At 63.4% G+C, this 227,988-nt stretch carries 194 protein-coding genes and 3 pseudogenes (2 of these 197 cut by a window edge); 102 read left to right on the forward strand and 95 right to left on the reverse strand.

The features are described from left to right. Nucleotides 1-683, forward strand: partial view of a DUF6882 domain-containing protein gene (locus tag HS961_RS04385; RefSeq protein WP_182326555.1) — the 3' portion only. It extends 301 nt beyond the left edge of the window; only the last 683 of its 984 coding nucleotides appear in the window; its start codon lies beyond the left edge, outside the window; the stop codon is at nt 681-683. Here HS961_RS04385 and HS961_RS04390 read toward each other — a convergent pair whose 3' ends face one another. From HS961_RS04390 to HS961_RS04405, 4 genes are all read right to left on the reverse strand, one after another. Further along, complete coding sequence (locus HS961_RS04390; protein WP_182326556.1) at nt 684-1,100, reverse strand: carboxypeptidase regulatory-like domain-containing protein; 417 nt, start codon at nt 1,098-1,100, stop codon at nt 684-686. It lies immediately after the preceding gene. Nucleotides 1,101-1,210: 110 nt separating this feature from the next. Beyond that, nucleotides 1,211-2,716 carry an FAD-linked oxidase C-terminal domain-containing protein gene (locus tag HS961_RS04395; RefSeq protein WP_182326557.1) on the reverse strand — a complete coding sequence of 502 codons (1,506 nt, stop codon included), beginning with the start codon at nt 2,714-2,716 and terminating at the stop codon, nt 1,211-1,213. 76 nt (nt 2,717-2,792) lie between these two features. After that, nucleotides 2,793-3,638, reverse strand: coding sequence for a formyltetrahydrofolate deformylase (gene purU / locus HS961_RS04400; RefSeq protein ID WP_182326558.1), 846 nt, complete (start codon nt 3,636-3,638; stop codon nt 2,793-2,795). A gap of 270 nt (nt 3,639-3,908) precedes the next feature. Further along, on the reverse strand, nt 3,909-4,106 hold the full coding sequence (locus HS961_RS04405; protein WP_182326559.1) for a hypothetical protein: 198 nt from the start codon (nt 4,104-4,106) through the stop codon (nt 3,909-3,911). A gap of 194 nt (nt 4,107-4,300) precedes the next feature. On the opposite strand from HS961_RS04405, the gene HS961_RS04410 reads away from it, so the two are divergent. Then, entirely contained in the window at nt 4,301-6,769 is a 2,469-nt protein-coding gene (locus HS961_RS04410; RefSeq protein ID WP_182326560.1) for an adenosylcobalamin-dependent ribonucleoside-diphosphate reductase, read from the forward strand. 104 nt (nt 6,770-6,873) lie between these two features. On the opposite strand, the gene HS961_RS04415 is transcribed toward HS961_RS04410, so the two are convergent. The 5 genes from HS961_RS04415 to HS961_RS04435 form a co-directional block, all read right to left on the reverse strand. After that, complete coding sequence (locus tag HS961_RS04415) at nt 6,874-7,260, reverse strand: carboxymuconolactone decarboxylase family protein (RefSeq protein ID WP_182326561.1); 387 nt, start codon at nt 7,258-7,260, stop codon at nt 6,874-6,876. Continuing rightward, entirely contained in the window at nt 7,253-7,669 is a 417-nt protein-coding gene (locus HS961_RS04420; RefSeq protein ID WP_182326562.1) for a MerR family transcriptional regulator, read from the reverse strand. Before HS961_RS04420 ends, HS961_RS04415 begins: the two co-directional genes overlap by 8 nt. 127 nt (nt 7,670-7,796) lie before the next feature. Further along, entirely contained in the window at nt 7,797-8,102 is a 306-nt protein-coding gene (locus HS961_RS04425) for a DUF3567 domain-containing protein (protein WP_182326563.1), read from the reverse strand. Nucleotides 8,103-8,300: 198 nt separating this feature from the next. Next, nucleotides 8,301-9,566: a DUF3108 domain-containing protein gene (locus tag HS961_RS04430; RefSeq protein WP_182326564.1), complete on the reverse strand. Its 1,266-nt coding sequence runs from the start codon at nt 9,564-9,566 to the stop codon at nt 8,301-8,303. A gap of 48 nt (nt 9,567-9,614) precedes the next feature. Continuing rightward, nucleotides 9,615-10,427 (reverse strand): IclR family transcriptional regulator, encoded by an 813-nt coding sequence (locus tag HS961_RS04435; protein WP_182326565.1) that lies wholly within the window; start codon nt 10,425-10,427, stop codon nt 9,615-9,617. Between the two features lie 159 nt (nt 10,428-10,586). Here HS961_RS04435 and HS961_RS04440 point away from each other — a divergent pair, with 159 nt between their 5' ends. Next, the gene (locus HS961_RS04440; protein ID WP_182326566.1) at nt 10,587-11,636 is read left to right on the forward strand and encodes a fumarylacetoacetate hydrolase family protein; all 1,050 of its coding nucleotides are present in this window, start codon (nt 10,587-10,589) and stop codon (nt 11,634-11,636) included. 83 nt (nt 11,637-11,719) lie between these two features. Here the strand turns inward: HS961_RS04440 and HS961_RS04445 are convergent, their stop codons facing one another. Continuing rightward, nucleotides 11,720-12,166 (reverse strand): MarR family winged helix-turn-helix transcriptional regulator, encoded by a 447-nt coding sequence (locus HS961_RS04445; protein ID WP_202883140.1) that lies wholly within the window; start codon nt 12,164-12,166, stop codon nt 11,720-11,722. 179 nt (nt 12,167-12,345) lie between these two features. Here HS961_RS04445 and hmgA point away from each other — a divergent pair, with 179 nt between their 5' ends. The 4 genes from hmgA to HS961_RS04465 all read left to right on the forward strand — a co-directional run bounded on the left by hmgA (nt 12,346) and on the right by HS961_RS04465 (nt 16,994). Next, nucleotides 12,346-13,656, forward strand: a complete 1,311-nt coding sequence (hmgA, locus tag HS961_RS04450) for a homogentisate 1,2-dioxygenase (RefSeq protein WP_182326567.1) — start codon at nt 12,346-12,348, stop codon at nt 13,654-13,656. Nucleotides 13,657-13,689: 33 nt separating this feature from the next. Next, on the forward strand, nt 13,690-15,009 hold the full coding sequence (fahA, locus tag HS961_RS04455; protein WP_182326568.1) for a fumarylacetoacetase: 1,320 nt from the start codon (nt 13,690-13,692) through the stop codon (nt 15,007-15,009). A 108-nt stretch (nt 15,010-15,117) separates the two neighbouring features. Then, entirely contained in the window at nt 15,118-16,089 is a 972-nt protein-coding gene (locus HS961_RS04460) for a Bug family tripartite tricarboxylate transporter substrate binding protein (RefSeq protein WP_182326569.1), read from the forward strand. A 203-nt stretch (nt 16,090-16,292) separates the two neighbouring features. Then, nucleotides 16,293-16,994: a haloacid dehalogenase type II gene (locus tag HS961_RS04465; protein ID WP_182328120.1), complete on the forward strand. Its 702-nt coding sequence runs from the start codon at nt 16,293-16,295 to the stop codon at nt 16,992-16,994. Nucleotides 16,995-17,315: 321 nt separating this feature from the next. Here the strand turns inward: HS961_RS04465 and HS961_RS04470 are convergent, their stop codons facing one another. Then, complete coding sequence (locus tag HS961_RS04470; protein ID WP_182326570.1) at nt 17,316-18,521, reverse strand: M20 aminoacylase family protein; 1,206 nt, start codon at nt 18,519-18,521, stop codon at nt 17,316-17,318. A 263-nt stretch (nt 18,522-18,784) separates the two neighbouring features. Between HS961_RS04470 and HS961_RS04475 the strand changes: the two genes are divergently transcribed. Together HS961_RS04475 and HS961_RS04480 are read left to right on the forward strand one after the other, a co-directional pair. Beyond that, nucleotides 18,785-20,878, forward strand: a complete 2,094-nt coding sequence (locus HS961_RS04475; RefSeq protein WP_182328121.1) for a molybdopterin-containing oxidoreductase family protein — start codon at nt 18,785-18,787, stop codon at nt 20,876-20,878. Next, on the forward strand, nt 20,875-21,984 hold the full coding sequence (locus HS961_RS04480; protein ID WP_182326571.1) for a M14 family metallopeptidase: 1,110 nt from the start codon (nt 20,875-20,877) through the stop codon (nt 21,982-21,984). Before HS961_RS04475 ends, HS961_RS04480 begins: the two co-directional genes overlap by 4 nt. 3 nt (nt 21,985-21,987) lie before the next feature. Here HS961_RS04480 and HS961_RS04485 read toward each other — a convergent pair whose 3' ends face one another. Then, nucleotides 21,988-22,551: a hypothetical protein gene (locus HS961_RS04485; RefSeq protein ID WP_182326572.1), complete on the reverse strand. Its 564-nt coding sequence runs from the start codon at nt 22,549-22,551 to the stop codon at nt 21,988-21,990. Nucleotides 22,552-22,677: 126 nt separating this feature from the next. Here HS961_RS04485 and HS961_RS04490 point away from each other — a divergent pair, with 126 nt between their 5' ends. Together HS961_RS04490 and HS961_RS04495 are read left to right on the forward strand one after the other, a co-directional pair. Further along, entirely contained in the window at nt 22,678-23,943 is a 1,266-nt protein-coding gene (locus HS961_RS04490) for a class I SAM-dependent methyltransferase (RefSeq protein ID WP_182326573.1), read from the forward strand. Nucleotides 23,944-23,953: 10 nt separating this feature from the next. Continuing rightward, on the forward strand, nt 23,954-24,289 hold the full coding sequence (locus tag HS961_RS04495; RefSeq protein WP_182326574.1) for a DUF1840 domain-containing protein: 336 nt from the start codon (nt 23,954-23,956) through the stop codon (nt 24,287-24,289). 71 nt (nt 24,290-24,360) lie between these two features. Here HS961_RS04495 and HS961_RS04500 read toward each other — a convergent pair whose 3' ends face one another. From HS961_RS04500 to HS961_RS04510, 3 genes are all read right to left on the reverse strand, one after another. Beyond that, entirely contained in the window at nt 24,361-25,347 is a 987-nt protein-coding gene (locus tag HS961_RS04500; RefSeq protein WP_182326575.1) for a tripartite tricarboxylate transporter substrate-binding protein, read from the reverse strand. Between the two features lie 334 nt (nt 25,348-25,681). Further along, complete coding sequence (locus tag HS961_RS04505) at nt 25,682-26,566, reverse strand: response regulator (protein WP_182326576.1); 885 nt, start codon at nt 26,564-26,566, stop codon at nt 25,682-25,684. 2 nt (nt 26,567-26,568) lie between these two features. Then, nucleotides 26,569-29,961, reverse strand: coding sequence for an ATP-binding protein (locus HS961_RS04510; protein WP_182326577.1), 3,393 nt, complete (start codon nt 29,959-29,961; stop codon nt 26,569-26,571). Nucleotides 29,962-30,232: 271 nt separating this feature from the next. On the opposite strand from HS961_RS04510, the gene urtA reads away from it, so the two are divergent. From urtA to HS961_RS04545, 7 genes are all read left to right on the forward strand, one after another. Next, on the forward strand, nt 30,233-31,480 hold the full coding sequence (urtA, locus tag HS961_RS04515; protein WP_182326578.1) for an urea ABC transporter substrate-binding protein: 1,248 nt from the start codon (nt 30,233-30,235) through the stop codon (nt 31,478-31,480). Between the two features lie 81 nt (nt 31,481-31,561). Further along, on the forward strand, nt 31,562-32,476 hold the full coding sequence (urtB, locus tag HS961_RS04520) for an urea ABC transporter permease subunit UrtB (protein WP_182326579.1): 915 nt from the start codon (nt 31,562-31,564) through the stop codon (nt 32,474-32,476). Between the two features lie 23 nt (nt 32,477-32,499). Then, nucleotides 32,500-33,693 carry an urea ABC transporter permease subunit UrtC gene (urtC, locus tag HS961_RS04525; protein WP_182326580.1) on the forward strand — a complete coding sequence of 398 codons (1,194 nt, stop codon included), beginning with the start codon at nt 32,500-32,502 and terminating at the stop codon, nt 33,691-33,693. Between the two features lie 14 nt (nt 33,694-33,707). Then, the gene (urtD, locus tag HS961_RS04530; RefSeq protein ID WP_182326581.1) at nt 33,708-34,451 is read left to right on the forward strand and encodes an urea ABC transporter ATP-binding protein UrtD; all 744 of its coding nucleotides are present in this window, start codon (nt 33,708-33,710) and stop codon (nt 34,449-34,451) included. 10 nt (nt 34,452-34,461) lie between these two features. After that, the gene (urtE, locus tag HS961_RS04535; RefSeq protein ID WP_182326582.1) at nt 34,462-35,151 is read left to right on the forward strand and encodes an urea ABC transporter ATP-binding subunit UrtE; all 690 of its coding nucleotides are present in this window, start codon (nt 34,462-34,464) and stop codon (nt 35,149-35,151) included. Between the two features lie 80 nt (nt 35,152-35,231). Then, nucleotides 35,232-36,455 (forward strand): formamidase, encoded by a 1,224-nt coding sequence (gene fmdA, locus HS961_RS04540; RefSeq protein WP_182326583.1) that lies wholly within the window; start codon nt 35,232-35,234, stop codon nt 36,453-36,455. 62 nt (nt 36,456-36,517) lie between these two features. Next, the gene (locus HS961_RS04545; RefSeq protein ID WP_182326584.1) at nt 36,518-36,886 is read left to right on the forward strand and encodes an FmdB family zinc ribbon protein; all 369 of its coding nucleotides are present in this window, start codon (nt 36,518-36,520) and stop codon (nt 36,884-36,886) included. Nucleotides 36,887-37,094: 208 nt separating this feature from the next. Here the strand turns inward: HS961_RS04545 and HS961_RS04550 are convergent, their stop codons facing one another. From HS961_RS04550 to HS961_RS04600, 11 genes are all read right to left on the reverse strand, one after another. Next, on the reverse strand, nt 37,095-38,537 hold the full coding sequence (locus HS961_RS04550; RefSeq protein WP_182326585.1) for a choice-of-anchor D domain-containing protein: 1,443 nt from the start codon (nt 38,535-38,537) through the stop codon (nt 37,095-37,097). A gap of 1,240 nt (nt 38,538-39,777) precedes the next feature. Then, nucleotides 39,778-40,122: a hypothetical protein gene (locus HS961_RS04555; RefSeq protein ID WP_182326586.1), complete on the reverse strand. Its 345-nt coding sequence runs from the start codon at nt 40,120-40,122 to the stop codon at nt 39,778-39,780. A gap of 1,720 nt (nt 40,123-41,842) precedes the next feature. Further along, nucleotides 41,843-43,102 (reverse strand): phenylacetate--CoA ligase family protein, encoded by a 1,260-nt coding sequence (locus tag HS961_RS04560; RefSeq protein ID WP_182326587.1) that lies wholly within the window; start codon nt 43,100-43,102, stop codon nt 41,843-41,845. A gap of 107 nt (nt 43,103-43,209) precedes the next feature. Beyond that, a complete protein-coding gene (locus HS961_RS04565; RefSeq protein WP_182326588.1) occupies nt 43,210-44,049 on the reverse strand; it encodes an ABC transporter ATP-binding protein in 840 nt (279 codons plus the stop codon). A 129-nt stretch (nt 44,050-44,178) separates the two neighbouring features. After that, nucleotides 44,179-45,492: an ABC transporter substrate-binding protein gene (locus tag HS961_RS04570; RefSeq protein WP_182326589.1), complete on the reverse strand. Its 1,314-nt coding sequence runs from the start codon at nt 45,490-45,492 to the stop codon at nt 44,179-44,181. 77 nt (nt 45,493-45,569) lie between these two features. Beyond that, nucleotides 45,570-46,634, reverse strand: a complete 1,065-nt coding sequence (locus HS961_RS04575) for a branched-chain amino acid ABC transporter permease (protein ID WP_182326590.1) — start codon at nt 46,632-46,634, stop codon at nt 45,570-45,572. A gap of 15 nt (nt 46,635-46,649) precedes the next feature. Further along, nucleotides 46,650-47,579: a branched-chain amino acid ABC transporter permease gene (locus tag HS961_RS04580; RefSeq protein ID WP_182326591.1), complete on the reverse strand. Its 930-nt coding sequence runs from the start codon at nt 47,577-47,579 to the stop codon at nt 46,650-46,652. 22 nt (nt 47,580-47,601) lie between these two features. Continuing rightward, entirely contained in the window at nt 47,602-48,384 is a 783-nt protein-coding gene (locus HS961_RS04585; protein WP_182326592.1) for an ABC transporter ATP-binding protein, read from the reverse strand. Between the two features lie 25 nt (nt 48,385-48,409). Then, nucleotides 48,410-50,356, reverse strand: coding sequence for an AMP-dependent synthetase/ligase (locus HS961_RS04590; protein ID WP_182326593.1), 1,947 nt, complete (start codon nt 50,354-50,356; stop codon nt 48,410-48,412). A 379-nt stretch (nt 50,357-50,735) separates the two neighbouring features. Continuing rightward, a complete protein-coding gene (locus HS961_RS04595; protein ID WP_021028674.1) occupies nt 50,736-50,990 on the reverse strand; it encodes an acyl-CoA-binding protein in 255 nt (84 codons plus the stop codon). 87 nt (nt 50,991-51,077) lie between these two features. After that, the gene (locus HS961_RS04600) at nt 51,078-51,599 is read right to left on the reverse strand and encodes a DUF4822 domain-containing protein (RefSeq protein ID WP_182326594.1); all 522 of its coding nucleotides are present in this window, start codon (nt 51,597-51,599) and stop codon (nt 51,078-51,080) included. Between the two features lie 153 nt (nt 51,600-51,752). On the opposite strand from HS961_RS04600, the gene HS961_RS04605 reads away from it, so the two are divergent. Then, entirely contained in the window at nt 51,753-52,493 is a 741-nt protein-coding gene (locus HS961_RS04605; RefSeq protein ID WP_182326595.1) for a Crp/Fnr family transcriptional regulator, read from the forward strand. 16 nt (nt 52,494-52,509) lie between these two features. Here HS961_RS04605 and HS961_RS04610 read toward each other — a convergent pair whose 3' ends face one another. Further along, nucleotides 52,510-52,734, reverse strand: a complete 225-nt coding sequence (locus tag HS961_RS04610) for a hypothetical protein (protein WP_182326596.1) — start codon at nt 52,732-52,734, stop codon at nt 52,510-52,512. A 333-nt stretch (nt 52,735-53,067) separates the two neighbouring features. Between HS961_RS04610 and HS961_RS04615 the strand changes: the two genes are divergently transcribed. Then, nucleotides 53,068-54,738, forward strand: coding sequence for a pseudouridine synthase (locus HS961_RS04615; protein WP_238347785.1), 1,671 nt, complete (start codon nt 53,068-53,070; stop codon nt 54,736-54,738). 78 nt (nt 54,739-54,816) lie between these two features. On the opposite strand, the gene HS961_RS04620 is transcribed toward HS961_RS04615, so the two are convergent. The 8 genes from HS961_RS04620 to HS961_RS04655 form a co-directional block, all read right to left on the reverse strand. Next, nucleotides 54,817-55,275, reverse strand: a complete 459-nt coding sequence (locus HS961_RS04620) for a hypothetical protein (protein ID WP_182326597.1) — start codon at nt 55,273-55,275, stop codon at nt 54,817-54,819. 9 nt (nt 55,276-55,284) lie between these two features. Continuing rightward, the gene (locus HS961_RS04625) at nt 55,285-56,589 is read right to left on the reverse strand and encodes an amidase (protein ID WP_182326598.1); all 1,305 of its coding nucleotides are present in this window, start codon (nt 56,587-56,589) and stop codon (nt 55,285-55,287) included. Between the two features lie 76 nt (nt 56,590-56,665). Then, entirely contained in the window at nt 56,666-57,331 is a 666-nt protein-coding gene (locus HS961_RS04630) for a hypothetical protein (RefSeq protein WP_182326599.1), read from the reverse strand. Further along, a complete protein-coding gene (locus HS961_RS04635) occupies nt 57,328-58,143 on the reverse strand; it encodes a hypothetical protein (RefSeq protein WP_182326600.1) in 816 nt (271 codons plus the stop codon). Before HS961_RS04635 ends, HS961_RS04630 begins: the two co-directional genes overlap by 4 nt. Next, on the reverse strand, nt 58,140-58,631 hold the full coding sequence (locus HS961_RS04640; protein ID WP_238347786.1) for a hypothetical protein: 492 nt from the start codon (nt 58,629-58,631) through the stop codon (nt 58,140-58,142). Before HS961_RS04640 ends, HS961_RS04635 begins: the two co-directional genes overlap by 4 nt. Before the next feature lie 13 nt (nt 58,632-58,644). After that, on the reverse strand, nt 58,645-59,307 hold the full coding sequence (locus HS961_RS04645; protein WP_238347787.1) for a hypothetical protein: 663 nt from the start codon (nt 59,305-59,307) through the stop codon (nt 58,645-58,647). After that, nucleotides 59,307-59,915, reverse strand: a complete 609-nt coding sequence (locus tag HS961_RS04650) for a hypothetical protein (protein ID WP_238347788.1) — start codon at nt 59,913-59,915, stop codon at nt 59,307-59,309. The genes HS961_RS04645 and HS961_RS04650 overlap by 1 nt, the downstream gene beginning before the upstream one ends. Nucleotides 59,916-59,974: 59 nt before the next feature. Then, entirely contained in the window at nt 59,975-62,113 is a 2,139-nt protein-coding gene (locus HS961_RS04655) for a hypothetical protein (RefSeq protein WP_182326601.1), read from the reverse strand. A 410-nt stretch (nt 62,114-62,523) separates the two neighbouring features. Between HS961_RS04655 and HS961_RS04660 the strand changes: the two are divergent. Next, a pseudogene (locus HS961_RS04660) lies at nt 62,524-63,009 on the forward strand (ATP-binding protein); the annotation flags it as partial. Nucleotides 63,010-63,013: 4 nt separating this feature from the next. On the opposite strand, the pseudogene HS961_RS04665 reads toward HS961_RS04660, so the two are convergent. The 7 genes and pseudogenes from HS961_RS04665 to HS961_RS04695 all read right to left on the reverse strand — a co-directional run. Then, nucleotides 63,014-63,361 (reverse strand): annotated as a pseudogene (locus HS961_RS04665) (amidase family protein); the annotation flags it as partial. A gap of 23 nt (nt 63,362-63,384) precedes the next feature. Next, on the reverse strand, nt 63,385-64,050 hold the full coding sequence (locus HS961_RS04670) for a hypothetical protein (protein ID WP_238347789.1): 666 nt from the start codon (nt 64,048-64,050) through the stop codon (nt 63,385-63,387). After that, on the reverse strand, nt 64,047-64,862 hold the full coding sequence (locus HS961_RS04675; RefSeq protein WP_238347790.1) for a hypothetical protein: 816 nt from the start codon (nt 64,860-64,862) through the stop codon (nt 64,047-64,049). Before HS961_RS04675 ends, HS961_RS04670 begins: the two co-directional genes overlap by 4 nt. After that, on the reverse strand, nt 64,859-65,308 hold the full coding sequence (locus HS961_RS04680) for a hypothetical protein (RefSeq protein WP_238347792.1): 450 nt from the start codon (nt 65,306-65,308) through the stop codon (nt 64,859-64,861). Before HS961_RS04680 ends, HS961_RS04675 begins: the two co-directional genes overlap by 4 nt. Before the next feature lie 54 nt (nt 65,309-65,362). Beyond that, nucleotides 65,363-66,034, reverse strand: a complete 672-nt coding sequence (locus tag HS961_RS04685; protein ID WP_238347793.1) for a hypothetical protein — start codon at nt 66,032-66,034, stop codon at nt 65,363-65,365. Further along, nucleotides 66,034-66,654 (reverse strand): hypothetical protein, encoded by a 621-nt coding sequence (locus tag HS961_RS04690; protein ID WP_238347794.1) that lies wholly within the window; start codon nt 66,652-66,654, stop codon nt 66,034-66,036. Before HS961_RS04690 ends, HS961_RS04685 begins: the two co-directional genes overlap by 1 nt. Nucleotides 66,655-66,751: 97 nt before the next feature. Then, nucleotides 66,752-69,004, reverse strand: coding sequence for a hypothetical protein (locus tag HS961_RS04695; protein ID WP_182326602.1), 2,253 nt, complete (start codon nt 69,002-69,004; stop codon nt 66,752-66,754). Nucleotides 69,005-69,309: 305 nt separating this feature from the next. Between HS961_RS04695 and htpG the strand changes: the two genes are divergently transcribed. From htpG to HS961_RS04715, 4 genes are all read left to right on the forward strand, one after another. Further along, complete coding sequence (gene htpG / locus HS961_RS04700; protein ID WP_182326603.1) at nt 69,310-71,262, forward strand: molecular chaperone HtpG; 1,953 nt, start codon at nt 69,310-69,312, stop codon at nt 71,260-71,262. A 935-nt stretch (nt 71,263-72,197) separates the two neighbouring features. Continuing rightward, nucleotides 72,198-76,415 carry a DUF11 domain-containing protein gene (locus HS961_RS04705; protein ID WP_182326604.1) on the forward strand — a complete coding sequence of 1,406 codons (4,218 nt, stop codon included), beginning with the start codon at nt 72,198-72,200 and terminating at the stop codon, nt 76,413-76,415. A gap of 178 nt (nt 76,416-76,593) precedes the next feature. Beyond that, a complete protein-coding gene (xrtH, locus tag HS961_RS04710; protein ID WP_182326605.1) occupies nt 76,594-77,145 on the forward strand; it encodes an exosortase H in 552 nt (183 codons plus the stop codon). Between the two features lie 92 nt (nt 77,146-77,237). Continuing rightward, nucleotides 77,238-77,966, forward strand: a complete 729-nt coding sequence (locus HS961_RS04715) for an exosortase H-associated membrane protein (RefSeq protein ID WP_182326606.1) — start codon at nt 77,238-77,240, stop codon at nt 77,964-77,966. A 2-nt stretch (nt 77,967-77,968) separates the two neighbouring features. Here HS961_RS04715 and HS961_RS04720 read toward each other — a convergent pair whose 3' ends face one another. Both HS961_RS04720 and HS961_RS04725 read right to left on the reverse strand, forming a co-directional pair. Further along, complete coding sequence (locus tag HS961_RS04720) at nt 77,969-79,180, reverse strand: MFS transporter (protein WP_238347795.1); 1,212 nt, start codon at nt 79,178-79,180, stop codon at nt 77,969-77,971. A 2-nt stretch (nt 79,181-79,182) separates the two neighbouring features. Next, complete coding sequence (locus HS961_RS04725) at nt 79,183-79,332, reverse strand: hypothetical protein (protein WP_182326607.1); 150 nt, start codon at nt 79,330-79,332, stop codon at nt 79,183-79,185. A 60-nt stretch (nt 79,333-79,392) separates the two neighbouring features. On the opposite strand from HS961_RS04725, the gene HS961_RS04730 reads away from it, so the two are divergent. Beyond that, nucleotides 79,393-79,887, forward strand: coding sequence for a hypothetical protein (locus HS961_RS04730; protein ID WP_182328133.1), 495 nt, complete (start codon nt 79,393-79,395; stop codon nt 79,885-79,887). Nucleotides 79,888-79,902: 15 nt separating this feature from the next. Here the strand turns inward: HS961_RS04730 and HS961_RS04735 are convergent, their stop codons facing one another. The 6 genes from HS961_RS04735 to HS961_RS04760 all read right to left on the reverse strand — a co-directional run bounded on the left by HS961_RS04735 (nt 79,903) and on the right by HS961_RS04760 (nt 84,267). Further along, nucleotides 79,903-80,955, reverse strand: coding sequence for a serine/threonine protein kinase (locus tag HS961_RS04735; RefSeq protein ID WP_182326608.1), 1,053 nt, complete (start codon nt 80,953-80,955; stop codon nt 79,903-79,905). Nucleotides 80,956-81,072: 117 nt separating this feature from the next. Then, nucleotides 81,073-81,492: an organic hydroperoxide resistance protein gene (locus HS961_RS04740; protein WP_182326609.1), complete on the reverse strand. Its 420-nt coding sequence runs from the start codon at nt 81,490-81,492 to the stop codon at nt 81,073-81,075. Nucleotides 81,493-81,531: 39 nt separating this feature from the next. Then, nucleotides 81,532-82,002 carry a MarR family winged helix-turn-helix transcriptional regulator gene (locus HS961_RS04745; RefSeq protein ID WP_182326610.1) on the reverse strand — a complete coding sequence of 157 codons (471 nt, stop codon included), beginning with the start codon at nt 82,000-82,002 and terminating at the stop codon, nt 81,532-81,534. 157 nt (nt 82,003-82,159) lie between these two features. Beyond that, the gene (locus tag HS961_RS04750; RefSeq protein WP_182326611.1) at nt 82,160-82,963 is read right to left on the reverse strand and encodes an HpcH/HpaI aldolase family protein; all 804 of its coding nucleotides are present in this window, start codon (nt 82,961-82,963) and stop codon (nt 82,160-82,162) included. A 41-nt stretch (nt 82,964-83,004) separates the two neighbouring features. After that, nucleotides 83,005-83,379, reverse strand: a complete 375-nt coding sequence (locus HS961_RS04755; protein ID WP_182326612.1) for a hypothetical protein — start codon at nt 83,377-83,379, stop codon at nt 83,005-83,007. Between the two features lie 36 nt (nt 83,380-83,415). Further along, nucleotides 83,416-84,267 carry a 3-hydroxybutyryl-CoA dehydrogenase gene (locus HS961_RS04760; protein WP_182326613.1) on the reverse strand — a complete coding sequence of 284 codons (852 nt, stop codon included), beginning with the start codon at nt 84,265-84,267 and terminating at the stop codon, nt 83,416-83,418. 200 nt (nt 84,268-84,467) lie between these two features. On the opposite strand from HS961_RS04760, the gene purT reads away from it, so the two are divergent. Continuing rightward, nucleotides 84,468-85,697, forward strand: a complete 1,230-nt coding sequence (purT, locus tag HS961_RS04765) for a formate-dependent phosphoribosylglycinamide formyltransferase (RefSeq protein ID WP_182326614.1) — start codon at nt 84,468-84,470, stop codon at nt 85,695-85,697. 114 nt (nt 85,698-85,811) lie between these two features. Here purT and HS961_RS04770 read toward each other — a convergent pair whose 3' ends face one another. Next, nucleotides 85,812-87,518 (reverse strand): tannase/feruloyl esterase family alpha/beta hydrolase, encoded by a 1,707-nt coding sequence (locus tag HS961_RS04770; RefSeq protein ID WP_182326615.1) that lies wholly within the window; start codon nt 87,516-87,518, stop codon nt 85,812-85,814. A 187-nt stretch (nt 87,519-87,705) separates the two neighbouring features. Beyond that, entirely contained in the window at nt 87,706-89,190 is a 1,485-nt protein-coding gene (locus HS961_RS04775; protein WP_182326616.1) for an AMP nucleosidase, read from the reverse strand. Nucleotides 89,191-89,324: 134 nt separating this feature from the next. On the opposite strand from HS961_RS04775, the gene dbpA reads away from it, so the two are divergent. The 5 genes from dbpA (at nt 89,325) to HS961_RS04800 (ending at nt 94,108) form a co-directional block, all read left to right on the forward strand. Continuing rightward, on the forward strand, nt 89,325-90,734 hold the full coding sequence (gene dbpA / locus HS961_RS04780) for an ATP-dependent RNA helicase DbpA (RefSeq protein ID WP_182326617.1): 1,410 nt from the start codon (nt 89,325-89,327) through the stop codon (nt 90,732-90,734). 22 nt (nt 90,735-90,756) lie between these two features. Then, the gene (locus tag HS961_RS04785; protein ID WP_182326618.1) at nt 90,757-91,701 is read left to right on the forward strand and encodes a cation diffusion facilitator family transporter; all 945 of its coding nucleotides are present in this window, start codon (nt 90,757-90,759) and stop codon (nt 91,699-91,701) included. Between the two features lie 59 nt (nt 91,702-91,760). Beyond that, on the forward strand, nt 91,761-92,225 hold the full coding sequence (gene dtd / locus HS961_RS04790; protein ID WP_182326619.1) for a D-aminoacyl-tRNA deacylase: 465 nt from the start codon (nt 91,761-91,763) through the stop codon (nt 92,223-92,225). An 83-nt stretch (nt 92,226-92,308) separates the two neighbouring features. Beyond that, complete coding sequence (locus HS961_RS04795) at nt 92,309-92,890, forward strand: sugar O-acetyltransferase (RefSeq protein WP_182326620.1); 582 nt, start codon at nt 92,309-92,311, stop codon at nt 92,888-92,890. A 681-nt stretch (nt 92,891-93,571) separates the two neighbouring features. Continuing rightward, the gene (locus tag HS961_RS04800; RefSeq protein ID WP_182326621.1) at nt 93,572-94,108 is read left to right on the forward strand and encodes a hypothetical protein; all 537 of its coding nucleotides are present in this window, start codon (nt 93,572-93,574) and stop codon (nt 94,106-94,108) included. A 55-nt stretch (nt 94,109-94,163) separates the two neighbouring features. Here the strand turns inward: HS961_RS04800 and HS961_RS04805 are convergent, their stop codons facing one another. Together HS961_RS04805 and HS961_RS04810 are read right to left on the reverse strand one after the other, a co-directional pair. Beyond that, nucleotides 94,164-95,525 (reverse strand): heavy metal sensor histidine kinase, encoded by a 1,362-nt coding sequence (locus HS961_RS04805; RefSeq protein WP_182326622.1) that lies wholly within the window; start codon nt 95,523-95,525, stop codon nt 94,164-94,166. Beyond that, nucleotides 95,522-96,211, reverse strand: a complete 690-nt coding sequence (locus HS961_RS04810) for a heavy metal response regulator transcription factor (protein ID WP_166656436.1) — start codon at nt 96,209-96,211, stop codon at nt 95,522-95,524. Before HS961_RS04810 ends, HS961_RS04805 begins: the two co-directional genes overlap by 4 nt. Before the next feature lie 212 nt (nt 96,212-96,423). Between HS961_RS04810 and HS961_RS04815 the strand changes: the two genes are divergently transcribed. The 4 genes from HS961_RS04815 to HS961_RS04830 all read left to right on the forward strand — a co-directional run bounded on the left by HS961_RS04815 (nt 96,424) and on the right by HS961_RS04830 (nt 102,915). Next, entirely contained in the window at nt 96,424-97,764 is a 1,341-nt protein-coding gene (locus HS961_RS04815) for a TolC family protein (protein ID WP_182326623.1), read from the forward strand. Nucleotides 97,765-97,768: 4 nt separating this feature from the next. Beyond that, the gene (locus HS961_RS04820; protein ID WP_182326624.1) at nt 97,769-99,181 is read left to right on the forward strand and encodes an efflux RND transporter periplasmic adaptor subunit; all 1,413 of its coding nucleotides are present in this window, start codon (nt 97,769-97,771) and stop codon (nt 99,179-99,181) included. Between the two features lie 12 nt (nt 99,182-99,193). Continuing rightward, nucleotides 99,194-102,373 (forward strand): CusA/CzcA family heavy metal efflux RND transporter, encoded by a 3,180-nt coding sequence (locus tag HS961_RS04825; RefSeq protein WP_182326625.1) that lies wholly within the window; start codon nt 99,194-99,196, stop codon nt 102,371-102,373. A gap of 197 nt (nt 102,374-102,570) precedes the next feature. Then, nucleotides 102,571-102,915: a DUF4148 domain-containing protein gene (locus tag HS961_RS04830; RefSeq protein ID WP_182326626.1), complete on the forward strand. Its 345-nt coding sequence runs from the start codon at nt 102,571-102,573 to the stop codon at nt 102,913-102,915. Between the two features lie 80 nt (nt 102,916-102,995). Here HS961_RS04830 and cadR read toward each other — a convergent pair whose 3' ends face one another. Beyond that, on the reverse strand, nt 102,996-103,430 hold the full coding sequence (gene cadR, locus HS961_RS04835) for a Cd(II)/Pb(II)-responsive transcriptional regulator (RefSeq protein WP_182326627.1): 435 nt from the start codon (nt 103,428-103,430) through the stop codon (nt 102,996-102,998). Nucleotides 103,431-103,528: 98 nt separating this feature from the next. On the opposite strand from cadR, the gene HS961_RS04840 reads away from it, so the two are divergent. Further along, nucleotides 103,529-105,967 carry a heavy metal translocating P-type ATPase gene (locus tag HS961_RS04840; RefSeq protein ID WP_182326628.1) on the forward strand — a complete coding sequence of 813 codons (2,439 nt, stop codon included), beginning with the start codon at nt 103,529-103,531 and terminating at the stop codon, nt 105,965-105,967. 190 nt (nt 105,968-106,157) lie between these two features. Here the strand turns inward: HS961_RS04840 and HS961_RS04845 are convergent, their stop codons facing one another. Next, complete coding sequence (locus HS961_RS04845; protein WP_182328134.1) at nt 106,158-107,009, reverse strand: LysR family transcriptional regulator; 852 nt, start codon at nt 107,007-107,009, stop codon at nt 106,158-106,160. A 109-nt stretch (nt 107,010-107,118) separates the two neighbouring features. Here HS961_RS04845 and HS961_RS04850 point away from each other — a divergent pair, with 109 nt between their 5' ends. Next, a complete protein-coding gene (locus HS961_RS04850) occupies nt 107,119-108,126 on the forward strand; it encodes a zinc-dependent alcohol dehydrogenase family protein (protein ID WP_182326629.1) in 1,008 nt (335 codons plus the stop codon). 124 nt (nt 108,127-108,250) lie between these two features. Here the strand turns inward: HS961_RS04850 and HS961_RS04855 are convergent, their stop codons facing one another. Next, nucleotides 108,251-108,760: a DUF1993 domain-containing protein gene (locus HS961_RS04855; RefSeq protein WP_182326630.1), complete on the reverse strand. Its 510-nt coding sequence runs from the start codon at nt 108,758-108,760 to the stop codon at nt 108,251-108,253. Nucleotides 108,761-108,961: 201 nt separating this feature from the next. Next, nucleotides 108,962-110,233, reverse strand: coding sequence for a beta-ketoacyl-[acyl-carrier-protein] synthase II (locus HS961_RS04860; RefSeq protein ID WP_182326631.1), 1,272 nt, complete (start codon nt 110,231-110,233; stop codon nt 108,962-108,964). Between the two features lie 106 nt (nt 110,234-110,339). On the opposite strand from HS961_RS04860, the gene HS961_RS04865 reads away from it, so the two are divergent. Then, nucleotides 110,340-110,933 carry a TetR/AcrR family transcriptional regulator gene (locus tag HS961_RS04865; RefSeq protein ID WP_182326632.1) on the forward strand — a complete coding sequence of 198 codons (594 nt, stop codon included), beginning with the start codon at nt 110,340-110,342 and terminating at the stop codon, nt 110,931-110,933. Between the two features lie 151 nt (nt 110,934-111,084). Here HS961_RS04865 and HS961_RS04870 read toward each other — a convergent pair whose 3' ends face one another. Continuing rightward, complete coding sequence (locus tag HS961_RS04870) at nt 111,085-111,327, reverse strand: hypothetical protein (RefSeq protein ID WP_182326633.1); 243 nt, start codon at nt 111,325-111,327, stop codon at nt 111,085-111,087. Between the two features lie 149 nt (nt 111,328-111,476). On the opposite strand from HS961_RS04870, the gene HS961_RS04875 reads away from it, so the two are divergent. Then, nucleotides 111,477-112,448, forward strand: coding sequence for a LysR family transcriptional regulator (locus tag HS961_RS04875; RefSeq protein WP_182326634.1), 972 nt, complete (start codon nt 111,477-111,479; stop codon nt 112,446-112,448). A 33-nt stretch (nt 112,449-112,481) separates the two neighbouring features. Here HS961_RS04875 and HS961_RS04880 read toward each other — a convergent pair whose 3' ends face one another. Next, nucleotides 112,482-112,922: an acetyltransferase gene (locus tag HS961_RS04880; RefSeq protein ID WP_182326635.1), complete on the reverse strand. Its 441-nt coding sequence runs from the start codon at nt 112,920-112,922 to the stop codon at nt 112,482-112,484. Nucleotides 112,923-113,072: 150 nt separating this feature from the next. On the opposite strand from HS961_RS04880, the gene HS961_RS04885 reads away from it, so the two are divergent. From HS961_RS04885 to HS961_RS04895, 3 genes are all read left to right on the forward strand, one after another. Further along, a complete protein-coding gene (locus HS961_RS04885) occupies nt 113,073-114,470 on the forward strand; it encodes a PLP-dependent aminotransferase family protein (protein WP_182326636.1) in 1,398 nt (465 codons plus the stop codon). A 137-nt stretch (nt 114,471-114,607) separates the two neighbouring features. Continuing rightward, nucleotides 114,608-115,468, forward strand: a complete 861-nt coding sequence (locus tag HS961_RS04890) for a DMT family transporter (protein WP_182326637.1) — start codon at nt 114,608-114,610, stop codon at nt 115,466-115,468. A 172-nt stretch (nt 115,469-115,640) separates the two neighbouring features. Beyond that, complete coding sequence (locus HS961_RS04895; RefSeq protein WP_182326638.1) at nt 115,641-117,383, forward strand: dipeptidase; 1,743 nt, start codon at nt 115,641-115,643, stop codon at nt 117,381-117,383. 87 nt (nt 117,384-117,470) lie between these two features. Here the strand turns inward: HS961_RS04895 and HS961_RS04900 are convergent, their stop codons facing one another. The 3 genes from HS961_RS04900 to HS961_RS04910 all read right to left on the reverse strand — a co-directional run bounded on the left by HS961_RS04900 (nt 117,471) and on the right by HS961_RS04910 (nt 119,624). Continuing rightward, on the reverse strand, nt 117,471-118,109 hold the full coding sequence (locus tag HS961_RS04900; protein ID WP_182326639.1) for a 2-dehydro-3-deoxy-6-phosphogalactonate aldolase: 639 nt from the start codon (nt 118,107-118,109) through the stop codon (nt 117,471-117,473). Beyond that, nucleotides 118,106-119,104, reverse strand: coding sequence for a 2-dehydro-3-deoxygalactonokinase (locus HS961_RS04905; protein ID WP_182326640.1), 999 nt, complete (start codon nt 119,102-119,104; stop codon nt 118,106-118,108). The genes HS961_RS04900 and HS961_RS04905 overlap by 4 nt, the downstream gene beginning before the upstream one ends. Before the next feature lie 133 nt (nt 119,105-119,237). Next, nucleotides 119,238-119,624: a RidA family protein gene (locus HS961_RS04910; protein ID WP_133855106.1), complete on the reverse strand. Its 387-nt coding sequence runs from the start codon at nt 119,622-119,624 to the stop codon at nt 119,238-119,240. A gap of 131 nt (nt 119,625-119,755) precedes the next feature. Between HS961_RS04910 and HS961_RS04915 the strand changes: the two genes are divergently transcribed. The 9 genes from HS961_RS04915 to HS961_RS04955 all read left to right on the forward strand — a co-directional run bounded on the left by HS961_RS04915 (nt 119,756) and on the right by HS961_RS04955 (nt 134,022). After that, entirely contained in the window at nt 119,756-121,330 is a 1,575-nt protein-coding gene (locus tag HS961_RS04915) for an ABC transporter substrate-binding protein (protein WP_238347796.1), read from the forward strand. Between the two features lie 25 nt (nt 121,331-121,355). Next, entirely contained in the window at nt 121,356-122,306 is a 951-nt protein-coding gene (locus tag HS961_RS04920; RefSeq protein WP_182326642.1) for an ABC transporter permease, read from the forward strand. Then, on the forward strand, nt 122,303-123,199 hold the full coding sequence (locus HS961_RS04925) for an ABC transporter permease (protein ID WP_182326643.1): 897 nt from the start codon (nt 122,303-122,305) through the stop codon (nt 123,197-123,199). The genes HS961_RS04920 and HS961_RS04925 overlap by 4 nt, the downstream gene beginning before the upstream one ends. Further along, complete coding sequence (locus HS961_RS04930) at nt 123,199-124,302, forward strand: ABC transporter ATP-binding protein (RefSeq protein WP_182328135.1); 1,104 nt, start codon at nt 123,199-123,201, stop codon at nt 124,300-124,302. The genes HS961_RS04925 and HS961_RS04930 overlap by 1 nt, the downstream gene beginning before the upstream one ends. Next, nucleotides 124,299-125,321, forward strand: a complete 1,023-nt coding sequence (locus HS961_RS04935) for an ABC transporter ATP-binding protein (protein WP_182326644.1) — start codon at nt 124,299-124,301, stop codon at nt 125,319-125,321. The genes HS961_RS04930 and HS961_RS04935 overlap by 4 nt, the downstream gene beginning before the upstream one ends. An 11-nt stretch (nt 125,322-125,332) precedes the next feature. Continuing rightward, nucleotides 125,333-126,604: an amino acid deaminase gene (locus tag HS961_RS04940; protein ID WP_182326645.1), complete on the forward strand. Its 1,272-nt coding sequence runs from the start codon at nt 125,333-125,335 to the stop codon at nt 126,602-126,604. 1 nt (nt 126,605) lies between these two features. Then, nucleotides 126,606-127,568 carry a MurR/RpiR family transcriptional regulator gene (locus HS961_RS04945; RefSeq protein ID WP_182326646.1) on the forward strand — a complete coding sequence of 321 codons (963 nt, stop codon included), beginning with the start codon at nt 126,606-126,608 and terminating at the stop codon, nt 127,566-127,568. Between the two features lie 33 nt (nt 127,569-127,601). Further along, nucleotides 127,602-129,080: an N-acyl-D-amino-acid deacylase family protein gene (locus HS961_RS04950; protein WP_182326647.1), complete on the forward strand. Its 1,479-nt coding sequence runs from the start codon at nt 127,602-127,604 to the stop codon at nt 129,078-129,080. 112 nt (nt 129,081-129,192) lie between these two features. After that, entirely contained in the window at nt 129,193-134,022 is a 4,830-nt protein-coding gene (locus tag HS961_RS04955; RefSeq protein WP_182326648.1) for a DUF6531 domain-containing protein, read from the forward strand. Nucleotides 134,023-134,260: 238 nt separating this feature from the next. Here the strand turns inward: HS961_RS04955 and HS961_RS04960 are convergent, their stop codons facing one another. Further along, nucleotides 134,261-134,821 (reverse strand): dihydrofolate reductase family protein, encoded by a 561-nt coding sequence (locus HS961_RS04960; RefSeq protein WP_238347797.1) that lies wholly within the window; start codon nt 134,819-134,821, stop codon nt 134,261-134,263. Nucleotides 134,822-135,044: 223 nt separating this feature from the next. Between HS961_RS04960 and HS961_RS04965 the strand changes: the two genes are divergently transcribed. The 4 genes from HS961_RS04965 (at nt 135,045) to HS961_RS04980 (ending at nt 138,675) form a co-directional block, all read left to right on the forward strand. Further along, nucleotides 135,045-136,025, forward strand: coding sequence for a Bug family tripartite tricarboxylate transporter substrate binding protein (locus tag HS961_RS04965; RefSeq protein ID WP_182326649.1), 981 nt, complete (start codon nt 135,045-135,047; stop codon nt 136,023-136,025). A gap of 55 nt (nt 136,026-136,080) precedes the next feature. Continuing rightward, a complete protein-coding gene (locus HS961_RS04970) occupies nt 136,081-136,464 on the forward strand; it encodes a cupin domain-containing protein (RefSeq protein WP_182326650.1) in 384 nt (127 codons plus the stop codon). Between the two features lie 67 nt (nt 136,465-136,531). Beyond that, complete coding sequence (locus HS961_RS04975; protein WP_182326651.1) at nt 136,532-137,695, forward strand: acyl-CoA dehydrogenase family protein; 1,164 nt, start codon at nt 136,532-136,534, stop codon at nt 137,693-137,695. Nucleotides 137,696-137,775: 80 nt separating this feature from the next. Next, on the forward strand, nt 137,776-138,675 hold the full coding sequence (locus HS961_RS04980; protein ID WP_182326652.1) for a LysR family transcriptional regulator: 900 nt from the start codon (nt 137,776-137,778) through the stop codon (nt 138,673-138,675). 24 nt (nt 138,676-138,699) lie between these two features. Here the strand turns inward: HS961_RS04980 and HS961_RS04985 are convergent, their stop codons facing one another. From HS961_RS04985 to HS961_RS04995, 3 genes are all read right to left on the reverse strand, one after another. Then, nucleotides 138,700-139,452: a sulfite exporter TauE/SafE family protein gene (locus tag HS961_RS04985; protein ID WP_182326653.1), complete on the reverse strand. Its 753-nt coding sequence runs from the start codon at nt 139,450-139,452 to the stop codon at nt 138,700-138,702. Between the two features lie 168 nt (nt 139,453-139,620). Beyond that, on the reverse strand, nt 139,621-140,079 hold the full coding sequence (ybeY, locus tag HS961_RS04990; RefSeq protein ID WP_182326654.1) for an rRNA maturation RNase YbeY: 459 nt from the start codon (nt 140,077-140,079) through the stop codon (nt 139,621-139,623). 49 nt (nt 140,080-140,128) lie between these two features. Beyond that, complete coding sequence (locus HS961_RS04995) at nt 140,129-141,076, reverse strand: PhoH family protein (RefSeq protein WP_182326655.1); 948 nt, start codon at nt 141,074-141,076, stop codon at nt 140,129-140,131. Between the two features lie 91 nt (nt 141,077-141,167). Here HS961_RS04995 and ruvA point away from each other — a divergent pair, with 91 nt between their 5' ends. From ruvA to ruvB, 7 genes are all read left to right on the forward strand, one after another. Next, nucleotides 141,168-141,740 carry a Holliday junction branch migration protein RuvA gene (ruvA, locus tag HS961_RS05000; protein WP_182326656.1) on the forward strand — a complete coding sequence of 191 codons (573 nt, stop codon included), beginning with the start codon at nt 141,168-141,170 and terminating at the stop codon, nt 141,738-141,740. A 76-nt stretch (nt 141,741-141,816) separates the two neighbouring features. Next, entirely contained in the window at nt 141,817-143,307 is a 1,491-nt protein-coding gene (locus tag HS961_RS05005; RefSeq protein ID WP_182326657.1) for a trypsin-like peptidase domain-containing protein, read from the forward strand. Between the two features lie 374 nt (nt 143,308-143,681). After that, on the forward strand, nt 143,682-145,193 hold the full coding sequence (locus HS961_RS05010; protein ID WP_182326658.1) for a trypsin-like serine peptidase: 1,512 nt from the start codon (nt 143,682-143,684) through the stop codon (nt 145,191-145,193). 452 nt (nt 145,194-145,645) lie between these two features. Next, complete coding sequence (locus HS961_RS05015; protein ID WP_182326659.1) at nt 145,646-147,085, forward strand: trypsin-like serine peptidase; 1,440 nt, start codon at nt 145,646-145,648, stop codon at nt 147,083-147,085. 491 nt (nt 147,086-147,576) lie between these two features. After that, entirely contained in the window at nt 147,577-149,076 is a 1,500-nt protein-coding gene (locus tag HS961_RS05020) for a trypsin-like serine peptidase (protein WP_182326660.1), read from the forward strand. 321 nt (nt 149,077-149,397) lie between these two features. Beyond that, nucleotides 149,398-151,170, forward strand: a complete 1,773-nt coding sequence (locus HS961_RS05025; RefSeq protein ID WP_182326661.1) for a trypsin-like peptidase domain-containing protein — start codon at nt 149,398-149,400, stop codon at nt 151,168-151,170. Nucleotides 151,171-151,212: 42 nt separating this feature from the next. After that, nucleotides 151,213-152,286, forward strand: coding sequence for a Holliday junction branch migration DNA helicase RuvB (gene ruvB / locus HS961_RS05030; RefSeq protein ID WP_182326662.1), 1,074 nt, complete (start codon nt 151,213-151,215; stop codon nt 152,284-152,286). A gap of 128 nt (nt 152,287-152,414) precedes the next feature. On the opposite strand, the gene HS961_RS05035 is transcribed toward ruvB, so the two are convergent. The 6 genes from HS961_RS05035 to HS961_RS05060 all read right to left on the reverse strand — a co-directional run bounded on the left by HS961_RS05035 (nt 152,415) and on the right by HS961_RS05060 (nt 157,413). Further along, on the reverse strand, nt 152,415-153,371 hold the full coding sequence (locus tag HS961_RS05035; RefSeq protein WP_182326663.1) for a LysR family transcriptional regulator: 957 nt from the start codon (nt 153,369-153,371) through the stop codon (nt 152,415-152,417). Nucleotides 153,372-153,729: 358 nt separating this feature from the next. Further along, nucleotides 153,730-154,371: a histidine phosphatase family protein gene (locus tag HS961_RS05040; RefSeq protein WP_182326664.1), complete on the reverse strand. Its 642-nt coding sequence runs from the start codon at nt 154,369-154,371 to the stop codon at nt 153,730-153,732. 10 nt (nt 154,372-154,381) lie between these two features. After that, on the reverse strand, nt 154,382-155,104 hold the full coding sequence (locus tag HS961_RS05045; RefSeq protein ID WP_182326665.1) for a hypothetical protein: 723 nt from the start codon (nt 155,102-155,104) through the stop codon (nt 154,382-154,384). Between the two features lie 131 nt (nt 155,105-155,235). Continuing rightward, nucleotides 155,236-156,231, reverse strand: a complete 996-nt coding sequence (ttcA, locus tag HS961_RS05050; RefSeq protein ID WP_182326666.1) for a tRNA 2-thiocytidine(32) synthetase TtcA — start codon at nt 156,229-156,231, stop codon at nt 155,236-155,238. 4 nt (nt 156,232-156,235) lie between these two features. Continuing rightward, nucleotides 156,236-156,610, reverse strand: a complete 375-nt coding sequence (locus tag HS961_RS05055) for a dihydroneopterin aldolase (protein WP_182326667.1) — start codon at nt 156,608-156,610, stop codon at nt 156,236-156,238. Between the two features lie 26 nt (nt 156,611-156,636). Next, nucleotides 156,637-157,413 carry an SDR family oxidoreductase gene (locus HS961_RS05060; protein ID WP_182326668.1) on the reverse strand — a complete coding sequence of 259 codons (777 nt, stop codon included), beginning with the start codon at nt 157,411-157,413 and terminating at the stop codon, nt 156,637-156,639. A 33-nt stretch (nt 157,414-157,446) separates the two neighbouring features. Between HS961_RS05060 and HS961_RS05065 the strand changes: the two genes are divergently transcribed. The 13 genes from HS961_RS05065 (at nt 157,447) to HS961_RS05125 (ending at nt 172,795) form a co-directional block, all read left to right on the forward strand. Beyond that, nucleotides 157,447-158,571 (forward strand): class I SAM-dependent methyltransferase, encoded by a 1,125-nt coding sequence (locus HS961_RS05065; RefSeq protein WP_238347798.1) that lies wholly within the window; start codon nt 157,447-157,449, stop codon nt 158,569-158,571. A 316-nt stretch (nt 158,572-158,887) separates the two neighbouring features. Beyond that, complete coding sequence (locus HS961_RS05070; protein ID WP_182326670.1) at nt 158,888-159,856, forward strand: TauD/TfdA dioxygenase family protein; 969 nt, start codon at nt 158,888-158,890, stop codon at nt 159,854-159,856. A gap of 247 nt (nt 159,857-160,103) precedes the next feature. Continuing rightward, the gene (locus tag HS961_RS05075; RefSeq protein ID WP_182326671.1) at nt 160,104-161,225 is read left to right on the forward strand and encodes an ABC transporter substrate-binding protein; all 1,122 of its coding nucleotides are present in this window, start codon (nt 160,104-160,106) and stop codon (nt 161,223-161,225) included. Nucleotide 161,226: 1 nt separating this feature from the next. Beyond that, nucleotides 161,227-162,222: an ABC transporter ATP-binding protein gene (locus tag HS961_RS05080; protein ID WP_182326672.1), complete on the forward strand. Its 996-nt coding sequence runs from the start codon at nt 161,227-161,229 to the stop codon at nt 162,220-162,222. Between the two features lie 17 nt (nt 162,223-162,239). Next, nucleotides 162,240-163,142 carry an ABC transporter permease gene (locus HS961_RS05085; RefSeq protein WP_182326673.1) on the forward strand — a complete coding sequence of 301 codons (903 nt, stop codon included), beginning with the start codon at nt 162,240-162,242 and terminating at the stop codon, nt 163,140-163,142. 374 nt (nt 163,143-163,516) lie between these two features. After that, nucleotides 163,517-165,511: a BCCT family transporter gene (locus tag HS961_RS05090; RefSeq protein ID WP_182328137.1), complete on the forward strand. Its 1,995-nt coding sequence runs from the start codon at nt 163,517-163,519 to the stop codon at nt 165,509-165,511. Between the two features lie 632 nt (nt 165,512-166,143). Then, the gene (locus HS961_RS05095) at nt 166,144-167,757 is read left to right on the forward strand and encodes an amidohydrolase (protein ID WP_182326674.1); all 1,614 of its coding nucleotides are present in this window, start codon (nt 166,144-166,146) and stop codon (nt 167,755-167,757) included. A gap of 37 nt (nt 167,758-167,794) precedes the next feature. Continuing rightward, nucleotides 167,795-167,989, forward strand: a complete 195-nt coding sequence (locus HS961_RS05100; protein WP_182326675.1) for a DUF2905 family protein — start codon at nt 167,795-167,797, stop codon at nt 167,987-167,989. Between the two features lie 152 nt (nt 167,990-168,141). Beyond that, the gene (locus HS961_RS05105) at nt 168,142-169,167 is read left to right on the forward strand and encodes an ABC transporter ATP-binding protein (protein WP_182326676.1); all 1,026 of its coding nucleotides are present in this window, start codon (nt 168,142-168,144) and stop codon (nt 169,165-169,167) included. 78 nt (nt 169,168-169,245) lie between these two features. Further along, nucleotides 169,246-170,544, forward strand: a complete 1,299-nt coding sequence (locus HS961_RS05110) for an ABC transporter substrate-binding protein (protein WP_182326677.1) — start codon at nt 169,246-169,248, stop codon at nt 170,542-170,544. 84 nt (nt 170,545-170,628) lie between these two features. Beyond that, nucleotides 170,629-171,528, forward strand: a complete 900-nt coding sequence (locus tag HS961_RS05115; RefSeq protein ID WP_182326678.1) for a carbohydrate ABC transporter permease — start codon at nt 170,629-170,631, stop codon at nt 171,526-171,528. Continuing rightward, on the forward strand, nt 171,525-172,358 hold the full coding sequence (locus HS961_RS05120) for a carbohydrate ABC transporter permease (RefSeq protein ID WP_182326679.1): 834 nt from the start codon (nt 171,525-171,527) through the stop codon (nt 172,356-172,358). Before HS961_RS05115 ends, HS961_RS05120 begins: the two co-directional genes overlap by 4 nt. Before the next feature lie 38 nt (nt 172,359-172,396). Beyond that, nucleotides 172,397-172,795, forward strand: coding sequence for a VOC family protein (locus HS961_RS05125; protein WP_182326680.1), 399 nt, complete (start codon nt 172,397-172,399; stop codon nt 172,793-172,795). 43 nt (nt 172,796-172,838) lie between these two features. Here the strand turns inward: HS961_RS05125 and HS961_RS05130 are convergent, their stop codons facing one another. After that, the gene (locus HS961_RS05130) at nt 172,839-173,930 is read right to left on the reverse strand and encodes an agmatine deiminase family protein (RefSeq protein WP_182326681.1); all 1,092 of its coding nucleotides are present in this window, start codon (nt 173,928-173,930) and stop codon (nt 172,839-172,841) included. 186 nt (nt 173,931-174,116) lie between these two features. Between HS961_RS05130 and HS961_RS05135 the strand changes: the two genes are divergently transcribed. From HS961_RS05135 to HS961_RS05145, 3 genes are all read left to right on the forward strand, one after another. Continuing rightward, nucleotides 174,117-175,007, forward strand: a complete 891-nt coding sequence (locus HS961_RS05135) for a LysR family transcriptional regulator (protein WP_182326682.1) — start codon at nt 174,117-174,119, stop codon at nt 175,005-175,007. Between the two features lie 65 nt (nt 175,008-175,072). Continuing rightward, entirely contained in the window at nt 175,073-175,708 is a 636-nt protein-coding gene (locus HS961_RS05140) for a TetR/AcrR family transcriptional regulator (protein WP_182326683.1), read from the forward strand. Between the two features lie 289 nt (nt 175,709-175,997). Continuing rightward, nucleotides 175,998-176,705, forward strand: coding sequence for an SDR family oxidoreductase (locus HS961_RS05145; RefSeq protein ID WP_182326684.1), 708 nt, complete (start codon nt 175,998-176,000; stop codon nt 176,703-176,705). A 36-nt stretch (nt 176,706-176,741) separates the two neighbouring features. Here HS961_RS05145 and HS961_RS05150 read toward each other — a convergent pair. Then, nucleotides 176,742-177,267: pseudogene (locus HS961_RS05150) on the reverse strand (AAA family ATPase). A gap of 179 nt (nt 177,268-177,446) precedes the next feature. Continuing rightward, entirely contained in the window at nt 177,447-177,902 is a 456-nt protein-coding gene (locus HS961_RS05155) for a GNAT family N-acetyltransferase (RefSeq protein ID WP_238347799.1), read from the reverse strand. Between the two features lie 119 nt (nt 177,903-178,021). Here HS961_RS05155 and HS961_RS05160 point away from each other — a divergent pair, with 119 nt between their 5' ends. Further along, nucleotides 178,022-178,882 carry an endonuclease/exonuclease/phosphatase family protein gene (locus tag HS961_RS05160; RefSeq protein ID WP_182326685.1) on the forward strand — a complete coding sequence of 287 codons (861 nt, stop codon included), beginning with the start codon at nt 178,022-178,024 and terminating at the stop codon, nt 178,880-178,882. 68 nt (nt 178,883-178,950) lie between these two features. Continuing rightward, the gene (gene trxC / locus HS961_RS05165) at nt 178,951-179,388 is read left to right on the forward strand and encodes a thioredoxin TrxC (protein WP_182326686.1); all 438 of its coding nucleotides are present in this window, start codon (nt 178,951-178,953) and stop codon (nt 179,386-179,388) included. A 93-nt stretch (nt 179,389-179,481) separates the two neighbouring features. Here the strand turns inward: trxC and HS961_RS05170 are convergent, their stop codons facing one another. Further along, the gene (locus HS961_RS05170; protein WP_182326687.1) at nt 179,482-181,419 is read right to left on the reverse strand and encodes a PhoX family protein; all 1,938 of its coding nucleotides are present in this window, start codon (nt 181,417-181,419) and stop codon (nt 179,482-179,484) included. A 495-nt stretch (nt 181,420-181,914) separates the two neighbouring features. Here HS961_RS05170 and HS961_RS05175 point away from each other — a divergent pair, with 495 nt between their 5' ends. Genes HS961_RS05175 through HS961_RS05185 form a run of 3 tightly spaced genes read left to right on the forward strand, consistent with a single transcriptional unit; the run spans nt 181,915 to nt 186,789 of the window. Then, nucleotides 181,915-183,837, forward strand: coding sequence for a PrkA family serine protein kinase (locus HS961_RS05175; protein WP_182326688.1), 1,923 nt, complete (start codon nt 181,915-181,917; stop codon nt 183,835-183,837). 58 nt (nt 183,838-183,895) lie between these two features. Then, a complete protein-coding gene (locus HS961_RS05180) occupies nt 183,896-185,164 on the forward strand; it encodes a YeaH/YhbH family protein (protein WP_182326689.1) in 1,269 nt (422 codons plus the stop codon). Continuing rightward, nucleotides 185,161-186,789 (forward strand): SpoVR family protein, encoded by a 1,629-nt coding sequence (locus HS961_RS05185; protein WP_182326690.1) that lies wholly within the window; start codon nt 185,161-185,163, stop codon nt 186,787-186,789. Before HS961_RS05180 ends, HS961_RS05185 begins: the two co-directional genes overlap by 4 nt. Before the next feature lie 31 nt (nt 186,790-186,820). Here HS961_RS05185 and HS961_RS05190 read toward each other — a convergent pair whose 3' ends face one another. Both HS961_RS05190 and HS961_RS05195 read right to left on the reverse strand, forming a co-directional pair. Next, on the reverse strand, nt 186,821-188,080 hold the full coding sequence (locus HS961_RS05190) for a multifunctional CCA addition/repair protein (protein ID WP_182326691.1): 1,260 nt from the start codon (nt 188,078-188,080) through the stop codon (nt 186,821-186,823). A 9-nt stretch (nt 188,081-188,089) separates the two neighbouring features. Beyond that, nucleotides 188,090-188,956 carry a MurR/RpiR family transcriptional regulator gene (locus tag HS961_RS05195; protein ID WP_182326692.1) on the reverse strand — a complete coding sequence of 289 codons (867 nt, stop codon included), beginning with the start codon at nt 188,954-188,956 and terminating at the stop codon, nt 188,090-188,092. Between the two features lie 164 nt (nt 188,957-189,120). Here HS961_RS05195 and HS961_RS05200 point away from each other — a divergent pair, with 164 nt between their 5' ends. After that, a complete protein-coding gene (locus HS961_RS05200) occupies nt 189,121-190,008 on the forward strand; it encodes an amino acid ABC transporter substrate-binding protein (protein ID WP_412101652.1) in 888 nt (295 codons plus the stop codon). 92 nt (nt 190,009-190,100) lie between these two features. On the opposite strand, the gene HS961_RS05205 is transcribed toward HS961_RS05200, so the two are convergent. After that, nucleotides 190,101-191,078 carry a Bug family tripartite tricarboxylate transporter substrate binding protein gene (locus HS961_RS05205; RefSeq protein ID WP_182326694.1) on the reverse strand — a complete coding sequence of 326 codons (978 nt, stop codon included), beginning with the start codon at nt 191,076-191,078 and terminating at the stop codon, nt 190,101-190,103. A 19-nt stretch (nt 191,079-191,097) separates the two neighbouring features. Further along, the gene (uraD, locus tag HS961_RS05210; protein WP_182326695.1) at nt 191,098-191,643 is read right to left on the reverse strand and encodes a 2-oxo-4-hydroxy-4-carboxy-5-ureidoimidazoline decarboxylase; all 546 of its coding nucleotides are present in this window, start codon (nt 191,641-191,643) and stop codon (nt 191,098-191,100) included. Between the two features lie 102 nt (nt 191,644-191,745). Between uraD and HS961_RS05215 the strand changes: the two genes are divergently transcribed. Beyond that, nucleotides 191,746-192,684, forward strand: a complete 939-nt coding sequence (locus HS961_RS05215; RefSeq protein ID WP_182326696.1) for a LysR family transcriptional regulator — start codon at nt 191,746-191,748, stop codon at nt 192,682-192,684. Here the strand turns inward: HS961_RS05215 and HS961_RS05220 are convergent. Next, nucleotides 192,681-193,364 carry a glutathione S-transferase family protein gene (locus tag HS961_RS05220; protein ID WP_182326697.1) on the reverse strand — a complete coding sequence of 228 codons (684 nt, stop codon included), beginning with the start codon at nt 193,362-193,364 and terminating at the stop codon, nt 192,681-192,683. The two genes, HS961_RS05215 and HS961_RS05220, sit on opposite strands and share 4 nt — an antisense overlap. A gap of 77 nt (nt 193,365-193,441) precedes the next feature. Then, nucleotides 193,442-194,023 (reverse strand): 5-formyltetrahydrofolate cyclo-ligase, encoded by a 582-nt coding sequence (locus tag HS961_RS05225; protein ID WP_182326698.1) that lies wholly within the window; start codon nt 194,021-194,023, stop codon nt 193,442-193,444. A 248-nt stretch (nt 194,024-194,271) separates the two neighbouring features. On the opposite strand from HS961_RS05225, the gene HS961_RS05230 reads away from it, so the two are divergent. After that, nucleotides 194,272-196,335 carry a lytic transglycosylase domain-containing protein gene (locus HS961_RS05230; protein WP_182326699.1) on the forward strand — a complete coding sequence of 688 codons (2,064 nt, stop codon included), beginning with the start codon at nt 194,272-194,274 and terminating at the stop codon, nt 196,333-196,335. Nucleotides 196,336-196,379: 44 nt separating this feature from the next. On the opposite strand, the gene HS961_RS05235 is transcribed toward HS961_RS05230, so the two are convergent. The 4 genes from HS961_RS05235 to eat all read right to left on the reverse strand — a co-directional run bounded on the left by HS961_RS05235 (nt 196,380) and on the right by eat (nt 201,062). Next, nucleotides 196,380-197,303 (reverse strand): MBL fold metallo-hydrolase, encoded by a 924-nt coding sequence (locus HS961_RS05235; RefSeq protein WP_182326700.1) that lies wholly within the window; start codon nt 197,301-197,303, stop codon nt 196,380-196,382. Between the two features lie 79 nt (nt 197,304-197,382). Next, a complete protein-coding gene (gene eutC / locus HS961_RS05240) occupies nt 197,383-198,246 on the reverse strand; it encodes an ethanolamine ammonia-lyase subunit EutC (protein WP_182326701.1) in 864 nt (287 codons plus the stop codon). Between the two features lie 8 nt (nt 198,247-198,254). Next, nucleotides 198,255-199,646 (reverse strand): ethanolamine ammonia-lyase subunit EutB, encoded by a 1,392-nt coding sequence (locus HS961_RS05245; RefSeq protein WP_182326702.1) that lies wholly within the window; start codon nt 199,644-199,646, stop codon nt 198,255-198,257. A gap of 9 nt (nt 199,647-199,655) precedes the next feature. Then, nucleotides 199,656-201,062, reverse strand: coding sequence for an ethanolamine permease (gene eat / locus HS961_RS05250; protein WP_182326703.1), 1,407 nt, complete (start codon nt 201,060-201,062; stop codon nt 199,656-199,658). Between the two features lie 157 nt (nt 201,063-201,219). Between eat and HS961_RS05255 the strand changes: the two genes are divergently transcribed. Next, a complete protein-coding gene (locus tag HS961_RS05255) occupies nt 201,220-202,206 on the forward strand; it encodes a helix-turn-helix domain-containing protein (RefSeq protein WP_182326704.1) in 987 nt (328 codons plus the stop codon). A 17-nt stretch (nt 202,207-202,223) separates the two neighbouring features. Here the strand turns inward: HS961_RS05255 and phhA are convergent, their stop codons facing one another. The 3 genes from phhA to hppD form a co-directional block, all read right to left on the reverse strand. After that, nucleotides 202,224-203,051, reverse strand: a complete 828-nt coding sequence (gene phhA, locus HS961_RS05260; RefSeq protein ID WP_182326705.1) for a phenylalanine 4-monooxygenase — start codon at nt 203,049-203,051, stop codon at nt 202,224-202,226. Nucleotides 203,052-203,112: 61 nt separating this feature from the next. Next, the gene (locus HS961_RS05265; RefSeq protein WP_327012014.1) at nt 203,113-204,078 is read right to left on the reverse strand and encodes a tripartite tricarboxylate transporter substrate binding protein; all 966 of its coding nucleotides are present in this window, start codon (nt 204,076-204,078) and stop codon (nt 203,113-203,115) included. A gap of 90 nt (nt 204,079-204,168) precedes the next feature. Then, nucleotides 204,169-205,293 (reverse strand): 4-hydroxyphenylpyruvate dioxygenase, encoded by a 1,125-nt coding sequence (gene hppD / locus HS961_RS05270; protein ID WP_182326706.1) that lies wholly within the window; start codon nt 205,291-205,293, stop codon nt 204,169-204,171. 220 nt (nt 205,294-205,513) lie between these two features. On the opposite strand from hppD, the gene HS961_RS05275 reads away from it, so the two are divergent. The 4 genes from HS961_RS05275 to HS961_RS05290 all read left to right on the forward strand — a co-directional run bounded on the left by HS961_RS05275 (nt 205,514) and on the right by HS961_RS05290 (nt 210,283). Then, a complete protein-coding gene (locus HS961_RS05275; RefSeq protein ID WP_021028762.1) occupies nt 205,514-206,011 on the forward strand; it encodes an Lrp/AsnC family transcriptional regulator in 498 nt (165 codons plus the stop codon). Nucleotides 206,012-206,226: 215 nt separating this feature from the next. Further along, nucleotides 206,227-206,979: a GNAT family N-acetyltransferase gene (locus tag HS961_RS05280; RefSeq protein WP_182326707.1), complete on the forward strand. Its 753-nt coding sequence runs from the start codon at nt 206,227-206,229 to the stop codon at nt 206,977-206,979. A 115-nt stretch (nt 206,980-207,094) separates the two neighbouring features. Continuing rightward, a complete protein-coding gene (locus HS961_RS05285) occupies nt 207,095-207,979 on the forward strand; it encodes an HlyC/CorC family transporter (protein ID WP_182326708.1) in 885 nt (294 codons plus the stop codon). A 156-nt stretch (nt 207,980-208,135) separates the two neighbouring features. After that, entirely contained in the window at nt 208,136-210,283 is a 2,148-nt protein-coding gene (locus HS961_RS05290) for a prolyl oligopeptidase family serine peptidase (RefSeq protein ID WP_182326709.1), read from the forward strand. On the opposite strand, the gene HS961_RS05295 is transcribed toward HS961_RS05290, so the two are convergent. Together HS961_RS05295 and HS961_RS05300 are read right to left on the reverse strand one after the other, a co-directional pair. Further along, nucleotides 210,280-211,590 carry an MFS transporter gene (locus HS961_RS05295; RefSeq protein WP_182326710.1) on the reverse strand — a complete coding sequence of 437 codons (1,311 nt, stop codon included), beginning with the start codon at nt 211,588-211,590 and terminating at the stop codon, nt 210,280-210,282. The two genes, HS961_RS05290 and HS961_RS05295, sit on opposite strands and share 4 nt — an antisense overlap. Before the next feature lie 83 nt (nt 211,591-211,673). Then, nucleotides 211,674-213,770, reverse strand: coding sequence for a TonB-dependent siderophore receptor (locus tag HS961_RS05300; RefSeq protein ID WP_238347800.1), 2,097 nt, complete (start codon nt 213,768-213,770; stop codon nt 211,674-211,676). 338 nt (nt 213,771-214,108) lie between these two features. On the opposite strand from HS961_RS05300, the gene lnt reads away from it, so the two are divergent. The 7 genes from lnt (at nt 214,109) to HS961_RS05335 (ending at nt 222,227) form a co-directional block, all read left to right on the forward strand. Further along, the gene (gene lnt, locus HS961_RS05305) at nt 214,109-215,632 is read left to right on the forward strand and encodes an apolipoprotein N-acyltransferase (protein ID WP_182326711.1); all 1,524 of its coding nucleotides are present in this window, start codon (nt 214,109-214,111) and stop codon (nt 215,630-215,632) included. Between the two features lie 301 nt (nt 215,633-215,933). Further along, a complete protein-coding gene (gene fabA / locus HS961_RS05310) occupies nt 215,934-216,458 on the forward strand; it encodes a bifunctional 3-hydroxydecanoyl-ACP dehydratase/trans-2-decenoyl-ACP isomerase (RefSeq protein WP_116926625.1) in 525 nt (174 codons plus the stop codon). Then, on the forward strand, nt 216,455-217,675 hold the full coding sequence (fabB, locus tag HS961_RS05315; protein WP_182326712.1) for a beta-ketoacyl-ACP synthase I: 1,221 nt from the start codon (nt 216,455-216,457) through the stop codon (nt 217,673-217,675). The genes fabA and fabB overlap by 4 nt, the downstream gene beginning before the upstream one ends. 335 nt (nt 217,676-218,010) lie before the next feature. Further along, on the forward strand, nt 218,011-218,919 hold the full coding sequence (glyQ, locus tag HS961_RS05320) for a glycine--tRNA ligase subunit alpha (RefSeq protein ID WP_182326713.1): 909 nt from the start codon (nt 218,011-218,013) through the stop codon (nt 218,917-218,919). A gap of 20 nt (nt 218,920-218,939) precedes the next feature. Then, nucleotides 218,940-219,470 carry a metal-dependent hydrolase gene (locus tag HS961_RS05325; RefSeq protein ID WP_182326714.1) on the forward strand — a complete coding sequence of 177 codons (531 nt, stop codon included), beginning with the start codon at nt 218,940-218,942 and terminating at the stop codon, nt 219,468-219,470. Next, on the forward strand, nt 219,470-221,602 hold the full coding sequence (gene glyS, locus HS961_RS05330) for a glycine--tRNA ligase subunit beta (RefSeq protein ID WP_182326715.1): 2,133 nt from the start codon (nt 219,470-219,472) through the stop codon (nt 221,600-221,602). Before HS961_RS05325 ends, glyS begins: the two co-directional genes overlap by 1 nt. 64 nt (nt 221,603-221,666) lie before the next feature. After that, nucleotides 221,667-222,227 carry a histidinol phosphate phosphatase gene (locus HS961_RS05335; RefSeq protein ID WP_182326716.1) on the forward strand — a complete coding sequence of 187 codons (561 nt, stop codon included), beginning with the start codon at nt 221,667-221,669 and terminating at the stop codon, nt 222,225-222,227. A 71-nt stretch (nt 222,228-222,298) separates the two neighbouring features. Here the strand turns inward: HS961_RS05335 and hemE are convergent, their stop codons facing one another. Both hemE and HS961_RS05345 read right to left on the reverse strand, forming a co-directional pair. Next, a complete protein-coding gene (hemE, locus tag HS961_RS05340) occupies nt 222,299-223,414 on the reverse strand; it encodes a uroporphyrinogen decarboxylase (RefSeq protein WP_182326717.1) in 1,116 nt (371 codons plus the stop codon). Nucleotides 223,415-223,498: 84 nt separating this feature from the next. After that, complete coding sequence (locus tag HS961_RS05345; protein WP_238347801.1) at nt 223,499-224,023, reverse strand: MarR family winged helix-turn-helix transcriptional regulator; 525 nt, start codon at nt 224,021-224,023, stop codon at nt 223,499-223,501. Between the two features lie 188 nt (nt 224,024-224,211). Between HS961_RS05345 and HS961_RS05350 the strand changes: the two genes are divergently transcribed. Continuing rightward, nucleotides 224,212-225,195 (forward strand): Bug family tripartite tricarboxylate transporter substrate binding protein, encoded by a 984-nt coding sequence (locus HS961_RS05350; protein WP_182326718.1) that lies wholly within the window; start codon nt 224,212-224,214, stop codon nt 225,193-225,195. Nucleotides 225,196-225,273: 78 nt separating this feature from the next. Beyond that, entirely contained in the window at nt 225,274-226,611 is a 1,338-nt protein-coding gene (locus HS961_RS05355; protein ID WP_182326719.1) for a sulfatase, read from the forward strand. Nucleotides 226,612-226,780: 169 nt separating this feature from the next. On the opposite strand, the gene HS961_RS05360 is transcribed toward HS961_RS05355, so the two are convergent. Further along, nucleotides 226,781-227,338 (reverse strand): hypothetical protein, encoded by a 558-nt coding sequence (locus tag HS961_RS05360; protein ID WP_182326720.1) that lies wholly within the window; start codon nt 227,336-227,338, stop codon nt 226,781-226,783. A gap of 343 nt (nt 227,339-227,681) precedes the next feature. On the opposite strand from HS961_RS05360, the gene HS961_RS05365 reads away from it, so the two are divergent. Next, nucleotides 227,682-227,988, forward strand: partial view of a rhodanese-like domain-containing protein gene (locus HS961_RS05365; RefSeq protein WP_182326721.1) — the 5' portion only. Its footprint extends 167 nt past the window's final position; only the first 307 of its 474 coding nucleotides appear in the window; it begins with the start codon at nt 227,682-227,684; its stop codon lies beyond the right edge, outside the window.

A 227,988-nucleotide genomic window follows, 5' to 3' on the forward strand; every position in this document is an offset into this window, starting at 1 on the left:
CCGCCGCCATTGCCGACCCGGCCTTGCGCGAGGCGCTGTCCACCTACGCTGGCATGGCCTGGGACCGGCAACTGGATTTTGCCGACAAAGTGGGCGAACGCCCCTGGTCCGCCGATACCGCGCAGGGCTTGATTGCCTTTGGCGATGACCTGCGTTTTCGCATGCAGGTGCTGGGCTCTTACTCTTTCCAATCCGGTACCTGGCTGTGGATTTGGGCGCATACCCAGGCCGAGGTAGCGCCGGCCTTCACCGAGGTGGCACGCCAGCTGCAAGGTTTTGGCGCCGCCAAGAACCTGGCGCTGTTCACCGACCCGCGCACTGCGCTGCGCCAGGAAGACCTGCATGTGATCGGTCTGATTGCTGCTGGCGCCGACAACAGCGCAGGCTACTACCTGGGCAACTATGGCGATGGCATCTTGCTGGCGCTGATCGATCCCGACCACGGCCTGCCGACGACAGTCGCGAAGCCCGAGCGGGTGCCCACCGTCGTGTCGCAGTTGATCAGCGATTTCGAGCTGGACCACCGGGTGCTGCTGCAGCACTACCTCGCCGCCAAGGGTTTTAGCGTGCAGGAGACCGGCTCGCGCATCACCGGCCAGCATGGCGCCAACCGCATCGTTGCCGATCTGGACAGCCTGGGCCGCATCAGCGCCGTCTCCGGCAGCCTGGGCCCTGCTGCCTGATCAGAAGCGGTAGTCCAGCGTCTTCCCTGGCGTGCCTGCTGGCGCCACCTCCACGCTGTGGTCGATGGTTTTGCCGCCATCGGCGTTGGCCTTGACGGTGTAGCGGCCGGCGTCTAGCCGTACTAAGCACACAGGGCCCTGGGCTTGGAACTGCGCCACTTCCTGTCCCTTGTCATCTGCAACCACCACCTGGATCTTCGCCAGGTAATCGCCGGATTTGGTGGCAAACAGCAGCGACAGCGGGTAGTCTTTCATCGCCGCGCGCATCGCGGTGGACTCATCAATGCCAATGCCGCCGCAGACATATTGCACATCGCCTGCTTTTTGCATGGCGGGATGCTGGGCATGGGCAGCGGTGGCAGATAGCAGCGCGGCGCAGAGCAGGGCGGCACTCAGGGTAGGGAGACGGTTTTTCACAGCAGTCCTTAGCAGTCATGGATCTGCCTTGACTGTGCCTCCGCGCGGCTGGCGGCTCTGTCAGCGGAAGGCGGACATGGCGGTACGCCAGCGGCGGCTTAGACGCATTTTTAAAACCGTGGCAAATCCGGATGCGACAGCTTGCCCGCGCGCACCAGCATCTTGCCGTACTCGGCGCAGCGGTTCAGGGTCGGGATCACCTTGCCGGGGTTCAGCGAGCCCTGCGGGTCAAACGCGGCTTTCAAGGCCAGCATCTGCGCATTCTCTTCAGCCGAGAACTGCACGCACATGCTGTTGAGTTTTTCCACGCCCACGCCATGCTCGCCGGTGACGGTGCCGCCCATGGCGACGCTGGTCTCCAGAATGTCGGCGCCAAACAGCTCGCAGCGGTGCAGCTGGTCGGGATCGTTGGCATCGAAGAGGATGAGCGGGTGCAGATTGCCGTCGCCCGCATGGAAGACATTGGCGCAGCGCAGCTGGTACTTTTTCTCCATCTGCTGGATGGCGAGCAGGATATCGGCCAGGCGCTTGCGCGGAATGGTCGAGTCCATGCACATGTAGTCCGGGCTCATGCGGCCGCTCGCAGGAAAGGCGTTTTTGCGGCCGCTCCAAAAGCGCAGCCGTTCTTCTTCGTCTTGACTGATGCTGATGGCGGTGGCGCCGGCGGCGCGTAGCACCTGGCTCATATGCGCAACCTCTTCGGCCACCTCTTCGGGCGTGCCATCGCTCTCGCAGAGCAAGATGGCTTCGGCGCTCAGGTCATAGCCGGCATGCACAAAGTCCTCGACGGCAGCGGTCATCGGCTTGTCCATCATCTCCAGCCCGGCGGGGATGATGCCGGCGGCAATCACTGCCGCTACCGCATCACCTGCTTTGCGCACATCGTCAAAGCTGGCCATGATGCAGCGCGCCAGCTGGGGCTTGGGGATCAGCTTGACCGTCACCTCGGTGGCCACGGCCAGCATGCCTTCGCTGCCAATCACCGCCGCCAGCAGGTCATAGCCCGGCACATCCAGCGCCTGGCTGCCAAACTCGATGGGCTCGCCCTCAACGGTAAAGCCCTTGATCTGCAGCACGTTGTGGACGGTAAGCCCGTATTTGAGGCAGTGCACACCGCCAGAGTTTTCCGCCACATTGCCGCCAATGGTGCAGGCAATCTGGCTCGATGGATCCGGCGCGTAATAGAGGCCATAGGGCGCTGCCGCATCGCTGATCGCCAGGTTGCGCACGCCGCATTGCACCACGGCGGTGCAGGCGGCCGGGTCGATGTGCAGGATCTGGTTAAAGCGCGCCATGGACAAGGTCACGCCCAGCGCAATCGGCAGCGCGCTGCCCGACAGCCCCGTTCCCGCGCCGCGTGCCACCACCGGCACCTGCAGCGCATGGCAGGCCTGCAGCACCGCCTGCACCTGGGCATAGGTCTCCGGCAGCGCCACCACCAGCGGGCGCTGGCGGTAGGCGGTCAGGCCATCGCATTCATAGGGGGTGGTGTCCTCGTCGTGCCACAGCAGGCAGTCGTCGGGCACAACCTTGCGCAGGGCGGCCACCACTTCGCGCTGGCGTTCAGCGCGTTCGGTCGTGGCGGATGGGGACGTGGGGAGGTCAACCTGGCTCATAGCCCCCACTGTAGCAAGTTGCGGGCAGCGCGCAGGTCACCGGGGCAACCGCCGGCAGGCAGCGCCCCTGGCTGGATCAGCGGAAGATGACGGTCTTGTGGCCGTTCATCAGCACGCGGTGCTCGCTGTGCCACTTCACCGCGCGGGCCAGCACCTGGCTCTCGGTGTCCTGGCCCCGGGCGGTCAGGTCGTCCACCGTGTCGGTGTGGTAGGCGCGGGCCACGTCCTGCTCGATGATCGGGCCTTCGTCGAGGTCGGCCGTCACATAGTGGGCGGTGGCGCCAATCAGCTTCACGCCCCGGTCATGCGCCTGGTAGTAAGGCTTGGCACCCTTGAAGCTCGGCAAAAAGCTGTGGTGGATATTGATCGCACGGCCCGACAGCTTGCTGCACAGGTCGTTGGACAGCACTTGCATGTAACGCGCCAGCACCACCAGCTCAGCGCCTTCGGCCTCGATGATCTCGAACTGCTTGGCCTCGGCCTGGGCCTTGGTGGCCGCCGTCACCGGAATGTGGTGGAAGGGGATGTTGTAGCTGGCCGCCAGTTGGTAGAAGTCGCGGTGGTTGCTGACGATGGCGCGGATGTCGATCGGCAGCAGGCCTTCCTTCCAGCGGAACAGCAGGTCGTTCAGGCAGTGGCCCTGGCGGCTGACCATGATGACGGTCTTGATCTTTTCTTCGGCTGCATGCAGGCGCCAGTGCATCTCGAAAGGGAGGGCAAACGCTTCCAGGTCCTCCCGCAGCTGGGCGGCTGGCCCGGCATTGGCAAAGCGCACGCGCATAAAGAACAGGCCGGTGGCCGGATCGTTGAACTGGCCGGCTTCTTCGATATTGCTGTCATGGTCCAGCAAAAAGCCCGATACCGCGTGGACCAGCCCTCGGCGATCAGGGCACGAGAGAGTGAGGATGTAAGCATTGGTCATAAGCCTGCCATTGTCGCAGTTTGGCCAGGGATCGTCTGGAAAACCCTCGCCTGAGGGATGGACGCGGATCGGGATGAGGCGCAAGGCGTCTTTTGCAGTCAATAGCGAGCTATTGACAAGGAAGACAACGCAGCGGATCGCCCGAGTCCGCGTTCAGCCCACGGCAGGGAGTTTTGCATACGGTCCCAAGGGCTTGCCCTGTCAGGGTTTGGTTTTTTGTAGGGGTAGAAGCAGCCGCTGGTTTTGTAAATAAACGTCAGAAGTATTTATTTATTGTTTTGTGGTGCTGCCGTAGTCATCTGCAGAAAATGCCGAGAAATCAACGATTTTCTCCCCTGCTGTGCTGCAGCATCGCATGCCATCGGCTGCGAGCTTGCCGCCTGCAGAGCCGCTTTCCGTGGCGCTTGCCGGCTGTTTTTTGTCCGTAGATTGCGGCCATACAACAAGGGTGGTTTTGGTGGTTTGCAAGCCTGGCATTTGGGGTTAGATTGGGGTTTGGCTTGCAAGCTCAGCGAAGTTTGTATCAGCCTATCGATTTCACCAAAACCTGCCATGGCCTCCGCCTGCGCCTAAAGCCGCGGGTGTGCGGCGTTCGGGTGTTGTGCGCGGCTGCTTGCCGCCCGAGCCCGCCTGCGCAGGACTGATTTTTGAGGACAGACTCCATGAAACGCGACAACATCACCCCTTCTCCCGAGGCCATCAGCGGCCAGGCTCCCCAGGCCATCAGCCTGGATGTCCTCAAGGAGAAGTACTTCAAGGGTGATGAGTCGAGCATCGAGGACCTGTACAGCCGCGTCGCACGCGCGCTGGCCTCGGTAGAAAAACCCGAGCTGCAGGCCGAGTGGGAAGCCAAGTTCTACACCAACCTGCATGCCGGCGCGATTGGCGCGGGCCGCATCATGTCCGCCGCAGGCACCGACATCCAGGCCACCTTGATCAACTGCTTTGTGCAGCCGGTGGGCGACTGCATCCAGGGCTTTGACGACGAAGGCTACCCCGGCATTTACGAGGCGCTGCGCGAAGCGGCGGAGACCATGCGGCGCGGCGGTGGTGTGGGCTATGACTTCTCGCGCATCCGCCCCCGGGGAGCTGAAGTCAAAGGCACGGCCTCGATGGCCTCGGGCCCTTGCAGCTATATCAATGTGTTTGACCAGAGCTGCTCGACCGTCGAATCGGCCGGCGCCCGCCGTGGCGCGCAGATGGGCGTGCTGCGCATCGACCACCCGGATGTGATGGAGTTCATTACCGCCAAGCGCACACCGGGCCGCTGGAACAACTTCAATGTGTCCGTCGGCGTGCCCGATGCCTTTATGCAAGCCGTGGTGGACGGTGCCGATTGGCAGCTGGTACACAGCGGCAAGCCCAATGCCAAGCTGCGGGCCGAAGGTGCCGTGCAGCGGGCGGACGGCAAGTGGGTTTACAAAACGGTGCCTGCCCAGGTGATGTGGGACACGATCATGGCCTCGACCTATGATTTTGCCGAGCCGGGCATTCTCTTCCTCGACCATATCAACGACGACAACAACCTGCGCTACTGCGAGCGCATTGCCGCCACCAACCCCTGCGGCGAGCAGCCCCTGCCATCCTACGGCTGCTGCGATCTGGGCCCCATCATCCTGACCCGCTTTGTGCGCAACCCCTTTGGCTTTGGTGGGCTGCCGAGCTTTGATTTTGAGAGCTTTGAGCAAGTGGTCGCCACCCAGGTGCGTGCGCTCGACAATGTGCTGGACGCCACCTTCTGGCCGCTGGAGCAGCAGCGCGAGGAATCGGCCGCCAAGCGCCGCATCGGCGTGGGCTTTACCGGCATGGGCAATACCTTGACCATGCTGACCCTGCGCTACTCCGACCAGGAAGGCCGTGACATGGCCAAGCGCATTGCCGAGTGCATGCGCGATGCGTCCTACCGCGCCTCGGTCGGCCTGGCCAAAGAAAAGGGCGCCTTCCCCAAGTTCGATGCCAAGGGCTACCTGGACAAGGGCACCTTTGCCAGCCGCCTGCCCCAGGACATCCAGGACGACATCAAAAAACACGGCATCCGCAACAGCCACTTGCTGTCGATTGCGCCCACCGGCACCGTGTCGCTGGCCTTTGCCGACAATGCCTCGAACGGCATCGAGCCGGCTTTCTCGTGGACCTACACCCGCAACAAGCGCGAGGCCGATGGCAGCAAGAGCCAGTACCAGGTCGAAGACCACAGCTGGCGCCTGTACCGCGAGCTGGGCGGCGATGTGGAGCAGCTGCCGGCTTATTTTGTCTCGGCGCTGGAGATGTCGGCCACCGAGCATTTGGCGATGATGGAGACGGTGCAGCCCTATGTGGACACCGCCATCTCCAAGACGGTGAACATCCCCGCCGACTACCCGTATGAAGACTTCAAGAACCTGTACCTGCAGGCCTGGCGCGCCAATTTGAAGGGCTTGGCCACTTACCGCCCCAACAGCATTCTGGGTGCGGTGCTGGAGACCACGCCGGTCGCCAAGGCCGAGACCCCGGCGGCTGAGCCCGCTGCGGCGGCTGCCGCTGCGCTCGACCCGATGAAGCTGGTGATCGAGCGCCGCCCCGAGGGCGAGCTCAGCGCCGTCGCCGACAAGGTGGAGTACTGGACCCAGGAGGGCCAGCAGCGGCTCTACATCATCGTGTCCTTTTTGCCGGTGCCCAGTGCCGATGGCAAAAGCATGGTGGACCGCGCGGTGGAGTTCTTCATGCCCGTGGGCCAGAACGGCGAATCGCAGCAATGGATTACCTCCAGCATGCGCCTGCTGTCGCTGGCGGCGCGCGGTGGTTTTCTGGAGCGTGCATTGGCCGACATGCGCAAGGTTGCCTGGGACCGCGGCCCCGTGCGCCTGGGTACCTACCAGCGCGCTGACGGCACCCATGTCCCGATGTGGCATGACTCGGAAGTCTCTGCGATCGCCTATGCGGTGCAACAGATTCTGGAGCGCCGCCGCCAGCAAAACCTGCCCGGCATCAGCAGTTCAACCTTGACCCCTCCGGTGCCTGCGCCGGTGGTGAGCCAGGCCCTGCAGACCATGGCCGGCAAGAAGTGCAATGAATGCGGCGCCCATGCGGTAATCCGCAAGGATGGCTGTGAGTACTGCACCTCCTGCGGCGCCGTAGGGTCTTGCGGTTAAGCCGGCGCTGAACACCGCGCTTTTCGCCTGACAAAAACGCCCGTGTCGCAAGACCGAGCGTTGTCGTTGGTGGGCGCTGCTTTACCCGACGCAGCCTCAAGCGATCAGCGCGGTGCAGCCGCCTGCGCAAATACCTCCTTGGCCACAAACAAGCCGTTGAGTGCCGCCGGAAAGCCCGCATACACGGCCATCTGCATGATGGTTTCCACGACTTCCTCCTGACTGCAGCCCACATTCAGCGCCGCCTGGATATGCACTTTCAACTGCGGCGCGGCATGGCCCAGGGCGGTGAGGGCGGCCACGGTCGCAATCTCCCGGCTTTTCAGGTCCAGCCCGGGGCGGCTGTAGATGTCGCCAAAGGGGAATTCGATCAGGTAGTCCGCAAAGTCGGGCGCGATATTGGCCAGGCTGGCCACGACCTGTTCGCCGGCATGGCCATCAATTTCGCGCAGCTTGTCCATGCCACGTTGGTAGCGGGTGGTGTCAGTCATGGTGCAGGTCCTTGTTGGCGGTGGTGTGCGGGGCGGGGGAGGCGCTGGCTTCCAGCGCTTGGTAGTGGGCAATCTTGGCTTGCAGCGCCTGGGCGGCTTGCTGCATGGCTGCAATCTCTGCCTGCACCTCCGCCAGGTGGGTTTGCAGCATCTGGCGCCGGGCGGGCACGCTGGCATCGCCCGCGCTGCGCAGCTGGGCAAACTGGCGCATCTTCTGGATGGGCATGCGGGTGGTGCGCAGGCGGGTCAGAAAGGCAAGCCAGGCCAGATCGGCTGCGGCATAGCGGCGCTGGCCGCCGGCCGCGCGCGGCACGGCGGCAATCAGGCCGATGCGTTCGTAATAGCGCAAGGTATGGGCGCTCAGCCCCGTGCGTTGGGCTGCTTCTTCAATGCTGAGGGGTGGTTCCATGCAGCCATTGTCAAAGTTAGAGTGCACTCTAAGTCAAGCGTCACTAACGCTTTTAGGCAAAAAAAAGCTGTCTGCGCCTGGAGGGTACGCAAACAGCTGGGATGGGGGTGGGGGTGTCGTGCGGGGTTCAGTGCACGATCACCGGTTGTTGAGCCAGGCCGGTGTAGCGGTCCAGCGTGGCCTCGACTTCTTCTTCCGTCGGTGCATTGGCTTGCCAAGCCTGGATTTGGTGGTGGAACATTTCTGCCCAGGCGCCATCCAGGTACAGCTCTTTGCCGCTGCGCTTGTCCACAATCTCAAAACCCTGGCGCTGCAGGTGGCGCAGCGGTTCGGTCACGGTGGGGCTGGTGACGGAAGCACCATCCTCGGACAGGGGCAGTTCGGGCGTTAGGTGCAACACCACAAAAGAGTCCGAGTCATAAATCATTTGCATGATGTTCCTCCTTGTGAAGTGCAGGTGGTGGCAGTTTGCAGATTTGCAAGCTTGCGTCCACAGAACGGTTGTAGCAGGTTTTGATGGCATTCCTGGCAAATGCAGGCGTTTTTACGGCCAAACGTCGCAAATCAGGGACGTTGGGCAAAGGCCTTGTCGTACAAGGCGGCACGGTGCGCAGTGAAGTGCGAGCAGGGCTCAGCGACCTTCTACTTTGGCAGCCTGCAGCTGCAGGTCGGCGAAATCGCCGTTGGACTGCGACAGCCTGATGCGCACCGGCAGGTACTGCATGGCGGGCGCCAGCCAGAGGTGGGCGCTCTGGTCCTGGCCTTTGCGGGGTTGGCGGGTCAGGCGCAGGGTGGGGGTCGGGCCGGCTGGCAAATCCAGCGTTTCGGGGCCATCCACCACGAAGGTCCAGACCTCCATGCTGCGCGCGCTGGTCACATTGATGGCCACGGTGCTGCCCTCCACGTAACGCTCGGGGTTCGCAGACACCATGCTCGACAGCTGCAAAAAGATCGACAGACGGTCCTGCACGCCGGCGCTGATGGTCTGGGGCTCATCGCCATCGCTGTAGCGGATGCGGTTGCCGGCGGTATCCAGCGCGGCACTGCGCTCTTTGCGGGCCTTGTCGACAAAGCGCTCGGGCGCCAGCCCGTAGGGGGTGATCTGGCCGCTGCTGGTCTGGCTGCGGCTGCCCATCAAAAAGGCGGACACCTCCTGCTCGGCCTGGTAACGCTGGCCATCGGTCTTGAACGTCAGCTGCGCCTTGGCCGAATACTGGAAGCCCTTGGCCGAGCCTTTGGCCTGAAACTGCAGCTGCGCTGACGGCGGCAGCTTGATCGCGGGCATGGGGCCGGCATAGCCGGGGCTGCCAATGCCTATCGGGGCTGCGGGTTCGCTGGCGCTGGCTACCTCCGCCTCGGTCTTGGCCTCCGCTGCGGGCGCATGGGGGGCGGCGCTGGCGTCTTCCTGGGCTGCCATGGCATGGAGCGGTTGCAGATCGGCCGCAGAGCCGGGGATGGGCTCCGGCGTGGGCGCTGGGCTGGCTTCGCCGGATGCGAGCAGCTGGTCCAGCGCCGAGGGGGCGGCGGGTGCAGCTTCGGCCTCTACCGGGGGCGCGGCTTCTGAGGCGGCAGGTTTTTCGGCCAAACCTTCCCGGAACTTGGGGCCCACGCTCGCGCGGCTGGTCGGTGACTGCTCTGGCGGCGCTTTTTGGATCTGGGGCCGGGGGGCAATTGGGGCTGCTTGCGCCACGCTGGGCCGGGAGGCGGGAGTGGGTGCGGGCGGCACGGCTGCAGGGGGCGGGGGTGTGATCTGGCGCACCTCAAAGCGCAGTTCCTTGGGGGTGCTGCCGGTGATGCGGGCCTTTCTCAGCGCCTCCTGCATGCCGGGCCAGGCCAGCAGTAGCCCATGGGCCGCCAGCACGGCAAAGGTCAGCAAGAGAAGGGGGCGTTGGCGCATGAGAGGCTCAGTGTAGTGCCTGCTTTGCAGGCCCACAGGGCGGCTGGATTAGCGCGGCTGCGGCGGTTGGCTGCGCGGTGCCGCGCGCTGGTAACCCAGGTCTTGCGACAGCTGGGTGGCCATGGCTTGCAGCTGCTGGGCCATGGGGCCTTGGGGATCGGGGTTGAAGCTGGCCTGCGTGCCCAGGCTGGTGATGGCCAGCACCAGCTGGCCTCGCGCATCGAACACCGGCGCGCACAGCGCAAGCACGCTGGGCATGAGGGTATCGACCACGCTGGCGATGCGCTGGCTGCGCACCTGGGCAAACAGCTGGTGGGCATCGGCAGCGGTGTGGGGCAGGTCGCTGCGCGCGGCCAGGCGGGCCTGCGCCAGTTCGCGCTCCAACGCCGGGGCGGTGCGCTCGGCCGGCAGCCAGGCGCCAAAGCAGCGCCCGGTGGCCGATGACAGCAGCGGCATCACATCGCCCAGCCGCAGGTGGCCGGTGGTGCCGTGTGGCGGCTCCTCCCAGTGCACGATGGTGGCGCCATGGTTGCCCCAAACGGCCAGCGCCACCGTGTGGCCCAGCTGGTCCAGCCAGTCGGGCATGCGCTCCCGGGCCAGCCGCACCGCATCGCTGCGGCGCAGTGCCGCCAGCCCCAGCTGCAGTGCCATCGGGCCCAGGTCATAGCGCGAGGTGGCCGCATCCTGCTTGACCAGACCGCTGCGCTGGTAGCTGACCAGGTAGCGGTGGGCCTTGGCGGGCGGCATGGCCGCAGCCTGCGCCAGGTCTTTGAGCGCCAGCGGGCCGTGGGCCTCCACCAGCGCCTGCAACAGCGCAAATCCCACCTCTACTGACTGAATGCCTGCTCGATCCTTGTCCATGGCGCTAGTTTAAGGTATTCTAAATAAAGGAATGCGTTTCACTAATCGTAATTTGGCAATGCGGGGCATCGCCAACGGTACGCGGAATGGCCGTGGCAAGCGCCCATCCCGTGGGCCAATCTGGCACGATGGCGGCATGTATGACTGTGAGACACCCGTATGAAGCTAGCTAGCTATAAAGATGGATCGCGCGACGGCCAGTTGGTCGTCGTTTCGCGTGACCTGCGCACGGCCCATTACGCCTCGGGGATTGCCCACCGCCTGCAGCAGGCGCTGGATGACTGGGATTTTTACGCGCCCCAACTGCAGGATCTGTACGACGCGCTCAATGCCGACCGCGCCCGCCACAGCTTTGACTTCAACCCCGCCCAGTGCATGGCGCCCTTGCCGCGTGCCTACCAGTGGCTGAGCGGCGCGGCCTACATGAGCCATCTGGCCTTGCTGCGCCAGGTGGCAGAGGGCGACCTGCCCGCCGCGCTCAAGACCGATCCGCTGCTGCACCAGGGCGCCGGCGATGCCTTTATCGGCCCCTGCGACGACATCGTGGTCGCCAGCGAGGCCATGGGCATTGATTTCTCGGCCGAGCTGGCCGCCATCACCGGCGATGTAAAGCAGGACACCAGCCCCGAAGATGCGCTGGATGCCGTGCGCCTGCTGATGCTGGCCAACCCCGTCAGCCTGCGCCAGCTGGAAGCAGCCGAACAAGGCAAGGGCGCCGGCCTGGTGCAAAGCCGGCCGGTCACGGCCTTCAGCCCGGTGGCCATCACCCCCGATGAGCTGGGCGAGGCCTGGCGCGGCGGCAAGGTCCACCTGGCCTTGCAGACCAGCTGGAACGGCCGCAAGGTCGGCATGTGCGATGCGGGCCCGGAGATGGGTTTTCACTTTGGGCAGCTGATTGCCCATGCGGCCAAGACCCGCCACTTGCGCGCCGGCACCGTGCTGGGCAGCGGCACCGTCAGCAACCGCGGCGCAGAAAAGCATGGCCGCATGGACTGGCCCAAGGGCTATGGCTGTATTGCGGAAAAACGCAGCATGGAGGCGCTGCAAAACAGCAAGGCCAAGACCGGCTTTATGCAGTTTGGCGACACGGTGCGCATGGAGATGAAGGGCAAGGACGGCCACAGCCTGTTCGGCGCGATTGACCAGAACGTGGCACCGCTCTACCCAGTGCAGGCCGAGGCCGAGCCCGCGCAGGAGTCGGCGGCATGACCGAGCGGCTGCATGCCGCCCGCGCGCGTTGGCAGCCGCCAGCGCCGCAGCGCGCATGCAGCCAGCCGGGGCGGCGTGGGCGTTTACTCGGGCAGGCTGGTTTGGCGCGCGTGCTGCAGCAGGCGATCGAGCAGCACACTGAGCTGCTCGCGCTCGTCGATGGTCAGCGCCGAGAGGATTTCTTCGTTGCGACGGGCAATCACCACCATGACCTTGTCCCAGTATTCACAGCCCTTGGGCGTGAGGCTGAGCACCACCCCGCGGCCATCGACTTCGCTGGCCTGCTTGAGCACCAGACCTTGCTCGACCAGCGCCTGCGTGGAGCGGCTGGCCTGGGCTTTGTTCAGGTTGGCGCGCATCGCCAGGTCATTGACCGACAGGGGATGGAACGCGCCAATCGCCGCCAGGCAGCGGGCCTCGCTGATGGGAATGCCCACCTCCTCCTCGTAGACCATCTGGGTCGTGCGGTCGGTGATCTTGGCCAGCGCATGCAGGCGGTGGGTATAGGTACGGTCCAGCGGCGTGTTCAACGCGTCTCCTTGGTTTTGTATGGGTGCTGGCTGGGAAAACAGCTACCGCGACTATGTCATGGAGGCCTGCTTTGCGGAAGCGCCCAGCTCACAACCACGTCAAGTGTTTTCCCTAGTTTTGCGCCAGGTCTGCAGGGCTAGCGCGTCCACCCCCAAACAACAACTGACAGGAGACAAGCATGCGCAGTTTGAATGCCGAGCCACGGCACTATATGACAGGTTTTGCCAATGAATGGGCGACCGAGGCCGAACCGGGCGCTTTGCCGGTGGGGCGCAACTCGCCGCAGGTGGCGCCGCTGGGCCTGTATGCCGAGCAGCTGTCGGGAACGGCCTTTACCGCGCCGCGCCACAGCAACCGCCGCAGCTGGCTCTACCGCATCCGCCCCGGCGCCATGCACGAGCCCTTTGCACCGCTGGCTTTGCCGCGCTGGAAAAGCCATGTCACGGGCGGCTTTGACGAGGTGCCCACGCCCCCCAACCAGCTGCGCTGGGATCCGCTGCCGCTGCCCGATGCACCCTGCGATTTTCTGCAAGGCATCGTCAGCATGGCCGGCAATGCCGCCTGTGGCATCCACCTGTATGCCGCCAACCGCAGCATGGAAGGCCGCTACTTCTACAACGCCGATGGCGAGCTGCTGATCGTGCCCCAGCAGGGCCGGCTGCAAATTGCCACCGAGCTGGGCACCTTGGACGTGGAGCCCCAAGAGATTTGCGTGGTGCCCCGGGGTGTGCGCTTTGCCGTGACTCTGCTCGACGGCACGGCGCGCGGCTATATCTGCGAGAACTATGGCGAGCTGCTCAAGCTGCCCGACCTGGGCGTGATCGGCTCCAACGGCCTGGCCAACCCGCGTGATTTCCAGACGCCAGTGGCGGCTTATGAAGACCTGGAAGGCGACTTTGAGCTGGTGGCCAAACTGCGCGGCCATTTCTGGTCGGCGCGCGTCGGCCATTCGCCCCTCGATGTGGTCGCCTGGCATGGCAACTACGCGCCCTACAAATACGATCTGCGCCGCTTCAACGCCATTGGCTCGATCAGTTACGACCACCCCGATCCGTCGATTTTTCTGGTGCTGCAATCGCCCACCGCGCTGCCCGGCGTGGATGCGCTGGACTTTGTCATCTTCCCGCCGCGCGTGCTGGTGGCGCAGGACACCTTCCGTCCGCCCTGGTTCCACCGCAACTATGCCAGCGAGTTCATGGGCCTGATCGAAGGCGCCTACGACGCCAAGGCCGAAGGCTTTGTGCCCGGCGGCGCCTCCCTGCACAACTGCATGAGCGGCCACGGCCCCGATGCCGATACCTTCGACAAAGCCAGCAAGGCCGACACGCACAAGCCGCATTACATCGACAACACGATGGCCTTTATGTTCGAGACCCCCGCCGTGATCCAGCCCAGCGCTTACGCGCTGGAGACGGTGCAGCTCCAGCACGAGTACTACCGCTGCTGGCAAGGGCTGCAAAAGCATTTCAAGCCGCAGGACAAAGCCTGAGGCCCACAACCCCCATTTGGAGACAACACCCCCATGACCCTACTCAACGAAACCCACGACCCCGCGCTGCAAAGCTGGGTCAGCAGTGCCCAATCTGCTGGCAGCGATTTCCCGCTGCAGAACCTGCCGTTTGCCAGCTTTCGCCGCCAAGGCAGCCAAGAGGCCTGGCGCGGCGGCGTCGCCATTGGTGACCAGATTGTTGACCTGCAGGCGCTGGCCGCCAGCGGCAGCCTGAGCGGTGATGCACAGCGCGCCGCCGAAGCGGGCGCGCAGGAATCGCTCAACGCCTTGATGGCGCTGGGCCCAAAGGCCTGGAGCGCCTTGCGCCTGGCGCTGTCGCGCGGCTTGCGCGCCGGCGCTGCCGAGCAGGCGCAGTGGCAGGGCTTGCTGGTGCCGCAAGCGCAGGCTGCCTACAACCTGCCCGCACGCATTGGCGACTACACCGACTTCTACACCTCCATCCACCACGCCACCAACATCGGCAAGCAGTTCCGCCCGGACAACCCCCTGTTGCCCAACTACCAGTGGGTGCCTATTGGCTACCACGGCCGCTCGTCGAGCATCGTGGTGTCGGGCACGCCTTTCAAGCGCCCTGTAGGCCAGACCAAGGCGCCCGATGCAGCGGTGCCAACGGTCAAGGCCAGCGCGCGCATGGATATCGAGCTGGAAATGGGCATCTTCATGGGCCAGGCCAATGCGCTGGGCGAGCCGGTGAGCATGGCGCAGGCGGAGGACCATGTGTTTGGCCTCTGCCTGCTCAATGACTGGTCGGCGCGCGACATCCAGCCCTGGGAATACCAGCCGCTGGGCCCGTTCCTGTCGAAGAACTTTGCCTCGCACCTTTCCCCCTGGGTGGTGACCCTGGAGGCGCTGGCGCCGTACCGCGTGGCCTTTGCCCGCCCCGAGGGCGATCCGCAGCCGCTGCCCTATATGGACAGCGCACACAACCGCGATGCCGGCGCTTTTGACATTGCGTTGGCCGTGGACCTGCAGACCCCCCAGATGCGCGCCGCCGGCCAGCCCGCCGTGCAGATCACCCAGTCCAACTACCGCCATGCCTACTGGACCGTCGCGCAGCTCGTGGCCCACCACACGGTCAACGGCTGCAACCTGCAGCCCGGCGACCTGCTGGGCACCGGCACCTTGTCCGGCCCTAGCTTGGACCAGGCTGCCGCGCTGATCGAGCTGACCGTGGGCGGCAAGCAGCCGCTGACCTTGCCCAATGGTGAGACCCGCACCTGGCTGGAAGATGGCGACGCCGTGGTGCTGCGCGGCTGGTGCGAGCGGCCCGGCGCTGCCCGCATCGGCTTTGGCATCTGCGAAGGCCAGATGCTGCCGGCGCGCAAGCTCTAAGCGACAGCTGCCTGGCTGGGGGCAGGTGGACAATGCCATCTGGCCCCGGCGCGGCTCCCGTCGCCCCGCACCACATAGACAACAACGATTACCAACAGGAGACAACACATGCCCACACCTTTTTCCCTGCGCCAGCTGCTGGCGGCCGCCGCGCTGGCCTTGCCGGCGCTGAGCCAGGCCGCCTATCCCGATCATCCGATTGAATGGGTCGTGCCTTATGCGGCCGGCGGCGGCTCCGATGTCGTGGCCCGTGTGGTGGCCGAGCCCATGGCCAAGGCCCTGGGCCAGTCCATCATCATCCTCAACAAGCCCGGTGCGGCCACCAATATTGGCGCCGACTACGCCGCACGTGCCAAGCCCGATGGCTACACCCTGCTGACCGGCGACACCGGCACCCTGGCGGCGAATGCCTTCCTGTACCAAAAGCTCAGCTACAGCGCTGAGAAAGACTTCGCGCCCGTCGGCATGCTGGTGCGCTTTCCGCTGATCCTGGTCGTCAACCCCAAGCTGCCGATCAAGAACCTGGCCGAGTTCAGCGCCTGGGCCAAGGCCCAGCAGGGCGGAGTGAGCTATGCGACGCCCGGCGCCGGCTCGCCCCACCACCTGGCGACCGAGATTTTCAAAGAGCAGGCCAAGCTGAGCCTTGTGCATGTGCCTTACAAGGGTGCAGCGCCTGCCGTGCAGGATGTGCTGGGCGGCCAGGTGCCCTTTATGTTTGTTGATTCGGTCGCCGGTTTCCAGAACATCCAGGCGGGCAAGCTGCGCGCCATTGGCATTGCGACGCCACAGCGCTCCAAGGTGTTTCCGGATGTCCCGACTCTGGAAGAGCAAGGGATGAAGGGCTTTGAAGCCTACGCTTGGCAGGGCTTGGTCGTCCCCAAAGCGACGCCAGAGGACCGGGTTCAGCGGCTGAGCGAGCAGCTGCAAGCCACCTTGAAGGATCCAGCCGTGGTCAAACGCCTGGAAGACATGGGGCTGGAAGTGACCGCCACGAGCCGCGCCGACATGGCGAAATTCCTCGTGACAGAGCGTAATAAGCTCGGTCCTGTGATAAAAACCAACAATATTCAACTAGATTAGTTAAAAATTGTGGAATTGCGTTAAAATCGAAGCGCCAGTTGGTTAACCATTCCATGGGTAAAAAAGTTAAGTCACCAAGCGCGATGTCCTAGACATCGCGCTTTTTTTGTGCCCAGCCCGGGCGCATGACGCCTGCGCGATAGGGCAGTGGCCGCTGCTGGCACATGCTGGGGCCGTGTTTTTTCACTGTTGGAACGGACAACATGGCTGCAGCGCTCCCCCAGATCTTGGCGTTTGACGTATTTGGCACCGTGGTGGATTGGCACGGCAGCATCCTGCGCGAGATGGCAGAGCGCTATCCCCAGGTGGATGGCGACGCCTTTGCGCTCGCTTGGCGCAAGGGCTACCAACCGGCGATGGACTTGGTGCGCAGTGGGCAATTGGGCTGGACGCGCATCGATGCTTTGCATCGCCGGATCCTTGACGGCATCCTGCCGCAGTTTGGGCTGGGTGACATGTCTGAGGCTGAGCGTGCCGAGCTCAACCGGGTGTGGCACCGGCTTGCGCCTTGGTCGGATAGCGTTGCGGGGTTGGCGCGGCTCAAAAGCCGCTTTGTCATTACGCCGCTGTCGAACGGGAATATTGCCTTGCTGACCTATATGGCCAAAAACGCAGGCCTGCCTTGGGATTGTGTGCTGTCGGCCGAGGTGTTTAAGGCTTATAAGCCGGATCCTGCGGCTTACCTGGGGGTGGCAGATGTTTTTGAGGTGGGGGCTGCTTCCGTCATGCTCGTCGCTGCGCATCACAGTGATTTGGCGGCGGCTCGTCAGTGTGGGTTGCAGACGGCGTATATACAGCGGCCGCTGGAGTTTGGAGCGAACCAACCCAAAGATGTCACTCCCCAACCAGGCAATACCTACCACTGCAGCAGCATCCTCGACTTAGCCGATCAGCTGGGGTGTTGAGTTTTTGTGATTTTTTAGCGTTGGGACTGTTTACCGTGCAGAGGCGCCGATATAGGGCCTGATCCTTCGTTGCGCAGGCTTGCCGTACAGACGTACTGTCTGCGCCTGCGACGCCTCGTCTCAGACCCTATCTCGGCGTTGGGGTGGTGGGTTGGGTGCTGCGCTTGCTTCTTGGGCCCGCTCCCGCATACCGCTTGATTGGATGCTGCGCTTCTTGCTACCGCTTTTGGTTGGGCGGGCTCAGCGGTAGGTCAATTTTTCAATGCAAAAAGCGCCCGGGGTTGTCCTCGGGCGCTTTGCTTTGGTTGCTAGTCTAGCTTCTTATTTCTTCGCTTGGGCCAACCACTTGGTGGCCAGCTCTACCCAGTAGGTGGCGCCCAGGGGGATCAGGTCGTCGTTGAAGTCGTAGCTGGGGTTGTGCAAGGTGCAGGGGCCGCCGCCGTGGCCGATGGCGCGGTGGTCGCCTTCGCCGTTGGCGATGAAGCAGTAGGCGCCGGGCTTGGCTTCCAGCATGAAGGAGAAGTCTTCGGCGCCCATGGTGGGCTCTTGCGCTTTCACTTTGTCGGCGCCCAGGATGTCGACCATCACTTGGCGGGCGAACTCGGCTTCGGGGGCGCTGTTGACGGTGGCGGGGTAGTTGCGGTTGAAGTAGAAGTCGCACTGGGCGTTGTTCATCGCGCAGCAGCCTTCGGCCACCTGGCGCATGCGCGCTTCGATGAGGTCCAGCACTTCGGTGCGGAAGGTACGCACGGTGCCTTGCAGCTCTACGCGGTCGGGGATCACATTGTTGGCTTCGCCGCCGTGGATCATGGTGACGGAGATCACGCCGGTATCAAGCGGCTTCTTGTTGCGGGTGATGATGGTCTGGAAGGCGGTGACGATCTGGCAGGCGATCGGCACCGGGTCATTGCCCATGTGCGGCATCGCACCGTGGCCGCCCTTGCCGGTGATGGTGATCTTGAAGTCGTTGCTGGACGCCATCACCGGGCCAGGGCTCACGGCCATATTGCCGGCGGCCATGCCGGGCCAGTTGTGCATGCCGAACACGGCCTGCATCGGGAATTTCTCGAACAGTCCGTCCTTGATCATCTCGCGCGCGCCGCCACCGCCTTCTTCGGCGGGCTGGAAGATCAGGTAGACGGTGCCATCAAAATCGCGGAACTTGGAGAAGTGCTTGGCAGCGGCCAGCAGCATCGCAGTGTGGCCGTCATGGCCGCAGGCGTGCATCTTGCCGGCATGGCGGCTGGCATGGTCAAAGGTATTGGATTCCTGCATCGGCAGCGCATCGATATCGGCGCGCAGGCCCACGGCCAGGCCGCTGGCGCCGCCGTCCTTGCCGTGCACAATGCCGACCACGCCGGTGGTGCCCATGCCCCGGTGGATGGGGATGCCCCATTCCGTCAGCTTGTCCGCCACCAGATCGGCCGTGCGCACTTCTTCAAAGCACAGCTCCGGGTGGGCATGGATGTCTTTGCGGATCTGGGCGATGCTGGCCGCTTCGGCCACGATGGAATCAATCAGCTTCATGGAAAATCCTGTTGGCTACATGGGGTGTATCTGTCTGGCGGCGCCCGCTGGGGGCCAAGGCGTTGGCGGGCGGCATGCCAAGCCCTCTATGGTGCAGCAAAGCAGACCATGCCCAGGCTGAAATGTCTTGGGAATAACCCTTGCGAAGGCCCCCCGCGCGGGCGAACGTGCTGCACGCGACCCCAGCCCCTGCCATCTGGCGCTACCATGTGCAGCACAACTTTCCCCCTCGATTCCGCGCCCGCCTGGGCGCCGCCACCGCCATGACCACCACCGCCGCCGCCACCACCGTTTTGGGCGCCTGCCCCCATGACTGCCCCGACACCTGCTCGCTGGTCACCACGGTGGTCGATGGCGTGGCCACCAAGGTCAGCGGCAACCCGCTGCATGCGCACACCGGCGGCGTGCTCTGCGCCAAGGTCAGCAAATACACCGAGCGCAGCTACCACGAAGACCGGGTGCTGCAGCCGATGAAGCGGGTGGGGCCCAAGGGCAGCGGCCAGTTTGAGCCGGTGAGCTGGGACGAGGCGCTGGCCGATATCAGCGCGCGGCTGCACGGCATTGCGCAGGCTGATCCGCAGGCCATCCTGCCCTACAGCTATGCCGGCACCATGGGCCTGGTGCAGGGCGAGAGCATGGACCGGCGCTTTTTCCACCAGCTGGGCGCCTCCTTGCTCGACCGCACCATCTGCGCCAGCGCGGGCTCGGAGGCCTTGCTCCACACCTATGGCGGCAAGCTGGGCATGCATGTGCAGTTTTTTGCTGAGAGCCAGCTGATCCTCATCTGGGGCAGCAACAGCATTGGCAGCAACCTGCATTTCTGGCGCTATGCGATGGAGGCCAAGCGCAATGGCGCCAAGCTGGTCTGCATCGATCCGCGCAAGAGCGAGACCGCCGACAAATGCCATGAGCACCTGCAACTGCTGCCCGGCACCGATGCGGCGCTGGCGCTGGCCTTGATGCATGAGCTGATCAGCAACGACTGGCTGGACCACGACTACATCGCCCAGCACACCTTGGGCTGGGACGACCTGAAGGCCCGCGCACTGCAGTGGCCACCCGAGCGCGCCGCCCAGGTCTGCGGCATTGATGCGGAGCAGATCCGCAGCCTGGCGCGGGATTACGGCACCACCACGCCGGCCGCCATTCGCCTCAACTACGGCATGCAGCGCACGCGCGGCGGTGGCAACGCCGTGCGCGCTGTCGCCTGCCTGCCAGCGCTCACCGGCGCATGGCGCCACCGCGCAGGTGGCCTGCTGCTGTCCAGCTCTTCGTCGGCACCGGCACGCCGGGGCGCGCTGCAAATGCCGGCACTGCTGGGTGCACGCCAGCCCCGCACCGTCAACATGAGCACGATTGGCGATGCGCTGCTCAAGCCCGCCAGTGCCGAGTTTGGCCCGCAGATTGCAGCGCTCATCTGCTACAACAGCAACCCGGTGGCGGTGGCCCCCGATTCGGCCAAGGTGGTGAAAGGCTTTGCCCGCGAGGACCTGTTCACCGTGGTGCTGGAGCACTTCATGACCGACACCGCCGACTATGCCGACTATGTGCTGCCCGCCACCAGCCAGCTGGAGCACTGGGACATCCACACCAGCTACGGCCACACCGATGTGCTGCTCAACCGCCCGGCCATTGCGCCGCTGGGCCAGGCGCGCAGCAATGCGCAGATCTTCCGCGACCTGGCCGCGCAAATGGCGCGCTACGACAGCGCCTTTGCCGCGCCGCATTTTGCCGACAGCGACGAGGCCTTGTGCCGCCAGGCGGTGGACCCGACGCGCATCCCGTTTGAGCAACTATTGGACCAGGGCTTTGTCGCGCAGAACCTGCCCGAGGCACCCTTTGCCAACGGCGGCTTCGCCACGCCCTCGGGCAAGTGCGAATTCCACAGTGCAGCGCTGGAAGCCATGGGCATCAACCCCTTGCCCGACTACCTGCCCAACCATGAACTGCCCACGGCTAGCCACCCGCTGGCAATGATCTCGCCACCGGCGCGCAATTTTCTCAACTCCACCTTTGTCAATGTGCGCAAGCTGCGCAGTGCCGAGGAGCGCCCGATGCTGGAGATGCACCCCAGCGATGCGCAAAGCCGCCAGGTGGCCGACGGCGATCTGGTGCGCGTCTTCAACAGCCGGGGCGAGCATGTCTGCCATGCCAGCATCAATGGCCGCGCCCGGCCTGGCGTGGTGGTGGGGCTGGGCATCTGGTGGCGCAAGGATGGGCCCAATGGCACCAACGTCAATGAGCTGACCCACCAGCAGCTGACCGATATCGGACGTGCACCGTCCTTTTACGACTGTGCGGTGCAGGTAGAGCGCATGGCCCCCGCAGAAATCGCCAACGAAGGAATCGCCGCATGAGCGCCGTGGAACAAGCCTTTTCGCGCAGTTATGCGCAAGCCCGCCAGCAGTTCTTGGAGGCCACCGCCACCGCCGGCATGGCGCTGCAATCGCAGCCCCACCCCTTGACCGGGGTGGAGGGCGAAGCGCTGGCCATGGATGTGGCCCGGGATGGCGCGATGGATGCCGACAAGCTGCTGATCCTCAGCAGCGCCTGCCATGGCATCGAGGGCTACTGCGGCAGCGGCGTGCAGATGTATGCGCTGCGCGATGCCGAGTGGCTGGACAAGGCGCGAAGCGCCGGCGTGGCGGTGCTGTATGTGCATGCGCTCAATCCGCATGGCTTCTCCTACGGCCGGCGCGTCACCCAAGAGAATGTCGACCTGAACCGCAACTTTGTTGATTTCTCCCAGCCGCTGCCCGCCAATGCGGCCTATGACCAGCTGCACGATGTGATCATCCCCGCGCAGTGGCCGCCGGGCCCCGAGGCTGAGCAGGCGATGCAGGCCTTTATAGCGGCCAACGGCATGAAGGCCTGGCAGGCTGCTGTGGCCCAGGGCCAGTACCGCCATCCGCAAGGGGTGTTTTTTGGCGGCCAGGCCCCCACCTGGAGCAACCAGATCCTGCGCCAGGTGCTGCGCCAGCATGGCAGCCAGGCGCGCCAGATTGCCTGGATCGATGTGCACACCGGCCTGGGCCCCAATGGCTATGGCGAGCGCATCTTCACCGGCCCGCCCGGCGATGCGGCCATGCTGGCGCGGGCGCGCCGCTGGTGGGATGGCGCAGGCGCCACGCCGGTCACCTCGATCGATGACGGCAGCTCCTCATCGCCGCCGCTGAGTGGTTTGCTGTGGAACAGCGTGGCGCAGGAATGCCCGCAGGCCGCCTTTACCGGCATGGCTTTGGAATACGGCGTGCTGCCGGTGCATGCCACCCTGGATGCCCTGCGCGCCGACCACTGGCTGCACCAGCACCCCGAGGCGCCGGAAGCCCAGCAGGCCGCCATCCACCAGCAGATGCGCGAAGCGTTTTATGACGAGAGCGCAGCCTGGAAAGGGCAGATCATCAGCCAGGCGCGGCAGGCGCTGTTCCAGACCGTCGATGGGCTCGGCAGCGACGCGAGCTGATTTTTAGCGGGGCGCCACCTGCAGCGCGACCTGCTGGCAGCCCCAGTGGTGCAGGCATTCTCGCAGCAGAATCAACAAGGCTGCTTGCGCGGGCGCCAGCTGCAGGCCGCTGTGGCTGCCTCCCATCATGTGGTTGGCATAGCGGTTAAAGAGCTGCTCGATCGCGTCGCTGGTCTGCAGCGCGGCTTGCGGCTCGGGCAGCTGCGCGACCAACGCTGCCATGTCTGGTGCGCCGCACAGCAAAGCCAACTGTGGGCCCGGCGCTGGCCAGCTGCGGGTCAGCGGCATGATCTGGTCCTCCACCAACTCAATCACCTGCTCCACCTGGCCGGCACCTGCCGATGCGCGGCTCAGGTACTGTGTTGCCAATTGGCCATAGCCCAGTGGCAGATCGTGTCGAATAGGTGACGCGTTTTGCGCTGCCACACGCCAGACATGGCAGGCATCCGGGTCGGCCTGCAGCACCAGCCAGTCATGGTCTGGAAGGCGCGCTTGCAGCGCTGCCAAACCGGGCGGTAACGCGGTGGACAAGGGGGTGGAGAGGGTGGCTGGCAAGGGTGTAGGCATGGTCGGAGAGCAATGCTAAGCGCGCTTTGGAGAGGCCGCTCGATGTATCTTTTATACATATGCTGTCAGTAGGTGTGTCGGACAACAGCCATTGACGGCAGAGGCCGGAGTTACACAATAACCGCTATGAATATCCTGCAGTCCAAGCTCGAAGAAAAGCTGGCGGGTTTGCCAGTGTCCATGGCCATTGAGATGCCCCAGGGCGGATGGATCGGCCCGCCCGACCAGGCGCAACTGCGCATCCATTGCCGCAATGCGGCGGCGCTGGCCGCGCTGGCGGCCGGGGATGTTGGGGTGGTGGGTGCGGCTATTGTCGAAGGCCATGTAGAGATAGATGGCAGCATGCGCGATGTCATGGCCGCCGCCGCAGCGCTGGTGCCTTCGGATCCGGTGGCGGCGCGCTCCACCTGGTGGAGCCGCATGCTGGCGCGCTCGCGCTCGGCGGCGCTCCACACCTTGACCAAAGACTCCGAGCAGATCCAGTTCCACTACGACGTCTCGGACGCGTTCTACGGCCTGTGGCTGGACCCACGCCGTGTCTATTCCTGCGCCTACTATGCGCAGCCCGACTACAACCTGGCCCAGGCGCAAGAGGCCAAGCTCGACCTGATCTGCCGCAAGCTGCGGCTGCAGCCCGGCGAGCGTTTTCTGGATGTGGGCGCCGGCTGGGGCGGCCTGCTGCTGTGGGCGGCCGAGCACTATGGCGTGCAAGGCACGGGCATTACCTTGTCCAGAAACCAGCATGCCCATGTCAACCGTCTGATCGAAGAAAAAGGTTTGCAGGGCCGGGTGCGGATGCTGCTGAGTGACTACCGCCATCTGCAGGTGGACGAGCCCTTTGACAAGCTGGCCTCGGTCGGCATGTTCGAGCATGTGGGCCGCGCCCATATGCAGGAGTACTTCGGCACGCTCAAGCGGCTGATCAAACCCGGCGGTTTGCTGATGAACCATGGCATTACCGCTGGCGGTACCGACAACGAGCAGCTGGGCGCCGGCATGGGCGATTTCATCGAAAAATACATCTTCCCCGGTGGCGAGCTGATCCACGTGAGCGCCGTGCTCGAAGAGATGGCGCATGCCGGCTGGGAGATGGTGGACACGGACAACCTGCGCCCCCACTATGCCAAGACCTTGTGGGCCTGGTCCGATGCGCTGGAGGCGCAGCTGGACGAAGCGCTGGCCATCTTGGCGCAAAAAGGCAACCCTGCGCAGGCCGCCAAAACCTTGCGCGCCTACCGCCTCTACCTGGCCGGTTGCGCCACCGGTTTTGAGCATGGCTGGGTAGCGCTGCACCAGATGCTGGCTGTCATGCCCGATGGATCGATGACGACAGGCAGCATGCCTGGGGCACAATCACAATATCCCTTCACCCGGGACTATATGTATCGATAAGGAGAGAGCCGTGCTATTCAAATTCAAATCACAGGCGACTGCAGACATGATCATGCTGGAGCCCGACGCCCGCAAAGTGCTGCAGCTCATCGGCAAGGATGCCTCGCCCCGGGGCATCATCACCGTCGACCAGATCCCCCAGGCGATTGCCGCGCTGCAAGCGGCCGTGGCTGCCGAAGACGAGCGCGCCCAGGCCGCTAAAAACCAGGACCTGAACAAAGACCCGGAAGACGCCGATGGCCAGGATGTGAAAGCCAGTGTCGGCCTCAAGCAGCGCGCGGTGCCCTTTATCGAGATGCTGCGCCGTAGTGCGGCTGAGCAGGCCGATGTGGTCTGGGGCGGCTGATACCTCAGCGACCCGCTTATGCCAACGAAAAAAGACTGCCGAGGCAGTCTTTTTGCATGGGAGGTCTGCAATCAGTCGGCGAAGGTGCCGGCCGCCTTGATGATCGGCGTCCACTTGGCGATTTCAGCCTGCACAAAGGCCTTGTGGCCTTCGGGCGTGATGCGCTGGTCGGTGGCGACCACGGCGCTCAGGTTCTCGGACTTCTTGATGAACTCAGGGTCCTTCAAGGCCACCTTCAGCGCGTCGTTGACCTTCTTCAGGATGTCGGCTGGCGTGCCCTTGGGGGCGTACAGACCGTGCCAGATCGTCACTTCAAAGCCCTTCAGGCCTTCTTCCTGCAAGGTCGGCAGGTCCTTCAGCGATGGGGTGGTCAGGCGCTTGTTGGTGGTCACGGCATAGGCCTTGACCTTTTTGCCTTCGATCTGGCCGGTGGTGTTGGTGGTCTGGTCACACAGCACATCGACCTGGTTGCCCATCAGATCGGCAATCGCCGGTGCGGCGCCCTTGTAAGGCACGGCGGTCAGCGGGATCTTCAAGGTGCTTTGCAGCAGCAGGCCGCAAAGGTGCGAGGCGGAACCAATACCGGCATTGGCCAGGTTGACCTTGTCCTTTTCCTTGTTCAGGTAGGCGGCCAGTTCCTTGTAGTTGTTCGGTGCCAGGGTGGGCTTGCCGATCAGGGTCATCGGCACGTCGTTGATGATGCCCAGGTACTCAAAGTCCTTGGTCACATCAAAAGACAGCTTGCGGTAAAGGATGGGGGCCGTTGCCACGCCAATGTGGTTGAGCAGCAGGGTGTAGCCGTCAGCCTTGGCGCGTGCCGCCTTGGCCATGCCGATGGTGCTGCCGGCGCCGTCGGCATTGTCGATGACGACGGTCACGCCGTTCAGCGGCTTGCGCAGCGCTTCTGCCAGATCGCGTGCCACGCGGTCGGTGGGGCCACCTGCGGTGAACGGCACAACGATGGTGATGGGCTTGTTGGGGTAGGAGGCATCGGCATAGGCACCGGTGGCGGTGGCGGCCGCCAGGGCCAGGGCGCTCCATTGCATCATCTTGTTCATAACGGCTTGTCTCTTTAGAGGGGAAAAAGACTGCCATCCTAACGAGATCGGGCTGGGGTTTTTTCTAAGGTAAACCCTTGTTTTTCCTGAGTGTTTCGAGTTTTTGACAAAGCCTTCTTTGCCGAACTTAAAGCCCAATGGCTGTCCGGATCAACCACGGTTTGTGATAGCTGCTATCAATATTGATAGTTAAAATGTCGCTAACCCATGTCGAAATAGCAGGTGGCGGCGCGCCGAACGCTGCAATTATTTGCGCTGGCGCAAGCCGTTTGGCCCGCAACCGGGCTTGCCAAGCGCTGCAATAGCCGTAGCTTTGCTATGGCTTTCACGAAGCTTACGCCGGAAACGACCCGCTGGCGATGGCCGCCGCCGCCGCGCGGGTCTCCACGCCGAGCTTTTCAAACACATGTTCCAGGTGCTTGTTGACGGTGCGCGGGCTCATGCCCAGGATCTGCGCAATGTCGCGGTTGGTCTTGCCCTTGGCCAGCCAGCCCAGCACCTCCGTCTCGCGCGGGGTCAGGGCGGCGTCTTGCAGGCGCTGGCTGCTGGCGCGCAGGTTTTCGTTGGCGAGGCGCAGCACCAGCATGCGCTCACCAATGCCGACTTCGCCGACATCCTGGGCCAGCAGGCTGGCTTGGCCCAGCGCCTGCTGTGCGGCCTGGTCGCGGGCCGATTGCAGCCAGGCCGCTGCGGCAGGCTGCGCGCCGCCAAAAGCCTGCTCCAGCCACTGCACCGCCTGGGGCGAGCGCCAGGCAATGCGGCCCTGGCGGTCCAGCACCACCACGCCCATGCCGCCCACATCCACCGCCGCCTGGGCCATGCGGCCCACATGGGCGTTGTGCATATGGCGGGCCAGGCGCGCCAGCACCTCGGGCAGCTTCAGCGGTTTGACGACATAGTCCACCCCGCCGCAGGCAAAGCCCTCGACGATATGGTCGGTCTCGGACAGCCCGGTCATAAAGATCACCGGCACATGGGCCCAGGCCGGGTGCGCCTTGATCTTGCGGCACAGCGAGAAACCGCTCTCGCCGGGCATCACGCAGTCCAGCAGCACGGCATCCGGCGTGGCCATGTCCAGCCGCTCCAGCGCCTCGGCCGCATTGCGGGCCACCAGCACGGTGTAGTCCTGCTGGCTCAGCGCTTCGCAGAGAAAGCCGAGGGTCTCGATGGCATCGTCGACCACCAGGACGACGCCGGCATGGGGCGTGTGATGAGGCATGGCTAGTTGTCGGGCGAGGAGGCCGCGAGGCTTTCGAGGATGGCGGGGAAATCAAAGCGCTGCGCCGCCGCGTCCAGGGCCTGCAGCGCATGGCGTGATTCGGGGTGGCTGGCCTGCGCGGCCGCCAGCCGCTTGCGCAGGCCGGCGCCATCGCCAAAGCGCGCCAGCCGCGTCAAATCCGCATGCAGCTCGGGCGGCAGTGGCGCTGGAGCTTGCAGCTCTTGCGGGCTGGGCGGCAGTGTGGCGGGGGCCGGGGGCGCAGCCGCGTCTTCCAACCATTCCAGCTTCAGCAGCCAGGCCAGGGTGTCCATCAGCTCGGACTCCAGCACCGGCTTGCCGACAAAGGCCTGGCAGCCAGCGCGCTCCAGCTGCTCAGGCTGGTTCTCAAACAGGTCGGCCGAGACGATGACGATCGGCAGGTGCACGGCGCTGTACTGCTGGCGTACCAGCGCGGCGGTCTGCCAACCGCTCAGGTCGTCCATGCTCAAATCCAGCAGCAGCGCATCAGGGGGAGCATCGCGGATGATCTCCAGGCACTCCTGGCCGCTGGCGGCCTCCAGCACGGTAAACCCCAGCGGGATCAGCACCCCGGCCAGCAGCTGGCGGTGGATGGGCTGGTCATCGACCACCAGCAAGGTTCTGCGCGGCCCCAGGTAGCCGCCGATAAAGGGCCGCGCCTGCAGCTGCCCGGCTAGCGCGCGTGGCGGGTTGTGTACCTCGCTCAGGTACAGCCGTACCGAGAAGGTGCTGCCCTGGCCGGGTGTGCTTTGCAGCTGCAGCTCGCCGCCCATCAGCAAGGTCAGCATGCGGGTGATGGTCAGCCCCAGGCCGGTGCCGGTGCTGGCCGCGCGGCGCCCGGCGCTGCCCCGCTCAAAGGGCATAAAGATGCGCTCATGGTCCTGCGGCGCAATGCCGATGCCCGTGTCGCAAATGTCAAAGCGCACCACATCGCTGTGGCAGTTGACCTGCAGGCGGATGCTGCCGCTGTCGGTAAAGCGGATGGCATTGCCCAGCAGGTTGATCAGAATCTGCCGCAGGCGCTTGGCATCAGCCCGCACCCAGGGCGGCATGCGGCCCTGGGTCTGCAGCGTAAATGCCAGGCCCTTGGCCTCGGCCTGGGGCCGCACCATGCGGTTCACGGCCTCCAGAAACTCGGGGAACTGCAGCGGCGCCGGGTCCAGCCGCAGGCGCCCGGCCTCGATGCGCGCCAGGTCCAGCAGCTCGTCGATCAGCGAGTGCATGTGCTGGCCGCTGTGCAGCATGGTGCTGATGTGCTCGTTAGCGGGGCCGGGCAGATCACTGCGCCGCAGCAGCAGCTGGGCGTAGCCCAGGATGCTGGTGAGAGGCGTGCGCAGCTCATGGGCCATGCCGGCCACATAGCGCGACTTGGCCTGGTTGGCCGCCTCGGCATGCTCCTTGGCCGCTTGCAGCTGCGCATCGGTGCGCTGGTGGGCCTCAATTTCTTGCATCAGCATATGGGTCTGGCGCTCCGATTCCTCGCGCGCCATGCGCCGGCTGTCCTTGGCCAGCACCAGCCACCAGGCATACAGCGCGCAGAGCAGGGCCAGCAGCGAGAAGGCGCGCACAAAGGCCCAGCGCAAATCCGTCTGCCCGGGCGACAGGCTTTGCTGCATATAGACCACGAACAAGGCCAGCGCCATGGGGCTGGCCAGCAGCAGCACCGTGCCCGCATAGGAGGCCAGCCGAAAGTTGATGCTGCGCTGGATGCGCAGCGGCAGCAGGCTTTCGTAGAGGCTGCGCCACTGCACCTGCGCCCGCGCGGTGCTGGGCTTGCAGCGATCCTGGCAGCGCGAATCGAGCGAGCAGCACAGCGAGCAGATCGGCGCGCCATAGGCTGGGCAGCCGGCCATGTCGGCGCGCTCGAACTGGTTTTGGCACAGGGCACATTGCAGCTCGGGGGCGTCAAACACCTCGGGCGTGCGGGCGATGTACCAGCGCCCGCGCGTGAGCCAGGCCAGCAAGGGCGATACCAAGAGCGCAATGGCCAGCGCGATATAAGGCGCAAAGGCGCTGGCCAGCTCGCCCAGCAGGCCGCTGTAGGCAATGCCGGCAGCCACCGCGGCAATGCCCATGGCGCCCAGGCCCACGGGGTTGAGGTCGTGCAGATAAGCGCGGCGGAACTCGGTGCCCGGCGGGCTCAGCCCCAGCGGCTTGTTGATGACCAGATCCGCCACCAGCGCGCCCACCCAGGCCACCGCAATATTGCTGTAAATGCCCAGCACCTTCTCCAGCGCGCTGAACACGCCCAGGGTCATGATCAGCATCGCGATCATCACGTTGAACACCAGCCAGACCACGCGGCCCGGGTGGCTGCGGGTGATGCGTGAGAACACATTGGACCAGGCCAGCGAGCCGGCATAGGCATTGGTCACATTGATCTTGATCTGCGCCATGACCACAAAAATCAGCGTCACCCAGAGGGCGGTGCCCGGGTCCTGGAAGATCTTGCCAAAGGCCGTCAGGTAGAGGTGGGTGGGGTCGGAGGCTTCGGCCACCGTCGAGCCAAACTGCAGCGCCACATAGGCCAGGTAGGCGCCGCCCAGCATGCGGACTGCGCCCATCAGGATCCAGCCTGGCCCGCCCATCAGCACGCAAAACCACCAGCGGCCCCGGTTGGCCGCGGTCTTGCGCGGCATAAAGCGCAGGTAATCGACCTGCTCGCCGACCTGCACGATCAGCGCAAAGATCACGGTGCTGGCCGAGCCAAAGTAGAGCCAGTTGAAATCGGCGCTGCCCGAGGTGAGGCCCGACAGGCCCGGCAGCTCCTGCACAAACTGTGGCTGCTGGAAGGCCAGCCACAGGTAGGGGGCCAGCAGCATCAGCGCCCACACCGGCTGGGTCCAGGCCTGCAGCTTGGAGATAAAGGTGACGCCATACAGCACCATCGGTATCACCACCAGCGCGCACAGCACATAGCAAACCACCAGCGGCCAGCCCAGCGCCATCTGCACCGCCAGCGCCATGATGGCCGCCTCCAACGCAAAGAAGATAAAGGTGAAGGTGGCGTAGACCAGCGAGGTGATGGTCGAGCCCAGGTAGCCAAAGCCGGCGCCCCGGGTGAGCAGGTCCATGTCCAGCCCATAGCGCGCCGCATACACCGAGATGGGCCAGGCGGTCAGAAAGATCACGATGCCCATCACCGCAATCGCCCAGGCCGCGCTGCTGAAGCCATAGGCCAAGGTGATGGTCGCGCCAATCGCCTCCAGCGCCAGAAAGGACAGCCCGCCCATCGCCGTGTTCAGCAGCTGCCATTCGCTCCAGCGCCGTGCCTTCTGCGGCGTAAAGCGCAGCGCGTAGTCCTCCATGGTTTCGTCAGCCACCCAGGCGTTGTATTCGCGGCGGATCGGGAAGATCTTTTGGGAGGGCTTGTTCATCACAGGCAGCGCACAGGCGCTGTGGGCATGGGATCGGCAGACTAAGCAATATTCAGGCCACGGCAAGGCTGGAGCGGCCGGCGAGGTGCGGCTGGCGAGGTAGGGCTGCATTCGACGTGGACAGCAAAGGTGCCGGCAAGGCTATCCGGTTGTGCCTACGCAGGGGCTACGTCAAATGACGTATGGGTGATTGGGGGCGGCACTTTTAGAGTGACCAACAGGTTTCAACCCGTTATCAGTTCAGTGATCTGAACCACTTGAGGAGAAAAGCATGTCTCAGGATTTCCAACAGTCGCTCCGCCGCCGCCGTCTTTTGCAAGGCCTGGGTGCCATCAGCATGGCAGGGCTGCCTATGCTGTCGCGTGCCCAGACGCCACCCACTGCCCAGGTCAACACCACCAAGCTGGCGGTGACCGATACCGAGGTGGTAGTAGGCCAGTTGCACTCGTCGACCGGCACCATGGCGATCTCCGAGACCGGCTCCATCCAGGCCGAGCAATTGGCCATTGACCAGATCAACGCCATGGGCGGTGTGCTGGGCCGCAAGATCCGCGTGATCAAGGAAGACGGCGCCTCCGACTGGCCCACCTTTGCCGAAAAGGCCAAGAAGCTGCTGATCAGCGACCATGTGGCCACCGTGTTTGGCTGCTGGACCTCGGCATCGCGCAAGGCGGTGCTGCCGATCTTTGAGAAGGAAAACGGCCTGCTGTACTACCCCACCTTCTACGAAGGCCTGGAGCAGAGCAAGAACGTCATCTACACCGGCCAGGAAGCGACGCAGCAGATTCTGTACAGCCTCGACTGGGCCAAGAAGGAGAAGAACGCCTCCAAGGTGTTCCTGGTGGGCTCGGACTACATCTGGCCGCGCACCTCGATGAAGATTGCCCGCAAGCACATCGAGACCTTCCAGAAGGGCAAGGTCGTCGGCGAGGAGTACTACCCGCTCAGCAACACCAACTTCAACTCGCTGATCAACAAGATCAAGGTGGCCAAGCCGGATCTGATTTTTGCAGCAGTCGTGGGCGGCTCCAACGTGGCCTTCTACAAGCAGCTCAAGGCGGCGGGCATCACCGGCGACAAGCAGTTCCTGGTGACCCTGTCGGTGACCGAGGACGAAATGCTGGGCATTGGCGGCGAGAACTTTGCCGGCTTCTACTCCAGCATGAAGTACTTCCAGTCGCTGGACAACCCGAATAACAAGAAGTTTGTCGAAGCCTTCAAGGCCAAGTACGGCCCCAAGTCGGTCATCGGCGATGTGACCCAGGCCGGTTACCTGGGCCCCTGGTTGTGGAAGGCTGCGGTCGAGAAGGCTGGCAGCTTCGATGTCGCCAAGGTCACCGCCGCCTCGCCGGGCATCGAGCTGAACACCGCCCCGGAAGGCTACGTGAAGATCGACGCCAACCACCACCTCTGGAGCAAGTCGCGCATTGCGCAGGGCCTGCCGGACGGGACCTTCAAGGTGGTGTCCGAGTCGCCTGAATTGATCAAACCGGATCCGTTCCCCAAGGGTTACCAGTAAATCTGAACCTTAGGGACGGGCCAGAGGCAAACAGCCCCTGGCCCGCGTTGCCGCCGACCACCCACCCGACACGAGAGCGCCATGACCTTTTCTGAAATGATGAACATCGGGCTGATGCAGGGCTTTGCGGGCCTCAGCTTGTTTGCCGTATTGCTGCTGATGGGCCTGGGCCTGGCGATTATTTTTGGCCAGATGGGGGTCATCAACATGGCGCATGGCGAGTTCATGACCATCGGTGCCTACACCGTGTTCATGGCCTCGACCCTGGTGGAGGCCCATGCCCCGGCATGGATGCCTTACTACTTCCCCTTGTCGATTGCGGCGGCCTTTGTATTTGCGTTTGTGCTGGGCTGGTTGGCCGAATGGGCGTTGATACGCCATCTGTACAAGCGCCCGCTCGATACCTTGCTGGCCACCTGGGGCCTCAGCCTGGGGCTGCAGCAGGTGTTCCGCACGGTGATCGGCCCCAAAGAGGTGAGCCCCACCTTGCCCGAGTGGCTGATGGGCTCCTGGTCGCCCAGCGAGGGGTTGGACATTCCGATCAACGGCATGTTTGTGCTGGCGCTGGCGCTGCTGGTGACGGCCGGCGTGCTGATTGCGCTGTACCGCAGCCGCTGGGGCCTGCGGGTGCGGGCAACGGTCAGCAACCGGGTGATGGCCAATGCCATCGGCATCAACACCAAAAAGACCGACCGCCTGACCTTTGCGATTGGCTGCGGGGTGGCAGGCATTGCCGGCGCGGCCTTCACCACCATTGGCTCGACAGGGCCTACCTCCGGCTCGCTCTACATCGTGGATTCCTTCCTGGTCGTCACCTTTGGCGGCGCGGCCAGCCTGCTGGGCACCGTGGCATCGGCCTTTGGCATTGCCCAGGTGCAGTCGATCAGCGAGTTCTTCCTGAGCGGCTCGATGGCCAAGGTGCTGACCTTGTCCTTCATCGTCGTGGTCTTGATGTTCCGGCCCCAAGGCCTGTTTGCCAGCAAGGTGCGCCGCTAAAGCCGGTGGAAAGGATGACAACCATGAAAGATATGCGTGCTTGGCTGGAGCGAACCGGCCTGGGACATGTGGCACTGCTGGCCGTGGTGCTGATGGTGGTGTTCCCGCTGGCGCTGGATTCGTTCCGCCTGAACCTGGTGGGCAAGTACCTCTGCTACGCCTTTGTGGCCGTGGGCTTGGTGATGCTCTGGGGCTGGGCCGGCGTGCTGAGCCTGGGGCAGGGCGTGTTCTTTGGCCTGGGCGGTTATGCGATGGCCATGTTCCTCAAGCTCGAAGCCTCGGACAAGGCCAGCACCAGCATCCAATCAACCCCCGGCATCCCCGACTTTATGGACTGGAACCAGCTCACCGCGCTGCCACTGTGGTGGACGCCGTTTGAGTACCTGCCGTTTGCGCTGTTTGCCGTGGTGGCAGCACCTGCGCTGCTCGCCTTCATCATCGGTTTTGCGATGTTCCGCCGCCGGGTGGGCGATGTCTACTTTGCCATCATCACCCAGGCCGTGGCGCTGATTCTCACGGTGCTGATCATCGGCCAGCAGGGCTACACCGGCGGCGTCAACGGCATGACCGATCTGCGCACCCTGCTGGGCTGGGACATCCGTACCGACAGCGCCAAGTACATCCTCTACTACGTCTGCTGCGGTCTGTTGCTGCTGTCCGTCGTTGCCTGCCTCTGGATCCAGAAAAGCAAGCTCGGCACCCTGTTGCTGGCGATGCGCGACAAGGAGGACCGCGTGCGCTTCTCCGGCTACGACGTGTCGATGTTCAAGGTGTTTGTGTTCTGCCTGGCCGCTGCGATATCGGGCATTGGCGGCGCGATGTTTGCGCTGCAGGTGGGCTTTATGTCGCCCTCCATCGTCGGCATTGTTCCCTCGATCGAGATGGTGATCTTTGCTGCTGTTGGTGGCCGCATGAGCCTGGTGGGTGCCGTCTATGGCGCGCTGCTGGTCAACTTTGGCAAGACCTATTTCTCCGAGACCTTCCCGGATCTTTGGATGTTCTGCATGGCCGGCCTGTTCATCGTGGTGACCATGTTCTTCCCCAATGGCCTGGCGGGCCTGTATGCCAGCAAGGTCAAGCCCATGCTGGCGCGGCGTGCCGCCAAATCGGCCAGCACGCCAAGCCAAGGCGCTGGCCCTTCCATCACCAAGCCCGCAACCCCCAGCAGCAAAGCCCAGGAGCCGGTCGCCGGCAAGCCTGCTGCCGAAGCCGTCTGAACCAGGAGCGCGCAATGAGCAATACCGACTTTGCACTGGCTGTTGAAGGTTTGACGGTCTCCTTTGACGGCTTCAACGCCATCGAGGACCTGACCCTGTATGTGGACAAGAACGAGCTGCGCGTGATCATCGGCCCCAACGGCGCCGGCAAGACCACCTTGCTCGACCTGATCTGCGGCAAGACCAAGGCCAGCAGCGGCAGCATCAAGTTCCAGAACGAAGAGCTGACGGGCATGGACGAGTACCTGCGCGTGCGCAAGGGCATCGGCCGCAAGTTCCAGACCCCGTCAATCTACGAGAACCTGTCGGTCTTCAAGAACCTGGAGGTCTCCTACCCCGAGGGGCGCTCGGTGTTTGGCGCGCTGCGCTTTCAGTGCAGCCCGGCCGTGCAGCAGCGCGTGCAGGCGGTGGCGCAGGAGATTGGCCTGGACCATGTGTTGGAGATGGAATCGGGCCTGCTGTCGCACGGGCAAAAGCAGTGGCTGGAGATTGGCATGCTGCTGATGCAGGAGCCCGAGCTGCTGATGCTGGACGAGCCGATTGCCGGCATGAGCGCGCGCGAGCGCGAGCTGACGGCCGATCTGCTCAAGCGCATCTGCGTGGGCCGCTCGGTGATCGTGATCGAGCACGACATGGAGTTTGTGGCCCGCATTGCGCACAAGGTCACCGTCATGCACCAGGGCAAGATTCTGGCCGAAGGCTCGATGGAGGCCGTGCAGTCCGATCCCAAAGTCATCGATGTCTACCTGGGCCACTGAGGAGCCGCATATGCTGAAAGTCAACGATATCCACGTGGCCTACGGACAAAGCGAGGCGCTCCACGGCATCTCCTTCGAAGGCCGTCCCAACGAAACCCTGGCCATCATGGGCCGCAACGGCATGGGCAAGACCACCTTGTTCAAGGCGCTGATGGGCGTGCTGCCGCTCAAGAGCGGGGCGGTGCAGGTCGCCGGCCAGGATGTGTCGCGCGACGAGAGCTATCTGCGCGTGGCCAAGGGCATTGCCTATGTGCCCCAGGGCCGCATGATCTTCCCGACCCTGAGCGTCGAGGAGAACATCGAAACCGGTCTGGAAAACGCCAGCGACCGCAAGATCCCGGACGAAATCTATGCGCTGTTCCCCGTGCTCTGGGACATGCGCCGGCGCAAGGGCGGCAACCTCTCGGGCGGGCAGCAACAACAGCTGGCCATTGCCCGCGCGCTGGTCACCAACCCCAAGGTGCTGCTGCTCGACGAGCCTACCGAGGGCATCCAGCCCTCCATCATCAAGGACATCGCCAAGGCGCTCAACGAGATCCGCAAGATGCGCGAGATCACCATCGTCGTTTCCGAGCAGGTGCTGCATTTTGCGATGGATGTGGCCGACCGGCTCTTTGTCATCGAAGGCGGGCGCATCGTACACGAGACCGACCGCGCCAACACCAACGAGGCCCACATCAAGTCCTATCTGTCGGTTTAGGTCCTTGCGCGGTCGGCCGCTGGCACTGCGCTGCCGGCCCGCATTTTTCTGTTTCATTGACTGCATCACAGGAGCTGCACATGCCCGAAACCCTGATCAAGGTTGACCTGTCCCAACCGGCCCCCTCCAACGAGAAGGTGCACAACCGCTGGCACCCCGATATTCCGATGGCCTGCTGGGTGAACCCCGGCGATGACTTTGTGCTGGAGACCTACGACTGGACGGGGGGCTTTATCCAGAACAACGACAGCGCCGACGATGTGCGCGATGTGGACCTGACCACAGTGCACTACCTGTCGGGCCCGGTGGGCGTAAAAGGGGCCGAGCCGGGCGACCTGCTGGTTGTGGACCTGCTCGACATCGGCGCCAAGGACGAGAGCCAGTGGGGCTTTAACGGCTTTTTCTCGCAGAAGAACGGCGGCGGATTCTTGACGGACCACTTTCCGTCGGCACAAAAATCGATCTGGGATTTCCAGGGCATGTTCACCACCTCACGCCACATCCCCGGCGTGCGCTATGCCGGTCTGATCCATCCCGGTCTGATCGGCACCTTGCCCGATCCCAAGATGCTCGACATCTGGAACACCCGCGAGCAGGCGCTGATCGACACCAACCCGGACGGCAACCTGGCCAACCCGCCGTTTATGGCGACCGCGCACATGGGCCAGCTCAAGGGCGAGGCGCGCGACAAGGCGGCCGCCACCGGTGCCCGTACCGTGCCCCCGCGCGAGCATGGCGGCAACTGCGACATCAAGGACCTCTCGCGCGGCTCCAAGATCTTCTTCCCGGTCTATGTCGATGGCGCCGGCCTGTCGGTCGGCGATCTGCACTTCAGCCAAGGCGATGGCGAAATCACCTTCTGCGGCGCGATCGAAATGGCCGGCTGGGTGCACATGAAGGTGTCGATCATCAAGGGCGGCATGGCCAAGTACGGCATCAAGAACCCCATCTTCAAGCCCAGCCCCATCGTGCCGACCTACAACGACTATGTGATCTTTGAAGGCATCAGCGTTGACGAATCAGGCAAGCAGTACTACCTGGATGTGAACGTGGCCTACAAGCAGGCCTGCCTGAACGCCATCGAGTACCTGAAGAAGTTCGGCTACTCCGGCGCCCAGGCCTACTCCATCCTCGGCACCGCCCCGGTGCAGGGCCATATCAGCGGTGTGGTGGATGTGCCCAACGCCTGCGCCACCCTGTGGCTGCCCACGCAGATCTTTGAGTTCGACATCAACCCCAATGCCTCCGGCCCGGTCAAGTACCTGGATGGCAGCATCGACATGCCCATCTCGTACGACAAGTAAGACGCTGGCTTGCGCGGGCCGCAGCGCCGGCCCGCTTTTATCTTTTTGTGCAGGAGACTTTGATGCCCACCTATGACTACGCCTGCCAGCAATGCGGCGAGTTCGACGCGCTGCGCCGCCTGGCCGACCGCAATCTTGCCTGTGCTTGCCCGCAGTGCGGCGCCGCCGCGGAGCGCGTCATCACCCAGGCCCCGCGCCTGGCCTGCACCTCCCCCCAGCAGCGCCGCGCCGCCGAGGTCAACGAACGCGCTCGCCATGCGCCGCGCATGTCGCGTGACAACGACCCTGCTGCGGGTAGCTATGGGCGGCTGCGGCATCCGAGTGGGTGTGGGTGCTGCAGTGGGGGTGCGAAGACTGGCGCCGCTGCGGCAGCGGCGCAGCCGGCGCTGAAAAGCCAGGTGGGGAATCGGCCTTGGATGATTAGCCACTGAGGCGTGACTCCGCGACCTCCCGGCAACGGGGTGCGGCGTTTATCCCCGCTATTCGCCGCAGTTTGTGCGGCGAATAGCGCTTGCCGTCCAACGCTTGCATGCGGTCCAAGAGAAAGCCTCCCTGGCGCGTATAGACGCCAAGGAGGCTGAAAGGCTTTCAGGCGGCTCAACGAATGATGGACCCCGCGCGCTGCGGAGCCCAGGCCGTTTAGGCGGCGTCTTTTTTGTTCCTGCGGCGCAGGCCCAGCCAGGCGGCCAGGCCCAGTACGCCCAGCGAGGCTGCACCTGCGGCTCCTGCAATGGGCACGGGCACGGCGGCAGTGGGAATCACCGGTGGCGCAGTGACGCCAGCGCCTGTGACCGTGACCGATCGCGTCGTGGTCACAGGGGCGGTGAATGGGAAGGTCAGCGTGGCATTGGCCGCGCCAACCTGGGTAGGCGCGTATTGCAGCGTGACCGTGCATGCGCCCGCTGCCGGCAAGGTGGTGTTGGAGCAGGTGTCGGCTGTCAGGCTGAACTCTGCGCCCAGACTGTGGATCAGGCTGGCCACATCCAAAGGCAATGAGCCCACCCCATTGCTCAGGCTGATGGTTTGCTGCGCCGTATTGCCCACGGTGACGTTGCCAAAATCCAGAGCCGTCGGGCTGATCGCAAAATCTATTGCTGCCACCTCCAGGCGCAGGCTGGCCTGGTTGGTCACGCCGCCTGCCGTGGCGCTCAGCACAATGTCTTGCACATCTCCTGGGTTCGCATCCTGGGCGACCGTGATGTTCACCACCACGGTTTGCGACGCCAATGGGCTCAGTGCTACGGGGGAGGCCGGGCTGACAATGCTGGCGCTCCAGCCTGCTGGCAAGGTATTGAGCGCCAATTCAGCGTTGACATCACTACCGGCATTGAAGTTTTGAATGCTGAAGCTGCGTGTGATGGTTTGGCCAGGGACTACGGCGTCATTGGCCGGGGCAAAGACTTGCAAGGCGCCGGGGTCCGACCAGATTTCGGTGGCCTCAACGGCCCAGCGTGCGCCGGGTGCCAGGCTGGCTCTGTTCCATTGCAGGTAATAGCCTGCGTCTCGGTAGTTTGCATCTGCGGTACTGCTTAGTTGGCCTGCTGCAGCTTGAATGTTTCCAGTGTCAAAGAAACCTGCGAAATATGCGGAAGCGGGCGTGGCTGGGTTGGCATAAAAGCCCATATAGCCGGTTGCTGCAAACGAGTCATTGCTGATGTAGACCATGCTGTTGTTGGCGTCATACCAACTGCGCGCCGAGTCAATGCCACCGAAGTAGCTGTCACCGCCATGGAAGAAACGCAGGTCGTTAAAAGTATTGCTGCCTGTGTTCTCCAGTTCCCAGCGCTTGAGAATTTGTCTGTCGCCATTCACATAGCTGAAGATTTGCGTGAATTGCACGCCACTGCTGCCGAGGGTGGTGACGGTGGTGATTGTGTAAGGGTCTCCAGCGGTGCCGCTGCCAGTGCGCACGTTGCTCACGGGGGAGGCAGTCGGGCTCCCTTGGTAGCCGGTGGAATAGCGCTCCAGGGTATTGACACCATCCAGGAAAATCACAGAGCCCCAAGAATACTCGCTGAAATACTGCTGGGCGCGACTGCCTGCCTGGTCAAGCCACACTGCAGGAGTACCTGTATTGGTCACACAGGCCTCCAATGGGTTCGGGGCTGACGCATTAAAGCATTGTGTTTGTGCATAGCTGGCGGCACTGCCTGCTGCCAGACCGGCCAGCATCAGGGTTTGGATAAAAGATCGGGAAACAGACATGAACGGGACTTCTCCATATTAAAAAAGCAATGTGCCCGTAGCGCAGATTCGCGTTGGCGAAGTGGCGACAGGTGGGGCATCAAGGCCGTGACCTTCAAGGCCATGGGCATTTACAACAATGCGACGCCCTTTTTTAACATTCTGTTAACTGTTGATCTATCCCTAAGTTCAGGTAATTTGCAGCCTCATTCCTTCTCTTTGCGGCCATTTCAGCATTCAAAAACTACCAGTGAATCTGTGGCGCTTGTATTCGCTGGGTGTGGTTGTGTGTGGGCCCAATGGAATCTGCCCGTTTTAATAGACAGTCTTTAACTTCCTGCGCGAAGTTGTTCATAGTCAATGGCTCATCGTCATCCCGGCGTGGCGCCACCAAGTCTCTCATTCTCATTTGCCGCGGTCTCGGTATTCTTTGGCTGCTGTTGGCCGCCATACCCATGCGCAACATATTCTCTCCAACGCCCTCGTTTCAGGAATGGCGACATGGCAGCTTTTAGTGGGCCCGCTGCGAATCGGGCTCTGGCGTTCTGGCATTTTTTTTTTTGGAAAATGCGGCAAGAGCCCCGGTCACCGCATTGCACAAGGTCACTGGCTGATTAGGCCACCGGCTGAAAATCGCGAATGAGCGAACCTCTGTTTCTGGCCGTTCTTCGGTATTCAAAATCAAGTTCGCACTAGCCGCGCTAGGGACCCTCTGCAAAACTCCCTGCCGTGGTCTGAACGCGGACTCGGGCGATCCGCTGCGTTGTCTTCCTTGTCAATAGCTACGGCTATTGACTGCAAAAGACGCCTTGCGTCTCATCCCGATCCGCGTCCATCCCGCTTGGCGAGGGTTTTGCAGAGGATCCCTAGATGGTCGATTCGTCGGCCTGCCGAAGCAACAAAGAGTGACCAGCAGATTTACAACGACCCGGCCCATCCATGCGGTGATTACAAACGCTATTCACTGCAAATCTTGCGGCGAATAGCGCAGACAAAGCATCGAATACGACGAGAGGGAGTCGGCTCCCATGCGCCCAGTAAAAAACCTCCCTGGCACGGTCAAGCGCCAGGGAGGCTTTACAGCCTTGCAGCTGTCAAAGGCTGTGATGCGCCCCGCGTGCTGCGGAGCCCAGGCCGTTTAGGCCGCGTCTTTCTTGTTCCTGCGGCGCAGGCCCAGCCAGGCGGCCAGGCCCAGTATGCCTAGCGATGCCGCACCTGCGGCACCGGCAACGGGAACAGGCGTTGGCGCTGTGGGAACGACTCCACCCTGTAGCGACGTGGGAATGGTTCTGACGGTATCGCTGGTTGCGGTATCGGCCAGCGTCGCGGTGACTTCGCAAGTCCATTGCTGGTTGGCTGGCAACGGTATGGCGATGTTGACCGGTGAAGCAGGCCCTGCTGCACTCCCGCTAGCACTACCTCCAGCCGAGCCAGTGCACGTGACCTCGTACGCACTGACGGCGTAGCCGGGAGGCATGGTCATGGGGGCTTCCACCGTCACGCCTGTCGCGCTGATGGCGGTGATCTGTGCAGTGCGAGCGGAGGCGTATCCCAGACTCAGAAAAAGCGTCCCATTCTGTGGAAGGCGGGAAGGAATATCAGAGAAATTCGTACCGCCGACGGGACCTCCATTGGGGGTAAAACTCACATTCTCTACTCGGCCCGATGCGCAAGAGTCGCCGTTGTAGCCTCCCTCTGAGCCATTCACAGGTGGCGTGGTGTTGGTTGCACGGCCTTGCAAGGCGATAGTGGGCGAGCCGGCATAGGTTCCGCCATTCGCGCCCCCGCCACCATCATTGGTGGTGCTGAGGTCTATGTCTTCGCCATTGCCGGCAGACGGGGCTGGGGATTCGCATAAATCAGTAATCGCTGCTTTTTGGATTGATAGCAAAGGTATTTCCTCGTTCACGGAGATCACACCTCCAGCGCCCAGCGAGCCTCCTCCACCTCCACCCCCTCCGCCTCCGGCGCGAGCCCAGGTGACAGTGCCGTTGATATTCATAGACGAGGCACCTCCTCCCCCACCGCCGCCCCCGCCAAGGCCTCCGCCGCCACCCGTGCCACCATTGCCTGCACCGGAGCCACCTGCACCTCCCGCACTGGGCGATGCGGATGCATTAACACCTTGTGCACCGGAGGCGCCCCTCACCAAGCTCACCGCATCCCCAGGAGCAACCTGTACTAGTCCGCTGACACCGGCACCATTGCCGCCCCCGCCGCCGCCGTATGACTGAGGTGATGGGGTGGCCAAACCACCGGCGCCCCCTCCAGCGCCTGCGATCCAGAAAATAACCTCATTCATGCCACTCGGCACTTCGCAGCTGAACGATGCTGCGGAGACTGGGCCACTCACGCAATCGGCTGCCAGCGCATATGGCGCGGCGCCTGCCAGCGCAAGTGCGGTAGCGGAGCGCAGCCAGTGTTTCTGCAGCGCGTGGTTGAGGAGGGATGGAGCGAATCTAGTCGACATCTAGGCCCTTTCCGCACAGGATTTGTGCTGTAAGTAATTGATTGTCAATGTGTGATTCCGTATGGCAGTTGCTTATCAAAATCAGATGAAAATATACGATAGATATATGCTATTTATTGGGCGTAACTGCTTTTATAGGTTTTGTATAAGATTCGTTCACATTGCTGTGGTGTTGCAGCTACCAAATTAGTAGCTGATGGCGCAAGTAATGGGTAGCTGAAAATATCGTGCTTGAAATGAAAGTAGATGTATCGGTTGTTGTATGCCTGCAGCGGTGCTTTGGGTGTCATGCAGCAATAATTGCTTTGATTTCATGCGGAAAACCGTTCTGGTTTTCTAAAAGTTGCCAGCAGGGTGGCAGATATTCGCAAGCTGTTATATGTGGTATCGATTGGATGATTCGATATTTTTACGGGCGTCAGAGAGTCAACAACCCAGGTAAACAAGGGTTTTGATCAGGAGCAATCGCCAGATGGTTGATGGCGGAAAAGGCCGCCAAAGGCTGCCATGGCGCAGGGATTTGGTATCCAGCCGCTGTGTGGTAATCCGGAAGCGGGCGCACGGTGCCCTTGGTGGCAACAGCGATGCAAGGCCTTATCTGATTGGGTTCTGGGAGGCGGTGCAGCGACAAAGCCTCGATGCTTGCATGGCGCCGCGCTCAGGCAAAACGGCCACATTACCTAAGGCAATGTGGCCGTTTTTGTGCACTCAGTGTGCTTTGTCTAAACCGCGCTCAATCGTAACTCCGCGCATCCTCAATCACCTTGCCATCATTGGGCAGCTCGCCCGGGCGCAGCAGTGCGATATCGGCGCGCAGCTTGGTGATGTCGCGCACGGCGTCGGCGATCTGTTCGGCCAGGCCGGCGCCCAGCTCGGTGGTTTCCACCTGCAGGCTCATCTGGTCCTGGGCCATCGCGCCGCTGACGACCAGGCGCGCCTTTTGCACTTGGGGGAAGCGTTTGACGACTTCGGCAATCTGGCCGGGGTGCACAAACATGCCGCGCACCTTGGTGGTTTGGTCGGCGCGGCCCATCCAGCCTTTGATGCGGGTGTTGGTGCGGCCGCTGGGGCAGTGGCCGGGGAGGATGGCTGACAGGTCGCCGGTGCCAAAGCGGATCAGCGGGTAGTCGGTGTTGAGGGTGGTGACGACCAGCTCGCCGACCTCGCCTTCGGCCACTGGGTCGCCGGTGCCGGGGCGCACGATTTCGACAATCACGTTCTCGTCCAGCACCAGGCCTTCGCGGGCCTCGGTCTCATAGGCGATCAGGCCCAGGTCGGCGGTGGCATAGCACTGGTAAGCAGCCACACCCCGGGCGCTGAACCAGTCGCGCAGCGAGGGCGGGCAGGCTTCGCCGGAGACGAGGGCCTTGGTCAAGGATGCAATGCGCTGGCCCTGGGCTTCGGCCTTCTCCAGGATGATTTTCAAAAAGCTGGGCGTGCCGATGTAGCCATGCGGGTGCAGATCGGCCATGGCTTGCACCTGCTGCTCGGTCTGGCCGGTGCCAGCGGGGAAGACGGTGGCGCCTAGCGCCTGGGCGCCCGATTCCATCATGGAGCCGGCGGGCACAAAGTGGTAGCTGAAGCTGTTGTGTACCAGCTCGCCGGCGCGAAAGCCAGCCGCATAGATGGCGCGCGCCATGCGCCAGTAGTCGGGGCGTTGGCCTTCGGGTTCATAGATGGGGCCGGGGCTGGCAAACATGCGCGGCATGGCGCTGCCAAACGGCGCGGTGTTGAAGCCGCCAAAAATGGCGCGGCCCGGGTGCTGGGCGCGCTCGGACTTTTGGCGCTCCAGCAGCTCATGCTTGCGGGTGACGGGCAGTTGGGCCAGCGCGGCGCGGCTGCTGATGCTGGCGGCATCGATGCCTTGCAGGATGCTGGCAAAGGCGGGGGCGTGTTGCTGGGCGTGCCGAATCTGGGCGGGCAGGCGGGCCATCAGATCGGCTTCGCGGGCAGCTGGGGCGCGGGTCTCCAGATCGTCGTAGTGCTGGCTCATGCGGTGTCTCCGGGACGTGTGATCGGTATTTTTGGGGCGAATCTGCCGCAGACGCCGGCTTCAGGACATCGGCCGGCGCAGTAGTGGGATCGTGGAAGGGGCGGGGTTCAGGCCAGCCAGCGTTTTCTGCGCTTGTAGCTCTTGACGTCCTTGAAGCTCTTGCGCTCACCGCCGCCCATGCCCAGGTAGAACTCTTTGACGTCCTCGTTGTTGGCGAGGTCCTTGGCGGCGCCGTCCATCATGATGCGACCGCTCTCCATGATGTAGCCGTAGTCGGCGTACTTCAGCGCCATGTGGGTGTTCTGCTCGGCCAGTACGAAGGTGACCTTTTCCTTCTGGTTCAGGTCCTGCACGATGTTGAAGACTTCTTCAACGATCTGTGGCGCCAGGCCCATCGAGGGCTCATCGAGCAGCACCAGGCGCGGGTTGCTCATCAGCGCGCGGCCAATGGCGCACATCTGCTGCTCGCCGCCCGAGGTGTAGGCCGCCTGGCTGGTGCGGCGGGTTTTAAGGCGGGGGAAATAGTTGTAGACCTTGTCCAGGTTGGCGGCAATCTCGCCCTTGTTGGTGCGGGTGTAGCTGCCGGTGAGCAAGTTCTCTTCGATGGTCAGGTGGGCGAAGCAGTGCCGGCCTTCCATCACCTGCACAACGCCGCGCTTGACCAGGTCGGAAGGGGTCAGCGCCTCGATGCGCTCGCCTTCGAGCTCGATGCTGCCCTTGGTGACTTCGCCGCGCTCGCCCTTGAGCAGGTTGGAGATGGCGCGCAAGGTCGTGGTCTTGCCGGCGCCATTGCCGCCCAAAATGGCCACGATCGATTCGCGCGGCACCGACAGCGAGACGCCTTTGAGCACCAGGATCACATGGTTGTAGATCACCTCGATGCCGTTGACGACCAAAAGCGGCGCGGCTGCGGATGGGGTGGAAGCTGTTTGCGGGGAATCGGTCATGCCGTCACCTGGTCTCTCAACAAAATAGAGGGCGGGCGGCCCCGGGGGAGCGGGCGCCTTCCGCAGGGAAGGGCGTCAGGGGCCAGCCACGAGAGGCCCCGGGCCATCAGGCCCAGGGACCAGGCAGCCTTAGCTGCAGGAACGTGGCGTCACGTTCTTTTCCTTGGCGTACTTCTCGGCGTATTCCTTGACCAGCGGGTCGATCAAGGTCTTGTCCGATTGGTACCAGTCGGAGGTCACGTTGAACTTGCTGCCGTCCCAGGTGGCGATGCGGGCCCAGTCAGCGCCCAGGTGGTTCTCGCAGCTGGTCTTGAAGGGGCGGATCATCTTGCCAAAGCCCAGCTCGTTCAGGCGTTCCTGGGTCATGTTCATGTTCTCCAGGCCCCAGCGGACTTGTTCGGAGGTCATGACCTTGCCCTTGCCGTACTTCTCTTGGGCGGTGCGGATGGCTTCGACCTGCAGCATCGCGATCATCATGCCGCGCGTGTGTGCCAGTTGGCCCAGTTCCTTGACATCGGATGCGGTGCCCTGGCCTTTGTCGTACAGCGTAGCCTTCACGTCGTCATGCACTTTGTCGCGCTCGGCGGTGTTGTGGATGGTGACGGTGTTGTAGCCTTTGGCGCCGGCACCGATGTCCTTGACGTCATGGTCGGAGCCGCCCCACCAGATGGCGTACATCTTTTCGCGGGGGTAGCCGGTGGCCTGGGCTTCGCGCACGGCGGTGGGCGTCATCACGCCAGCGGACCACAGCAGCACGTAGTCAGGGCGGTTCTGGCGGATCTGCAGCCAGGTGGATTTTTGCTCCACGCCGGGCGCCGTCACGGGCAGCAGCATCAGCTCAAAGCCATCCTTGGCGGCACGCTTTTGCAGCAGCGCAATGGGTTCCTTGCCGTAGGGCGAGTCGTGGTAGACCAGCGCAATCTTCTTGCCCTTGAGGTTGCCCTTTTCCTTCTTCAGGATGTCCTGCACGATGGAATCGGCGGCGGTCCAGTAGTTGCCCAGCAAGGGGAAGTTCCACTCGAACACCTTGCCGTCAGCCGATTGCGACAGACCGTAGCCGGGGGTGATGACGGGCATCTTGTCGCCCGCGGCCTTGTCGGTCACTGCAAAGGTGATGCCGGTCGATTGGGTGTCAAAGCCCGAGGCGCCGCCGTCGCGGCCCTTGAGGCGCTCGTAGCATTCCACGCCCTTGGCGGTGTCGTAGGCGGTCTCGCACTCTTCAAACTTGATCTTCACGCCGTTGATGCCGCCCTTGGCATTGACGAGCTTGAGGTAGTCCTGCTTGCCGTCACCCCATGGGATGCCCAGCGGCGCGAACTGGCCGGTGCGGTAGACCAGCAGCGGAACGAACTGCTCCTGGGCTTGTGCGACTGGGGCAGCCATCATGGCCCCCAGACCCAGGGCTGCCGTAGCAGCGGCGATCACAGCTTTCTTGAAAGACATGGTTTTATCTCCTTAGGTTGTTGGGGCTGATGACCCCCACTTGCGAACACTCTGCGTTGCTCTCTTCGAAAAAACTCTCAATGCGGGAACGGCCACAGACGCAGCTTCTGGCGGGCCGTAGCCCAGAGCTTGGCCAATCCATGGGGTTCGACAATCAGGAAAAACACGATCAGCGCGCCAAACACCATGTGCTCCAGATAGGTAGCGGTGGCGGTCGACAGCGGCAGGCCCAGCCAGTGGGGCACCTGGGTCAGGAAAATGGGCAGCAGCACAAAGAAGGCGGCGCCAAAGATGCTGCCCACGATGGAGCCCAGACCGCCGATGATGATCATGAACAGCAGCTGGAAGGAACGGTCCAGGCTGAAGGCTGCGGGCTCCCAGGCACCTAGGTGGACAAAGCCCCAGAGCGCACCGGCAATGCCGACGATAAAGCTGCTGACCGCAAAGGCCGAGAGCTTGGCGTACATGGGGCGGATGCCGATCACGCTGGCGGCCACATCCATGTCGCGCATGGCCATCCACTCGCGGCCAATGGCGCCACGCACCAGGTTCTTGGCCATGAGGCCCAGCACGCAGAGGATGGCCAGGCAGAACAAATACTTCTGCACGGGCGTCTCAATCGCCATGCCAAACACCGACAGCTTGCCGGCGCTGACCGAACCGGACGAGGAGTAGTTGCTGACCCAGGCGGCCCGGCTGGTGAGCCAGTCCATGAAGAACTGGGCCGCCAAGGTGGCCACCGCCAGGTACAGACCGCGAATGCGCAAGCTGGGCAGGCCAAACAGCACGCCGACCAGCATGGACACGAGGCCACCACCGATCAGCGACAGGATCAGCGGCATGCCTTCAAAGCGCACATGGAAGTTGTAGGCCGCATAGGCGCCCGCTGCCATGAATGCACCGGTGCCCAGCGAGATCTGGCCGCAGTAGCCCACCAGAATGTTGAGCCCGATGGCGCCCAGCGACATGATCAGGAAGGGGATCAGCACCGCCTTGAAGGTGTAGTCGCTGAACATGAAGGGCACCAGCACAAAGGCCACCAGCAGCAGGCCGAGGATGGCCCACTTGTCCTGCAGCACCGGGAAGATCTGCTGATCGGCCGCGTAGCTGGTCTTGAACTGGCCATTTTCACGATAAAACATAGGTCAGTTCTCCAATTACACGCGGTCGATGATCTTGTCCCCGAAGAGACCTTGAGGACGGAACAGCAGGAAGCACAGCGCCAGGCCATAAGCAAACCAGGTCTCGATACCGCCGCCCACATACGGGCCCAGGTAGACCTCGGAGAGCTTCTCGCCCACGCCGATGATCAAGCCGCCGACGATAGCGCCGGGCACGGAGGTGAGGCCACCCAGGATCACGACCGGCAAGGCCTTCAGGGCGACCAGCGACAGCGAATACTGCACGCCCAGCTTGGAGCCCCAGATGATGCCGACCACCAGCGCCACGCTGCCAGCGACAGACCAGACGATGACCCAGATGCGCGAGAGCGGAATGCCGATGGACTGGGCGGCCTGGTGGTCGTCGGCCACAGCGCGAAGGGCCCGGCCGGTCTTGGTTTTTTGGAAGAACACGCTCAGCACTAGTACCAGCACGGCGGCAATACCGGCGGCATACAGGTCTTCCTGGCTGATCAGCACGCCGCCCTGGAACATGTTTTCCAGGATGAACATGGGGTCCTTGGGCATGCCCACATTGATGCTGTAGACGGCCGAGCCAAAGATCATCGGGCCCAGGCCGTCGAGGAAGTAGGCGATGCCCAGGGTGGCCATCAGCAGCGCGATGGGCTCCTGGTTGACGAGGTAGCGCAGCGCAAAGCGCTCAATCGCCCAGGCCACACCCACCATGATGACCATGGCGACGATGAGCGCCAGCACAATGCTGAGCACACCAGGCTCCATGCCCAGCCATTTCGGAATCCATTCCGAAAAGCGCGCCATGGCCAACGCGGCAAACAACACCATCGCCCCCATGGCGAAGTTGAAGACGCCCGAGGCCTTGAAGATCAGCACAAAGCCCAGCGCGATCAGCGCGTAGAGCATGCCGACCATCAGGCCACCAAACAAAGTTTCAAGAAAAAATGCCATTGCGGTCCCCTGGGGTCTGTGCTCAGTGGCCTGCGCCCAAATAGGCGCGGATCACATCTTCGTTATTGCGGACTTCTTCGGGCGTGCCGTCGCCAATCTTCTTGCCGTAATCCAGCACCACCACCCGGTCGGAGATATCCATCACCACGCCCATGTCGTGCTCGATCAGCACGATGGTGGTGCCGAACTCGTCGTTCACATCGAGGATGAAGCGGCACATGTCCTGCTTTTCCTCGACGTTCATGCCGGCCATCGGCTCGTCGAGCAGCAGCACCTTGGGCTCCATCGCCAGCGCGCGGCCCAGGTCCACCCGCTTTTGCAGGCCGTAGGGCAGCTGGCCCACAGGCGTTTTGCGGAAGGCCTGGATCTCCAGGAAATCAATGATGTGCTCGACAAACTCGCGCTGCTTGATCTCTTCGCGCTGGGCCGGGCCCAGACGCAGCGCCTGCATCAGCAGGTTGCTTTTGATCTGCAGGTTGCGGCCGGTCATGATGTTGTCGATCACGCTCATGCCCTTGAACAGCGCCAGGTTCTGGAAGGTGCGTGCCACGCCCATCTCGGCGACCTGGCGGCTGTTCATGTGCGCAAAGGTCTGGCCGCGAAAGCTGATCGCGCCTTCCGAGGGCGTGTAGACGCCGTTGATGCAGTTGAGCATGGAGCTCTTGCCGGCGCCGTTGGGGCCGATGATGGCGCGGATCTCATGCTCTTTGACGTTGAAGGAGATATCCGTCAGCGCCTTGACGCCGCCAAAGCGCAGGCTGATGTTCTTGATGTCAAGAATGACGTCACCGATTTTTTTGCTCATGGGTGGCTTTCTCTTGGCTGGGCGCTCAGGCAACCGACTTCAGCGGCGCAAAGGTCTTGCTGTCGGCGATCTTCAAGGTGGCGCTGACGCTGCCGGTGCGGCCGTCTTCAAACTTCACCTGGGTCTCGATGAACTGCTCGCTGCGGCCCGCGTAGAGCGCCTCGACCAGCACGCCGTACTTGTCGGCGATAAAGCCGCGCCGCACCTTGTTGGTACGGGTCAGCTCGCCATCGTCGGCATCCAGCTCCTTGTGCAGAATCAGGAAGCGTGTCACCTGGCTGCCGGCCAGCATCGCATCGGTGGCCAGGTCGGCGTTGACCTTCTCGACGCAGTTCTGGATCAGGGTGTAGACCTGCGGCTTTTGCGCGAGGTCGGTGTAGCCGGCATAGGGCAGGTTCTGGCGTTCGGCCCAGTTGCCCACGGCCTCGAAGTCGATGTTGATCATCACGCAGACCTTCTCGCGCCCATCACCCAGCGCCACGGCCTCCTTGATGAAGGGGAAGAACTTCAGCTTGTTCTCGACATACTTGGGTGCGAACATCGCGCCGTCGTTGCTGCCGCCCTTCAAGCGGCCCACGTCCTTCACCCGGTCGATGATTTTGAGCTGGCCGCTCTTGTCCATAAAGCCGGCATCGCTGGTGTGGTACCAGCCGTCCTCGCTCAGCACCTCGGCCGTTGCCTTGGGGTTCTTGTAGTACTCCTTCAACAGGCCCGGCGACTTCACCAGGATCTCGCCGTTGTCGGCCATCTTGATCTCGACCCCACGAATCGGGTTGCCGACGGTATCGGCAAACACCTGGTTGTCCGGCTGGATGCAGACAAACACGGCGGTCTCGGTCGAGCCGTAGAGCTGCTTCAGGTTGATGCCGATGGAGCGGAAAAAGCTGAACAGATCGGGGCCGATCGCCTCACCGGCCGTATAGGCCACGCGCACCCGGCTAAAGCCCATGTTGTTGCGCAGGGGGCCAAACACCATCAGGTCGCCGAGCTTGTAGCTGATCTTGTCCAACAGGCTCACCGGCTGGCCGTCGCGCAGCGCCGGGCCCACGCGCTTGGCCACGTTCATGAAGTGCTGGAACATCTTGCGCTTGATGAGGCCCGCGTCTTCCATGCGGATCATCACGCTGGTGAGGATGCCTTCAAACACGCGCGGCGGCGCAAAGTAATAGGTGGGGCCGACTTCCTTCAAGTCGATCTGCACGGTGGCGCTCGACTCGGGGCAGTTGACCACATAGCCGCAGGCCAGCCATTGCGAGTAGCTGAAGATGTTCTGGCCGATCCAGGCCGGTGGCAGATAGGCCAGCACTTCCTCGGCATGGCTGAGGTTTTCAAACTCGGCGCCGGCCGATGCGCTCTCCAGCAAGGAGCTATGGGTGTGCACCACGCCCTTGGGGTTGCCGGTGGTGCCGGAGGTGAAGAACATCGCCGCCACATCGCTGTTGTTGGTGGCATCCACCTGCTGCTGGAACCAGCCGGGGTTGGCCGCCACCAGGGTCTCGCCGCTGGCGATCAGGCTGTCGAGCGAGGCCAGGCCGGGCTCTTCGTAGTTGCGCAGACCCCGCGGGTCGTCGTAGTAGATATGGCTGATCTGCGGGCAGTGCTCGCGCAGCTCCAGCAGCTTGTCGACCTGCTCCTGGTCTTCGACCAGGCAAAAGCGCACCTCGGCATTGTTCAGTGGGAAGACACATTCTGCCGCCACCGCATCCTGGTACAGCGGCACAGGAATGGCGCCAATCGACTGGGCCGCCAGCATGCTGGCATAGAGGCGGGGGCGGTTGGCACCCATCAGCACCAGGTGCTCGCCGCGCGCCAGGCCCGCTTGCGACAGACCTGCGGCAATCTTGGCGACCATCACGGCCAGTTCAGACCAGCTATAGCTTTGCCAAATGCCGTATTCCTTTTCACGCAAGGCTGCCGCCTCCGGCCGTTTGGCCGCGTGCTGCAGCAATAGCTTGGGAAATGTCGTTGACATGGTTGTCTCCTATGTCGTTTTTGTAGATCACAAGTGCCATGCCTTGCGTCCTGTTGAAACCGAATGTAGATTCAGCTTTGACGTTGTTTTGTCTTTATGACGACAATCTGCGGGAAAACGTTGTAGGTACTTTCCTGCGGCTGGCGGATTTCGTCGCCATGCGGGCGATGCACAGCGTAGGCGGTGTGCCTAACCAGTCCTATCGGGGGAGATGCGCAGCTGCTGTGTCCGGGCGGCGGAGGCAGCGAAGGTGCCCGCTGCCGAATGTGCCATGCCGAGAAGGGCAGGGATTCGGGGGGGGGCGGAGGCCGCTCCGTTGGTGGGGCGACTAGAGAAGCAGGGCTGGCGAGCGCGGGCCAGCGCCTGCAGGAGCGAGTGCTTAGAGCAGCTCTTGGATCATGTCGATGTACTGCTGCTTGGCATCATCCTGCGCCATGCCCTTGCACTGGTTCCAGGCGTTCCACTTGGCCGAGGCGACAAAGTCGGTGAAGCCGGGCTTGGGTTCGTTGTTGTCGCCATGGGCGCCTTGCTTGTACAGACCGTAGAGCTTCAGCAAGGTCTGGTTGTCGGGGCGCTCGCTCATGTTCAGGGCGGCTTCCTTGGCGGCTTCAAAGGCGGTGTTCAGATCGGACATGGGGACCTCTTGGTGTGTGGTTGGCTGCGGGGTACAGGGCTGCCAGTTTAGCCTGCGATGGGGCGTTGCAGCCCGGTATGAGGTCGCTTACTTTGGGCCGATGCCCGCGCTGGGCTTGACCTGGAAGGTGCCGGTGTAGGGCGTGTGTACGACATGGATGGTCACCAGCGCCTGGCCTTCGCGCATGTCCTTGGGGACCTGGCGCGAGTAGGTGAATTCCTTGGGGTTAATCACCTCCATCTTGCGGCGCAGCTGGCTGCCGTTGTCGGACACGGTGTGCTGGTGCTGGCGGTCGCCGGTAAAGAAGAACCAGCCGGCACCGCCTTGCTGGCTGCGCGAGCGGCCGGTCGCTGGGTCAAAGTATTCGTAGCGGTTGCTGCAGGCATCCCAGAGCGAGATGCCGACGACGCCGGGGTAACGCGCCACCAGGTTGTTGCTACGGTCATCGCCTTCATAGACGGCCGTGGTGAGCCAGGTCTTTTCGGCCAGTACTTGGGCATCGGGCGATGCGCCGGTACATGCAGGGCTGGCAAGGGCATAGGCGGGAGCGAGCAGTGCAGCGGCCAAAGGCAAAGCTGCAGGGCGAAGGGAAGGGTTCAGAGGGGACATGGCAGCTTTCTAGAGCCGATGAGCGGCGAATCGGCCAGTTTAGCGGGCCGACTGTTGGGCCGATGCTACTTGCTGCGCAGGTGACAAGTGCAGGGCCAACCCTGGTAGCGCCCCTCTTTGCAGGCTGTGCCGCCTGGTGCATTCTTGGCCGCCATGAGCCCGCATGCCTCTCTCTACCACCGCCGCCGTGCCCCGCATGCTGCGGAAGTGGCCGATATTCCCTGGATCCCCGTCCTGCAACCCGCCGAGCGCGACTATGCCGTGCGCCAGCTGATGGTGACCGAGGCCGAGCCGGGCGAGTATGTATGCCGGGTCGGCAAGCCGGTGACCTACTGGTTTGGTGTGATCGAGGGTTTGCTGAAGATGAGCGCCGAAGACAGCGAGGGCCGCACCATGACCTTTGCCGGGCTGCCGCGCACTGGTTGGTTTGGCGAGGGTACGGCGCTGAAGCGCGAGATCTACCGCTACGACATCCAGGCGCTGCGCAAAAGCTCCGTCTGCGGCATTCCGGTTGATGCCTTCCACTGGCTGCTGGACCACTCACTGGGCTTTAACCGCTTTGTGATGCACCAGCTCAATGAGCGGTTGGCGCAGTTCATCAGCGCCCGCGAGATTGACCGCTTGAACCGACCCGAGGAACGGGTCGCCCGCACCCTGGCCGCCTTGTTCAACCCCGTGCTCTGTCCCGGGGTTAGCGACGTACTGCGCATCACCCAGCAGGAGCTGGCTTACTTGGTGGGCCTGTCACGCCAGCGGGTGAACGAAGCCCTGGCTGCTTTGCAGCACCAGGGCTTTATCCGTATCGAATACGGGGGGCTGCGTGTGCTGGATCTGCAGGCGCTGCGTGGGCAGGGCTGGCTGGTCAAGCCGCAGCGGGCGGATTTCGCTTTGTAGCGCTGGCCCAGCCTACTTAAGGTTTGGTGGCCGGTGCGGCTGGCGCCTCGGGTGTTATGCCGGTGGGTGGGGGGGCGGGCATCGCGCCGCCGGGGGTCGTGTTATCTGACGAAGCGCGCGGCATCGGCGCGTTAGAGGCGCCCTTGTCGCAACCGCTCAGCGCTGCAACGCCTAAGACCAGCGCAGCAGCGGGTAGCCAGCGCAGAGCAGGGTGGGCGGTGGGGTGGGTCATGGATTTCATCGTCATCTCCTCAAAATGAATAATTCCATGCTACGCCTCAATAATTGCGCTTTCTGGCCTGGATTGCAGTGTTCACATCTGTACGCATTCCGATGCATATGGCTGAAAGCCGCATGGGCTGGGGCTTGGCGGGCCGGGGCTGCTGGGCACCAATGTGGAGGATTGGGATGGGCCAGCCGGATTCGCTGCAGCGACGTAACTAAGCGCCCAAGTTGTAAGCGCTGCTGAAAAAAGCAGCAGCGCCCCGGTCGGTTGTTTGTGCACAGACTTATCCACAGCATTCATAGCCGTGCGCCCCGCTTGGAATGGCAATTCACGCGACAATAGCGGGCTATGTCAAATCCCCGCTCCCCTGCTGATTCGCCTGCCGCCGACGATGGCGAAGGCCGCAAAAAACTCTCGCTCACCCCGAAACCCGCGCCCGCACCGTTGGCGCGAGGCCGTGACGGAGGCCCTGGCGGTGACCGTCCGCGTTCAGCCGGTGGGCCGCGCCCAATGGGGCCACGTGCCGGCGGAGACAGCCGTTTCAGCGCTGAAGGCCGTGGCGGCAGCTACAGCCGTGACAGCCGGGATGGCCGAGATAGCCGCGATGGTCGCGACAGCCGGGATGACCGGGGCAGCCGTGACAGCTGGGCAGGGCGCGACAACCGCGATGGCGGCTTTGGCCGTGGCGACGCCCGCCCCGGAGGCTATGGCCAGGAGCGCCGTGATGACCGCCGCGACGCCGGACGTCCCTATGAGAATCGCCCTTATGAGGGCCGACCCAGCGGGAGCCGCCCTGACGCGGGGCGCCCCTATGCCGGGCGCGGTGACTTTGTCTCGGTAGGCCCTGGATCGCGCGACCCGCGCCAAGATGACCGCCGCCCAGCAGGCCCTCGCCAGGATGACCGCCGCAATGAGGGCCCACGGGGTTTTGGCCCACGCCAGGACGACCGCCGCAATGACGGTCCACGGGGTTTTGGCCCGCGCCAGGATGACCGCCGCAATGACGGCCCACGGGGTTTTGCTCCACGCCAGGACGACCGCCGCAATGACGGCCCGCGTCAGGGCGGCCCCCGCGAGGGCGGACCCCGCTCCTTTGGCGCCGGCCCTCGCCAGGATGGCTTCCGTGCAGAGCGTCCACGCGACGAAGCTCCGCGCCGGGATGCCCCGCGCCGCGAGATGCCATCGAATGTCTGGCGTGCCGATGCGCCCCAGCGCACGATGCAGACCGCCAAGGCCCAGGCCCAGAATGAGCAGCTGAAGGCCGAAGGCCAGGTGCGGGTCAACAAGCGCATGTCCGATCTGGGCCTGTGCTCGCGCCGCGAGGGCGATGCCTGGATCGAAAACGGCTGGGTGCTGGTCAATGGCGAAGTCGCCACGATGGGCCAGATGGTGGAGCTGACCGACAAGATCGAGATCCAGCGCGAGGCGCAGGACTTGCAGGCTCAGCAGGTGACGATCCTTATCAACAAGCCCATGGGCTATGTCAGCGGCCAGGCCGAAGACGGCCATGAGCCCGCAATGGTGCTGCTCAACCCGCCCAACCACTGGCGCGAAGACCACAGCAAGACGCGCTTCAATTTCAGCCAGCTCAAGGGTCTGGCGCCTTGCGGCCGTCTCGATATCGACTCGATCGGCCTGCTGGTGTTCACCCAGGACGGCCGTGTGGCCAAGCACCTGATTGGCGAGAACTCCGAGGTCGAGAAGGAATACCTGGTGCGCGTGACCTATGACGCGATCGACAAGGATGTGCAGCAGCACTTCCCTGAGGAAAAGCTCGCACTGCTGCGCCACGGTCTGTCGCTGGACGGCGAGGAATTGCTGCCCGCCGAGGTGGACTGGCAGAATCCCGAGCAGCTGCGTTTTGTGCTGCGCGAAGGCAAGAAGCGCCAGATCCGCCGCATGTGCGAAGCCGTAGGCCTGTTTGTGGTGGGCTTGAAGCGCATCCGCATCGGCAAGGTGGTGCTGGGCAATCTGCCAGTGGGGCAATGGCGTTACCTGGGCGAGAACGAAGAGTTTTAAGCGCTGATCCGCTGCCGCAAACCTGGGGTTTGCGGTGCCCCATCAACCCCTCTCTGGCCTGCACGGGCCTTGGAGGGGTCAATTTTTTGCGATCGGCGGTTTGTCGGGGCGGGCCGCTGCAATGCCCCGGGTGATCCGGGCATTGCGCACGGCCGCTACCGTCAGCCCCAGTTGCGCAGCCACGTCGGCATCCGATGCGGTGCCCAGCAGCATCACTTCATTGGGCAACCAGGCGTGCTGGGTGTGCTTGCCCCGGCTGCTGTCCATGGGCGCAAGGCCCAGCGCGCCGCGCTTGGCCACCACGCTGGCCTTGCTGATGCCCCAGCGGGTGGCAAGGCTGGCGTCGCTCACCTGGCCCAGTGCCGCGAGCATTTCCGGTGTCCAGTCCACATGGCCAAAGGCTGCAATGCCCAAGCTGTTGCGCTTGAGGTTCACGGTCTTGGCGCTGGTGCCCCAGCGCTCGGCCAGCACCGCGTCTTTGTCCCTGCCCAAGGCGGCCAGCATCTCGTCGGTCCATTGCAGGCTTGCGCGTCCCATGCGTTGTCCTTATGCGTTGGCGAGCGCTTGCTCGGCAGCGGCGGCCATCGCCAGCAAAGCCCGGTCCTGCATGCGCGCGCCCACCAGCATCATGCCCACCGGCATGCTGCCGGCAATGCGGGGCAGCGGCAGCGAGATGGCGGGCAGGTCGTAGAAGTTAAAGATCGAGGTATTGCGCAGAATCAGCGCATTGGCGGCGAAGAAGGCGCTGTCGTCTTCCAGCAGCGGCGCAATGCGCGGTGCGGTGGTGGCGATGGTGGGCAGCAGCAGCAGGTCCACCTCTTGCATGGCGGCATCCATCTTGGCCATCCACTGCTGGCGCTGCAGCAGCAGCTGGATGTAGTAGGGGGCGCTCAGGCTGCGGCCCTTGTCCATGCGCGACAGCACACGGGGGTCGAAAGCATCGCGTTCGTACACCAGCGCTTGCTGGTGAATGGCGGCGGCCTCGGCGGCAATCAAGGTGCCTTCGCTTTGCAATTGCGAGGGGGCCGCCATCAAGGCCTGCCAGGGCAGCTTGCGGATGGAGGCGCCTTGGGCATGCAGCAGCGCAACGGCATTGTCGGTCTGGCTCAGTACGGCCTCGCTGCAGTCGGTCCAGGGGAGGCCTTGGGGCAGGCCAATGCGCAAGCCCTGCAAGCTGCGCTGGGGCAAGGGTTGAGGGATGTCACCGGCCAGAATCGAATCGGCTGCGGCGCATTCGGCCACGGTGCGCGCCAAGGGGCCTAGCGCATCCAAGGTGTGGGACAGCGGAAAAGCGCCGTCCCGCGTGACCCGCGCCTGCGTGGGTTTGAAGCCGGTAACGCCATTGAAGGCCGCGGGGATGCGCACGGAGCCGCCCGTGTCCGAGCCAATGGCGATATCCACCAGGCCCCGGCCCACGCTGACCCCGGCGCCCGACGAGGAGCCGCCGGGGATGCGCAGCACATCGGCCGCATTGCCAGGGGTGCCAAAGTGGGGGTTGATGCCCACGCCCGAGAACGCGAACTCCGTCATATTGGTTTTGCCGACGATGACCGCGCCGGCGGCGCGCAGGCGCTGCACCACCGGCGCGTCTTGCGCGGCGGGCGCGCTGCTGCGGCGCATGGCGGCGCCGGCGGTCGTCACCTGGCCTGCTACATCGAGCAGGTCCTTGACCGAGACCAGCTTGCCATCGAGCGGGCCCAGCGACAGTCCGCGCGCCGCGCGCTGGTCTGCGGCTTGCGCCGCTTCCCGCGCGGCATCCGGGTAGAGCTGGGTGAAGATGCGCGGTGCTTCATCGCCCAGCGCGGTCAGGGTCTGCAGGCTCTGGGCAAGGCGTTCGGCGCTGGTGGGCATGGCTTAGGTATTTAAAAATCAGATGGGATGGCCATCGTAACCAATAACCAGGGGCTGCTGCGACTTGCGCAGAGCCTCAAGGCACCGCTGCGGTGAAGCTAAGCTGCCCGCTGTAGTTGCCAGCCGTGCGGCTGATGGCGCTGTTGTAGGCAAAGGTCCAGTTGGCATTGCGGATGGTGACCAGGCTGTTGACCGCTCCGGTGCCGCCGCCGCTGACATTGACGCTGGTGCCCGTGCCCGTGGCGGGAATGGTCGGTGCTGGCAGGGTCGCGTCGCTGCTGGTGACGCTGACCATATTCATTGGAATGGTGTTGCTGCCACTCGTCAGCGCCGTGGTGACCGTGGCAAACACGCTGACCTGGCCGCCATTGCTGCGCACCTCGACGGGCAGCACATTGCCGCTGGCGGCGACAGAGAAGGTGGGTGCTGCGCCATTCCAGTTGACTGCGGTGTTATTGCTGTTGACCGGCGTGGTGGGCACTGCTGGGATGGAAGGGCTCAAGGCAAAGTTGACCTGCGAGGTGGTTCCGCCCGGTGTGGGCCAGGCACCATCGCCGATGCGGAAGAACAGAAATTTGTCGATCTGGATCGCAAAGTTCAGCGCCACGGCGGGTGTGTTGCGGGGCAGGCCGCCGGTGCCCGAGCTTGCGCTGCCAGCCTGCGCGCTGGCGCCCAGGCCGGCGAGCAGCAGCGGCAGCAGCGACTGGCGCAACAGGTTCAGCGGGCGGCGCTGCTGTTTCATTGGAAATCCGCGTTCAGCTTGAAGCTGCCCTTGTCCCAGTCCAGCATGCCGCTGGCCTTGACCGGGTAGCTGGGCTGCAGCGCAGTCTGGCCATCTTCGGCCTTCGGCACCAGGGCCAGGTGCCGGGTCTGGCCGGGCATGATCGGGGTTCCCTCGACAGCCAGCATAAAGTCGCGGCCTTTGGCATCCTTGGCGTCCACCGTGCCATCCAGCCGGCCATGGGCATCGCCGCTGTTGCGCACGGTGATGGCGGGAATACGTTTGCCGGCCATCTCACGCATGCCGATCTGCTGCACTTCGAGCTTGGGTTCGGCGCCGCCCAGCATCAGATAGACGGCCACGGCAATGCGGCCGGTGACCGGCAGGCTCAGGTTGGCGCCACCCCCTTGGATGATGGTTTGTTGGGCCGGCTCCACGCCTTCAATGGCGATCATGAAGCGGCATTCACCACGCGGCGCATCGGCGGGCGGCGTGACCTGGAAGCGGAAGGCCTGCTTGGTTTGCGCTGGCACCTTGACGGTGCGGCGCTCCAGCGCCACCCAGGGGCGGCAGCTGCCGGGCAGCAGCTCATCGTGGTAGGTGATTTGACCCTCTTCGGAGTAGCTCCAGTCCAGGGTCCGTACCGACAAGGCAGTCGCTGCCGAGCCCAGGTTGTGCAGATCGATGGACTGGCCGACACGCTCACCATTTTTGGCACTTAGCTCAAAGCGCGATGGAGACACTGCCATCTCAAAAGGGGCGGCCTGGGACAGCAAGCTGACGAGGGGCAGGGCGAGGGCCAGCGCGCGTCGCGCAAAGGTAAAAATGCTCATGGCAGGGTCTCGATTTCAAAATAGGATTCAAAGCGCAGGTTGCCGCCTTGTCCGATCTGCAATTCGCGGCGGTCAATGCGCAGCTGCAGGTCAAAGCTCTCGGTGATCCAGGGGGCGCGCACCACGCCGGTCCAGACCAGAACCCGGTCACCGGGGCGGCCCATACCAGGCTGGAACTGGCCGCTGCTGCGCCACTGCACCTGCATGCCCATGGGCGAGCGCAGGCCCGCCACGGCCAGCGGAATCACGTAGTAGATGCGCGCCTGTTTGCCCACATAGGCGGCGGTGGCCAGGCGGTATTCCACATGCCCAAAAGGCAGGCTGATGGTCTGGTTGTCCAGCATCTGCGCATTGCGGAAATCGGCGTTGACCTGGGCGCGGGGCGAGGTGGAGTCGTCCAGCCGGCTGGCTTGGGCCTGCGCAGCCTGGCTCCAGGCGCATGCGGCGGCCAGCAAGACACTGCAACACTGAAAGCGAAAACGTGGCATGCACGAGCCTCCTTTATTCCATCGACGCCGTGAAATACACCGCGCCCTGGTAGGTGCCTGCCGGATAGATCGTGTCGTTGGCAAAGCTGAACGTCAAACGCGTGGCGCTTATCGCATTGGACTGGTAGGTCCAGCCCAAGCAAAAAATAATAAGCGGGAACGAACAGAAGGTGGCATTGGCATTGAAGCTGGCCAGCTGCTGGTTGGCCGCACCGGTGAACTGGCCGCTCTGGATATCGCCAGCGCCGGCGCCGCTGGTATTGCTGGCCGACCAGCTGATCTTGCTGAACGGAATGATGGTGGCGCCGCAGGGGCCACTTTGGCAGCTCAGGCCGACGCTGGAATCCACCCGCAGGGTGACGGGCCTGGCCGCCGAAGCGCTGGTGGCAGGCCGTATCGGCGTGACCGAGATATCAATCGCGGGCGTGCCTGCCACCGGCGTCGGCGTGAGGCCCACTTTGTTGCCGGTGACATTGAACTGCACGGTGTCCGTGCCTGCCGCAGACCCCACCTGCAGCGACAGTGCATAGGTATTGCCGCTGTCGCTGACGGTGGTGATAACGGCGTTCGCAGGCACGCTGAAGCCGCAGGCGAGCAGCACCAGCCCCGCGCTCAGCGGTGCACGTGCTGCCAGCAAGGCGGCACGCACGGCGGTGGTTGCATCGCGCTTGCGCATCAGACGCCCTGGGCCGTGTAGGTAACGGCGTTGGTGTAGGTGCCTGCCGTCCAGCTGCTGGCCGTGCCAGTCAGTGCATAGGTCCAGGTTCCCGTCAACAGGGTGTTGGAGGTGATCGTGGTGGATGCACAGGAGCCCAGATTGCCACCAGGGTGAGGCAGGGTGCCGCCGGTCGTCACTGTGAAGCTGGTATTGGCCGGACCGCCGGTGGCGCTCCAGGTCCCAATAGCGCAGTTGATGGTGGCGGTACCAGCGTTGGTCCAGGCGGACACATTCAGCACGTTGCCGGTCGGGGTAGTGGTCACCGTAGGCGCGGTGCCGTCCCAAGGCACGACGGTGTTGTTGGCCGTCGTGGTGGGGACGGTGGGCACCGCAGGGATGCTCAACGAGGCAGCCCAGGAGACGGTGTCCTGGGTGGTGTTGCTGGTGCCCACCTTGAGCAAGATCAGCTTGGGAATGACGACGCTCAGGTTGACCTTGGCGGTCGCGGAGACGGTGCCGGAGCCGGTCGAGGAGAAGCCGTACTGGCTCTCAGCGAGCGCCTGGCCGGTGCAGGCCAGTGACAGGGCGGCGCCCAGTGCGAGGGCATGGATTTTTGGGTGTTTCATATTGAGTCCTAGAGGGAGAGTGAAGCGAAGCGCGGCTGCGCTGGGGTTCTGCTGCATGGTCATTCCTCCACCTGGGTGATGGGGATCTCGGCGTTGGCTTCGCCACGCAGCGGAACATCGACGCCCAGCACCGCGCCGTCGGCAGCGCCCCAGGGAAGGGGCACGCTGTCGAGCGTGAGGCTGAGCTGATGGCGGCCTACGCCGACCATCGGGAATAAAAAGCGGCCTTCGGCATCGGTCGTGGTGCGATAGCGCCCATCAAGCACCACCTCAATGCCTTGTGCGCCGGTTTCATCGGGCTGGATGTGGCCATCCTTGTTGGCGTCGTAAAACACGCGGCCGGTCACGCTTCCACTGCCATTGCCGGGCATACCGCCCGCAACGGCAAAAGGCCGGCCGGTGCCGCCTTCCCAGCGCAGATAGACATAGGCGGTCTTGTCATTGCTGCGGTAGATTTGCGGACTGGTCAAGCTGAGCACCGGGGTGGTGGCCAGGCGCGCCTGGTTGAGCAGTACACCCATGCCCATGCTCCAGCCATGGCCCCACTGCTTTTCTGCCGCCAGGTTGCCCGACAGGCCCCGGCTGGTGGACAGCCCGCCGCTTTGCGAGGTGTAACGCAGGTTGCCGGAAAAGCTCAGGCTGCTGCTGGCCCAGTAGCGGCCTTGCACCCCTGCCGTGGGGTAGTGCTGGGTGGTGCCGTTGCTGCGGTCGTCGGCCCAGCCGAGGGTGGTAATCAGCTCGGTACGCATGGTTTCGCGCTGGGCGCTGATCCAGTCCTGCTCCCACTGCAGCTCACGGCCGGTGGCGGTGCCGTCGCCCAGCACGATCTGCTCATTGCTGCGCAGGCTCAGGCTGAAGCGCGAGCGCGGCAGGTCGCCAAAGCGGGTTTGGTAGAAGCCATAGGCGTAGAGGCTGCGCATCTTGCCATCCAGGCCGCCACCCTGGCCGTCGCCCGCATAGCGGGTCTGGTACAGGTTGAGGTTGCCGCCCAGTGCGGTTCGGCGGTCCAGCTGGTAGTGCACATGGCCGCTGACCCCGATGCGGGTCTGGCCTTGTTGGGATGGCCAGCTGCTCGCGCGCATGCGCTCGGCCTCCAGCCCCGTGCCCCAACTCAGGCGGCTGCTGCTGTGGTCCATGCGCCAGTAGGCGCCCTGGGTGCCTGAGGGCAGCAGGTAGTCACCAAAATGCAGATTGGGCCGGGTCACATAGGCACCCCAGGCATGGCGGTAGCGGCCCAGATTGGTGTTCGCCTCCAGGTAAAGGCCCTGCGCGCTGCCGCTGGCGGACTGCGCCGAGTCGCTGCTGGTCGTGCTGCCCAGTGCGGTAAGCCGGCCGCGCAGTTCGCCATCTTGTTGGCTGAGCGAGCCATAACCCAGCGCAGCAGCCCAGCTGCTGACCCGCTTGCTGTCGCTGTCTGCGTTGTTCCCCAGGCCGTAGTCCACTGCACCAATGTTGTTGGCCTGGTTCAGCTGCCCGGCGGCATACCAGGCGCTGCTGAGGCGTTGGGTGGCGCCGATCCAGGCGACGGTTCCCTGGCTTTTTTCAAAACCGGGGTAGGGGCCACCCAGCAGGTCACCGCGCTCACCCATGCCGGCGCTGACCTCAAAGTCCGCGCCAGAGATGCGGGTCGACAGGCCGCGCAAGGTCGTTGTACCCAGCATCAGCCGGTAGTTCTGGCTCAGCCCGGCGGTCAACTCGCTGTAGCCGTCGCCGATGGTGGTATCCATGCGGATGCCCGGCGTGATGGGCATGGCCAGGTTGCGCAAGGTGATGCGCTGGCTGCTGGATTGGCGGGCATAGCCCAGAGCGCCAATGCCATTGAAGCTGTCTTGCCCGCCCTGCATGCTGCGCACATCGGCCTGCAGCAGCCAGTCGCCATAGTTCAGGGTTTGCTGGCGGTACTGGATGCGCTGGCCCAGCTCGGTGCCACTTTGGCGGCCTCGGTCGCCGGCGTCGGACTGTGCGATGCCCAGGCGGCTCTCCAGCGCCCAGCTGCGCAGCCCCAGCGGCAAGGTGCTGGGGTCGACTTCTTCGGCCTCGCCGGCGCGCAGGGCCGTCAGTTCATCGGCGCTCATGAAGTGGTCCTCATAGGCGGCGGGCGCGGCATCGACGATGGCGCGCAGCCGGGCTTGTTCGGCTTGGGCGGGGCTCAGTGACTCCACCTTGGCGCTGGCTACTGCCTCGCTCTGCGCTTTCATCGGGAGGGCATACAAACACAGGCCCAGGGCCAAGCCCTCCCACACGGCATCCCTTGAAAGCGTCTGGAAGAGACCAGTACCGCAGTGCAAGAATGGCCGTTGGAAAACACTCATTTGTAATCAGAAGTTAACTTTCATGGCCTGGTCTTTTGGCGAAAACACAAGCAATCAATCATAAAAGTTCGATACTTTACGTTAAGTGTGTCAGAGGATATAACAAATAGATACATGTCATCATGTAAAGAAATTTGAAGAAATCCATGAAAGTATTTAGCTTGGCTTGGCTGTGTTTTTATGTCGAAAAACTATTTTTGTTATATGCTTTTTGGATAAGCAATTAATAGATAGCAAGACGGCTTTGCGCAGCAAGCCTTGCACCCATATAGACCCTTGATCCGTGTCGATGAGGACTGAGCTCCAATGACCAAAAAACCCATTCCTTCCAGGCCGAAGTGGCCCAACTGCTTCACTTGGTGACGTATTCGATGTATTCGAACCAAGAGATCTTTTTGCGCGAGCTGATCTCCAATGCGTCTGATGCATGCGACAAACTGCGCTTTGAAGCGCTCAATGACAGCGGTTTGTACGGCGACCAGCCCGATCTGGAAGTGCGCGTGTCCTTCGATGACAAGGCCAAGACCTTGACCATCAGCGACAGCGGTATTGGCATGACCACGCAAGAGGCCATCGACAACCTGGGCACGATTGCCAAGAGCGGCACCAAGGCCTTTATGGACAAGCTCAGCGGCGACCAGAAGGCCGATTCGCAGCTGATCGGCCAGTTCGGCGTGGGCTTTTACTCCGGCTTTATCGTGGCCGACAGGATCAGCGTCGAGTCGAGCCGTGCGGGTGCCGAGGCGTCGGAGGGCGTGCGCTGGACCAGCGGTGGCATGGGCGGCTTAAGGCGGCGGGGATGCGCACCGAGCCGCCGGTGTCCGAGCCAATGGCGATATCGACCAGACCCCGGCCGACGTTGACCCCAGCACCCGAAGAGGAGCCGCCGGGGATGTACAGCACATCGGCGGCATTGCCCAGTGTGCCGAAACGGGGGTTGATGCCCACGCCCGAGAACGCGAACTCCGTCATATTCGTTTTGCCGACGATCACCGCGCCGGCAGCGCGCAGGCGCTGCACCACCGGCGCATCTTGCGCGGCCGGGGCGCTGTGGCGGCGCATTTTCGCGCCGGCGGTGGTCACCTGGCCAGCCACATCGAGCAGGTCCTTGACCGACACCAGGGCTTGCAGCGGCTATCGCAGGCGCTGCAGTAGTCTCAAGGCACGGACGCGGTAAAACTCAGCTGTCCGCTGTAGTTGCCGGCCGTGCGGCTGACGCTGTTGTCGTAGGCAAAGGTCCAGTTGGCTGTGCGGATGGTGACCAGGCTGTTGACGGTGCCGGTGCCACCCCCGGTGACATTGACGCTGGTGCCGGTACCGCTGGCTGGGATGGGTGGCGCAGGTAAGTTGGCGTCGCTGCTGGTCGCGCTGACCGCATTCATCGGAATGGTGGTGCTGCCGCTGGTCAGCGGGGTGGTGACGGTGGCAAACACGCTGACCTGGCCGCCGTTGCTGCGCACCTCGACGGGCAGCACATTGCCGCTGGCGGTGACCGCGAATGGGGGCGCGGTGCCGCTCCAGTTGACGGCGGTGTTGTTGCCGTTGGTAGGCGTGGTGGGTACGGCAGGAATGGAGGGGCTCAAGCTAAAGCCGACTTGTGAGGTGGTGCCGCCCGGCGTGGGCCAGGCGCCATCGCCGATGCGGAAAAACACATACTTGTCGATCTGGATGGCAAAGTTCAGCGCCACTGCCGGGGTGTTGCGTGGCAGGTTGCCGGTGCCAGAGGTGGCGCTGCCCGACTGCGCCGCTGGGCACAGGGCAGTCAGCACCAATGGCAGCAGCGCATGGCGCAGCAGGTTCAGCGGGCGGCACTGCTGTTTCATTGGAAATCCGCGTTCAGCTTGAAGCTGCCCTTGTCCCAGTCCAGCAGGCCACTGGCCTTGATGGGGTAGCTGGGCTGAATGGCAGGCTGTCCATCTTCGCCCTTGGGGACCAGGGCCAGGTGGCGGGTCTGGCCGGGCATGATGGGGGTGCCTTCCACGGCCAGCATAAAGTCGCGACCCTTGGCATCCTTGGCGTCCACCGTGCCTTCGAGGCGGCCATGGGCATCACCGCTGTTGCGCACGGTGATGGCAGGGCTGCGCTTGCCGGCAATGTCGCGCATGCCGATCTGCTGCACTTCGAGCTTGGGCTCGGCGCCGCCCAGCATCACATAGACGGCCACGGCAATGCGGCCGGTGACCGGCAGACTCAGGCTGGCGCCCCCGCTCTGGATGATGGTCTGCTGGGCCGGCTCCACCCCTTCGATGGCGATCATGAAGCGGCATTCACCACGCGGCGCATCGGCCGGCGGCGTGATCTGGAAGCGAAAGGCCTGCTTGGTTTGCGCTGGCACTTTGACGGTGCGGCGCTCCAGCGCCACCCAGGGGCGGCAGCTGCCGGGCAGCAGCTCATCGTGGTAGCTGATCTGGCCATCGGCCGAGTAGCTCCAGTCCAGAGTACGTACCGACAAGGCGGTGGTGGCCGAGCCCAGGTTGTGCAGATCGATCGACTGGCCAATGCGCTCGCCGTTTTTGGCATTCAGCTCAAAGCGCGACGGGGCGATCGCCATCTCGAACTGGGCGGCATGGGTCAGGCAACTGACCAGGGGCAAGGCCAGGGACAGCGAGTGGCGAAGGAAGCGGGAAAGGGTCATGGCTGGGTCTCTATCTCAAAATAGGATTCAAAGCGCAGGCTGCCGCCCTGGCCCATCTGCAACTGGCGTTGGTCCAGGCGCAGCTGCAAGTCAAAACTCTCGGTGATCCAGGGCGCACGCACCACGCCGCTCCAGACCAGCACGCGGTCGCCGGGCCGGCCCATGCCGCCCTGGAACAGCCCGCTGCTGCGCCATTGCAGCTGCATGCCCATGGGCGAGCGCAGGCCGGCTACCGCCAACGGGATGACGTAGTAAATGCGCGCCTGCTTGCCCACATAGGCGGCGGTGGCCAGGCGGTATTCCACATGTCCGAAAGGCAGGCTGATGGTGTGCGGGTCCAGCATCTGCGCATTGCGGAAATCCGAGTTGATCTGGGGACGTGGGGAGCTGGAGTCGTCCAGCCGGGTGGCCTGGGCATGGGCGCCTTGGCCGCAGGCGCCGGCCATGGCCAATAGAGCAGCACAACAGCGAAGGCGAAAGCTGGGCATGGACCCGTCTCCTTATTCCATCGACGCGGTGAAATACACCGTGCCCCGGTAGGTGCCTGCCGGGTAGAACGTATCGTTGGCGTATCTGAATGTCATGCGCGTGGCATTCATGTTGCGCGTCTGGTACGTCCAGGTGCCCAGACAAAGAATGATGATCGGAATCGAGCAGATATTGGCATTGGCATTGAAGCTGGCGATCTGTTGGTTGGTCGCACCGTTGAACTGACCGCTCTGTATATCTCCAGTCGCCGAGCCACTGTTGTTGCTGACTGTCCAGCTGATCTTGCTGAACGGGATAACGGTGCTGCCACAGGCGCCACTTTGGCAGACCAGGCCGGCGCTGGAGTCCACTCGCAAGGTGACGGGTCGGGCGACTTCCGAAGCAATGATCGGGCGCACCGGCGTGACCGAGATATCAATGGCGGGTGAGCCGGTGACGGCGGTGGGTGTAAGGCCCGCATTGTTGCCTGAGACATTGAACTGCACCGTATCGGTACCGGCAGCAGATCCCACCTGCAGCGACAGCGCATAGTTGCTGGTGCTTGCGCTGTCGCTGACCGTGATGATGACGGCGTTGGCAGGCACCGTGATGCCGCAGGCGAGCAGTACCAGCCCCGCACTCAGCGGTGCGCGTGCTGCCCGCAGGGCGGCACGCGCGGCGGTGGTTGCATCGCGCTTGCGCATCAGACGCCTGTCGCCGTATAGGTGACGGAGCCGGTGTAGGTGCCGGCGCTCCAAGCGGTGGCCGTGCCGGTCAGTGCATAGGTCCAGGTGCCACTCAACAAGGTGTTCGGGGTGAGCGTGGTGGATGCGCATGCGCCCAGGTTGGCGCCGGGATGGGGCACCGGCGTTGCACCTGCTGCTGTCACGGTGAAGTTGGCATTGGGTGGGCCGCCAGCTGCCGGGCTCCAGGCACCCACGGCGCAATTGATGTTGGCGGTGCCGGCATTGGTCCAGGCAGCCACCGACAGCACGTTGCCTGTAGGGGTGACGGCCACGGTGGGCGCGGTGCCATCCCAGGGCACCTGGACGTTGTTGGCGGTGGCCGTGGGCGTGGTGCCGGGGGTGGGCGGAATGGTCAGCGTTGCGTTCCAGGTGACGGTGTCCTGGACGGCATTGCTGGAACCCACCTTGAGCAGGATCAGCTTGGGGATGACCACGCTCAGGTTGACTTTGGCGGTGGCGGTCACGGTGCCCGTACCGGCCGAGGAGAAGCCGTATTGGCTTTCCGCCAAGGCATGGCCGGCGTAGGTCAGCGCCAGGGCAGATCCCAGCGCCAATGCTTTCAATTTTGGGTGTTTCATGGTTCGAGTCTTTCAAGAGAGCAAGCGCCTGGGCGCCGGGGTTTGGCCCATACCGTGCACGGGGTGCGCAAGCGGGGGCCTGGGTTCTGCTGCATGGTTAGTCCTCCACCTGGGTGATGGGGATCTCGGCGTTGGCTTCGCCACGCAGCGGAACATCGACGCCCAGCACCGCGCCGTCGGCAGCGCCCCAGGGCAGGGGCACGCTGTCGAGCGTGATGCTGAGCTGATGGCGGCCTACGCCGACCATCGGGAATAAAAAGCGGCCTTCGGCATCGGTCGTGGTGCGGTAGCGCCCATCAAGCACCACCTCAACGCCTTGTGCGCCGGTTTCATCGGCCTGGATGCGGCCATCCTTGTTGGCGTCATAAAACACGCGGCCAGCGACACTGCCGCTGCCATTGCCAGGCATGCCACCGGCCACGGCAAAGGGGCGGCCGGTGCCGCCTTCCCAGCGCAGATAGACATAGGCGGTCTTGTCGTTGCTGCGGTAGATCTGCGGGCTGGTCCAGCTGAGGATCTGGTTGGTGGCCAGGCGCGCCTGGTTGAGCAGTACACCCATGCCCATGCTCCAGCCATTGCCCCACTGCTTTTCGGCCAGCAGATTGCCGGACAAGCCCCGGCTGGTGAAGAGCCCACCGCTTTGCGAGGTGTAGCGCAGGTTGCCGGAAATGCTCAGCGTACTGCTGGGCCAGTAGCGGCCTTGCACGCCGGCGGTGGGGTAGTGCTGGGTGGTGCCGTTGCTGCGGTCATCCGCCCAGCCCAGGGTGGTGGTCAGCTCAGGACGCATGGTCTCGCGCTGGGCGCTGATCCAGTCCTGCTCCCACTGCAGCTCGCGGCCGGTAGCAGTGCCGTCGCCCAGCACGATCTGCTCATTGATGCGCAGGCTCAGGCTGAAGCGCGAGCGCGGCAGGTCGCCAAAGCGGGTCTGGTAGTAGCCATAGGCGTAGAGGCTGCGCATCTTGCCATCCAGGCCAGTACCCTGGCCGTCGCCCGCATAGCGGGTCTGGTACAGGTTGAGGTTGCCGCCCAGCGCGGTTCGGCGGTCCAGCTGGTAGTGCAGATTGCCGCTCAGCCCCACGCGGGTCTGGCCTTGCTGGGCCGGCCAACTGCTGGCGCGCATGCGCTCCACATCCACCCCCGTGCCCCAGCTCATGCGGCTGGTGCTATGGTCCATGCGCCAGTAAGCGCCTTGCGTGCCCGAGGGCAGCAGGTAGTCACCAAAATGCAGATTGGGCCGGGTCACATAGGCACCCCAGGTATGGCGGTAGCGGCCTAGCTTGGTGTCTGCCTCCAGGTACAGGCCTTGTGCGCTGCCAGATGGGGTTTGTGCCGAATCGCTGCTTGTGCTGCTGCCCAGCGCGGTCAGTCGGCCGCGCAATGCGCCATCCTGCTGCGTGGGCGAGCCATAGCCCAGTGCTGCGGCCCAGCTGCTGACCCGCTTGCTGCCACTGTCCTGGTCGTTCCAGAGGCCATAATCCACCGCCGCAACATTGTTGGCCTGGTTCAACTGGCCGGCGGCATACCAGGCGCCGCCCAGGCGCTGGGTGGCGCCCACCCAGGCGACCGTGCCCTGGCTTTTTTCGAAGCCGGGATAGGGGCCGCCCAGCAAATCGCCCCGCTGGCCCATGCCGGCGCTGATGTCAAAGTCCGCGCCATAGATGCGGGTGGACAGGCCCCGCACGGTGCTGGTGCCCAGCATCAGGCGGTAGTTCTGGCCCAGGCCCCGGGTCAGCTCGCTGTAGCCGTCGCCGATGGTGGTGTCCATGCGGATGCCGGGCGTGATGGGCATGGCCAGGTTCTGCACGGTGATGCGCTGGCTGCTGGATTGGCGGGCATAGCCCAGAGCGCCAATGCCATTGAAGGCATCTTGGCCGCCATGCATGCTGCGCACATCGGCCTGCAGCAGCCACTCGCCATAGTTCAGGGTTTGCTGGCGGTACTGGATGCGCTGGCCTAGCTCGGTGCCGCTTTGGCTGCCCAACGGGCCGTTGTCGGAACGGGCGATACCCAGGCGGCTCTCCAGCGCCCAGCTGCGCAGCCCCAGCGGCAAGGTGCTGGGGTCGACTTCTTCGGCTTCACCGGCCCGCAGGGCCGTCAGTTCATCGGCGCTCATGAAGTTGTCCTCGTAGGCGGCGGGCGCCGCCTCGATGGTGGCGCGCAGCCGGGCCTGCTCCGCCTGGGCAGCGCTCAGTGACTCCACCTGGGCACTGACTGCCTGATCGCTCTGTGCTTGGGCTAGGCGCACATGCCCACCAAGCACCAGCACCCACATCCCCCAAGCGGCACGCCCTGTAAACGCCTGGAAGAAACCAGTGCCGCTGTACAAGGGATGCCGCTCAACAACATTCATTTGTAATTAGGAGTTAACTAACGTTGGATTTATTCTGCGCGGATGCCACCAATCAAATGTCAAAATTTGATACACAACGTTAAGTGTGTCAGGGGAGATAACAGTGAAGTGTGATGGCGCGTAGAAAGAAAATGAAAAATCTCTTCTACGGGTGATCATGATCATTTATGAGCGATCTATGTCATAAATCTTTGCTTGATATAGATTGTTTGGATAAGCAATTTCTAAAATGACGGTATACCTTGAAGCGGCGCGGTCTGCACCCATATAGACCCTTGATCTGTGTTGATGAAGACTAAGCTCCCATGACCAAAAAAACCCATTCCTTCCAGGCCGAAGTGGCCCAACTGCTCCACTTGGTGACGCATTCGCTGTATTCGAACCAAGAGATCTTTTTGCGCGAGCTGATCTCCAATGCGTCTGATGCATGCGACAAACTGCGCTTTGAAGCGCTCAATGACAGCGGTTTGTACGGCGACCAGCCCGATCTGGAAGTGCGCGTGTCCTTCGATGACAAGGCCAAGACCTTGACCATCAGCGACAGCGGTATTGGCATGACCACGCAAGAGGCCATCGACAACCTGGGCACGATTGCCAAGAGCGGCACCAAGGCCTTCATGGACAAGCTGAGTGGCGACCAGAAGGCCGATTCGCAGCTGATCGGCCAGTTCGGCGTGGGCTTTTACTCCGGCTTTATCGTGGCCGATAAGATCACCGTCGAGTCGCGTCGCGCGGGCACCGAGGCGTCTGAGGGCGTGCGCTGGACCAGCGGCGGCATGGGCGACTTCGAGGTCGAGCAGATCGAGCGTGCCCAGCGCGGCACCAGCATCACCTTGCACCTGCGCGAGGATGCGCAGGACTTCTTGAACGGCTACAAGCTCAAGGAAGTGATTGCCAAGTACTCCGACCACATCAGCCTGCCCATCCTGATGGAAAAGGAAGAGTGGAAAGAGGGCGAGAACGAGCAGCCCGGCGAGATGGTCAAGACCGGCGAATGGGAAACCGTGAACAAGGCCAGCGCCTTGTGGACCCGCGCCAAGAAGGACATCAGCGCCGAGCAGTACCAGGATTTCTACAAGGCCATCAGCCACGACTACGAAGACGCGCTGACCTGGAGCCACAACCGGGTCGAAGGCAATACCGAGTACACCCAGCTGCTCTATATCCCCGCGAAGGCCCCGTTTGACCTGTACCAGCAGGGCAAGCATGCGGGCATCAAGCTGTATGTGAAGCGCGTGTTCATCATGGACGACGCCCAGGCGCTGATGCCCCAGTACCTGCGCTTTGTCAAAGGCGTGATCGATTCGGCCGACCTGCCGCTGAACGTGAGCCGCGAGCTGCTGCAAGAGAGCCGCGATGTGCGCCTGATCCGTGATGGCTCGGTCAAGCGCGTGTTGTCGATGCTGGAAGACCTGGCCCGCCACGACAAGCCGCAGGCCGCTGCTGCCGAAGGCAGCGATGGCGTGGTGGATGTGGTCAGCGAAGACGACAAGGCCAAGGAAGGCAAGTACAGCCGCTTCTACAGCGAGTTTGGTGCCGTGCTCAAGGAAGGCCTGGGCGAGGACATGGCCAACAAGGAGCGCATCGCAAAGCTGCTGCGCTTTGCATCGACCACGCAGGAAGGCCTGAACACCTCGTTCGCCGACTACAAGGCGCGCATGAAAGAGGGCCAGGAGGCCATCTACTACATCACCGCCGACACCTTGGCCGCTGCCAAGAGCAGCCCGCAGCTCGAAGTGTTCAAGAAAAAGGGCATCGAGGTGCTGCTGATGAGCGACCGGGTCGACGAATGGGCGCTGAACTTCCTGCAGGACTTTGATGGCACCTCGCTGCAATCGGTGGCCAAGGGTGCTGTTGACCTGGGCAAGCTGCAGAACGAGGAAGAGAAGAAGGCCGCTGAAGAAGCCGCTGAAGCCTTCAAGCCCGTGCTGGCCCAACTGAAGGAAGCGCTGAAGGACCGTGCCGACGACGTGCGCGCTACCAGCCGTTTGGTGGACTCGCCTGCATGTCTGGTCGTCTCGGACAGCGGCATGAGCCTGCAACTGGCGCGCTTGCTCAAGCAGGCCGGCCAGGCCGCCCCTGAATCCAAGCCGGTGCTGGAGGTCAATCCAGAGCACCCACTGGTCAAGAAACTGGACGGCTCGGTGCACTTCCACGACCTGGCCCAGATTCTGTTTGACCAGGCCGTGCTGGCCGAAGGTGGCCTGCCGGAAGATCCTGCCGCCTATGTCAAGCGGGTGAACGCGCTGCTGGTGTAAACCCAGCCCAGGCCATCCCAAAAATCCCCGCCGGGTTAGAAACCGGGCGGGGATTTTTTATGCCAGGGGTATCCATCGCGGGTATTTTTTCGATGCAGATTATCGCGCTGGATTTTTGCGTGATGCCTTGCTTGGGAAGATCAACCAGGCCAGATATATGGGCAATGGGAGCGCTTACTTACCAAAGAAAAACAATGAATAATAACCGAGAGAGAATCAGTTAATATTTGTTGACATTCTCTATGTAGGAGCATGACTACATGGAAAAATTCAGCGCTGTTTGGAATTGCTGGACCAACATGATCGTTTTTCCCTTGGACCAAGCAGCAAGGCTTGAAGTTTTTCAAGCCGCTGGGAAGGACAAGTGGAGGGCGCTGAGGCGCTGCACCAAGATGGGGCGTCTCCCATTCGGGCGCTTGATCCGAGCGGTGGTGGGAGCGGTTGCTCTCAGCTTGCGATCTGCTTATTTTTTAAATAAATCATCATATTGATTCTGCGCTCATGGAGTCCGATGTATGTAGACCGTCTGGCAGCGCGGAGACGTCGTTACATGTTTTTTCGCTTTGCGCTTCGCCAGCGCTTACGCTGTCTGTCGGCAGGATGCAAATGCATGCTCGCTGCCCACTGGGCGCAAGGTGTGTGAATCCTATGAGTTTTGGTGCATTGTTTCAGTGCATCATTGATTTATATCCAATAAGTTAATTAAAAGTTTATTGGATATATACGCCTGATCGCGGTGCTAAATTCGGCCCCCTTGTTGCCTTATGCAGCGGGGGTCTTTTAGACCAGCCTCTACCGCAGAAGACCAACTGGCCATGGCCTGAAGAATCCTGGTCTTTGCACCGGTAGTCCTTTCATCCACTGAATGTGCAATCCGAAATCCCCATTTTCTCGGGGAGGGCGGAGCTTTGCCTTTTTTTTGCAGGACCTTGAAAGTGTTTCATCCCTATTGGCCACCGGCGCTGCTCGCGAAAATGCGCGGCAGTCTAGCCGTTGCCCTGGTTTCGGGCGTCTTGCCCGGGGTCGCGTTGGCGCAGTCGACCCGCTACGACATCTTTGTGAACCATGACGCCTTTGTCGCCCAGACGGGAGCCGTTGCTGAGAACGGCTCGGTGGATGGCCCAGCGGGCGCCGACTTTGTCTATCGCGCCAAGGTCAAGCTCAATGGCGGCACAGGTGAGGTGGCGAATGTGACGCTGCAGCAATGGCTGCCGGCGGGTGCCATTTTTCAAGCGATCGCGGCGCCCGAGGGCGTCAGCTGCGCAGCGCCACTGCCGGGGGCTGGCGACACCATCGCCGCCAATGCGCCGCTGGCTTGCACGATAGCCAAGGTCACTGCGAGCGATTTTGTGGCGGTGGACTTCCGCGTCAAGCTGCCCAGCGCAAGCACCGACTGGACCGCACATGCCTCCGCCGCCAGCCCGGACAACCTGGACCCGGATGCCGGCGATGCCGAGCCCAACCACAGCCGCATTGCGCGCACCATCACCACCTATGAGCGCGCCGACCTGGCGGTGCAGATTCTGGCGCCGATCGATGGCTCGTCCCATACCCAGGGCGACAAGGTTGATTACCAGCTCCAGGTGCGCAATACCGATTCGCCCTATGCCTTTGTGCTGAAGGCCGGCGAGAAGGCGGTTGTGCGCTTTCCGCAGCCGGAAGGCACCGAGTTCCAAGGCAGCCCCACTGGTAATGGCTGGGTCTGTGCCAAGGCAGAAGATGCCAGTGCCAACCAGCCCGTGCCGGTATGGAGCTGCAGCTATACCGTGCCCGCCGGCCAGACCGTAGACCGCAACCGCGATTTGCCGCTGCTGAGCGTGCCCCTGCTGATCAAAGCCAGTGAGGGCCAGGTGGCCAGCGCAGCTTCGGTATCGGGTGAGACTGCGACCGGACAGCTGTTTCTGGATGCCGATCCTGACAACAACACCGATGCGGTGCGCATCCAGGTGCAGCCCAATGTGAACCTGGACATGGCCCTGACCAAGGACGTGAACCCCAAGGTGCTGGACAAGCAGGCCACCGGCCCCGTGCCTGTGACCTATACGCTCAGCGCCAAGCGGGTGGCGGGTGAGTTGGTGCCGCAAGATATTGTGGTGACCGACACCTTGCCTGCAGGGGTCAGCTTTGTGTCCGCTGAGGGCTCGGATTGGGTTTGCAGCAATAACGCGCAAGTCATTCGCTGCCAGTTCACCGGTGCGTTTACAACGAATCTGCCGCAGATCACGGTCAAGGCGTCAGTGGATGTGTCCTCGGTCGCTGCAGAAACCGTGATCAACAACGCGGCTACCGTCTCCGCCAGCAATGAATCGCCCGCCAATGTGGGCGCCAACAACGAGGCGCAGGCCAGCGTGTTGGTCAGCAACAAGGTGAATCTGGCGGTCAGCAAAAGCACCTCGGCTTCCGTGATCGCCTCCGGCCAGGAATACCAGTACTCCATCAAGATCAAGAACAATGGCCCGCTGGCCGTGCTGCCGGGCCAGACCATGACGGTGAGCGACCAGCTCGACGGCCAACTGCAGTTTTTGGGTGTTGCAGCAGGATCGCCCTGGGTCTGCACTCCCGAGAGCACCACGGCCGCTGAACTGGGCAAGCTGCTGAGCTGCACTTTCAAGGGCGGTATTGCGGCGGGCGGCACGTCGGAGCTGCTGCTGAATGTGGTGGCGCATATCGATGCGGCCAACGGCAAGTTTGCATCGATTGCCAACGGCGCTGCATTGACGGGTATGGAGGGCCGCGACGGTGCGCCGCTGAACGTGATTGCGAGCAGCAGCAAAGTCAATATCTCGGAATCCAAGGCCGATCTGTCGATCAGCAAGTCGGCGGAGATCCCCGGCGCATCGAAGGCATCAGGTGCGGAGGTGGTCTATACCCTGCGCGTGAAAAATGATGTGCCCCAGGGTGCAGAGAACGCAGACCTGCAGACGGCGCAAACCGTCACGGTGACCGATACCATCGGCAACCTGCTGACCGACTACAGCGCGGGCGTGCTGGGTGTGACCGCCTATGCCAACAACCGCTATCTGACGGCCGAGGTGCAGATGCCTGCGGACAACGGTGCTGAGATGGAAGCCTGCTCGATCTCTGGCAATAACAACCAGAAGTCTGCGACCGTCAGCTGCACGCTGCGCAACCTGCCGGCCGACCCGGCGGTGGACTATGTGATCGTCATCAAGGCGAGGCAGTATGTCGATCCCCAGAACAACGACACGCAGACCAACACCCTCGTCAACGAAGCAAGCGTGGGCTCGCCCGATACGGCAGAGTTCAACACGGACAACAACCGTGCCAAAGCATCGGTGGAGATGGAAGCGCTGACGGACCTGACGGTGACCAAGCAGGCCGCGCCCGAGAGCGCAGCCGCCGGCCAGGCGATTACCTATACCTTGACGGCGAAGAACAGCGGCCCGTCTCAGGCCCGCCAAGTCCGCGTGACCGATCAGCTGCCTGTGGCCAGCATTTGGGTGGGCAAAGCCCCGGTCATTACCGGCGGCAGCTGTGCCTTGAGCGCTGGCGCGGTCTTTGCAGCCGGCCTGGAGATCACCGAAGCCAACCGCACGATGACCTGCGCATGGGACGATGCCATGGGAGAAAACGCGCAAAAGACGGTGACCTACCAGTTGCGCTCGCGCAGCAAGGACTACCCGCCCCAGCTGGACAACAGTGTGGTGGTGGCCTCGGTAACGCCAGAAACGGACACCAGCAATAACAGCGCCAACGAAGCGGTGCCGCTGGACAAGCCCCAGGTCGATGTGCTGGTGAACATGCGCCACACCAATGACGGCATCCCGCTGGACACAGGCAACACCCAGTACACGATCACGGTCACCAACAGTGGTGCGTCGCAGTCCTATGCGACGGGTGTGCAGATGCTGGACCAGTTCCCGGCGCCGGGATCGACGGCTGACTTCCGCTTTGTCTCGCTCGACAGCGTGCAGATGTCCAGCGGTGATAGCCGCATTGGCCTGGACAGCTGCGTGGTGCCTGCTGCTGGTGCGCTCGCAGGGACCTTGGTCTGTGATTTCCCGTGGCTGGCGCCGAGCGAGTCGGTGGTGATCAAGTTCACGATGGAGCCCGCAAGCTTGCTGGACGGCCGCGCCGTGGGCACCATCAACCACCGCGCTAGCGTGACCGCCGATGTGGAGGCGCTGGACGGTGTGGATGTCAGCAAGAACAACCAGACCACCGACCGCACCTCGACCTATGACCCGGCCCAGGTCTCGCCGGATGATCTGGACAAGCTGCGCTATGTGGACCTGTCGCTGACCAAGACCACGTCGGCCACCGGTGCGGTGGATGTCGGTGATCTGATTGCCTACACCCTGACGGTGAAGAACGAGGAAGACCCGTCCGCCAACCCGCGCATGGACCTGGTGAACGGCCAGGCCGTGGTCAGCGATGTGCTGCCCGAAGGCCTGGTGCTGGAAGGCGCTACGCCCGCCGGTTGCGGTTACGAAGAGGCATCGCGCACGCTGCGCTGCGAGATCAGCACGCTCAATGCCGGCGATGAAGTGGCTTTCCCCTTCAGCGTCAAGCTGCTGTCGCGTGCAGAAGGGCAGACCAGCATCGTCAATACCGCCACCCTGACCAGCCCGGGCGACACTGACGAATCCAACAACGACAGCCGCACCGAGACGCCTTTGGCCGTCGTCGACCTGGCGCTGCTTAAAACCGTGGACAAGGCGCAAGCCGCCGCTGGCGATACCTTGGTCTACAGCCTGACCGTCGTCAACAACGGCCCGGCCGATAGCCGCGAAGCCAGCCTGACCGATGTCTTGCCTGAAGGCCTGGTCTTTGTGCAAGCCTCGCCCGCCTGCCAGTTTGACGAAGGCAGCCGCACGCTCAGCTGTGCGCTGGAGCCGCTGGCGGTGGGCGCATCCGTCGCGTTGACGGTGGAGACCACCGTGGATGCGGCGTTGGAAGGCCCGCTCAGCCTGGTCAATACCGCCGTGGTGGATCTGCCTGGTGACAGCGAACCTCGCAACAACGAAAGCTCGGTAACGACCACCATCCCTGGCAAGAACACCGGCGGTGAGGATGACAAGCCGGGTGGCCAGGTGGTGCCGGTCCCGGTGCTGTCCTCGGCAGCGCTGCTGCTGATGGCGTTGGCCATGGCGGGACTGGCGGCAGTTCGACTGGGACGCCGCAGCCGCTAAGGCTGAGCCATAGGATTTGCCTCCACCACCCAAGCCGCGCATAGCCATGCGCGGCTTTTTTTGCGTTGGGAATACGCTGCACCCGATCCCCAGTTGTTGACAGAGGCATTTCCCCCGGCAAGAACTTTAGCGGCTATATTTGCTCCTACGTCCACTTCGACGACGGCAGGCAGGCACCATGGTTCGCTTCTTTTTTGTATTTCTGGGGCTTCAGCTCACTTTGTTCGGTCTCAATATGCTGAGCTGGGTGCAAAAGCACCTGGTCGAGCCCTGGACGGCTTTGCTGGCGCAGATTTGCGCCTTTTTGGTGACCTGGTTCGACAAGTCGGCCGTCGCTGAGGGCAAGGTGCTGTGGAACCATGCGACCAACTTTGGCGTCTCCATCGAGGCCGGCTGCAATGGTATCGAGGCCTGCATTGTGTTGTTTGCGGCCATCATGGCCTTCCCGTCCAGCTGGCGCCACAAGCTCATCGGCCTGGTACTGGGTTTTATCGCGGTGCAAGCGGTCAACATCGTGCGCGTGATCAGCCTGTTCTACCTGGGCCAATGGAACATGACCGCCTTCAACTTTGCCCACGAGTACCTCTGGCAGGCGCTGATCATGCTGGACGTATTGGTGGTCTGGCTGGTCTGGGTACGTGCCGGCCAGCGCGCCAAGCGCGCTGACGACGGCTCGGACGCGCCGCCGCCTTCGGGCTCCGGGGCGGGCCCGACACTGGCAGCCGCCTGATCTGAACCGGCCAGCAGTGCAAGCACTGCTGGCTTTTTTCCATTGGCAGGACAAGAAGTACATGGCCCCCAGGCTGTGACCGAGGAAGAGGGATGAAGCGCTTAACCCCCATACAGCGATTTTCGCTGCTGGCCTTTGCCGGCATCATCGTGCTGACCACCGTATGGGTGCAGCTGTCGCCGTGGATGAGCTACCCGGTGGCGGTGATATCCAAAGAGGGCATGCTTGACCTGGCAGCCGGCTGGGTCAAGCAGGTGCATATCGCGCCAGGCAAGATCGAGGTAGATACCTCCGTCGGCGTGGCCAATGCCAATACCGGTGGCCGCTGGGCCGAGATTTCGGTGGACGGCGACCCGGGCCGCTATGCCTACGGCTTCCCGATCTTTCTGGCACTGCTGCTGGCTGCCTGGCGCAAAGGCCGCGTCTGGCGCGCTGTTCTCGGTTATGTGATCTTGCTGCCGTTCCAGGCGTTCAGCATCTCCACCAGCCTGCTGATGCAGATGGTGCTGGCCACCAATATCGACCTGCGCCTGCTCAAGATTTCGCAGACCCAGCTCGACTTGCTGGCCTATGGCTACCAGCTGGGCAGCCTGGTGCTGCCGACCTTGGTGCCGTTTCTGCTGTGGCTCTGGCTGGACCGGCAATTTGTCAACGAAGTGCTGGTCGAAGCCTGGAAGAAAAACATCCAGCCCAAGCTGGCGCCGCGCCCTACCGTCGTGCGCCCACCACCGCCCCCGCCGCCTGAGCAGGTGATCCGCCCGGCCGAGAGCGGGCCCGAGATCTCGCACGAGATCAGCATCAGCCTGCCGCCGCGCAAGTAAGCTTAGTTTTTTGAACCTGGAGCCGGCGCCGGCGTGCGCCAAGTTGCTACCGCCAGCGCGGCAGCCAGCAGCGCAAACACCGCGCAGAACGCCAGCAGCGCGCGGGACAGCCCCACCTGGTCCGACAGCCAGCCAATGCCCAAGATGGGCAGGATGGTGCCCACATAGCCGATGACCAGGTAGGTGGCCAGCAAGCCGGCCCGGTTGTCAGCCCGCGCCACCCGGTTGACCACGGAGATGCCGCCCAGGTTGCAGAGGCCATGGCCGAGCGCGGCGCTCAGCAGGCAGAGCACAAACAGCAACGCCGAGCTGGCAAACACATTGACCATCAGCAGCAGATTGCACAACGCCAGCGCCGCATAGCCGGTGATCAACACCTTGCGCGTGGCAAAGCTCTTGGCTACAAACTGCGAGGCGGCCGACAGCAGCAGAATCAGCCCAATGGACGGCCCGCTGATCGCCGGGCCGTGCCAGGGCAGCATGCTTTGCATAAAGCTGGGCGCAAGCGATGCAAACAGGCTGAACATGCCAAAGCCGCAGAAGGCACCCATGGACGCCAGGCCATAGCGGCGCAGCGCCGCGCGCTCGGGGAAGGTGAGGCGCGGCATCAGCTGGCGCAGGCTGAAGCGGGTGGTGGGCGGCGCCGGCTGGAGATGGGCCGGCATCTGCACCTGGAACAGCGCATAAATCGCCAAGGCGCTCAGCAACAGCGACGGCACATAGGCGCTGCGCAGCGGATAGGGTGCCCATTGCGCCACCAGCCCGCCCACAATCGGCCCCAGGCCAAAGCCAAAGGCAATCGTCAAACTGGTGGTGGCGGCAGCCCGCTGGGTATCGCCGCTGGTGTTGAGCTGGGTGAGGCCCAGCGAGGCTGAGGTGGTGATCATTCCCGAGGCCAGGCCGATGAGGATGCGGCTTGCGCTGAACACCTGCATGTTCCAGGCCAGCGCCGACAGCAGCACGCCTGCCGTCATCAGCATCACCCCCGCGCGCAAGACCTGGAAAAAACCATAGCGTGTCGTGATCGACCCGAGCAGCATCAGGCTGGTCAGCGCTGCCGCCATATAGAGCACAAACACCTGCGTGATCGCGCTGGGCGGCAGCTGCCACTGGGCCTGGTAGATCGGATAGAGCGGGCTGGCCAGCGCCGTGCCCATGACGCCGACGCACATCGAGAAGCACACCCAGAGGTAGGGCGGCCATTGGTATTTCATGATCAGAACTTGGGGCTGGGCTGCGGTGGTGGCAGCAGGCCAGCGGCGGGTAGCGGCTGGCCAGCGAGGACGGTGGGCTGCATTGTAGGGAGGGGGCTGTCCATGTCGCAGCCCGGGTTAGGTGCCCAGGGCCGGCCGTCGGACATCGGCATGCAATGTCCTTGTAGTCGGGGCTGGTGTGGCCATCGCTGTTAAAAATAGCCATGACCCGAATGTCCGCCTCGCGCTTTTCCCTTTCCCCCTACCGCCGTGTTGCGGCAGCCGTCGCCATGGCGGTGCTGTCCGTGGCTGCGCTGTCCGCCTGCTCACCCTATGTGGGCGTGGGCATCCCCGTGGGGCCGTTCTCGGTGGGCGTGGGTGTCGGCAGTGGTGGCGTTAGCGCCGGGGTGGGCACCGGCGTTGGCCCCGTTGGTGTGGGCGTAGGGGTCAACCAGCGCGGCCAGGTCACTGGCAATGCGGGGGTGGGGGTGGGTACCTCCGTCGGTGGTGCCCAGGTAGGCGTGGGGGTGGGCACCGGCACGGTGTTGTATGACCCGGCGGCGCCTGCGTCTGCCCCTGCTGCTGCACCGGCTATGCCACAAGCCCAGCCAGGCGTCGTGGTGCCGGGCGCCGTCAACCCGCCATCGGGCGAGCATGATGCCACCCTGCAATGGCGCGGTGCCGACGGCCAGCTGGTGCCCGACTGCCGAATCAACAACCGCTGCTAACCGGGGCCGTTACCTTCAAACGTACAGCGGCGCCTCATCCATCGCGATGAGCTGGGCCTGCAGCAGCTGGGTTTGCTCCTGCCAGTAGGCCTCGCTGCCAAACCAGGGAAAGTGGATCGGGAAGATCGGGTCGTCGAAACGCCGGGCCAGCCAGGCGCTGTAGTGGATCAGGCGTAGGGTGCGCAGTGGCTCGATGAGTGCCAGCTCGCGCCGGTCAAAGGGGCGGAACTGCTCATAGCCTTCCACCAAGGTCGAGAGCTGCGCGCTTTGCTGCATGCGGTCGCCCGACAGCAGCATCCACAGGTCTTGCACCGCAGGGCCGCTTCGCGTGTCGTCCAGATCGACAAAATGCGGGCCACCGCCGTGGTTTTCAGGTGGCACCCACAGGACATTGCCGGGGTGGCAGTCGCCATGCAGGCGCAGGCTGCGAAACCTGCCCGCCGCAAAGTGGCCGGTAGCACTGCCCGGGTCGATGATCTCGCAGATCTTATCGGTGGCGCGGCGGCAGGCATCGCTCCAGGCCGTGCGCTGGCCGGGCGGGATCGCACCCTGCGCCATCAGCCAGTCATGGGGCTCACGGGCAAAGTCCTGCGCGTTGATGCTGGGGCGGTGCGCAAAGGGCTGGGCCTCGCCCACGGTGTGGATGCGAGCCAGAAAGCGGCCCACCCATTCCAGCACCTCCCAGTCGTCCAAGTCGGGCTGGCGCCCGCCTCGCCAGGGCGATACCGAAAAGCGGAAACCGCCATGCTGCAGCAGGCTGTGGCCGCCCAGCTGCAAAGGTGCTACCACCGGCACCTCGGCATCGGCCAGCTGTTGGGAGAACTGGTGCTCCTCGGAAATCGCCGCATCGCTCCAGCGGCCTGGGCGGTAAAACTTGCAAACCACCTTGCTGCCGTCTTCCAGCCAGACCTGGTAGACGCGGTTCTCATACGAGGACAGCGGGTTCAGGCGGCCATCACCCCACAGGCCCACCGATGCCAGTGCATTGAGCACCACATCGGGCGTGAGTGCGGCATAGGCATGTTCTTGCTGCGGGCTGCTGGGCTGGGAGTCGTCAATATCGTGCATCCCGCCATTGTGCGCCCTTCCTGTGACGGCCTTCAGAGCCGCAAGGCGCAAAAAAAGCCGGGCATGCAAGGCATGCACCGGCTGTACTGGAGCGTGTCAATCGATCAGCGGTAATGCTTAGACCACCACGGTCAGGGTCTTGTCGATATTGCCGCGGGTGGCGTTGGAGTAAGGGCAGACCTGGTCAGCGTCATGCACCAGCTTTTCGGCCACGGCCTTGTCCATGCCAGGCAGGTTGACCGTCAGGCGGGCAGCGATGCCGTAGGCGTTCGGGATGGGGCCCAGGTCCACTTCCGCGTCGATCGACAGGCCATCGGGCAGGGCCAGCTTTTGCTTGCCAGCCACTGCCTTCATCGCGCCGATAAAGCAGGCAGAGTAGCCAGCGGCAAACAGCTGCTCGGGGTTGGTGCCCTGGCCGCTGGTGCCGGGGGAGGACAGGTTCACGTCCAGACGGCCATCATCCGTGCGCGATGCGCCGTCGCGGCCGCCGGTGGTGTGTGCGTGGGCGGTGTACAGAACTTTTTCGAGACTAGCCATGGTGAACTCCTGGTCAAGGGTGGGGGAAAACTTGCTTCATCAAGAAGCGGCGGTCAGCGGCGCGGCCAGGCGGCTGCGCAGCTGTTGAATCTGTTGGGTCAAGGCCTGCAGCTCTTGCAAACCGCATTGGCTGTGCTCCAGCACACAGGCGGGGATGGCAGCGGCTTGCGCACGCAGTTGCCGACCGGCCTCCGTCAGGTACACCCGCACGCGGCGCTCATCTTCGCTGTCGCGCTGGCGATGCAACCAACCTGCTGTCTGCATGCGCTTGAGCAGTGGCGTCAACGTACCCGAATCCAGGTACAGACGCTCGCCGAGCTCGGAGACCATGCCGCCATCGCCCTCCCACAGTACCAAGAGCACGAGGTACTGCGGGTAGGTCAAACCCAATGGTTCGAGCAGGGGCTTGTACAGCTTGGTCATCGCCAGCGAGCTGGAGTACAGCGCAAAACACAGCTGCTGGTCGAGCAGCAGCGCGTTGTGGGCAGTGGCGGGAGTGGCGTTGGGCATGGGTTGAATTATCGTGTTCAATTAAATTGTGCGCAACTTAATTTTTGAAGCACCTGTTGTCAGCAGGGTGTTTGGTGGGGGCCGGTGCATCGGCCCTGGATTCGTCTTAAGAAGAGGCAACCCGCGTCTCAGACGAAGGCTGGGCCGCCCAGCGTTCTCAGTAAGCGGTCTGCACCACCTGGCCGCTGCTGTCCTTGAACTTGGCGGCCACCGCATCGGCGGCGGTACGCAGCAGGATCAAGTCCATCGAGACGGCGACAAACTGTGCGCCCAGTGCCAGGCATTCGCGGGCGCGGGCCTCGTCCACCATCAGGATGCCAGGGGCCTTGCCTGCAGCGCGGATGCGGGTGATGGCGTCATCAATAGCGGCATTGACGACCGGGTGGCGCGGCTGGCCGGGGTAGCCCATGCTGGCGGACAGATCGGCCGGGCCGATAAAGATGCCGTCCACGCCATCGACGGCGGCAATGGCCTCGATCTGGTCCAGCGCTTGTGCGGTCTCCACCTGCACCAGCAGGCAGAGCTCCTTGTCGGCATCGTCCACATACTGCATATCGCGGCCAAAGTTGCTGGCGCGCATCGAGCCGCCCATGCCGCGAATGCCCTGGGGCGCATAGCGCATGGCCTGCACGGCGGCGCGGGCCTCGTCGGCGTTTTGCACAAAGGGGATCAGCAGGGTTTGGGCACCAATGTCCAGGTAGCGCTTGATGAGCACTGGGTCGTTCCAGGCCGGGCGCACCACGGCGCTGGTGGGGCGGGGCTGCAGGGCCGCCTCTACCGCCTGCAGCTGCTGCAGCACCTGGGGCACATCATTGGGCGAATGCTCGGTGTCGAGCATGATCCAGTCGTAGCCGCTGCCGGCCAGCAGCTCGGTGATGTAGGGCGAGGGAAAGGCCGACCACAGGCCGATCTGCGCCTGGCCGGCGGCCATGGCTTTTTTGAAGAGGTTGGGTGTTGGCATGCTTGTCTCTGTTGTGTGGTGTTGTCTGTGTGGTGGAGTGGTCAGGGCAGGAGGTGGATCTCGTCGTTGCTCGGCCGCGTGCGGCAGCTCCCCGCCAAGGTGTGCCATTCGCTGGCGCCCAGGTCCAGCGCTTGCTGGTCCGCCATGGCCGTCACGCTGCGGCAGATGGGCTTGAAGTGCTTGGCGGCCACCGTGTCGCGCCCATAGCGCTGGTAGTAGCGCTGCAGGTGCAGGTCGGCGGCGGGTACCCGGGCGGCCACATAGGCCAGGTAGTCGCGGTAGAGCGCATCGACTGGCGCGTCTTCCAGCTGCTGCTTCCAGATGCGAAAGCCGGCCATGCAGGCCACCAGGGCCAGCACCAGCGCGGCCACGGGCAGGGCCTTTTTCCAGATCGGGGTGCTGCGTGGCGCGGGCATGGGGCAGGAATCGCTGGGCAGCGCGGGGGCCTGTGGTCAGGCGTAGCTGTAGACGCCCTTGCCGGTCTTGCGGCCCAACTGGCCGGCGGCGACCATTTCCTTGAGCAGCGGGCAGGGGCGGTATTTGCTGTCGCCAAAGTCTTTCAGGTAGACCTCCATCACGGCCAGGCAGACATCCAGGCCAATCATGTCGGCGAGGGCCAGCGGGCCAATCGGGTGGCTGCAGCCCAGCTTCATGCCGTCATCGATGTCTTGGGCCGACGCAATGCCTTCGGCCAGCACATAGAAGGCCTCGTTGATCATCGGCACCAGAATGCGGTTGACCACAAAGCCGGGCGAGTTCTTCACGCTGATGGGCGACTTGCCCAGGCTCTCGGCCAGCGCCTTGACGGCGTCGTGCGTGGCATCGCTGGTTTGCAGGCCACGGATCACTTCCACCAGGGCCATCAGCGGCACGGGGTTGAAGAAGTGCATGCCGATGAACTTGTCCGGGCGCTTGGTGGCCGCTGCCAGTTGGGTGATCGAGATCGACGAGGTGTTCGATGCCAGCATCACCGAAGGGTCGAGCAGCGCATCGACCTGCTGCAGGATCTTGAGCTTGAGCTCGTAGTTCTCGGTGGCTGCCTCGATCACCAGCTGGGCCTTTTGCAGGTCTTCATAGCGGGTGCTGCCCTGGATGCGGCCCAGTGCGGCAGCCTTGTCGCCTTCGCTGATCTTTTCCTTCTTGATCAGGCGGCCCAGGCTGCTGCCCACCGTCGCCAAGCCCTTTTGCACGGCGGCTTCCGAAATGTCCACCATCACCACATTCAGCCCCGCCACTGCGCAGGTCTGCGCAATGCCGTTGCCCATGGTGCCTGCACCAATTACGCCTACGGTCTGGATCGTCATCTGTCTTCCTTGGGTCCTGTTGCTGGGAGAGGGGCTGGCCTGCATCCGCCCTGCAGTGCCTATCGGCAAGCCCGGTGGCAAGATCATAGCGGTTGGTATTGCAGTGCGGCACAAACTGGGCGACAGAGCGCGGGGATAGGCGGGGGTTCTAAAATGCCCCCCATCGCTGCGCCGCAGCCCCTTTGTAGACACGACCTGATATGACCACCTTCGGCACTCCGCTCACCAAGAACGCAACCAAAGTCATGCTGCTGGGCAGCGGCGAGCTGGGCAAGGAGGTGCTGATTGCCTTGCAGCGCCTGGGCGTGGAGACGGTGGCGGTGGACCGCTATGACAACGCGCCCGGCCACCAGGTGGCGCACCATGCCCGCACCATCACGATGAGCGACCCGGCTCAGTTGGCCGCCCTCATCGAAGCAGAAAAGCCCGACATGGTGGTGCCCGAGATCGAGGCCATTGCGACGCCCGCGCTGCAGGCGCTGGAGGCCGCAGGCACCGTGCGCGTGGTGCCCACTGCCCGCGCCACCCGTTTGACGATGGACCGCGAAGGCATCCGCCGCCTGGCCGCCGAGACCCTGGGCCTGCCCACCAGCCCCTACCAGTTCTGCGACAGCCTGGCCGAGCTGCAGGCCGCCATCGATGGCGGCATTGGCTACCCCTGCGTGGTCAAGCCGGTGATGAGCAGCTCCGGCAAGGGCCAGAGCAAGATCGATGGCCCGGCCGATGTGGAAAAGGCCTGGAACTACGCGATGGAAGGCGGCCGGGTGCAGGGCGGCCGCATCATCGTCGAAGGCTTTATCGACTTTGACTACGAAATCACCCTGCTGACCGTGCGCGCCAAGAATGCTGCCGGCCAGATCGAAACCCATTTCTGCGAGCCCATCGGCCATGTGCAGGTGCAGGGCGATTATGTGGAAAGCTGGCAACCGGCCCGCATGGCGCCTGCCGCGCTGACCTTGTCGCAAGATATTGCCCGCGCCATCACCAGCGACCTGGGCACCGGTCTGAATGGCGAGCCCGCCGGCCTGGGCCTGTTTGGCGTGGAGCTGTTCGTCAAGGGCGACCAGGTCTGGTTCAGCGAAGTGAGCCCCCGCCCGCATGACACCGGCATGGTCACCATGATCACCCAGTGGCAAAACGAGTTCGAGCTGCATGCCCGCGCCATCCTGGGCCTGCCGGTGGACACCAGCCTCAAGACCGCCGGCGCCAGCGCCGTGATCTACGGCGGTGTGGATGCCCAGGGCATTGTGTTTGACGGCGTCGATGCCGCCCTGCAGATCCCCGGCACCGAAGTCCGCCTGTTTGGCAAGCCCGAGAGCTTTAGCCGCCGCCGCATGGGCGTGGCACTGGCCCGTGCTGCCGATACAGATGCCGCACGTGACAACGCCAAAAAGGCGGCGGCGCTGGTCAAGCCCCGCGTGGCGGAGTAAACGGCTGCTGACTGTCGCTCAGCACCTCGTTAGAGTTTTTCGATAAAAAAGCTGCTGGATGCTCTTGCGGGCGCCCAGCAGCTTTTGCTTTGAGGTGGCTTGGTTCAGTTGCCTTTAGTTGGACTCGCAGCTATAGCTGTCCGCCACATTTACATCACCACTGCCCTTGTAGCGCGGCCAGGTCGGGTACTCGCACAGCGGCCGGGTGCGGCCGGGCACGCCAGCGGTGTCGCTGACCACCTGGGCGCCTGGCGCGGTGCCAGCAGTCACCCACTGGTCCAGTGCCTTGAGCGAATCCCAGTTGGCGTTAAAGGCGGTGCTGGCCGCATGGCCGTAACCGGGTACTTCGTAGTAACGGGCAAAGCTCTTGACGGCAGAGGCGCCCATGGTCTGCTCCAGGCGCTGCCAGTACTGCTCGGTGGCGCGGGTGCTGACGAGCACATCGGCGGTGCCATGGGCCATCAGCAGCTTGCCGCCGCGCTTGTTGAAGGCGGACAGGTCGGTGCTGTTGATGTCCTGCAGCTTGGTGAGCTGGTTGATGCGGTCGGTCCAGGGGCCGGGGTTTTGCGGGTCGAGCGACAGCGCATCAAAGTTGGCATCGCGGGTCACAAAATAGCGCACCCACTGGTCCCAGAACACCGCCCAGTACGGGGCGGTGAGCGGCGCGGGGCTGGCCGGGGCGGTGGTGTTCATCGCCAGCAGGTTGACGGTGGGCTGCAGCGGGCTGCTGCCTTCCTCACCCAGTTCCGAGCCCCAGACATTGAAGCCCGGGTACTGCGTCTCGCCACTGCCCAGCGGTGCGCTGAAACGGATCTCGCTGTTGTAGGTCTTGAGCGCGCTGATCATCGCATCGGACAGGCAGCCCTCCTGGCTGGCGCCAGCGGCGCAGCGCAGCGGCTGGCCATTGAGCGTAGCGGTGGCCGGGTCAAACTGGCTGTTGCAGGCGGCCACATTGCTGACCACACCGTCCTGTACGCCATCAAGCGCATCGCACTTCTCCAGCGCCGCCTGGCGCAGCAGCTTGCGCTGGCCCAGGCTGGGGTAGGCGCCAGGCTGGGCAAAGGCGCGGCTGATGCGGCCAAACTGCAGATCCAGGCTGGCCGCGTTCCAGGCGGGGTACCAGGCCACCACGCCATCCCATTCGGACGGCCATTTCTGGGCCACAGCCAGCGCCTCGCGCCCGCCGGTAGAGCCGCCCATGAAGTAGCGCTTGTCCGGCTTTCTGCCGTAGAAGCGGGTCACCAGCACATCGGCCACATCGCTGACCTTTTTCAGCGCAGCGCCGGAGAAGTTGGCAACGGCTTCGTCATTCGTGCCAAAGCTGCCATCGCGGCTGCCGGCTGCACCGGCCTGGTGGCCGGAATCGCTGCCAAACACCGCATAGCCCTGGTTGAGCAGCGGGTAAGCGCCCTGGCTGGCAGGGGCGGCCGGGTAGGTGTAGAGGCTGGGCATCACGCCGTTGTAGCCGCCACCGCCCACCATCACCACCTTGCCATTCCACTCCTTGGGCAGCAGCAGGCCCATCTTGATGGCGGGGGCGCCGGGGTCGACCGGGGCGATCGAGATATTGGCCCGTACCGAGGCGGGGGGCTGCGCGCCGGTGGCGACGCTTGGCGTTTCGGTCGAGGTGACCGTGGCACCGCTGGTGGGCAGTCCTATCTGGCTGGCCGCTACCTGCTGCTTGGCCAGCGCCAGGCTGGCCTCGTCAAAGTTAAAGCTGTGGGAGCCGCCGCTGCCGCAAGCGGCCAACGCGAGGGCCGCGCTGGCGACCGCCGTCAGAGGGATAAAGCGCCTAAGTGGAGGGAGGATGGTTGTGGTCACTGTGTCTCCTGGTTGTTATGGTGCGGGCGCGCAAAGGCTTCTTCACGGCCCGCCGACCATTGTGGAAGTGAGGCGCACAGTTATCCACAGGGTTTGCAGTTAGGTAGTTCCCCATAAGTAAAAAAGCCAGCACGCTGGTGCTGGCATTGGAGTAGAGGGCTGCGCAAAGCGCCGCTGGGCGCGCAACTTACTGGAAAGCCACCTCGGCAAAGCTGCGCAGCTTGCGGCTGTGCAGCCGGTCCACACCGCCTTCGCGCAGGATGTTGACCGCCCGCATGCCGATGCGCAGATGCTGGTCCACCCGCTCGCGGTAGAAGTGGTTGGCCATGCCAGGCAGCTTGATCTCGCCGTGCAGGGGCTTGTCGCTCACGCACAGCAAGGTGCCGTAGGGCACGCGGAAGCGGAAGCCATTGGCGGCAATGGTGGCGCTTTCCATGTCCAGCGCCACGGCCCGGCTTTGGCTAAAGCGGCGCTGGGGCGTGTTGTCCGGCAGCAGTTCCCAGTTGCGGTTGTCGGTGCTGGCCACAGTGCCGGTGCGCATAAAGCGCTTGAGGTCGTCCTCAGGCACCTGGGTGACATCGGCCACCGCCTGCTGCAGGGCAACCTGGATCTCGGCCAGCGCGGGGATGGGTACCCACAGCGGCAGCTCTTCGTCCAGCACATGGTCCTCGCGCACATAGGCATGGGCCAGCACATAGTCGCCCAGTTGCTGGCTGTTGCGCAGGCCGGCGCAGTGGCCCAGCATCATCCAGGCATGGGGGCGCAGCACGGCAATGTGGTCGGTGATGGTCTTGGCATTGGCCGGGCCCACGCCGATATTGACCATGGTGGTGCCCGACTGGTCGGGACGCACCAGGTGGTAGGCGGGCATTTGCGGCAGGCGCGGCGGCGGGTTGCCCAGCGCGTCCACGGCCTCAGGCGGCAGGCCCTGGCGGCGGGTCACCACATTGCCCGGCTCGATAAAGGCGATGTACTCGCTGTCCGGGTTGGCCATTTCGGCGCGCCCCAGGCGGATGAACTCGTCGATATAGAACTGGTAGTTGGTGAACAGCACAAAGTTCTGGAACCACTCGGGCAGGGTGCCGGTGTAGTGGCGCAGGCGCTGAAGCGAGTAATCCATGCGCGGCGCGGTGAACAGCGACAGCGGCTGCGCCTCGCCCGGCTTGGGCTCCCAGGTGCCGTTGGCGATGCCGTCGTCCATCGTGTGCAGGTCCGGCAGGTCAAACACATCGCGCATCAGCATGCGGCGCTCGGCGCTCAGCTGGCCTTCGATATGGTCGTTGTCGGCAAATGAGAAATGGATCGGAATGGGCTGGTTGCTGGTGCCTACTTCCAGTTCCACGCTGTGGTTCTCGATCAGCAGGCGGAACTGCTCGGCGTAGTAGCCGGCAAACAGATCGGGCCGGGTGAGCGTAGTTTCGTAGTGGCCGGGGCCTTCAACAAAACCGTAGGCCAGCTTGCTGTCGGCCCGGGCCACCGTGCGGGTATGCAGGCGTACAAAGGGGTAGCAGGCACGATAGGGGGCAGATGGGGTCTCACCCGCCACAAAGCGCTGCATGGCCTGGCGCAGAAAACCGATCTGCTCGGCATAAATGGCCTGCACCTGCGCCAGCGCGGATTGAGCCGTGCGGTGGCTGGTCGGTGCGGTAAAGGCAGGTTTGGTATAGGTCATGCACCATTGTGCATCTGCTTTGGGGGCCGCGGCATGACAAATGGCGCGCCTGCAACGGGGCAGAAGCGGACGGGTTTCAGGGGCTCCCGCTGGGCAGAGAGCGGCTGTATTGCCGGGCGCGGGATAATTGCGCCATGAACGCAACCAATACCACCGCCAACGCAGCGGACGCCACCTCTTTCAGCCAACTGCCACTGGGCCAGACCATGCAGGACAATCTGCAGCAGCTGGGCTATACGCAGATGACGGCGATCCAGGCGGCCAGCCTGCCTTTTGCGCTGCAAGGCAAGGATGTCATCGCCCAGGCCAGCACCGGCAGCGGCAAGACGGCCGCCTTTGGCCTGGCCCTGCTCGCCCGCCTGAACCCACGCTGGTTTGCCGTGCAATCGCTGGTGCTTTGCCCCACCCGCGAGCTGGCCGACCAGGTCGCCACCGAAATCCGCCGCCTGGCGCGTGCCGAAGAGAACATCAAGGTCGTCACCGTCTACGGTGGTGTGCCCTCGCGCAACCAGATCGCCAGCCTGGAAAACGGTGCCCACATCATCGTTGGCACCCCCGGCCGGGTGATGGACCTGATGGAGCGCGGCGCGATTGACCTGGCCGCCCTCAACACCCTCGTGCTGGACGAGGCCGACCGCATGCTGGACATGGGCTTTTATGGCGATATCGTCACCGTGGCCAGCCAGTGCACGACCGAGCGCCAGACCCTGCTGTTCTCTGCGACCTACCCCGAGGGCATTGCCCAACTGGCCGAGCGCTTTATGCGCGATCCGCAGACGGTGAAGGTTGCCTCGCAGCACAGCGCGCACAAGATTGAGCAGCGCTGGTACGAGGTCAAGGAATCCGAGCGCCTGCATGCCGTATCGCAGCTGCTGGCGCATTTCCGGCCCGAATCGTCCATCGCCTTTTGCAATACCAAGCAGCAATGCCGCGACTTGGTCGAAGTGCTGCAGGCCCAGGGCGTGAGCGCTTTGGCTTTGTTTGGCGAGCTGGAGCAGCGCGAGCGCGACGAGGTGCTGGTGCAGTTTGCCAACCGCAGCTGCAGCGTGCTGGTGGCCACCGATGTGGCAGCGCGCGGGCTGGACATTGCCAACCTGGCCGCTGTCATCAATGTGGACACCACGCCCGATGCGGAAGTGCATATCCACCGCATTGGCCGCACGGGCCGGGGCGATGCCGAAGGCCTGGCGCTGAGCCTGGCCAGCATGGACGAGATGGGCTCGGTCGGCAAGATCGAGGTGCTGCAAGGCCGTGAATCGCAGTGGCACCCGCTGAGCGAGCTGACCCCCGCATCCAACCAGCCCATGGTGCCGGCGATGCGCACCATCCAGATCATCGGCGGGCGCAAGGAAAAGATCCGTGCTGGCGATGTGCTGGGCGCGATGACCCGCGACTTTGGCTACACCAAGGAGCAGATCGGCAAGATCAATGTGAACGACTTCTCGACCTATGTCGCCGTCACACGCGATATCGCCCACCAGGCGGTGGACCGGCTCAACAGCGGACGGGTCAAGGGCAAGACCGTGAAGGCGCGCCTGCTGTAAGCGAGGCCCCACCCCGCACGCCATGAAGCCCGCCTTATCCGTCGCCGCACACAGCCGCTGGACGACGCCTGAGAACCTGTTGCGCATCTCGGTGGTGGTGGCCATTGCCACCATTGCCTTGAAGACCAGCGCCTGGGCCGTCAGCGGCTCGGTGGGTTTGTTGTCCGATGCGCTGGAATCGCTGGTCAACCTGGTGGGCGCCTTGTTTGCGCTGGGCATGGTCACCATTGCCAAGCGCCCGGCGGACGAGGGCCACCCCTATGGCCACACCAAGGCGGAGTACTTCTCGGCCGGCTTTGAGGGCCTGCTGATCTTTGGTGCGGCGATGGCCATTGTCTGGGCCTCGGTGGATCGCCTGCTTCACCCCCAGCCGCTGGAGCAGCTGGGCTGGGGCATTGTGCTGTCCATGCTCAGCACGGCGCTCAATGGTGGGCTGGCGTTTGTCATGCTGCGGGCGGCGCGGGTACACCACTCCATGGCGCTGGAGGGCGATGGCCGCCACCTGATGACCGATGTCTGGACGTCGGTCGGCGTGGTCGCTGGCTTGCTGCTGGCGATGCTGACCGGCTGGCATTGGCTGGATGCGGTGCTCGGCATTGCGGTGGCGCTGCATATCTTCAAAGAAGGTGGCAAGCTGGTCTGGCGCTCGTCCCAGGGGCTGATGGACGAGTCCATTGATGCGGAAACCCTTGCCAGCATCGAGACCTGCGTGCGCGCTTTTGAGGCCGAAACCGGCGGCGCTGTGCATTGCGACAAGCTCAGCACCCGCCGCGCCGGCGCGCTGCACTTTATCGATATGCACCTGCACATGCCCGGCGACTGGACCCTCGCCCATGCCACCCAGCTGCGCATGCAGCTGGAAGCCGCGCTGCTGCAGACGCTGCCGCAGGCACGCATCAGCATGGAAGTGCTGCCTCTGGGCGTGCAAACCCAGACCGAGACCGTGCAGCAACAGCCTGCCGTCTAAATCTTGAACCCCGGGCTGCTGTGCCTGCGCCCGCAACCTCACCGAAAAAAGAGCCTCCCATGATCAGCGTATTGCAACGGGTGCGCGAAGCGCGTGTCGAAGTAGATGGCCAGGTGATCGGCCAGATTGGCCATGGCCTGCTGGCCCTCGTCTGTGCCGAGCGCGGCGACAGCCAGGCGGAAGCCGACAAGTTTTTGGCCAAGATGCTCAAGCTGCGCATCTTCCAGGACGATGCCGGCAAGATGAACAAGAGCGTGGTCGATGTGGCCGGTGGCCTGCTGATCGTGAGCCAGTTCACGTTGGCGGCAGACACCAGCGGCGGCAACCGCCCCAGCTTTACCCAGGCCGCCCCTCCGGCCGATGGAGAGCGCCTGTACGACTATGTCGTGGCGCAGGCCCGTGCGTTGCACCCGGAGGTGGCGACAGGTCGCTTTGGCGCGGACATGAAGGTCTACCTGATGAACGACGGGCCGGTGACGATCCCCCTGCGCATAGCGCCGGCGGCTGCGGCGGTAGGGGCCTGAAGCCCATCTCAGAAAGGTGATGGTGCGGCGGGTCGTGGTGGGTAGACTCGGTCCCTTTGCAATCGAGAGGACGAGAGACACCGATGACCGAGATGGAAAAAGCCGCTGCCGGCCTGCTGTATGACGCCAACCACGACCCCAGCGTGCTGCAACTGCGCGATGCCGCGAAGGAAAAGCTGTTTGCTTTCCAGCAAATAGGGGCGCACCAACGTGCCGAGCGCGAAGTGATCTTGCGCGGCCTGCTGGGCAAGCTGGGCCGCAATCCCGTGTTTGATGGCCCGTTTCTCTGCGACTACGGCTTCAATATCGAGATCGGCGACAACTTCTACACCAATGTGAACCTGGTCATCCTCGATGCCGCCAAGGTCCGCATCGGCAACAACGTCTTCATCGCGCCCAACGTCGGCCTCTACACCTCTGGCCATCCGCTGGATGCCGAGCGGCGCAACCAGGGCCTGGAGTTTGCGCTACCCATCAGCATTGGTGACAACGTTTGGATTGGTGCGGGTGTGCAGGTGCTGCCTGGCGTCAGCATCGGTGCGGGCAGCGTCGTTGCCGCCGGCGCCATCGTCACCAAGGATGTGCCAGCAGGCGTCGTCAGTGCAGGCAACCCGGCGCGCGTGCTGCGTGCCATTACGGACAAAGACCGCCTCGCGTACGCCTAAGCATCCTCTGCAAAACTCCCTGCCGTGGTCTGAACACGGGCTCGGGCGATCCCTGTCCATACGGCTTGGCGAGGGATGTGCAGAGGATCCTCAGCCCATCGGCACCGCCTGAGTGCTCTCCATGGCTCTATCACCGAGCCGCCACCGCTGCTGCCTGCGCCGAACTAGCTGCACTGGGCTGAGTGCAGCACCTTTTTCCCCGCGAAAATATTTATCGGATGTGGGATTTTGCTATTTCTGTTTCCTTATTGCTGTCATCCGCACCGGCAGCTAGGTTTTTGGCCGATGTAGGTGCGGAGGTAATCACTGGAAACTCTTAATTCACGCGTTAGTTCACTATTTAAATTACTCTTAAGCGCTAAATGAGGATGTATATTTATCAAATTAATTAATAATTAAATTTGAAATTTATATTTTTCTTTGAAGGAAGGCGGGCGCATAGTGCGCTCTATGCAAGCTCAACCGAGCATTATCAGCGATTTCTGCACTTGTGTACTTATTTTTGCCTGCGAATCGCAATGAGTTGGTTCTATTTGTCGGTCTCGCCACCAATACCCGCCATTAATGCTTCTTGTCCAGCGAGCCGAAGAGGTTTTTACAGAAGATCACCCGTGGAATCCATGTAAATATCCCCGTCCAGTCCCGGGCAGGGAATATGCCGAAGCTGTGAAGGAGAAAGCCATGAAAAGCCCACTGTTTTTCGTCAAACTGTCGCTGGCCTTTTTTCCGTTGATGGGAGTGCAGCCGATATGGGCGCAGAAGATGTTGGATTCAAGTGCGGGGACTCCGTTGCCATACTCCCTGCCATGGTCAGAATACCGTCTAGGGCGATCTGCTGCCTTGTCGTCCATGTCAATAACGGCGGCTTCTGACTGCAAAAAACAGCGGGTTGCGGATGTGGATCGCTATCCATCCCATTGGACGCGCTTCATGCAAAACACCCCTGACTGTGCAGCGGTCCCCGGGCAGCATCATTTTTCGACGGTTCAAAGCAGCGGCGTACCGGCGATGGCGCAGAACCATGCCGCCGAAGGTTTCAAAACCATTGGCGATCAGGGCTTGCGCAGATCTTCAGGCAGTTTGGTCGGCACAGCCCCAGCACTGGAGCCCGAGCGGTCCAAGCTGCTCTCATTGAGCACCATCAAGCTGGTGCTGATGGGCGCAGCGCTGGCTTTGCTGGTGATGGGTGTGGGCCATAAAACGCTGGGCCGCTGGTAAGTCCACAGACTGAGGGCACTTCGGACGGCGGATTTACCCACCCCGATAGCCACCGTCAAGCCACTGCTGCCACCGGCAAGATCAGCCCAAACGTGGTCACGCCCCCTTGGGATTGCGCAAATACCGAGCCGCCATGCATCTTGGCGATGGCTTTGACAATGGCCAGGCCCAGGCCGTGGTTGCGCTCCGAGTTGTGGCGCGAGGCATCGGCGCGGTAGAAGCGGTCAAACAGGTGGCGCAAGTGTTCTGGCGCGATGTCGGGCCCGGTGTTGGTGACGGAGATGACGGCATGGGCATGCTCATGCTGCCAGCGGGTGCGGATGTCGATGCGGATGGCCGAGCCCGCCAGCGCATAGCGGGTGGCATTGCTGAGCAGGTTGGACAGTGCCCGGCGCAGCAACGGCGCGTCGGCCTGCACCTGGGCATCGCCGACCACCTCCAGGCGCAGATCGGCATCGAGCGCAACCGCCTCATAAAACTCAACCACATCCTGGGCCACGGCAGCCAGGCTGACGACCCCGATCTCGCGCGCGCCCACGCCCTGGTCGGCCCGAGACAGAAACAGCATATCGCCCACCATGCCGGCAATGCGGCGCAGGTCTTCCAGGTTGGACTCCAGCACATCGCGCAGCTCATCGACCGAGCGCGGTTTGCGCAGGACCACTTCGGTACTGGAGATCAAGGTGGCCAGCGGGGTGTTGAGTTCATGGGCCACATCGGCGTTAAAGGCTTCGAGCTGGCGGTAGGCATCGGCCAGGCGGTCGAGCAAGGCATTGAACTGCGTAACGATGGGCTGCAGCTCTTGCGGCAGGCCGCTGCCATCTAGCCGGCGCGCAAAATCCCGGGCTGACAGCAGGCTGATCTGCGAGACCAGCGACTCGATGGGCTGCAGGCTGCGTTGCACCAGCAGGCCGCCCGCCAGTGCCAGCAGCAGCGAGCCGGCGACCATCGCCGCAAACAAGGTCCAGCCCAGGCCGCGCAGCAAGGCCTCGTCGGGGCGCAGGTCCATCACCAAGGTGGCGGTGGCCGCGCGCGCCTGGTGGTACTGAGGGGCAGTAATGCCAACCGCAAAACTGCGCAGCATGGTGTGGTGGCTGTTCCAGTCGGCCGGGATGCTGTCGAACAGCACATGGCCCTGGTTGTCCACCACGCGGATCGCATAGTCGCCATGGCCTGCCAGAAAATCGCTGAGCAGGTGGTCCAGGGACTTGTCGCGGTGGGCCGTGCTGTCATCGCGCAGCACATGCATCAGCGACTGCTGCTTTTGGTCGAGCATCTCCTTTTGGCGGGCCGACAAGGTGCTGTCGAACACCAGAAACACCACCAGGCTGACGGCGCCCAGACCGAGCATGGACAGCAGCGCCATCCAGCGCGAAAGCCGGCGCCCCAGGTGCGGTACGGCTGGCGCTGCGCTCATGGCTGGGCCCGGCTCTCCAGCACATAGCCCATGCCGCGCACAGTGTGGATCAGCGGCGTGGCAAAGGGCTGGTCCACCTTCATGCGCAGGCGCCGCACGGCGACTTCGACCACGTTCGTCTCGCTGTCAAAGTTCATGTCCCAGACCTGGGAGGCCAGCTCGGTGCGCGAAAGCACCTCGCCTTGGCGGCGCAGCAGCAAGGCCAGCAGGTTGAACTCCTTGGCCGTCAGATCGAGCCGCACACCGGCGCGCACGGCCTTGCGGCGTATCAGGTCCAGCTCCAGATCGGCCTGGCGCAGCACGGTCGGCTCGGGCGATGCCGGGTGGGCCTGCGCGCGGCGCAGCAGCACCTGGATGCGGGCCACCAACTCAGAAAACGCAAAGGGCTTGATCAGGTAGTCATCGGCGCCGCTTTGCAGACCACGCACCCGGTCTTGCACATCGGCGCGGGCCGTCAGCATCAGCACCGGGGTGGATTTGGACTGGCGCAATGCCGCCAGCACCGCAAAGCCATCGATGCCGGGGAGCATGCCGTCGAGCACGACCAGGTCGTAGTCCAGCTCCATGGCCAGGTGCAGGCCATCGATGCCGTTGGTGGCGACATCGACCGTGTAACTCTCCTCGGCCAGACCTTTGCGAAGGTACTCGCCGAGCTTGGCTTCGTCTTCAATCAGCAGCAGTCTCATGGCGGCCATTGTCTCTGATCGCGCCCGCTGGCATGGATTACAAATTTGTCATTTTCCTGTCGGCATGGTGTTCGCCAGCGGTTTCTACAGTCCGTTGCATCGCATATGGATACCGCCTGCACAGGGGGCCTGCGGTGCTGGCCGCTCTAGTTCTGGTCCCGCGCTGCCAGGGCTCTCTGGGGCTGCCGTCCGCCACCACTGGAGAAGCACCTATGACCACCCCCTCGCTGCGCCCCCATCGGGCCCGCACCCCTCCCCAACGGCCAGCCTGGCCCGGCTGGGTGCTGGCGGCAGCCGTTGCCAGCGCCTTGGCGCCCCAGGCCCATGCCGATGCGCCTGCCGCCGATGGACAGGCCCCCGCAATGGCCACTGCGCAGGCGGCGCCATCGATCTCGCTGGCTGCCGCCTGGGACAAGGCGCTGGCGGCCAACCCCGGTCTGCAGGCTGCGCGCTATGGCGCTGCTGCCGCCGAAGGGCTGGTACTGCAAAGCCAGGCACGGCCCAACCCGGAGCTGTCGGTCAACATCGAAGACACCCGGCGCGAGACGCGGACCAACACCGTGCAGATCAACCAGCTGGTAGAACTGGGCGGCAAGCGCGAGGCTCGCATGCAGCTGGCCGAAACTGAAAAGGCGGCTGCAGAGGCGGGCGTTGCAGCAAGCCAGGCTGCCTTGCGCTACCAGGTGCTGGTCAACTTTAACGAGCTGCTGCTGGCCCAGCAGCGGGTGGACTTTGCCACCCAGACCCATGCGCTGGCCAGCCAGGCGCTGGATGCCGCCAACAAGCGGGTGCAGGCCGGCAAGGTGCCGCCGCTGGAGGCCAGCCGTGCCCAGGTAGCACAAGCCAATGCAGCGCTGGAGCTGGAGCAGGCCAGGTCGTTGACGGGCGTGGCGCAGCAGAACCTGGCATCGCTGTGGGGCGGGCGCGGTGCGGAGCTGGGCATGGCCCAGGGAGATTTCGCCGCCACGGCGCAGGCCCCCACGGCCGAGCAGCTGGACCAGCGGCTGGACGACGCGCCGGCCATGCTGCTGGCGCGGCGGGCGTTGGAGCAAAGCCGCGCTGCCTCGGCGGTGGAGCGCAGCAAGCGCGTGCAGGATCCGACCCTGAGCCTGGGCGTGAAGCGCGCCCAGGATGTGGGCCGCAACCAGGTGTTTGTCGGCGTGAGCATCCCCTTGCCGCTGTTTGACAACAATGCCGGCAACCAGCTGCAGGCACTGCGCAAGGTCGACCAGGCCGAGCAACTGCTGCAGGACCAGCGCCTGCAACTGCAGGCCCAGGTGTTTGCTGCGCGCCAGCAGTGGCTCAGCAGCAACCAGCAGGTGGCGCTGCTGCAAAGCCAGGTGGTGCCCACGGCGCAGTCGGCCTATGACCTGGCGGTGCGTGGCTTCTCGCTGGGCAAGTTCAGCTTTTTGGATGTGCTGGACGCCCAGCGCAGCTTGTTTGACAGCCAGCGCCTGCTGCTGGACCAGCGCATGGCATCGCACCGCGCCCGCGCCGAGATTGAACGCATTTTTGGCACGCCAGCACTGGCCACTGCCGCTACAGGAACCTGAACCCATGTCCGAGAAAAAAACATTTGACCGCTCGCTCGCGTCCTCCAAACAGTGGATGGCTGCGGCGGTGATTGCCGCCGTTGGCGTGGCCGGTGGCGCCTACCTGTTGCGCGGCCCTGGCACGGCGGCGGCTGCGTCGCCCGCTGCATCCGCGTTAGGCCATGCCGATGCGCAAGCCCACAAGGATGGGGAACACCATGGCGAGGCCGCTGCAAAGACGGGTGCCAAAGCGGGCGCCCAAGCCGATGCGCACCAGGAGGCAGCCCCGCATGCCGATGGCGAACACCATGATGAAAAGGCCGAGAAAGCCGACAAAGCCGAGGCCGGCAGCAAGGACGCACATGGCGATGCGGCCGGCGGCCATGCTGAAGGCGAAGAGGCAGGCGAGGGCCTCGTCAAGCTGAGCCCAGCGCAGGCGAAGGCAGCCGGTGTGGTGGTGGCCCAGGCGGGCCCGGCATCGCTCAAAAAGCAGGTACTGCTGCCTGGCGAGATCCGCTTTGACGAAGACCGCACCGCCCATGTGGTGCCGCGCGTAGCGGGTGTCGTGGCCTCGGTCCATGCCCAGCTGGGCGAGCAAGTGGCCAAGGGGCAGTTGCTGGCCGTCATCCAGAGCCCGGCGGTATCTGACCAGCGCAGCGAGCTGCAAACGGCGCAGCGGCGGCTGGCGTTTGCCAAAAGCACTTACGAGCGCGAAAAGCAGCTGTGGCAGGAGCGCATCTCTGCCGAGCAGGATTACCAGGCGGCCCGGCAGGCGCTGCAGGAGGCAGACATTGCGGTGGCCAATGCCGCGCAAAAGCTGTCCGCCATTGGGGCGGGCGCGGGCGCGGGGGGCTCCAGCCGCTATGAGCTGCGTGCGCCGCTGGCCGGCATGGTCGTGGAGAAGCACCTGACCGTGGGCGAATCGGTGACCGACAGCACGGCATCGTTCACCGTCTCGGACCTGCGCTCGGTCTGGGCGGAGATCAGCGTGGCCGCGCCGCAGCTGCCCGATGTGCGCATGGGTGCGCCGGTGGTCGTGCGCGCCACCGCCTTTGACTCCCAGGCCGAGGGCCGGATCGCCTATGTGGGTGCGCTGATTGGCGCGCAAACCCGCACGGCACCCGCCCGCGTGGCGCTGGCCAACCCGCAGGGGGTGTGGCGGCCGGGGCTGTTTGTCGATGTCGAGGTGCTGGCTGGCGAATCGCCCGTCCCGATTGCGGTGGACAGCAAGGCGATCCAGCGGCCCGATGGCAAAGAGAGCGTGGTGTTTGTGCCGGCTGAGGGCGGCTACCAGGCCAAGGTCGTGCAGTTGGGTGCGACGGATGGCAAAACCACCGAGATCACATCGGGCCTGAAGGCGGGGCAGAGCTATGTCAAAGAAGGCTCCTTCCTGCTGCGGGCCGAGCTGGGCAAGGCATCTGCCGAGCACGCGCATTGATCGGGAGTCCGCATGTTTGAACGCATCATCCGTTTTTCCATCGAGCAGCGCTGGCTGGTCATCCTGGCGGTTTTCGCCATGGCTGCATTGGGCGTTTTCAGCTACCAGCGCCTGTCCATCGATGCCGTGCCCGACATCACCAATGTGCAGGTGCAGATCAACACCCAGGCACCGGGCTACTCCCCGCTGGAGACCGAGCAGCGCATCACCTACCCCATCGAGACGGTGATGGCCGGCTTGCCGCACCTGGAGCAGACCCGTTCGCTGTCGCGCTACGGGCTGTCGCAGGTCACGGTGATCTTCAAGGACGGCACCGACATCTACTTTGCGCGCCAGCTGGTCAATGAGCGCATCCAGGAGGCGCGGGAGAAGCTGCCGCCCGGAATTGCACCGAGCATCGGCCCCATCTCCACCGGCCTGGGTGAAATCTATTTGTGGACGGTGGAGGCGGAAGACGGCGCCAAAAAGGCCGATGGCAGCCCCTACACCCCGATGGACCTGCGCGAGATCCAGGACTGGGTCATTAAGCCCCAGCTGCGCAACGTGCCCGGCGTGACCGAGATCAATGCGATTGGCGGCTTTGCCAAGGAGTACCTGGTAGCGCCGCGCCTGGACAAGCTGGCGTCCTATGGCATCTCGATGGACAAGCTGGTGACGGCGCTGCAGAGCAACAACACCAATGTGGGAGCCGGCTATATCGAGCGCGAGGGCGAGCAGTACCTGATCCGTGCGCCTGGCCAGGTGCAGGGCATTGCGGACATCCAGGAGGTGATTGTGGCCACCACCCAGGGCCAGCCGGTGCGCGTGCGCGACCTGGCCGAGGTGAGCCTGGGCCGCGAGCTGCGCACCGGCGCTGCCACCGACAACGGCCGTGAGGTGGTGCTGGGCACCGTGTTCATGCTGATCGGGGAGAACAGCCGCATGGTGTCCAAGGCGGTGGATGCGCGCATGGACGAGATCCGCAAAAACATGCCCGAAGGGGTGAAGGTGGTCACGGTCTACGACCGCACCACCTTGGTGGAAAAAGCCATCGCGACGGTGAAGAAAAACCTGGTCGAAGGCGCGGCGCTGGTGGTGGTGGTGCTGTTCTTGTTTCTGGGCAATATCCGCGCTGCGCTGATCACCGCGCTGATCATTCCGCTGTCGATGCTGTTCACCTTTAGCGGCATGGTGAAGTACGGTATCAGCGCCAACCTGATGAGCCTGGGCGCGCTGGATTTCGGCATCATCATCGACGGGGCGGTGGTGATTGTGGAGAACTGCGTGCGGCGCCTGGCGCATGCGCAGGAGCGCAAGGGCAGCCCGCTCTCGCGCAGCGAGCGCTTCCATGAGGTGTTTGCGGCCGCCAAGGAATCGCGCCGTCCGCTGCTGTTCGGGCAGCTGATCATCATGGTGGTCTATCTGCCGATCTTTGCGTTGACGGGGGTGGAGGGCAAGATGTTCCACCCTATGGCGCTGACCGTGGTGCTGGCCCTGGTGGGCGCGATGGTGTTGTCCATCACCTTTATCCCGGCGGCGATTGCCTTGTTCATCGGCAATAAGGTGGGCGAGAAGGAAAACCGCCTGATGACCTGGGCGCGCAAGGCCTATGAGCCCTTGCTGTTGCGGGTGATGCGCATGCCGGTGGTGGTGCTGACGACAGCTGCGGTGGCTGTGGCCCTGAGCCTGCTGCTGGCATCGCGCCTGGGCAGCGAGTTTGCGCCGAATCTGAACGAGGGGGACTTTGCGATCCAGGCGCTGCGCGTGCCGGGCACGAGCCTGACGCAATCGCTCGAGATGCAGATGCAGATCGAGCGCGCACTGAAGGACCAGGTGCCTGAGATCGAGCGGGTGTTTGCCCGCACCGGCACGGCCGAGATTGCCTCGGACCCCATGCCGCCCAATATCTCGGACGGCTACATCATGCTCAAGCCGCGTGCGCAGTGGCCCGATCCCAAGCGCAGCCGCGAGGACCTGCTGGCCCAGGTGCAAGAGGTGGTTGAAGCGATACCGGGTAGCAACTACGAGTTCTCGCAACCGATCCAGCTGCGCTTTAACGAGCTGATATCGGGCGTGCGCAGCGATGTAGCGGTGAAGGTGTTTGGCGACGATATGCAGGTGCTGGAGCGCACCGCACAATCGATTGCTGCCATGCTGCAGAAGGTGCAAGGCGCGTCCGAAGTGAAGGTGGAGCAGACCACCGGCCTGCCGATGCTGACAGTGCAGGTGGATCGCGAAAAGGCATCGCGCTATGGCCTGAACATGGGCGATGTGCAGCAGACCATTGCCACGGCGGTGGGCGGCCAGGAGGCCGGCACGGTGTTTGAAGGCGACCGGCGCTTTGACATCCAGGTGCGCCTGCCCGAGTCGGTGCGCAGCGACCTGGCCGCACTGGAGCGCCTGCCGATTGCACTGCCGCCGCAAGAAGGCAGCCGCCAGGGCTTTGTGCCCTTGTCGGCCCTGGCCAGCTTTACACTATCGCCCGGGCCCAACCAGGTCAGCCGCGAGGATGGCAAGCGCCGCATTGTGGTGAGCGCCAACGTGCGCGGCCGCGATATCGGCTCCTTTGTGCAAGAGGCGCAGCAGGGCCTGAGCGCCATGTCCATTCCCAGTGGCTACTGGACGCGCTGGGGCGGCACCTTTGAGAACCTGCAATCGGCCCAGCAACGGCTGCAGATTGTGGTGCCCGTCGCCCTGCTGCTGGTGTTCACCTTGCTGTTTGCGATGTTCAACAACGTGCGCGATGGCCTGATCGTCTTTACCGGAATCCCGTTTGCGCTGACCGGCGGCATTCTGGCGCTGTGGTTGCGCGATATTCCGCTGTCGATCTCGGCAGCGATTGGCTTCATCGCCCTGTCTGGCGTGGCCGTGCTGAATGGCTTGGTGATGATCTCGTCGATCCGCGCGCTGCGCGAGGGCGGCATGGCCGTGCCCGATGCCGTGCAAACGGGTGCCCTGTCGCGCCTGCGCCCCGTGCTGATGACGGCCCTGGTGGCATCACTGGGCTTTGTGCCGATGGCCATTGCGACCGGCACGGGTGCCGAGGTGCAGCGGCCGCTGGCCACTGTGGTGATTGGCGGCATTTTGTCGTCCACGATGTTGACCCTGCTGGTGCTGCCGCTGTTGTACCGCCTGGTGCATCGGCGCGATCTCTCAGAAGACGAGCTGGATGACAAAGAGGGCGTTGAAAAGCCCGCTGCGCACCCGGCCTGAGCCGCTCTAGCTCAGTGACAGCAAAGCCATGGCCTAACCCGCCATGGCTTTGTTGTATCTGCCATTTAAGCGGCCCGCGCATTGCAGCAATGTCATCTTGCTGTGGGGCTTTGGTCAGCGTGTTTTTTCAACAATGGAGCAGTCTCGAATGCAGTCGCAGCGAGAGTATTTTCACCCTCATGAAAGGCATTGCAACCATGCAAAAAGCACGCACCTCCACCCTGTTGTCCCTGACTTTTGCAGCCATGTCGCTGGGCATGTTGAACAGCGCATCGGCCAACACGACCGTGCACTCGGCCCCAACGGAAAAGGGCTACGAGCTCTACCCCGCGCATGCCCAGCCCGGAAAGAGCCGCGCGCAGGTGCAGGCCGAAACGTCCGAGGCGCTGCAAAAGCGCGGCCCCAACGCCTTGCGCAGCAGCAACTACCCTCCTATGCCCGATACCTCGGGATCGTCCAAGACGCGCCAGCAAGTCATTGATGAATATGCCCGCGAGACGCCGGCGGAGCGAAAGGCTCGCTTGCAAATGTTCCGTGGCTAAGCGCTGCAGTGATCCAGAAGGTGGCGCCAGGTGCCACCTTTTTTTCGCTATTCGATCTCCAACGGCCTAACGTCTAGCGCCTAGCGCACATGCAGGTGCTGCTTGACCGGCGGCTCCACTGGCGCCTCGGCCAGGCCGGCCAGAATGCCGCAGTGCTCTACATCCTCGCTGCCCCGGCAGCGGTCGCGCAGGGCGATCAGCTGCGCCTCCAGACCGCGCAGCTCCTGGATGCGCAGCGCTACATGGCCAATATGCGCTTCGAGCAGCTTGTCGACGGTTTCAGCGCAGTCCTGGGCAGGTTCATCTTTGTAGCGCAGCAGCTCACGCACTTCGTCGAGCGACATCTGCAGCCCCCGACAGTTGCGGATGAACTGCAGCCGCTCCAGGTGTTGCGCTTCATACACGCGGTAGTTGCTGGCGGTGCGGGTAGGGTGTGGCAACAGCCCTTCGCGCTCGTAGTAGCGGATGGTCTCCACAGGCGTGGCGGAGGCGGTAGCGAGTTCACCGATTTTCATGGCATTGCCCTCATGGTCTTCAGGGAGTCTAGCGATGCAGGCTTGACATTGTAGTTACTACAGGGTTTCTAATCGATGCAACAGGGGAAACACGCTTTATGACCCAGAAGAATTCAACACCCGATACCGCCCATTCCGACACCGCGCACCGCCATGCGGATGGCCCTGCATCGGCATCTTGCTGCGCTGGCAAAGACCACCCAGCCGCCGCCGTGGCCGCCAAGGGGCATGGCCACAGTCATGACCACGGCCATAGCCACGACAAAGATCACGACAAAGATCACGACCACAGCCATGGTCACGACCACGCGCATTCGCATTCCCATGCTCCCGCAGCAACGGCGGCTGCAGCGCATGCGCATAGCGACTGCTGCACCCCCGATCTGGGCCCTTCCGCCCAGGCCAGCTCGGCCTTGAAGGCCGATGGGGGGGCTTTGCTGTTGCGCATCCCCGCGATGGACTGCCCCGTGGAAGAGGGCCAGATTCGCCAGATCCTCGAAGGCGCGGCGGGCGTCAAGCTGCTGCAGTTTGACCTGCCTGCCCGCACCCTGCGGGTGGAGGCCGACCCGCAGGAATGGGCGGCGGTGACGGGGAAGATCCAGGCAGCAGGCTTTAGCACCGAGACACTGTCCGCACCCCCGTCCGCTGCCGATGTGCAGAAGGCACAACGCCGTGAGCTGTTCCGCCTGATTGCAGCCTTGGTCGTGGCAGCCACGGCCGAGCTGCTGCACCTGCTGACGCCCGAGACCTCGGTCTGGCGCATGGTGGGCATGGCAGTCGCTGCGGTAGCCATTGCGCTGTCGGGCCTGGGCGTTTTCAAGAAAGGCCTGTCGGCCCTGCTGCGCGGCCAGCTGGGCATCAATGCGCTGATGAGCGTCGCGGTGATCGGCGCCTTTGTGATTGGCCAGTGGCCCGAGGCGGCCATGGTGATGGCGCTGTACTCGCTGGCCGAGTTGATCGAGGCCCGCTCGGTAGACCGCGCACGCAATGCGATTGCCCAGCTGCTGGCGCTGTCGCCCCCGCAGATTGAGGCCAAGCAGGCCGATGGCAGCTGGCAGATGCAGGATGCCAAAACGGTGGCAGTGGGCACCCTGGCACGGGTCAAGCCCGGCGAGCGCTTTGCACTGGATGGCGAGGTGACCAGCGGCCAAAGCGCGGTGGACCAGTCCTCCGTCACCGGCGAGAGCATTCCGGTCGACAAAGCGCCGGGCGATGCTGTGTTTGCCGGCACCATCAACCAAAGTGGCTCGCTGGAATTCAAGGTCACCAAGCGGTCGACCGATACCGTGCTGGCGCGCATCATCCACGCGGTGGAAGAGGCGCAAGGCCAGCGCGCGCCCACGCAGCGCTTTGTAGACCGCTTTGCCCGCATCTACACCCCCGCCGTCTTTGTGTTGGCCGTCGCCGTGGCCGTGCTGCCCCCGTTGATGCTGGGCTGGCCTTGGCTGACCGCTATCTACAAGGCCCTGGTGCTGCTGGTCATTGCCTGCCCTTGTGCGCTGGTCATCTCCACACCGGTGACCGTTGTCAGCGGCCTGTCTGCAGCCGCCCGCCGAGGCATTTTGGTCAAAGGTGGTGCCTATCTGGAAGAGGCGCGCAAGCTGCGCGTGGTGGCCCTTGACAAAACCGGCACCATCACTGCCGGCACCCCCCAGCTGGTGCAGACCCGCATGCTGTCGAACGGCACCGATGCCCAGCAGATCGAGCGCATCGCCAAAAGCCTGGCTGCGCGCTCGGACCACCCGGTATCCAAGGCGGTCGCCACCGGTATCGATGGCGAAGCGCTGGAAGTAGATAACTTTGCTGCCGAGCTGGGCCGTGGCGTCAAAGGCGATATCGCCGGCCAGAGCTATGTGCTGGGCAACCACCGCTGGATCCATGAGCGCGGCCAGTGCTCGGCCGAGGTGGAGGCGCTGATGCTGGCGATGGAGGAACAGGGGCAGACCGTCTCGGTGCTGGCCAGCGCGCAAGGCGTGCTGGGCCTGTTTGCGGTGGCCGATACCACCAAGGAATCGAGCAAACAGGCGATTGCCGAGCTGAAGGCCTTGGGCATCCGCACGGTGATGCTGACGGGCGACAACGAAGCCACCGCCCGCGCCATTGCTGCGCAAGTTGGCATCGACGAGGTCAAGGCCAACCTGCTGCCCGAGGACAAGCTCCAGGTCATCAACGGCCTGGTGGCCCAGCAGCCCACCGGCATGGTGGGCGACGGCGTCAACGATTCCCCCAGCCTGGCCGCTGCTTCCATCGGCTTCTCCATGGGCGGCGCCGGCACCGACATCGCCAAGGAAGCCGCCGACATCCTCATCATGAACGACGACCTGCGCCGTGTGCCCGAGACCGTGCTGCTGTCCAAACGCACCTATGCCATCCTGTGGCAAAACATCATCTTCGCGCTCGGCATCAAAGTGGTGTTCTTTGCGCTGGCGGTGTTTGGCAATGCCTCCATGTGGATGGCGGTGTTTGCGGATATGGGGGCGAGTTTGTTGGTGGTGTTCAATGGGCTGCGGTTGCTGCGGGGTGGGGGCAAGGCATAGGCCTGGCCCTTTGCACAGGTCTTCGGCGCCGCTTGCCTTGGGTGGCGTCCAAGACAGCCATCACATCGCCGAGCGATCCACCTCCCGCAGCCTGCATTCAGTCAGCAGCGGAAGCTAGACCTCGGCGATGTGCTTGTGGGTGCGGATAGCGCCACATCCGGCCTGTGCATCGCACAGGCCGGTTTGCGTATCAACTACCCAGGCGGGCCACCACGAGATCGAGCAGCGCACGCAGCCGTGCCTGCCTGCGCAGATCACGGTGGTAGCCCACCCAGGTGTCGCGCCCTGGCGGCGTTTCTCCGAGATCGAGCAGTCGCACGCTAGCCAGCGCATCGCCCAGCGGGCGGGGGAGCACGGCGATGCCGGCACCCAACGCGCACATCCGCGCCTGCACATCGCGGTTGTTGCTGCGGGACACGATCTGGGCGTTTGGCAGCATCTTCTTCAGCCAAAGGGCATCGGGCATACCGCCGAAGGCGGTGTCCATGGTGATCAGCGAAGCGCCGGAGCCATCGCCGGCCTGCGGTGCCTCAAGCGCGGCGTGCAGGTAGACGCCGTAGTCAATGTGCATGAGCTTGCGTGAGATGACCTCGGGCTCGTCAAAGGGCTGAATGCGAAACACCATGTCGGCCTCGCGCCGGGGCAGGCTGAAATGGGTGGCGCTGGTCAGCAACTCGACAATGACGCGCGGCTGCAGCTGTGCAAATTCAGCCAGCACCGGGGCCAGAACATGCGCACCAAACCAGTCGGAGGACGAGAGCCGGAGCATGCCTTCGAGAAGGCCGTCGCGCCCGGAGAGCTTGCGCTCCAGCCCATGCACCTCTTCTTCCATGCGCTCGGCATGCGCGAGCACGGCCATGCCTTCGTCGGTCAGCACAAAGCCGTCTCGGGTGCGCTGGAACAGCGTCTGCCCCAACGCCTGCTCCAGGGCCTGGAGCCGCCGGCCCATGGTGGGCTGGCTCTGGCCGCTGCTGCGTGCGGCAGCACCCAGCGTGCCGGTGCGGGCGATTGCGAGGAACACGCGCAGGTCGCTCCATTCCATCTGCATGTTGGGCCCTTCAAAAATGAATGAGTAGACGTCAGTATTGTCTATTTTCAAACGTTTGAGTAGGTCCAACAATGGCGTATCTCTTATCCCCAAGGAAACTTGTATGGCCCCCTCTCTCTCCATGACCGCCGCGATGCTCGATACCCACGGCGGCGCCTTTCGCATGGTCTCCATGGCGCGTCCGCAGCCCGGCGCGGGGCAGGTGCTGGTACGCATCCACGCCAGCGCGATCAACCCGCTCGACACCAAGATCCATGCGGGTGAGGCGCCCCATGCGCGCCACCCGCTGCCTGCTGTGCTGGGTATTGACCTGGCTGGCACCGTGGCTGCCGTGGGCGCGGGGGTGACAGACTTTGCGGTGGGCGAGCGCGTGTTTGGCATGGCGGGCGGTGTCGCTGGCTTGCAAGGCTCACTGGCCGAGTACACGGCGGTCGACGCCGCCTTGCTTGCGCCCATTCCTGAGCAGCTGTCAATGCGCGAGGCTGCTGCACTGCCGCTGATCTTCATTACCGCCTGGGAAGGCTTGGTCGACCGTGCCCGTGTGCGCGCCGGACAGAAGGTGCTGGTGCATGGCGGCGCTGGTGGCGTGGGGCATATCGCCATCCAGATTGCCCGGGCCCGGGGCGCGGACGTCTTCGCGACGGGCACCGCCGAGCAGCGCGGCTTTATCGAAAGCCTGGGCGCCACTGCCATCGACTACCGCGCGCAGACCGTGGACGCTTATGTGGCACAGCACACGGCGGGACGGGGTTTCGATATCGTCTATGACACGGTGGGCGGCGCGACGCTGGATGCGTCTTTCCAAGCCGTGCGCCGCTTTGGCCATGTGGTGAGCTGCCTGGGCTGGGGCACCCATGCGCTGGCGCCGCTGTCTTTTCGCGCTGCTACCTATTCAGGCGTATTCACCCTGCTGCCCATGCTGACCGGCGAAGGCGGCGAGCACCACGGCGAGATCCTGCGCGAGGCCGCAGGCATGGCACGCGCAGGCCAGCTCGTTGCCCAGCTGGACCCCCGGCACTTTGTTGTCGACTCGGTGTGCGAGGCCTATCGGGTGCTCAAGGCCGGTACGGCACAGGGCAAGCTGGTGGTGGACATGCTGCAGGGCGCTTGAACGGTACGGGCCAGGTCCTGCGCCCTTTGCCCTGCGCTTTGAAAGCCTGGCGCCGGTATAACGGCTACCAGCGAGCGATTAGCTCGCTGGAACCGCGCCGCCATGGAGGCGCTGATCGCTGGCCTTAATAGGCGCCCATATAGTCGCGCTTGCCAACCTCCACACCGTTGTGGCGCAGGATGGCATAGGCGGTGGTCACATGGAAGAAGAACTGTGGCAGACCATAGTGCAGCAGATAGGCATTGGCGCTCAGCTTCTTTTCCTTGGGCGTGCCGGGGCGCAGAACGATTTCGCGGCTTTCGCTGAGATCAAATTGCGAGGCTGGGAAGGATTCGAGATGGGCCAGCGCCTTGGCGATCAAGGCTTGCAGGTCGGCGAAGCTGGTCTCCGTGTCGGGCCAGGATGGCACTTCGGCACCGGCCAGGCGGGAGGCGATGCCCTTGGAGAAGTCCGAGGCGATCTGCACCTGGCGGACGAGCGGAAACATGTCGGGAAACAGCCGCGCTTGCAGCAGCGCATTGGGGTCAATATTTTTTTGTGTCGCGTGGTCCTCGGCCTTCTTCAGCACATCGGACAGGGCACGCAACATCTGCTGCAAGACGGGAATGGAGGCGGTGTACAGCGGGCTGGTCATAGAGGGTTCACTTTTTAGAAATGGCACGATGGCCGAGGTGGGGCTGGCAGAGGTTCTGCGGGCTATGGAAGGCTAACAGCAAAAGGACGAAGCATCCTGCATGGTGCCGTTACAGGCTTGCTGGTCGCACGTTGCGGGCATGGAAATACGGCGGGGAATGCAGCGGGTCCTTCGCTTTCCGCGAAATGGCCGCTGCGCTTATCAGCCACCAAACCGCTTCAACACCAACGACGCATTCACCCCACCAAACCCAAACCCATTAAGCATGGCGTGCTCCATCGCATGCGCCCGCGCACTGCCGCGAATCAAATCCAAACCATCGGCCAAGGGGTCCGGGTTGTCCAGATTAAGCACAGGCGGCGCCATCTGGTCGCGCAAGGCCAATACGCTAAAGATCGCAGCGGCCCCGCCGGCGGCGCCCAGCATATGGCCCAGGGCCGATTTGGTGGCGGTGATGGAGGGGCCCGTGCCGGCGCCAAACACCTGGCGGATGGCGGCCAGCTCGCCCCGATCACCCACCGGTGTGGAGGTGGCATGGGCATTCAGATGCTGGATATCGCCTGGTTGGAGCTGCGCCTGGCGCAGGGCGGCGCGCATTGAGCGGGCAGCGCCCGATCCGTCCTCGGGGCCGGAGGTGACATGGTAGGCATCGGCCGAGGTGCCATAACCGATGACTTCGGCCAGCGGTGTGGCGCCGCGCGCCAGCGCATGGTCCAAAGCCTCCAGCACCAGAAGGCCTGCGCCTTCGGCCATCACAAAGCCTTCGCGCGCCATGTCAAAAGGTCGGGACACCTGGCCCGGATGGCCCTCGCCGCCGGTGGCGACGGCCTTGGCTGCTGCAAAGCTACCCAGGGCCACGCGGTCAATGGTGGCTTCGCTGCCGCCGCACAGCGCCATGTCTGCCTCGTTGCTGCGAATCAAGCGTGCCGCATCGCCAATCGCCTGGATGCTGGCGGCGCAGGCGGTAACCGGCGCGCCCAGCGGGCCCTTGAGTTGGTGGCGGATGGAGACCTGCCCGGCGGCCAGATTGGCCAGAAAGGCCGGCACGGTGAAGGGCGAGAGGCGCTGCGGCCCTTTGCCGTCGGTGGTGCGTACTGCGTCGGTAATGGTGCTGAAGCCGCCTACCCCAGAACCAATGATGGTGGCGGCGCGCTCCAACTGCTCGGCGCTGGCTTCGCTCCACTGCGCATGCGCCAGCGCCTGGTCTGCGGCGCCCAGCGCAAAGGCAATAAAGCGGTCCATGCGGCGCAGCTCTTTGGCGGCGATGATGGCCTCGGCGCTCCAGCCGGCTTGCGGGTCTTCTTGCAAACTGGGGACGCGGCCAGCGACCGTGACGCCGGTGCCTTCACCAACCTCGGCGGCCAGCGCACGCACGCCCGACTGGCCCGCCAGCAAGCGCTGCCAGGCCAGCTCCACATTGCAACCCAGCGGTGACACCAGGCCCAGCCCGGTGATGACGACACGACGATCCATATGGCAGCTTTCGCGGATGGGCGCCATCGTGGTAAAACGAGCGTCCAGCCTTATTTATGATGATCGTCATCATAAATGAGTTTTGATGATGGGTATCATCTAACGCATGAAAGTCAGCAAAGCACAAGCCGCCGAAAACCGCGAAGGCATCGTGGATGCCGCTGCGCGCCTCTACCGAGAAAAAGGCCTGGAGGGCGTGGGCGTGGCCGAGATCACGCGTGATGCGGGCCTGACACATGGCGGGCTCTACCGGCACTTTGCGTCCAAGGATGCCCTCGCCAGAGAGGCCTGCCTGCGCGCCTTTGACTGGACCATCACGCCGCTGGAGGGCCTGGATGCCGCAGATGCCGATGGCGATCCTGCCGCCCGGCTCCGTGCCTTGGTGCATAGCTATCTGTCGGCGAACCACCGCGACCACCCGGGCGACGGCTGCCCAGCTGCCGCTTTGGCCACAGATGCGGCCCGCGCAGGCCCAGAGATGTCCGAAGTATTTGCACAAGGGGTGGAGCGCAATATCCAGCGGTTTATGGAAGTCGTGCAGGGCGATGACGCCAGCAAACGCGCCCAGACCATTGTGGCGCTTAGCAGCATGGTGGGCGCTTTAGCGCTGGCCCGCGCCACGGCGGCGGGCAACCCTGCGTTGTCCGAGGAGATTTTGGCAACTTTGCGGGCGCAGTTGGCGCCGCTGGGTGGTGGGTAATCGGGTGCAATGCCGCTTGCTATGCTGCTGAGGAATAGCGGCAAATGGCGGGATTCATTCCATCCTCAGCATGCGCCGGCCACGGATTAAGCCGGAGCACGCCCGTGGAAATGGGGCCGTGCACCACTTAAGGCGTGTGGACGATACAGACTCATTCAGGCGCCCCAAACGCTCCCTCGCGCGATAAGCCATAGCCAGCAATAAAGAACTCGTAGGTCAGTCCGGTAGCGGGATCCGTCGCACTCTCAATGCCTATGGTCTCCAGCGCGCCCTCCAAAATCTGCGCCGGCTTCAAAGGCTTGGCATCGATCTGCTGGGCGACGATATAGCCGCCATCCTCTACCCGAAAAATCACATCGCCCTGCGGTGTCACGGCCTCAATCACATTCTGCATAGCTGGCTCCCAAGTAATAGCGGCCGGGCCCCGTGGCCGGCTACCTTAGGGGTAACTGTAGGGATGCGGCAGCTACTTCGGTAGAGGGCGCCCGCTTGCAGAACTCGTAATCCAGATTTACGAATGGGTTTAGCGATACATTGCTATCCATGACGAATCTGCGCGCTATCGACATCTTTGTCAAAGCCCTGGAAGGGGGCTCCATCGCCTCGGCTGCACGCCAGCTGGGTATTTCTCCGGCGGCGGCCAGCCAGAACATTGCGCGGCTGGAGCGCGAGCTGGGCACGCGGCTGATGACGCGCACCACGCGCTCGATGGCGTTGACCGAAGCGGGCGAGCGCTACCTGGCCCGGGTGGCGCCGGTGCTCGATGAACTGGCTCGCGCGCAGGCCGATGTGTCGCTGGTGCATGGGGTCGTGCAAGGGCGGCTGCGCGTGGCCTGCATGGCCGCCTTTGGGCGCCATGTGCTGGCGCCCTTGCTGCCGGCCTTCCAGGCGCGCCACCCGCAGCTGGAACTGGAATTGCTGGTGACCGACCGCGATGTCGATGTGCTTAAGGAGGATGTGGACGTCAGTATCCGCTACCGCGATGTGCTGGAGCCCGGCATGTCGGTGCGGCCACTCGCTGCCATGCCGCGCTTTTTGTATGCCTCGCCCGCGTATCTGGAAAAGCATGGCCGTCCGCAGGTCGCCGAGGATCTGCTGCAGCATGCCTGTTTGCAGTACCGTCGCGAGCGGGACGGGCGCTTTATGCGCTGGCCCTTTGTGCGCGATGGCCGCCGTGTAGATCCTGGCCTGCGCATTGCCGCCATTGGCACCGATATCGATGCGCTGGTGGAGCTGGCAGTTGCCGGTGGCGGCATTGTCTGGGCCGGCAGCTTTATCACCCAGCGCCATGTGCAGGAAGGGCGGCTGGTGCCGCTGGTGCTGCAGCCTGCGCGCAAGGGCCGCAAAGCAGCGCCGGGACCGCTGCAGCTGGAGGAGGTGACCTTGGACTTTTTTGCCTGCTTCCGCGACCGGCAGTATGTGCCTGCCAAGGTGCGCAGCTTTGTGGACTATCTGTTGGAGGTGCTGCCGGGGCATCCAGCGTTGGCGCAGGTTATGTCCAGCGAAGCACCCTAAAGATGCGTGCTGCGCTGGGGCTTGCCTGCGTAATCAAGCACCGCCGTACTTCAAATGGATCAGCGGATAAGGTCGCCCCTGCCCATCCACCTCCGAACGCCCGGTGCCCCGAAAGCCCATCTTTTCGTAAAAGCCCACCGCCTGGGCATTCTGTTCGTTGACATTGGTGCTCATCTCCGCATGCAGTGACAGGCCATGGCGCACCAGCGCGGCGCCCAGGCCTTGGCCTCGGGCGATGGGGTCTACGAACAGGGCTTCCATGTGGCCATTGTCGATGAGCATGAAGGCGAGTGGGTGGTCCTGCGCATCAACGGCCAGCCAGAGCGGCGCCTGGGGCAGAAAGCTGCTGACCAGCGCATCGAGGGCTGCGCGGTCCTCTGGCAGCAGAAAGTGGTGGGTGGCGTCTACGGCCTGGCGCCAGATCTCGACGGCGCGTGGGCCATCTTCGGGGCGGGAGGGGCGGATAGTGATCATCGTGGAATTATGCACAGGCCTGCTGTACACCCGCGAGGTGCGCACGGCCTGGGTGCAGATGGGCGTTGCATTGCCCATGGCTGGCATCCGCATCCAATAACAATTAAGCTCTACCGTTATGGAGTTTTTAGCAGAACAGTGGAGCGGATGATGGCGCGCAACGGAACCCTTATCCAGCAAGTGATGGCGCATGTGCGTGCCGGTATGGCCTCGCGCAGCTACTTGCCGGGCACGCGGCTGCCATCGGTGCGGCAACAGGCGGGGCTGCTGGGCATGTCGGTGTCGACGGTGGTGGAAGCCTATGAGCGGCTGGCGGCCGAGGGCTTGGTCGTTGCGCGGCCGGGGGCCGGTTTTTATGTCAACGGGCCGGTGGCGCCGCTGGCATTGCTGGAGCTGGGGCCCAAGCTGGACCGGGTGGTCGATCCGCTCTGGGTGTCGCGCCAATCGCTGGAGAGTGCGCAGACCACCTTGCGCCCGGGCTGCGGCTGGCTGCCGCCGGACTGGATGTTTGAAGAAGGCATTCGGCGGGCGTTGCGTGCGCAGGCGCGGGGGCCGCTGGCGGAGCTGACCGAATATGCCACGCCGCTGGGCAGCCCGGGCCTGCGCCAGCTGCTGGCCAGGCGCATGGCGGCCACCGGCATTGAGGTGTCGCCCGAGCAGGTGATGCTGACCGAGTCGGGCACGCAGGCCATCGATCTGGTGTGCCGCTTCCTGCTCAAGCCAGGCGACAAGGTGCTGGTCGACGACCCTTGCTACTTCAACTTCCATGCGCTGCTCAAGGCGCACCAGGTGCAGGCGGTGGGCGTGCCCTACACGCCGCAGGGCCCCGATGTGCAGCTGTTTGACAAGGCCTTGCAAGAGCACCAGCCCCGGCTCTACATCACCAATGCCGGCATCCACAACCCCACCGGCGCAGCGCTGTCGCCGCTGGTCGCGCACCGGCTGCTCAAGCTGGTGGAAAACTCGGACCTGGTGATTGTGGAAGACGATATCTTTGCCGACTTCGAGAACCAGCATGCGCCTCGGCTGGCAGCGTTTGATGGGCTGGCGCGAGTGATCCAGATCGGCAGCTTTTCCAAGACCATCTCGGCCTCGGTGCGCTGTGGCTACTTGGCGGCGCGGCCGGGATGGATCGAGGGCCTAGTCGATCTGAAGCTGGCGACCACCTTTGGCGCCGGGCGGCTGGCGCAGGACATCATCCTGAAAACCCTGACCGACAGCGGCTACCGCAAGCACATGGATTTGGTGCGCCAGCGCCTGGCCGAGAACATGGAGAAGGTGGCGCATCGGATGCGCAAGCTGCGGGTGGAGCCCGCCTTGATGCCGCAGGCCGGCATGTTTTTGTGGTGCCGCCTGCCGCAAGGCGCCGATGCGGCAGCGGTGGCACGGGCATGCCTGCAGGAAGGGGTGGTGCTGGCGCCTGGCAATTCGTTCAGCCAGTCGCAGTCGGCGGGGGATTATGTGCGCTTCAATGTGTCGCAGTGCGCGGATGAACGGGTGTTTGCGGTGCTGGCCCGGGCTTTGAACCAAGCCACGGCGGGCCGCTGACGGCTGCATTTTTGCGCAGCCCATCGATCAACTGTATTGCTTTTTATTGATAACAGTTTCTTTGAACTGTACTGCACTGTGTCTGGTGCGCAGTGCAGGCCCCATGCTGTACTCCTGACTCGATCAAGGAGTTGGGTATGGACAAGAGTACGGGCGGCTGGGTCAATGGCTTGGTGGGGGTGGCGATTTTTGCCGGTTCGCTGCCGGCCACGCGGGTGGCGGTGGCAGATTTGAACCCCAGTTTTTTGACCTGCGCCCGCGCCGTGGTGGCGGCGCTGCTGGGGGGATCCTTTTTGCTGGCCCAGCGTGCGCGCCGGCCTGCTGCAGCCGATGTGCCGTCGCTCGCGATTGCGGCCTTGGGCGTGGTGGTGGGTTTTCCGCTGCTGACGGCCTTGGCGCTGCAGCACATGACCTCTGCCCATTCCATCGTCTTTGTCGGTTTGCTGCCGCTGTCCACCGCCGTCTTTGCGGTACTGCGTGGGGGTGAGCGGCCCAGAGGCCTGTTTTGGGTCTTCTCGCTGGCAGGGGCTGCGGTGGTAGCGGGTTATGCAGCCCTGGGCGGCGGGCAGGGCTCGCTCATCGGCGATCTACTGATGCTGGCCGCCGTGTTGGTCTGCGGCATGGGCTATGCCGAGGGCGCGCGCCTGTCGCGCAAGCTGGGTGGCTGGCAGGTCATCAGTTGGGCATTGGTGTTGTCGCTGCCGCTGATGCTGCCTTTGGCGCTGTGGCTGGCCCCTGCAAGCTTGGCGCATGTGCGCAGCGCCACCTGGCTCAGCTTTGTCTATGTGGCTGTCTTCAGCCAGCTGATCGGCTTTGTGTTCTGGTACCGGGGCTTGGCGCAAGGCGGCATTGCTGCGGTTGGGCAGCTGCAATTGCTGCAGCCCTTTATGGGCTTGGCGCTGGCTGCCGTGCTGTTGCATGAGCAGGTCAGCGGGTCGATGCTGGTGGTGACCCTGGTGGCGGTGGTCTGCGTGGCGGGGGCCAAGAAATACGCCTGATCAAGACGCCGCACCGCCTTTGACAGCAGGTGGCCCCACACGTTGTCCGCATCCGATACCAAGCGGGCATGTTCCGGATGCTTGGCTCCGGTTTGGCGAAGTTATCTGGCGTTGGGCGGTGCGGAAAGCGGCTATTCTTTTGGCTTTCCAAAATAAGACACCGAGGTTTGCCATGAAGACCGTATTCCGCCACACCGCCATTGCTTTAGGTATTGCTTTGGCGGCGGCCACTGCCCAGGCCCAGCTGCTGCAAAAGCCGGCGCTGGATGCGATTGCCGCCGAAGCGGTGAAGACGCCTGCGAGCTTTGCGCAGTTTTTGCAGAACGCCGCCAAGCAGGATGCGCGCCTGGCTCCTGCGGTGCAGCGCTACACGCAGGGCGATGCATTGCAAGGCGATGACTTGGCCAATGTGGCACGCCTGCTGGGCCTCTACACCCGCTTGACGCAAGAGCACCAGGTGCTCAGCAGCATCAGCCAGATGGTGGCGCTGCCAACGGTGCGCGACCCCAAGGTGCCACCGCACGAGAGCCCGGCCATCATCGACTTTGGCCGCATGGTCGAGAAGATGGCCCAGGACTTTGGCCTGCAGTACCGCAATGTGGATAAACGCATTTTTGAAGTGACCTTGCCGGGCCAGAGCGGCCAAGAGTTCGGCATCCTGACCCACGCCGATGTGGTGCCGGTAGTGCCCGCCGAATGGGTGGTGGATGGCCAGCAGCTCGACCCCTTCAAGGTCACCCGCGTGGGTGACAAGCTCTACGGACGCGGCACCATCGACGACAAGGGCTCGATCGCCACGGTGCTGTACGCGATGAAGGCCGTCAAGCAATCCAAGCTGCCATTGCAGCGCGGTATCCGCCTGATGATCGAGACCACCGAAGAAACCGGTGGCGATGCGATGAAGTACTACCGCGACAAGACCAAGCTGCCCGACTACAACATCGTGCTCGACAGCAAGTACCCGGCGGTGGTGGCCGAAAAAGGCACGGGCGCCATCAAGGCCAGCTTTGCCGATATGAAGACCGACCCGCAGCAACCGGCTATCACCGCGATGGCGGGTGCGGCATCGGCCAATGCGATTGCCCAGACGGCCACGGCAACGATCGAGGCCGGCAATGCCGCCGCGCTGGCCGCCGTGGCCCAAAAGCTGCAAGCCGCCAAAGACAGCTTTGTGGCCAGCAACCAGCAGTTTGGCAAGTTCAGCGTGGACGTGGTGAGCAGCGCCAACAAGATCGATATCAAAGTGATCGGCACCTCTGCCCACGGCTCGCGCCCGGAAGAAGGCGTGAACCCCGTGCCGCGCCTGGCCTTGCTGCTGCAGTCGGCGCTGATGCCCGCCCAGGGCCAGCCCTTGGTGCAACCGAACCAGTACAGCGAAGCCGTGCGCTATATCAATGGCGTGTATGGACTGGACTACTTTGGCAAGGGCCTGAACGTCGCCTACGCCGACGATTTCATGGGCCCGCTGACCATCTCTCCCAACCTGATCAAGCCCGGCAATGGCCAGCTGGAAGTGACCGCCAATGCGCGCATGCCGCGCGGCAAATCGCCAGAGCAGCTGAAGGCCGAAGTGGAAAAGGGCATTGCCAACTGGAGCGCTGCGGCCAAGGTGCCCGTCAAGATCGACTACACCCAGGGCAACTGGATGGCCCGCGACCCGAAGGGCGCCTGGCTCTCGACCCTGCTGAACATCTTTGGCGACACCACCGGCCTGGATGCCAAGCCCGTGCCTACCGCCGGCAGCACCACCGCCAAGCTGATGCCCAATGCCATCAACTTTGGCCCTGCGATGCCGGGCAAGAAGTACACCGCGCACAACGCGCTGGAGTACAAGGAAGTGCCGGACCTGCAAGCCGATATGCAGATGTTTACCGAGATGCTGGTACGCATCGGCAACCTGCAGCAGATGCAATAAGCACGGGGCGTTGACCCAAGCAAAAGGCCTGCTCCCTTGACGGGTGCAGGCCTTTTTTATGGCGTGCCGTTCGGCAGTGCAGCTGGATTAGCCGAGCTTCACCGCACGAAAGTTTTCTGCAAACGCCAGCGCATCCACACGCACCTGCGTGGCCGTTTTGCCGGGCTTGAACAGTGCCGAGCCAATGCCAAAGCCTGCCGCACCGGCTTGCAGCCAGGGCGCCATGTTGTCTGGCGCAATGCCGCCAACGGGGTAGATATGGCTGCCCTTGGGCAGCACGGCCAGCATGGCCTTGACGACGGCCGGCGAGGACAGCTCGGCCGGGAAGATCTTGAGGCCGTGCGCGCCATGCTCCAGCGCCATAAAGGCCTCGGTGGGGGTGAACACGCCGGGCAGGCTGATCAGGCCGAGCTTGACGGCCTCGTCGATCACCGCAGGGTTGCAGTTGGGCGAGATGATGAGCTGGCCGCCGGCGGAATGCACATCGCGCACCTGCTGGGGCGTCAGCACCGTGCCGGCGCCCACCAACACATCCGGGTAGGCCTCGCGCATCGCGGCAATGCTCTCCAGCGGCTCGGGCGAGTTCAGCGGCACTTCCCACAGGCCAAAGCCGGCCGATTGCAAGGCGGCACCGACGGGCACGGCCTCGCTGGGGGTGAGGCCGCGCAGGATGGCGATCAGCGGCAGCTTGGCCTGCAGGGCCTGGAATTGTTGGATCAGGTTCATGGCTGGGGTGTCAGTGACGGCGGTGTGGAGGAGGTCGTCTGGGTCAGGTGGTCGTAAATCGCTTGGTGGCCGGCCCAGGTGGCTTCATCGCCAAAGGCGACCGCTTCGCAGCCCACATGGCGCAGCGCCAGGCTGTAGCGCTGCACCAGGGTGCTGGAGCCGATGACCGCCACGCGGCTGCCGGCAGCGGTCGGCATGGTGCGCAGCTCCTGGCCGATCAGCAGGCCCGAGAGGTAGCTGGCCGACTGGGCCGGGTCCAGCGCGCCAAACAGCGACAGCGCGCGCGTGCCAAACAGCAGGTGGCTCAGGCTGTCGGCGCTCTGCGCCCGCTCCAGCCCTTGGATGAAGGCGGCCTCGTCCAGCGCGGCGCTGCTGTCCAGGGTCTTGCCCAGGATGGAATGCTGGGCCAGCAGCGCAAACAGCTCCCCGGTCATGAAGGTCTTGAAGCCGGTGATGCTGCTGTTCTGCGCCTGCACCCATTTGCTGTGCGTGCCCGGCAGCAGCAGCAGGCCGTCGCGGCTGCCCATCAACGCCAGCGCGCCGATGACCTGGATTTCCTCACCACGCATCACATCGGGCACGCCATGCACGGCGTCGACCTGGCTCTGCGCCAGGCTGCTCATGCCCGGCACGATGGCGGTCGGCACGCCCTGGGGGTTATCGAGCCAGAGGAGCTGGCTGCACAGTGCGGAAAAATCGGCCGGGCAGGGGCAGTAGGCTGCCTCTTGCCAGCCCTGGCGGCTGCCCACCATGCCTGACAGCAGGCACAGCTGCGGGTCCTCAGCCAGCCAGTCGCCAAAGTGCTGTGCAAACGCATCGGCAAAGCCGCCGGGAGCCACTTGCAAAATGCCTTGGGGGAGAGCGCGACGCTCGGTGATGTGGCCCTGCGCATCAATGCGCACGCCCCTCAGCGAGGTGGTGCCCCAGTCGATGGCAAGCATGCGGGGGCGCGGGTCTCCCGGCGCGCGGGCAGTAAAGGATGGGGGCTGTGGCATGGGCGGTGGGTAGGGGCCAAAAAAAGGCGCAGACAAGTCTGCGCCGGCCATTGTAGAAGCGCCTGCAGCGGGCAGCTGTCGCGCCTGCTGCGCGCCTCCCGCTGGGCTGTCGGTGGCGGTGCGCGGAGGAGCTTTACAGCGGCTTGTAGGCCGTCACGTCGATCTCGACCTTGGCGTCGATCATCAGGCGCGATTCCACGGTCGAGCGGGCTGGGCGGTGGTCGCCAAAGCACTCCATGTAGACGCGGTTGAAGCTGCCAAAATCACGGGGATCGTCTAGCCAGACATTGACCTTGGCAACATCGGCCAAGGTGCAGCCGCCCAGCGCCAAGGCTTCTTCCAGGCGCTTGAACACAGCGCGGGTCTGCGCTTCGATGCCGCCGGGCACAACCTGGCCCTGGTCGTCGGTGGGGACGGTGCCCGAGACAAAAACAAAGTCGCCAGCGCGCACGGCGGGCGAAAGCGGACGGGCCAGACGGTCCGATGCGAGAGGGGCTTGGCCTAGGGTAATTACTGTCATGGGGTGGGTCTCCTGTATGTAAAGATATTACATCAACAACCCATAAATCTGTCAATAAAACGATTTGAAGGCAGTTTTTAGCGGTTGTGGTGTAAAAAAATTTCTTCACCCCTTCGATGAAAGCCTGCCCCATGAACGCCCTTGCCTCGCGTGTACGCACCTCCCGTCGCCAACTGCTTGCCGCAGCCCTGTTGGCTGCCGGTTGCGTAGGCCTGCCAGCGGGCAGCGCCTGGGCCCAGGCGGCCCACAAGGGCGGTGCCGCCAATCTGGCCATGATTGGCGAGCCCCAGAGTCTGGACCCGATGGTCAGCTCCACCGACCTGGTGGGCACCATCATGCAGCACGTCTACGAGCCGCTCTTCACCTTTGATGCGCAGTGGAACATCCAGCCCATGCTGGCCCAGGCCATGCCGGTCATCTCTGCCGACGGCCTGACCTACACCATCACCTTGCGCAAGGGCGTCAAGTTCCACAACGGCAAGGACATGGTGGCCGATGATGTGGTCGCTTCGCTGCAGCGCTGGATGGAGGTATCGGCACGCGGCAAGGCCGTGGGCCAAGAGATCGCCAGCATGACGGCCAAGAACCCGCAGACGGTAGAGATCAAGCTCAAGGCGGTGTATGCGCCGCTGCTGGCCCACCTGGCGATGCCCAGCGGCATGGCGGGCATCATGCCCAAGGACGTGGTGGCACCGGTGCTCAAGGATTTCATCGGTACCGGCCCCTACAAGCTCAAGGAGCGCAAGCCCGACCAGTTCACCGTGCTGGCGCGTTTTGACCAGTACGCCGCACGCAGCGAGCCCGCCAGTGGCTACGCCGGCAAGCGCGAGGCCCAGCTCGATGAGCTGCGCTTTGTGCCGGTGCCCAATGCGACGACGCGGGTCGAGGGCGTGCTCTCGGGTCAGTTCCAGTACGCCGATCTGCTGCAGGTCGAATCGGTAGGCCGCCTGGAAAAAGCCGCGCCCAATGTGGTGCCGATCGTCACGCAGAACTTTGGCTTCCCCTACATCGTCTTCAACACCAAGGAAGGTGTGCTGGCCAAGAAGGAGCTGCGCCAGGCCGTGCAAACGGCGATGGGCCCAGCCGAGATGCTGCTGGCCGGTTTTGGCGACAAGCGCTTCTTCGCTGCCGAGCCCAACTTTTTTGCCAAGGGCACGCCGTACTACTCGGATGCCGGCGCCAAGCTCTACAACCAGAAGAACCCGCAGCTGGCCAAGGACCAGGCCGCCAAGGCCGGCTACAAGTCCGAGCCGATCCGCATCATGGCCAGCCGCCAGTACGAGTTCCACTACAACATGGCGCTGGTGATGGCCGAGCACCTGAAGCGTGCCGGCTTCAAGACCGAGCTGCAGGTGGTGGACTGGGCCACCCTGGTGCAGCGCCGCAACGATGCCAAGCTCTGGGATGTCTACATGACCCACTCGGGCCTGTTCCCTGAGCCAATGCTGTCGCCACCCCAAATGGGCAGCGGCGCCCCTGGCTGGTGGGAGACCGAGACCAAGAAGGCCGCACTCGCCGCCTTCAACGGTGAGCCGGATGTGGCCAAGCGCGGCCCGCTCTGGGGCAAGGCGCAGGCACTCGTTTATGACGAGGTGCCCTTTGTCGAAGTGGGCAAGTTCAATGCACTGTCGGCACGCTCGTCCAAGCTGCAGGGCTACCAGCCCATGCCTTGGCCTTTCTTCTGGAACACCTCGCTGAGCCAGTAAGCCCTAGCGTCTGCCGAGTTCAGCCATGCTGTATTTTTTAGTCAAGCGCCTGGGCGGCGCTGTGGTGGTGCTCGCCCTGGTCGCCGTGCTGGTGTTCCTGCTCACGCGTCTGGCGTCGGGCGATCCGGTGGCGCTGCTGCTGGGTGACCAGGCCACCGCTGCCGATATTGCTGCCGCGCGCGTGCAGTACGGGCTGGACAAGCCCCTCACCACCCAGTTTGTGCTGTGGATTGGCCAGGTGCTGCAAGGCAACCTGGGCCAGTCCCTCTTCTTGCAAATGCCGGTCACGCATGCGCTGCTGGAGCGCGCCGAACCGACCATGTTTCTGGCGCTGTTCGCCGTGTCGATTGCCGCCTTGATCGGTGTGCCCTGCGGCATGGCTGCGGCCGTGTGGCGCGGCAGCTGGATCGACCAGGTGCTGAGCACGATTGCGATGCTGGGTGCCAGCATCCCCAGCTTCTGGTTCGGCCTGATCCTGATTCAGGTGTTTGCCGTCCACCTGGGGTGGTTCCCGGCCTCGGGCTATGGCGACCCGGACGCCAGCTTTGGCGACCGCCTGCAGCATTTGCTGCTGCCGGCCCTGGTGCTGGGCGTGCTCAACTCGGCGCTGATCATCCGCTTTACCCGCGCCTCGGTGCTCGACATTCTGGGTGAAGACTATGTACGCACCGCGCGGGCCAAGGGCCTGGGCGAGTCGGTGGTGCTGGTCAAGCATGTGCTGCGCAATGCGCTGGTGCCGGTTGTCACCGTGCTGGGCCTGACCCTGGCCTTGATGATTGGCGGCACGGTGGTGACCGAGACGGTGTTCAACCTGCCCGGCGTGGGCAACCTGGTGGTGCGGGCCGTGCTGCGGCGCGATTACCCCGTCATCCAGGGCACCTTGCTCGTCATTGCCGCCATCTACGTTTTCATCAACCTCGCGATCGACCTGCTCTACACGGTGGTGGATCCCCGCATTCGTCTGGAGGGCCAATGATCAACGCCTCCCCCACGGCATTGCCGCTGCCCGCGCGCGGCGGCTGGGCCCAGTCCCCCTGGTTCAAAACCCTGCGCCGGCTGTTTGCGCGCAAGGTGGTGCTGGCCAGTGCACTGGTGCTGTTCTTGATCACGGCCACCGCCTTGCTCTACCCGCTGTTCACCGACTCCGACCCCAATGGCATGAACATCAGCATGCGCCTGCATGCGCCGTCGTGGGCGCACTGGGCCGGTAACGATGAGCTGGGCCGCGATGTGATGGCGCGCATCATCTACGGCGCGCGCTACTCGCTGATGATTGGCTTTTTCACCGCGCTGGGCGCTGTGGTGCTGGGCACCTTGCTGGGCATGCTGGCCGGTTACTTTCGCCGGCTGGATGCACCGCTGATGCGCCTGGTCGACGCGATGATGGCCTTCCCCGATATCCTGCTGGGCATTGCGCTGGTGTCGATCCTCGGTGCATCGCTGTGGAATGTGATTCTGGCGCTGACCATCGTCTACACACCGCGTGTGGCTCGCGTGGTGCGCGCCTCCACCCTGGTGCTGCGTGAGCTGCTGTTTGTCGATGCCGCCAAGGCGCTGGGCGTGCGCACCCCGCTGATTCTGTGGCGCCATATCCTGCCCAATCTGCTGTCGCCGGTACTGGTACAGGTCACCTTTATCTTTGCCTATGCGATCCTGGCCGAGGCGGGACTGTCCTTTCTGGGCGTGGGCGTGCCACCCGACATCCCCACCTGGGGCACGATGATTGCCGGCAGCCTGGAGTATGCCGACAAGGCCTTCTGGACCATCTTGACCCCGGGCGTGGCCATTGTGCTGACGGCGCTGTCGCTGCAGCTGCTGGGCGACGGTGTGCGCGATCTGCTCGACCCCAAGCTGAAGAACAAATCATGATGAACACCGCCACCCCTGCAGCGGCCGCCGACGTGGCTGTGCCCCGCCTGGATGTGCGCTCGCTGTCGACCTCGTTCGCCACCGATGGCGGGCGCATCCAGAGCGTCTCCGATGTGAGCTTTCAGATTCTGCCGGGCCAGACCCTGGCCCTGGTGGGCGAGTCGGGCTCGGGCAAGTCGGTGACCAGTCTGTCGCTGATGGGCCTGCATGCCAAAACCTCGCAAGCCCAGGTGCAGGGCCAGGCCCAGTTTATGCAGCGCGATGGCCGCACGGTGGATCTGCTGTCGCTCGATGCCAAATCCCTGCGGGCGCTGCGCGGCAATGAGCTGGCCATGGTGTTCCAGGAGCCGATGACCAGCCTGAACCCGGTGCTGACCGTGGGCGAGCAGATTGCCGAATCGGTGCGCTTGCACAAGGGCCTGGGCAAGGCAGCGGCCTTGGCCCATGCCCAGCGCATGCTGGAGCTGGTGGAGATACCGGCTACCGCCCAGCGCGTGCATGAGTACCCGCACCAGCTGTCTGGCGGCATGCGCCAGCGGGTGATGATTGCGCTGGCCATGGCCTGCGACCCGAGCCTGCTGATTGCCGACGAGCCCACCACCGCGCTGGATGTGACCATCCAGGCGCAGATCCTGGCCTTGATGGGCCGGCTGCAAAAAGAGACGGGCATGAGCATCTTGTTTGTGACCCACAACCTGGGCGTGGTGGCGCAGTACGCCGATGCGATTGCGGTGATGTATGCCGGACGCATTGTGGAGACCGCCAGCGTGCATGCGCTGTTTGCCGCGCCCCAGCACCCCTATACCCAAGGCCTGCTGGGCTGCCTGCCCGGCATGGCGCGCCAGCGCGAGCTGGCCGAGGCCGCTGCACTGCGTGCCGGCGGCAAACCCGCCTTTGTGGGGCGGCGCCGCCTGGATGCCATCCCCGGCCAGGTCTCCAGCCCCTTGAACCCGCCCCCCGGCTGCGCCTTTGCGCCGCGCTGCAGCAAGCGCCTGAACGCCTGCGATCAGGCCATGCCCGGCCTGGAGACATGGCGCACCGGCACCGACGCCCCGGCCACCGAGCGCCAGGTGCGCTGCATTCGCGCAGGAGAAGCCGCATGAGCACGACCGACACCCTGGAGCGCCCGGCCGAGCAGGCCACGGCAGCGCCCGCAGCGGCCGAGCCGCTGCTGCGCATCCAGCATTTGAGCAAGCAATTTGGCAGCGGCGCCCACCCGGTGCGCGCGGTGCAGGATGTCTCGTTTGACATCTACCCCGGTGAGACCCTGGGCCTGGTGGGCGAGTCCGGCTCGGGCAAAAGCACCATCGGCCGGCTGCTGACGCGGCTGATCGAGCCGACAGCGGGCCAGCTGCAATTTCGCAAGCAGGGCGGCGAGACGGTGGACCTGGCGCACCTGGGCGCCAGCGCCATGCGCCCGCTGCGCGCCGATATCCAGATCATCTTTCAAGACCCCTATGCCAGCCTGAACCCGCGCATGCGCATCCGCGATGTGCTGGGCGAGGCGCTGTCCACCCATGGCATGGCCACCGGCGCAGCCCGCCAGCAGCGCATTGCCGAGCTGCTGGACCAGGTGGGCCTGCGCCCTGAGCATGCCGAGCGTTTTCCGCATGAGTTCTCGGGCGGGCAGCGCCAGCGCATCGGCATTGCCCGCGCCCTGGCGGTGCAGCCGCGCTTTATCGTGGCCGATGAGCCGCTGTCGGCGCTGGACGTGTCCATCCAGGCGCAGGTGGTCAATTTGCTGGGCGACCTCAAAGACCGCCTTGGTTTGACCTTGTTGTTCATTTCGCACGATTTGGATGTGGTGGAATACCTCTGCGATCGCGTGGTGGTCCTGTATCTGGGCCGCGTGGTGGAGGTGGCGCCAACCGAGGCCTTGTATGCCCGGCCGCGCCACCCCTACACCCAGGCCTTGCTGGCAGCCGCACCGATTCCGGACCCGGCCCAGCGGCGCAGCATCCCGCTGCTGTCAGGGGACCTGCCCAGCCCCAAGAACCCACCGAGTGGTTGCGTCTTTCGTACCCGTTGTCCGCAGGCCGAGGCGCGCTGCGCCCAGGCTGACATGCAGCTGCGCCCCGTGGCCGAAGGTCATCTGCAGGCCTGCTGGAAAGTCCAAGATTGAGAGAGTGAACCATGCAACCCGATTTTTTGATTGACGCGCGCAGCAAGAGCTACCCGCTGGCTGCTGCTCCCACCCAAGCCTCTGCGCTGGCCGCACGCGGCTGGAATGTGCTGCGCGATGACCTGCCGTACCCGCTGGCCGTCATCCGCCAGTCGGCCCTGGCCCACAACGCCCGCTGGATGCAGGACTATGCGGCGCGCCGCCAGATCCAGTTCGCGCCGCACGGCAAGACCACCATGTCGCCCCAGCTGTTTGATTTGCAGCTGAAGGGCGGTGCCTGGGGCCTGACCTTTGCGACCATCTTCCAGCTGGCCGTCGGCGTGGAGGCTGGTGCGCGCCGCGCCATCATTGCCAACCAGGTGGTGGCACCCGCCGATCTGGATGGGCTTGATGCCTTGCTGACCCGCCATGGCGATCTGCGCGTCTGGTTCCTGGTGGATTCAATCAGCCAGCTGCGCTGCATCGAGGACTGGAGCCGTGCACGCAACAGCGCCCGCCGCTTTGATGTGCTGATCGAGGTCGGCATTCCCGGACAGCGCACCGGTGTGCGCAGCCAAGAAGATGCGCTGGCACTGGCCCAGGCCATCCATGCCAGCAGCAGCGCCCAGCTGGGCGGTATCGAATGCTATGAAGGGGGCCTGACCCAGTGCGACAGCGCCCATGACATCCCGGCCGTGGCCGAGCTGGTGCGCCGCGTGGTTGAGATTGCCAAGGCCTGCGATGCCCAGAGCCTGCTGCCTGAGGAGGCGCCGATCCTGAGTGCTGGCGGCTCGGCCATTTTTGACCTGGTGGTGCCCTTGCTGCAGGGCGCAGGCCTGTCGCGTGCCTTTACCGGCGTGCTGCGCTCGGGCTGCTACATCACCCATGACCATGGCAACTACCGGCGCCTGCTCAAGCTGGTCGAGCAGCGCGAAGGCGTGTCCGACTCGCTGCAGGCCGCGCTGGAGGTCTGGGCCATGGTGCAGTCTGTGCCTGAGCCGGGCCTGGCCTTGCTGACTTGCGGCCGCCGCGATATCTCCTACGACCTGGAAATGCCATCGGTGCAGCGCCATGCGCCACGCGGCAGCCAAGCGGCGCAGCCCGCGCCTGCCGGCTGGACCATCTCGGCCCTGAACGACCAGCATGCCTATCTGCGCTTTGACCCGGCGCAAGGCGCACCTGCCGTGGGCGACCGCATTGCGCTGGGCATCTCCCACCCTTGCACCACCTTTGACAAGTGGCGCTGGATCCCGGTGGTGGACGATGCCTGGAACCTGGTCGATGCGATCGAAACAAGGTTCTGACATGTCCAGCCTGAAAACAGCGCTCAGCCTGCAGGTGCTGCAACAGCAGCAGTCCGCGCTGCCGCTGGCCCAGCGCCAGGTGATCGATGTGATCCTGCACGACCCCGGTGCTGCCGTACAGGCCACCGTCGAGCAGCTGGCGCTGCAGGCGAAGGTGTCGATGCCCACCATCGTGCGCATGTGCCGCCGCTTTGGCTATGCATCGGTGCGCGAATTTATGGTGGCGCTGGCGCAGACCTTGGCGGTCTCGGGATCGCACCTGCACCGCAGTGTGCAGCAGGACGACTCCACCGCCGAGGTGGTCAGCAAGATCGTGCATGCGGCCGCCGGAGCCATCGCCAACCTGGGCCAGCGCCTGGATGCGGCGCTGATCGACGAGGTGGCCGGCAAGATGGCCAAGGCCTCGCGCATCGATTGCTACTCGGTCGGGGCGGCCTCGTCCTTTATGGCGCAAGAGCTGCAAAGCCGCTTGTTCCGCCTGGGCCTCACCTCCAACGCCATCTTTGATGCGCACCAGCAGCTGGTGTCGGCTTCGACCCTGGGCAAGAACGGCGTGGCCTTTGTGATATCGCATGTGGGGCGCATGCCCTACACCCTGGAGGCGGCGCAGTTTGCCAAGCAGCAGGGCGCCACCGTGGTGGCCCTGACCCAGCCGGACACGCCGCTGGCCGAGATAGCAGACCACGTGCTGGCGGTGACCGTGCCGCAGGACGCAGTGATGCGCGTGGGCACCGAGGCCTACCTGGCGCATCTGGTGGTGATCGAAATCATGATGGTGCGCCTGGCGCAGATTCTGGGGCCGCGCGTGGTCACGGGCATGCAGCAGTACAAGCGGCTGCTGGAGACCCATGGCTTTGACAGCTATGAATACATGGGCTTTCAGCAGCCCGCGCAGCAGCGCACAGGGGGGCCGGTGGCCGATGCACTGGCCCCCACACAACAACAAGGCCCAACCGCCGGCTGATGGCAGCCGGCAGCAGCGCCTGGAGATACAACAATGGAACGCAGAGTGTGGTTGAGCAATGGCACGGTGGTGGATGGCACCGGCCTGTCGGAGTTTGTCGGGGATGTCTGGCTGCAGGGCGAACGCATCATTGGCGTGTTTGCCCGCGATGCTGCGGTGGACGCCGCCCAGCAGGCAGCGCTGGCCGATTGGAAGGCGCAGAGCCCACTGCAGATCGATTGCACGGGCAAGGTGATTGCACCGGGCTTTATCGATGTACACACCCATGACGATGCGGCCGCGCTGAACAGCCCGACCATGCTGCCCAAGCTCTCGCAAGGGGTGACCACGGTGATAGCAGGCAATTGCGGCATCTCGCTGGCACCGGTGGTGACGGCACACCCGCCCGCACCGCTGTCGCTGCTGGGCGACCAGCAGTTCCGCTTTGGCAGCATGCAGGATTACGCTGCGGCCGTGGATGCCGCGCAGCCCGCCATCAATATCGCGGCGCTGCTGGGCCATACCTCCCTTCGTATCAAGCATATGGCCGATCTGAGCCGCCCAGCCAATGCGGCCGAGCGCGAAGCGATGGCCGAGGACATGCAGGAGGCCATGCAGGCCGGCGCGCTGGGCCTGTCCAGCGGCGTCTTCTACCGCGAGGCCTATGCGGCCGACATGCAGGAGCTGGTAGCAGTCGCCACCGTGGCCGCCCGGCATGGCGGCGTCTATGCCACCCATATCCGCGACGAGCTCGAAGGAATTCTGGAGGCCATGCTGGAGGCCGCAGGTACCGCCCAGCAATCAGGCCTGCCGCTGGTGCTGTCGCACCATAAATGCGCGGGCTCAGCCAACTGGGGCCGCACCCTGCAGACCTTGCCGCTGGTCGACAAACTGGCGCAGCAGCAAGAGCTGTCGATGGACGTCTACCCCTACACGGCAGGCTCCACCGTGCTGCGCGAGGACCTGGTCGATGGCGTGATCGATATCCTGATCACCCGCAGCGAGCCCCACCCCGAGGTCGGCGGCCGCTATCTGCGCGATATCGCCAAGGACTGGGGCATCAGCGAGTACGACGCCTGCGTACGCCTCAAGCCCGGCAATGCCTGCTACTTCCAGATGCGCGAAGACGATGTGGAGCGCGTCATCCGCCACCCGCTGGCCATGATCGGCTCGGACGGCTTGCCCAACGATGAGCGCCCTCACCCGCGGCTGTGGGGCGCCTTCCCCCGCGTGCTGGCCATGTACTGGCGCGACAAGGGCATCCTGAGCCTTGCCCAGGCGGTACACAAGATGACGGGCATGTCCGCCCAGCGCTTCCGCCTGGCCGACCGCGGCCTGCTGGCCGCCGGCAAGGCCGCCGATGTGGTCGTGTTCGACCCCGCCCGCATCCAGGACCAGGCCACCTTCGAAAACCCCAAGCAGCGCAGCGTGGGGGTGGAGTCGGTGTGGGTCAATGGCGTGCTCAGCTACACCGAAGAGGCGGGTGCTTTGCCCGCGCGTGCTGGGCGGTTTGTGCGGCGGGCAGTGGCTTAGGTTTCCAAAAAACGGCAGGAGGCGGGCCACCTTCTGAAGATGAGATTCTCTATCGAAATTGTCAAGATGTTGGTAATTTACTATCATTATTCAATTTCTGATAGGAATTCGCATGTCCGGAAAGCCAGCAGCACGAAGAGATGACAAAGTCAATGGCGCGCGAATCATTACGGGCTCCAGTGGCGTATTGATAGGTAACCAAGGTGGCGTGGCATGCTCGGTGTGTCCTGGTGCAGAAGCAGTAGGCAATCCTGTCAACCCGCAGCTAGGCGCCAAGGTCCTGTCTGGCGCGTCTGATCTAGACTTTGCATTGCCAGGCGCCATACCTCTTGTCTGGCAACGCCAGTACAGCAGCTATGTCAACGCGCAGCATGGCGGGTATTGTGGGATGCTGGGCTACGGCTGGGGCCTGCCACTGGATCTGCGCATTTCCCTGCAGGCAAGCGCCACCTTGCTGCATGACAGCCAGGGCCGCACGATCACTTTTGACGCGCTGGCGGCGGGCGAATCCATCTATAGCCCCAGCGAAGATATCTGGCTGCTGCGCTCGGGCAGGCACCCCGGCAATTTGACCAATGATCTTGCGGCCATGACGGGGCCCGCCAAGTTCACGGAGCGCGGCGCAGCGGATAGCTTTGAGGCACCACCTCCCCACAGCCAACAGGCGCCCTTGTGGTGGCAGGGGCGCTTCTCCTGGATCCGGCGCGATATGGCTTGCGGGGATTTGATGATCCTGGCGGCTAATGGGAGCGGGGATACGGTATGGGTATTTGGTCCCGCCAACTGGCAGGCGATTGAGGCGGCGCGCAAGGCGATGAAGGCGCAGAAGGCTGAAGGTAAGCCAGTCACAGTGCAGGAACCGGACATCGATTCAAACTGGATCTTGCTAGGCAAGGTAGACCGGCTGGGCCGCTCCCAGCGCTACTTCTGGACCAAAGTGTTGGGCCAGGAACGCATCACCACTATCGACGATGGCGTGGGCCGGGGCTACCAGCTGCACTACACGCAAGCGCTTGCCGCGCAAGACGCTCAGCACTTTCACCACAAGAGCGCTGACACCGACGACCACGAAGACGAGCACTTCTTTTGGCAAGCCGACACAGGTGTGCGCCTGTCTAAGGTAGATCTGTATCGCGACCCTTTGGCGCCCATGCTGCAGACCAAGTCCACCACCTTGGTGCAGTACAGCTACAGCACTGAGGGTAATCTGGTCTCCGTCACCAACCGCCACGGCCAGGTGGTGCGGCGCTTTGCCTGGCGCAACCATTTGATGATCGCCCACCAAGAGCGCAGCGGGCCAGAGCACCACTATGCCTATGACCGTTATGAGCCAGGCGGCCAAGCAATCGAGCAGCGCAACCAAGAGGGCGTGGACTACAAGTTTGACTACCAAGAGCTACCAGAAGTGGATGGCCAGCCGAGGCGAGCTTGTGTGGTTACGGACAGCCTGGGGCGGATCGACAAATACATCTTCCAAGGCGATGCAGGCTTGGCAAGGTTGGTGGAACACACCCGCGCTGACGGGAGCACCATCAAACGCAAATACAACCAATACGGCCATCTAAGCAAAGTCACCGACCCGCTAGGCCGCAGCGTATACATAGCAGTCAGCCCCATGGGCCAGCTGCTGGCAACGCAAGGCCCAGACGGCTCGCGCAGCAGCCAACGCTTTGACGACACGACCAATCTGCTGCAAAGCAGTACGGACGCGGCAGGCCGTACCACCCACTACGAGTACGACTTCCACAACCGCCTGACGCGGGTGACCTTGCCGGGTGGCAGCAGCGAGCAATACCACTACCCCAACATCACTGGCAGCCCCTCGGACCTGGCGATCCGCGACAATGCCGACAAGCCCATCCGCATCACCGATGCCAATGGCCGCGACAAACACATTACCTACACCCCCACGGGCCAAACCGCCAGCTACACCGACTGCTCAGGCCACACCACCCATTACGAATACAACCGCTGGGGCCAGACCACAACGGTGCGCAATGCGCTGGGCGAGCGGGCGGCTTACGACTACAACGAGCAGGACCAACTGCGGTCCGTTTACTACCCCGATGGGAGCACGGAGCACTACACCTACGATGCCCGGGGGCAGGTAGTCGAAGTAAAGGCCGGGCGTCGTGACGACCGTGATCTCAACAGTCCCAGCAAGAGCCGCATCCCTGTCAGCGCCACCGCGTCCAGCGTGCGGATGGCCTATGACCTCTGGGGGCGCCTCACCAGCCGCAGCCATGCCGGTCAGCATTTAGGCTTTGCCTACGACAGGGCAGGCCGACTGACCCAGCTAACCAATGAGAACGGCGAGCACACCCGCTTTACCTGGGATGTGATGGACCGCCTGGCGCAGGAGACCGGGTTTGACGCGCGGGTGCAGAGCTACGAATACGACGCAGCCGGGCAGCTTACGCAATCCGCAGATGGCTGGGCTGCAGAGCAAAGCCTGGCTGCGCATACCAGCCACTATGAATGGACTATCACCGGGCAATTGGCTGCACGCCATTTACCAGCGACACAACTACTCCCCGCGACTACCCAGCGTTATGAATGGGGCAAGGTAGGTGAGTTGCTGCAAGCAAGTGTGTGGCACCAAATCGAAGCCGATGACGTGGGCCCAAGCCGCCATCCAGCCAAAGAAGGCATCCTGCAAAGCCAGGCCGTCATCGAGCGCGATCCAGCAGGCCGGGTCGTTGGCGAAGTTCAACGCCTCTACAAAGCTCCCACCCCGGATGATCTGCAAGACCGGTTCTTTGCCCCCGAGATCGAGTTTGAACACCGCATTAGCCATCAGCTTGACACCCTGGGCAACCGCCAAGGCAGCCAGCTCCAAGGGCTGGGAGAAGTGGGATACCTGCTCTACGGCGCAGGCCACGTCCATGACATCACCTGGCAAGGCGAAAGCCTCGTCAACTTTGAGCGCGACGCGCTGCACCGAGAAATCCACCGCCAAGTTCTCACCGATATCAAGAACCAAACCCCCGGCGAGACCACCGCCAAGCCCCTCTACCGCAAGCTCGGCTGGGATGCTGCAGGGCGCATGGAAACGATGCAGTGGATGGGTTTGGAGCAAGGCAGTGCGCTGGATGACATGCTCTCCATTCCAGGGGCAGCCCAAGGCGCGGCTACTACCACCCGCGTCCCGCAAACGCTGCTCGGTGCCATGAGCGCCCGGCAGTACTACTACGACAGCCTGGGCCAAATGGTCAGCATGCGCAGTCATGCCGGCATCAGCCGCTTTGCGTACGACGGGGCAGGACGCCTGACCGGCGCCCACACGCCGCATGCCGGATCGCAACGCTGGCAATTCGACCCCGCAGGCAACCGCCTGCCCATCGCAGGCCCCGAGACTAAGCCCGCAACCCCAGACGCCATCACCGGCCACCTCAACGAAACCGACCGCCTGCGCGCCCAGCAACGTGCGGCCACCCAAGCCAACCCCATCACCAAAGAGCAACTGCTGCGCAGCGACTTCAATCCACTGCAGGCGGCTCCTGACCCCGCCAATAACCAGCCCGTGCAAACCAGCAAACGCTGGGCCGGCAACCGCGTGGCGTATTACGAGAACCAGGAAGACGCGAGCAGCCAGGGGGCAAAAATCCACTACCAGTACGACAGCCGAGGCAATCGCACCCAAAGCTTGGATGAAGCAACGGGCCGCAAGCTGGAGCTGATGTATGACAGTGGCAACCAGCTGGTGCAGGTAGTCGTCACAGAAAACGAAAAACAAACCGCCCAGCAGTACCGCTACGACGCCTTTGGACGGCGACTAGTCAAATACAACATGCCGGCCAACTCAGAATCAGGCGACCTGAGCGAGACGGACTACTTCGGCTGGGACGGAGATCGTCTGATTCACACCGAGCGGTACAACAGCGCCAACGTCAAAGATGAAGCCGGCGCAGCGCAACCCGAAGTCATCCACACCATCTACGAGCCTGGGTCGTTTACACCACTCATCCAGCTGCGCAGAGCCAGCAAAGCTCCCCTAGATCTGGGCGAACAACTGCTCGCCAACACCTCACCAGGCGTGGTGCAGGACGCGCTGCGCAGCGCCCTGGCAGATATCAAGGAGCTCAGCGCCACGCTGCCCCAGAACATCGCTTTTAAGTCCATGTCCAAGGATGTGCAGATCTTTATGCGCGAGCAGCTGCAGGAGTACGAGCAAACGTTGAGCGACCAACGCAAAGAAGCTGCAGAAAAAGTTGAGATCCGCCACTACCTCTGCGACCACCTAGGCACTCCCAATGCCTTGATCCGGGAAGACAGCCGGCTGGACTGGGCAGTGCAATTGGATGCTTGGGGGAATGTGCGGGAGGAGCATAACCCGAGTGACTTGTACCAGCCGATTCGGCTGCCGGGGCAGCATGCGGATGGTATTAACCGATTGTATTACAACAGGCATAGATACTTTGACGCGACCATAGGTGCGTATATATCTGAAGATCCAATTGGTCTAAGAGGCGGAAATTTAAAAAAAAGTTATGCTAATTCGAATCCTTTGACATTTATTGATGTGTTGGGATTGCATTCGCGCCGGGACCCGTATGGTCGGACTCCTGAAGCCCTCGGTGCTCGGTTCAATACAATATTTTGTGATGGTGAAACGTTAAAGGTTTACTTGCAGGAGCTAAAGCATGAGCAATGTCCATCAATCAAAATATGTACTACTGAGCATGAGGCGATTCACATCGAAGATGTGTTGAGGGAAAATCCAGATGTTTGCAAAGGAAATGCAGGCTCAGTTATTGTCGTTTCGAATAATAATTCTGAGCGCCTGAAGTCAGAGGAGCGTGCATTCACCAAGGAGATCGAGTGCCTTGAAAGGGAGTCTGAATCAACCTCTCTAACCGATTGCAAAAGCAGGCTGGATTTAAAAAAGGAAGAGCTGGAGTGGCAGTTGAAAAACAAAGTTCTAAAAGGAGACTATCCATGAAATGGTTTAGTCGAATCATCTTGTAGAAGGAAATTAAAGGATTTTTATGGATCCAAAAAAATGTAAATTTTTTGAAATATACATTCAATATACAAATTTATTTTATGCCAATCTAGGGGATGAATAATGCTGTAAGTTTCAAAATGAAATATAAACGCGAAAAATGACATTCATATTTATTATTTTGGTTAATCAGTTGGTAATAATATTCGACGACCCCTGTAGCCGCGATCCCTAATTACTGCCCAGCAGCCGTATAGTGCAGCCGATAATCACTCTGCACAAAGCCAAAGTCAAAGCTCCGCGTCTGCAGATGCTGAGCGGCAACCGTGCTGGTGCCGTCCGCCAAGGGCCCAAACAATGGCAGGCCGCTGCCCAGCAGCACAGGGATGCGGGTGATGGTGATCTCGTCAAGCAGCTGCGCATTGATGAAAGACTGGATCAGCTGCCCACCATCGACATAGGCGGCGCGAAAGCCGCTGGCGGCCAGATGGGTGCAGAGGGCAGGGAGGCTGTCTTTCCACAGCTGCGCAGTGGCGGGGGCGCCAGCGGGCAGGGCGCTCCACTGGCGGGACACGACATAGACCGGCTTGTCATACGGCCAGGCGCCAAAGCCCAGCACCGTCTCAAAGGTTTTGCGCCCCATCAGGATCACATCGACGCCGGCCATGTACTGCGCATAGCCGCAATCTTCCCCTTCAGGCACGGTGGCATTGGCGGCATTGAGCCAGTCCAGGCTGCCATCGGTTTTGGCGATAAAACCGTCGAGGCTGGTGGCGATAAAGCTGCTGCATTGCATGGAGATGTCCTCGTGAAAATTCATACGGAAATCGTGAATTTTAGGAAGACTGACGGGGGCTGATGGCTGAAATACCTGTTTTTTTTTACAGTGGTCATTCTCCCCATTCAAGAATTCGATTTGTATATCAATCCATCCATATAAAACATTGGACGCGAATCGTTGACGCCTGCACCATGCAAGCTAGCCCATAGAGGTCTTATTAAAAACAGGAGACAAAGACATGCAACGACGCCAATGGTGGGCCACGCTGGCCCTGACCGCGATAGCTACCGTAACGACAGCCGCCTATGCCAGCACGGCGCAAGGCAACTACCCCAGCGCGCCGATCACGATGATCGTGCCCTTCGCCGCTGGCAGCGGCACCGATGCGGTGGCCCGGGCGGTGGGCCAGAAGCTGGGCGAGCGGCTGCAGCAGCCAGTGATTGTGGATAACCGCGCGGGCGCCAATGCGCAGATTGCGGCAGGCTTGGTGGCGAAGGCCAAGCCGGATGGCTACACCTTGTTCATGACGACCAACACCTCGCACTCGGCCAATCCGTGGCTAGTCAAAAGCCTGAAGTACGACCCGATCAAGGACTTCACGCCGATTGCCCGTGTCGGGGAGCTGCCGTTTGCGCTGGCGGTGCATCCCTCTGTGCCAGCCGATTCGGTGCAGGCGCTGATCGACTACGCCAAGGCCAACCCGGGCAAGCTCTCGTACGCGACGCCCAACAGCACCTCGCTGGTGGCGTCGGAGACGCTGCGCTTTCTGTCCAAGACCGATATCGTGGGCGTGCCCTACAAATCCAGCCCGCAGGCGCTGACCGACCTGATGGGTAACCAGGTGCAGATGTATGTGGTGGACCTGGGCTCGGGCTGGAGCATGCTCAAGACCGATCGGGTGCGCACCCTGGCCGTGACGGCCGCCAAGGGCAGCAAGATCCTCCCCAATGTGCCGCCCATCGGCAAGACCTTGCCGGGCTTTGACATCACCTCCTGGAACGGCATTTTTGCGCCGGCGGGCACGCCCCCGGAGGTGGTCAACAAAATCAATACTGCCTTGCAGGCCGTGCTGGCCGATGAGGCTGTGCAAAAGCAGCTGGAACAGATTGGCTTTGAAGTCTGGCCCACGAAGACACCACAGGAGTTTGCCCAGTATGTGAGCGAGCAGCTGGCGTACTGGGGGCGCCTGGTCAAGCAGGCCGACATCCCGGCGCAGTAAGCCTGGCTCTGCCCTCGACGCCTTTTGCTAACCCATACAGAATGAACGCCCCACGATGACTTCGCGCTACTTGATCCGTGCCTCCGAGGTAGAGGCCTATAGCCCCGCCAACCATACCGGAACCTTTAACCGCCGCCTGGTGAGCCAGGCCAATGTGGGTGCCCAGCACATGGAAGTGGTGCTGGGCGAGATTGCCAAGGGCGGAGGCGCGCTGCCCCATGCCCATCCCGGCATGGAGCAGGCCTGCTACCTGCTGGAGGGCACGGCCCATGTCGAAGTGGAGGGCGAGGGCTTTGAGATGGTGCCGGGCGATACCTGCTTTTTCCCGGCCGACAAGATGCACATCTTCCAGACCACCAGCGACACGCCTGCGAAGCTGCTGGTGATCTACAGCCCGCCTTATGGCGAGAACCCAGAGCGGGTGCGCCGGCCGGCCTGAGCGGCGATGTGAACCTGCGCCGTGCACGGCACGGCGCCACTGATTGAGTACTGAGGACCGCAACACCATGGATTTCGCCCTGACCGAAGAGCAGCAACAGATCGTCGACGCCGTCGAGAAAGTCTGTGCCCCGTTTGATGCCGACTACTGGCATGCCCGTGACAACGATGGCGCTTTTCCTGAAGATTTTTACCGCGCGCTGGCCGATGCCGGCTGGCTGGGCATTGCGATGCCCGAGGCCTATGGCGGGGCCGGCCTGGGCATTACCGAGGCGGCCTTAATGATGCACACGATCTCGGCCACGGGCGCCGGGCTGTCGGGTGCGTCTGCGGTGCACATGAACATCTTCGGCCTGCACCCGGTGGTGGTCTATGGCACAGACGCGCAAAAGGCGCGCATGCTGCCGCCGCTGATTGCGGGCAAGGACAAGGCCTGCTTTGGGGTGACCGAGCCCAACACGGGGCTCAACACGCTCAAGCTCAAGACCCGGGCGGTGCGCGATGGCGACCACTATGTGGTTCATGGGCAGAAGGTGTTTATCTCCACCGCGCAGCAGGCCAGCAAGATTTTGCTGTTGGCGCGCACCAAGCCGGTGGAGGAATGCAAGGGCACTGAAGGCCTGTCGCTGTTCTATACCGACTTTGACCGCAGCAAGATCGAGGTGCATGAGATTGCCAAGATGGGCCGCAAATGCGTGGACACCAACCAGCTGTTTATCGATGGCTTGCGCATCCCCGTAGAAGACCGCATTGGTGAGGAGAACCGGGGCTTTGAATACATCCTGCATGGCATGAACCCCGAGCGCATTCTGATTGCCTGCGAGGCGATTGGCCTGGGCCGTGCGGCGCTGGGCCGCGCCACGCAGTACGCCCGCGAGCGCGAAGTGTTCAACCGCCCGATTGGCCAAAACCAGGGCATCCAGCACCCGCTGGCTGAGCGCTGGATGGAGCTGGAAGCGGCCTTTTTGCTGGCGATGAAGGCGGCCTGGCTGTATGACCGCCACCAGCCTTGCGCGGCCGAGGCCAATGCGGCCAAGTTCTTGGGGGCAGAGGCGGGTTATAAGGCTTGCGAGACCGCCATCTTTACCCATGGCGGCATGGGCTATGCGAAGGAGTTCCATGTTGAGCGACTGATGCGCGAGAGCTGGATTCCGCGCCTGGCGCCGGTGAGCCCGCAGCTGATTCTGTGCTTTATTGCGGAGAAGGTGCTGGGCCTGCCCAAGTCGTACTAGGTGGCGCCGTGCGCGGCGTGCTGCCGGGCCATGCCCCTCGCCGAGCGGCCAGCCCGCACTGGCTGGGGCATGATACGCAGATGAAGACCCATTTGCTGCGTTATTTTGTGGTGCTGGCCGAGGAGCTGCATTTTGGCCGCGCTGCCCAGCGCCTGGCCATCACCCAGCCTCCGCTGTCGGTCGCGATTAAATCGCTGGAAGAGGACCTGGGTGTGCGGCTGCTGGAGCGTGACGCCAAGCAGGTGCGGCTGACCGATGCCGGCGCGGCTTTTTTGATCGAGGCGCGCCAGGTGCTCAGCCAGATCCAGCGCGCGGCCGATGTGGCGCGCAATGTGGCCCAGGGGCGCCAGGGCCAGCTCGACATTGGCGTGACCGGCTCAATGATTTACCGCGACCTGCCCCATGTGATGCAGGCCTTTGGCCAGCAGCGGCCTGATATCGATATCACCTTGCATGAGATGTCCACCACCGAGCAGCAGGCGGCCATTCTGCGCGGCCAGCTGCAGGGGGGCTTTGTCAATATCATCACGCCCGCGCCGGGGCTGGAGCTGTGGCCGCTGGCGCCCGATACCTTGGTGTGCTGCCTGCCAGACAACCACCCGCAGGCACAGCAAGCCAGCCTGGATTTGCGCAGCCTGGCCCATGAGCGCTTTGTGATGTTTGTACGCGATGTCAGCCCCGCCAATTACGACAATGTGATCGCCTGCCTGCACAACGCCGGCATCCACCCGCGCACCAGCCATGCGGTGCGCCAGTGGTTGGCGGTCATTGCGCTGGTGGCTATTGGCCAGGGCGTGGCTCTTGTGCCTTCTTGCATGCAGCGGGCCGGCATGGCCGGTGTGCGCTATGTGCCGCTGCACAGCAGCCATGGCCAGACAGCGTTGACGCCCGGGGCCTTTGTCTGGCATCCGCAAAGCCGATCGGCGGCGTTGGATGCGTTGGTTGAGGTGATCAAGGCACCCAGGCTAGCAACTGATTAACCGGGGCCGGCTATGCGTCCCCAGTTAAGCCTTCAAGAAGAACAGCACCGCCATCACCAAACCAGTCAGCACAATGCCGGCGCGCAGCCACTGCGGCGCAATCTTGCGCGCCACGCGGGCGCCCAGGTAGCCGCCCAGGGTGGCGGCCACCATCATCAGCAAGGCGGGCTGCCATTGCACCAGGCCGCCAGCGGCATAGATGGCGACGGCAATGGCAGTGAGCAGCGCGGACACCAGGTTTTTGGTGCCATTCATCGCATGCAGGTTGGTTTGCCCCAGCAGCCCTAGCAAGGCCAGCAGCAAGATACCCAGCCCGCCATTGAAATAGCCGCCATAGACAGAGACGGCCAGCATGCCCAGGGCGGCCTTGCCGCGCGATGGCGTGGCGCCATGTTGGGCACCGGTGGCCCACCGACGCAGTTGCGGGCCAAAGGCAAACATGGCAGTGGCCGCCAGCAGCAGCCAGGGCACGATCTTGCGGAAAGCCGCCTCGGGCGTGACCAGCAGCAAGGCGGCACCTGCTGCGCCGCCCAGCAGCGCCAGCGCGATGACGGCGCGCATCGACAAGCCCGGCGGCGCCTGCATATCGTCTTTGAAGCCCCAGGCCCCCGCCGCGTAGCCCGGCAACAGTGCGACAGTGCCGGTCGCATTGGCCATTACGGGGGGCACGCCGGTAAAGACCAGCGCAGGCAGGGTCAAAAAGCTGCCGCCGCCGGCGACGGCATTGAGCGCGCCGGCCACAAAGGCGGCTGCGAGCAAGATGGGGGTGTCGAGCATGTCTCCTCCTGTTATGGGCCGGCGGTTGCGCTACGTCGCAGCCAGCACGGCCTTTGTGAGGAGGATTCTAGGTAGGAATGGCGCCGAAATACTGTTTGATTAGTCGCTCAAAAGTCAGCATTGCGTTGAGGCAGAAGCGCCCAATGGCCCGGTAGCGGGCCAAGGGCCTTACTTCTGGTAGGGGTCCGCAAATCCCAGTTCTTGCATGATGGCCGTCTCATAGGCTTCCATTTCTTCGGCATCCTGCTCGCCGGTTTCATGGTCCCAGCCCTGGGCGTGCAAGGTGCCATGCACCAGCAGGTGGGCATAGTGCTCTTGCAGCGATTTGTTCTGTTCCTGCGCCTCGCGCGCCACCACCGGGGCGCAGAGCACCAGGTCGGCCAGCACGCTGGGCTCCTGCTGGTAGTCAAAGGTCAGCACATTGGTGGCGTAGTCCTTTTGGCGGTACTCGCGGTTCAGCGCCTGGCCTTCTTCGGTATCGACAATGCGCACGGTGATCTCGGCATCATCGGCCAGCGCATGGCGAATCCAGCGCGTAACCTGGCCCCGGGGCAGGGCGGCGCGGTGCTCGGCCACGCCATCAAAACGGGCAAATTGCAGCGAGAGGGTGAGTTGGTTCAACGCCATATTGTTCTTTGTGTGGCAGTGTCGCGCCCGTGGGGAGCGCGGGGCAGAATCAGTCGTCGCGGTTGGTGCGGCGTTGTTTGTCGTAGGCATCCACAATGCGGCCCACCAGCGGGTGGCGCACCACGTCGGCGGTGGTAAAACGGTTCACCGCAATGCCCTTGACCCGCTTGAGCACCTGCTCGGCATCGATCAGGCCGCTCATCTGGCCCTTGGGCAGGTCGATCTGGCTTACATCGCCGGTGACCACAGCCTTGGCGCCAAAGCCGATGCGGGTGAGGAACATCTTCATCTGCTCGGGCGTGGTGTTCTGGGCCTCGTCCAGGATGATGAAGGCATTGTTGAGCGTGCGGCCGCGCATGAAGGCCAGCGGTGCGATCTCGATGGCATTGCGCTCAAAGGCTTTTTGCACCTTGTCGTAGCCCATCAGGTCATAGAGCGCGTCGTACAGCGGGCGCAGATAAGGGTCGACCTTCTGCGACAGATCGCCGGGCAAGAAGCCCAGGCGCTCGCCCGCTTCCACCGCCGGGCGGGTCAGCACAATGCGCTGCACCTGGCTGCGTTCGAGCGCATCCACCGCGCAGGCCACGGCCAGGTAGGTTTTGCCGGTGCCGGCCGGGCCAATGCCAAAGGTGATGTCGTGCGCGGCGATGTTTTCCAGATAGGTGTTCTGGTTGGGGGTGCGGGCCCGCAGATCGGCGCGGCGCGTGTTCAGCACAATGCCGTCTTCCGGTGCGGCCATCAGCTCGCTGTCACCGGCAAGCATCAGCTGGATCTGCTCTTCGCTGATAGGGCGGTCCGCCATCTCGTAGAGCGCTTGCAGCAGCTCCAGCGTATCGCCAGCCACGGCCTTGGGGCCGTCAATCTTGAACTGCTCGTGCCGGTGGGCGATCTTGATGCCCAGATGCGTCTCGATCTGGCGCAGATGCGCATCGGCCGGGCCGCAGAGGTTGGCAATGCGGTTGTTGTTGTGGGGCGTAAAAGTATGGCGCAGGATCACGCGGCAAATTCCAGTGAAAAATTCAGTATGCTTGCAGGCGGCAAGCGACGCACACAGGGCGGCCGCAGACAAGCTACAAGGAAAGACACAAATGATAGGCCGATTGAGCGGAACCCTGGTGGAAAAGAACCCACCCGAAGTATTGGTGGATTGCCATGGCGTGGGCTATGAGGTGCAGGTGCCCATGAGCACCTTCTACAACCTGCCAGCCCTTGGCGAAACCACAACGCTGCTGACGCAGTTTATCGTGCGTGAGGATGCGCAGCTGCTGTACGGGTTTGCCACGGCCCAGGAGCGCCAGACGTTTCGTGAGCTGATCAAGATCACCGGTGTGGGCCCGCGCACCGCGCTGTCCATCCTGAGCGGCATGGGCGTCGAGGACCTGGCCCAGGCCATCTCTTTGCAAGAGGCGGGGCGTTTGGTGAAGGTGCCCGGCATTGGGAAGAAGACCGCCGAGCGCCTGCTGCTGGAGCTCAAAGGCAAGCTGGGCGCCGATATGGGTGCCCGCACGGCGGCCACCAGCGATGCCCAAGTCGACATTTTGCAGGCGCTGATTGCGCTGGGTTACAGCGACAAGGATGCGGCCGCTGCCCTGAAGCTGTTACCTGCCGACATCAGCGTAACGGACGGTATCAAGCAGGCGCTGAAAGCGCTGGCAAAATAGCCCGCGCAGAGGCGGTCGGGCAGCAGCCCGGCCGGGTGAAACCATCAATACCACCTAACACGGAGTGGACGAATCCATGAAATATCCCAAGTATGCAGTGCCCGGTCTGTTGTGGACCACGGGCGTCGCGGCAGCCCTGGCTTTGGCGGGCTGCGGCGGCGGCTCTGGTTCCGACGATGACGATAACGGCGGTGCGACCCAACCCACGGCCTATATCCTGGACTCGGTCGTGCTGCCCGCATCGGCCATCAAATCGGCCGCAGTAGCGCCTGCATCCTTGGGGGCGTCGGTTCAGACCCGCTTTGTGGTGCTGCCCGAGCTGGAAGCGGAAAAGACCGTCGCCAGCGACAACGGCCCGGCACAGCAGATCGGCACGCAGCGCGCGGTGGCGGCCACCAGCACGGTGGCCCAGACCCAGTCGGCACTGCAGTGGAGCTCGCTGGCCAATGGCCAGCAAGTCGCGGCCATTAACATCCAGTCGACCGGTGCCTATGGCCTGCGCGCAGGCGTGTTGGTGGACAGCCTGCCCGATGGCGCGCAATTGCGCGTCTACAGCCAGGAGCACCCAAATGCCATCGTCGAGCGCAGCGGCGCGGAAGTGAACGCGCTGCTGGCGCAAAACCGCAAGGCGGGTGAGACTGGTGCAGCTGCCAATACTTGGTGGACGCCCGATGTAGGCGCAGGCGATACCACGGTCGAAGTGGTGCTGCCAGCCGGTACGGACGCTGATGCACTGCGTATCTCGATCCCCACGGTCTCGCACATCTACGTGAACCTGTCCTTGCCCACCGACGCCGAACTGGCAGAAACCGCCAAGGCAGACGCCGCCAAGGTCGATACCTCGGCAGCCTGCAACCTGGATGCCTCTTGCACCACCAGCTACCAGACCGAGCGCAATGCAGTTGCCCGCATGTCCTTTACGCGTTCCGATGGCGGCACCTACCTGTGCACCGGCACCTTGCTGAACAACACCAAGGGTGACTTCGCACCGTACTTCATCACCGGCAACCACTGCATCTCGACCCAGTCCTCGGCCTCGTCGATGCAGACGGCCTGGTTCTACCGCTCCAGCAGCTGCAACTCCGGCGTGCCCGGCTCCAATGCCGCGCTGCGCAATGCAGGCGCTACCCTGCTGTATGCAACCAGCTCCACCGACTCCTCGCTGCTTAAGCTCAACGAGATGCCACCCGTGGGCGTGACCCTGGCGGGCTGGGATGCACGCACTGCTGGCAAGGTGGGTGATGCGACCTATGGTTTGCACCACCCCGGTGGCAACCTGCTCAAGTACAGCGTGGGTTCGGTCGTGGGCTTCATGAACTGTACCGCTGGCAGTGGCACCTCTATCACCTGCAGCACCGGTGATTCGAACAGCGGCTTCTACAGCGTGCGCTGGAGCCAGGGCACGACCGAAGGCGGCAGCAGCGGCTCCTCGCTGTTCCGTGATGGCCGCGTCATTGGCAACCTGTACGGCGGTGGCGCCAGCTGCCAAGCGCCTAATGCATCCGACTACTACGGTCGTTTTGACAAGGTGTTCAGCGACCGCATCTGGAACTGGCTGGCCAGCTGATCGGCGCCAGACTGCATAGCGGCCTGGGTGCCGCCAGCGATCTTCTCCAAAAACCTGCCGGTAATACGGCAGGTTTTTTCGTCTGGACAGCCAGGGTTTCTGGAATATCACGTTAAATAGGTATTCGTCGATCTCGGCGATTTTATAAGTCTGGTGAATAATTTATGTTTACCGCTTTCGGTTGTAAATCAATATAGACTCATTTTTATTAATGTCAGTGATATATAAATTGGATGGATAAGTTTCTATTTGTGGGTGTGCGTTTATCCAGGGATGAGAGTCAATGCATCTTAGCGATGGTGTTGCTTGCGGTTGTTCTACTTACAGTATTTGAATGCTGTTTTGTTGAATTTTCATAAAAATAAAAAGGCAACTTGCAATTCGGCATTTTGCAGATATGGCCAACGGTATTAATCGGGAGCGAATTCACCATGAAACAGTCAAAGTATGCAATATCCAGCCTTTTGTGGATGGCGGGGGCAGCACTGGCTCAGCCCGCCACCTTTATCCTGGATTCAGTGGTATTGCCGGCATCGGCCACCAAAGCAGCCCAAGCTGCGCCGGTGCCTTTAGGTACTCTGGTGCTGCCGCATTTTGTCGTGCTGCCTGCGCTGGAAGAGGATCAAACTTTGTCCAGCGGAGATGCCTCTGGGCCAGCACTGCAAATAGGTACTGCACGCGCGGTAGCCGACACCAGCTCGGTGGAGCGAACCCGGTCAGCGCTGCAGTGGACAGCCTTGTCCAACGGCCAGCAAGTGGCGGCTATCAATATCCAGTCGACGGGCGCCTATGGCTTGCGTGCGGGCGTGCTGGTTGAGAGCCTGCCCGACGGGGGGCAATTGCGCATCTACAGCCAGGAGCGGCCCGATGCCATCGTTGAGTACAGTGGCAACAAGATCAATGCACTGCTGACGCAAAATGCGCAGGCGGGTGAGACTGGCATGGCCGCCAACACCTGGTGGACTCCGGACGTGGGCGCAGGCGATGCAACAGTTGAAGTGCTGTTGCCAGCGGGTACACCCACCGATGCATTGCGCATCTCGGTGCCTATGGTCTCGCACATCTTCCAGAATCTGCCGCTCCCAACTGATGCGGAATGGGCAGAAATGAGCGGGACAGATACCACCCAGGCGGGTCCGGCCGCCAGCTGCAACCTCGATGCCACCTGCAGCGATAACTACCAGACCGAGCGCAATGCGGTGGCCCGTATGTTGTACACCCGCTCAGATGGTTTGTCCTTTCTTTGCACCGGTACCTTGCTCAACAACAGCAAAGGGGAATTCATTCCCTACTTTCTGACAGCCAACCACTGTATTTCAGAGCAATCATCGGCGTCGTCTTTGCAGACCCGCTGGTTCTACCGCTCCAACAGCTGCAACTCTGAAGTGCCAAGCCGCAACAGTGTGCGGCGCAATGGAGGTGCTACTTTGCTGTTTGCCACGGACAAGACCGACTCGGCACTGCTCCGGCTCAACGAGATGCCACCTGCAGGCGTGACCCTGGCGGGTTGGCATGCCAGTGATGTACTTCCCATCGACGCACCAGTTTATGGTCTGCACCATCCACGCGGCGACTTGCTCAAATACAGCGTGGCAAAGGTCGCGGACTATACCGACTGTCGTATGAATACCCCCACCACCTTCAACTGCAATTTTGGACAGCCAAACGGCGGGTTTTACAGCGTGCGCATGAGCGAGGGTACGACCGAGGGGGGCAGCAGTGGCTCGGCGCTGTTCCGAGATGGCCGTGTAGTGGGCACGCTTTATGGCGGGAGCCATAGCTGCACGGTGACGGACGGCAATACCACTTACGGCCGCTTTGACCGGTTTTTTGCGGAAGGCGCCTCTCGCTGGCTGGCACCGCCAACAGAGCCGATGAGGCCTTGACGGTGGAGATAGTGCCGCGACCCAACTGAAGCCTGCTCTAAGGGTTAGGCCACTGACAACCTGCCTCTTCATCGGCAGGTTTTTTTCATATTGTCACGGCGTTCAAGAATGTATGTCCGTGGTGCCATCGATAAACCATGCGCTCCGCCGTCTGGCTCTGAACTATCAATGGTTATGCAAATTTCTGCAGAGCAAGCATCACTCAAATATATGGCTTTCATGTGCGTTGGATTCCAATGATGAAATAAAAAATCAAATCGATGGATAGGTTTCTTTTTGTGATCTGGTGCTTTCGTTGAATAGGCGTAGCGATGGGTTGTTGGGGTTACGCGTTGATGTTTGAATTACGCTTGTGGTCATTGATATTGGTTGCTGCTGGGAGAATAAAAAAGCAAACCGCAATTCGGCTGTTTGCAGTATTTGGATAGTATTTGATTTGGGAGTGACTCAGCATGAAATACGCAAAATATGCAGTGCTCGGCCTGCTATGGATGGCGGGTGCCGCAGTAGCCCAGCCCTCAACCCTTAGTTTGGATTCTGTCGTGTTGCCCGCATCGGCTGTCAAGGCGCAAGCCCTTGCACCTCTACCTCTTGACGTGCCGGTGCAGACGCATTTTGTGCAGCTCCCTGAACTGGCGCTTGAAAAAGCCTTGACCAGTGATGAATCGGCTGGACCGGCGCAGAAAATTGGACTGTCACGCGCAGTGGCCGCTACCCGTACGGTGGCGCAAACCCAGTCGGCGCTGCAGTGGACGGACTTGCCCACGGGTGGGCAGGCGGCGGCCATCAATATCCAGTCCCCGGGCGCTTACGGCTTGCGCGCGGGTGTACTGGTCGAGAGCCTGCCCGATGGTGCGCAGCTGCGTATCTACAGCCAGGAGCGTCCCGATGCCATCGTGGAGCGCAGTGGCGCCGAGATCAATGCGCTACTCGCTCAGAATGAAAGCGCGGGGGAGATCGCTGCGGCTGCCCGCACCTGGTGGACGCCCGATGTGGGCGCCGGTGATGCCACGCTGGAAGTGGTGCTGCCAGCCGGTACCGCGGTAGATGCATTGCGCATCTCGATCCCCATGGTTTCGCACATTTACCAGAACCTCTCCTTGCCTACCGACAAGGAGCTGGCAGAAGCGTTCAGGGCCGAGGCCACTATGGCCGATGACCCGGCGAGCTGCATTACGGATGCCTCCTGTACCGACCATTACCGCAGCACGCGCGATGCGGTAGCCCGCATGATGTACACGCGCTCGAACGGCGAGTCCTATCTGTGTACTGGTACGCTGGTGAACAACACCAAGGATGCATTCACACCCTATTTTCTGACGGCCCATCACTGCCTATTTCTCCAGTCAGCAGCATCGACGTTGCAGACAACCTGGTTCTACCGATCCAGCCGTTGTGATTCCAATATCCCGGGAGCGAATACTGCAATACGCAGTGCCGGTGCGACGCTGCTCTATGCCGACAAGACGACCGATACGTCACTGCTCAAGCTCAACGAGATGCCGCCAGCGGGTGTTACCTTTGCCGGCTGGGATGCGAGCACGCCGGGCCAAACGGCTGATGCGGTCTACGGCCTGCATCACCCCGCCGGCAGCTTGCTCAAGCTCAGCACGGGCGAGGTATCGGGTTATGGCAGTTGCTATTCCGATGGCGGCGTGATTGTTGAATGTGGAGAGGGCGATTCGGAGGGCGATTTCTACAGCGTGCGATGGAGCCAGGGCATCACCATGGCCGGTAGCGGTGGATCCGCCTTGTTTCGAAACCACCGCCTGATCGGGACGCTGTGGGGCGGCGCATCAACCTGCGAGGCGCCCGTGTTTACCCAATACTACGGTCGATTTGACAAGGTATTTAATGCCAGCCTCTGGCACTGGCTGGCCAATAACGACTGACATGCGCTGGCCTATCGCCACAACCCTCGTCCATCTCCTTGAAAACCTGTCCATTGGGGGCAGGTTTTTTTTCGTCATCGACGCGAAAAAGAGCGGCATGCCAATTGGAGCATGGATCTAGAGCCTGCCAAGTTTAGTCGTGCGGGGAAAGTGGCAGCCAAATCCCTGAGTGGCATAGTCAGACCTCGAAATCTGTTGTTTTTAAAATGGAGTGGGTGAATTTTTGAATAAGTTTGGGCGTGGGGTGGGGATTGATCTATTTAAAAATATAAAACTACAAACATTAAATATCATTAATGGATGAGTTTCTTTTTGTGGGTTTATTTTCTCTTCGGTGTGTGGGAGGTTGCGGGCTTCTCGATGCTTACCTCGAGATATGGAATTTACTATTATATTCGTCCGTATTGGAGCTTCCTCGGAGAATGAAAAAGCAAACTGCAATTCGGCAGTTTGCTGTATCTAAATCGCATTTGATTCGGGAGTGACTTAGCATGAAATACGCAAAATATGCAGTGCCCAGTCTGTTATGGGGTGCGGGCGTAGCAGCGGTCCTGGCGTTGTCAGGCTGCGGAGGCGGCGATGACGACGGGCGGGATAAGCCGGTCATTGATATCAAGGACCCCGTGGTATTGCCGGCCTCGGCGGTCAAGGCGACCCCTCCTGCGCCGCAGCCTCTGGGGATTCCGCTGCAGACCCATTTTGTGGTCTTGCCCGAGCCAGACTTGGAGAAGACCCTGGCCAGCGAGACTGCCATGGGCACGGCGCAGCAGATTGGGACCGGCCGCGCCGTGGCGGCCACCAGCACTGTGGCGCAAACCCAGTCGGCCTTGCAGTGGACGGCGCTGCCCTCGGGCGAGAAGGCCGCTGCGATCAATATCCAGTCGATCGGTGCCTATGGATTGCGTGCCGGCGTCCTGGTCGAGCGTTTGCCCGATGGGGCGCGGCTGCGCATCTACAGCCAGGAAAAGCCCCAAGCCATCATGGAGCGCAGTGCTGCTGAAGTGAACGCACTTCTGGCGGAGAACCGCAGGGCGGATGGGACAGGCGCAAGCGCCAACACCTGGTGGACACCGGATGTCGGCGCCGGTGATGCCACCCTGGAGGTGGTGTTGCCTGCCGGCATGGATGCGGAGGCATTGCGCATCTCGGTCCCGATGGTCTCGCACCTCTACCGCAGCCTGTCCCTGCCCACTGAGGCCGAGTTGGCCGATGCGATCCGCATGGATGCGATGCAGGCTGCGGCAAGCAAGGCCGGAAACGCGGCAAGCTGCAACCTGGATGCTTCTTGCACCAGCAACTACCGCACTGCGCGCGATGCGGTCGCCCGCATGATGTTCACCCGCCCGGACGGCAGCTCCCATCTGTGTACCGGTACCCTGCTCAACAACAACAAGGATGACTTCACGCCGTACTTCCTGACGGCCGACCACTGCATCTCGACCCAGGAGGTGGCATCGACCTTGGTGACCACCTGGTTCTACCGGGCACGCAGCTGCAACGCGACGGTTCCGGCGCTGAATTCCATGGTGCGCAGTGATGGCGCAATGCTGCTGCATGCCAGCACCACGACCGATTCGGCATTGCTGGAACTCAAACAGTTGCCGCCGGCTGGGGTGACCTTTGCGGGATGGGATGCGCGCGCCCCAGGTCAAGTGGGGGATGCCGTCTATGGCCTGCACCATCCCCAGGGTGACTTGCTCAAGTACAGCGTGGGCAGCGTGACGGGCTATAGCAATTGCGGCTCCAGCGGCAGCAATGCGCCCGGCTGCAACACTGGGGGTGCGTCCAATACCGCCTACTACCACGTGCGCTTTGGGCAGGGCACCGCAGAGGGTGGCAGCAGCGGTTCTGGGCTGTTTCGCAATGATCGCTTGATTGCCACGCTCAGGGGCGGCCGAGGCATCTGCCTGGCGTCGACTATTTATACCTACGGTCGGTTTGACAAGGTGTTCAACGACCATATCTGGCGCTGGTTGGCTGGCCACGATTGAGGTGCGCGATGCCGGCTGGGCGACCCAAGGCCTGTGCACAGGCCTTTTTTGCTTTTGGTTAACAAATATTTTGTTTTTGTACTAGTTCATAGACTTGTTTGATGTGACTGACTGCTCTAGATTGGCTTTCTTCGATCGGTAGTTTGTATTGATCGAAGCTGCTTTTCTTGTGGCAACCGCGGGGAGTCCATCATGTCTTGTCGCAATGTGTCCAGTTCGGGGTCGGCGCTTTGGGGTCACTGGCTGCGGCTGGTGTCGGTGCTGGTGGTTGCAGGGGGATGCGGCTTGGTACATGCCGCTTGGCAAGTGGAGGCGCGCAGAATGCCGGCCAGCCCAAGCGCGCTGAGCGCCAAGGATGCGCTGACACTCTCGAGCAGCGCTGTCGTTCCCATCGCACTGCCGCCCTGGGAGAACAGCAAGGAAGCCCTGGCCCCAGACGAGGGCGGCGTGCGCCAGATTGGCGTGGCGCGCGTGCTGGAAACCATGGCCAGCGCCGACAAGGTGGCGCAGTTGCTGCAATGGCAGACCCTGCCATCGGGCCAGCAGGTGGCCGCGCTGCAATGGCTGGCGGCCGATGCCTATGGCCTGCGTTTAGGCTTGGAGTTTGCGGCACTTCCCGCGATGGCAGTGTTCCGGGTGTACGCATCGCCCGAAGCATCCATCAGCTACGAAGTGACCGGCGCTGCGCTGCTGGAGCGCTTGGTGGTGAATGGGCAGACCGGTACGCGCACCTGGTGGACGCCCGATGTTGGCCCCACGCCGGTGCTGGAGATCTTGCTGCCTAGCGCAGTGGCCACCAGCAGCCTGCAATGGGCGATGCCCCAGCTCTCGCAGATTGTGGTGGCGCCCAGCGAGGCCGAACAGACGAAGGCGGCGGATGTGGCCGTACTGTCCGAGAAACGCCTGTCCAACGGCTGTCAGCAGGATGTGAACTGCCAAACCGCCTTGCTGGATCAGCGCGATGCCATTATCCGCATGGTGTATGTGAGCCAGGCCCGCACTTTCCAGTGCACCGGGACCTTGCTCAACAACCCCCGCGAAGACCTGACCCCCTATGTGCTGACCGCTGCGCATTGTGTACGCGACCAGGCGACCGCGTCGACCTTGCAGACCTCCTGGTTTTACTACTCGCAGTCCTGCAACAGCCTGCAGTTGTTTGCCGGCCATGCAGAGCGTTACAGCGCGGCGCGTTGGCTGGCCACCAGCATCGGCAACGACATGACCTTGCTGCAGTTGGACGAAGCACCGCCAGCGGGCGCGTTGTTTGCCGGCTGGGATGCTTCTACCCAAGCCCTAGGCGTTCCGGTGGCGGGGTTGCACCATCCTCGCGGGGATTTGATGATGCTGTCTTCGGGCAAGCTGCAGGAGGATGCCAGTTGCCATGTGGACTATGTGGGCCGCACCTTGGATTGCGAACCACAGGCCCAGCCAAGTGGCGGCTTTTACCGCGTGCTGTGGAGCCAGGGCGGCGTTGAAGGAGGCTCCAGCGGTTCCGCACTGTTTGTCAATGGCCGGGTCACCGGCACGCTGACGGGCGGCGACAACGTTTGCCCGGCCAAGGATGGTCTTGTGGTCTATGGCCGCCTGGATCAGGCACTGCCCAATTTTGCGGCCTGGCTGGGAGCGGAAGTTGCCGTGAACAGCGATCTGCACATGCCCGTCTACCGTTTCCAGGTGCTGCGCTCGGGAGGAGAGTTTTATACAGTGTCGGTGCAGGAGCGCGACACGGTGATTGCGGCGTTCCCGAATGACCTGGTCTTTGACGGCATCGCCTTCTATGCTGCGGACCGTGCGCATGACCGCCTCATGCCCGTCCACCGCTACTTCAACCCGGAGGTGCTCGCTCATTTCTATACGATCAGCGACGCCGAGCGGCAATTTGTACAGACCTACCATCCCACTTGGAACTACGACGGCATTGCCTGGTGGTCGCCTGCGCAGCCGGGCGACGGGGTGGAGCCGGTCTACCGCGCCTACCAGTATGTGCCTGGTGTGCACCACTACAGCGTGCAAACCCAGGCCAGCGAGCGGTGGCGGGCCGATGCGGGGCTGTTGTATGACGGACTGGCTTATTATGTGTGGGATGCGCCTTAGTGATGTCTGTGAACCACTCCCTGGCCATGCCCGCACTGACCCATGACCATCCATACCGATACCTTCGCCACCGCCCCTGCGCCCGTCCCCCGTCCTGACAACCGCGTCATTTCCGCGAGCCAATCCTCGCCGCAGGAGGATGTGCTGGAGCGCGCGCTGCGTCCCAAGCAGCTCGACGAGTATGTCGGCCAGGTCAAGGCACGTGAGCAGCTGGAGATCTTTATCGGTGCTGCCAAAAAGCGCGGCGAGGCGCTGGACCATGTGCTGCTGTTCGGCCCCCCGGGCCTGGGCAAGACAACGCTCTCGCACATCATTGCCTCGGAGTTGGGTGTGAACCTGCGCCAGACCAGCGGCCCGGTGCTGGAAAAACCCAAGGACCTGGCCGCGCTGCTGACCAACCTGGAGCGCAATGATGTGCTCTTTATCGACGAGATCCACCGCCTCTCGCCGGTGGTCGAAGAAATCCTGTATCCGGCGCTGGAGGACTACCAGATCGACATCATGATCGGCGAAGGACCAGCGGCGCGCTCCATCAAGCTGGATCTGCAGCCCTTTACCCTGGTGGGCGCCACCACCCGCGCCGGCATGCTGACCAACCCGCTGCGCGACCGCTTTGGCATCGTGGCGCGCCTGGAGTTCTACACCACTGAAGAGCTCACCAGGATCGTGATGCGCAGCGCAGGTCTGCTGAGCACACCCATCGATGACGAAGGCGGGTTGGAGATTGCCCGCCGCTCACGCGGCACGCCGCGCATTGCCAACCGCCTGCTGCGCCGGGTGCGCGATTATGCCGACGTCAAAGGCAATGGCCGCATCACGCAGGACATGGCATGCCGCGCGCTCGCGATGCTGGATGTGGACCCTCTGGGCTTTGACATCATGGACCGCAAGCTGCTGGAGGCGGTCGTGCACCGTTTTGATGGTGGGCCAGTGGGCCTGGACAATATTGCCGCCAGCATTGGCGAGGAGCCAGGCACGATCGAAGATGTGATCGAGCCGTATTTGATTCAACAGGGCTTTTTGCAGCGCACGCCGCGGGGCCGTATCGCGACCCAGGCGGCTTACCGCCATTTGGGGCTGGTAGGCGGCGGGCCCGGGCAAGCAGCGCTGGTCTAGGGCATTCAAGCCAAGCACTGGGGGCGTGGGTTTAGGCGACTGGCCATAGCGCCTAGCCGGGCGCCGAGCGGGGAAAGTGTAGATGGCGGCCGGTCCAAGCTGGGGCTGGCTGCCCCGCTTGCTCAGACTCAAGCGGCCTTGGCGGCGCGCTTGTTGGGGGGCGATTCGTTGCCCATTTTCTCGCAGAGGTAGTCCCAGCACTCTTGCACGATGGCGCGGCGGCTGCCATTGGCAGAACGCGTCATCAGGCAGATGCGCCGAGACAGCAGCGGGCCTTTGAGCGGCACGGTGACCCAGTCATCGCTCTGGTGCCCCTGTGTGTACAGGCGCGAGAGCAGGCCAATGCGCAGGCCGCTTTGCACCAGTGCGTACAGCGATTCGGTATAGCTCAGGGTTTCGGTGTGGCTGGTGCCCACGCCTTGCTGCTCAAGCACCGAGACAATCATCTCGTAGGTGCTGCCGCGCGAGAGCACCACCAGCGGCTCGTCGCTCAGGTCGGACCAGCGCAGATCGGTTTTTTGCGCCAGGCGGTGCTTGGCGGGGATCACGGCCATGACCTCGTCTTCGGTCACGAACTGCGTCTCTACTGACGGCGGCACGGTGAACTCCAAGCCCAGGCCGATGTCCGAGCTGCCATTGGCGACGGAGGCCAGCAGGTCGTCATTGCGCATGTCATGCAGCTGCAGGTCCACCATCGGGTGGGATTGCTGCCAGCTGGCCAGCCACGGCGCCAGCAGGTGGGTGGTGGAGGGGATGCAGCTGATGCGCACGGTATCGGCCTGGTACTTGAGTAACTGCTGCAAATCCTGCACGCCTTGCACAAAGTTGTTGATCATCCATTCGACCTGCGGTCGCACGGCTTCGCCTGCGGATGTCAGGCGGACATGGTGGGTGCTGCGGTCAAACAGCGCGGTACCCAGCAGTGTCTCCAGCTCGCGGATGGCCGAAGACAGAGCGGGCTGGCTCATGGACAGGGCCTGCGCGGCACGGCTGAAACTGCGGTGCGTAGCCACTTCCTTGAAGCAGCTCAGCTGCCGGAGGGAGGGCGTTGGCAGGGGTTTACGGGTCAGCTCGGCTTCTGGCATATAACGGTCAATACCTTTTTAGTAATCGAACAGAGGAGTCATTGAACTCGTCTATAGATGGTCGCACTACTATTAATAATGATCAAGCAATTAGTGAATTCTAAAAGTAATTAAATGTCACTTGATCACCAAGGGTTGGAGTGAACGCTGACATACCTTGGTATTTTATCGGCTCTATGAGGCATTGCATTTCATTTGTTTATGTCATCGCCGGCGGCTCAGGGCGACAAAGGAGAGGCGGGCAGGCGGAGCCGGCACGGGCCAAGCCGTGCATCAGGGAACTGATGCAAAAAAGTCACAAGCGATGGATGGCAGAGGCGGGCGGTGGGCGGCTGGTCAGGAAGAGGGCGTCTCGCTGCTATTGGGTGGTTTCGTCCAAACCGATGGTTTGCAGATGGCTGGTGTCGCCCCAGCCGACCAAGGTCAGGCCACTGTCTGGCGTCCACAGCAAGCGGTTGACACTGGTATTGGCCAGCTCCCAGGTGCGGGGGGCCTGGATCTCCTGGTGCGTCGCGAGGCGGTAGAGGCAGTCGAGCACGCCGCCGTGGGCGACCAGCGCGATCTGCTGGCCGAGGTGGCCGGCGGCCAGTTCGCCCACGATCTGCGATACCCGGGCCTGCAGCACCTGCAGCGATTCGCCTTGAGGCGGGGCAAAGACCGGGTCGCGCTTACGCCAGCGCAAGGCTGATGGCGGGTCAGACACTTCAATGTCCGCAAAGCGGAAGCCTTCGTAGTCGCCAAAGCTGCGCTCGCGCAAGGCGCTGTGGGTGCTGATCGGCGCACCATTGGCCTGTGCCATCGCCTGGGCGGTGCGCAATGCGCGCTGCAGATCACTGCTGTAGATGTGCGCCAGCGGGGTCTCCGCCAAAGCCTGGGCCAGTTGCCGGGCCTGGCGCTCACCTGTGGCGTTCAGCGGTATGTCCGTATGGCCCTGGATGCGGGCGGCAAGATTCCAATCGGTCTCCCCGTGGCGAATGGCAATGATCTGGGTGCTGTGCATGCGTTCCTTGTTATTTGGATTTGACGCTGGGGGCTACGGGGTTGACGGCCGCAGCAGGTGAGATAGACGAGGGCGCGGGCTGGGTCGATGCAGGCTTGCCACTGGTGGTGGTGCTGACACGGCGTGGCCCTTGCGGCGGCTTGGGAAAGCCGTTGAGTGCCGAGTCGAACAGGATGCGGTAGATCACCTGGTCGTCGACCCAGACATCTTCGTAGCGGGCCGAGGTCTCGTAGACGACTTGCTGGGTCTGGACGTCGCGCAAGGTCAGCTGCACCGCGCGGTAGTGCAACGACGGGCCGGTGTCGCGCCATGCGATGCCGCCGCGCCAGCCCCAACCCCAGCCAGGGCCCCAGCCCAAACCGCCATAAGGGTTGTAGGGGCTGCCAGGCATCAGCCAGCTGTCAGGGATGTAACGAGCTTGCGCATCGATTTGGGCAATTACGCTGCCTTGGCTGTCGTCTCGGCGCAGGCCAACGCCTGCCAATGAGGCTTCTGCCTGCTGAACGACGGTATCAAATTGTGGCCCCAGCGCGATTTGGGAAGGTAGCAGCTGCAGCCGGTAGGTGGGCGGCGCGGGCCGCTGCTGCAGAGTGGAGTAGCTCTGCACATCGCTGTCGATGGTGCGCACACCGGCGCAACCTGCCAGCCAGATGCTGGCAGAGGCGACGACGGCGATTCCTGCCAGGCGCCACAGCGATGGCCGGCTTTGCGCGGGGTGGATGGATGAAAACATGGAGCGGTCTCCCGAAAAAAAAGCGCTGCGCCATAAAGACACAGCGCATGCGCTCAACCATAAGCGTTGGGAGCCGCAGCGGCTGTCAGCCAGGGGCGACAAGCGGGGCTGCATGCTCACAAAAACGGCCTTTAACCCAATTGCACCACCTGCATGCCGGCTGGCAGCGACGGATTGCTGGGCAGGTCGTCATGGTCGAAGGCCTTGTCGCCGTTTTCATCGGCAATACCGGTGGGCTTGGCGTTCTGGAAGTCGAACAGCTTGGGATCCGCCAAATGGGTAGGCACCACATGCTGCAGCGCGCGGAACATGTTGTTGACGCGGCCCGGGTGCTTGCGGTCCCATTCGCGCAGCATGTCGCCAATCATCTGGCGTTGCAAGTTCTCTTGGCTACCGCAGAGGTTGCAAGGAATGATCGGGAAATCGCGGTACTGGGCCCAGCGCTCGGTGTCCTTCTCAGGCACATAGGCCAGCGGGCGGATCACCACATGCTTGCCATCGTCGCTCACCAGCTTGGGCGGCATGGCCTTCATGATGCCGCCGTGGAACATGTTGAGCATCAAGGTCTGCACGATATCGTCGCGGTGGTGGCCCAGCGCCACCTTGTTGCAGCCCAGCTGGTCGGCCACACGGTACAGAATGGCGCGGCGCAGGCGCGAGCACAGGCCGCAGGTGGTCTTGCCCTCGGGCACCACGCGCTTGACCACGCTGTAGGTGTCTTGGTTCTCGATGTGGAAGTCGACGCCCACGCTTTTCAGGTACTCGGGCAGCACATGCTCGGGAAAGCCGGGCTGCTTCTGGTCCAGGTTCACGGCTACCAGGTCGAACTTGATCGGCGCGCGGGCGCGCAGCTTCATCAGGATGTCGAGCAGGGTGTAGCTGTCCTTGCCGCCGGACATGCAGACCATCACCTTGTCGCCGTCCTCGATCATGTTGTAGTCGCCAATGGCGCGCGCGACCTCGCGGCAGAGCCGCTTTTCCAGCTTGTGGTTCTCGCGCTGGATCTTCAAGCGTTTTTCGCTGGAGACGGCGTCCTGCGCATCGTCGCCAGCGGCGTCGTCAAAGTCCCAGCCGTTTGCGGCGGCTGGCTGGGGCTGGAGGTGGGCGGTATCGGTGGGGGCATTCATAGGTTCACCATTGTCCGGTTTCAGTGCGGATTGCAACTTCGCAATCGTCAAAAATCTCTAGCTTGGCGATCTTCACGCGCACGCCGCGCACATTGGGCAGTTGCATCAGCCGCTGGGCGACCTTGCCAATCAAGGTCTCCAGCAGGTTCACATGCTCGGCCGTGCATTCATCGATGATGATCTGGCGCACCTTGCGGTAATCCAGCACATGCATGATGTCGTCATCACTGGGCGCCAACGGTTGCTGGCCCAGGTTGATATCCACATCGACCAAGATGGGTTGCGGCGCAGTCTTCTCGTGGGCGAGGATGCCTAAATTGGCATCAAAACGCAGGCCCGTCAAGCTCAGGGTTTGCAACCCGGTGTCAAATGTCGTCATAAAAGCAGCAAGGCAGCGAAGAATCGCTACATCATCGAAAAATCGCGGTCAAACCGCATCAGGTGCTGGCCGCCGTCCACCAGCAGGCTTGTGCCGGTGATTGAGCTGTTGTCCAGCGCAAAGCGCACCGTGGCGACCACGTCTTCGGCGGTGGAAGAACGCCCCAGCGGGCTCATGCGGTGCAGGGCCTCGAACTTCTCGGGGCTCAGGTAGTCGCTGGTCAGGGTCAAACCTGGGGCCACGCCCACCACCCGCAGGCGCGGTGCCAGCGCCTGGGCCAGCAAGGTGGTGGCCGCTTCCAGCGCCGCCTTGCTCAGGGTGTAGCTGACAAAGTCGGGGTTCATGTTCCAGAGCTTCTGGTCCAGCAGATTCACCACCACGCCCTGGGCCTCGTCGCCCCGCTGGCTGATGTGCTGGTGCAGCAGCTGTGCCAGCACAATGGGCGCGGCCGTATTGCTGCGCACATGGCGCTCCAGTGCCGCATAGCCAAAATCGGTGGCGCTGTCATGCTCGAACAGCGAGGCGCTGTTGACCACCGCATCGACCTGGCCGAAATGGGCGATCACCCGGGGCAGCAAGCCGCGCACCGCAGTCTCGTCGTCAAAATCAGCGTCGAAATGGCCGCTCAGGCCCGTCAGCGCTGCGCAGTCGGCAGCCGTCTGCGCGGCCTCGGCGGCCGAACCCCGGTAGTGCACCGCCACCTGCCAGCCATGGCGCGCCAGCCCGAGCGCAATCTCCCGGCCCAGGCGCTTGGCAGCGCCAGTGACCAGTACGGTGCGTGGGGTCGAAGAAGGCAGTGGCATGGCAAGCGCGCGGCAAGCGGCGACAATAGAGGGGTGAATACAGAACCCTCTAGTTTAACGACTGTACTGGCCAAACGCATCGCTGAGGCTATTGCCCAGGCCGGCGGTTGGATCCCGTTTGATGACTTCATGCGCATGGCGCTGTACGAGCCCGGCCTGGGCTACTACGCCAACAGCCGCAGCAAGTTTGGCGTGATGCCTGAGCAGGGCAGTGACTTTGTCACCGCTCCCGAGCTGTCGCCGGTATTTGGCGAGCTGGTCGCCGCCCAGGTGCAGGATGCCTTTGTCCACACCCAGACCAGCGAGGTCTGGGAGTTTGGCGCCGGCACCGGCGCGCTGGCCGAGCAGCTGCTGTCTACCCTGGGCCCCGCCTGCACCCGCTACACGATTGTCGATGTCTCCGGCAGCCTGCGCCTGCGCCAGCAAGAACGCCTGGCCCGCTTTGGCGACCAGGTGCAATGGGCCGATAGCCTGCCCGCGCAGATGCAGGGCGTGGTGGTCGGCAACGAGGTACTCGATGCGATGCCGGTCAAGCTCTTGCTGCGCCAGCAGGGCATCTGGCAGGAGCGGGGTGTGGTGGTGGGCCGTGTTTCAGAGGATGGCGAGGACATCCGCTTTGCCTGGGCGGAACGCGCTACCCCACTGCGCCCGCCGGTAGAGCCGGAGTTGCCGCTGGAGGCCGAGTACCTGACGGAGATCCATCCCCAGGGCGAAGCCTTTGTGGCGACCCTGGCCGACCGCATCACGCGCGGCGCGGTGCTGCTGATCGACTATGGTTTTGGCGAGCCGGAGTACTACCACCCGCAGCGCCATATGGGCACCCTCGTCTGCCACCACCTGCACCAGGTGGACAGCGACCCGCTGGTGCTGGTGGGCCTCAAGGACATCACCGCGCATGTGAACTTTACGGGCACCGCAGTGGCGGCGCAGGATGCCGGCATGGACGTGCTGGGCTACACCAGCCAGGCGCATTTTTTGATCAACTGCGGTCTGGGCGCCAAGCTGGACCAGCTCGAGGTCATCGCCCGCAGCAAGGCCGCCAAGCTGATGATGGAGCACGAAATGGGCGAGTTCTTCAAGGCCATCATGCTGAGCAAGGGCGTGGAGATCTGGGAACCGGTCGGCTTTGTGCAGGGCGACCGTATGCACCGGCTGTAGCCTGCGCGGCCTCTGGCAGATGGCGGGTCAGGCTGCCAGTGACTGCCGAGGCCGGAAGAATATGGCTGCCGGTGCCAAGCCCTGACACATGGTCTCAGGCCTGAGGGCTCTAGTGGGAGCGCCCTGGCGCAGAACATGCAAGGCTGGCTTGTTGTGCACCGACAGCCTGCTATGGTCGCAGCGCTGCATGACGGCCTGATGACGGCACGCGTAGCCTATCGTTGGTTTCCGCATAAAGATACGCGTTTTAATTCGTTTTCTGATCGCAACGCGCCTTCTACAGTGGGTTCATCACTGGACCGCCAAGGAAGCTGCCATGTCCGCGTTGTTTGATGTTCTGACCGCCCACCCGTTTTTCTTTCGCCGCCCCGTGCCCGACAGCGCGCATCTCGCGGGCCATGCCAGCGGCAGCGCACAAGGCTTTCGGGTGCAGCCCATCCAGCAACCGGCCGGGGCGCAGACGCGGCTGGGCGCCGAGGTCGTCGGGCTGGACCTGTCCCGCCCGCTCGGCCCGGAGGATTTTGCCCGGCTGCAGCAGGCGCACCAGGACCACAGCGTTGTGGTCTACCGCAACCAACGAATTACGCCCGCCGAGCAGATTGCCTTCAGCCGCCGCTTTGGCCCGCTGCAGCGCCATGTGCTGCGCAACTACCAGCTGGCGGACCATGACGAGATCCTGATCGTCTCCAACATCATTGAAAACGGCCAGCCCGTGGGCCTGGGCGATGCCGGCGCGTACTGGCACTCTGACCTGTCCTACAAACCCCAGCCGGCGATGGGATCGCTGCTGCATGCGCAAGAGCTGCCCGAGGAGGGCGGCGACACCTTGTTTGCCGACCAGGTCGCTGCTTATGACGCGCTGCCCTATACCCTCAAGCAGCAGCTGGTGGGCCTGCTGGCCGAGCACAGCTATTTGCTGAAATATGAGGCACTGCGCGAGCGCAATGCCTTCCGCCCCGCGCTGAGCGCCGCGCAGGTGGCCGAGGTCAAGCCCGCCGTCCATCCGGTGGTGCGCACCGATCCGCAGACGGGTCGCAAATCGCTGTTTGTTAGCGAGCATTTCACCACCCGCATTCTGGGCCTGCCCGAAGCCCGCTCGGCTGCGCTGCTGGCCGAGCTGTTTGCGCACAGTACCCAGCCGCAGTTTGTCTACCGCCACCACTGGCGCGACCGGGATATGGTGTTTTGGGACAACCGCGCCGTGCTGCACTTGGCCACTGGCGTGCCGGCCGGCCAGCGCCGCAAGCTGTACCGCACCACCATCGAAGGCGATGTGCCGGTATGAATGCCGCCCAGCACACGCCACGCGCCACAGGGCTGCCGCGGCCGCAGCGCCGCCAGCAGCTGTTTCTGCTATCGCTGAGCCTCGCTGCGGCCTGTTGTTGATCGCCAGCGCGCGCCATTGCGGCAGCGCTGCACGCTCCCCTGACAGCGGCGATTGACGCCAGCCCCCCGTGATCGCCCATCCGCTCCCAGAGCGCGGTGGTGCTGCACGGCGGCCCAACGATTCCAGTTATTTCCTGACACCTACTATGAACTTCCGCAATCCATGGGCGCTGCGCAGCCAGCCGCCCGGCAACCCAGCCACTCCACCGTCCGCCCGTGCCGCTGCCACTACACGCTGCGCCGGTTTGGGCGCGGCCAGCAAAAACGCCGCAGCGGTGCTGGCGGCAACGGCTGCGCTCTGGGGCGTGACCGCCGGTGGCGCCCAGGCTGCCGAGGGCCAGCTGCGCATTGCGCAGCAGTACGGCATCGTCTACTTGCTGCTGAATGTGGCGCAGGACCAGCAGTTCATCGAAAAGCAGGGCAAGGCCCAGGGCGTGGATATCAAGGTCAGCTACCTGCAGTTCTCGGGAGGGCCAGCGGTCAACGATGCGCTGCTCTCGGGCAATGTCGACATTGGTGGCGCCGGGGTGGCACCGCTGTTCACGCTCTGGGACCGCACCAAGGGCAAGCAGAACGTCAAGGGCGTGGCCTCGCTGGGCAACTTTCCCTACTACCTGGTCAGCAACAACCCGCAGGTGAAGACGATTGCCGATTTCACGGACAAGGACCGCATTGCGACGCCGGCCGTCGGCGTATCGGTGCAATCGCGGGTGCTGCAGTACGCCTCTGCCAAGCTTTGGGGCGAGCAGCATTACCAGCGGCTTGACAAACTGCAGGTGGCGCTGCCGCACCCCGATGCGGCAGCGGCCATCATCAAGGGCGGCACGGAGATCACCGCCCACTTTGGTAACCCGCCGTTCCAGGAAGTGGAGCTGGCCGGCAACCCCAACGCGCATATTGTGCTCAACAGCTATGAGGTGCTGGGCGGGCCGGCCTCGTCCACGGTGCTGTATGCCACCGAGAAGTTCCGTCAGGAGAGCCCCAAGACCTACCGCGCCTTCCTCGATGCGCTTGATGAATCGGCGCGTTTTGTGCAGGCCAACCCCGAGCAGGCGGCCGATATCTTTTTGAAAAGCGGTGGCGGCGGCAAGGTCGATCGCAACCTGGTGCTGCAGATCATCAAGAACCCACAAGTGCAGTTCACCATCCAGCCGCAAAACACCGTGGGCCTGGGCCAGTTTCTGCAGCGGGTGGGCGTGATCAAGACCAAGCCCGAATCGGTGCGCGACTATTTCTTTGACGACCCCCGAATCTCCGGAGGCAACTGAGATGCGCTGGCCCTCTTTTGCAAGCCCAGATGGCGATGTAGCGCTGGCCCGGGGCAGCTGGCTGCGCAGCGCGGCCGAGCCCTATGCCAGCCTGGCCGAGGCCGAGCTGGCGGACCGCCTGGTCAGCCGCGCCAGCCCTGTGCCAGCAGCGGCGAGCCCAGTGCCGGCAGGCAATTCCGCCTTGTTAGAGGTGGACCGGGTGAGCATCGACTATGTGACCGATGAGCGTGTGCTGCGCGCCACCCACCAGGTGAGCCTGCAGGTGCATGCGGCCGAGCGCTTTGTGCTGCTGGGGGCATCGGGCTGCGGCAAATCCACCTTGCTCAAGGCCATGGCCGGTTTTGTGCCAGTGAGCGAAGGCGCGATCCGCCTGGGCGGCAAGCAGGTAGCGGGTCCTGGGCCGGACCGGGTGATGGTGTTCCAGGAATTTGACCAGCTGCCGCCCTGGAAGACGGTGCGCGAGAACGTGATGTTCCCGCTGCTGGCATCGCGCCGCACCAGCAAGGCGGAGGCCCGCGAGCGCGCTGATCTGTACCTGGACAAGGTGGGCCTGAGCCGCTTTGCCGATGTGCATCCGCACCAACTGTCGGGCGGCATGAAGCAGCGCGTGGCCATTGCCCGTGCGCTGGCCATGCACCCGCAGGTGCTGCTGATGGACGAGCCCTTTGCGGCGTTGGATGCGCTGACGCGGCGGCGCATGCAAGAGGAGCTGCTGGCGCTGTGGGAGGAGCTGCGCTTTACTTTGGTGTTTGTTACCCATTCGATTGAAGAAGCGCTGGTAGTCGGCAGCCGCGTCGCTATCCTTTCGCCCCACCCGGGGCGTTTGCGGGCTGAAATCAATGCCCATGCCTTTGGCCTGGCCAGCGGCGGCAGTGCCGAGTTTGAGGCCGCGCACCAGCGCATCCACCGGCTGCTGTTTGACGAAGAACGCGCCGGCGCACCCAGCGCAACAAACACCCCGCCCAGCGAGGCAGCAGCGCTGCGCCGCGTGGCCTGAACGGAGCAAAGCGATCCATGGCATCGACCCCACTATCTGCCTGGCCGGGCACCACCAAGGCCCAGCCACCGCTGCGCCCCGAGGCCGAATACGCGCTGCCCGATGTGCCGCAGCAATTAACGGTGCGCCGGCTGCCGCTGGCCCGGCGGCTGCTGCAGCACCCGGCCTTGCGCAAGGCCATCATCCTGGTGGTGCTGGCTCTGGCCTGGGAGCTGGCAGCCCGCTGGCAGGACAACGACCTGCTGCTGCCCACCTTTGGCCAGACAGCGACCACCTTGCTGCGCGAGCTGGGCAATGGCGTCTTGCTGGGCAAGGCTGCGGTGTCGCTGGGCATCTTGCTGCAGGGCTATCTGCTGGGTGTGGCCGGCGCCTTGCTGCTGACGGTGCTGGCGGTGTCGAGCCAGTGGGGGCGCGACGTGCTGACCACCTTGACGAGCATGTTCAACCCGCTGCCCGCCATTGCGCTCTTGCCGCTGGCCTTGCTGTGGCTAGGCCTGGGCCAGGCCAGTTTGTTGGCGGTGCTGGTGCATTCGGTGTTGTGGCCGCTGGCGCTGGCGACCTATGCCGGTTTTCAGTCGGTGCCCGAGACCTTGCGCATGGCCGGCCGCAACTATGGTCTGCATGGCGCCCGCTATGTGCTGCAGATTCTGGTGCCCGCTGCGTTGCCGTCCATCCTCTCGGGGCTCAAGATTGGCTGGGCTTTTGCCTGGCGCACCTTGATCGCCGCCGAGTTGGTGTTTGGCGCCTCGTCGGGCAAGGGAGGCCTGGGCTGGTACATCTTCCAAAGCCGCAATGAGCTTTATACCGACCAGGTATTTGCTGGGCTGGCGCTGGTGATCATCATCGGCCTGCTGGTGGAGAACCTGGTGTTTCACCCGCTGGAGAGGGTGACCGTCAAGCGCTGGGGCGTGCAGCGCTGAGCCGGTGGCTGGGATGCGGGGGTTGTGGTCTCATCCCAACAACCCCCAAGCGCCAAGACAGCGCAGTTTGTAAGACAGTAGCGATTGTTGAAGATTGAGTGATCCTCCGCATAGTGTTTTCATAATCAATTAATGCATACTGATAGGTTTTGCGGTGCCTGGCCGCGCCCATGGGGGGCCGGAAGGTTGCTGCGGCACGCCTGTGACGAATGGGGCGTGCTCCCAACTTGGGTGTACCTATGACCAATTCTTCTCCCGATACGGCGGTATCGCCCGAGGCTGGCGCCACGCCGGCCCCGGGCACACCGACCCCGGAGCCTACTGCGCAAGCGCCTGAAGCCACGGTAGCGCTGCGGTCCAGCCAGCGTTCGACCATGTCGCTGCCGGTGGTGATTCCAGCGCTGGTGGTGCTCGCCGCCTTGCTGCTTGTCTGCGTGCTGGCGCCCGATGCCGCAGACCGCTTGTTCTCCGGCGCGCAGCGTTGGGTAGTGGCCAGTTTTGACTGGTTCTATGTGATGGCGCTGAGCGCCTTCCTGCTGTTTTTGGTGGTGCTGGCCGCCAGCCGTTATGGCGATATCCGCCTGGGGCCGGACGATGCCAAGCCCGAGTTCAGCTTTGTCTCCTGGTCCTCGATGCTGTTTGCCGCCGGCATGGGCATTGGCCTCATGTACTTTGGCGTGGGCGAGCCACTGCAGCATTTCCTCAGCCCGCCCACGCAGGAGCCGGGCACGCCCGCTGCCGCGCGTGAGGCGATGGAGGCCACCTTCTTCCATTGGGGCTTTCATGCCTGGGCGGTGTACGGCACCATGGGCCTGGTGCTGGCCTATTTCGGCTTTCGCTACAACCTGCCGCTGACGATGCGCTCGGGGCTGTACCCGCTGCTGCGCGACCGCATCAACGGGCCCATCGGCCATGGCGTGGATGCCTTCGCGCTGGTGGGCACCATCGCCGGTATTGCCACCACGCTGGGCTATGGCGCGCGCCAGATTGCTGCCGGTATCCACACCCTGACCGGTTGGGAAACCGAGTCTTCCGGGTTCCTGGTCGCCGTCATTGTGGTGGTCGTCACCCTGGCCAGCCTCTCGGCCCTGCTGGGCGTGGACAAGGGCGTGCGCCGCCTGAGCGAATTCAACATGCTGCTGTCGGTGCTGCTGCTGAGCTTTGTCGTGATCGCCGGCCCCACGGCGCATATCTTCAAGGCCTTGAGTGAGAACATCGGCAACTACCTGCAGGGCCTGGTTGGCATGTCGCTGCGCACCTTTGCCTATGCGCCTTCGCGTGAAGAGGGCTGGTTTGGCGGCTGGACGATTCTGTACTGGGCCTGGTGGGTGAGCTGGTCGCCTTTTGTCGGCATGTTCATCGCGCGCATCTCGCGCGGCCGCACGGTGCGCGAGTTCGTCATCGGCGTGTTGTTAGTGCCCACCGCCTTCAACCTGCTGTGGATGACCGCCTTTGGCAACGGCGCCATCTGGGCCGATGCGAACCTGGCAGGCGGCGCGCTGGCGCAGACCGCCACCAATGTGGATGCCTTGCTGTTCCGCTTCTTCGAGTACCTGCCATGGGTCAAACCCGTCTCGTGGCTGGCTGTGCTGCTGATTGGCGTGTTCTTCATCACCTCGGCCGATTCGGGCGCGCTGGTGGTCAACTCCATCGCATCCCGGGGCAACAACGAATCGCCCGTGTGGCAGCGCCTGTTCTGGTGCGTGCTGCTGGGCCTCACCTCCATCGTGCTGTTGCTCGCCGGTGGCCTGGGTGCTCTGCAGGCCGTCACCCTGGTGGCGGCCTTGCCGGTGGCCTTCATCCTGCTGGTGCTCTGCGTCGGGCTGTGGCGCGGCATGGTCGCCGACCTGGCCCACTACTCGCCCGATCTGGCGCCTGCTACTAACTTTTGGAGCGGCCAGCACTGGCGCAAGCGCCTGGAGCAGATCGTGCACCAACCACTGAAAGCCGATGTGCAGCGCTTTTTGCAGGCCACCGTGCTGCCTGCGATGAACGAGGTCGCCGCCGAGATGCAAAAGCGGGGTTTGCAGGCCCACGTGCAAGACAGCCTGGAAGGTGATGCCGACAGTGAAGTGCGCCTGGTTGTGCCCGTCGAAAAGCTGCGTGACTTTGTCTACGGCGTGCGCGCCGTGCGCCGCACGATTCCCACCTTTACGGTGCGGGAGAGTGCGGGCAGCAAGGAGCGCCGCTATATGTATGAGCCAGTGACCTTCTTTGAAGACGGACGGTCGGGCTATGACGTGCAGTATTTGCGCAGCGAGGAGCTCATTGCCGACATACTCCGCCAATACGAGCGCTATCTCTCCCTCAGCGCAGACAAGCGAACGCAAATGCTCAACCGAGCACCAGGGCATACAGATCCTGTGTAAGTTCTTTTGGCCACCTTCGGGTGGCTTTTCTTTTTTGTCTTGGCTATTTGTTGTGGGGTGACTGCTCTGGCGGTGCTGTTGTTGTTTGGGGCATTGGTAGTCTTCGTTTTTAGGTGGCGATATGGGCGCGTAGGCTTTGTTGCGGGGGCTTGCCATACAGACGTATTGTCTGCGCCCCCGACGTCGCGCCTACGCGCCCATCTCGCCATTGGTGGTGATGGTTCAGGCGCTGCGCTCGCTGCTTGGGTGGTTGTTTTGAAGTCCAATGCTTTGGGGCAGTGGTGAACCTTCGCACTGGCGGTGCTGTTGTTGTTCGTGGCGTTGGCAGTTTTCGTTTTGGGGTGGCGATATGGGCGCGTAGGCTTTGTTGCGGGGGCTTGCCATACAGGCGTATTGTCTGCGCCCCCGACGTCGCGCCTACGCGCCCATCTCGCCATTGGTGGTGGTGGTTCGGGCGATGCGCTCGCTGCGTAGTTGGCTGTTCTGAACAGCCGCATTCAATATTTGGCCTTGGTGCTGCGCTTGCTGCTTGGCTGGTGGCTGGAACATCCGGGGCGGCGGTTTGCTGGGTGGTTCTTGCAATCGCGGACAATGGCGGCTTCTTTGCCGCCTTTGCTTTTGCAACCTTTGTCATGTCCTCTTGCCTGTTCACCCATGCCCATGTTTTTACCGGCCGCAGCGAGAGCGATTTCGCGACGGCTTTTGTGGTGGAGGGTGGGGTGGTGCGCTGGGTGGGGCAGGTGGGCGATGCGGCGCAGCCGGCGGCTGATCGCCAAGTGGATTTGCAGGGGCGGACGGTGGTGCCGGGGTTTATTGATGTGCATACGCACCCGACCTTTTTGTCGCAGATCGTTGATGCGGTGCCTTGCACGGTGCCGCTGGTCGAAGACATTCCGGGGTTGGTTGCGGCGCTGAAGCAGCATCCCAAGGCGGGGCTCGGGCCCAACGACTGGATTGAGGGCTGGGGTTATGACGAGTCCAAGCTGAAGGAGGGGCGCACGCCGACGCGCCATGACCTGGATCTGGTATCGACCACGCAGCCGGTGTATGTGGGCCGCTCCGACTGCCACTCGGGCATCTGCAACAGCCGCGCGCTGGCGCTGGCGGGCATTGGCAAGGACACGCCCGATCCCATCGGTGGCCACTTTGGCCGCGATGCTGATGGTTCGCCCAATGGCGTCTTGACCGAGCTGGCAGCCAACAGCGTGGTGCAGCGCGCCAAGGCGGTGCTGGATTACGCCCAGGCGGTGGGTAGCCTGGCGCGCACTTCGCAGCGCTTCAGCGAGCGCGGCATTGTGGCGGTGACCGACATGATGGCCTTCACCCAGCCTTTCCATCACCTTGATGTGTACCGCGATGCCGCCCAGGCAGGCTTCAAGCAGCAGGCGGCGCTGTATTTTTCCTGGGAGCCTTGCAAGGGTGATTTGCGCACGGGGCTAGAGGCCGCGCAAAAGGATGGCCGGGTGAAGATTGCCGGCATCAAGCTGTTTGCCGATGGCTCCATCTCCGGCAAGACCGCTTGGTGCAGCTGCGCCTACAAGCACACAGGCAGCCTGTTTGGTATGTCCTTGCTCAGCAGCGCGGCGCTGGCGCAGGCCTATGAATGGTCGGTCGCCAACGGCGCGCAAATGGCGGTGCATGCGATGGGTGATGCGGCCCTGCAGCTGGTGATCGACTTCTTTGCCGATAAAAAGCCCTGGCTGCCTGGCGGCGTGCCTTCCGTGCGGCTGGAGCATGCCACCTTGCTCAAGCCCGCGCAGATCGCTCAGATGAACGCCATGCCGATGCAGTGGGGCGTGGCCACGCAGATCATCTTCATGTTTGCCGAGTACGAGGCCTATACCGAGAACCTGGTGGCATCGGAGTTCGACCAGTCCTACGCGCTCAAGACCTTCTACGAAGAGATTGCGCATGTGGCGCTGTCGTCCGATGCGCCGGCCACCACCTGGGCCGATCCGGACAATGTCTTTGTCTCCATCCAGGCCGCCGTGCAGCGCCGCGCCTACAACGGCGCCCCGATTGTGGACAGCCAGGCGCTGACGGTGCCGCAGGCCTTGCTGCTCTACACCGCACGTGCGGCCAGCCTGTCGCCGTTCGAGGGCCAGCTGGGCCAGATTGCCCCCGGCTTTGAAGCCAGCTTTGCCGTGCTGGACCGCGATATCTTCACCGTGCCCGTCGCCGACATTGGCAGCCTGCGCGTGCAGGAGACCTGGATTGCCGGCGAGCAGGTCTACCGCGCCGCATGATGAGCACACTGGCCCTTAGCCCTTCGGAGGCGCTGCGATGATCCGCTGGTTAATTGTGATTTTCCTGGCGCTGCTGCTGCTCAACGGCTTTGCCGCGCTGCTGCGCAAGCTAGGGCTGGGGCGGTTGCCAGGGGATTTTGAGATCCGGCTGTTTGGCAGAACCCTGTGGCTGCCGATTGCGACCACCGTGGTGCTGAGCCTGATGGCGGCCGGGATTGCGCGCTGGCTGTAGTCCTGATCAGCGGCCACCCTTGATGCGCTGCAACATTTGTCATGGTTGTAAGTAAATTCAGGGAGTGGATAGGCCCGCCACCCCAGGAGAGCCCCGTCAGCTAAGGGAAAGCTTGTAAACAAATTGTCATCGCGCTTTCATACACTGGCGCGATGTCAAGCATTGAGTTACGGCAAGTTGCCAAATCTTGGGGAAGCACCACGGCGCTGCATTCGGTCGATCTGCAGATCGCGCCGGGCAGCTTTTGCGTGCTGCTCGGGCCATCGGGCTGCGGCAAATCGACGACCCTGCGCATCATGGCAGGGCTGGAAACGGCCAGCGCCGGCCAGGTGCTGATTGGAGGCCGCGATGTGACGCAGCTGCCGCCCGCGCAGCGCGGCATTGCGATGGTGTTCCAGAACTATGCGCTGTTTCCGCATCTGTCGGTGGCTGAGAACATTGGCTTTGGCCTGGCGGTGCGCAAGGTGCCCAAGGCCGAGGCCGACCAACGCTTGAAGGACACGGCAGAGCTGCTGGGCCTGGCCCAGCTGCTGGACCGCAAGCCGGGCCAGCTCTCGGGTGGCCAGCAGCAGCGTGTGGCGCTGGGCCGGGCGCTGGTGGCCCAGGCCCATGTCTGCCTGATGGATGAGCCGCTGTCAAACCTGGACGCGCAATTGCGCCAGGAGATGCGCGCTGAGCTGCGCGAGCTGCAGCAGCGCCTGGGGCTGACAGTGGTGTATGTCACCCATGACCAGACCGAAGCCATGAGCATGGCCGACCAGGTGGTGCTGCTGCACCAGGGCCGGGTGGAGCAGTGCGCGACCCCGCGCGAAATGTATGCCCGCCCCGCCAGCACCTTTGCGGCGCGCTTTATCGGTACGCCGGCGATGAACCTGTTGCGGCTGAGCGAAGGCGCCGTTGCCGGCAGCCAGGTGCATCTCCCCGTGCCGGCAGGTGCCGCATCGCTGGGCCTGCGGCCCGAGGCAGTGCAGTGCCTGGACACAGAAGGCGTTGAGGCCCAGGTCATCGGCACCGAATACCTGGGCGCCGATATGGTGCTGCGCTGCGCGATTGGCAGCGAGCAGATGACGGTGCGCGCACCCGGCCAGCAGAGCGTGGCCGTGGGGCAGGCCCTCCGCCTGGGCTGGCGCGCCGAGGACATGCATTTCTTCGATGCCAATGGCCGACGCATGGCCTGAGGCAGACCCCCATTTTTTCTCTGACTGAGCTGTTTGTGCAGCGCCTGCAGGCAGGCGTATAACCCGAGGAGTGATTCCGTGCAACGCAATATCTTTTTGAAGACCCTGGCCGCTTCGGCCGTCGCCATGCTCGGCCTGGGTGCCGGTCTGGCGCATGCCGCCGATCCGCTGGAAGTGCCTTTCTACTACCCCGTGGCCGTGGGCGGCCCGATCACCAAGGTGATCGATGGCTATGCCAATGATTTCAACAAAGCCCATCCCCAGTACAAGATCACGCCGATCTACGCGGGCACCTACCAGGAAACCATCGTCAAGGCGCTCACCGCCAACAAGTCAGGCAAGGCGCCAGCCACCTCGGTGCTGCTGTCGACCGACATGTTCACCTTGATCGACGAAGATGCGATTGCGCCGATCGACGACTTCGCCAAGACCGATGCCGACAAGGCCTGGCTCAAGGGCTTCTACCCCGCCTTCATGGCCAACAGCCAGACGGGTGGCAAGACCTGGGGCCTGCCTTTCCAGCGCTCCACCGTGGTGATGTACTACAACAAGGAAGCCTTCAAGGAAGCCGGTCTGGACCCGAACAAGGCCCCCGCGACCTGGAAGGAGCTTAGCGACGCGGCCAAAAAGCTCACCAAGAAAGACGCCAACGGCAATGTGACCCAGTACGGCATCCAGATCCCATCGACCGGCTTTGCCTACTGGATGCTGCAGACCTTGACCACCCCCAACGATGTGCTGCTGGCCAATGAGGCGGGCACCAAGGTGAACTTTGACAACCCCAAGGTGATCGAGGCGCTGGACTACTGGGTCAACCTGACCAAAGAAGGCGTGCACCCCAAGGGCGTGATTGAGTGGGGCACGACCCCGAAAGACTTCATGGAAAAGAAGGCCGCGATCATCGTCACCACCACCGGCAACCTGACCAATATCAAGGCCAATGCCAAGTTTGATTTTGGCGTCGGCCAGATCGCCGGCAATGTGCGCAAGGGCGGCTCCCCCACCGGTGGCGGCAACTTCTACATCTTCAAAAAGGCGGCCAAGGAGCAGCAGCAGGCCGCCTTTGAGTTTGCCAAGTGGGTCACCCAGCCCGAGCGTGCTGCGCAGTGGAGCATGGACAGCGGCTATGTGGCCGTGTCGCCCGCCGCCTATGACACGCCGATTCTGAAGAAATACGGCCAGGATTTCCCGCCAGCATTGGTCGCCCGCGACCAACTGCCCGTCTCGGTGGCCGAGTTCTCGACGCATGACAACCAGCGCGTGACCAAGGTGCTGAACGACGCAGTGCAGGCCGCGCTGAACGGCACCAAGACCTCGGCGCAGGCGATGAAGGATGCGCAGAAGGAAGCCGACCGCATCCTGCGCAGCTACCAGTAAAGCCGTACCCGGCATGGCCCGCTTGCAGGCCATGCCGGGGCAGGGTGGGGGAACCATCCCATCCCATTGAGAGACACCACACGCATGAGCGCTTCTTCCTCGTCCATCGCCGGCAGCGGCCAGCGCAGCATCCACGCCTGGTTGCTGCTGCTGCCTGCGCTGGTGCTGCTGGTGGCATTCACACACTGGCCCGCCGTGGCGACCTTGATCGACAGTTTTTACTCCACCCCCAAGGGCGCCCGCCCAGCGGTATGGGTGGGGGTCGAGAACTACCAGTCGATGGTGGACGACCCGGTGTTCTGGCAGGCGGTGCGCAACAACCTCTGGTTTGCGGCGGCCACGATTCCGGCCTCCATCGGGCTGGCGCTGTTGATGGCCGTGTGGGTGAACGAGCGCATCGCTGGCCGCACCTTTGTGCGCATGGCCTACTTCACGCCCACGGTGCTGCCGATGATTGCGGTGGCCAATATTTGGCTGTTCTTCTACACGCCGCAATATGGGTTGCTGGAGCAGGTCACCGGCGCGCTGGGCCTGCCTTCGCACAACTGGCTGGGCAGCCCGTCCACCGCGCTCGGGGCGATCACCCTGGTGGCGGTGTGGAAGGAAGCCGGCTTTTTCATGATCTTCTATCTGGCAGCGCTGCAAACGCTGAACCCGAGCCTGAAGGAGGCGGCGGCGATTGAGGGCGCCTCGCGCTGGTACTTTTTCCGCCGGGTGCAGTGGCCGCTGCTGATGCCCACCACGGTGTTTGTGCTGGTCAATGCGGTGATCAATGCCTTCCGCCTGGTGGACCATGTGTTCATCCTCACCCGGGGCGGCCCGGACAATGCCACCACCTTGCTGCTCTACCACCTGTATGAGGTGGGCTTCAAGTTCTGGGATACGGCTTATGCGGCGGCCATCACCGTGGTGCTGGTGGTGGTGCTCTCCAGCGTGGCGCTGTTCCAGTTCTTTGTGTTGGACAAGAAGGTGCACTACCAATGAGCAGCCGCCAAGCCCCTGCCGTTATTTACCGCCACACCTGGCTGGATACCTTCGCCGCCTGGCTGCTGGCGCTGCTGTGGATTCTGCCGCTGGCCTATGCGTTCTGGACGGCGTTCCACCCTAGCGAATACGCGACTCGCTTTGACCTGGGCGCCCCCTGGACCTTGCAGAACTTTCGCCATGCTTGGGACGCGGCGCCGTTTGCGCGCTACTTTCTGAACACCACCCTGCTGGTGGCCATGATCTTGGCGGCGCAGCTGGTGCTGTCCACCTTGGCCGCCTTTGCCTTTGCGCGCTACCAGTTCCGAGGCAAGAACATCGCCTTTGCGCTGGTGCTCGTGCAGCTGATGATCATGCCCGACATCCTGCTGGTGGAGAACTACCAGACCATGGCCCGGTTGGGCCTGGTCGATACGCTCTTTGCGATTGGCCTGCCGTACTTTGCCTCGGCCTTTGCGATCTTTTTGCTGCGCCAGACCTTTATGGGCATCCCCAAAGAGCTGGACGAGGCCGCGCGTGTCGAAGGGGCCAGCACCTTGCAGATTCTCTGGCGCGTCTATGTGCCGTTGGCCCGGCCCGTCTACACCGCCTTTGCGCTGGTGTCGGTGAGCTTTCACTGGAACAACTTTCTCTGGCCGCTGATCATCACCAACAGCGTGGAATCGCGCCCGCTCACCGTCGGGCTGCAGGTGTTCTCCAGCGTAGAGCAGGGCGTGGACTGGTCCACCATCACGGCCGCGACCTTGATGACCTCGGCGCCGCTGTTGGTCGGCTTTATCCTGTTCCAGCGCCAGTTTGTGCAGAGCTTTATGCGGGCAGGGATCAAGTAAAAGCGCTAGAGTGGCGCTCTTTGGCTCAGGAGTCTTGCATGTCCGCAACTGCTCAGGCTGGCGTGGTGCTGTACGTCAAGGATATTGAGCGCGTGGCGCAGTTTTATGCGCAGGTGCTGGGCCTGCAGGTGCAGCACCGCGAGCCTGGATGGGTAGTGCTGGCATCCACCGCCTTCCAGCTGGAGCTGCATGCGATCCCGGCCGACATCGCCGAGCGCATCCACATCAGCACGCCGCCCCAGCGGCGCGAAAACGTGGCGCTGAAGTTTTTTGTCACCGTGCCATCGCTGGCCGATGCAGGCGCCATCGCAGACAGTCTGGGCGGTGCGCTACTGCAAGCCGCCTGGGCAGGGCCAGGCTTTCGCGCCTGCAATGCGGTGGACTGCGAGGGCAATGTCTTCCAGCTGCGCGAGCCTGCGCCCGCTGCCCCCAACTAACTGATCACACTTTCCCGGCAGGCCTCTCAGACGCCGCCTCCAGTCAGGCCGGTTGCTGCTGCGTGGTGCAGTGGATACCGCCGCCACCTGCGGCGATAGCATCGATATTGAGTTGCACAATATCGCGGCCCGGGAACTGCTCACGCAAGATTGCTTTGCAGTTGCGGTCCGCACGGGCATCGCCAAATTCAGGGCAGATGACGGCGCCGTTGCAAACATAGAAATTGATATAGCCAGCCGCAAAGTCCTTGTTCGCATACTGCGGCCTGACATCGTCAGGCCCCGGCATCCGCAGCACCTGCAAGGGGCGGCCGCGCGCATCGGTCGCTTTGCGCAAGATGGCCAGGTGGCGCTGGGTGACAGCATGCTCCGGTGAGGAGGTATCGTTCTCAAAACCAGCGACCACCACCCCGGGCGCACAGAAGCGGGCATAAAAATCGGTGTGGCCGTCGGTGATATCGCGTCCGGCAATGCCGGGCAGCCAGATCACCTTGTCGATTCCCAGCACGCGCTGCAATTCCTGCTCGCATTGGGCCTTGCTGACGCCCGGGTTGCGGTTGCCATTGAGCACACAGCTCTCGGTGATGATGGCAGTGCCCTGGCCGTCCACTTCAATGCCGCCGCCTTCCAGGATCAGACTGCTTTTCAGCACCGGAACGCCGGCCGTTTTTGCGACAAAGGCCGCTACCTTGGCATCGTTGCGGTGCTGCTGCTTGTTGCCCCAGCCGTTGAAGTTGAAATCGACCCCGGCGAACCCGCCGCCTGCCTTCTTCACAAACACCGGGCCGGTGTCACGCATCCACAGGTCATCAATATCTTGTATTAGCAGCTTGACCTTGCTGCCGCACAGCCGTGCGGCCAAGTCGTAGTCTTGTGCGCTGACCAGCATCTGCACGGGCTCCAGCTGGGCAATGGTCTGTGCGATCAGTGCCAGATTGGCCTGTGCGCCTGCCTTCAGCCGCCGGCCCCAGATTTCGTCACTGGCGCCAAAGGCCATCCAGGTAGCAGCATGGCGCTCGCCTTCATCGGACATGCGCCCTTGGCTGTCTGCCGCAGACGCGGACTGCACCGGCATGCCCACGGTGGCACCGGCGACCAAGCTGGTGCCTGCCGAAAGAAATTGTCGTCGTTGCATGGTGTTGGCTCCCCTGGGGTGGTTCGCGCCATTGCGCATCACATCTTGACCTGTCTTCATCACTTTTCCAATGGCTCCTTTCCGGAGCGTTTGCGTTGCCGAATGTTCGGACCAGGTCGCATTGTGGATGGCGCTAGGTATGAGATCAAATGATAAAATTTATGTTGATTCATTAATGTTTCTCATATGTCTGAGCCGCGTATTCCTTCGATGAAGCTGTTGTTGGGTTTTGAGGCCGCTGCCCGGCTCGGCAGTTTCTCGCGCGCAGCGGATGAGCTGCATGTGACCCAGTCTGCTATCAGCCACCAGGTGCAGCAACTGGAGGCGCAGCTGATGCAGCCCTTGTTTCGCCGCGCGGGACGGGGCGTGGAGCTGACCATTGCAGGCGAGGTGCTGCTACGCAGCGTTCAGCGCTCGCTCAGCGTGCTGCGCAGCGGCGTGGAGCGCATTGGCACCTACCTCGATCCCGGCCTGGTGTCCCTGGTCTGCCCCGCGCCGCTGCTGCGCGGCTGGCTGCAGCCCCGGCTGCCCAGGTTGCAGGCGCTGCTGCCCGGGCTGAGCCTGGTGCTATCGGTCGATGAAAGCGCCCGCTTTGTCGATGAGATCGATGTTGATATCGCCATCAGCAAGCGGCCGCTGTTGCAGCCGGGCTTGCAAGAGCTGCCCCTGCTGCAAGACGAATGGCTGTTGGTAGCAGATGCGGGTATCGCCAAGAAGCTGGGCCGCATTCCGCAGGCGCAGCAGCACCTGCATACGGATGTGCTGTGTCTGGAAGAGAGCCTCACCGCAGAGGCCACCGCGCCGCTTTTTCTGGGGCCGCTGGCGCACTTTCGCAAGCGCGCTATTTATGACGATGCGCGCCTGGTGCTCGATGCCGTGTTGGCCGCCCAGGGCATCGCTTGCTTGCCCAGCCTGCTGGTGGAGGGCTGCTTGGCCAGCGGGCAGCTGCAGGTGCTGCCGGGCTACCCGCGCTTGCCGGGCAGCACTTGGTGGCTGTCGGGTGCCGCAGGGCCTGCCCGCTCGGAGATGGTGTCGCAAGTTTTCCAATGGCTGACTGCGCAAGGCACAGCACGTTGACCTTTACCGAGTGTTGTGGGCTACGCGGCATTCACCCTGCGATACGCAAGGTTGGAAAATTATGTATGATGAGCAACATGCGAAATGACAATTCCAACACCCGAGCAGCTGCCAAGCAAGCGACACATGAGCGCATTGTGTCGGTCGCAGCGCGCGCCATCCGCCGCAGCGGATATGGAGGCACGGGGGTGGCCGACATCATGAAAGAGGCGGGCCTGACGCATGGGGCCTTCTATGCGCATTTCGCCTCGCGCGAGGCGATGTTGGCGGAAGCTGCCAGTCTGGCCTGTGCAGAATCTGCTGCCGTGGTGGCCGATGTGGCCGCCCAGGCTGCGCTTGACCAGGGCTGGGAGGCCCTGCTCCGTGCCTACCTGTCCAAGGCCCACGTGCAGCATGCCGAGCAGGCTTGCCCCCTGGTTGCCCTGGGCTCCGAGACCGCTCGCCAGGCTCCGGAAGTGCGCCGCGTGACCACCCAGCACATCAAGGGCATGGTGGATCTCATCGCCCGCCAATCGCCCGATTGGGGGCAGGCGCAAGCCCACGAGCGTGCCATGGTGACCTTGTCCACGATGGTGGGCAGCCTGTTGCTGGCCCGTGCGGTCGATGATCCGGCGCTGTCGGACAGCTTGCGCGAAGCGGCGCTCAAACAACTGCTGCCAGTCGATCAGGCAACCGACCATGCATCTGACAGCGGCGCCTAGCAGCGCGCCGCTTTTTTTTGATTTCAAATATGATGATCATCATGCGAAATTCAACCTTGCAAGCGTTGGTGTTGGATCGCCCTGGCAAAAAGAGCTGGCTGTTGTGCGCAGTTGCGCGAGTCCGCAGCGCTGATCGGGGCGGGTGCTCCGTCCGGTCGCAGATCGTGTTCTTCCCTTTGAATGCACCCCTGACGCACTGGCCTCTGTTACGGCCAGCCATGCCCAGGGGAAAAGTCCCCATCCAGCGCCATTGCGCGCTTCTTCAACCTCGGTAAATGTGGAGATTCCCATGAAAATTGCTAACGCTGTCGTTCTTGTCACCGGTGCCAACCGTGGCATTGGCCAGGCCTTTGTGCGCGAGTTGCTCGCCCGTGGTGCCAGCAAGGTCTATGCGGGTTCACGCGATCCTGCCAATGTCAGCCCACAGGCAGGGGTGCATCCGCTGCGGCTGGATGTCAACAATCCCGAGGACGTAGCGGCTGCGGTGGCACAGGCGCCAGATGTGACCCTGGTGATCAACAACGCCGGCATCGCGCAGACAGGTGGTTTTCTAGCCGAAGACAGCGAAGCCGTGGCAAGGCGCATGTTTGAAACCAATTTCTTCGCCGTATTGCGCATGAGCAAGGCCTTTGCGCCGGTGCTAGCAGCCAATGGCGGTGGTGGCTTGCTCAATGTGCTGTCGGTTGCCTCCTGGTTGAACGGCAGCGATCTGGCCGCTTACTCGGCGAGCAAGTCCGCCGCGTGGTCGCTCACCAATTCGCTGCGCTACGAGCTGGCTGCCCAGAAGACGCAGGTGTTGGGCCTGCACATGGCCTTTGTCGATACCGACCTGACACGCGGGCTGGAGGCCCCCAAGTCCAGCCCCGCGGATATCGTCAGCCGCACGCTTGATGCGCTGGAAGCAGGACTGGACGAGGTACTGGCCGATGACTTGACGCAGCAAGTCAGACGCGGACTGGCGGCGGACCGGCCCAGCTACCTGCCGCAGCGCGGCTAAGCACCTGTTCAAAGGCCTGGTTGCTGGTAGCAGGTATTAGGCGTGCAGCACCAGCTCAAAGCCTTCCGCCGCTGACGGCGCGACAAAGTGCTGGCTGATCAGGTCAAACTGCGCATCGCTGGTTTCAAACGGATGCTCGCCCGAGGCATTGCGCGCCCGCAGGCGGCGCTTGCATTCCTCGTCGGGCAGTTGCAGCCAGTGCAGCGCATGCGGGGCCCCTGCTGCTTCAAAAATGCTGCGCGCCCAGGCGCGGGTGCTGGGGGTGTTGGACGGGAAATCCAGCACCACGGAAGTACCCGCTTGCAGCAGCGACACGATATGGGGCTGCATCGCACCGCGCAGTCTGGCGGACAGCAGGACATAGTCCTGGATCGACACCAGCGCATCCGGGTAGAGCTGGGGCGAGCCAGGCATCTTCGCTGACCAGCACGCTGCGGGGCTGCGCCGCAAGTTGCCGGGCGAGGGTGGATTTTCCGGACGCGATCTTTCCGCAGAGCAGGTGCAGGGTGCCGGCATCTCTGCCTCTATCGGCGAATGTGTCAGGCGCTTGGGTGGTGTTCATTTCATCTCCTTCGAGGAAACCCCAGAGACGGAAAACCCACCTCCAGGGTGGGTTGCTTGCTTGCGTGGCCGCGCGCTATCCCACCGTCGGTTCGACGATGCGAATAATTCGGGCGGTAGTACAAAGAGCCATCAGCGCAATGTAGCAGAAGCCTGGTCAGCCTGCAGCACTGCGCACCGTCAAGCGCGCCGCTTGCTCAGGCGGATATCGCCATCGCCGATATTGCTCTCTTTGCCCCAGCCCAGGTGGCGGTAGAGGCGTGCTGCGCGGCTGGATTTGGCCGTCTCCAGCCAAGCGGCTTCATGCTGCGCAAACAAGGCCTGCTCGCAGGCTTGGCACAGGGCGCTGCCGAGGCCCCGGCCTTCGTGGTCGCTGCGCACAAACAGCGCAAACAGGCAGGCGCTGTCCAGGTCCACCATCGCAAAGCCGGCGACCTCGTCGTCGACCGTGGCGACCCAGGCGCAAGGGGTGCTGCGGATGGCCTCGGCAATGGACTCGGGCGTGACGCCGACGGCGGCCAGCTCTGCGCTGGTCATGCTGTTCTCTTTGACTGCCAGGCGCACATGGAACATGGCTGCTACATCGCCCACGGTGGCGGGGCGGATCTGAAAGGAATCTGGGGTGTTGTTGCGCATCGCCCGACTATAGAGGCGCTGGGTCTGGCTTGGGGCGCTGACACGAAAAACGCCTGGCCCCTGCTGCACAATGGCAGGCGATGGCGCCAGCCGGCGCGGCTATCCACAGAGTTTTCCACATGCAAATACTGACCTGGAATGTGCAATGGTGCTGCGGCCTCGATGGCCTGGCCGATCCGGCGCGCATTGTGCGCCATGCGCTGGCGATGGGCGAGGGGGCGGGCGGCATTGATGTGCTGTGCCTGCAGGAGGTGGCCGTGGGCCACAGCGGGCTGGCGGGCGCACCGGGTGACCAGGTGGCGCAGCTGCAGGCGCTGCTGCCGGGCTGGCAGCTGTTTTTTGCTGCCACCACCGATGGTTTTGATGCCAGCGGCCAGCGCCGTAGTTTTGGCAATGTGGTGGCCAGCCGTTTGCCGGTGGCCGAGGTGGCGCAGCACCGCTTGCCCTGGCTGGCGGAGGTGGGCGTGGTGAGCATGCCCCGGGGCTGCTTGGTGCTGACGGTGCGCGACCCGGTGCTGGGCTTGGTGCGTGTGCTGTGTACCCATCTGGAATACCACAGCGCCAGCCAGCGCCTGGCGCAGGTGCAGGCGCTGCGGGCGATCCATGCCGAGTCATTGGCGCAGCTGGCAGCACGGCCGGGCACGGCACCTGCAGCCACGCCCTACACGACACCAGCTCACACGCCGCATGCGGTGCTGTGTGGAGACTTCAACCTGCATGCTGGCGAGGCGGCCTATGCTGCCCTGGTGGCTGCGCAGGCCGATGGCTCGGCGCTCTGGCATGACAGCTGGCCCTTGCTGCATGGCAGTGCGCCGCAGCCGCCCACCTTCTGCCTGTTTGACCGCACCTGGGGCCCTGCACCGGTGGCCTGTGATTTTGCGCTGGTCAGCGACAGCCTGCGCAGCCATGTGCGGGCCTGGCACAGCGACAGCGCCACGCAGCTGTCCGACCACCAGCCGGTGCTGCTGTCCCTGGCTTGAAATATGCGACCTTGGCCTGCACTTGGGCCTTCAAGGTCTGCCTATGATGGGCAGCAGGAGAGAGCGCCATGACCGAAGACAGCTTGCACATTGTGTGCCCCCATTGCCATACCACCAACCGCGTGCAGCGCGCGCAGCTGGCCCAGCAGCCCGATTGCGGCAGCTGCCACCAGCCCTTGTTCAGCGGCGAACCGGTCGCGCTGGATGCCGACAGCTTTGCCAAGCAGTTGGGGCGCAACCACATCCCCGTGGTGGTGGATTTCTGGGCTCCCTGGTGCGGACCCTGCCTGCAGATGGCGCCCGGCTACGCCCAAGCCGCCAAACAGCTGGAGCCCCGGCTGCGCTTTGCCAAGCTAGATACCGAGGCCTACCCGCATGTGGCCCAGCCCTTCAATATCCGCAGCATTCCGACGATGGTGGTGTTCAAAGGCGGCCATGAGGCGGCACGCATCTCCGGCGCGATGCCACTGGGTGAGATCGTGCGCTGGCTGCAGTCGGTTTTGTAAAAAGCGTTGCCCCATGAAAAATGCCATCCGTGTGGATGGCATTGCTGTTTTTGCAGAGAGCGCGCGAGTGGCCACGCGCTCTCAAACAGGTTCTTAAAGCTTCACGGCTTGCGGCGTGCCGGTCAGGTAACCCACCGAGGCGCCAAACTTGTTTTTGTAGTTGGCGTTGATCAGCGGATCGAGCTGGTCCTTGATCTTGGCGTGCAGCGCGCTCCAGTCACCAGGGTGCTGGAAGTTGCTCATGATGTAGGTCCAGCCGTTGGCTTCGTCCACCGCGTGCAGGCCGGTGGATTCGGCGCCGGCAGGGGTCGACAGGATGCGCGACAGCTGCTTGGTGTCGGCGTTGTAGGCCCACAAGAAGTTGTTCACGTGGTTGCCGCTGTCCTCACCGATGAACAGGGTGCGCATCTTTTCGGAGAACTTCAGGTTGTCCGGGCTGGCGATCTTGTCGGGGTTGGAGGTGTTGCCCAGTGCGTCTGCGGCAATGTCCTCACCCATCATCAGCATGTGCGATTGCTGTGGCACCCATTCGCTGTTGATGGTGGCGCCTTGGCGGTCCTTGATGCCGCCAACCAGATTGTGGGCCAGCACGCCGCCGGCCTTCACGGTCTTGGGGAAGGTCACGTTGTGCTTGGCATTCCAGGCCTTGTCACCGTTGATCATCGAGGTCTGGATGTTGGCCAGTGCCGAGTAGGCCACCTTGTCCTTGATATTGACGGTGGTGCCTTCCATCTTGGTGAACGCCATCGAGCCGCCAACCAGGTTGGCGTAGCGGTGGCTTTCCAGGAAGGCCGCAGCCTTTTCCATACCGGGCTTGAGCTTGAGCCAGGCGGCCTTGCCGTCCAGGAACACCGCGGTGTAGCTGGCATCTTGCGGGTCGGTGGTCAGCGACTCCATGATGTCGGTGGGCTTGAGGCTATTGGCCAAAGCTTCGATTTCGGCGCTGGTGGCGTGGCCCAGGTGGATCCACTCCATCTTGGCGGTCGAGGTGTCGGTCAGCACGTCGGTGTAATGCGCGACGTACAGGTTGCCGGCGGACAGGTCTTTTTCCTTGTCGGCCACGAACATGAACAGGCCGCCATTGGTGTAGTCATCGCCCATCAGCGCGGTGCGGTTGTCAGGCATCACATGGATCAGCTCGTGCGAGATGCGACCCAGGCAGTAGTGCTTGGTGACCGTGCCGGTGCCGTCCTTGTTGACGGTGATTTCTGGCAGGTGGCCGTAGTGGTAAGGATTGGCCGTCGTTTCGTTGCCGAACACATGCTTGCTGTAGGCCTTGAACTGGGCCGAGCTGGCAGCGGTGAAAGCATCGGGTTCGTACTCTTCGCTGGACAGGTGGGTGTTCCAAGGCGAGAGGCTGGCGCCGCAGGTGATCCACAGGCCGTGGGCCTTGGACATGTCCACGTTGTGGTACTTGACCAGGCTCAGCTTGCCGGTGTCCTGGTCTTGGTCCAGGGTCAGCACAGCGATGGGCGAAGGCAGGGTGCCGTAAGCATCGCCACCCGACAGGTCCTTGGATGCGTATTCAAACTGCACCACGGCAAACACCGGCTTGCCCTTGACGCCGTCCACCTTGGCATCGGCGATCTGGATGATCGAGGAGCCATCGGGGCAGTCGGAGAAGAAGTGGCGCTCGCTGCCAGCCACGGAGTTGTCCATGATCGGCTGGTTGTTGATGTCGTAGTAGCCGCCCGCCAGGATCTTGCCGCCCTTGCCGTCAGCAACCATGTCGCCGGTGACGAAGAAGGATTCGTAGGCCAGTGCCACTTCGCGCTTGCTGTCGTCAGCGTACAGAATGGTCATCACGGCGGTGGTCGACGTGGTCGCCATTGCTGCCGGGTTGGTCAGGTTGGGCGCTGCCATGTTGGAGAAGCTCACCGACTTGAAGGCCGCCGTGGGGCCATCGTCATCACCACCACCGCCGCAGGCGGTCAGCAGGCCTGCTGCAGACAGGGAGCCAGACAAAGGCAGCAATGGTGCGCTGCCCAGAAATTTCAAAAGACGGCGACGCGAGGTCAGCACTGCGCTCATATCGGTAACTCCGTGGGGTGTTATGTAGTGTTTGGATGCACCACAGAGGCCCATGAAAGATCCAGGCGAACATACTCTGTGGTGCGCACGGAGTATCGATCGCAGCGATGGCAATGGTGTGACGGTAATGTGTCGTTTGTATGACGACTATGGGCGCCGTCAGGTGCCGATCAGGGAGCAGGCTGGTGCCTTGAAGGGGCCCTGGACGAATGGGATTACCGGGCCGGAAGGTGGCCATTTTCAGCCCGGCGCAGCGGGCGGCGCCGTAACCAGAAATATTGCCTGCATTGTGGGCATCCGTGTGTAGGACATGCGATCTGGTCAAAGCGCCGCTAAGGTGCTAAAACAAAGCCACGATAACGGTTGCCTAGGGAGGCTCTGCAAAACCCTCGCCAAATGGTATGGACGCCATCCGGCCATGGCAGGGAGTTTTGCAGAGGGGTCCTAACAAGTCTGCGGCACGGTCAGCCCCTTTGGTGCCGCCACGGAGGTCGTATGGATGTCATCAGCAACTCTGCCGCCCGCTACCAGCGCCTGCGCGAAGAGGAAATGTCGCTCGACGAGTTTCTGGCTTTGTGCCAGCGCGATCCGATGGTCTACGAAGGGGCAGCACACCGCATGCTGGCAGCGATTGGCGAGCCGGAGATGGTCGATACCCGCAATGATCCGCATCTCTCGCGCCTGTTCGCCAACAAGGTGATCCGCCGCTACCCCGCCTTTGCCGAGTTCTACGGCATGGAAGATTCCATTGAGCAGGTGGTGAGCTTCTTCCGCCATGCCGCCCAGGGCCTGGAAGAGCGCAAGCAAATCCTCTACCTGCTGGGCCCGGTGGGCGGCGGCAAAAGCTCCATCGCCGAACGCCTGAAGTACCTGATGCAGAAGGTGCCGTTCTATGCGCTCAAGGGCTCTCCGGTGAACGAATCACCGCTGGCCCTGTTCGATCCGATGGAGGACGGCCCGGTACTCGAAGAGCAATTTGGCATTCCGCGCCGTTGCCTGAACCATGTGCTGTCCCCCTGGGCCGTCAAGCGGCTGGAGGAATACGGCGGCGATATCCGCCAGTTCCGGGTCGTCAAGCGCTACCCCAGCATCTCGCGCCAGGTAGGCGTGGCCAAGACCGAGCCGGGTGACGAGAACAACCAGGATATCTCCAGCCTGGTCGGCAAGGTCGATATCCGCAAGCTGGAGAACTTTGCCCAGGACGACACCGATGCCTATAGCTACTCCGGGGGCCTGTGCCTGGCCAACCAGGGCCTGCTGGAGTTCGTAGAAATGTTCAAGGCGCCGATCAAGGTGCTGCATCCCTTGTTGACCGCCACACAAGAAGGCAACTACAAAGGCACCGAAGGCTTTGGCGCCATCCCCTTTGATGGCATTGTGCTGGCCCACAGCAACGAGAGCGAGTGGAAGGCCTTCCGCAACAACCGCAACAACGAGGCCTTTCTGGACCGGGTCTACATCGTCAAGGTGCCGTACTGCCTGCGGGTGTCGGAGGAAGTACATATCTACGAAAAGCTGATCCGCGAATCCTCGCTTGCCAGCGCGGTCTGCGCGCCCGGCACCTTGAAGATGATGGCGCAGTTTGCCGCGCTCACGCGCCTCAAGGAGCCCGAGAACTCCAGCATCTTCAGCAAGATGCAGGTCTATGACGGCGAGAGCCTCAAGGACACCGACCCGCGTGCCAAGAGCTACCAGGAATACCGCGACTATGCGGGGGTGGACGAGGGCATGTCCGGCATCTCGACCCGCTTTGCGTTCAAGATCCTGTCCAAGGTGTTCAACTACGACAGTACCGAGGTGGCGGCCAACCCGGTACACCTGATGTATGTGCTGGAGCAGCAAATCGAGCGCGAGCAGTTCCCGGCGGAGCTGGAAACCAAGTACACCGGCTACATCAAAGAGTATTTGTCGCCGCACTACGCCGAGTTCATCGGCAAGGAAATCCAGACCGCCTACCTGGAAAGCTATAGCGAGTACGGCCAGAACATCTTTGACCGCTATGTGACCTATGCCGACTACTGGATCCAGGACAGCGAGTACCGCGACACCGACACCGGGGAGGTGTTCGACCGCAATGCGCTCAATGCCGAGCTGGAAAAGGTGGAAAAGCCCGCCGGCATTGCCAATGCGAAGGACTTCCGCAACGAGATCGTCAACTTTGTGCTGCGTGCGCGGGCCAACAACCAGGGTAAGAACCCCAGCTGGACCAGCTACGAGAAGCTGCGCCTGGTGATCGAGAAGAAGATGTTCTCCAACACCGAGGAGCTGCTGCCCGTCATCAGCTTCAATGCCAAGGCCAGTGCCGAGGATGCGCGCAAGCACGAGGATTTCGTCACCCGCATGGAAGCCAAAGGCTATACGCCCAAGCAGGTGCGCCTGCTGTGCGAATGGTATCTGCGCGTGCGCAAGAGCAGCTGAGGCAACAGGGCGCGGCGCGCCGCCACCGAGCGCGCCGGGCAACGGATGGGGGTCACAGATGGCATTGCAAATCATCGACCGCAGGCTCTCCGGCAAGAACAAGTCGGTGGGCAACCGCGAGCGCTTTGTGCGCCGCTACAAGACGCAGATAGCCGACGCGGTGCGCCGCGCCGTGGCCAAGCGCGATATCCGCCATATCGAGCAGGCCGAGAACATCACCATTCCGCGCAAGGACATCCAGGAGCCCAGCTTTCACCATGGGCAGGGAGGTGTGCGCGACACCGTCCACCCGGGCAACACCGAGCATGTGCGGGGCGACCGCATTGCGCGGCCCCAGGGCGGCGCGGGTGGTGGTGGCTCCCAGGCCAGTGATGGCGGTGAGGGCGAGGACGACTTCACGTTTACCTTGACCAAGGAAGAGTTCATGGAACTGTTCTTTGAAGACCTGGCCCTGCCGCGGCTGCTGCGTACCCACATCGCCAGCACCTTGCAGTACAAGACGCGGCGCGCCGGCTACAGCCACGACGGCACGCCGCACAACCTGGCCGTACTGCGCACCATGCGCGGCGCCTTGGGCCGGCGGATCGCACTGACCAAGGCGCCCCACCGCGAGCTCAAAGCGCTCGAAGAGGTACTGGCAGCGCTGCTGGAGCAGGACGATGGCACCAGCGAAGCGGTGGCCGAGCTGCAGCAACGCATCGCCGGGCTGCAGGCGCGCATGGGCAAGGTGGCCTTTCTGGATCCGCTCGATCTGCGATTTCGCAGCCGCAGCAAGGTGCCCGAGCCCAGCAGCCAGGCGGTGATGTTCTGCGTGATGGATGTCTCGGGCTCGATGGACCAGGCACGCAAGGATCTGGCCAAGCGCTTCTTCATCCTGCTGTACCTGTTCTTGACGCGCCACTACGAAAAGATCGAGATTGTCTTTATCCGCCACCACACCCAGGCGGCCGAGGTGGGTGAGGACGAGTTCTTCCATTCCACCGAAAGCGGCGGCACCGTGGTCAGCAGCGCGCTGGTGCTGCTTGACCAGGTCATCCGCGCACGCTACCCGGTCGCGGACTGGAACATCTACGTGGCCCAGGCCAGCGATGGCGATAACTTTGGCGACGATGGCGGCAACTGCCGCAGCCTGCTGGCAGACAAGATCCTGCCGTTGGTGCGCTACTTTGCCTATGTGCAGGTGGTGGCGCAGGAGCAAAACCTGTGGCAGGAATACAGCCAGCTCTTGCCGCTGTTCGCCCAGTTTGCAATGCGCAAGGTCTCGGAGGCTGGCGATATTTACCCGGTGTTCCGTGATCTGTTCAAGAAGGAAGGGGTGACGGTATGAACCTGTCCCAATACCCCGTGCTCGCGCGGCGCAAGGGCGGCCAGCCGTGGAAGGTCGCGTTCTCCGGCGACCGCTCGCAGCGCCCCGTGCCTGCCACGCCCTTGCCGGCGGGCCAGCGCCCCCGGCAGCCCCTGCCCGACCCCAGCGACTGGACCTTTGAGCTGATCGAGCGCTACCACGCCGCCATTGCCGAGACGGCCGAGCGCTATGGCCTCGACACCTACCCCAACCAGCTCGAAGTGATATCGGCCGAGCAGATGATGGATGCCTATGCCAGTGTCGGCATGCCGGTGGGCTACCGCCACTGGAGCTATGGCAAGGAGTTCTTGGCCACCGAGCGGCGCTACCGCCGGGGCCATATGGGGCTGGCCTACGAAATCGTCATCAACGCCAACCCCTGCATCAGCTACCTGATGGAGGAGAACACCACCGCGATGCAGGCGCTGGTGATTGCCCATGCGGCCTATGGCCACAACAGCTTCTTCAAGGGCAACTACCTGTTTGGCATGTGGACGGACGCGGGCAGCATCATCGACTACCTGGTCTATGCCCGCGACTTTATCGCCCAGTGCGAGGAAAAGCATGGCATCGATACGGTGGAGCAGTGGCTCGATTCCTGCCATGCGCTGTCCAACTTGGGCGTGGACCGTTACCGCCGCCCGTCGAAGAAGACCCTGGCGCGCGAGCGGGCCGAGCGGGAGCTGCGCGAGGCCTATGCCCAGCAGCAGGTCAACGAGCTGTGGCGCACCCTGCCGGCGCGCCCCGACAAAAATAGCACCGCGCAGCACCATGAGCGCTTTCCCAAAGAGCCTGAAGAGAACCTGCTGTATTTCATCGAAAAGAACGCACCGCTGCTGGAACCCTGGCAGCGCGAGGTGGTGCGCATTGTGCGCAAGATTGCCCAGTACTTCTACCCGCAGCGCCAGACCCAGGTGATGAACGAGGGCTGGGCCACCTTCTGGCACTACACCTTGCTGAACACCTTGTACGACGAGGGCTGGCTTACCGATGGCGTGATGATCGAGTGGCTCTCATCGCACACCAATGTCATCTACCAGCCGCCGGTGGGCCACCGCGCCTACAGCGGCATCAACCCCTATGCGCTGGGTTTTGCGATGTACCGCGATATCCAGCGCATCTGCGAGCACCCCACCGATGAGGACCGGCGCTGGTTCCCCGATCTGGCTGGCACGCCTTGGCTGCCGGCATTGCACCATGCCATGCAAAACTACAAGGATGAGAGCTTTATCGGCCAGTACCTGAGCCCCAAGCTGATACGCGATATGCGCATGTTCTCCATCCACGACGATGCCAGCGAGCGCGAGCTGCTGGTCAGCGCCATCCACAACGAAGACGGCTACCGCAACCTGCGCCAAACTCTGTCGCAGCAGTACGACCTGGGCGCGCGCGAGCCCAATATCCAGGTCTGGAACGTGAACCTGCGCGGCGACCGCTGTCTGACCCTGCGGCACACGCAATACCAGGGCCGCCCGCTGTCCGAGGATGTGCAGGAAGTGCTGAAACACGCCGCACGCCTCTGGGGCTTTGGCGTGCAGCTGGAAAGCGTCAACAGCGATGGCGATGTGCCGGTGCTACTGCAGTCGGTGCCAGCGCCGCCGGCTTGACATGGGGGGCCTGACCAGGTGCCTCAGTGGCTCAGGGCTGCCCGTTGACAGCGTCTGTCGCCATGATCTGTGCCACCGCCTGGCAGCGCGCCTCATGCACCATCGCGCCAATCTCGGCGCCTTTGCGGCCGGTGCGGGCGGCGCGTTCTGCCACATCCTTGGTGCTGACACCTTGCGCTATAGCCAGCAGCCGCAGCAGTTGGGCGCGTTGCGGGTAGGGCTTGTCGCCTAGCCCCAACCGCCCTTGGGCATCGCACTGGCAGGCGAGCAGCGCATCGGCAAAGCGCTCGGGTTTGCGAAAGGCGTCGCAGCGCTCCAGCAGCCGCACGACGGCAGCCGGCGCAATGCCCGGGCTGCGGTGGATATTGCCGTGCTCGGCGGCGACCACCAGCGCCAACTCAGCGCAGTCGCTGGGCACGCGCAGGCGCTGCTGTACGGCGCGCGCCAACTCCACACTGCGCTCCTCATGGCCGATATGGCGGGGCAGTACATCGGGCGGGGTGGTGCCCTTGCCCAGGTCATGCGCAATGCAGGCCCAGCGCACAGGCAGCGCGGCATCCAGCTGGGCGGCGCGGTCCAGCACCATCATCACGTGGATGCCGGTATCCACCTCGGGGTGGTAGTCGGCCCGCTGGGGCACGCCCCAGAGCCGGTCCAGCTCGGGCAGCAGGCGAGCAAGGGCACCGCAATCGCGCAGGACGTCGAACATGCGTGATGGCCGCGTCTCCATCAGCCCGCGCGCCAGCTCCTGCCAGACGCGCTCGGGCACCAGCGCATCGACCTCGCCATCGACCACCATCTGGCGCATCAACGCCAGGGTTTCTGGAGCGACGGAGAAATCATCAAAACGTGCCGCAAAGCGCGCCAGGCGCAGGATGCGCACGGGGTCTTCGCGGAAGGCCTCGGTCACATGGCGCAGCACCCGGGCCTGCAGATCGGCCTGGCCGCCATAGGGGTCGGTGACGGGGTCGCTGCCGTTCCAGTCGGCGGGGGCGGCCATGGCATTGATGGTCAGATCGCGCCGGGCCAGGTCCTGCTCCAGGGTCACATCGGGCGAGGTGGCAATGCTGAAGCCCCGGTAGCCCCGGCCGGACTTGCGCTCGGTGCGGGCCAGCGCATATTCCTCATGCGTGCGGGGGTGCAGAAAGACCGGGAAATCCTTGCCGACCGGCACAAAGCCCTGGGCCAGCATGGCCTCGGGGGTGGAGCCCACGACCACCCAGTCGTGGTCATTCACCGGCAGGCCCAAGAGGCGGTCGCGCACCGCGCCGCCAACCATATATGTGTTCATCGGCCGAGTTTACTTGCCTGCGGCCTGCACATAGACGCCGCTGCTGTGCAGCTCGCCCTCGGCCGATTCGATGCGTGCCACCGCCTGCGGGCCCGCGCGGCTGACCAGCACTTCCAGCAGCGATTCGGCCAGTGCCTGGGCGGCGGTGACCGATGGGAAAAAGGAGGGGCTGTTGACCGCAAACAGCAGGGTTTCATCGGCCGCCAGCGACAGCGGCGAAGCCAGGCTGTCCGTCAAGGCCAGCACTTTGCATCCCCGCGCACGGGCCAGCTCGACCGCATGCACGGTCTCGTGCGAATAGGGCGCAAAGCTGATGGCGACCAGCACATCGCCGGGGTCGATCGCGCGCAGCTGCATCTCGCGCACGCCGCCCATGCCTTCGAGCAGATGCACCGAGCGGCGGAACAGGCGGTAGACATAGACCAGCGAGAACGCCACCGGAAAGCAGGCGCGCATGCCCATCACATGCACTTGCTCGGCCTTCTCCAGTAGCTTGGCGGCGGTTACCAGGCGCGCTGCGCTGTGCTGCTCGGTCACATCCAGGTTGCTGCGCTGCATCGCAAACATCTCGGCCGTGAGCTGTTTGTCGCGGGCGCGGCCCAGCAGGCTGCGTGCGCGCTCACCGTATTGGTTGCCGGCCTCGCTGGCCAGGCCCATGTCGGCGGTCAGCGCCTGCTTGAAGGGGTTCCAGCCCTCAAAACCGCAGGTCTGGGCAAAGCGCACCAAGGTGGTGGGCGGCACCTGGGCATGCAAGCCCACATTGCGCATCGACTGCGTGACCACCTCATTGGGGTGGTCCAGCACATAGCGCGCCACTTGCTGCAGCGACGGGCTCAGGGAGGCAAAGCGGTCTCGCAATTGGTCGATTACGCCCATGGCGGCTGGTCTTTCTTCAGATTGAGGGAAATCACGGGTAGCTATTGTGCGATATGGATCATATGATCCAAAAAAAATAAAAAAGGAGCAAAAGTTCTAAAACGCCGCAAGGCACTGGCCGGCACCGTTGGGGTGCCAAGAGGATCATGGATATGCAAGTAAAAATGGGTGTGAAGTCTGCGGTGGCTCTGGCTGCGCTGCTGTGTGTGTCGGTGGGCGCGATGGCGCAAAGCAGCAGCACGCTGGACAAGATCAAAAACTCGGGTGCCATCACCTTGGGCTACCGCGAGGCCTCGTTTGGCTTCTCCTACCTGGATGCCAACCTCAAGCCCATTGGCTACAGCATGGATATTTGCGCGCACATTCTGGACGCCATCAAAACCAAGCTGCAGCTGCCCGCACTGAAGGTGAACTACCAGGCCGTTACCTCGGCCAACCGCATTCCGCTGGTGCAAAACGGCACGGTGGATCTGGAATGCGGCTCGACCACCAACCTGGTGGAGCGGCAAAAGCAGGTCGCCTTCTCGCCAGATATCTTCCGCTACAACGTGCGCATGCTGGTCAAGAAGGATTCGGGCATCAAGAGCATTGCCGATCTGCAGGGCAAGTCGGTTGCCACCACCACCGGCACTACCTCGTTCCGCCTGCTGCGCCAAGCCGACCGGGCCAGCAATCTCGACATCAACAATGTGCCGGGCAAGGACCATACCGATTCCTTCCTGCTGGTGCAGGGCGGCAGGGCCTCGGCCTTTGTGCTGGACGATATCTTGCTGGCCGGCCAGATCGCCAATGCGCGTGATCCGCAGAACTACGAGATCGTCGGAGAGAGCCTGCGCACCGAGAACCAGGCGCTGATGCTGCGCAATGACGACCCCGCTTTCAAGCAGTTGGTCGATGACACCGTCTCGGGCCTGATGCAATCGGGCGAGATGGAAAAGCTCTACAACCGCTGGTTCATGTCGCCGATTGCACCCAAGGGCATCAATATCAACTACCCGCTGAATGCCGAGACGCGCGATGCGTTTTCGCATCCCTCTTCCAAGGGGATCTGAGCGCCGGGCTAGTGTGGGCTGCTGAAGGCCAGCGGCCTTGCTCACCGCAAACGTAAACGCAGACCAGGGGCGCACCCCCTGGTCTTTTTGCTTTATTGCGGCACTAGGCCAGCGGCCTTGACCAGCTGCGCATGCAGGCTGATCTCCTGCGCAATTGTCTGCTGGAACTGCTCCGGGGTGGTGGGCGCCACCTCCATGCCCACGTCCTGCAGCTGCTGCTTGATGTCGTCGCGCAGCAAGATGGCCTGCACCTGGCGGTTGAGGGCGTCCACAATCGGGCGCGGCGTGCGCGCGGGGGCCAGCAGGCCAATCCAGGTCTGCATGACCATGTCGGGAATGCCGGCCTCGGCCATGGTTGGCACCTCGGCAATCAAGGGCGAGCGCTTGTCGCTCATCAGCGCCAAGGCCGTCAGCTTGCCGGACTTGAGGTGGGGCAGCGCCTCAGGCAGCGGCGCAAACAGCAGGTCCACATTGCCGCCCAGCATGTCGTTGATGGCGAGGGCACCGCCTTTGTAGGGGATGTGCGTCATCTGTAGCTGGCCCCGGGTCTCGAACATCAGCGCGGCCAGGTGCTGGGGGCTGCCTTCGCCAGAGCTGGCATAGGTCACGATGGTGGGCTGGGCCTTGGCAGCGGCCAGCACGGCAGCGGCGTTGGGGAATTTCTTGCGGTCCTTGACCACCAGCACCATGGCCTGGTTGGCCAGCTTGGTGATGGGCGCAAAGTCCGCCTGCGGGTCATACGGTAGGTCTTTGAAGATGCTTTTGTTGGTGGTCAGAAAGGACGCGGGCGAGGCCATCAAGGTGTAGCCGTCGGGGCTGGCCTTGGCCACCACCGGCAGGCCGATGCGGCCCGAGGCGCCGGCGCGGTTGTCTACGACAAAAGGCTGGCCGGTGCTGGCCTGCAACTGCTGGCCGACCAGGCGCGCGATCATGTCCACACCGCCGCCTGCCGGCAGAGCGACCATCACTTTGACCGGGTGGTTGGGGTAGCTGGCGGTCTGCGCCTGGGCGCCCAAGGCCCAAAAGCCCAGCGCAGCGACCAGGCTGACAAGGTGGTGACGACGATGCATGGTGAACACTCCTGAAAAATCAATGGCTGGGGGCCGGGGCGGGGTCGCTGGCCTGCAGGTAACGTGCCAGCCGCAGCCGGCTGATGGCCGCGATCTCGTTCAGCGCCAGCTGCAGCTCCATCTGCCGCGTGTGGCCCAGGCGCTGTGTGAACACAAGCAAGGCGGATGCCAAGCTGTGCTGGCGGATGCAGAGAATGAAGGGAAACCCAAAGCGTTCGCGGTAGGCGCGGTTCAAGGCATCCCATTGCTGGGCCTCTGCCTTGGGCAGCTGGCCCAGGCCCAGGCTGGCCTGCTCGTCGGTGGAGGGCGCATTCATCGCGCCCCGGCGCGCCAGCTCGCCGCCCAGCTCGGGATGGCCCGCCAAAAAACGGATGCGGCTCGCCTCATCCTGGCCGGCCACCACCGCCAGCATGGCGCTGTGCAGGGCATCGGCGCTGGCAAAGGGGCGCAGCGCCACGGTGTGCTCCGCCACCCAGGGCGCATGCTCCCAGATATCGGCCAGGGCCGCACAGAACGCAGCGGGCGGGCAATGGTTGAGGTGCTGGAGGCGTTGGTCAGGCGTCATGCAGGCCATGCTAGGGCTGCAGACCATTGCCGTCCATCATAGGTTTGGCAATGATGCGTACGCAAAATTAGTACAATCTCCGCATTCCGGAGACCCCGCCCCATGCGCCATTCGCTTGTACCTACCGCCCTGCGCTATGCAGACCAGGTGGCCCGCTCGGGCTCGATCCAGAAAGCCTCGCGCGAACTGCATGTGGCGGCCTCGGCCATCAACCGCCAGATTCTGGCGTTGGAAGAAGAATTGGGCGTGCCGCTGTTCGAGCGCATGCCCAGGGGCATGCGGCTGACGGCCTCTGGTGATGCGCTGATCACCATGGCGCGCCGCTGGCGCCAGGATGAAACCCGTATGGTGGCGGAGGTGCGGCGCATCCAGGGCATCCACCAGGGCCATGTGTCGCTGGTGGCGATGGACAGCCATGCCAGCAGCGTGCTGCCCGCGCTGATCGATGCCCTCCATGTGCAGCATCCCCTGGTCAGCCTGTCGGTGGAGCTGAGTACGCCCGACGATGCCGAAACCGCGCTGCTGACGGGCCGAGCCGATTTGGCTGCCATCTTTAACCTGGCGCCGCGCCGCGAACTGCTGGTGCTGTGGAAAGCCCAGCTGCCGCTGGGCTGTGTGGTGGCCCCGGGCCATGCGCTGGCCGGGCGCAAGTCCGTCAGTTTTCAGGAGGCCACCGCCTACCCGATTGCCTTGCAAAGCCGCGCCATCACCATCCGCCGCCATCTGGAGGCGCAGTTCAGCTGGCTGTTCAAGGATGCGCGGGGCTTTGTCGAGAGCAATTCGCTGCAGCTGGTCAAGCAGCTGGCGCTGGGCGGGCAGCGATTGATCTTCACCTCGGAGCTGGATGTTGCCCCCGAGCTTGCCGCCGGTGCGCTGGTCTTTATCCCCATCCGCGACCAGGGCGCCGAGCCCCAGGACATCAGCGTGGCGGTGGACGCCACCCGCCCGCCTGGCCCGGTCGTCAAGCTGGTGGCCGAGCAGCTGATGGCCGCGCTACAGGCCAGCCTGGACCAGGCCCGCAGCGCTGGAAAAAAGGCTTAACGCTCAGCCCGGTAGGGCTCGTCCATCGCGACAAAATCCTGCTCGGCCAGTGCCGCATCGATCCAGGCCTTGACGCCGGGCAGCTGGTGCACGCGCTCGATATAGGCGGCAATCTCGCCGGGCACCGGCAACTGGTAAGTTTTGAGGCGTGAGCACACCGGCGCGAAGTAGGCATCGGCGATGCTGAACTGGTCAAACAGCATGGGGCCACCATGCTGGACCAGCAGATGGCTCCACATGCTGCACAGGCGTTCGACGTTCTTGCGCACGGCGGCATTGTCGCGCCAGACAATCCGGCCCACCTCGGCCAGGTCGGCCTCGATGTTCATTGGGCAGGCGCTGCGCAGGGCGGTGAAGCCGCCATGCATTTCGGCGCAAATGCTGCGGGCGCTGGCGCGGGCTGCTTTGTCCTGGGGCCAGAGCTGTTTCTCGGGGAACTGCTCGGCCGCATATTCGGCAATTGCCAGGCTGTCCCAGACGCTGGTATCGCCATCGCGCAGCAGCGGAACCGTGCCGGTGGGGCTGAGGGCGGTCATCGTGCGCTTGAACTCGGACTGGCTGTCAAAGCCGTCAAAGCGGACCAATTTCTCTTCAAAAGGGATGTCCGCCTGGCGCAGCAGCACCCAGGCGCGCATGGACCAAGACGAATAATTTTTATTGCCGATATAAAGCTGCAGCATGATCTAGACCAATCAGTGAATGAGATGCCACCCGCTTTATACCGTATGCGCAAGCCCACAAAAGGGCTCGCCAGGTGCTAAGACTCAGCCATCGGCCAGACCACACCGTTGTCGTTCAGGATAGCGTCCAGCGGCAGGTCATGGGCTTCGGGCTCGAAGTCATCGACAAAGCCATTGGTAAAGCCCAGGCCCACGGTGAAGGGGCGCGGCTCCAGGGCGGCCAAGGTGCGGTCGTAAAAACCGCCACCATAGCCCAGGCGGTAGCCACCCGGACCATAGCCTACACAAGGCACAAACAGGAGGGTGGGCACGACCAGCTCGGTGTTTTGCGGCTTGGGGATGTCGTAGGCGTCCATCTCCATGGGGCAGCCGGGGTACCAGGCATGGAAGCTCAAGGTCTTGTGCTGCTTGTTGACGACGGGCAGGGCGATGCGCCGCAGTTTGGGCTCGTCCATCAGCGCACCGTCTTCTTTCCAGCGGTGCAGTGCTGGCAGCGGGTCAAACTCGCCCTTGATCGGCCAGTAGGCGCCAATGACGGCATCCTGGCGTTCCATCAGCCAAAAGCGCAGTACTTGCTGGAGCTGTTCGGCGCGCTCCAGGCGATCGGGCATATGCAGACGCTGTTCAATGAGCGCTTGGCGTACGGCTTTTTTATCCATTGCAAATATCCCTACAGAAACACGCTGGGTGACCCATTCTGACAGCCAAAAGTGACGTTCCCAGCAAATTGAAGCCGGTAAAAACCAGGTATCTTTTTTACATGTTGGGGCTGATTCGGTAAGTGCGTGTAAGCGGATGCCTGGTATTGCAGCCTTTTAACCTGTAGCCATGCCGGGCGGTGTGTATGATTTTGTGGTTCACCTGGGCGCCGCTGGATAGCGCCGCCGTCTTGCAACCTGGAGCGGCTATGCGTCGGAATTTTTTGCTTACCCCTTTGATGGCGGCCCTGCTGGCCTGCAGCGCGCTGCCACTGGCCGCACAGACGATTTTGCAGGGCGCAACGGCCGCGCCCGCCTCGGTGCAAACGCCCGTGCAACTGCAGTCCAGCCCCTCGGTCAGCAGCGGCATGGTCAATGACGATGTGATCGTCGACATGCAACAGGCCTTTCGCAAGCGCGAGAAAAACAAACTCACCCAACTGCTGCCCAATGCGCGCGGCCATGTGCTGGAGCCCTGGGCGGCGTATTGGGAACTGCGCGCCCGCCTGAATGAAGCGACCCAGGACGAGGTACAGGCCTTTCTGACCCGCTGGGCTGGCACCTACCAGGAAGACCGGCTGCGCAACGACTGGCTGCGCCTCTTGGGCCAGCGCCGCGACTGGAGCAATTTTGATGCGATGTACCCCGCCTTCCGCATGGGCGATGACCGCGAGCTGCGCTGCTATGCAGCGGTGATCGACCTGGCCAAGGGGGGCCAACGCGATCCCTTGGCCGAGACCGTCAAGAGCAACTGGTATGCGCAGCGCGATTCGGAAGACGGCTGCAACTTGGCGGCCTCCGAGATGTTCTCGGCCGGTGGCTTGCAGGCCGATGATGTGTGGCGCAGAGCGCGCCAGACGATGGAGACGGGCCGCCCGCGCGCGGCCCGCGCTGCGGTAGAGGTGGTGGCCCCCATGCAACTGCCCGCCTTCGCGACCATGTTGCAGTCGCCCAGCAAGTTTTTGACGGCCAAGGCCAAGACATCATCCAAGGAGCAGCAAGAGCTGGCCACCTTGGGGCTGATCAAGATCGCGGCGGACAACCCCGATGGCGCTGCCACCTTGATGGAAAGCCGCTGGAACGAGCTGCTGACCCAACCGCGCCGCGACTGGGTCTGGGGCGTCATCGGCAAGACCCAGGCCACCCGCCTGTCGCCCGATGCGATGGCCAGTTTTGCCAAGGTGGGCAAGGAGGCGAATCTGAGCGATGACCTGCTGGCCTGGAAAACCCGCGCCGCGCTGCGCGCCGGCCAGTGGCAGCAGGTGCGCAAGAGCATTGAGGCGATGAGCGCCGAGGAGCGGGACGACCCCACCTGGATGTACTGGCAGGCCAAGGCCTTGCAGGCCGGCCGTATCAGCGAGGCGCAGACCCAGCAGTCGCGCCAATTGCTGCAGAAGATCGCCGGCACCCAGGGCTTTTATGAGCAGCTGGCGCAAGAAGAGCTGGGCCAGCCCATCGTCATCGCCACCCAACCGGCCCCCATTGATGAGCAGGCACGCCAGGCGGTGCGCAGCAGCCCGGGCCTGGCGCGCGCGCTGTATGCGATCCAGCTGGGGCTGCGCAGTGAAGGCGTGCGCGAGTGGAACTACATGACCAACCTGCACCAGCGCGGCGGCATGGACGATGCCCAGCTGCTGGCTGCCGCCGAGCTAGCCTGCCAGCGCCAGATCTGGGACCGCTGCATCAACACCAGCGAGCGCACCAAGACGGTGGTCGATGCCGGCCAGCGCTACCCCATGCCGTTCAAGGATGCGGTGGTCAACCGCTCGCGCGAGATCGGGCTTGATCCCGCCTATGTCTATGGCCTGATTCGGCAGGAAAGCCGCTTCATCATGGATGCGCGCTCGGGCGTGGGTGCCTCGGGCCTCATGCAGATCATGCCGGCCACCGCCCGTTGGACGGCCCGCAAGATCGGCATGACCGATTTCACCCCAGCCAGCATCAATGACCGCGATACCAACATTACCCTGGGCACCGCCTACCTGAAGCTGGCGCTGGACGATTTTGACGGCTCGATGGCCCTGGCTGCCGCCGGCTACAACGCCGGCCCGGGCCGGCCGCGCAACTGGCGCAACGGTCCGGTGCTTGATGGCGCCATCTGGGCCGAGAATGTGCCCTTTTCCGAGACCCGCGACTATGTGAAAAAGGTGCTCTCCAACACCACCAGCTACGCCGCGATTCTGACGGGCCAGCCTCAGTCGCTGCGTGCGCGCCTGGGCTCGGTGGGCCCCAAGCCTGAGGGCGAGCCGGATCTGTCCAAAGAGCTGCCTTGACCTGCCGCTTTTGCGCAGTGCCGCACGGCACTGCGCGCTAGGTTCTACTGGTTAATGAGCATCGTGCCCTCGCGCCGCGCGGCGCCTGAGCGTTCCAGGTCGGCCACCAGCGATGCATGCCACTGCGCCAGGTCCTGGTCGGCAAAGTAGCGCTGGTGCAGCAGGCCGTAGTAGGGCGTGGCGGCCAACCAGGTCTGCACTTGCGCTAGCGGTAGCTGCTGCCATTCCAACAGCTTGTACTTGAGCAGCACCTTGGCGGCATAGAGGGCATGGCGCTCGGGGCTTTGCACAAAGCGTTCCAGCCGCTGGCGCGCGGTGTGCAAGGCCGTGCCCACATCGCTGAACGCACTGCCATGGCCGGGCAGCACCAGGCGGGGCTGCAGGCGCTCGATAACATCCAGTGTCGCTGCCACCTCATCAAAAGCCGCTGTGCCTTCAATCTCCGGAAAGACCACGCCAAAGCCGTTTTCCCAGAGCGCATCGGCGGAGATCAGGGTGCGCGAGGCGGGCTCAAACAAGATCACCGAATGTGGGTCGTGCCCGGGCGCGGCATGGCATTGCCAGCGCTGCTCGCCTAGCTGGATATCTGTGCCGGGCTGCAGCACCTCGTCCATCTGAAAGCGCGGGCAGTCCTGGCCGGTGGGGCGGTAGCTCAGCTGGTTCTCATCCCAATCGATGACGGCCTGCGCATGGCCGGGCGCAATGCTGGTGCGGGCCTGGGGCCAGCGCTGCTGCAAGGCGGCATTGCCGCCGCAGTGGTCGCTGTGCAAATGGGTGTTGACGATGCGCTGCAGCGGTGCGCCTTGCAAGCTGGCCTCCACCAGGCTCACGGTTTGCTCGGCATGGATGCAGTAGCCGGTGTCGACCACGGCGCTGACGCCCCGCACAAACACGGCATTGTTGGCCGACAGCCAACCGCGCTCGATGAACTGGAGATCCGGTGGCAATGGCAGGGCGGAGGCGGGCATGGTGGAGCAGGCGGCGGGGGCAAGACCCCCAGCCTAGCAGACCCGAAAAGCGGGCGCTTGCCCGGCTGGCACCCAGGCGTCAGCGCGGTGGCTGCGCCGCGCTGCTGCCGAGCATAAAGGCCTGGCGGGCCTGCTCGGGCGCGGCCAGCGTATCGGATTCGTCCTTGAGCTGCACGCCCGAGAGCTGACGCTGGCGGGCCTGCTGCATCAGGTAGTGCAGCTTGTGGACGGCATGCGCATAGCTCAACCCTTGCTCGCGCACATTGGAGATGCAGTTGCGCGACTCATCGGTCATGCCCGGGCGGGGCTGCCAGGTCATGTACAGGCCCATGCTGTCCGGAGAGCTGAGGCCCGGGCGCTCGCCGATCAGCACCACCACCAGCGAGGCGCCCAGCGCCGCCGCAATCTCATCGCCCAGCGCCACCCGCGCATTGCGCACGACGCTGATCGGGCCGACGCGCCATTGCTCGGCCAGCGCCGGCAGCATCTGGCGCAGAAAGGGCAGGGCATTGCGCTCTATCGCGAGGGAGGACAGGCCATCGGCCACGACAAACACCACATCGGCAGTGGCGGTCGGCAAGCCCTGCAGCAGCGTGCGCGATTCGGCACCCAGGCGCCGGCCCAGATCGGGCCGCTGCAGGTATGTGGGGCGGTCTTGCGCGGCGCTTTGCAGGCGCAACACCGGCTGCGCCTCGGGTGCCAGTGTTTGCAGCTCCCCTGCCAGCAGCTCAATATCGACCTCGGTGTGTACGGCCATGCGCGCCTGGGCATGGGCCAAGGCAAAGTCCAGATGCGCGCGCGTGGGCAGGCTGGTGCCGGCGCGGCCCAGCGCAATGCGGGCACTGGTGAACTGGCGCAGCCGCTCCCAGGGATTGGGGGTGACGGCGGCGCTGGCCGGCTCGGCGGCGGGCAGCGGTGCTTGGGCGGGGGGGCGTGGGGGCATGGAGAAATTCAATTCAGCTGGGCCAGCGCCCGCGAAAAAGGCGCGGGCAGGTCATGGGCCAGGCGCAGGCCCGGGCCACCGGCCTGGGTGATACCCATGGTCTGCAGCCAGGCCTCGAACTCGGGCGTGGGCCGCAGGCCCAGGGTCTTGCGCAGGTAGAGCGCATCGTGGAAGGAGGTGGTCTGGTAGTTCAGCATGATGTCGTCCGAGCCCGGAATGCCCATGATGAAATTGATGCCCGCTACGCCAAACAAGGTCAGCAGCACATCCATGTCGTTCTGGTCGGCCTGCGCATGGTTGGTGTAGCAAATGTCGCAGCCCATCGGCAGGCCCAGCAGCTTGCCGCAGAAATGGTCTTCCAGCCCGGCGCGGATGATCTGCTTGCCGTCGTAGAGGTACTCGGGGCCGATAAAGCCGACCACGGTATTCACCAGCAACGGCTGGAACTTGCGCGCCACCGCATAGGCGCGCGCCTCGCAGGTTTGCTGGTCCAACCCATGGTGGGCGCCGGCCGACAGTGCGCTGCCCTGGCCGGTTTCAAAGTACATGGCATTGTTGCCGACCGTGCCGCGCGCCAGGCTCTGCGCCGCGTCATAGCCCTCTTGCAGCAGGGCCAGGTCAATGCCAAAGCTGCGGTTGGCATCTTGCGTGCCGGCGATGGACTGGAAGACCAGGTCCACCGGCACGCCCCGGCCAATGGCCTCGATGCTGGTGGTCACATGGGTCAGCACGCAGGACTGGGTGGGGATCTGGTACTGCTGGATCACCTCGTCGAGCATGTAGAGCAAGGTGCTGACGGCGGCAATGCTGTCGCTGGCCGGGTTGATGCCGATGACGGCATCGCCATTGCCATACATCAGGCCGTCGAGGAGGCTGGCGGCAATGCCCGAGGGGTCGTCTGTGGGGTGGTTGGGCTGCAGGCGGGTGGACATGCGGCCGGGCAGGCCGATGGTGTTGCGAAAGCGGGTGACGACGCGGCATTTCTGCGCGATCAGGATCAGGTCCTGGTTGCGGCAGAGCTTGGAAGTGGCGGCCACCATCTCCGGGGTCAGGCCGGGCGCCAGTGCGCTCAGCGTGGCCTCATCAGCGGCATCGGACAGCAGCCAGTCGCGGAAACCGCCCACCGTCAAATGCGCCACCGGGGCAAAGGCGGCACGGTCATGGCTGTCGATGATCAGGCGGGTGACCTCGTCGCTCTCATAAGGCACCAGCGCCTCTTGCAGAAAGTGCGCCAGCGGCAGGTCGGCCAGCGCCATCTGCGCAGCGACGCGCTCGGTGTCATGGCGGGCCGCGACGCCCGCCAGGCTGTCGCCCGAGCGGGCAGGGGTGGCTTTGGCCATCAGCTCGCGCAGCGATGCAAATACATGGCGCTCGGCGCCGACGGTATGGGAATAGGGCATGGTGGCTCGTCAGGGCGTTGTCTCGCCGGGGGCGTCCGCCACCAGGTGGTGGCGGCTGTACAGCGCAAAGTAGGCGACGAAGACGGCGTAGACGATGACGGCGCCAACGAGCACCCGAGGGTCTACCAAGAAGCCCGCCACTACGGCGATGCAGGCCAGCACCAGCGCAATGCCCGAGGTGAACACGCCCCCCGGCGTGCGGTAGGCGCGGGGCAGGTTCGGCTCCTTGATGCGCAGCCAGATGTGCGAGGCCATCATCATCACGTAGGAGATGGTGGCGCCAAACACTGCGACGAGGATCAGCAGATCGCCCTGGCCGCTGAGCGACAGCGCAAAGCCGATGGCGCCGGGTACCAGCAGGGCCAGATAGGGCGTTTTGCGTTGGGTGGTCAACGACAAACCCCGGGGCAGGTAACCGGCGCGCGACATCGCAAACACCAGGCGCGAGTAGCCATAAATGATGGAGAAGAAGCTGGCAATCAGCCCGGCCAGGCCGACAAAATTGACGAAGCGGCTGATCCAGGTGGGGCCGCCCAGCACCTTGCTGGACTCCAGCGCCTCGACCAGCGGGTTGCCCGAGTTCATCAAGGCCGCCGCACCGGCACCGCCCGGTGCCAGCACCAGGATCAATCCGCAAAAGACCACCAGCACGACGATGGCGCCGATCAAACCCCTGGGCAGATCGCGGCGCGGGTCCTGCGCTTCTTCGGCGGCCAGCGGCACACCTTCCACCGCCAGAAAGAACCAGATGCCATAAGGGATGCAGGCCCAGATGCCGAGGTAGCCAAAGGGCAGAAAGTCGCTGGCGCCCCAGGCATCGGTGGGTGCAATGTCAAACAGGTTGCTGAACTGGAAATGCGGCACCATCGCGACGACAAATACCACCAGCGCGACCACCGCCAGCGCGGTGACGGCAAAAATCAGGCGCAGAGCCTCGCCGGCGCCATAGATATGGATGCCCAGAAACACGGCATAAAAGCCCAGGTAGACCATCCAGCCATCGATGCCGAACAGCGACTGGCAGTAGGCGCCGATAAAGGTGGCGATGGCGGCCGGGGCAATCGCGTATTCCATCAGGATTGCCACACCGCAGAGAAACCCACCCCAGGGCCCAAAGGCGCGCCGCGCAAAGCCATAACCGCCGCCGGCCGTGGGGGCGATGGTCGCCAGCTCGGCCAGCGCAAAGCACATGCAGGCGTACATGGTGGCCATCAGCGCGGAGGCCACCATCAAGCCGCCCCAGCCCCCCGTTTTGAGGCCAAAGTTCCAACCAGCGAAATCGCCGGAGATGACATAGGCCACCCCCAGGCCGACCAGCAGCAGCCAGCCGGCTGCCCCGCGCTTGAGCTGGCGCTGCTCGAAATAGTTGCTGGGCTGCGCGGCGCTGGCGCCTGCTTGCGGGGTGTTATCGGCCATGGCCTACCTTGTTGTCGATGGTGTCCCCCATGGTGGCAAGAATGTGGGCTGCGCTCTATCCGATTTCGGCAAATCTGGATAAGGGGAAGGCTGGGTTGACCTTGGTCCGCTTTTTGCATGACCATGCCTGTATGCCCAGCCACGCCATTGCGCCTCCATGTCCTTGAGCGCCCCTCCTCCATCGCCTGCACTGAGCAGCCGCCGGGCTGCGCAAGTGGCGCAGACCTGTGATGTGGACGAGCAGGCGGCCTTGCTGCAGGGCTGGAACCAGCGTTACGAGCAGCTGTCGGCCGGCAGTTTTGAGGGCAGGGTCACCAGCCTGCACCTGGGGCCCATCCAGGCCTGGCGTGAATTTTCCAGCCAAGCCTTGCACCAGACCGGGGCATTGCGCGCCGGGCAGCTGGCCATCGGGCTGCCCAGCAGCATTCCGGGCAACACCATGTTCTGCAACCGCTCTTGCAGCGAGGGGCATGCGATTGTGTTTTCAGGCGATGGGCCGTTTGAGTTTGTCTCGCCGGGCGGCATGGAGATCATCGACTTTGTCGTGGACCAGGGCAGCCTGGACCCCTACCTGACTGCCAGCGAGCGCGAACAGCTGCAGGGCCAGCTGGCGCAGCCGCATCTGCGGCCGGTATCGGCCCATGAGCGCTGGCGCCTACCGATTCTGCTATCCGACATGCAGCAGTGCCTGGCGCAGACGGCGCCCGAAGCGCTGCCGCCCCAGCAGCTCGACGAGATGGCTGGCGATGTGCTGGCGGCCATCGCCGCCGTGCTGCGCGATGGGGTGGGCAGTGAGGCCGATGAGCAGCTGTCTTACCAACGGCGTGCGCATATCGTCAGCATGGCGCGGGAGCGGGTGGTGGCGACGGGCGCCGATGGCTCATTGACGGTGGAGGACCTGTGCCAGGCGCTGGCAGTGAGCCGCCGGGCCTTGCAGTACTCGTTCCAGGAGGTGCTGGGCATCTCGCCGCAAAGCTATCTGCGCGCCGTGCGCCTCAATGGGGCACGCCGCGCCATCAAGCAGGGCAGCAGCGTCTCGGACGCTGCGCTGGCCTGGGGCTTTTGGCACTTTGGCCGCTTTGCGCAGGAGTACAAGGCGCTGTTTGCCGAGCTGCCCTCGCTGACCTGCAAGCGCTACCGCTGAGCGGCCCGCGCCGCGTATCAGTCGGGCGCGTCGGCCGCCAGCTCCGGCAGGCCGCGCAATGCGGCATACACGGGGGTGAAGTCGCCCTCGGTCATGTCAAACAGCTGCTGGAAATCGTCGATGACGAAGTAGGTCTGCTGGTAGCTGTCGATCTTGTAGCGGGTGCGCATGGTGCGCTCCAGCGACAGCGGCAGGCGCTGGGGCAGCGGGCTGGTTACCGCATGCTGCAGCTCACCCGATGAGCTCAGGATACCGGCGCCATAGGCGCGGATCTCGCCTTGCTCGCGGATCAGGCCAAACTCGATCGTGTACCAGTACAGGCGGCTGAGCATCTCGCAGGCGCCCAGGCGCTCGGCCTTGAGTCCGCCCTGGCCATAGCGCTGTACATAGTCGGCAATCACCGGGTTGAAGAGCAGCGGCACATGGCCAAACAGGTCGTGGAAGATATCGGGCTCGACCACATAGTCGAACTCTTCTGGCTTGCGGATCCAGTCGGTGACCGGGAATTGCCGGTTGGCCAGCAGGCTGAAAAAAGGCACCTCCGGGATCAGGCCCGGCACGGCCACAATCTCCCAGCCCGTCGCCAGGCGCAGGCGCTGGTTGATGTCTTCAAAGCGGGGGATGCGGTCTTCCACGCCCAGCGAGGGCAGCGCATCGATAAAGGCCTGGCTCGCCAGCCCCGGCAGCAAGGCCTTTTGGCGCGCATACAGGCGCCGGTAGGTGTCGTGGTCGGCCTCGGTGTAGGCGGCGTAGTCTTGCGCGCAGGTGTAGTCATCCTGCGCGCGGCTGTAGTCGCCACGGGGTGGGCGGTCGGATTGTCCATAAACCACGGGTGCTTGTCCCATGCTGTGCTCCTTACGTTTTTATAGAGACCAGCCGGGCACCCGCAGTTATGGCTGCAGGCGCTCAGTTGGTCTTGATCTTGATCGTGTTGATCAGAAACTGAAACTTGCGACCTTCCTGCGAGACAAAGTGCGACAGCTCCTTGAGGCGCATGTCTTCAGGCGCAATGCCCATCTTCAGGTACTCGGCCTTGAAGCGCGGGTCGGTCAGCGCGCCCTGGAAGGCGAAGGCGTACTTTTGCGCTTCCTGGTCGGGCAGGCTGGCAGGCGCAAACACGCCAAACCAGGTGGAGACATCAAAGCCTGGCACCGACTCGTTCACCGGCGGCACCTGGGGCAGGGCCACATTGCGGTCTGAGGTGGTCACCGCCAGCGGCAGCAGCTCGCCAGACTTGATCAGCGGCAGGGCCGAGGCCAGGTTGTCAAACACCACATCGATCTCACCGCTCAGCAGCGCCTTTTGGGCGGGGGCTGCACCGGCGTAAGGCACGCTGGGCATCTGCAGATTGGCCAGCGACTTGAGCATCTCGCCCGAGATGTGGCCGATACTGCCGTTGCCGCCCGAGCCCATCTTCAAGGTGCCAGGGTGGCCCTTGATGTAGGCCACCATCTCCGAGGTGGTCTTGATGCCCAGCTGCTCGGCGCGGCTCTTCTTCATCACCAGCACGTTGGGTACGCGTGCCACCAGGATCAACGGCTTGAAGTCCTTCTGTGCGTCGTACTGCGGGGGCGTGCCCAGGTAGGGCAGGACGGCATGCGTGGCCACCGCACCCATCAGCACCATGTTCTCTTGGGGTTTGGCCTGGGCCACCAGGGTGGCACCGGTGGCGCCACCGGCGCCGGGCTTGTTGGCCACCGTGATGGCGCCCAGTTGCTTTTCAGCGCCCTGGGCCAGCAGGTGGGCCGAGGTGTCCAGCGGGCCACCTGCGGGGTAGGGCACTACAAAGGTCAGGGGTTGGCTGGCGTTCTGCGCGCTGGCAGCCAACATGAAACCAGACAGGGCGGCGGCGAGGAAGACGGAGCGTTTCACAATTGTTTCCAGATTGATAAATCGCTCCGGAGTATAGAGAGGCCGCATGGCAAATTGAGGAAGATCAACGCTGCGGCCCTTCAATTTTTCCTATAACACCCCGCGGCGCATCTGATCGAGCTCAATGCTTTCGAACAGCGCCTTGAAGTTGCCATTGCCAAAACCGTCATCGCCCTTGCGCTGGATGAACTCGAAGAAGATGGGGCCAAGCTGGTTCTCGCTGAAGATCTGCAGCAGCAGTTTCTGGCCCGTGCCATCGATCAGGATCTTGCGCTTTTTCAGTTCGGCCACGTCCTCGCCGTGGTCGGGCAGGCGCTTGTCGACCAGCTCGTAGTAGGTGTCGATGGTGTCGAGCAGCTTGACGCCGCCGGCGCGCAGCTGGTCCACCGTTTCATAGAGGTTGTCCGAGCCCATCGCGATGTGCTGGATGCCTTCGCCGTTGTACATGTCCAGGTATTCCTGGATCTGGCCGGCTTTTTCCTTGCCCTCTTCATTGATGGGGATGCGGATCTTGCCGCAGGGGCTGGTCATGGCCTTGCTCTTGACGCCGGTGACCTGGCCTTCGATGTCGAAGTACTTGACCTCGCGGAAGTTGAACAGACGCTCATAGAAGTCTGCCCATTCGTCCATGCGGCCCCGGTGTACGTTGTGGGTCAGGTGGTCGATATAGGTCAGGCCATGGCCGTGCGGGTTCAGGGCCTCTTGGGCGCTGATGCCGGGCAGGGGCTCAAAGTCCACATCGAAGAAGCCGATGTTGCCGATATCGCCGGCTTGCGCGCCGTTCTTGCCGCGCCAGCGGTCCACCAGATAAATCAGGCTGTCGCCGATGCCCTTGATGGCGGGGATGTTCAGCTCGCCCGGGCCGGCCTGGCCAGCATAGCCCCAGGCGCCCAGGCCCAGTGCGCGCTCGTAGGCAGCCTTGGCATCTTGCACGCGGAAGGCAATGGCGCAGACGCTGGGCCCGTGCAGGCGGGCAAAGCGCTGGGCAAAGCTGTCGGGCTCGGCGTTGATGATGAAGTTGATACCGCCTTGGCGGTACAGGGTGACATGCTTGTGGCGGTGGCGGGCCACGGGCTTGAAGCCCATGGACTCGAAGACCTTGCCCATGGCGACCGGATCGGGTGCGGCGTATTCGATGAACTCGAAACCGTCGGTGCCCATGGGGTTGTCCCAGGTCGTGAACTCTATGGTTTGGTGGGGGATGGCGGCTGTCATCGCAGGTCTCCTGTGGATCGTCTCTGGTGTCGCCAGCATGGGCTGGCTGCTTTGGATCCACTGTACCGGTCTTGGCGCGCAGCATTTTGGCGATTTATCACGCCTTGCTGGCTAGTAAAGCTTGATTTATGTGTTTATGTCAAAAACTGAGCAGTAAAATTGCGCCATCCTGTTGTGTTGCGCTGTTGCAGTGCAGCAAATGCCATTCGGAACCTCTGCCATGACTACCTCTGCCTACCCTCTGGACAAACTCGACCGTGCTATTTTGCAGCGCCTGCAGCACAACGGCCGCGAGACCTACGACGTCGTCGGCGAGCAGGTGGGCTTGTCGTCCAGCGCGGTGCTGCGCCGGGTAAAGCGGCTCGAAGAGGTCGGCGTCATCGAGCGTTATGTGGCTCTGGTCAAGCCTGAGGCGGTGGGCCTGTCGATGACGGCCTACCTGAATGTGCGGCTGGAGAAGTTCACCGAGGCGAGCAAGCGCAATCCGCTGGACCTCTTCCGCGCCAGCGTGCAAAGCTGGCCCGAGGTGGTGGAATGCGTGGCTCTGACCGGCGATATGGACTACCTGCTGCGCGTGGTCGTCGCCGACATGGCGCACTACAGCCGCTTTGTGATGGACACCTTGCTGCGCCACCCTGCCGTGCAGGATTGCAAGACCAGCTTTGTGCTGGACCGTGTGAAGCTCACCACAGCATTGCCGGTGTTGCCCGGGGTTTAAGCTGCATCCGATGTTGCGCCAGCGCAAATCGCGCTGCTCTTACGCGCTCGGCCAATGGCACCGAAAACTGCATGCCCAAGTGCCCACTTCCAGCGCAAAGCCGCATGGTTGCGGGCTCTGAATACCCCTTGTTAGCCCGGGGTAAGCCATAGGCACGAAATATGCTGCGTCGCAGCATGATTGATAATGCACGGGTTAACCCGTATATTTACCCCATGATCACGACTAAAGAATGGTTCCCTTCATCCGTTGCCAACGGCATGATGGCGTTTTTCCCCTTCTTTGGCCGCATGGGTGACAGCAAGAACCCCCAAGACGGCAAGAAGCCCCGACCTTCTGCCTCTATGGTTCCTATCCGCGCCCTCAGTGAGCGTCACCGCCCGCGCATCCTTGCCCACCTGCTGGACCTGGACGCGCAAGACCGCTATCTGCGCTTTGGCTACCAGGCCAATGATGCGCAGATCGAGCGCTATGTGGACAGCCTGAACTTTGAGCGCGACGAGATCTTTGGCATCTACAACCGCCACCTCAAGCTGATCGCGATGGCCCATGTGGCCTATGCACCGCCCTCGTCCAACATGGGCAGCTGTGCCGAGTTTGGCGTGTCCGTGCTCAAAATGGGGCGTGGCAAGGGCCTGGGCAGCCGTTTGTTTGAGCGTGCAGCGATGGATGCGCGCACCAAAGGTGTGCAGATGCTGTTCATCCACGCGCTGTCCGAGAACACCGCGATGCTGAAGATTGCCCGCAAGGCCGGTGCTTCGGTGGAGCGCGATGGCTCGGAGTCCGAAGCTTACTTGAAGCTGCCGCCCGCTGGTTTTGACACCCGCATGGCCGACCTGGTCGAGGACCAGATGGGCGAGATGGACTACCTGTTCAAAAGGCAGGCGCGGCAGTTCTGGGATTTTCTGTCCACCGTGCAGGAAGTGCGGCGCGATGTGCAGCAGGGCCGCCACAAATCGGGCCAGTGAACGGCGGATGTGAGGCAGAGCGCTGCTGAAGAATTCAGCAGCGATTTCGGAGGAAATCCGCAATCCGTTATCCTGATTGCTTGTTCCACTACCGCACGTCCTGCATTCCAAGACAGTGTCAGACCCCCATCCCTCGCGCTTCCCCGACAAGGAAGACAAACGCAGCTTTTTTCAAAAGGTTGCCGAACTGATTCACCCGGCCCCAGACTCTGCGGACGAGTTGATCGAAACCCTGGCGGAAGCCGAAAGCAACGATGTCATCAACGCCGACTCCCGCGTGATGCTGGAGCGGGTCATCCGCATGGAAGACATGACCGCAGGCGATGTGATGGTGGCCGCACCACGCATGGACCTGGTCGACATCGAAGCCGACTACGAGTCGGTGCTGCATACCGTCATCAACACCGCCCATTCGCGATTCCCGGTGTTCCAGGGTGAGCAGGAAAACATCATTGGCATCTTGATGGCCAAGGATTTGCTCAAGCTCCAACGCTCCCCCCAACTCAATCTGCGTGCGCTCCTGCGCCCGGCGGTATTTGTGCCCGAGAGCAAGGGCCTCAACGACCTGCTGCGCGAGTTCCGTGGCAACCGCAACCACCTGGCCATCGTCATCGATGAGTTCGGTCGCGTGGCTGGCCTGGTCACGATTGAGGATGTGCTCGAGCAGATCGTCGGCGAGATCGAGGACGAGTTCGATTTGCCTGAAGACGAAGGCGACATCTTTGCGCTGGCCGATGACACCTTCCGCATCTCGGGCGATACGCCGGTGGAGCGGGTGGCCGAAGAGTTCAACGTGGTGCTGGAGAGCAGCGACCCCGATGAGAGCTTTGAGACCATTGGCGGCCTGATAGCCCACGAGCTGGGCCATGTGCCCAAGCGCGGCGCCCACATCATGCTGGGTGGCCTGCACTTTGAGGTGCTGCTGACCAAGGGCGGAGCGGTGCGCTGGTTCCGAGTGCAGCGGGCGGCACCGGTGTCGGACCCGGCGGCAGACGCCTGACGGCGGCCGGGTCAGCGGACGGCTGGCCTGCCCCCTGATAGCCCAATGGCAGCGAATCCAAGATTCGCTGCCATTTTTTATGGGCGTTGGCCATGCGCAACCGGCGTTTGGCCTTGCGGGCCAGAGTGCTGGCCAGCCTCCCTAAAATGCTGCTCCATGCCCACCTCCCCACAAGCCCCCACCCCGGCGCCTGCCGCTACCAGTGCAACCACCGCACACCAGCCCGTCTGGCCGGCGATTGTCGCCCCGTATGCCGAGCCCCAGGACCATTGGATTGAACAGCTGGGCCGCCGCCGCAATGATGACTTTGCCTGGCTGAAGTACATCCCCGAGTCGGGCACGCGCACGATGGACAACCTGCCCGAGCCCTTGGGCAGCCTGCTGCAGGCCGAGCGCGACTATGCGGCGCAGATGCTGGCGCCATTGGCCCCCTCGGCACAGCGCTTTTACGAGGCGATGGCCGCCCATGTCTGCAGCACCGAGCTGGCGCCGCCCGCCGCTCTGCAAGGCTGGGCCTATAGCAGCCAAGCTGGGGCAGGCGGCCAACGTGTGTTTGTGCGCAGCCATTCGGATGGCCGGGTGCAGACCCTGGTCGACGAGGCCGTGCAATCCGAGGGTCATGTCTACTACCGCGCGACCGACCACCAGGCCAGCCCGGATGACCGTTACTACGCTTGGGCCGAAGACCTGATCGGCAATGACCGCCACCGCATCTGCGTGCTCGATACCCAGACCGGTGAAACCCAGGTGCTGGTGGCCGAGGATGCGTTTGGCTATGGCGGGCTGACGTTTTCGCCGTCGTCGCAGGACCTGTTCTGGATCTGGCGCGATGCGCACAGCCGGCCCTCGCGCCTCTACCGCAGCGCGCTGCAGGGCGGCGAGCCGGTGCTGGTACACGAGGAAACGGACCCCGCGCTGTTTATGCGCGTGGTGCGCACGGCGGCCAATGGTTTTGTGGTGCTGAGCCTGTTCGGGCCGGACACCAGCGAGGTCCACCTGATTGCCGCCGGCCAGGAACATGCCCCGGCCCGGCTGCTGCGCCCGCGCGAGCGCGGCATCCGCTACGAGGTCAATGAATGGAATGGCAACCTGGTGGCGCTGACCAATGCCGGTGGCGCCACCGACCGTCAGATTCTGCGGCTCGACCCCGAGCACCTGCAGCCCCAGCAAACCCTGGCCGCCCACCGCCTGGGCGTGCCCATCATCAAGATGCAGCCCTTTGCCAGCACCTTGGTGCGGCTGGAGCGGGTCGACGGCCTGCACCAGCTGGTGCTGCTGCAGCGTGATGGGACGGAGACGACGATCCGATTTGACGAGCCCGCGTACACGCTGGATTTGCTGCCCGGCCAGCACTGGGATGCCAGCCATGTGCGCGTGAAGCACCAGACGCCGGCCCAGCCGCCGCGCTGGCTGGACATCCGCCTGGCAGACGGCCAGATGACCGAGATGGGCCGCGAAACCTGGAGCGGGCTGGACACCGCGAACTACCGCATCGAGCGGCTGCAGGCGCGCGCCGTTGATGGCGAGTGGGTGCCGCTGACGGTGCTCTCGCGCAAGGATATCGATGCCAGCCAGCCCCAGCCGCTGCTGCTGACCGGCTATGGCGCCTACGGCATTGCGCACGAGGCCTCGTTCTCGCTGCCGGCCCTCGCCTGGGTCGATGCCGGCTACCGCTATGCGATTGCCCATGTGCGCGGCGGCTCGGAAAAAGGCCATGGCTGGTACCAGGGCGGCTGCCGAGAGCACAAGCGCAACTCGATGACCGACTTCATCGCCTGCGCCCAGCATTTGCAGCAGCTGGGCTACACCACGCCACAGCAGACGGTGGCGCAGGGCATATCAGCCGGTGGCCTGCTGGTGAGTGGTGCGATGAACATGCAGCCCGCGCAATGGGCCGGCGTGATTGCGCAGGTGCCCTTTGTGGACATGCTCAACACCATGAGCGATGCCGACCACCCGCTGGTGCCGCTGCTGCGCCCGGACTGGGGAGACCCGCTGGCCGACCCGGTGGCCTACGACTACATCGCCGCGTTGTCGCCGTATGAGAACGTGCGCGAGGCGGCCTACCCACCGCTGCTGTGTACCGCTGGCTTGAAGGACGACCGCGTGCCGTACTGGGAGCCCGCCAAGCTGATGGCCAATGTGCGCCGCCGCTCCACCAGTGCAGCGCCTGCCTTGATGCTGCTGAACCCGGACAGCGGCCACCAGGAAAGCGACCAGCAGGAGAGTGTGTTGGGCCAGGCGGCGCGCTTGTGGGCCTTTGCCCAGCACTGCGCAACGGCCGGCAAGCCGCCCGCCGCTTAGATCGCCTGACCCGCCTGGGGCCGGCTGCGCTGAAACAGCCCCCAGGCGCACCAGGCCGACACCAGCAGCGCTGGCACGGCTGTGACCGTGATGGCGCTGAGCAGGTGGCCCTGCACCACCCAGGTGGAGACAAAGCCCGCCAGCAGCGGGCCTAGCGCGCTGAACACCGACACCACAAAGCTCCACAGCGCAAAGATGCGGGCGCGCAGCGCGGCGGGCGCCAAATCCTGCAGCATGGTGGGCACCAGCGCATTGGCAGTGCAGGTGATGAAGAGGAAGAGCGCCACCACCACAAAGGCCTGTGGCAGCGAGGCGGTAGAGAACAGCATCAGCACGGCCGGGACGGCCAGCAGCGCGCAGATACCCATGATCAGCGGGCGCACTGCCTGGCCCAGGCGCCTGGCCAGCCAACGGTCCAGCCAGGCGACGACCGGCAGGCAGCCCAGGGTGCTAACCAGCAAGATCGGCCCCATTACCTCGCCAATATGGGCGGGCGTGGCCTCAAAGCGCCGCTCCAGCGCCAGGGCGATCAGCTGGTTGAGGCCTTGCACGCCAATCATCAGACTGCCGGCGATGCCGACAAACAGGCCAATCGGCTGCCAGCGCGCGCGCAGAAACTGGCGCAGGGTGGCGCCGCTGGCACCATCGCTACTGGCGATGTGGCGGGGCGGATCGGCGGTGAAAAAACCTGCCAGCAGCAGCGGCAGGCCGGCCACCGACAGCAGCATAAAGGCCTTGCGCCAGGGATCCAGATCACCCGGGATCAGCGCGACAGCCGTGCTCTGGATGGCACCGGCAAAATAAAAGCCGGCGCTGGCACCGCTGGAGACGAGAGCCGCAAAGCCCAGGTTGGCCAGCACGCGGTGGCGCTGGGGGGCCAGGTCGGGGATCATCGAGTAGACCAGCGGCACCATCGCAAACTCGGTGATGCCGGCGGCCGAGCGACCCAGAAAGAAGAGGGGGAAGTTGGGTGCCAGCGCGCTCAGCACCATCATCGCGGTGGAGGCGGCAATCAGGCAGAGCAGCACGCGCTTGCGCGAGAAACGGTCGGCAAACCGGGCCAGCGGAATGGCAAGCGCACTGCCCACCAGCACGCCGGCCAGGCCCTGCAGCGCGCCAATGGCGGCATCGCTGATCGCAAAGCTCTTCTGGATGGCGGACAGCGAGATGGCCTGCAGGCCGTAGTCGCTCATCTGCACCCCGGCGGTGAGGCCCAGAAACACGACCGTCAACAAAGCGCGAACGGACCACTGAGCGGGTCCGGTGTCGGCGGCAGAGAGGTTGGCACTGCCGGAAGAAGTCGTCATGGAGAAAAAGGCAAAGAAGGAGCCACATCCAGTGCCACGGGCGCTGCCCGCAGCACTGGCACTAAGCGTTTAATCTTAGTTGCTTATTTCCACTGGTACTGCAGTTGCACATCGACGGTGCGGCCACCGCCGTAGTAGCAGTAAAAGTCACAGCCGCTGACATAGGTCTTGTCGGTCAGGTTGCGGGCATTGAGTTGCAGCGCCCATTCGCGGCTCAGGTCGTAGCGCACCATCAGGTCCAGCAAGGTGTAGCCGGAGATGCGCTTGCCGGGGCTGTAGCGCTGGTCTTCGGTCTGGCCGTTGTAGCGGGCACCGGCGGCGACGGTCAGCTTCTGGCTGTTGGCCAAGCTCAGGCTGTGGCTCAGCCACAAGCTGACCTGGTTGTCCGGAATCAGCGGCGTGCGCACCGTCTGGCTGGTGGTGATGTCCTGCTTGGAGTTGTTGTGCGTGTAGGCCGCCTTGATGGCAGTGGCCGCGCCCAGCTTGAAGTCTCCTTGCAGCTCCACGCCCTTGTTGGTGCGCTTGCCCGATTGCGACTGGATGTTGGAGGCGTCCGAGATCAGCGCGTTCTTTTCCTTCACGTCAAAGTAGGCGAGGGTCAGGGTGCCGTTGAGCCAGGAAGGCTCCATCTTCAGACCGATTTCGCTTTGCTTGCCTTCGTAGGGCTTGTAGGCCATGCCTGTGCTGTCCACACCGGCGATGGGCTTGAAGGATTCGGAGTAGCTGATGTAGGGCGACACACCGAAGTCGGTGATGTACATGGCGCCCAGGTTGACGCTGTTCTTGCTCACGTCGTAGGCGGCGTCGGAACCGCTGACCGAGCCGGTGTTCTTGGCGCTGTCATGGCGGATGCCGGCGTTGAAGTTCCAGTGGCTGCCCACGCGCAGCTGGGTGGAGGCATAGGCGCCCCACTGCTTGGAATGCAGGCCATAAGGCGTGCCGCTGATGTCGAAAGGCGCGCCATAGACAGGGTTGAACATGTCCAGACCCGGCACAAAGCCAAAGCCGTTGTTCATGCCGTCGGTGTCGGACTTGAGGTAGTCGATACCGAAGGTGGGCAGCAGCTGGATGCTGTCGGACAGCTTGAGCTTGCCGGTGATGCGGTTGTCCAGGTAATGGCTCTTGGAGGTGCCATCGGTGTAGGTGTAGCCGCGCGACAGCGTACGGTCGCCGTCCGAGCCATAGGCAAAGGTGTTGACCTGGTCCAGATCGAGGTGGGTGTACTTGTAGTTCTGTGTGAACTTCCAGTCGCTGTTGATCTGGTGGCTCAGCAGCCAGCCCAGGCTGGACTGGGTGCGCTTGAGGTGGTCCACACCGGGCTCGCCTGCGTTGAGGCGGCGGTCAATACGGCCGTAGGGCGTGTCGATGATGGTGCCGTAGGCGGGCAGGAAGCCGTTGGTGGGGCGGCCATCTTCGCGCTGCACGCTGCCCAGCAAGGTCAGCGAGGTTTGGGGGGTGAACTCCATCGTGACGCTGGGCGCCAGGTAGTAGCTCTTCATATTGGTTTCGCGCTGCTGGCCGTCTTCGCGGCGCGCCTGCGCCACAAAGCGGTAGTACACGGTGCCATCGGCATTGGCGATGTCGTTGTAGTCGATGCCGGCGCCAAAGCGCTTTTGGTTGCCCACTTCGGTGTTCAGCTGCAGCGCGCGCTCCTTCTTGGGGCGCTTGGTCACCAGGTTGACGATACCGCCGGACTCGGATGCGCCAAAGACCAGCGAATTGGCGCCTTTGACGACTTCGACCGTTTCCACACCAAAGATTTCGGGCTTCCAGACAAAGTAGCCGTTGGGCGAGGTGGGGGTGCCATCCAGCGACACCGAGGCGTCAAAGCCACGGATCTTGAACCACTCGACCTTGTTGTCCGCGCCAAAGGGCTCGCTGACCACGCCGGCCTGGTACTGCAGGGCCTGGTCCAGCTTGCGGGCACCCAGGGCGTCGATCTGGTCCTTTTGCAGCACGGCGCTGGAGTTGGGCGCGTAGAAGTCCAGGCTTTGCAGGTCGTTGACCGAGCCGATCACCGTCACGGTCTCCAACGTGGTGCTGGGTGCGTCGGCCTTGGCGTTGGCTGTCGCGGTGTCGGTGGTATCGGCGGTTTGTGCCAGCGCTGGGGCCGCAAAGCCGATAGCGCCAATGGCCAGCAGAACGGCGTGGACCACCGGGGTGTAGCGTGCGTATTGCATGGTGTTGGGGAGGAAGAGGGGAAGAAAGTGAGTGACGGGTAACTAGTTTGTAATTTTATATTGCAACCGATAATTATTCTCAGATGCATTCTCTTGTGTAGCAAATTAGCTGCATTTGGTAATTTCTATCGGGCGTTGCCGGGCGCCGCTGCGCGCTGCCGTTCAGCCCCTGCGCGGCAGTCCGCTACAGAGGGGGATCGCGTATAGTGCGCTCCAGCGGCCGCGCCTCTGGAGCGCGCGGTGGTGTCCCCCCTGCCAACCCTGATTGACCTGTGCCCGCTTCCTATTCTTATTCACCCTTTGAGTCACCGCGCCGCTTTCCCTGGCTGTGGTTTTGTATGGCGATCCTGGCCGGGGTCTTGCAAGCCTGGTCGCTCGCCTGGCCTTGGCATACGGATGGCTTTCCAGGCCACTACGGCCAGCCGCTGTGGTGGCTGCAGCTGCTGTCACTGGCGGTGCTGCCTGCGGCGCTGATGCGCGTGCAGCGCGCCTGGCATGGCGTGCTGATCGGCTGGGGTTTTGCCTGCGCCTGGCTCTGCGCCACTTTCTGGTGGCTGTTTATCTCCATGCACACCTACGGTGGCCTGCCGGCGCCTTTGGCGGTGCTGGCCGTGTTTGCGCTGGCCGCCTTTTTGGCGCTGTACTACGCCGTCGTCTGTGGCCTGTTTGTGGCCTGGCGGGGTGAGCGCCTGTCGGCCGCGATGCTGCTGTTTGCGGCACTGTGGCTGCTGGCCGAGCTGGCTCGTGGCCAGTGGTGGACCGGCTTCCCCTGGGGCGCCGGCGGTTATGCCCATGTTGATGGCCCCCTGGCCGGCTTGGCGCCCTGGATTGGCGTCTACGGCATTGGCGCCGTCGCATCGGCGATGGCCATGTGGCTGGCGGGCTTGCGGGCGGTGCATGCAAGGCATGCGTCGGGCTATGTGGCCCTGGCGGTGCTGGTGGGTGTCGTGTGGCTGGCGCAAGGCCTGCCCCAGGCGGCGGTGGCAGCAGCGCCCAATCAACCGGTATCCGTTGCGCTGCTGCAAGGCAATATCTCACAGGGCGAGAAGTTCCAGGCCAGCTCGGGCATCCCGATGGCTCTGGCCTGGTATGCCCAGCAGTTGCAGCAAAGCCAGGCCGACATGGTGATTGCGCCGGAAACGGCCATCCCAGTGCTGCTGCAGCAAGCGCCGCATGGCTACTGGCAGGAATTGCAGCAGCGCTTTGCCAGCGGCAAGCAAGCGGCCTTGGTGGGCGTGCCGTTGGGTGATTTTGAGCAGGGCTACACCAATTCGATGGTGGGCTTGGTGCCTGGCAGTGCCGAGCCTTACCGCTACGACAAGCACCACCTGGTGCCCTTTGGCGAGTTCATTCCGCCGATGTTCCGCTGGTTTACCGATTTGATGCAGATCCCGCTGGGCGATTTCAACCGGGGCGGCATGAACCAGCCCTCATTGGCCTGGGCCGGTGAGCGCTGGGCGCCCAATATCTGCTATGAGGATTTGTTTGGTGAAGAGCTGGCGAGCCGCTTTGTCGATGGCGCACAATCGCCGACGATCATGGTCAATGCCAGCAATATCGCCTGGTTTGGCGATTCGATTGCCATTGACCAGCATTTGCAGATCAGCCGCATGCGTACCCTGGAGTTGGCGCGGCCCATGCTGCGTGCCACCAACACCGGCGCGACGGCGGTGATCGGCCGTGATGGGGTCGTGCAACAGATTCTGCCGCACCAAAGCCGTGCGGTGCTGCAAGCGCAGGTCCAGGGCGTGGACGCTACCCCCACCTGGTTTGCCCAGTGGGCTGGTCGCTGGGGGCTTTGGCCGCTGTGGGGTCTGGGTTTGCTGGTGGTGTTGGCGGGCTGGATGGGCCGGCGGCGCTGAACGAAGGGCCCCGTGCCCGTTTCTGAAGATGCCGTCTTAAGCAGGTTGGTTGCAGGGAGATAGCGTCGGCGGATGTGCCGCTTGCACGACAAAGGCCCTTGCAGAGCCCCACTGGAGGCAAATGTAATTGCTGTTAAAAAGCGCAGAGCCTCGGCGTTTGGTGGACAAAGCACAGCGCACTTCACGGCTTTGTCTCGCACGTTCGGGCCCAGAAGCGGGATAATGCGTACCTGCAGGTAGTGGTGCCCGGCACCATCAGAGAAATGCGGCGGAGTGACCGCCACCAGAAGTTGGACTGACAATGGCTGAATCTTTTTCCTATGAACAACTGATCGCCTCCGGCGAGGGCAAGTTGTTTACCCCTGAAAGTGGCCGCTTGCCACTGCCGCCCATGCTGATGTTTGACCGCATCACCGAGATTGATGAGAACGGCGGCTCGCACGGACTGGGAAAGATTGTGGCCGAGCTGGATGTGAACCCCGATCTGTGGTTCTTCAAGTGCCACTTCCAGGGCGATCCGGTGATGCCTGGCTGCCTGGGCCTGGACGCCATGTGGCAGCTGATCGGCTTTTACCTGACCTGGCTGCGCTTGCCAGGTCGCGGCCGCGCCCTGGGTGCCGGTGAGGTCAAGTTCACTGGCGAAGTCGGTCCCGACGTGAAGCTGGTAACCTACGAAATCGACATCAAGCGCGTGATCAAGCGCAAACTGAACATGGCCATTGGCGATGCACGACTGCTCGCTGACGGCAAGGAAATCTATGTCGCCAATGACCTGCGTGTGGGGTTGTTCCTGCGCGAGGGCGACGGCAAGGAAAACGCAGCATGAAGCGTCGGGTGGTTATTACAGGGGCCGGCATCGTCTCCTGTATCGGTGTAGGGTTGGAGGCCGTGGAGACTTCGCTGCGCGAAGGCCGCTCCGGGATCGACCATATGCCGGTGTTCAAGGAAATGGGCCTGCGCAGCCAGGTCGCTGGCATTCCGCGCATCAATGTGGAAGACTTCATTGACCGCAAGCAACTGCGCTTTATGGGCGATGCTGCGGCTTACGCCCAGATCTCGCTGCAGCAAGCGATTGCCCAGGCCGGCCTGTCGCCCGAACAAATCAGCCACCCGCGTACCGGATTGATCATGGGTTCAGGCGGCGGCTCGCCCGCCCACCAGATCGAGGCCGCTGACACCCTGCGTGACAAGGGCATTCGCCGCGTCGGCCCTTACCAGGTCACGCGCTGCATGGGCTCGACGGTGTCGGCCAACCTGGCGACCAATTTCAAGATCAAGGGCATCAACTACTCGATCACCTCCGCCTGCTCGACCTCGGCACACTGTGTGGGTGCAGCCGCCCAGCAGATCTCCTGGGGTATGCAGGATGTGATGTTTGCCGGCGGCGGCGAAGAGCTGTCCTGGGGCCTGGCCATCTTGTTTGATGGCATGGGTGCGATGTCCAGCAAGTACAACGACGACCCGACCAAGGCATCACGCCCCTATGACACCGACCGCGATGGTTTTGTCATCGCTGGCGGCGGCGGCGCGCTGGTGCTCGAAAGCCTGGAGCATGCCCAGGCCCGTGGCGCCACCATCTTGGGCGAGATCGTCGGTTTTGGCATCTCGTCGGATGGCGAAGACATGGTCGCTCCATCGGGCGAGGGTGCGGCGGCTGCCATGGCCCAGGCCATTGAAGGCCTGCCCATCCCCATCGACTACATCAACACCCATGGCACCTCCACCCCGGTGGGCGATGTGCCCGAGCTGCACGCTATCCGCAAGGTGTTTGGCGACCGCATCCCGCCGTTCTCGTCGACCAAGTCGCTGACCGGCCATTCGCAGGGCGCGACGGGTGTGCAGGAAGCCATCTACAGCCTGATCATGCTGATGAAGGGCTTTATCGCAGGGTCGGCCAATGTGGAGCATCCGGATCCGGCCGTCGGCGATATGCCCTTGGTGACCAAGGCGCGTGTGGCCGATTTGAAGCAGGTGCTGTCCAACAGCTTTGGCTTTGGCGGCACCAATGCCTGCCTGGTGCTCAAGCGCTGGGAAGCGGCTTGATCGGCAGCGGCCATTGATCCCCTGACAAAGCGCCTTCGGGCGCTTTTCTTTTGCCTCTCGGGTGTGGATAGTCTGCTATCAAAATGAGATCGGTGATCGCCAGCAGGCGGGGTGCCAGCGCAGCCCATCGTTGCTAGATGGGGCTGCGTCACCCTGATGGGCCCTGGCGCGCTCGGCTATCCCGGCCCATGGCCCTGCTGAAAGCACTAAAATCAAATGTTTTTGACCGCTTTGCTGGTGCTGACTGGCAGCAAGGCATGCATGCAGTCCGATCTTGTTGCTGTGCGGCCCCTTGCGGGCAATGGCAGCAGGCTGCGTCCACCACCAGACTCTCCATGTTGAATTTCCAACAAATCATTTTGAAGCTGCAGCAGTACTGGGCCGACCAGGGCTGCGCGCTATTGCAACCTTATGACATGGAGGTGGGTGCAGGTACCTCGCACACCGCCACCTTCTTGCGCGCCATTGGCCCCGAGCCCTGGAAAGCCGCCTATGTGCAGCCCAGCCGCCGCCCCAAGGATGGCCGCTACGGCGAGAATCCCAACCGCCTGCAGCACTACTACCAGTTCCAAGTGGTGCTCAAGCCCGCGCCGGCCAACATCCTCGATCTGTACCTGGGCTCGCTCACGGCACTGGGTTTTGACCTGAAGAAGAACGACATCCGCTTTGTCGAAGACGACTGGGAAAACCCGACCCTGGGCGCCTGGGGCCTGGGTTGGGAAGTCTGGCTGAACGGCATGGAAGTGACGCAGTTCACGTATTTCCAGCAAGTGGGCGGTATCGATTGCAAGCCCGCGACCGGCGAGATCACCTATGGCCTGGAGCGCCTGGCCATGTACCTGCAAGGCGTGGACAATGTCTACAACCTGCAGTGGACCGATGGCCTGACCTATGGCGATGTGTACCACCAAAACGAGGTGGAGCAGTCCACCTACAACTTCGAGCATTCCGATGCGGAGTTTCTGTTCCATGCCTTTGGCGCGCATGAAAAGCAGGCCAAGCTGCTGATGGAGCAACAGCTGGCACTGCCCGCCTATGAGCAGGTGCTCAAGGCCGGCCACACCTTCAATATGCTCGATGCGCGTGGCGCCATCAGCGTGACCGAGCGGGCCGCCTACATCGGCCGCATCCGCAACCTCGCGCGCGCCGTGGCCCAAAGCTACTACGACAGCCGCGAGCGCCTGGGCTTCCCGATGGCGCCGCGTGACTGGGTCGCGCAGATCCCGCCCAAGGCTGCGGCCTAAACCGCCCCGCCGCGCAGTCCATGCCCACGATCTTTACGCATGTCGCCGTACCGGTTGCCGCAGCGCTGGCGCTGGGCAGCCGCCGTGTGCCGCCCAGCATGCTGCTGGTGGGTGCACTGGCCGCGATTGCGCCTGATTTTGATGGCATTCCCTACCAGTTTGGCAGCGCCGGCAGCGGCATCTGGGCCCACCGTGGCATCACCCACACGGCTTTGTTTGCGCTCTTGATGGGCTTGATCGGCCTGTGGCTGGCGCGCTGGTGGAAGGTGCCGCGCCTAGCCGGCTTTGCCTGGGTGTTTTTCTGCACTCTGTCACACCCCTTGCTGGACATGATGACCAGCGGCGGCAGCGGCATTGCCTTGTGGTGGCCCTTGAGCACCGAACGTTTTTTCAGCCCTTGGCGACCGATTGCGGTATCGCCGATTGCGGCAGACCGCTTTTTCTCGCAGCGCGGTGTGCAGGTCCTGGTCAGTGAACTCTACAACGTATGGTTCCCGCTGCTGACCCTGGGCCTGTCCATCTTCGCGCTGCGCCATACCCGGAAATCCTGATGACTTCCTCTCCCCATCTTCTGGTTGAACTGTTTGTAGAAGAGCTGCCTCCCAAGGCGCTCAAAAAGCTGGGCGATGCCTTTGCCCAGGTGCTGCTGCAGCAGTTGCGCGCGCAAGGCCTGGCAGGCAATGACTCGCAGCTGACGGCCTATGCCTCGCCGCGCCGCCTGGCCGCACTGATCAGCGATGTGCTGCCCCGCGCCGCCGACAAGCAGGTGTCGCAAAAGCTGATGCCGGTGGCCGTCGGCCTGTCGGCAGACGGCCAGCCCACGCCAGCGCTGCTCAAGAAGCTCGCAGCACTGGGTGCCGATGCATCGGTGGTGCCGCAGCTCAAACGCGCCCAGGACGGCAAGGCCGAAGCGCTGTTCTACGACAGCACCGCTGCAGGCGTCAGCCTGGCCGAGGGCCTGCAAAAGGCGCTGACCGAGAGCATCGCCAAGCTGCCGATCCCCAAAGTGATGACCTACCAGCTGGAGACCAACTGCGAGTTGCCCGGCTGGAGCAGCGTGCAGTTTGTGCGCCCGGCCCATGGCCTGGTGGCGCTGCATGGCGCCGAGGTGCTGCTGTCCATCGAGGCGCTGGGCCTCAAGGCCGGCAACACCACGCATGGCCACCGTTTTGAAGCGCTGGTTGATCCCTTGCTGATCACCGATGCCGACAGCTATGCCAAGACCTTGGCCGAGCAGGGCGCCGTGATTGCCAACTTTGACGAGCGCAAGGCCGAGATCGTGCGCCAGCTGCAGGCAGCCGCCGAGCGCGTCGGCGGCGGTGTCAAGCCGATCGACGACGAAGCCCTGCTGGACGAAGTGACCGCCCTGGTCGAACGCCCCCATGTGCTGGTCTGCGCCTTTGAGAAAGAGTTTCTCGATGTGCCGCAAGAGTGCCTGATCCTGACGATGAAGGCCAACCAGAAGTACTTCCCGCTGCTGGCCGCCGATGGCGCGCTGACCAACCAGTTCCTGGTGGTGAGCAACATCAGCCCGGCCGACGCATCGGCGGTGACCGGCGGCAACGAGCGCGTGGTGCGCCCACGTCTGGCCGATGCCAAGTTCTTCTTTGACCAGGACCGCAAGAAAACCCTGGCCTCGCGCGTCGAAGCGCTGGACAAGGTGGTGTACCACAACAAGCTGGGCACCCAGGGTGAGCGCGTACAGCGCGTGCGCGCCATTGCCAAGAGCATTGCCCAGCAGCTAGGTGCCACCCAGCTGGGCAAGCAGGTGGACCAAGCCGCGATGCTGGCCAAGACCGACCTGATCACCGACATGGTGGGCGAATTCCCTGAGCTGCAGGGCACGATGGGCCGCTACTACGCGCTCAACGACCAGCTCGACACCGCAGTGGCCGATGCCATCGAAGACCACTACAAGCCACGCTTTGCCGGCGATGTGCTGCCCCGTGGCGAAGTGGGCGTGATCGTCGCGCTGGCTGACAAGCTCGAAACCCTGGTCGGCATGTTCGGCATCGGCAACCTGCCCACCGGCGACCGCGACCCCTTCGCACTGCGCCGCCATGCGCTGGGCGTCATCCGCATGCTGGTCGAAAAAGACCTGCCACTGGACCTGGACACCTTACTGGTCAGCACCTTGCCCGCTTTTGGCGACAAGATTGAAGATGCCAGCGCCGCGCTGTCCGATTTCATCTATGACCGCCTGGCTGGCAGCCTGCGTGAGCAGGGCTTTGGCGCCCAGGAAGTGGATGCCGTGCTGGCCTACCGCCCGCAGCGCCTGGCCGATGTGCAAAAGCGCCTGGAAGCCGTGCGTGCCTTTGCCGCACTGCCCGAGGCACCGGCACTGGCCGCTGCCAACAAGCGCGTGGGCAATATCCTGAAGAAGGCCGATGGCCCGGTGCGCGCCCACGTGGACGCAGCCCTGTTGCAAGAGCAAGCCGAGAAGGACCTGTTTGCCGCGCTGCAAACCGTCGCCCCCAAGGCCAATGCCCAGTTTGCCGAAGGCGATTACACCGCCAGCCTGCAAACCCTGGCTGCGCTGCGCACCCCCGTCGATGCCTTCTTTGAGCATGTGATGGTGAATGCCGAAGACCCGGCGCTCAAGGCCAACCGCCTGGGCCTGCTGGCGACTTTGCATGACGCCATGAACCGCATCGCCGATCTGTCGCGCCTGGTCGCTGCCTGATAAGCTGGATGGCCGCTGCCCGCCAGGGCTGCGTGCCCTGGCCTGTGTTCTGAGGGAGCCTGTGATGAAACTTGCGATTCTCGAGCGTGACGGTATTGTCGGCCAGCCGGTGCTGGGCCAACTGAGCGGCCACCAGGACTGGCAAACCATGCCCGATGCCGCCATCAGCATCGCCCGGCTGAATCTCTCGGGCTGGCATGTGGTGCTGGTGGCCAACCAACCCGGTCTGGGCCGGGGGTTGTACGACTGCGCAGCGCTGAACGACTACCACCGCCAGATGTACAAGGAGCTGGCCACCGTCGGCGCCAAGGTCGATGCGGTGTTTTTCTGCCCCCATCCGCCCGATGACCACTGCGACTGCCTGGACGCCCAGGCCACGCTGCTGCGCCAGATTCTGGACCGCTTCAACATGGAAGCCGGCAAGGTCGCAGTGATTGCCCGCAGCCCTGGCTTGCTGCAGGCCGCTGCCAGTTTGGGCGCGCGGCTGCACTGGGTCTCTGTGCCCGGTGGGCCGGATGTCGAGGCTGCTGCCTGCCCATCCGACCAGGCCCAGCAGCATGCGAGCATGCTGCAGTGTACGGAGCACTTGCTGCAGGCGCTGGCCAGCCGGCCACCGCCAGCCTGAGTAGGCGACTTTCGCCAACCCATGAACGAAGCCCCGCATGCGGGGCTTTTGCTTGGCTGGCCGCGCAGCGCTTAGCTACGCATCGCGCGCGACTGGCTGTGTACCGCTTCCACCAAGGCCGCCACATGCTCGGGCGGGGTGAACTGGCTGATGCCATGGCCCAGGTTGAAGATATGCGTGGGGCCGGGGCGGCTGGTGTCGGTGTGGGGTGTGCCAAAGCTCTCCAGCACATGGCGCACCTGCTCGGCAATGCGCTCGGGCGGCGCAAACAGCACATTGGGGTCGATATTGCCTTGCAGCGCCTTGCCGGGGCCGCCAGCTTCGCCGCCGACAATGGCACGGGCCTTGCCGAGGTTGGCGGTCCAATCGAGGCCCAGCACCTCGCAGTCCAGATCGCGCATCTCGGGCAGCCAGATGCCGCCGCCCTTGGTGAACACGATGCGGGGCACGTCCGTGCCATCCACGCCGGTGCGCTTGAGTTGGCTCAGCACGCGCTTGGTGTAGGCCAGGCTGAACTGCTGGAAGGCGCCATCGGCCAGCACACCGCCCCAGCTGTCAAAAATCATCACGGCCTGCGCGCCGGCATCGATCTGGGCATTGAGGTAGACGGCCACGCTGTCGGCATTCACCTCCAGGATGCGGTGCATCAGATCGGGGCGGCTGTACATCAGCGACTTGACCTGGCGGTAGTCGTCGCTGCCCTTGCCTTCGACCATGTAGCAGGCCAGGGTCCAGGGGCTGCCGGAGAAACCGATCAGCGGCACGCGGCCATTCAGTGCACGGCGGATGCTGGTCACGGCATCGAAGACATAGCGCAGCTTGTCCATGTCCGGCACGGCCAACGCCTGCACGGCGGCTTCGTCGCGCACCACCTTGGCAAAACGCGGGCCTTCGCCTTCGGCAAAGGACAGGCCCAGGCCCATCGCATCGGGCACCGTCAGGATGTCGCTGAAGAGGATGGCGGCGTCGAGCGCAAAGCGCTCCAGCGGCTGCAAGGTCACCTCGGTGGCGTAGTCCACATTCGTCGCCAGCCCCATAAAGCTCCCAGCGCGTGCGCGCGTGGCCTTGTACTCGGGCAGGTAGCGGCCGGCTTGGCGCATCAGCCACAGCGGCGTGTACTCGGTGGCTTGGCGGCGGCAGGCGCGCAAGAAGGTGTCGTTGGTCAGCGGTGCAAATGTCGTGCTCATGGGCAAGGATTGTCGCGCAGTTGCCGATGCCTGGGCATGGATGCTGGTTTGCCGGGCTGGGGTATGGATCAAAGACGGCGGAAATTACCCCAAATGGTTCTGGCGGTGGCCCGACTGGCGCGGCGGAAAGGCGGCGTCGCTGTCGTCCTCTTGCGCCGCCAGGTTGGCCTGCTGCTGCAGGCTGTGCAGGCTCTGGTCCAAATTCTCCAGCGCATCGGCGTCGAGCGCGGCCACCAGATCGGTGTTGATGCGCCGCACCTGGGGCAGCAGCGCATCATGCAGGCGCTGGCCAGCGGGGCTCAGCTGCAGCGCGGCGCGGCGGCGGTTGCTGGATTCGGTGGATTTGTGCAGCAGCCCCTTGGCCTGCATCGACGCAATGGCGCGCGAGATGCGGGCGCGGTCGAGTTCGAGCAGATCGGCCAGCTGCGAGGGCTGCAGGCCCGGCTGGCGCGCCAACCACATCAGCACGCCCCATTCGCGCCGGGTGATGCCGTAGTGGCGCTCGCACAGCCGCGTGACCAGTCGGCCCGCCGACGCGGTGAGCTTGGCCAGGCGGTAAAGCAGTAGGTTGCTGGGTTGCTGCGGATCGGCAAGGGGGTTGGGCGGCACTGCGGGTAAATCCGGGCGATGGTTGATTAGAACAATTGTGCCCTGGTTTTCTACAGTGCAGGCATGCTGCGCTGGCGCTTGGGCCGAAGCTGAAAAAGCTTATGCCTTTGGGCTAGATCAAACGCGGCACCATAGAGGGCATCGGCCGCCCATGCGGCCCCTGTTCATAAGCATCGGAGACATTCCCCATGGTTCAACGTCGTCATTTTCTCGGCCAGTCCGCAGCCATGGCTGCCTCGGTGCTGGCCACCACCTCATCGATGTGGGCCTTGCCCGCGCAGGCCCAGGATGGCGTGCTGCGCATCATCGTCGGTTACCCGCCAGGGGGCGCCACTGACCGGGTCGCGCGCATCGTGGCCGACAAGCTGCAGGCCAGCCTGGGCAGCACGGTGATCGTCGACAACAAGGTAGGCGCTGGCGGCCGCGTGGCCGCGCAGTTTGTGAAAAATGCCCCCGCCAACCAGCCCCTGCTGATGCTGGCCAACCCCGCTGTGATGGTGGTGGCGCCGCTGGTGGTGAACAACCTGGGATACGACCCAGAGCAGGATTTTGTGCCGGTCAGCGAAGTCAACCGCTATGTGTTCGGCGTGGCGGTGTCCAGCGCCGTGCCGGTCAAGGAAATGCAGCATCTGCTGGCCTGGCTCAAGGCCAACCCGGCCAAGGCCAATATTGGCGTGCCCGCCACCGGCAGCCTGCCGCACTTTTTCGCGTTGATGCTGGGCAAGCAAGCCGGTGTTGAAGCCGAGGCGGTGGGCTACAAGGGCTCGGCCCCGTTGCTCACCGATCTGATGGGAGGCCAGGTGCCGGTGGCCGTCGATACGCTCGACACCCTGGTGCAGCAGCACCAGGCGGGCAAGCTGCGCCTGCTGGCCGTCAGTGGCGATGCGCGCAATGCCGCCGTGCCCGATGTGCCGACCTTGAAGGAGGCGGGTGTCAACCTGTCTGCCGCTGGCTGGAACACTTTCTTCGCGCCCCAGTCCATGCCTGCCGCCCAGGTGCAGCGCTATGCCGCCGCCATCCACAAGGTGATGCAGGACCCGGAAGTGCACAAGCAGTTCGCCACCAACTACCTGGACCCGGTGGCCAGCACCTCCGAGCAGACCGCCAAGGCGCTGCAGGCCTACAAAAAGCAGTGGGCGCCGGTGATCCAGGCCTCGGGCTACAAGCCCTGATTCGTTTTCCCTTGTACTGCCAGACGCAGGCCGCGCAGCGATTGGGCGCCGGCCTGCCATGACTGTGAGCGAGACCCCGTGTTGAAACGACCGAACATCATCTTTATCGTGGCCGATGACCTGGGCTACGCCGATCTGGGCTGCTATGGCGGCCGCAACGCCAGCTTTGGGGCCGTGTCGCCGCACATCGATGCGCTGGCGGACGGGGGGCTCAAGCTGACGCAGGGCTACTCCAACTCGCCGGTCTGCTCGCCGACACGCTTTGCGCTGATGACGGCGCGCTACCAGTACCGCCTGCGTGGCGCTGCCGAGGAGCCGATCCGCACCGCCACACGCGGCAACCCGGACCTGGGCCTGCCGCCCAGCCACCCCACCTTGCCATCGCTGCTGCGCGATGCGGGCTACCGCACGGCCTTGATGGGCAAGTGGCACCTGGGCTACCCGCCGCATTTCAGCCCGCTGCAATCGGGTTATGAAGAGTTCTTTGGGCCCATGTCGGGCGGCGTGGACTATTTCAGCCACTGCGGTGCCAACGGCCAACATGACCTCTGGTTTGGCGAGGCCGAGCATTCGCAGCCCGGCTACCTGACCGACCTGATCAGCGACTATGCAGTGGATTACATCGACCGCATGGCGGCCGGCGCGCAGCAAGAGACGCCCTTCTTTTTGAGCCTGCACTACACCGCGCCGCACTGGCCCTGGGAGACGCGGGATGACGAGACGCTGTCGCGCGAGCTGGTCGAGAACAAACAAGCCATCTACCACCTGCATGGCGGCAATATCGAGAGCTACCAGCGCATGATCCACCACATGGACGAGGGTATTGGCCGCCTGGTGGCGCGCTTGCAGGCGCATGGGCTGGCAGAAGATACCTTGATCGTCTTCACCAGCGACAACGGCGGCGAGCGCTTCTCGGACAACTGGCCGCTGGTGGGCGGCAAGATGGACCTGACCGAGGGCGGCATCCGCGTGCCCTGGGTAGCCCACTGGCCGCGCGTGATTGCGCCGGCGGGCGAGAGCCGCCAAACCTGCATGACGATGGACTGGAGCGCGACTATGCTGGAGATTGGCGGTGCCCAGCCTGCTGCTGATTACCCTTTGGATGGGAAGTCGCTGCTGCCGCTGCTGCAGGATGTGGCCTGGCAAGACGACCAGCCCCTGTTCTGGCGCATGAATCACCGGGGCCAGCGTGCGATGCGCGATGGCGACTGGAAATACCTGCGGGTCGATGGCGTGGACTATCTGTTCAACCTGCGCGCCGACGAGCGCGAGCGCGCCAACATGGCGGCGGTGTTGCCCGAGCGGCTGCAAGCCATGGTGGCAGCCTGGGAAGCCTGGAACGCGAGCATGCCGCCAATACCGGGGGATGCGACCGTCAGCCTGTGCTACACCAACGCCGACATGCCCCAGCGTTAAGGAACCTCTGCAAAACTCCCTGCCGTGGTCTGAACGCGGTCTCGGGCGATCCGCTGCGTTGTCTTCCTTGTCAATAGCTTGCTATTGACTGCAAAAGACGCCTTGCGTCTCATCCCGATCCGCGTCCATCCCGCTTGGCGAGGGTTCTGCAGAGGATCCTTAAGCATCTTTACTGGGCGGCGTTCTGCTGCCCGGTATCCTCTTCATCGTCCTCGGGAATCGCCGCAAAGCTGATGCCGCCGAGCAGGGCCATCACCAGCGCAAACAGGTAGACGGCATTGCTGATACCGAGGCTCAGGCTGTAGCCCCAGGAGATGACCGAGCACCAGATGCTGCCTTGGTACAGCGCGCCACAAGTCGACAGCGCGGGCATGTGTACATACCAGATGACGGCCACGGCAGCAAAGCCCAGCGCCGCGACCACACCCAGCGCATTGCGGTGGTAGCGCAGCATGGCGATCAGCGAGAGCGGCACCAACGCGCCCCAGACAAACATCATCAGCCAACTGGCCATGGGGGCCTGGGCCAGCCAGTTGGAGAGCGCTGGCCAGTGCAGCTGGGTCTGGATTAGCTGCAAGCCGTCGCGTACCAGCGGCAGCACCAGCGCGGCCAAGGCCACGCATAAAAGCACAATGCCCAGGCAGACCCGCTTGGCGCTGAAATGGCGCCGGTGGTGGCCTTCGCTGAGGGTGGAATGCAGTCCATGGTCATGGGTGATGACAGCCATCTTTGTCTCCTGTTGGAGGCTGTCATTGCGGGCCGCAGGCACCTTGCAAGGGGCCCACAGCGGGCATTGCAGCCCTGTTCTAAGGAACCGCATGCACGATGTGGCCTGTTGCAATGCGGCAGTCAAGGCGCAGAAGACGTTGGCTGATGGGCACAGCGCGTCTGCTACACCTTGTTTTCAATATAGACCTATTCAAAAGCTCTGGCTATAGGCGCAAGCCTTGGGCGGCTGGCTGCGTATATGTGAAAACTGCATGTGCAAGCGCATTTTTATTCGTGTCCCTGCAGCGCCTTGCGGCCTAAATTGGTGGCTATCCCCATCCATTTGACCGTAGAGGCTTTTTATGACGACAACCGATACCAGCCTGCCTGAGGTGCTGGAAACGGCCTGGAAAGCGGCGCAGCAGCAAGCGCTGGGCTATGCCGGCAGCGTGCCCCCGGTGGCGGCTTGGCAACTGGTGCAACAGCAACGGGCGGTGCTGGTCGATGTGCGCTCGGCCGAAGAGCGCCATTTTGTCGGCCATGTGCCCGGCAGCATCCATGTCCCCTGGGCGACCGGCACGGCGCTCACCCGCAACCCCCGCTTTGTGCGCGAGCTGGAAGCGCGCCTGGCCGCCCATGGCGGCAAGGAGGCGGTAGCTCTGCTGCTGT

Origin of the sequence: Comamonas piscis (assembly GCF_014109725.1) — a bacterium.
In the GTDB taxonomy this organism is placed as follows: Bacteria; Pseudomonadota; Gammaproteobacteria; order Burkholderiales; family Burkholderiaceae_C; genus Comamonas; species Comamonas piscis.

Excerpts from the sequence above, each read along its gene's own strand:
- HS961_RS04395 (WP_182326557.1), bottom strand. The coding sequence starts at position 2,716 with ATGAGCCAGGTTGACCTCCCCACGTCCCCATCCGCCACGACCGAACGC.
- purU (WP_182326558.1), bottom strand. The coding sequence starts at position 3,638 with ATGACCAATGCTTACATCCTCACTCTCTCGTGCCCTGATCGCCGAGGG.
- HS961_RS04410 (WP_182326560.1), top strand. The coding sequence starts at position 4,301 with ATGAAACGCGACAACATCACCCCTTCTCCCGAGGCCATCAGCGGCCAG.
- HS961_RS04415 (WP_182326561.1), bottom strand. The coding sequence starts at position 7,260 with ATGACTGACACCACCCGCTACCAACGTGGCATGGACAAGCTGCGCGAA.
- HS961_RS04420 (WP_182326562.1), bottom strand. The coding sequence starts at position 7,669 with ATGGAACCACCCCTCAGCATTGAAGAAGCAGCCCAACGCACGGGGCTG.
- HS961_RS04425 (WP_182326563.1), bottom strand. The coding sequence starts at position 8,102 with ATGCAAATGATTTATGACTCGGACTCTTTTGTGGTGTTGCACCTAACG.
- HS961_RS04430 (WP_182326564.1), bottom strand. The coding sequence starts at position 9,566 with ATGCGCCAACGCCCCCTTCTCTTGCTGACCTTTGCCGTGCTGGCGGCC.
- HS961_RS04435 (WP_182326565.1), bottom strand. The coding sequence starts at position 10,427 with ATGGACAAGGATCGAGCAGGCATTCAGTCAGTAGAGGTGGGATTTGCG.
- HS961_RS04440 (WP_182326566.1), top strand. The coding sequence starts at position 10,587 with ATGAAGCTAGCTAGCTATAAAGATGGATCGCGCGACGGCCAGTTGGTC.
- hmgA (WP_182326567.1), top strand. The coding sequence starts at position 12,346 with ATGCGCAGTTTGAATGCCGAGCCACGGCACTATATGACAGGTTTTGCC.
- fahA (WP_182326568.1), top strand. The coding sequence starts at position 13,690 with ATGACCCTACTCAACGAAACCCACGACCCCGCGCTGCAAAGCTGGGTC.
- HS961_RS04460 (WP_182326569.1), top strand. The coding sequence starts at position 15,118 with ATGCCCACACCTTTTTCCCTGCGCCAGCTGCTGGCGGCCGCCGCGCTG.
- HS961_RS04465 (WP_182328120.1), top strand. The coding sequence starts at position 16,293 with ATGGCTGCAGCGCTCCCCCAGATCTTGGCGTTTGACGTATTTGGCACC.
- HS961_RS04470 (WP_182326570.1), bottom strand. The coding sequence starts at position 18,521 with ATGAAGCTGATTGATTCCATCGTGGCCGAAGCGGCCAGCATCGCCCAG.
- HS961_RS04475 (WP_182328121.1), top strand. The coding sequence starts at position 18,785 with ATGACCACCACCGCCGCCGCCACCACCGTTTTGGGCGCCTGCCCCCAT.
- HS961_RS04480 (WP_182326571.1), top strand. The coding sequence starts at position 20,875 with ATGAGCGCCGTGGAACAAGCCTTTTCGCGCAGTTATGCGCAAGCCCGC.
- HS961_RS04485 (WP_182326572.1), bottom strand. The coding sequence starts at position 22,551 with ATGCCTACACCCTTGCCAGCCACCCTCTCCACCCCCTTGTCCACCGCG.
- HS961_RS04490 (WP_182326573.1), top strand. The coding sequence starts at position 22,678 with ATGAATATCCTGCAGTCCAAGCTCGAAGAAAAGCTGGCGGGTTTGCCA.
- HS961_RS04500 (WP_182326575.1), bottom strand. The coding sequence starts at position 25,347 with ATGAACAAGATGATGCAATGGAGCGCCCTGGCCCTGGCGGCCGCCACC.
- HS961_RS04505 (WP_182326576.1), bottom strand. The coding sequence starts at position 26,566 with ATGCCTCATCACACGCCCCATGCCGGCGTCGTCCTGGTGGTCGACGAT.
- HS961_RS04510 (WP_182326577.1), bottom strand. The coding sequence starts at position 29,961 with ATGAACAAGCCCTCCCAAAAGATCTTCCCGATCCGCCGCGAATACAAC.
- urtA (WP_182326578.1), top strand. The coding sequence starts at position 30,233 with ATGTCTCAGGATTTCCAACAGTCGCTCCGCCGCCGCCGTCTTTTGCAA.
- urtB (WP_182326579.1), top strand. The coding sequence starts at position 31,562 with ATGACCTTTTCTGAAATGATGAACATCGGGCTGATGCAGGGCTTTGCG.
- urtC (WP_182326580.1), top strand. The coding sequence starts at position 32,500 with ATGAAAGATATGCGTGCTTGGCTGGAGCGAACCGGCCTGGGACATGTG.
- urtD (WP_182326581.1), top strand. The coding sequence starts at position 33,708 with ATGAGCAATACCGACTTTGCACTGGCTGTTGAAGGTTTGACGGTCTCC.
- urtE (WP_182326582.1), top strand. The coding sequence starts at position 34,462 with ATGCTGAAAGTCAACGATATCCACGTGGCCTACGGACAAAGCGAGGCG.
- fmdA (WP_182326583.1), top strand. The coding sequence starts at position 35,232 with ATGCCCGAAACCCTGATCAAGGTTGACCTGTCCCAACCGGCCCCCTCC.
- HS961_RS04545 (WP_182326584.1), top strand. The coding sequence starts at position 36,518 with ATGCCCACCTATGACTACGCCTGCCAGCAATGCGGCGAGTTCGACGCG.
- HS961_RS04555 (WP_182326586.1), bottom strand. The coding sequence starts at position 40,122 with ATGACCATGCCTCCCGGCTACGCCGTCAGTGCGTACGAGGTCACGTGC.
- HS961_RS04560 (WP_182326587.1), bottom strand. The coding sequence starts at position 43,102 with ATGAGCCAGCACTACGACGATCTGGAGACCCGCGCCCCAGCTGCCCGC.
- HS961_RS04565 (WP_182326588.1), bottom strand. The coding sequence starts at position 44,049 with ATGACCGATTCCCCGCAAACAGCTTCCACCCCATCCGCAGCCGCGCCG.
- HS961_RS04570 (WP_182326589.1), bottom strand. The coding sequence starts at position 45,492 with ATGTCTTTCAAGAAAGCTGTGATCGCCGCTGCTACGGCAGCCCTGGGT.
- HS961_RS04575 (WP_182326590.1), bottom strand. The coding sequence starts at position 46,634 with ATGTTTTATCGTGAAAATGGCCAGTTCAAGACCAGCTACGCGGCCGAT.
- HS961_RS04580 (WP_182326591.1), bottom strand. The coding sequence starts at position 47,579 with ATGGCATTTTTTCTTGAAACTTTGTTTGGTGGCCTGATGGTCGGCATG.
- HS961_RS04585 (WP_182326592.1), bottom strand. The coding sequence starts at position 48,384 with ATGAGCAAAAAAATCGGTGACGTCATTCTTGACATCAAGAACATCAGC.
- HS961_RS04590 (WP_182326593.1), bottom strand. The coding sequence starts at position 50,356 with ATGTCAACGACATTTCCCAAGCTATTGCTGCAGCACGCGGCCAAACGG.
- HS961_RS04595 (WP_021028674.1), bottom strand. The coding sequence starts at position 50,990 with ATGTCCGATCTGAACACCGCCTTTGAAGCCGCCAAGGAAGCCGCCCTG.
- HS961_RS04600 (WP_182326594.1), bottom strand. The coding sequence starts at position 51,599 with ATGTCCCCTCTGAACCCTTCCCTTCGCCCTGCAGCTTTGCCTTTGGCC.
- HS961_RS04605 (WP_182326595.1), top strand. The coding sequence starts at position 51,753 with ATGAGCCCGCATGCCTCTCTCTACCACCGCCGCCGTGCCCCGCATGCT.
- HS961_RS04610 (WP_182326596.1), bottom strand. The coding sequence starts at position 52,734 with ATGAAATCCATGACCCACCCCACCGCCCACCCTGCTCTGCGCTGGCTA.
- HS961_RS04615 (WP_238347785.1), top strand. The coding sequence starts at position 53,068 with ATGTCAAATCCCCGCTCCCCTGCTGATTCGCCTGCCGCCGACGATGGC.
- HS961_RS04620 (WP_182326597.1), bottom strand. The coding sequence starts at position 55,275 with ATGGGACGCGCAAGCCTGCAATGGACCGACGAGATGCTGGCCGCCTTG.
- HS961_RS04625 (WP_182326598.1), bottom strand. The coding sequence starts at position 56,589 with ATGCCCACCAGCGCCGAACGCCTTGCCCAGAGCCTGCAGACCCTGACC.
- HS961_RS04630 (WP_182326599.1), bottom strand. The coding sequence starts at position 57,331 with ATGAAACAGCAGCGCCGCCCGCTGAACCTGTTGCGCCAGTCGCTGCTG.
- HS961_RS04635 (WP_182326600.1), bottom strand. The coding sequence starts at position 58,143 with ATGAGCATTTTTACCTTTGCGCGACGCGCGCTGGCCCTCGCCCTGCCC.
- HS961_RS04640 (WP_238347786.1), bottom strand. The coding sequence starts at position 58,631 with ATGCCACGTTTTCGCTTTCAGTGTTGCAGTGTCTTGCTGGCCGCCGCA.
- HS961_RS04645 (WP_238347787.1), bottom strand. The coding sequence starts at position 59,307 with ATGCGCAAGCGCGATGCAACCACCGCCGTGCGTGCCGCCTTGCTGGCA.
- HS961_RS04650 (WP_238347788.1), bottom strand. The coding sequence starts at position 59,915 with ATGAAACACCCAAAAATCCATGCCCTCGCACTGGGCGCCGCCCTGTCA.
- HS961_RS04655 (WP_182326601.1), bottom strand. The coding sequence starts at position 62,113 with ATGAAAGCGCAGAGCGAGGCAGTAGCCAGCGCCAAGGTGGAGTCACTG.
- HS961_RS04670 (WP_238347789.1), bottom strand. The coding sequence starts at position 64,050 with ATGAAACAGCAGTGCCGCCCGCTGAACCTGCTGCGCCATGCGCTGCTG.
- HS961_RS04675 (WP_238347790.1), bottom strand. The coding sequence starts at position 64,862 with ATGACCCTTTCCCGCTTCCTTCGCCACTCGCTGTCCCTGGCCTTGCCC.
- HS961_RS04680 (WP_238347792.1), bottom strand. The coding sequence starts at position 65,308 with ATGGCCGGCGCCTGCGGCCAAGGCGCCCATGCCCAGGCCACCCGGCTG.
- HS961_RS04685 (WP_238347793.1), bottom strand. The coding sequence starts at position 66,034 with ATGCGCAAGCGCGATGCAACCACCGCCGCGCGTGCCGCCCTGCGGGCA.
- HS961_RS04690 (WP_238347794.1), bottom strand. The coding sequence starts at position 66,654 with ATGAAACACCCAAAATTGAAAGCATTGGCGCTGGGATCTGCCCTGGCG.
- HS961_RS04695 (WP_182326602.1), bottom strand. The coding sequence starts at position 69,004 with ATGAATGTTGTTGAGCGGCATCCCTTGTACAGCGGCACTGGTTTCTTC.
- htpG (WP_182326603.1), top strand. The coding sequence starts at position 69,310 with ATGACCAAAAAAACCCATTCCTTCCAGGCCGAAGTGGCCCAACTGCTC.
- xrtH (WP_182326605.1), top strand. The coding sequence starts at position 76,594 with ATGGTTCGCTTCTTTTTTGTATTTCTGGGGCTTCAGCTCACTTTGTTC.
- HS961_RS04715 (WP_182326606.1), top strand. The coding sequence starts at position 77,238 with ATGAAGCGCTTAACCCCCATACAGCGATTTTCGCTGCTGGCCTTTGCC.
- HS961_RS04720 (WP_238347795.1), bottom strand. The coding sequence starts at position 79,180 with ATGAAATACCAATGGCCGCCCTACCTCTGGGTGTGCTTCTCGATGTGC.
- HS961_RS04725 (WP_182326607.1), bottom strand. The coding sequence starts at position 79,332 with ATGCCGATGTCCGACGGCCGGCCCTGGGCACCTAACCCGGGCTGCGAC.
- HS961_RS04730 (WP_182328133.1), top strand. The coding sequence starts at position 79,393 with ATGTCCGCCTCGCGCTTTTCCCTTTCCCCCTACCGCCGTGTTGCGGCA.
- HS961_RS04735 (WP_182326608.1), bottom strand. The coding sequence starts at position 80,955 with ATGCACGATATTGACGACTCCCAGCCCAGCAGCCCGCAGCAAGAACAT.
- HS961_RS04740 (WP_182326609.1), bottom strand. The coding sequence starts at position 81,492 with ATGGCTAGTCTCGAAAAAGTTCTGTACACCGCCCACGCACACACCACC.
- HS961_RS04745 (WP_182326610.1), bottom strand. The coding sequence starts at position 82,002 with ATGCCCAACGCCACTCCCGCCACTGCCCACAACGCGCTGCTGCTCGAC.
- HS961_RS04750 (WP_182326611.1), bottom strand. The coding sequence starts at position 82,963 with ATGCCAACACCCAACCTCTTCAAAAAAGCCATGGCCGCCGGCCAGGCG.
- HS961_RS04755 (WP_182326612.1), bottom strand. The coding sequence starts at position 83,379 with ATGCCCGCGCCACGCAGCACCCCGATCTGGAAAAAGGCCCTGCCCGTG.
- HS961_RS04760 (WP_182326613.1), bottom strand. The coding sequence starts at position 84,267 with ATGACGATCCAGACCGTAGGCGTAATTGGTGCAGGCACCATGGGCAAC.
- purT (WP_182326614.1), top strand. The coding sequence starts at position 84,468 with ATGACCACCTTCGGCACTCCGCTCACCAAGAACGCAACCAAAGTCATG.
- HS961_RS04775 (WP_182326616.1), bottom strand. The coding sequence starts at position 89,190 with ATGACCTATACCAAACCTGCCTTTACCGCACCGACCAGCCACCGCACG.
- dbpA (WP_182326617.1), top strand. The coding sequence starts at position 89,325 with ATGAACGCAACCAATACCACCGCCAACGCAGCGGACGCCACCTCTTTC.
- HS961_RS04785 (WP_182326618.1), top strand. The coding sequence starts at position 90,757 with ATGAAGCCCGCCTTATCCGTCGCCGCACACAGCCGCTGGACGACGCCT.
- dtd (WP_182326619.1), top strand. The coding sequence starts at position 91,761 with ATGATCAGCGTATTGCAACGGGTGCGCGAAGCGCGTGTCGAAGTAGAT.
- HS961_RS04795 (WP_182326620.1), top strand. The coding sequence starts at position 92,309 with ATGACCGAGATGGAAAAAGCCGCTGCCGGCCTGCTGTATGACGCCAAC.
- HS961_RS04800 (WP_182326621.1), top strand. The coding sequence starts at position 93,572 with ATGAAAAGCCCACTGTTTTTCGTCAAACTGTCGCTGGCCTTTTTTCCG.
- HS961_RS04805 (WP_182326622.1), bottom strand. The coding sequence starts at position 95,525 with ATGAGCGCAGCGCCAGCCGTACCGCACCTGGGGCGCCGGCTTTCGCGC.
- HS961_RS04810 (WP_166656436.1), bottom strand. The coding sequence starts at position 96,211 with ATGAGACTGCTGCTGATTGAAGACGAAGCCAAGCTCGGCGAGTACCTT.
- HS961_RS04815 (WP_182326623.1), top strand. The coding sequence starts at position 96,424 with ATGACCACCCCCTCGCTGCGCCCCCATCGGGCCCGCACCCCTCCCCAA.
- HS961_RS04820 (WP_182326624.1), top strand. The coding sequence starts at position 97,769 with ATGTCCGAGAAAAAAACATTTGACCGCTCGCTCGCGTCCTCCAAACAG.
- HS961_RS04825 (WP_182326625.1), top strand. The coding sequence starts at position 99,194 with ATGTTTGAACGCATCATCCGTTTTTCCATCGAGCAGCGCTGGCTGGTC.
- HS961_RS04830 (WP_182326626.1), top strand. The coding sequence starts at position 102,571 with ATGCAAAAAGCACGCACCTCCACCCTGTTGTCCCTGACTTTTGCAGCC.
- cadR (WP_182326627.1), bottom strand. The coding sequence starts at position 103,430 with ATGAAAATCGGTGAACTCGCTACCGCCTCCGCCACGCCTGTGGAGACC.
- HS961_RS04840 (WP_182326628.1), top strand. The coding sequence starts at position 103,529 with ATGACCCAGAAGAATTCAACACCCGATACCGCCCATTCCGACACCGCG.
- HS961_RS04845 (WP_182328134.1), bottom strand. The coding sequence starts at position 107,009 with ATGGAATGGAGCGACCTGCGCGTGTTCCTCGCAATCGCCCGCACCGGC.
- HS961_RS04850 (WP_182326629.1), top strand. The coding sequence starts at position 107,119 with ATGGCCCCCTCTCTCTCCATGACCGCCGCGATGCTCGATACCCACGGC.
- HS961_RS04855 (WP_182326630.1), bottom strand. The coding sequence starts at position 108,760 with ATGACCAGCCCGCTGTACACCGCCTCCATTCCCGTCTTGCAGCAGATG.
- HS961_RS04860 (WP_182326631.1), bottom strand. The coding sequence starts at position 110,233 with ATGGATCGTCGTGTCGTCATCACCGGGCTGGGCCTGGTGTCACCGCTG.
- HS961_RS04865 (WP_182326632.1), top strand. The coding sequence starts at position 110,340 with ATGAAAGTCAGCAAAGCACAAGCCGCCGAAAACCGCGAAGGCATCGTG.
- HS961_RS04870 (WP_182326633.1), bottom strand. The coding sequence starts at position 111,327 with ATGCAGAATGTGATTGAGGCCGTGACACCGCAGGGCGATGTGATTTTT.
- HS961_RS04875 (WP_182326634.1), top strand. The coding sequence starts at position 111,477 with ATGACGAATCTGCGCGCTATCGACATCTTTGTCAAAGCCCTGGAAGGG.
- HS961_RS04880 (WP_182326635.1), bottom strand. The coding sequence starts at position 112,922 with ATGATCACTATCCGCCCCTCCCGCCCCGAAGATGGCCCACGCGCCGTC.
- HS961_RS04885 (WP_182326636.1), top strand. The coding sequence starts at position 113,073 with ATGGCGCGCAACGGAACCCTTATCCAGCAAGTGATGGCGCATGTGCGT.
- HS961_RS04890 (WP_182326637.1), top strand. The coding sequence starts at position 114,608 with ATGGACAAGAGTACGGGCGGCTGGGTCAATGGCTTGGTGGGGGTGGCG.
- HS961_RS04895 (WP_182326638.1), top strand. The coding sequence starts at position 115,641 with ATGAAGACCGTATTCCGCCACACCGCCATTGCTTTAGGTATTGCTTTG.
- HS961_RS04900 (WP_182326639.1), bottom strand. The coding sequence starts at position 118,109 with ATGAACCTGATCCAACAATTCCAGGCCCTGCAGGCCAAGCTGCCGCTG.
- HS961_RS04905 (WP_182326640.1), bottom strand. The coding sequence starts at position 119,104 with ATGCCACAGCCCCCATCCTTTACTGCCCGCGCGCCGGGAGACCCGCGC.
- HS961_RS04910 (WP_133855106.1), bottom strand. The coding sequence starts at position 119,624 with ATGACAGTAATTACCCTAGGCCAAGCCCCTCTCGCATCGGACCGTCTG.
- HS961_RS04915 (WP_238347796.1), top strand. The coding sequence starts at position 119,756 with ATGAACGCCCTTGCCTCGCGTGTACGCACCTCCCGTCGCCAACTGCTT.
- HS961_RS04920 (WP_182326642.1), top strand. The coding sequence starts at position 121,356 with ATGCTGTATTTTTTAGTCAAGCGCCTGGGCGGCGCTGTGGTGGTGCTC.
- HS961_RS04925 (WP_182326643.1), top strand. The coding sequence starts at position 122,303 with ATGATCAACGCCTCCCCCACGGCATTGCCGCTGCCCGCGCGCGGCGGC.
- HS961_RS04930 (WP_182328135.1), top strand. The coding sequence starts at position 123,199 with ATGAACACCGCCACCCCTGCAGCGGCCGCCGACGTGGCTGTGCCCCGC.
- HS961_RS04935 (WP_182326644.1), top strand. The coding sequence starts at position 124,299 with ATGAGCACGACCGACACCCTGGAGCGCCCGGCCGAGCAGGCCACGGCA.
- HS961_RS04940 (WP_182326645.1), top strand. The coding sequence starts at position 125,333 with ATGCAACCCGATTTTTTGATTGACGCGCGCAGCAAGAGCTACCCGCTG.
- HS961_RS04945 (WP_182326646.1), top strand. The coding sequence starts at position 126,606 with ATGTCCAGCCTGAAAACAGCGCTCAGCCTGCAGGTGCTGCAACAGCAG.
- HS961_RS04950 (WP_182326647.1), top strand. The coding sequence starts at position 127,602 with ATGGAACGCAGAGTGTGGTTGAGCAATGGCACGGTGGTGGATGGCACC.
- HS961_RS04955 (WP_182326648.1), top strand. The coding sequence starts at position 129,193 with ATGTCCGGAAAGCCAGCAGCACGAAGAGATGACAAAGTCAATGGCGCG.
- HS961_RS04960 (WP_238347797.1), bottom strand. The coding sequence starts at position 134,821 with ATGCAATGCAGCAGCTTTATCGCCACCAGCCTCGACGGTTTTATCGCC.
- HS961_RS04965 (WP_182326649.1), top strand. The coding sequence starts at position 135,045 with ATGCAACGACGCCAATGGTGGGCCACGCTGGCCCTGACCGCGATAGCT.
- HS961_RS04970 (WP_182326650.1), top strand. The coding sequence starts at position 136,081 with ATGACTTCGCGCTACTTGATCCGTGCCTCCGAGGTAGAGGCCTATAGC.
- HS961_RS04975 (WP_182326651.1), top strand. The coding sequence starts at position 136,532 with ATGGATTTCGCCCTGACCGAAGAGCAGCAACAGATCGTCGACGCCGTC.
- HS961_RS04980 (WP_182326652.1), top strand. The coding sequence starts at position 137,776 with ATGAAGACCCATTTGCTGCGTTATTTTGTGGTGCTGGCCGAGGAGCTG.
- HS961_RS04985 (WP_182326653.1), bottom strand. The coding sequence starts at position 139,452 with ATGCTCGACACCCCCATCTTGCTCGCAGCCGCCTTTGTGGCCGGCGCG.
- ybeY (WP_182326654.1), bottom strand. The coding sequence starts at position 140,079 with ATGGCGTTGAACCAACTCACCCTCTCGCTGCAATTTGCCCGTTTTGAT.
- ruvA (WP_182326656.1), top strand. The coding sequence starts at position 141,168 with ATGATAGGCCGATTGAGCGGAACCCTGGTGGAAAAGAACCCACCCGAA.
- HS961_RS05005 (WP_182326657.1), top strand. The coding sequence starts at position 141,817 with ATGAAATATCCCAAGTATGCAGTGCCCGGTCTGTTGTGGACCACGGGC.
- HS961_RS05015 (WP_182326659.1), top strand. The coding sequence starts at position 145,646 with ATGAAATACGCAAAATATGCAGTGCTCGGCCTGCTATGGATGGCGGGT.
- HS961_RS05020 (WP_182326660.1), top strand. The coding sequence starts at position 147,577 with ATGAAATACGCAAAATATGCAGTGCCCAGTCTGTTATGGGGTGCGGGC.
- HS961_RS05025 (WP_182326661.1), top strand. The coding sequence starts at position 149,398 with ATGCCGGCCAGCCCAAGCGCGCTGAGCGCCAAGGATGCGCTGACACTC.
- ruvB (WP_182326662.1), top strand. The coding sequence starts at position 151,213 with ATGACCATCCATACCGATACCTTCGCCACCGCCCCTGCGCCCGTCCCC.
- HS961_RS05035 (WP_182326663.1), bottom strand. The coding sequence starts at position 153,371 with ATGCCAGAAGCCGAGCTGACCCGTAAACCCCTGCCAACGCCCTCCCTC.
- HS961_RS05040 (WP_182326664.1), bottom strand. The coding sequence starts at position 154,371 with ATGCACAGCACCCAGATCATTGCCATTCGCCACGGGGAGACCGATTGG.
- HS961_RS05045 (WP_182326665.1), bottom strand. The coding sequence starts at position 155,104 with ATGTTTTCATCCATCCACCCCGCGCAAAGCCGGCCATCGCTGTGGCGC.
- ttcA (WP_182326666.1), bottom strand. The coding sequence starts at position 156,231 with ATGAATGCCCCCACCGATACCGCCCACCTCCAGCCCCAGCCAGCCGCC.
- HS961_RS05055 (WP_182326667.1), bottom strand. The coding sequence starts at position 156,610 with ATGACGACATTTGACACCGGGTTGCAAACCCTGAGCTTGACGGGCCTG.
- HS961_RS05060 (WP_182326668.1), bottom strand. The coding sequence starts at position 157,413 with ATGCCACTGCCTTCTTCGACCCCACGCACCGTACTGGTCACTGGCGCT.
- HS961_RS05070 (WP_182326670.1), top strand. The coding sequence starts at position 158,888 with ATGTCCGCGTTGTTTGATGTTCTGACCGCCCACCCGTTTTTCTTTCGC.
- HS961_RS05075 (WP_182326671.1), top strand. The coding sequence starts at position 160,104 with ATGAACTTCCGCAATCCATGGGCGCTGCGCAGCCAGCCGCCCGGCAAC.
- HS961_RS05080 (WP_182326672.1), top strand. The coding sequence starts at position 161,227 with ATGCGCTGGCCCTCTTTTGCAAGCCCAGATGGCGATGTAGCGCTGGCC.
- HS961_RS05085 (WP_182326673.1), top strand. The coding sequence starts at position 162,240 with ATGGCATCGACCCCACTATCTGCCTGGCCGGGCACCACCAAGGCCCAG.
- HS961_RS05090 (WP_182328137.1), top strand. The coding sequence starts at position 163,517 with ATGTCGCTGCCGGTGGTGATTCCAGCGCTGGTGGTGCTCGCCGCCTTG.
- HS961_RS05095 (WP_182326674.1), top strand. The coding sequence starts at position 166,144 with ATGTCCTCTTGCCTGTTCACCCATGCCCATGTTTTTACCGGCCGCAGC.
- HS961_RS05100 (WP_182326675.1), top strand. The coding sequence starts at position 167,795 with ATGATCCGCTGGTTAATTGTGATTTTCCTGGCGCTGCTGCTGCTCAAC.
- HS961_RS05105 (WP_182326676.1), top strand. The coding sequence starts at position 168,142 with ATGTCAAGCATTGAGTTACGGCAAGTTGCCAAATCTTGGGGAAGCACC.
- HS961_RS05115 (WP_182326678.1), top strand. The coding sequence starts at position 170,629 with ATGAGCGCTTCTTCCTCGTCCATCGCCGGCAGCGGCCAGCGCAGCATC.
- HS961_RS05120 (WP_182326679.1), top strand. The coding sequence starts at position 171,525 with ATGAGCAGCCGCCAAGCCCCTGCCGTTATTTACCGCCACACCTGGCTG.
- HS961_RS05125 (WP_182326680.1), top strand. The coding sequence starts at position 172,397 with ATGTCCGCAACTGCTCAGGCTGGCGTGGTGCTGTACGTCAAGGATATT.
- HS961_RS05130 (WP_182326681.1), bottom strand. The coding sequence starts at position 173,930 with ATGCAACGACGACAATTTCTTTCGGCAGGCACCAGCTTGGTCGCCGGT.
- HS961_RS05135 (WP_182326682.1), top strand. The coding sequence starts at position 174,117 with ATGTCTGAGCCGCGTATTCCTTCGATGAAGCTGTTGTTGGGTTTTGAG.
- HS961_RS05140 (WP_182326683.1), top strand. The coding sequence starts at position 175,073 with ATGATGAGCAACATGCGAAATGACAATTCCAACACCCGAGCAGCTGCC.
- HS961_RS05145 (WP_182326684.1), top strand. The coding sequence starts at position 175,998 with ATGAAAATTGCTAACGCTGTCGTTCTTGTCACCGGTGCCAACCGTGGC.
- HS961_RS05155 (WP_238347799.1), bottom strand. The coding sequence starts at position 177,902 with ATGCGCAACAACACCCCAGATTCCTTTCAGATCCGCCCCGCCACCGTG.
- HS961_RS05160 (WP_182326685.1), top strand. The coding sequence starts at position 178,022 with ATGCAAATACTGACCTGGAATGTGCAATGGTGCTGCGGCCTCGATGGC.
- trxC (WP_182326686.1), top strand. The coding sequence starts at position 178,951 with ATGACCGAAGACAGCTTGCACATTGTGTGCCCCCATTGCCATACCACC.
- HS961_RS05170 (WP_182326687.1), bottom strand. The coding sequence starts at position 181,419 with ATGAGCGCAGTGCTGACCTCGCGTCGCCGTCTTTTGAAATTTCTGGGC.
- HS961_RS05175 (WP_182326688.1), top strand. The coding sequence starts at position 181,915 with ATGGATGTCATCAGCAACTCTGCCGCCCGCTACCAGCGCCTGCGCGAA.
- HS961_RS05180 (WP_182326689.1), top strand. The coding sequence starts at position 183,896 with ATGGCATTGCAAATCATCGACCGCAGGCTCTCCGGCAAGAACAAGTCG.
- HS961_RS05185 (WP_182326690.1), top strand. The coding sequence starts at position 185,161 with ATGAACCTGTCCCAATACCCCGTGCTCGCGCGGCGCAAGGGCGGCCAG.
- HS961_RS05190 (WP_182326691.1), bottom strand. The coding sequence starts at position 188,080 with ATGAACACATATATGGTTGGCGGCGCGGTGCGCGACCGCCTCTTGGGC.
- HS961_RS05195 (WP_182326692.1), bottom strand. The coding sequence starts at position 188,956 with ATGGGCGTAATCGACCAATTGCGAGACCGCTTTGCCTCCCTGAGCCCG.
- HS961_RS05200 (WP_412101652.1), top strand. The coding sequence starts at position 189,121 with ATGGGTGTGAAGTCTGCGGTGGCTCTGGCTGCGCTGCTGTGTGTGTCG.
- HS961_RS05205 (WP_182326694.1), bottom strand. The coding sequence starts at position 191,078 with ATGCATCGTCGTCACCACCTTGTCAGCCTGGTCGCTGCGCTGGGCTTT.
- uraD (WP_182326695.1), bottom strand. The coding sequence starts at position 191,643 with ATGACGCCTGACCAACGCCTCCAGCACCTCAACCATTGCCCGCCCGCT.
- HS961_RS05215 (WP_182326696.1), top strand. The coding sequence starts at position 191,746 with ATGCGCCATTCGCTTGTACCTACCGCCCTGCGCTATGCAGACCAGGTG.
- HS961_RS05220 (WP_182326697.1), bottom strand. The coding sequence starts at position 193,364 with ATGCTGCAGCTTTATATCGGCAATAAAAATTATTCGTCTTGGTCCATG.
- HS961_RS05225 (WP_182326698.1), bottom strand. The coding sequence starts at position 194,023 with ATGGATAAAAAAGCCGTACGCCAAGCGCTCATTGAACAGCGTCTGCAT.
- HS961_RS05230 (WP_182326699.1), top strand. The coding sequence starts at position 194,272 with ATGCGTCGGAATTTTTTGCTTACCCCTTTGATGGCGGCCCTGCTGGCC.
- HS961_RS05235 (WP_182326700.1), bottom strand. The coding sequence starts at position 197,303 with ATGCCCGCCTCCGCCCTGCCATTGCCACCGGATCTCCAGTTCATCGAG.
- eutC (WP_182326701.1), bottom strand. The coding sequence starts at position 198,246 with ATGCCCCCACGCCCCCCCGCCCAAGCACCGCTGCCCGCCGCCGAGCCG.
- HS961_RS05245 (WP_182326702.1), bottom strand. The coding sequence starts at position 199,646 with ATGCCCTATTCCCATACCGTCGGCGCCGAGCGCCATGTATTTGCATCG.
- eat (WP_182326703.1), bottom strand. The coding sequence starts at position 201,062 with ATGGCCGATAACACCCCGCAAGCAGGCGCCAGCGCCGCGCAGCCCAGC.
- HS961_RS05255 (WP_182326704.1), top strand. The coding sequence starts at position 201,220 with ATGTCCTTGAGCGCCCCTCCTCCATCGCCTGCACTGAGCAGCCGCCGG.
- phhA (WP_182326705.1), bottom strand. The coding sequence starts at position 203,051 with ATGGGACAAGCACCCGTGGTTTATGGACAATCCGACCGCCCACCCCGT.
- hppD (WP_182326706.1), bottom strand. The coding sequence starts at position 205,293 with ATGACAGCCGCCATCCCCCACCAAACCATAGAGTTCACGACCTGGGAC.
- HS961_RS05275 (WP_021028762.1), top strand. The coding sequence starts at position 205,514 with ATGACTACCTCTGCCTACCCTCTGGACAAACTCGACCGTGCTATTTTG.
- HS961_RS05280 (WP_182326707.1), top strand. The coding sequence starts at position 206,227 with ATGATCACGACTAAAGAATGGTTCCCTTCATCCGTTGCCAACGGCATG.
- HS961_RS05290 (WP_182326709.1), top strand. The coding sequence starts at position 208,136 with ATGCCCACCTCCCCACAAGCCCCCACCCCGGCGCCTGCCGCTACCAGT.
- HS961_RS05295 (WP_182326710.1), bottom strand. The coding sequence starts at position 211,590 with ATGACGACTTCTTCCGGCAGTGCCAACCTCTCTGCCGCCGACACCGGA.
- HS961_RS05300 (WP_238347800.1), bottom strand. The coding sequence starts at position 213,770 with ATGCAATACGCACGCTACACCCCGGTGGTCCACGCCGTTCTGCTGGCC.
- lnt (WP_182326711.1), top strand. The coding sequence starts at position 214,109 with ATGGCGATCCTGGCCGGGGTCTTGCAAGCCTGGTCGCTCGCCTGGCCT.
- fabA (WP_116926625.1), top strand. The coding sequence starts at position 215,934 with ATGGCTGAATCTTTTTCCTATGAACAACTGATCGCCTCCGGCGAGGGC.
- fabB (WP_182326712.1), top strand. The coding sequence starts at position 216,455 with ATGAAGCGTCGGGTGGTTATTACAGGGGCCGGCATCGTCTCCTGTATC.
- glyQ (WP_182326713.1), top strand. The coding sequence starts at position 218,011 with ATGTTGAATTTCCAACAAATCATTTTGAAGCTGCAGCAGTACTGGGCC.
- HS961_RS05325 (WP_182326714.1), top strand. The coding sequence starts at position 218,940 with ATGCCCACGATCTTTACGCATGTCGCCGTACCGGTTGCCGCAGCGCTG.
- glyS (WP_182326715.1), top strand. The coding sequence starts at position 219,470 with ATGACTTCCTCTCCCCATCTTCTGGTTGAACTGTTTGTAGAAGAGCTG.
- HS961_RS05335 (WP_182326716.1), top strand. The coding sequence starts at position 221,667 with ATGAAACTTGCGATTCTCGAGCGTGACGGTATTGTCGGCCAGCCGGTG.
- hemE (WP_182326717.1), bottom strand. The coding sequence starts at position 223,414 with ATGAGCACGACATTTGCACCGCTGACCAACGACACCTTCTTGCGCGCC.
- HS961_RS05350 (WP_182326718.1), top strand. The coding sequence starts at position 224,212 with ATGGTTCAACGTCGTCATTTTCTCGGCCAGTCCGCAGCCATGGCTGCC.
- HS961_RS05360 (WP_182326720.1), bottom strand. The coding sequence starts at position 227,338 with ATGGCTGTCATCACCCATGACCATGGACTGCATTCCACCCTCAGCGAA.